This is a genomic window from Streptomyces sp. NPDC023838, assembly GCF_040639555.1.
Lineage (GTDB): Bacteria > Actinomycetota > Actinomycetes > Streptomycetales > Streptomycetaceae > Streptomyces.
The window spans coordinates 225,609-447,405 of sequence record NZ_JBFAAD010000002.1; the positions used below are offsets into that span (position 1 = coordinate 225,609).

A 221,797-nucleotide genomic window follows, 5' to 3' on the forward strand; every position below is an offset into this window, starting at 1 on the left:
GCACCCCGAAGACCTCCTGGTTGATCCAGCACCGCTTGCCGTCGATGTACGTGATCATCGCGTCCTCGCCGTCCGCGACCGTGCCGCAGCCCTTGAGGTGCGCGGTGATCCGCCCGTGTGAGGTGACCGGCCGGATGCCGATGGTGTGGTCCGGTGCGATGCCGACGCCGCCCGCCCACACGTCGACGACCGGCTCGGGCGACGCCGAGGTGACCCAGACGTCGAATCCGCCCTTCTGGAGCGTACGGATCAGATCGCGCTGCTGGTCGTAGTAGCGCACCCAGCCCGTCACCTTCGCCGTGCCGACAAGCTGCTCGGTCCCGATCGGCACGGCCAGGTTCTCGGCGCGGGCGGCCCGGGCGAAGGAGCGGATGTCGGCGGTGCGCCAGCCGCTCATCAGCTGGGCGAGCCAGGCGTACTGCGGCTCGGTGGTGCGCCGGTCCCAGCCCGCGAAGGCGGTGGCGCCGCCGGTGGTCCTGCCGTCGCCGTAGACCGTACGTATCTCGTCGGCGCAGCGGGTGTCGGTGGCGGTGGGCAGGGTGGGGCCGGTGGCGGGGCAGGCGGCGGCGAGCGCGGTGGCCGCCGGGTCGGTGAGGTAGCGGCTGGTGGTGTGCCAGTCGCCGTGCTGCGGGCGGCGGATCCTGGAGTGGCGCAGCATCCAGTACATCGTGGCGTCGCCGACGTCGTTCTTCACCACGGTGTTGTCCCAGTCGAAGACCGCGACGGGCTTGTGGCCCTTGGCCGCGCCCCGGCCGCACGTCCCGTACGTGTCGACGAACTCCTGGAGGCGGGCCTTGTTCTGCCCGTACCAGCCCTGCTCCACCGTGAGCGAGGGGCACGCGCCGGTCCGCGCCTGGGCGGTGGGGGCGGCGGCGAAGGCGCTGCCCGCGATCGCCAGGGCGGCGGCCGCGGCCTGCCAACGACGTGCACTGCGCATGGACACTCCTGTCACGAACGGAAGATCACCGGCGACGGTGGACAGAACAGCCGGGCGTCGTGCGACGCCCGGCTGTCGGGGTGGTGGAGCACAGGTGAACGGCTGGGGCCTCCCCCTACAGCGGCGTCACGTACGCGCCGGAGATACCGCCGTCCACCAGGAAGTCGGTCGCGTTGACGAACGAGGAGTCGTCGCTGGCCAGGAACGCCACGGCGGCGGCGATCTCGTCGGCCTCCGCGAACCGGCCGAGCGGGATGTGGACCAGGCGGCGGGCGGCCCGCTCCGGATCCTTGGCGAACAGCTCCTGGAGGAGCGGGGTGTTGACCGGCCCCGGGCAGAGCGCGTTGACGCGGATGCCCTCGCGGGCGAACTGCACGCCCAGCTCGCGGGACATGGCGAGGACGCCGCCCTTGGACGCGGTGTAGGAGATCTGCGAGGTCGCCGCGCCCATCCGAGCCACGAAGGAGGCGGTGTTGATGATCGAGCCCCGGCGCTGCTCGCGCATGTACGGGATGGCCGCCTTGCAGCACAGGTACACCGAGGTGAGGTTGACCTCCTGGACACGCTTCCAGGCCTCCAGACCGGTCTCCAGGATGGAGTCGTCGTCGGGGGGCGAGATACCGGCGTTGTTGAAGGCGATGTCGACGCTGCCGTAGGTGTCGTACGCGGCCTTGAAGAGCGCGTCGACCTGCTCGGCGTCGGTGACGTCGACGCGCACGGCGAGCCCGCCGACCTCGTCCGCGGCCTTCTTGGCGGCCGCCTCGTCGATGTCGCCGCAGACGACGTGGGCGCCCTCGGAGGCGAGCCGGCGCGCGGTCGCCAGACCGATGCCGCTGCCGGCTCCGGTGATGACGGCGGTACGGCCGACCAGGCGGCGGCAGACGTTGTTCGCTTCGGTCATGGGTGCTCAGGCCTCCGTGCTGATGAAGACGTTCTTGGTTTCGGTGAAGGCGGCCAGCGCGTCCGGGCCGAGCTCGCGGCCAAGGCCGGACTGCTTGTAGCCGCCGAAGGGGGTCCAGTAGCGCACGCTGGAGTGCGAGTTGACGGAGAGGTTGCCGGCCGCCACGGCGCCGGACACCCGCAGCGCGCGCCCCACGTCACGGGTCCAGATCGAGCCGGACAGGCCGTACTCGGTCGCGTTGGCCAGCCGTACCGCGTCGGCCTCGTCGTCGAAGGGCAGCACCACGGCGACCGGCCCGAAGACCTCCTCGACCGCCACGGGCGCGTCCGGCGCGACACCGGTGACGACCGTCGGCGCGAACCAGAAGCCGGGGCCCTCGGGGGCGGTGCCCCGGATGCCCGGCAGGTCCCCGGGGACGTACGCGCGTACCCGCTCCAGCTGGGTCCGTGAGATCAGCGGGCCCATCTGGGTCTTCTCGTCGGCCGGGTCGCCGACCACGACGGACTCGACGCCGGGGGCGAGGAGTTCCAGGAAGCGGTCGTAGACGGGGCGCTGGACGAGGATGCGGGTGCGGGCGCAGCAGTCCTGGCCGCTGTTGTCGAGGAAGGACATGGGCGCGGCGGCCGCGGCGGCCTCGACGTCGGCGTCCGCGAAGACGATGTTCGCGCTCTTGCCGCCGAGTTCGAGGGTGACCCGCTTCACCCGCTGCGCGCACTTGGCCATGATCTGCTTGCCGACGCGGGTGGATCCGGTGAACACGATCTTGGCGACGCCGGGGTGCTCGACCAGCGCGTCGCCCGCGACGGCGCCCGCGCCCGGCAGCACCTGGAAGAGGTGCTCGGGCAGGCCCGCCGCGAGGGCGAGTTCGGCCAGTCGCAGGGCGGTGAGCGGGGTGGTCTCGGCGGGCTTGAGGATCACCGCGTTGCCGGCCGCGAGCGCGGGGGCGGTGCCCCAGGCGGCGATGGGCATCGGGAAGTTCCAGGGCGCGATGACGCCGACGACGCCGAGCGGCTCCAGGATCGTGATGTCCAGGCCGCCCGTCACCGGGATCTGGCGCCCGGTCAGGCGCTCGACTCCGCCGGCCGCGTAGTCGAGCAGATCGCGGACGTTGCCCGCCTCCCAGCGCGCGTTGCCGACGGTGTGCCCGGCCTCGCGGACCTCCAACTGGGCGAGTTCTTCGAGGTGTTCGTCGACGGCGGTGGCGAAGCGGCGCAGCAGCCGGGCGCGGTCGGCGGGGGCGAGGGCCGCCCACGTGGCCTGCGCCCGCGCGGCCCGCGCGACCGCCGCGTCCACGTCCGCGGCGGTGGCGGCGGGGACGGTCGCGATGACCTCCTCCGTCGCCGGGTTGAGTACCTGGTGTTCGTACGGCTCGTACGCTCCGGACAACGGGGGCCTCACAGACGTTCGAAGGAGCGGCGGAGCTCCCAGTCGGTCACCGCGGCGTCGAAGGCGTCCAGCTCGACGCGCGCCATGTTGCGGTAGTGCGCGACCACCTCGTCCCCGAAGGCGGCCTTGGCGATGGGGCTGTTCTCCCACAGCTCGGCGGCCTCGCGCAGGGTGGTCGGGACGTGCTCGTAGTCGCCGGTGTAGGCGTTGCCGGTACAGGCCTCCGGCAGTTCGAGGCGCTGCTCGACGCCGTACAGGCCCGCCGCGACGAGCCCGGCGACCGCGAGGTGCGGGTTGACGTCGCCGCCGGGGAGCCGGTTCTCGAACCGCATGGAGCGGCCGTGGCCGACGACCCGCAGCGCGCAGGTGCGGTTGTCGTGGCCCCAGGCGACGGCGGTGGGCGCGAAGGAACCGGGCTGGAAGCGCTTGTAGGAGTTGATGTTCGGCGCGTACAGCAGCGAGAAGTCCCGCAGCGCGGCCAGCTGGCCCGCCAGGAAGTGGCGCATCAGCTCCGACATTCCCTCGGGCCCGTCGCCCTGCATGGCGTTGCGGCCCTCCTCGTCGGTGAGCGAGAGGTGGATGTGGCAGGAGTTGCCCTCGCGCTCGTTGTACTTCGCCATGAAGGTGAGCGAGACGCCCTCCTGGGAGGCGATCTCCTTGGCGCCGGTCTTATATACGGCGTGCTGGTCGCAGGTGACCAGGGCCTCGTCGTAGCGGAAGACGATCTCGTGCTGGCCCGGGTTGCACTCGCCCTTGGCGGACTCGACGGTCAGGCCCGCGGCCGCCATCTCGTTGCGGATGCGGCGCAGCAGCGGCTCGATCCGGCCGGTGCCGAGTACCGAGTAGTCGATGTTGTACTGGTTGGCCGGGGTCAGGCCCCGGTAGTCGGCGTCCCACGCCTGCTCGTAGCTGTCCCGGAAGACGATGAACTCCAGCTCGGTGCCGACCTGGGCGGTCAGGCCGAGCTCGGCGAGCCGGTCGAGCTGGCGGCGCAGGATCTGGCGCGGGGCCGCGACGACGGGAGAGCCGTCGTTCCAGGCCAGGTCCGCGATGAGCAGCGCGGTGCCCTCGTTCCAGGGGACGCGGCGCAGGGTCGCGAGGTCGGGGTGCATGGCGAAGTCGCCGTACCCCCGCTCCCACGACGACATGGTGTAGCCGTCGACGGTGTTCATCTCGGTGTCCACGGCGAGGAGGTAGTTGCAGCCCTCGGTGCCGTGGGCCGCGACCTCGTCGAGGAAGAATCGTGCGGCGAACCGCTTGCCCTGGAGCCGCCCTTGCATATCGGGGAACGCCAGGACCACAGTGTCGATCTCGCCGCTGTCGACGAGGACGCGGAGCGCCTCGATGTCGAGCGGGGGTGTGCGGTCTGCCACGGGAAAAGCCTCCTTCGGTCAGCCGAGAGCCCATAAGGTATTGCCGAGAACCATTGCTTGGGAAGGGGGTGCGGCCAGATGTCGCAACCGGATTCCGGAGACCGGCTCGCTCCGGTGCTGCGGACGGTACGGGCCGGCAACGGCTTCGAGGAGGCGCTGGAGCAGATCCTCCAGGTCGTCCGCCTGGGTCTGGTGCCCGGTGGTGAACGGCTGCCGTCCGAGCGGGAGTTGGCCGAGCGGCTCGGCATCAGCCGGGTGACGCTGCGCGAGGTCCTGAAGGTGCTGACGGACCAGGGCCTGGTGGAGGCGCGGCGCGGCCGGTACGGCGGGACCTTCGTGCTGCCCAGGGCCCAGTCGCCCGGCGAGGACGAGCTGCGGCGCCGGGTGGCCGGGGTCGACGTGGAGGACGCGCTGCGCTTCCGCGAGGTCCTGGAGGTGGGCGCGGCCGGGCTCTGCGCGGCGCACGGACTCACCGACGAACAGGCCGACCGGCTGCGCGAGGCGCTGGCCCGTACGCACGACGCGCCGCTCACCGACTACCGCCGCCAGGACACGCTGCTGCATCTGACCCTGGCCGAGCTCTCCGGCTCACCGACCCTGACCGCGCAGTACGCGGCCGTCCGCGCGACCGTGAACGACCTGCTGGACTGCATCCCGCTGCTGGTACGCAACCTGGAGCACTCCCAGCGCCAGCACACCGCGCTGGTGGAGGCGGTGCTCGACGGGGACGCGGACGGGGCGCGGGAGATGATGCGCGAGCACTGCGGCGGTACGGCGGCGCTGCTTCGGGGGTTCTTGACGTAGCTTCGCCGGCCGCGGACCGTGCGTGGTTGCTCGCGCAGCTCCCCGGGCCCCCCTGGGGCGCCGCCGTTTACCGCGACGTAACGCAGGGGGCTTGATTTCCAGCCGCCAATCCCGCAAAGGTATGGCCCCAGTCCTTTGAGCCCGCCGCTCTGCCCGGCGCCGCATCGCCGTGCCCTGCGTGCCACCGTCCAGTTCGGGAGCCGCGTCATGACCATGGAGTCCACGGAATCCGCCACACCCCCCACCGCCGAACCGGCGGACGACTATCTGGAGCGCCGTACGCTCCGCCGGGGCAGCGCCGGCTGGCTGCTGCTGACCGGCCTCGGCGTCGCCTACGTCGTCTCCGGCGACTACTCCGGCTGGAACTTCGGCCTCGCCGAGGGCGGCTTCGGCGGCCTCGCGATCGCCATGGGCCTGATGGGCCTGATGTACGTCTGCATGGTCTTCTCGCTCGCCGAGCTCTCCTCGGTCCTGCCCACGGCGGGCGGCGGCTACGGCTTCGCCCGGCGCGCGCTCGGCCCCTGGGGCGGCTTCCTCACCGGCACGGCGATCCTCATCGAGTACGTCCTCGCCCCCGCCGCGATCTCCATCTTCATCGGGGACTACGTCGAATCCCTGGGCCTGTTCGGCCTCACCTCCGGCTGGCCGGTCTACCTCGCCTGCTTCGTCGTCTTCATCGGCATCCACCTGTGGGGCGTCGGCGAGGCGCTGCGGTTCAGCTTCGTGGTGACGGGCGTGGCGGTGGCGGCCCTGCTCGTCTTCGCGGTCGGCGCGTTCCTCGACTTCGACGCCTCCAAGCTCGACGACATCGCGGTCCACAAGGACGCGGTCGGCGCGAGCTCCTGGCTGCCGATGGGCGTGATGGGCATCTGGGCGGCGTTCCCGTTCGGCATGTGGTTCTTCCTCGGCGTGGAGGGCGTGCCGCTCGCCGCCGAGGAGACCCGCGACCCGGCCCGTACGCTGCCGAAGGCGATCCGCTGGTCCATGGGCATCCTGGTGGTCCTGGCCCTGCTCACCTTCTTCGCCTCGGCGGGCGCGCGCGGCTCGGCCGCGATCCAGGACGCGGGCAACCCGCTGGTGGAGGCGCTCCAGCCGGACGGGAAGGCGACCGCGCTGAGCCGGATCGTCAACTACGCGGGCCTGGCGGGCCTGGTGGCGTCGTTCTTCTCGCTGATCTACGCGGGCTCGCGCCAGCTCTTCGCGCTGTCCCGGGCGGGCTATCTGCCGCGCTTCCTGTCCCTCACCAGCCGCCGCAAGGCGCCCTACCTGGGCCTGCTCGTGCCCGGCGCGATCGCCTTCTCGCTGGCCGCAGCGACCGGCGACGGGGCGCGGATGCTGAACGCCGCGGTGTTCGGCGCCACCGTCTCGTACGCACTGATGTCGCTCTCCCACATCGTGCTGCGCCGCCGCGAGCCGGACCTGGAGCGGCCGTACCGTACGCCGGGAGGAGCGCTGACCTCCTCGGTCGCGCTGGTCCTCGCGTGCGCGGCGCTGGTGGCGACGTTCCTGGTGGACGTGGTGGCGGCGCTGATCGCGCTGGGGGTGTACGCGGTCGCCGTCGGGTACTTCGGCCTCTACAGCCGCAAGCACCTGGTCGCACGGGCACCCGAGGAGGAGTTCGCGGCGCTCGCGGCGGCGGAGGCCGAGCTGGAGCGCGAGTGACGGTCCGTCGGCGGCGCGGCGGTACGGAGCGGTACGAGGTCGCCAGCGTCTGAAGGTCAGCACCTGAACGGCAGCGCGTGAACGTCAGCAAGTGATCGACAGCACGAGAGGGAGAACGCGGTGGGACGGCCACTGATCGGTGTCAGCACATATCTGGAGGGTTCGGTGCGCTGGGGGGTGTGGGACTGGCCGGCCGCCCTGCTGCCCGCGTACTACCCCCGCCTGGTCAAGGCCGCGGGCGGCCTCACCGCGATGCTCCCGCCGGACGACCCTGAGACGGCCGCGGAGGTGGTGGCCCGGCTCGACGGCGTGGTCATCGCGGGAGGCCCGGACGTGGAGCCGGTACGGTACGGGGCCGCCCGCGACGCCCGGACCGGGCCGCCCGCGCCCGAGCGGGACGCCTGGGAAACCGCCCTGATCGAGGCCGCGTTGGCGTCCGGGACGCCGCTGCTCGGCATCTGCCGGGGGATGCAGCTCCTGAACGTGGCGCTCGGCGGCACGCTCGTCCAGCACCTGGACGGGCACACCGGAGGCCACGGCGTCGTCGGCCGCCACACCGTGCACCCCGTGCCCGGCACGCGCTACGCGGAGGCCGAGCCGTACGAGACGTCCGTGCCGACCTACCACCACCAGGCGGTGGACCGCCTCGGGGACGGCCTGGTGGTGTCGGCCCGCGCGGAGGACGGCACGCCCGAGGCGGTCGAACTCCCGGGCGCGGACTGGGTGTTGGGCGTCCAGTGGCACCCGGAGCTGGGCGAGGACACCAAGGTGATGCGGGCGCTGGTGGCGGCGGCACAGGCCCGGGCGGCCGTGACGGTGTCCTGAGCCGCCGCGCGGCCGCCGCCGGTCGCGGAACCCTCAGCCCGTCCCCGTCCCCGTCCCCGTCCCCGTCCCCGGCCCCGACCGCGTCAGCGACAGCAGGTCGCGGGCCGGGCCCGTGGGGCGATGGGCGGTGCGCCAGACCGCGCGCAGGTCGCGGCGCAGCCGCAGCCCCTCCAGGGGGATGCGGACCAGCCGGCGGCCCGCCAGCTCCTCCCCCAGGGCGAGTTCGCTCAGGACCGAGGGGCCCGCGCCGCTCACCACCGCCGCCTTGACGGCCGTGGTGGAGGCGAGCTCCAGGAGCGGGCGGGCCACCCCGCCCTGGTCCGCGAGCGCCGCGTCCAGGACCTGCCGGGTGCCCGAGCCCTCCTCGCGCAGGATCAGCGGGGTGGCGGCCAGTTCGGCCGCGCGGAGCGGGGCCCGGCGCCGGGCCCACGGGTGCGAGGGCGCGGTGACCACCACCAGGCGGTCGTGGCCGATCACGGCCCCGTCGAGCCCGGCCGGTACGGTCAGGCCCTCCACGAACCCCAGGTCCGCCTCGTCACCGAGCAGCCGCTCGGCCACGAACGCCGAGTTCCCGGCGAGCAGCGAGACGGCCGTGCCGGGGCGCTCGCCGCGCAGCGCGATCAGCCAGCCGGGCAGCAGGTACTCGGCGATGGTCATGCTCGCCGCGACCCGCAGGCGCGAGTCGCGCCGCCCGCGCAGTGCCTGAGCGCCCACGTCGAACGCCTCCGCCGCCTCCACCACCCGCCGCGCCCAGTCCGTCACCAGCGCGCCCTCGGCGGTCAGCCGGGAGCCGCGCGGCGAGCGGTCGACGAGGGCGACGCCGAGGTGGCGCTCCATCGAGCGGATGCGGCTGCTCGCGGCGGGCTGGGTGATCCCCAGGTCGCGCGCGGCGCGCCCGAGGCTGCCGTGCCGGGCGACCGCGATCAGCAGCTCCATCGCGCTCAGATCGGGCACCCGCTTCGACAGCGGACCGGCGTCCTCCGCACTGCTCTTACTCATAAACCCAGCTTATGTCCCCATAGGAAGATCGGGTCTGGTGACCCGCTCGAACCGGCGCGAAGGTGGATGCATGGTCACCCTCACCCACCCCCGCGCCCACGCGCCCGCCGCACGCTTCGCACCCGTGCGGCACCTCGGCCCCAACTGGTACGCCACGGTCATGGGCACCGCGATCATCGCCGGCGCGGGCGCCGGGCTGCCGTTCCGGGTGCCGGGGTTGACGATGGTGTGGGCCCTGTCGCTGACCATGCTCACCGTGCTCGTCGCCGCCCGCGCCGCACACTGGCGCCACCACCGCGACCAGGCCCGCGCCCACCTCATGGACCCGGGCGTGGCCCCCTTCTACGGCTGTATGTCGATGGCGTTCCTGGCCGTCGGCATCGGCACCCTCACCGTCGGCAAGGACGCGATCGGCGAGGGCGCCGCCGTCCCGCTGGCCTGGGTGCTGTACGCGATCGGCACCGCGACCGGCCTCGCCGTCGCCGTGGCCATCCCGTACCTGATGGTGGTCCGCCACGAGGTCGCCCCCGGCGCCGCCTCCCCGGTCTGGCTGCTGCCCGTGGTGGCCCCCATGGTCTCCGCGACCCTCGGCGCGCTTCTGGTCCCCCACCTCCCCGCCGGCCAGGGACGGGAGGCGATGCTGCTCGCCTCGTACGCGATGTTCGGCATGAGCCTGCTCGCCGTCATGGTGCTGCTGCCGCTGGTTTTCGCCCGGCTGGTGCACCAGGGCCCGCTGCCCCTGGCCCTGACCCCGGCCCTGTTCCTGGTGCTGGGCCCCCTCGGCCAGTCCACCACCGCCGTCAGCAAGCTCGCCGACGTGGCCTCCGGCGCGATCGGCGCCCCCTATGCGAACGGTCTGAACGTCTTCGCCGTCGTCTACGGAGTACCCGTGATGGGCTTCGCCCTGATGTGGCTGGCCCTGGCCGCCGCCATGGTGGTCCGCGCGGCCCGCTCGGGGATGCCCTTCGCGATGACCTGGTGGGCCTTCACCTTCCCCGTCGGCACCTGCGTGACCGGCGCCGAGGGCCTGGCCCACCGCACCGGCCTGGCCGCCTTCACCTGGCTCGCGTGCGGCCTGTACGCGCTGCTCGCCGCGGCCTGGCTGGTGGCCGGCGTCCACACCGTACGCGGCCTGCTCAGCGGCGGGCTGCTCGCAGCGCCCCGCTGAGCGCGCCCGGCGCCGCCGCCAGTGACGGCCCGTACCACGTGAGCATGCGGCCGTCGACCAGCGCGGCCGGGAGGTGGGGGAACGCCTCCGGGCCGTCGTCGGCGGTGAAGCGGTACGGCTCGTCGGGAAGGACCAGCAGGTCGGCCCCTGCGGCCCTCAGCTCGTCCAGGGGGACCTTCGGATAGCGGTCGGCGTGGGTCGCGTACACGTTGTCGACGCCGAGGCGGGACAGCAGGTCGCCCGCGAAGGTGTCGCGGCCCAGGACCATCCAGGGGCGCCGCCAGACGGGAACCACCGCCTTCACGGGCGCGGGCGGCCGTTCGACCGCCTCCCACGCCTCGCGCGCCTCGTCCAGCCAGCGCGGCCGGGCCAGGCCGCAGGCGTCCACCAGGACCCGGGCCAGCTCCGCGAACGCCTGGTCCAGGTCGCGGACCTCGGTGACCAGGACCTCCAGCCCCGCCGCGCGCAGTTCCGCGAGATCGGCGGGCCGGTTCTCCTCCTCGTTGGCGATCACCAGATCGGGGCGCAGGGCGGCGATCGCGGCGGTGTCCGGGTTCTTGGTGCCGCCGATCCGTACCGCGTCCAGTCCGGCCGGGTGCGTGCACCAGTCGGTGGCGCCGACGACCAGCCCGGGGGCCGTGGCCGCCACCGCCTCGGTGAGCGAGGGCACCAGCGAGACCACCCGGGGACCGGGGCGTGCCATCAGTGGCGGGTCTCCTCGATGGCCTCGATGTGGTCGGCGACCGCGACGAGCAGGATCCGGGTGCCGGGCACCGCCGCGCGCCAGCGGTGGCGCACCCCGCCGGACAGGCACAGCGTGTCGCCGCGCTCCAGCCGGTAGGCCCGGCCCTCCGCCTCGACCTCGGCGGCGCCGTCGGCCACGTACATCAACTCGTCGTTGCGGTGCTGGAACTCGCGCGCGGTGTCGTGCTCGCCGGTGAACTCCATGGCGTGCAGCTGGTGGTGGCCGCGCAGCAGCTGGCGCACCCCGCCGCTGTCGCTGTCGTCGGCGCGCGCGACCTCGACCGTACGCGCGGTGTCGGCCGCGTCGTACAGCTCGGGGACCGTGGTGCCCAGGGCGTCGGCCACGCGCGCGAGGGAGCGGGCGCTGGGGCGGGCCCGCTCGTTCTCGATCTGGCTCAGGAAGGGGACCGAGAGGCCGCTGCGCTGCGCGACCGCCGCGAGCGTCAGCCCCAGCTCACGGCGGAGCCGCCGCACCGCCACTCCCACCCGAAGAGTTTCCTTGTCGTCCATCTCTCCGGCTCCTCCCCGTCACCTGGACCACTGCGGCCGCCGCACTGCATGCACCCTACGCAGCTTCGGCGCCCGGGGGCACCATCGCGCGGAAGAAGAGTGCCCGCACGGCGTGCTGGGCATACCTGCACGGATGGGGCCCCGCCGGTGTCCGGCGGGGCCCCATCCGTGTGTGCGGGCGGCTCAAACCCATCGCCCGTTGTGGCTACGCGGCTAACCGCCGACGGGCGTCCACTTGTCCGCGAGGCCCGGGTTCTCGTCGAGCCAGGCGCGGACCGCCTGCTGCTCCTTGCCCTTGCCGGTCGACTGGATCTTCGCTTCGAGACCGGTGAGCTGCTTCTCGGTCATCTTGAAGTTCTTCAGCCAGGCGCCGGCCCTCGGGTTGTCGTCCGAGAAGCCCTTTCGGGCCAGGGTGTGCACCCCGTCGCCCTTGCCCCAGCTGCCCTTGGGGTCCTTGAGCTTCTTCAGGTCGTACGTGCTGTACGCCCAGTGCGGCGACCAGAGCGTCACCGCGATCGGCTCCTTCTTGGCGTACGCGCGCTTGAGCTCGGCCAGCATGGACGGCGTGGAGCCGTCGACGACCTTGTACTCGCCGTCCAGGCCGTACTCCTTGAGGACCTTGTCCTTGAGCAGGCCCATCATTCCGGCGCTCGGCTCGATGCCGATGATCCTGCCCTTGAACTGGCCGGACTTGCCCTTGAGGTCATCGAGCGAGTCGACGCCCTTCATGTACGAGGGCACGCTGAGCTCCAGCGAGGTCGGCCCGTACCAGGAGCCCAGGTCCTCGAGCTTGTCGTGGTACTTCTGCCAGTACGTGGCGTGGGTGACCGGGAGCCAGGAGTCCGTCTCGAAGTCGATCTGGCCGCCCGCCATACCGGTGTAGAGCGCGCCCGCCTCGTACTGCTTGGTGTCGACCTTGTAGCCGCGCCGCTCCAGCAGCTCCTTCCAGAGGAAGGTGGAGGCGATGCCCTCGTCCCAGGGGATGTAGCCCAGGGAGACCTTCTTGCCCTTGCCCACGTTTTCGGCGCCGGAGGCGGTGGCCGTGGACGAGGAGCCGAACATGCCCATGCCGCCGGCCACCAGCGCGAGGACGACCACGCCGACGACCGCGACGGCGGGCTGCGGGCGGTAGTTCCACAGCTTGGCGCCGGATGTCCTGGCGCGGGCCAGCGCCCGGCGGCCGACCGGCGAGACCTGGCGGCCGAGCGCGCCGGTCATCCGGTCCAGGTACATGGCGAGGATGACGATGGAGACGCCCGCCTCGAAGCCCAGGCCGATGTCGACGTTGCCGATGGCCCGGTAGACCGCGCCGCCGAGGCCGCCGCCGCCGACCATGCCCGCGATGACGACCATGGACAGGCCCAGCATGATGACCTGGTTGACGCCCGCCATGATGGTGGGCAGCGCCAGCGGGAGCTGGACCCTGAGCAGGGTGTTGCGCGGGGTGGTGCCGAACGCCTCGGCCGCCTCGACGAGTTCGGGGTCGACCTGGCGGATGCCGAGCTCCGTCATGCGCACGCCCGGGGGCAGCGAGAAGACGATGGTGGCGATGATGCCGGGGACCACGCCGACGCCGAAGAAGATGATGCCGGGGATCAGATAGACCATGGCGGGCATGGTCTGCATGAAGTCCAGGACCGGGCGACTGATCGCGCTGACGGTCTTGGAGCGGGACGACCAGATGCCGAGCGGCACCGCGAGGGCCAGCGTGACGAGGGTCGCCACGAGGACCAGCGACAGCGTCGACATGGCCTCGTCCCACAGCTCGATCGAGTCGATGAGCGCGAACCCGCCGAAGGCGAGCACACCGGCGACCAGACCGCGCAGCCACCAGGCGACGACGGCGAGCATGCCCGCGAAGAGCAGCGGGTGGGGCGCGGACAGGACGGCGTCGATGCCGTCGTACATGCCGTTGACGACCTTGGTGATGGCGTCGAACAGCCAGGAGAGGTGGTTCTGGAGGAAGGTGACGGCGCTGTCCACCCACTCGCCGAGAGGGAGCCTAGGCACGGGCCACCTCCTGCATCGAGCAGGCGACCGGCCCGCGCTGGTCGTCCCCCAGGAAGGCGATCAGCCGCTCCTGCGGTACGACGCCGAGCAGCGACCCCTCGGTGTCCATGACGGCCACGGGGTGCGGCACGCGCGCGGCGACCGCGCACAGGTCCGCGACGCTGGTGTCCGCGGTCACGGTCTCGCAGTCGCAGGACCCGGCGTCGGGGCGGTGCGGCTCGGTCATCACGGACAGGGCCGTGAGTACCCGGGAGCGGTCGACGTCCTGGATGAACGAGGCGACGTAGTCGTTGGCGGGGGTGAGGAGGATGTCCTCGGCGCTGCCGAGCTGGACGATCCGCCCGTCGCGCATGACGGCGATGGAGTCGCCGAGCCGCATGGCCTCGTTGAGGTCGTGGGTGATGAACACGATGGTCTTCTTCAGGCGCTTCTGGAGTTCGAGGAGCTGGTCCTGCATGTCGCGCCGGATCAGCGGGTCGAGCGCGCTGAAGGACTCGTCCATGAGGAGCAGGTCGGCGTCGGTGGCGAGCGCCCGGGCCAGGCCCACGCGCTGCTGCATGCCGCCGGAGAGCTCGTCCGGCCACGAGTCGCCCCAGCCGGACAGGCCGGTGAGCTCCAGGGCCTCGGCGGCGCGCTTCAGGCGCTCGGCGCGCGGCACGCCCTGGACCTCCAGGCCGTACGCGGCGTTCTCCAGCACGCTGCGGTGCGGGAAGAGCGCGAAGTGCTGGAACACCATGCTGATCTTGGTGGAACGGACTGCGCGCAGCTCGCGCGGGCTCAGGCCGGTCAGGTCCTGCCCGTCGAAGAGCACCCGTCCCGAGGTGGGCTCCAGGAGCCCGTTGAGCATCCGCAGCAGCGTGGACTTTCCGGACCCGGACAGACCCATGACGACGAAGATCTCGCCGGGCTCGACCGTGAACGACGCGTCGATCACCGCCGCGGTCGTCCCGTCGGCCCGCAGCTCGTCGCGGTCGGCGCCGCCTTCGAGCTTGCGCACCGCGTCGTCGGGTCGTCTGCCGAACACCTTGTAGAGCTGCTCGGCTTGCAGCGTGGACACATAAACCTCACGGGTAGAACTGAGAACGGCCCGCATCCCCCGCGGGCGGGCCGTGGAGCGGCGCGGATTCGGTCCGTCGCCCTGTGTATGCGGTTCCGTAGTGGTTGAAACCGATACGAGGGTCCGCTCCGGCGCCGCGCCTGCCCGGCTTTACCCGGGGCAAACGCGATGGTGACCCAGCTCACTGCGTACGGTGAGCGTGGGCCGGGCGGTGCCGGGCGGTCGAGCGGTGTCTTCCGGTCGCGCGGTGACTGTCAGTGGGGTGGCTGTCAGTGGGGTGACTGTCAGTGGGGTGGCTGTCAGTGGGGTGGCTGTCAGTGGGGTGGCTGTCAGTGGGATGGCTGTCAGTGGGGTGCGGCATCATCGGGGTGTGACGCGACGCCTGATGCTCCTCGACACCGCTTCCCTGTACTTCCGGGCCTATTTCGGGGTCCCCGACACGGTCCGGGCCCCGGACGGCACCCCGGTCAACGCCGTGCGCGGCCTGCTCGACTTCATCACCCGCCTGGTCCAGGACCACCACCCGGACGAGCTGGTCGCCTGCATGGACGCGGACTGGCGCCCGCACTGGCGCGTCGAGCTCATCCCGTCGTACAAGGCGCACCGGGTGGCGGTGGAGACGGCCGAGGGCGTCCCGGACGAGGAGGAGGTCCCGGACACGCTGGCCCCGCAGGTGCCGGTGATCGAGGCGGTTCTGGACGCGCTGGGCATCGCCCGGGTCGGGGTCGCGGGGTACGAGGCGGACGACGTGATCGGCACGCTGGCCGCGGCGGCCCCGGGCCCGGTGGACATCGTCACGGGCGACCGCGACCTGTTCCAGCTCGTCGACGACAAGCGCGGGGTGCGGGTCCTGTACCCGCGCAAGGGCGTCGGCGACTGCGACGCCATCGACGAGGACCTGATCCGTACGAAGTACGGAGTACGGGCCGATCAGTACGCGGACTTCGCGGCCCTGCGCGGCGACACCAGCGACGGCCTGCCGGGCGTGAAGGGCATCGGCGAGAAGACGGCCGCGCAGCTGATCACGGAGTACGGCGATCTGGCGGGCGTGCGCGCGGCGGCCGTCGACCGCACCTCCCGCCTCACCCCCGCCAAGCGCCGGGGCATCGTCGAGGCCGCCGCGTATCTGGACGTGGCCCCGAAGGTGGTCCGGGTGGCGCTCGACGTGCCGCTGCCCGCGTTCGACCCGGCGCTGCCGGCGGAGGCGCTGCTCCCGGAGACGGTGGACGAGCTGGCGGAGCGCTGGGGGCTGGGGGGCTCGCTGACCCGGCTGCTGGCGACGCTGGGGCGCTGAGGCCGGGGCCCGGGAGCCGGGGGCCCGGGAGCCGGCCCGGGAGCCGGCCCGGGAGCCGGGAGCCCGGGAGCCGGGAGCCGTTAATGAGGGTGAGCCCAGATGGCCGGGATGCTAACTTAGGCAAACCTAAGAAGAGCAGACGGTTCAGCGTGCCGGGCAGACGAGCCTGGCACACATCAGGGGAGAAACGCTGTGGCAGAACGACCGGCCCGCAAGGGGCCCCGAGCCCATGAGACGCACGTGGTGCGCACGGAGTGGATCACTCCGCACATGGTCCGGGTGGTCCTCGGGGGCGCGGCGGCGAGCGGCTTCGCCGTCGGTGAGTACACCGACCACTATGTGAAGCTGCTCTTCCCGGCGCCCGGGGTGACCTACCCCGAGCCGTTCGACCTGGAGCGCGTGCGCGCCGAGTTCCCCCGCGACCAGTGGCCGAGCAACCGGACGTACACGGTCCGGGCGTGGGACGCCGAGCGGGACGAGCTGAGCATCGACTTCGTGGTCCACGGTGACGAGGGCCTGGCCGGCCCGTGGGCCGCCCGCGCCCAGGTCGGCGACGTCATCCGCCTCTCCGGCCCCGGCGGTGGGTACGCCCCGGACCCGGCCGCCGACTGGCACCTCCTGGTCGGCGACGAGAGCGCCCTCCCGGCGATCGCCGCGACACTGGAGCGGATGCCCGAGGGCGCGGTCGTGCACGCCTTCGTCGAGGTCCCGGGCCCGGAGGAGGAGCAGAAGATCCTCGCTCCCAAGGGCGTCGAGGTGACCTGGCTGCACCGCGCCGGGGCGCCGGTGGGCGACCCACTGCTCGCGGCGGTACGGGAGCTGGTCTTCCCCGAGGGCGACGTCCACGCCTTCGTCCACGGCGAGGCGGGCTTCGTCAAGGAACTCCGCCGCCACCTGCGTCTGGACCGGGCCATCCCTCGCGACCGCCTCTCCATCTCCGGCTACTGGCGCCTCGGCCAGAGCGACGAGGCCTGGCGCGCGGTCAAGCGCGAGTGGAACGAGCAGGTGGAGCGGGAGCAGGAGGCCGCGTAACGGAACGCTGCAACGGAGTGCGAGGCCCCCGCCGGTAGCAACCGGCGGGGGCCTCCCGCATCCGTACGCACCTGTCGCGTCAGCCCACCGAGCTGTACGCCACCACGCCTCTCAGCAGCGCGTCCACCGCCTTGCGGGCGTTCTTGGCGACCGTGCTGCCCGCCGAGGAGCCGGGGGCCGCCGCCGCGATCTGGCCGAGTACGTCGATGACCTGCTTGCACCAGCGGACGAAGTCGCCCGCGGGCATGTCCGCCTCGCGCAACACCTCGTCCAGGCCCTGGCCCGAGGCCCACTGGAAGGCCGCCCAGGCGAAGCCGAGGTCGGGCTCGCGCTGGCCGACGCCCTCCGCCTGGTTGATCCTGTGGTCCTCCTCCAGCGCGTCGAGCCGGCCCCAGATGCGGACCATCTCGCCGAGCGCCGCCTTGGCCGCGCCCGAGGGCAGCTTGGGCGCCACCGCGTCGTCGGCCTGACGCGCCTCGAACACCAACGCCGAGACGCACGCGGCCAGTTCGGCCGGGCTGAGGCCCTCCCAGACGCCCGCGCGCAGGCACTCACTGGCCAGCAGGTCCAGCTCGCCGTAGAGCCGGGCCAGGCGGCGGCCGTGCTCGGTGACCTCGTCGTCGCGCAGATAGTCCAGCTCGGTCAGGAGCGCCACGATCCGGTCGAAGGTGCGGGCGATGGTGTTCGTCCGCCCCTCGATGCGCTTCTCCAGTTGGCGGGTGTCCCGCTGGAGGCGGTAGTACCGCTCGGCCCAGCGCGCGTGGTCCTCGCGCTCGTCGCACCCGTGGCACGGGTGGGCGCGCAACTCGGCGCGCAGCCGGGCGATCTCGCGGTCGTCGGCGGCCTCGGCGCGGCCCCTGCGGTGCCGCTCGGGCACGATGTGGCCCGCCTTGGTGCGCAGCGCGGAGGCGAGGTCGCGGCGGGACTGCGGCGAGCGCGCGTTGAAGGACTTGGGGACCCTCATCCGCTCGATCGCCTCCACCGGCACCGGGAAGTCGATCGGGGCGAGCCGCTTGACCTGCCGCTCGGCGGTGAGCACCAGCGGGCGAGGCCCGTCGTGCTGGTCGAAGCCGCGGTGGCCGTTGGAGCGCCCGGCCGGGATGCCCGGGTCGAGCACGAGCGCGAGCCCGGCGAACTTCCCGGTCGGCACGTGGATCACGTCGCCCGGCTTGAGCTTCTCCAGGGAGGCGGCCGCGGCGGCCCGGCGCTGGCTGGCGCCCTGCTTGGCGAGCTCCGTCTCGCGGTCCTTGAGGTCGCGGCGCAGCCGCGCGTACTCCTCGAAGTCCCCCAGGTGGCAGCTCATGCCCTCCCGGTAGCCCTCCAGGCCCTCCTCGTTGCGCTGCACCTGACGGGAGATGCCGACGACGGACTTGTCCGCCTGGAACTGGGCGAAGGAGGTTTCGAGCAGCTCGCGCGAGCGGTGCCGGCCGAACTGCTCGACCAGGTTCACGGCCATGTTGTACGACGGCCTGAAGCTGGAGCGCAGCGGATACGTGCGGGTGCCCGCGAGGCCCGCGAGGGCGCCCGGGTCCATCCCGCGCTGCCAGAGCACCACGGCGTGGCCCTCGACGTCGATGCCCCGGCGCCCGGCGCGGCCGGTCAGCTGGGTGTACTCACCGGGGGTGATGTCGGCGTGCTGTTCGCCGTTCCACTTCACCAGCTTCTCCAGGATCACCGTCCTGGCGGGCATGTTGATGCCCAGGGCGAGCGTCTCGGTGGCGAACACGGCCTTCACCAGGCCGCGCACGAACAGCTCCTCCACGACCTCCTTGAAGGTCGGCAGCATGCCGGCGTGGTGGGCCGCGATGCCTCGCTCCAGCCCCTCCAGCCACTCGTAGTACCCCAGCACGTGCAGGTCCTCGCCGGGGATGGAGGCGGTGCGCTCCTCGACGATCTCGCGCACCCGGTGGCGCGCGTCCTCGTCGTTGAGGCGCAGGCCCGCGTACATGCACTGCTGGACGGCGGCCTCGCAGGCGGCCCGGCTGAAGATGAACGTGATGGCGGGCAACAGGCCCTCGGCGTCCAGCCGTTCGATGACCTCGGGGCGGCCCGGCGTCCAGATCCGGGAGCGCTGGCGGCGCTCGCGCTCGCGGTCGGCCTCGCGGACCATCTTGCCGCGCCTGCGGTCACGCGGGTTGTACGTCTTCTGGTTCTCCATCCGGGCCATGCGCAGCAGGTCCGGGTTGACCTCGCGCCGGGCGCCGCCGCGGCCGCCGTGGTCGGTGGACTCCTCGAAGAGGTCGTACATCCGCCGCCCGGCCAGCACGTGCTGCCACAGCGGGACCGGGCGCTCCTCGGAGACGATCACTTCGGTGTCGCCGCGCACGGTGTCCAGCCAGTCGCCGAACTCCTCCGCGTTTGAGACGGTCGCCGACAGTGACACCAGTGTCACCGACTCGGGAAGGTGGATGATCACCTCTTCCCAGACGGCGCCCCGGAAGCGGTCCGAGAGGTAGTGCACCTCGTCCATGACCACGTACCCGAGGCCCAGCAGCGACTGGGAGCCCGCGTAGAGCATGTTGCGGAGCACCTCGGTGGTCATCACGACCACCGGCGCCTCGGAGTTGACGCTGTTGTCGCCGGTGAGCAGGCCGACCTTGTCCGCGCCATAGCGTCTGACCAGGTCGGCGTACTTCTGGTTGGAGAGCGCCTTGATGGGCGTGGTGTAGAAGCACTTGCGGCCCTGCCTCAGGGCCAGGTGCACGGCGAACTCGCCGACGATGGTCTTGCCGGAGCCGGTCGGGGCGGCGACGAGCACACCCTTGCCGGCTTCGAGTGCCTGGCACGCCTCGATCTGGAAGGGGTCAAGATCGAAGTCGTACAGGTCGCGGAAGGGTGCGAGCGCGGTGGCCTGCTCGGCGGCGCGGAGCCGGGCAGCTGCGTACGCTTCGGCTGGTGAGAGGTCCTCTGTCATCTTGTCTTCGAGCCTACCCGGCACCTCTGACAGAGGTCCCGATCTTTATGGGGACGGGCTCGGTACGGGAGCGTGAACGCACGAGCGGCCGGGTGCGCGCCGTGCGCGCCCCGGCCGCTTCGCGGCGTGGGATCAGGTGATGTCGTCGTAGCCGTTGACCCGGCTGCTGGAGCGGCCGCCGTCGGCCTGCTCGGGCAGTGACGGGGTGGTGACCGGCTCGATGTCGCCGATGTCCGCGGGGGTGAGGTCGAGGTCGGAGGCCTCGTCGTCGGCGGGCTTGGCTTCCTCGCGTTCGCGACGGCGCTTGTCGTTGAGCATCGCCACACCGACGGCGATGAAGTAGAGGAGCACGATCGGGGTCGCCAGCGAGAGCATCGAGACCGGGTCGACGGTCGGGGTCGCGAAGGCCGCGAAGACCGTGACACCCATGATCATGCCGCGCCACCAGCCGAGCATCCTGCGGCCGGTGACCACGCCGCCGAAGTTCAGCATGACGAGGAAGAGCGGCAGTTCGAAGGAGAGGCCGAAGACGATGATCATCCGCGTCACGAGGTCGATGAGCTCGTTCAGCGGAAGAAGGTTGGCCACCCCGTCGGGGGTGAAGTCGAGAAGGACCTTGGCGGCGGCGGGCAGCACGTTGTACGAGAACCAGCCGCCCGCGACGAAGAGCGGGAAGCCCGCGGCGACGAACGCCAGCGTGTACTTCTTCTCGCTCTTGTGCAGGCCGGGGGCGACGAACGCCCACAGCTGGTAGAGCCAGACCGGGCTGGCGCCCACGATGCCCGCGACCAGCGACACCTTGATCATCAGGGTGAACGGCCCCATGAGGCCGGACATCGTGATGTTGCCGCAGGTGCCCGCGCCCTTCTCGGCGAGCTCCCCGAACGCCACCTTGCAGCCGACCGACTCCTTGATCGGCTGGGTGATCAGCTCGACGATGTCCTTGTAGTAGAACGCCGCCACCACGGCGCAGACCAGGATCGCGAGGAGCGCCTTGGCGAGCCGGTTGCGCAGCTCACGGAGATGGTCCGAGAGGGGCATCCGCCCCTCCGGGTCCTTCTGCTGTTTGCGGGCAGACTTCAGCAACCCACGTCCTCATCTCGTGCGGCAGGGCACCTTGGTGATCAGCGCCTGCTTCGGCCCAGGTGTCAGCGGGTGGAGTCGGTCGGCTCGGTGACGGGACGCGAGCTGCTGACGTCGCCGGGGGCCGACTGGATGGTGCGCTGCACCGGCGGCTGCTCGCCCGGGTGCGGCGGGTCGGCGGGGGCGGTCTGCTGGCCCTCGGCCTTCATCGCCTTCGCCTCGCTCTTGAGGATGCGCGCGGACTTGCCGAGCGAGCGCGCCATGTCCGGAAGCTTCTTCGCGCCGAACAGCAGCACGATGACGACGAGGATGAGAATGATCTCGGGGGCTCCGAGCCTTCCGAACATAAGCTTTTACCTTCTCACCGAGGCGACGTGGGTGGGGCTGCGTGGTCCCGGCCGGACTGGTGTCCGACCGGTTGCGTGCAGCGATCGTAACGCGCAGGGGTGAACGCTGGGCAATCCCCGTGCGTACTCCCGGTCGCGGCCCACTGCCTCGCTCCGTGGTCCGCGCTCTGAAGCGTACCTAAAGGGACGGACACTCAGGAGTCCCCACCGTCACCGCGAGGCCTCCACCGTCACCGCAAGGTCTCCCCCGTGGCCGAGAGTTCGACGGCGGCCCGTTCGAGCTCCTCGGCGGCGCTGTTGATCTTCCTTGTGGTGTCGGCCACTTGACGGCCGAGCCGCTGGGCCTCGACGAACACCTTGATCGCGAGGACACCGAGGACGGCGATGGTGAGGAACCCGAGGGCGATGGCGGTCATCGGCCAGAACATGAGCGGACCCTAGACGCTGGAGTGGAGGCGGAGGGTGCGGACCCCTCCGCCGGTGAGGAGTTCGACGATGCGCTCACCGGCCGGTTTGCGCACGGCGGAGCCGCACTCGGGGCAGGTGAAGGAGTAGAAGGTGGTACGGCGGCTGGCGCCGATGGCGAGGCGCAGCGCCCCCGCGGCCAGCTCGAAGCGGGCACGGCAGTCGGGGCAGGCGGCCTTGAACAGCACCGACTGGACTGCGGCCATCTGACGGGAAATACCGGGCATCACCGACATATTCCGTTTATCTCCTCAGCTCTGTCCGTCGTGCTCGCTCTGCTCTTCATGGACCTCTTCGTACGCCGCCAGCGCCGCCAGCGCCGCGCTGCGGGCACTTTCGGCCAGCTCGACCGGGGCCACGATCCGGCCGTCGCGGCCCAGACGCAGCGCGAGGCGGCGCAGCGAGGCCGGCTCCGGGGTGCGCAGGGTGATCCGCAGGCCGCCGTCCGCCAGCTCCTCGGCGCTGTCGTGCGGGTAGTACTCCGCGACCCAGCGACCGCCGGGCCCCACCTCCACGATCACCTCCGGGTCCTCGGCGGCGGGCTGGACCAGCCCCTCCGAGAGGTCCCGCAGCTCCAGCTCGGGCGGCGCGGCCGGCTCGTCGAGCAGTCGGATCTCGGCCACCCGGTCGAGGCGGAAGGTGCGGCGCGCCTCGGAGAGGCGGCACCACGCCTCCATATAGGTGTGTCCGACGGCGAAGAGCCGGATCGGGTCGACCTCGCGCTCGGTGAGCTCGTCGCGTGCGGGCGAGTAGTAGCGCACCCACAGCCGCCGGCGCTCCGAGATCGCCCGGTCGACGTCCGCGAAGACCCCGCCCTCCGACTCGAAGGTCACCGAGAGCCGGGAGCTGGCGCCCGCCGCCTCCCCGGCCGCCGCCTCCAGCTTGGCGGTGGCGCGCAGCAGCGCCTGGCGGTCGCCCTCGCGCAGCCCCGGCAGGGTGGCCACCGCGCGGGCCGCGACCAGGAGCGCGGTCGCCTCGTCGGCGGCGATCCGCAGCGGCTCGGCCGCCTCGGCGCCCAGGGCGTTCGGATTGCGCCACCAGATGCGGTCGCCGTCGGTGTCGATGTCGAGGAGGTCGCCGCCGCGGAAGCTGGTCCCGCACATGGGCAGGACGTCGAGGTCCGAGATCAGCTCGTCCTCGGTGATCCCGAAGGCGCGGGCGACGTCGGCGACGTGCGCACCGGGCCGCTCGCGCAGATAGGTGACGAGGGAGAGCATCCGCCGCGTCTGGTCGATGGCGTTGGCAGCCATGGTCGTCCGGTCCCCTCAGCCCTTGGCCACGGCGCGCAGCCGGTCCACCACGTCGGCCCGCAGGTCCGCGGGCTCCAGCACGACCACGTCCGGGCCGAACTCCACGAGCCAGGCATCCAGCCCGTGCCCGTACGGAATCTCCAACTCGTCCCACCCGTCGCCGAGTTCCCGCGTCGAGGTGGCCCGGGAGCGCAGCGGGTAGCCCGCCCCGGCGCGCAGCCTGATCCGCGCGGAGCGGGTGGCGGTCTCCCCCGCCCAGCTCTCCACGGTCTCGCGCACGGTGACCACGTCGGGCACCGGAGCGGTGAAGGAGCCGGCCCGCGAACGCACCTTGCCGGTGATCCGCGAGAGTCGGAAGACCCGCTCGGCGCCCCGGTCGCGGTCCCAGCCCGCCAGGTACCAGTGGCCGCGCCAGCACTCCAGCGTCCACGGCTCGACGTGGCGGGTCCCGGGGCGGGCGGCGGTGGCCTTGCGGTACTCGAAGACGACCGGACGGCGGTCGCGGCACGCCAGCATCAATGGCTCGAAAGCGGCCTCGTGCACCGGGATGCGTGGCTCGATCGCGCTGTGCTCGTACGGGTTGTCGGCTTCCGGCATTCCGGCGGCGCGCAGTTTCTGGAGTGCGCCGCTGGCCGCGCCCGCGAGCCGGGCCTGCTGCCAGACCCGGGCGGCGAGACCGAGCGCGGCGGCCTCCTCGGCGTCCAGCTGGACCGGCGGCAGCCGGTTGGAGTCGCGGCGGGCCAGATAGCCGGTCTCGCCGTCGAGGTTCTCCACCGTCTCGATGACCAGGCCGAGTTCGCGCAGATCGTCCTTGTCGCGCTCGAACATCCGGTTGAAGGAGTCGTCCGACCCCGCCTCCAGATAGGCCTCGATGGAACCGCGCAGCTCGCGCTTGCTGAGCGGACGGCGCGTCCCCAGCAGACACAGCGCCAGGTTCATCAACCGCTCGGCCTTGGCAATCGCCATCGACGCCCTTCGCCTCTCCTCGTCATGAGGGAGCGGCCCCGCTGCTCCCGACCGTTGACCGTACCGTCCCCGGGTGTCGTGGCAAAAGCCGAGGGCCCGTGCCGGCAGGCACGGGCCCTCGGTGTGATCGGGTGTGATCAGACAGCGACCAGGTCGCAGACGAAGATAAGCGTCTCGCCCGGCGCGATCCGGCCACCGGCGCCGCGGTCGCCGTAGGCGAGGTGCGCGGGGATGACCAGCTGGCGGCGGCCGCCGACCTTCATGCCCTGGATGCCCTTGTCCCAGCCCTGGATGACCTGACCGGCACCGAGCTGGAACTCCAGCGGGTTGCCGCGGTTCCAGGACGCGTCGAACTCCTCGCCGGTGGAGAAGGCCACACCCACGTAGTGGACCTTGACGTAGTCGCCGGCCTTGGCGACGGCGCCGTCGCCCTCCCAGATCTCCTTGATCTCAAGGTCCGCCGGCGGCTCGCCACCGGGGAAGTCGATCTCGGGCTTCTCGATGCTCACTGAACTGCTCCTCTTGAATACGTGCAGGGCAACCCGGACAGTCTTACATCTTCACCGTCACATCTTGGCCAGGATGTCGATCGAGAAGACCATGGTCGAGTTGGCCGGGATGCCCGACTGCTCCTTGTCGCCCAGGCCCTGGTCCGGCGGGATGACCACCAGGATGCGGCTGCCGACCTTCTTGCCGACCAGACCGGCCTTGAGGCCCTTGAGGGTCAGGTTCGGCAGCGCGAAGGTCTGCGTCTTGCCCTGGTCGTAGGTGCTGTCGAACTTCTTGCTGTCCTTCCACAGGAAGCCCTCGTACGCCAGGACCACGCTGTCGGTGTCCTTCACCACGTCGCCGTCGCTCTCCAGCACGTAGTCGGAGACCAGCTTCTTGGGGGCGTCGGTCTTGGGAATGGTCAGCGTCGGCGCCTTGCCGTCGGTGTTGGTGCCCACCTTCGGCAGGTCCTTGTCTTCCTGCGCGACCTCGTTGCCCTTGGCGGAGGCCGGGATGGTGGTGGCCTTGACGATGTCCACGACGAAGACCAGCGTGGCGTTGGGCTTGATGCTGTCGCCCTGGCCCTGAGCGCCGTAACCGAGCTCCGGCGGGATGCCCAGCTCGACGCGGCTGCCGACCTTCTGGCCCTCCAGGCCCTGGTCCCAGCCCTTGATGACCTGGCCGGCGCCGAGGGTCAGCGTGAACGGCTCCTTGCGGTCGAAGCTGTTGTCGAACGGCTTGTCCGAGTCCCAGGCCTGCCCGAGGTAGTTCACGGAGACGGCGTCGTTCTTCTTGAGCGCCGCGCCCTTGCCCTCGCTGATGACGTTCACCTTGAGGGCCTTGGGCGGAGTGCCCTCGCCCTTGGAGAGGGTCGGCTTCTCCCCGAACTTGGCACCCGCGGTGATGGCGGGCAGGCCGTTCTTCATCGAGGCGGAGTCGGAGGGGGAGTCGGAGCCCTTGTCGTCGCTTCCGCAGGCGGCTGTGGCGATCAGCAGCAGCGGGACGGCGAGCAGGCCGGCAAGTCGGCGCACGTGTTCCTCAGATCTCAGACGGCACGGTAGTTTGCCCGCCACTCTAAGGCGTACGACGGGCCCCTTACGAGGAACCGTACGGGGCCCGTGTTCACGTGTGCCGGTCACCTGCGGTCACATACCGGCGATCAGCTTCTCCACCCGGTCGTCCACGGAACGGAACGGGTCCTTGCACAGCACGGTGCGCTGCGCCTGGTCGTTGAGCTTGAGGTGCACCCAGTCGACGGTGAAGTCCCGTCGCTGCTCCTGCGCCCGGCGGATGAAGTCGCCGCGCAGCCGCGCCCGAGTGGTCTGCGGGGGCACCGACTTGCCCTCGAAGATCTTCAGGTCGTTGCAGATCCGGGCCGCCTGGCCCTTGCGCTCCAACAGGTAGTACAGACCCCGCTGGCGGTGGATGTCGTGGTACGCCAGGTCTATCTGGGCGACCCGCGGGTGCGACATGGTCATGTTGTTCTTCGCCCGGTACCGCTCGATCAGCTGGTACTTCATGACCCAGTCGATCTCGGTGGAGATCCGGTCCAGGTCCTCGGCCTCGATCGCGTCGAGGGTGCGGCCCCACAGCTCCAGGACCTGGTCGACGGTGCCGGTGCGGATGCCCCGGCGCTCCACGAAGTCCACGGCCTTCTCGTAGTACTCCCGCTGCACCTCCAGGGCGGAGGCCTCGCGCCCGCTGGCCAGGCGCACCTTGCGCTGGCCCGTGATGTCGTGCGAGACCTCGCGGATGGCCCGGATCGGGTTCTCCAGGGTGAGGTCGCGCATCACCGTGCCCGCCTCGATCATGCGCAGCACCAGGTCGGTGGCGCCGACCTTGAGCAGCATGGTCGTCTCGGACATGTTGGAGTCGCCCACGATCACGTGCAGGCGCCGGTAGCGCTCGGCGTCCGCGTGCGGCTCGTCCCTGGTGTTGATGATCGGGCGCGAGCGGGTCGTCGCGGAGCTGACGCCCTCCCAGATGTGCTCGGCGCGCTGGCTGACGCAGTAGACCGCGCCGCGCGGGGTCTGGAGGACCTTGCCCGCCCCGCACAGGAGCTGACGGGTGACCAGGAACGGGATGAGGATGTCCGCGAGGCGGGAGAACTCGCCGTGCCGGGCGACGAGATAGTTCTCGTGGCACCCGTAGGAGTTTCCCGCTGAATCGGTGTTGTTCTTGAAGAGGTAGACGTCGCCCGCGATTCCCTCCTCGTGCAGGCGGCGTTCGGCGTCGACGAGCAGGCCTTCGAGAATGCGCTCGCCGGCCTTGTCGTGGGTGACCAGCTCGGTCACGTTGTCGCATTCGGGAGTTGCGTATTCCGGATGCGAACCCACGTCCAGGTACAGGCGGGCGCCGTTCCGCAGGAAGACATTGCTGCTGCGGCCCCATGACACAACACGGCGGAAGAGGTAGCGCGCCACTTCGTCAGGTGACAGTCGGCGCTGTCCCCTGAACGTGCACGTGACGCCGTACTCGTTCTCCAGCCCGAAAATGCGGCGGTCCATGACTGAACATTACGCCCGATGCCCTCAGCTGAAACCGGGTTCGACAGCACGGGTTGGATCATTTTGGTCAACTCCCACGACGCTTTCCGTACGCCCGGGAGCTGCGAGGACCCGTCGGGTGGCGAGCAGCACCAGGAGCGCGGCCGCTCCGCCGCCGCCCGCGACGGCGAAGCTCGCGGCGCTGCCGCCGAGTTCGACGGCGGGCCCGGCGACGGCCGTGCCGAGCGCGGTGCCGACGCCGAACGCGGTCACCAGCCAGGAGAACGCCTCGGTCACGGTGCCGCGCGGGGCGTGCCGGTCGACCACGATGAACGCGCAGGCGATACAGGGCGCGAGGAAGAGCCCGGATACCACGGCGAGCCCCACCATGGGCACGACACCGGGGACGAGCATCAACGGGAGATAGCCGACCGCGAGCAGCGCGACGAGCGAAATCAGCCGTTTCTCGGGAGTTCCCGCCCACTGGCGCGCCCCGTACACCAGACCGCCGAGCAGCGCCCCCAGCCCGTTGGCCGCCATCAGCCAGCCGTAGACCGCGTCGCGGCCGTGGTCGTCGGCGTAGGCCGCCGCCGCCACGATGATCGCGCCCAGCGCGAGGCCGACGAAGAAGAAGGCGCCGAGGAGCGCGAGCAACCCCGTGGAGCGCAGTGCGCCCAGCCAATGCGCCTCGCGCGGGGCCGAGCGCCAGGCGCGCGAGGGCCCCGAGAGCACCACCGAGAGCGCGCCGATCACCCCGAGCGCGTTGATCACGACCAGCGCGGTGGCGGGCGACCACAGGGCGATGCCGAGGGTGACCAGCAGCGGGCCGACCGTGAACATGACCTCCTGGGCTATCGCGTCCATGGCGTACGCCGTGTGCACTTGGTCCTGGCGGGTCAGGACGCTGGGCCACAGCGCCCGCAGCCCGCCCTCCAGCGGCGGCGTGCAGAACCCGGCCACCACCATCGCCGCGTACGCCACCGCGACCGGCTCGATGCCGCCGAACGCCAGCACGGCCATCCCCAGCGCGCTGACGACCGATGCCGGCAGCATCACCCGGGGCTGCCCGTGGAGGTCCACGGCCCGGCCGAGCAGCGGCTGTCCGGCCGCGGTGGCCAGGCCGTACACGGCGGTGAGCGCGCCCGCCAGCGAGTAGCTGCCGCCCTCCGCGCGGACGAACAGGACCACGGCGATGGCCGCGGTGGCGTTCGGCAGCCGTCCCGTCAGTGTCCCCACGAGCAGTCGCGCGGCGTGCCGCGTCCGGAGGATCTCCAGATATCCCGCCGCCATGGTCGCCTCTCGGTTGGATTAGTTGTACGTATAACGTCCGACGTCATACGTACCATGTCGACAACCCCCGGGTCCACCCCGGAGCAAGGACAGCCAGCCCCCCCCCACCCCGCCGGAGGACCCCGTGAAGACCCAGCCGACCAGCCGGGACGTCGCCCGCGCGGCCGGGGTCTCCCAGGCCACCGTCTCCCTCGTCCTCGGCGACAAGTGGCGCGGCCGGGTCTCCGAGAGGACCGCCGACCTGGTCCGCGAGGCCGCCCGCGACCTCGGCTACCGGCCCAACCTCGCCGCCCGCAGCCTCCGCCTCGGCCGCACCCGCACCGCGCTCCTCGTGGTGCCCGCCCTCACCAACGAGTTCTTCGCCCGCGTCTACACCGGCGCCGCCCGCGTCGCCGCCGAACACGGCTTCGGCGTCGTCCTCTACCCCTCCCCCGACGGCATCGGCCCCGCCCGGGACCCCTTCGACTCCGCCCGCGCCGCCCTCGACGGAGTCATCGCCTCCTCCATGGCCGCCGACGCCCTCGCCGCCATCCAGGGCACCGGCCTGCCCCTCGTCATGATCGACAGCGACCCCGCCGAAGCCGGCCCCGCCGCCCGCGTCAACCTCGACATCGCCGACGGGATACGACAGGTGACGGAGCATCTGCTCGGCCTCGGCCACCGCAGGTTCGCCCACCTCGCCTCCGCCGTGGACTCCTGGACCTTCCAGGTACGCGGCCGCGCCCTGGAGGACGCGCTGCGCCGAGCACCCGGCGCCGAGGTCGTGACCGTGCCCTCCGCGCTCACCGTCGACGCGGCCCGGCGGGCGGCCGAGGACGCCCTCACCCGGCCCGGCCCCCGCCCCACCGCGTTCGTCTGCGACGACGACATCCTGGCCGCCGGAGCCTGCAAGGCCGCCCGGCGCCTCGGTCTGCGCATCCCCGACGACCTCTCGGTGGCCGGATTCGACGACCTCGCCCTCGCCACCGCCCTGGAACCCGAACTCACCACCGTCCAGCTGCCCGCCGAGCAGGTGGGCGAGCGCGGCATGGCCGCGCTGCTCGCCGTCCTGGACGGCCGCGAGCCCGAGGCGGGTGACCTGCCGGTCGCGCTGATCGTCCGCGGCTCCACGGCCCCGCCGGCGGCCTGACACGGTCCGGAAGCGGAAAGGCCCGTGCCCCGCCGTGAGGAACGGCGGGGCACGGGCCTGTACGTGGACGTGGCCGAGGCGTCTACTCCTCGTCGTTGTCCGACGGCACCTCGGTCGGCTCGGCGCTCGCCTCTTCCGTCTGCAGGAGACGGGACAGCTGACGACCGACGATCCGCTTGAACTTGCGCTGCTGCGGCCGCGTCCGGTCGAGCACCGCGACCTCCAGACGCTCCGCGGGGATCTCCCGCTCGGCGCCATTGGCCTGGTTCGACAGGGCCTGCACGGCCAGCCTCAGCGCCTCCGCCAGCGACATGCCGTCCTGGTGGCGCTGATCCAGGAACGTGCTGATCTGCTCCGCGTTGCCGCCGACCGCGACCGAGCCGTGCTCGTCCACGATCGAGCCGTCGTGCGGCAGCCGGTAGATCTGGTCCTCCTCCGGCGTCGCCCCGACCTCGGCGACCACCAGCTCCACCTCGTACGGCTTCTCGCCGACGCTGGAGAAGATGGTGCCGAGCGTCTGCGCGTACACGTTCGCCAGGCCACGGGCCGTCACATCGTCACGGTCGTACGTGTATCCCCGCAGATCCGCGTAGCGCACGCCGCCGATGCGGAGGTTCTCGTACTCGTTGTACTTGCCGGCGGCCGCGAAGCCGATCCGGTCGTAGATCTCGCTGAACTTGTGCAGCGCACGGGACGGGTTCTCGCCGACGAACACGATGCCGTCGGCGTACTGCAGCACGACCAGGCTGCGGCCGCGCGCGATGCCCTTGCGGGCGTACTCGGCACGGTCGGCCATGGCCTGCTGGGGTGAGACATAGAACGGCGTCGACACCGGCTATCCGTCCCTTTCTGTCAGTGGCGGGGTCATCTCTGCGGCCTCAGAGCAGCGCGGCGCGCGGGCCGTCCGGCTGCTCCAGACGCCGCTCCAGGATCGAGCGGGCGATCTCGGAGGACTCCGCCTCGGTCAGTCGCCGGAAGCCCTCGTCGCTGATGACGGTGACGATCGGATAGATCCGGCGGGCGACATCGGGACCGCCGGTCGCCGAGTCGTCGTCCGCCGCGTCGTAGAGCGCCTGGACGACCAGGGTGGTGGCCTGCTGCTCGGTCAGGTCGTCGCGGTACAGCTTCTTCATCGAGCCGCGGGCGAAGATCGAACCGGAGCCGGTGGCGGCGAAGCCGTGCTCCTCGGAGCGGCCGCCGGTGACGTCGTACGAGAAGATGCGGCCCTTCTCGCGGTCCACGTCGTACCCCGCGAAGAGCGGGACCACGGCGAGGCCCTGCATGGCCATGCCGAGGTTGCCGCGGATCATGGTGGAGAGCCGGTTGGCCTTGCCCTCCAGGGAGAGGGTGGCGCCCTCGACCTTCTCGAAGTGCTCCAGCTCCAGTTGGAAGAGCTTGACCATCTCCACGGCGAGGCCCGCGGTACCGGCGATGCCCACCGCCGAGTACTCGTCCGCCGGGAAGACCTTCTCGATGTCGCGCTGGGCGATCATGTTGCCCATCGTCGCCCGCCGGTCACCGGCGAGCACCACGCCGCCGGGGAAGGTGGCGGCGACGATGGTCGTGCCGTGCGGCGCCTCCACGTGCCCCTGCACGGGCGGCAGGACACGCTTGCCGGGCAGCATCTCCGGCGAGTGCTCGGACAGGAAGTCCATGAACGAGGACGAGCCCGGCGTCAGGAAGGCAGCTGGTAGACGCCCTGTGCCACGAGTGTTGGCTTCCACGAGTTTCCCTCCAGGTAGGCGGCAGCCCGACGAACTGTGTCGGGATCGTCTCCCAACTTGCCGATGGCCGAATTGCAGTTGAAGCACAGTACGCCTCGGACCCTACCCGTCGTGTGGCAATGATCCACATGCACGGCGGGGGCGGAGAGGCAGATTACGCAGAGGCCCATCTGATCGGCGATCATCTGGTCGCGGTCGTCTTCGGTGATGCGGTATTGGCGTTTGAGGTGGCCCGCACGGCCTTGGACCTTCCGGCAGGCCTTGCATCGGGTGGAGAGGCCGTCCGAGGCGGTGGAGTTGCGGTGCCACTCGCTGTGCGGCTTGACCTCACCGCACTGCCGGCACAGCTTCCACCCTTCCAGCACATCGACCTTCTCCCGGACGTCCTTACCCTCGGCCGCCTGCCTGAGCCGATAGCGCTCTGCGCTGTACGCGGAGACGCACTCCCGGCATCTGGGTTGCAGACCATCGCCGCGGTTGCGGTCTTTCGCGAAACCGCCAAGCGGCAGGTCCCGACCGCAACCGCGACAGTGCTTGACCGCCCCGGGCATTCCCCTCCCTCACTAACCTTCGATTCGAAGGACGAAGGCCCTACTGCCCACCTTTTTGCACGAAGCTTCGCACGAAATCCTCTGCATTCTCCTCGAGGACATCGTCAATCTCATCCAGCACGGAGTCCACGTCGTCCGAGAGCTTCTCGTGGCGTTCCTTGAGGTCCTCCGAAGCCTGCGCGTCCTGGGTCTGCTCCTCGACCTCCTCGGTGGAACGCGTGGCCTTCTGCTGTCCGCCGCCGGTGTCCTTGGTCGCCATCTACCTCACCCCGCTCGGTTCGATGTCCTTGATCAGACCCTACAAGCAGGGCCCGACATCGGCCCCGCACTTCTTGGAACGTACGGGGCCTACCTCTGTGTTTCCCCCGCCGCAGGCGTTTCAGCCGCGCCTCAGCCGCCCGAGAGCACCCGGACCAGATCCTCGGCCGTGCGGCACCGGTCGAGCAGCTCCTTCACGTGATTACGCGTTCCGCGAAGCGGCTCCAGGGTCGGCACGCGCTGGAGCGAGTCACGGCCCGGCAGATCGAAGATCACCGAGTCCCAGGAGGCCGCGGCGACGTCGTCCGCGTACTGCTCCAGGCAGCGGCCGCGGAAGTACGCCCTGGTGTCCTCCGGGGGCTTCGTGCGGGCCCGGGAGACCGCGGACTCGTCGTGGAGCCGCTTCATCTTGCCGCGGGCCGCCAGGCGGTTGTAGAGGCCCTTCTCGGCCCGTACATCGGCGTACTGGAGGTCGACGAGGTGCAGCCGGGCCGCGTCCCAGTCCAGGCCGTCGCGCCGCCGGTAGCCCTCCATGAGCTCCCGCTTGGCGATCCAGTCCAGCTCGCCGGAGAGGCTCATCGGGTCGTTCTCCAGCCGGTTGAGCACGTCCTCCCAGCGGCCGAGGACGTCCTTGGTCTGGTCGTCGGCGTCGACGCCGAACCGCTCCTCCACGTATTTGCGCGCGAGCTCGAAGTACTCCATCTGCAGTTGTACGGCGGTGAGGGTGCGGCCGCTGCGCAGCGTGACCAGGTGGCGCAGTTCCGGGTCGTGGGAGACCTGGTGGAGGGTGCGGACCGGCTGGTCGACGGCCAGGTCGACGTTGATGAAGCCGTCCTCGATCATGGAGAGGACGAGGGCCGTCATACCGAGCTTGAGGTAGGTGGAGATCTCGGAGAGGTTGGCGTCGCCGATGATGACGTGCAGGCGGCGGTATTTCTCCGCGTCCGCGTGCGGCTCGTCGCGCGTGTTGATGATGGGGCGCTTGAGGGTGGTCTCCAGGCCCACCTCGACCTCGAAGTAGTCGGCGCGCTGGCTGATCTGGAAGCCGTGCTCGTGGCCGTCCTGGCCGATGCCGACGCGTCCGGCGCCGGTGATGACCTGGCGGGAGACGAAGAACGGGGTGAGGTGGCGCACGATGTCCGAGAACGGGGTCTCCCGCTTCATCAGGTAGTTCTCGTGCGTGCCGTAGGAAGCGCCCTTGTTGTCGGTGTTGTTCTTGTAGAGGTGGATCGGCTGGGCGCCGGGGAGCTGCGCCGCGCGTTCGGCGGCCTCGGCCATGATGCGCTCGCCCGCCTTGTCCCAGAGCACCGCGTCGAGCGGGTTGGTGACTTCGGGTGAGCTGTACTCGGGGTGGGCGTGGTCGACGTACAGCCGTGCCCCGTTGGTGAGGATGACGTTGGCGAGGCCGATGTCCTCGTCGGTGAGCTGGCTGGAGTCGGCGGCCTCGCGGGCGAGGTCGAAGCCGCGGGCGTCCCGCAGCGGGTTCTCCTCCTCGAAGTCCCAGCGTGCGCGGCGCGCCCGGTGCATCGCCGCCGCGTAGGCGTTGACGATCTGGGACGAGGTGAGCATGGCATTGGCATTGGGGTGGCCGGGGACGGAGATGCCGTACTCCGTCTCGATGCCCATTACTCGCCGTACGGTCATGCGGCCCTCCTTGCCCGGCGGCGCTCCCCTCCGGGAGCGGCGCTCAAGTACCGCTGTTTCTCCGGTGCGTGTGCGGTGCCCGTCCCCGCACTGCGCGACTCGGCGGTACGGAAGAGCCTAGAACGCCTTTGCGCTGGTGGGGAGATCAATTGCGTCATTGCTCTTGGTCTGTCTGTGGCCTGTTTTCGGCCGGAAAAGCAGTCGGCTGCGGATGCCCCGGTCGGGCACCCGCAGCCGCCCTGTGTGCTACAGGTACTGACCGGTGTTGGCCACGGTGTCGATGGAGCGTCCGGTGTCCGCGCCCTGCTTTCCGGTGACGAGGGTACGGATGAACACGATCCGTTCGCCCTTCTTTCCGGAGATGCGGGCCCAGTCGTCGGGGTTGGTGGTGTTGGGCAGGTCCTCGTTCTCCTTGAACTCGTCCACGCAGGCCTGGAGGAGGTGGGAGACGCGGATGCCCTTCTGGTTGTGGTCGAGGAAGGCCTTGATGGCCATCTTCTTGGCCCGGTCCACGATGTTCTGGATCATGGCGCCGGAGTTGAAGTCCTTGAAGTACAGGACTTCCTTGTCGCCGTTGGCGTACGTGACTTCCAGGAAGCGGTTCTCCTCGGACTCCGCGTACATCTGCTCGACGACGGACTGGATCATCGCGTGGGCCGCGACGTCCTTGGAGCCGCTGTGCTCGGCGAGGTCGTCGGCGTGCAGGGGCAGCGTCGCCGTGAGGTACTTGGCGAAGATGTCCTTGGCGGCCTCCGCGTCCGGACGCTCGATCTTGATCTTGACGTCGAGTCGGCCGGGCCGCAGGATCGCGGGGTCGATCATGTCCTCGCGGTTGGAGGCGCCGATGACGATGACGTTCTCCAGGCCCTCCACACCGTCGATCTCGGCGAGCAGCTGGGGGACGATGGTGTTCTCCACGTCCGAGCTGACGCCGGATCCGCGGGTGCGGAAGAGCGACTCCATCTCGTCGAAGAAGACGATGACGGGGGTGCCCTCGCTCGCCTTCTCCCGGGCTCGCTGGAAGACCAGGCGGATGTGCCGCTCGGTCTCTCCGACGTACTTGTTGAGGAGTTCGGGGCCCTTGATGTTGAGGAAGTAGCTCTTCCCCGCGGGCTGACCGGTGACCTCGGCGACCTTCTTGGCGAGCGAGTTGGCGACGGCCTTGGCGATGAGCGTCTTGCCGCAGCCGGGCGGGCCGTAGAGCAGGATGCCCTTGGGCGGCCGCAGTTCGTGCTCCTTGAAGAGGTCCGGGTAGAGGTACGGGAGCTCGACCGCGTCGCGGATCATCTCGATCTGGCCGCCGAGTCCGCCGATCTTGTCGTAGTCGACGTCAGGGACTTCCTCGAGGACCAGTTCCTCGACCTCGCTCTTGGGGACCACTTCGTACACGTAGCCGGAGCGGGGTTCGAGCAGGAGGGCGTCGCCGGGGCGGATGGTGGCGTCCAGCAGCGGCTCGGCGAGCCTGACCACCCGTTCCTCGTCGGTGTGCCCGATCACCAGGGCGCGTTCGCCGTCCTCGAGGATCTCCTTGAGGGTGACGATGTCCCCGGCGCGCTCGAACTCCATGGCCTCGACCACGTTGAGCGCTTCGTTGAGCATGACTTCCTGGCCGCGCCGGAGCTCGTCGAGCTCGACGCTGGGGCTGACGTTCACCCGGAGCTTGCGGCCCCCGGTGAAGATGTCGGCGGTGCCGTCCTCGTTGGCGTGCAGGAAGACACCGAAGCCGGCCGGCGGCTGTGCGAGCCGGTCGACCTCCTCCTTGAGGGCCACGATCTGGTCCCGGGCCTCGCGGAGCGTATTGGCGAGCCGCTCGTTCTGCGCGGACACGCCCGCCAGGTTGGTCTGCAGCTCGACGATCCGCTCTTCGAGAATCCTCGTATGACGCGGAGAGTCGGCGAGCTTGCGTCGCAGGACGGCGATTTCCTGCTCTAGATAGGCAACCTGGCCGGCTGGGTCCTCAGACCCCCGCCCCGGCCGGATGCCGCGGTTGATGTCGTCGTCGTGGGCTGCCACGGTCCTCACCTCCTCCAAGGGGAGCTGGACGCTTCCTGACCCTACCTGGGCGGGTGGTGATTGAAACCCCTAGATCACAAAGACTGCGGGGTGTGTCCGATCTTCACCCTTGCGCTCTCCCTCACGCCAGGGGAATACCCACCCATCAACATCGGAAAGCGGGCGGTTGTATCGTCGAGTCGGTCAACACCCGTCAGGACTGGTACCGATTGCTCGGCCGTTCCGTGAGGTGGGACACCCCCGTACGAACACAGCACCACGCAGGAACGGCAGGCGACATGAACGAGGCTCTTGAAGTCTGGATCGACCAGGACCTCTGCACCGGCGACGGGATCTGTGTCCAGTACGCGCCCGAGGTCTTCGAGCTGGACATCGACGGTCTGGCCTACGTGAAGAGCGCCGAGGACGAGCTGTTGCAGTCGCCGGGCGCCGTGACGCCGGTTCCGCTGCCGCTGCTCCAGGACATCGTGGACTCGGCGAAGGACTGCCCGGGCGACTGCATTCACGTACGACGGGTTTCGGACAGCGTCGAGGTCTACGGGCCGGACGCCGACTGAGACGGTACGTGACGAAGTCCGTACGCTACGTGACGGATCAGGTACCCAGCGCCTGGGACTGGGTGCTCCGGACGAACTTCCCGCCCTGCCAGCGCCACTTGGCCTTCTGCTCCTGATCGGGGCAGCAGCGCGGGACGTCCGATGAGGAGTAGCCGAGCAGGGTGGCCGTGACGGCCCCGTCCCGGACCGCGAGACCGGAGACGCCGAGTCTCTCCCGCGGGTCGGCCAGCGTCGCCACCAGGCGGGGCGGGGCACCCTTCAGGGCGGGCCGGGTCAGTACGTAGACGCCGCTCGGCGGGGTGCCCGAGCCGGCCCGGCAGTGGACCACGGCCACGGTCTCGGGGCTGCCGTCACCGTCGAGATCGCCGGTGGCCCGGGCCGCCACCTGGGTACCGACGGTGCCGCACTGGAGCGGGTAGACGACCGCCGCCGCGTCGGGTGCCGGGGCCGCTGCCGCGCGGGCTCCGGCGGCTCCTTGGGAGGCCTTGGCGGTGCCGGGCTGCAGCCAGCCGGCCAGCGCCACCACCGCGGCCATCGCGGCGGCCGTGGCCAGCCAGTGCACCGGGCGGGCGTGGGTGTGCGCGAGCTCGGGGACGGCGGCAGTCTGCACGCGGGAGGTCTCCTGTGAGGGGCGGTGCGGGTGGTGGGAGTGGCCAGCATCGTGCCACACGTCACAGCCGGGCGGAACAGTGGGGTCCGGAGGTTGTGCGCCCCTTTTGGCGCCGCCGTGCCCGTACGTCCATCCGCGCCTCCAACGCACAAGCGCCGCCGCCGAGTTCCCCGGAGTGTCCGGGAACTCGGCGGCGGCGCCGGTGCGTTGAGCTGACGGGCCCGTCAGCCCTTGTCAGTCCTTGTTGGGGCCCTCGTAGTCGTCTCCGTACGCGCCCTTGGCGGGGCGGCGGCGGCGCAGCGGGGGCTCGACGCCGTCCGCGAGGCGGCGGGCGGTGACGAGGAAGCCGGTGTGGCCGATCATCCGGTGGTCGGGGCGGACGGCGAGGCCCTCCACGTGCCAGTTGCGGATCATCGACTCCCACGGCTGCGGCTCGGCGAAGCAGCCGATCTCGCGGATGGCCTCGACGGTGCGCGAGAGCTGGGTGGTGGTGGCCACGTAGCAGCAGAGGATGCCGCCGGGCACCAGCGCCTTGGAGACGGCGTCCAGGCACTCCCAGGGGGCGAGCATGTCGAGGATGACGCGGTCGACGTCGGTGTCCGACAGGTTGTCCTGGAGGTCGCCGACGGTGAGCTGCCAGGCGGGGTGCGGTTCGCCGAAGTAGCGCTCCACGTTCTGCTGGGCGATCTCGGCGAAGTCCGCGCGGCGCTCGTAGGAGTGGAGCATGCCGTGGTCGCCGATGGCGCGCAGCAGGAAGGCGCTGAGCGAGCCGGAGCCCACGCCCGCCTCGACGACGCGCGCGCCGGCGAAGATGTCGGCGAAGGCCAGGATCTGCCCCGCGTCCTTGGGGTAGACCACGGCGGCGCCGCGGGGCATGGACAGGACGTAGTCGGGGAGCAGCGGGCGCAGCGCGAGGTACGCGACGTTCCCGGTGGTACGGACAACACTGCCCTCGGGAGCGCCGATCAGCTCGTCGTGCGGGAAGGAACCCTTGTGGGTGTGGAAGTTCTTCCCGGCTTCGAGCGTGAACGTGTAGTGGCGTCCCTTGGGGTCGGTGAGCTGGACCTGGTCCCCGACCTTGAAGGGCCCGCGACGGCGGGCGGCACCGGTCGGTTCGGACATACGAACAGGGTACCGGCCCTGTTGACCGCGGAGCGCCACGGCCTGCGCGCTCGCGGGACCGCCGGTGCCGCTACGGAGCAGCCGGTGCGGTTACGCGGTGGGGCGGGCCATCGCCGCCACGAAGGCCTTCTCGACGTCGGCCGCCGAGAGCACCCCGTAGATCTCGCCGGTCTCCTCGACCACCAGGTACTCGGTGGCGGGGGTGGCCCGGAGCCTGTCGAGGAGCGGCTCGCCCGCCAGCTCGGCGGGGACGCGCATGCCGTCGGTGAGGTCCTGGGCGAGCCCGCTGACCGCCACCCAGGGGCGGCGGTGCTCCGGTACGCCGACGATGGCGGCCTCGCGGACCAGGCCGGTGGGGTCGCCGTGGCCGTCGACGACGACCAGGGCGCGCGCCCCGGCCTCGTTGGCCCGGCGCAGCGCCTCGGAGAGCGGGGTGCTCGACTCGACGGGGAGGGCCCGGCGGGTGAGGTTGCGGGCGCGCAGCTCCGGCAGGTGCTCGCGCAGCCGGGCCATGCGCAGGCTGTTGCCCGCGCCGGTCCAGATGATCGCGGCGAGGATCGCGGCGAGCAGCGCGTCGGTGACGGTGTCCATGCCGTCGACCTCTTCGGGCGCGTTGCCCAGGACGCCGGTCTGGGTGAGCAGCGGGAGGCCGATGAGGACGGTGACGGCGAGGGCGCGGCCGACCCAGGCGGCGGCGACGGTGCCGCTCATGGGCCTGCCGGTGATCTTCCACACGACGGCGCGGAGCATCCGGCCGCCGTCCAGCGGCAGGCCGGGCAGCAGGTTGAAGCCCGCCACGATCAGGTTGGAGACCATCAGCCCGGCGAGCAGGACGCCGGGGACGGTGCCGGGCTCGACGGCCTGCATGCCGATGTAGAACAGCCCGGACAGGACGAGCGAGAGCAGCGGGCCGACGAAGGCGAGCACGAACTCGCGGCCCGGGGTCTCGGTCTCCTTCTCGATCTCGGAGACACCGCCGAAGAACTGGAGCTGGATGCGCCGCACGGGCAGCTTGAAGCGCAGCGCGGCGACGGTGTGGGCCAGTTCGTGGACCAGCACCGAGGCGTAGAAGGCGACCGCGAAGAAGAGCGAGACGAGGTAGCGGGCGGCGCCGAGCTCGGGCAGCACGCGGTCGAGCTGGCCGCCGAAGACCCAGGTGATGAGGGCCGCGACCAGGAACCAGCTGGGTGCGACGTAGACCGGCACGCCGAACGGGCGCCCCATGAGGAGGCCGCCGCCCGGCTCCCGTCCACGGGGCGACTTGCCGTTGCCGGGCGCGGCGCCGGGGCCGTCGTCTCCCGCGCCGGACTGCGGCCTTTTGCTGTCGCCGCTCTCGTCCACGGTGTCCCTTCGTCGGTGCTTCTGTCACGATCATGCAGTGTGAGGGGGCTCGTCGTCGATGGTATTCCGCTCGCTGTCAGTGGCGGGTCGTAGGGTCTGTGTCATGGATACGAGCACCGGAGGGGCCGCGGCGGCCCAGCGACCCGTGTCGTTGTCGCCGTCGCGCGCGAACGACTTCATGCAGTGCCCCTTGCTGTACCGGTTCCGGGTGATCGACAAGCTCCCCGAGAAGCCGAGCGAGGCGGCGACGCGCGGCACGCTGGTGCACGCGGTGCTGGAGCGCCTCTTCGACGACCCGGCGGCGGAGCGGACGGCTCCGCGCGCGAAGGCGATGATCCCCGGCCAGTGGGACCGGCTCCTGGAGTCGAAGCCGGAGCTGACGGAGCTGTTCGCCGAGGACACCGGCGGCGAGCGGCTGGCCAAGTGGCTCGGGGAGGCCGAGCGGCTGGTGGAGCGGTGGTTCTCGCTGGAGGATCCGACGCGTCTGGAGCCGGTGGAGCGGGAGTTCTTCGTCGAGACGGAGCTGGAGTCGGGGCTGCGGCTGCGCGGGGTGATCGACCGGGTCGACGTGGCACCGACCGGTGAGGTCCGGATCGTCGACTACAAGACGGGCAAGGCCCCGCGTCCGGAGTACGCGGAGGGCGCCCTGTTCCAGATGAAGTTCTACGCGCTGGTGGTGTGGCGGCTGAAGAACGTGCTGCCCCGCCGCCTCCAGCTGGTGTACCTGGGCAGCGGTGACGTGGTGACGTACGACCCGGTGGAGGCGGATCTGCAGCAGGTGGAGCGGAAGCTGCACGCGCTGTGGGAGGCGATCCGGCTGGCCACGGAGACGGGCGAATGGCGGCCGCGGCCGACCAAGCTGTGCGGCTGGTGCGACCACCAGGCGGTCTGTCCGGAATTCGGGGGGACTCCCCCGGTCTATCCATTGCAGGTGTTCCCGGCCGGATCGGCACAGGATGAGCAGGGCAGAATGGACCCGGTCCAGCAATCCTGATGAGGAGTTCCCGTGGCGATCCGCGTCCTACTGGTCGACGACCAGCCGCTGCTGCGCACCGGTTTCCGGATGATCCTGGAAGCCGAGCAGGACATCGCGGTGGTGGGCGAGGCCGGCGACGGTCTCCAGGCCCTCGACCAGGTGCGGGCGCTCCAGCCCGATGTGGTGCTGATGGACATCCGGATGCCCCGGATGGACGGTGTGGAGGCGACCCGGCAGATCAGCGGCCCGGGCAAGGACGGCCCGGCGAAGGTGCTGGTGCTGACCACGTTCGACCTCGACGAGTACGTGGTGGAGGCGCTGAAGGCGGGGGCCAGCGGCTTCCTGCTGAAGGACGCGCCCGCCAATGAGCTGGTGCAGGCGATCCGGGTGGTCGCGGCGGGCGAGGCGATGCTCGCCCCGTCGATCACCCGCCGACTGCTCGACAAGTACGCGGACCACCTGCCCTCGGGCGAGGAGCCGGTCCCGGACACGCTGCACACGCTGACCGACCGCGAGGTCGAGGTCCTGAAGCTGGTGGCGCGCGGGCTCTCCAACGCGGAGATCGCCGCGGATCTGTTCGTCAGCGAGACGACGGTGAAGACGCACGTCGGCCATGTGCTGACGAAGCTGGGGCTGCGCGACCGGGTCCAGGCGGCGGTGTACGCGTACGAGAGCGGGCTGGTGCGGCCCGGAGCGCAGTAGCCGGAGCGCGGTGAGAGGGGCCGGGCCCGCGACCCTCGGCCTGCGCCCCGTACCCCGGTCGTGGGGCTCCGCCCCGGGCCCCGGGCCCAGGGCTCAGGGCCCCGGGCCTCAAGCGCCGCACGGGCTGGATCTCCGCGGCGCCGGGCGGGCTGGATCTCCGCCCGCCCGGCGCCCGGCCGTCATGCCTTGCTGATCTCCCAGAACCGGAACACCGTCGACGGGTCCAGGGTCCACTCCAGGCCCGCCACACCCTCACGGGCCACCGCGTACTGCTTGCCCTGCCACAGCGGCAGGATCGGCAGGTCGGTGGCGACCAGGTCCTGGAGGCGGCTGAATTCGGCCTCGGTGGCCGAGCGCTCCTCCGTGGCGGCCGTCGACGGGATGATCTCGTCTGTGATCGCCTTGTTGACGTAGTGGTTGGCCAGGACGTTGCCCTTGCCGAAGAACGGCGAGGTGAAGTTGTCCGGGTCCGGGTAGTCGGGGATCCAGCCCTTCACGTACACGCCGTACTTGCCGGCCTCGATGTCCCTCTCGTACTGCTTGATCTCGACGGACTTCACGTCGGCGTCGAACAGCCCGCTCGCGTTGAGCTGCTTGGCGATGGCTCGCATCTCGTCGTCGGTGCCGGGGCCGAAGCGGATGGGCGTGGACCACAGGGTGAGCTTCACCTTGCCGGTGAGGCCCGCCTTGTGCAGGACCTGCTTGGCCTTCGCGGGCTGCGGGCTGCCGCCGTACATGTCGAACAGCGAGGTGCTGTGGGCGGTGATGCCGGAGGGGACGATCGAATACAGCGGCGTCGCGGTCGACTTGTAGACGTCGCGCACCAGCGCCTCGCGGTCGACGAGGTAGGCGATGGCCTTGCGGACGGCGGGCTTGCCGGCGACCGGGTCGTTCATGTTGAAGACCAGGTGCTGGACCTCGGCGCCGGTGCCCTCGACGACCTTGACGCCCTTCTTGTCGGCCACGCTGGCGGCCTGGAGGTCGGCGATGTCCTTGGCGGTGAGGCCTCGGTAGGCGAGGTCGATGTCGCCGTCGCGCAGCGCCTGGGCCAGCTCCTTCTGCTTGCCGTGGAAGAGCTTCATGGTCATGCCGGAGTTCTTGACCTTGGCGCTGCCCTGGTAGCTGGAGTTGACGGAGAAGCTCACCTGCTTGTCGCCGAACGCGTCGAGCTTGTAGACGCCCGAGCCGACCGCCTTGCCGTCGGTGCGCAGCTTGTTCGCCGCGTACGTCTCCTGGTCGACGATCGAGCCGGCGCCGGAGGCGATCTTGCTGGGGAAGGTGGCGTCCGGCACCTTGAGGTGGAAGACGACGGTCTGCGCGTCCGGGGTGTCGATCTTGCCCAGGGTGGAGAGCAGCGGCGCGGGCCCGTTGGCGTCGTTGATGCGCAGCACCCGCTCGAACGAGAACTTGACGTCCTCGGAGGTCAGCGCATGGCCGTTGGAGAACTTCAGGCCGGAGCGCAGGGTGCAGCGGAAGACCTGGGAGCCGCCCTTGTCGAAGGAGCAGCGCTCGGCCGCCTCGGGCTGCGGGGTGGAGCTTCCCTTGGGGAAGCTGAGCAGCGACTGGAAGACGTTGTTGAACAGCAGCCAGGAGCCCGGGTCGTAGCCGGAGGCCGGGTCGGTGGCCAGGATGTCGTCCGACATCCCCATGACCACCGACGCGCCGCTCCCGGAGGAGGATCCGTCCTCCGAGCCGCAGCCGCTGAGGAGACCGGCTGCCAGTCCCGCGGCGAGCGGGGCAGTCAGCCATCGGTTCCGTATCTTCACGTGCAAGTGCCTCACAGTCTTTGCTCGGCCGCGCCCGGCGGGGCTCACCCCGCGGGACGCGGCCTCACTGAAATTGCTTGCCGGCACGTGAAAATCGCGGCCGGGTCCTGCGTTACTTCACACCGCGTCCCAGCTCCCAGAGCTGGAGGTCGGCGGAGGAGTTGAGCGCCCACTCGGTGCCCGTGATCTCGCTGCGGGCGGCGACGTACTGCTTGCCCTGCCACAGCGGGAGTACGGGGACGTCGTTGGCGACGATGTCCTGGATCTTCTCGAACGGCTTGGAGGCCTGGTTGCGGTCGGCCGCCACGCGGGACTCCGGGATCAGGGTGTTGCGCACCTCGAGGTTGGAGTACGGCGAGTTGAGGAAGTTGTCGCGGCCGAGGAACGGTGCGACGTAGTTGTCCGGGTCCGGGAAGTCGGGGAACCAGCCGAGGCCGTAGACGGCGTACTCGCCGGCCTTCTGGGCCGGGCGGTACTTGGGCCAGTCGGTCGCCTTGAGCGTGGTGGCGAACAGGCCGGTGGCGTTCAGCTGGTCCCGCAGGATCGAGAACTCCTTGGCGGTGCCCGGGCCGTAGTGGTCGCTCGTGTAGTTGAGCGTCAGCTTGACCGGGGTGGAGACCCCGGCGGCCTTCAGGATGCCCGCGGCCTTCTGCTTGCTGGGCTCGCCGTACTTGTTGAAGAACGAGTTGGTGTGCCCGGCGATCGAGGTCGGAATGAGCGAGTAGAGCGGCTCGGCGGTCGCCCCGTACACCTTGGAGGCCAGCGCGCCGCGGTCCACGACGGCGGCCATCGCCTGGCGGACGGCCTTGTTCTTCACCGACGGGTCGTTGGTGTTGAAGCCCAGGTAGCGGATTTCCAGGCCGGGCATCTCGACCAGGTTGACGTTCTTCGGCGGGGTGACCGAGTACTTCTGGATCTGCTCCGGCGACATGGAGCGCGTCATCATGTCGATCTTGCCGGACTCGAGCTCGGCGCCCATGGAGTCGGCGTCGGCGAACGAGCGCAGCTCGATCTTGTCGTTGTTGACCTTCAAGTCCCCCTTGTAGTTGGGGTTCTTGCTGAAGACGGCCTTGACGACCTTGTCGCCCTTGTATTCGGCCTTGAGGGTGTACGGGCCGGAGCCGTCGACCTCGAAGCCGTCGCGCAGCTTCTTCGGCTGGTACTTGTCCTTCTGCACGATCGCGGCGGCGGGCGTCGCGAGCTTGTACGGGAAGGTGGCGTCCGGGGTCTTCAGATGGAAGATGATCTCGTCGTCGCCCTTGGTCTCCATCGTGTCGATGTTCTCGAGGAGCGCGACGGGACCGTTGCCGTCCTTGATGTTCAGGACGCGCTGGATGGAGTAGTGGACGTCGGCCGCGGTCAGCTTGGAGCCGTCGGCGAACTTCATGTCGCTGCGCAGCTTGCAGCGGTAGCTCTCGTTCTCCTTGTCGGTGAACGAGCAGCTGGAGGCCGCGTCCGGGACCGGCTGACCGCCGCCGCGCGGGACGTGGACCAGCATCTGGACGGTCTGGCGCAGCACGTTCCAGGCGCCGGTGTCGTACGCGTAGGCCGGGTCGAAGGGAGCGGGCGCGTCCTTGGTGACCACGAACTGGTCCGTGGTGCCCACGACGATGGCCTTGCCGCCGTCGCCCCCACTTCCCGCGCCGCCACATGCGGCGAGTACGGGGGCGAGCAGGCCCACTACGGCCGGCAGCACCAAAGTCTTGCGGTTCATCCTGGACGTTCTCCCTATGTGTCCGGCACTGGGGTACAGCGGTGTACGGAAGACTCCGCCGCGGCCGCCCGGTCGGGGCGGGGAGGCGATCGGGCCGGTACGTACGATCGGACCTGCGCGCCCGGCGGCTTGGTGGGTGCCGGGGCAGTTGAGGGTGCGGCGAAGTTCTCGCGACGAGATTAGTGGGCTTGCCGGTAAAGCCCGTACTGGGCCTGCTCCATTCACACGCCACGCGGTGGCCGGAAATAGCGGCCCGCCGATATCGCGGCGGCGGAATCTTTCGTGCAGGAGATCACCAAACAGGACAGAAGGGCACCTCCGGAGTGCCCGGAGGTGCCCTTGACAGGGGTCACTGACGGCAGATCAGGTGACGAACGTCACCCACGTGACGCGCTTTGGCTCATCGTGAATTCAACTGCCGAGATGGCCGCCCGGGGCCTCTTGCGAGGTCACGGATAATGCACGGCCGGATGCGATGAGTTTGCGCCGCATTCAGGTGGCACGCTGTGTGAACGGATCAGTTCATCCGCGTGATCAGGGTCCGCAGAAAAGCCAGGTCGACCTGTTCGAGGGAATCCACGACGACCCGGCCCGCGGCGGCCGCGATGGGCGCGACGGACGGCACCGCCACCACCCGGCAGCCGGCCGCCTCGGCGGCCGCCACGCCGGTCGCGGTGTCCTCGACGACCGCGCATCTGGTGGGGTCCGCGCCGAGCCCGGCGGCGGCGAACAGATACGGCTCGGGGTGCGGCTTGGTGCGGCCGACCTCGTCCCCGGCGACGGTGAGCGCGAAGTGGCGCGCGCCCACCGAGTGCAGGACCCGGTCGATGATGCGCCGGTGGGAGGCCGAGACCAGGGCGGTCGGCACCGAGTGCTCGGCGAGCTCGCCGAGGAGGCGGGCGGCTCCCGGCATCAGCGGGACCCCGCGGCTGATGCGCGCCTCGAAGCGGTCGTTGAGCAGCACCGTGAGCTCGGGGACGGTGATGTCGGCGCCGGTGGCCTCGATGAGGAACCCGGCGCTGCGGGTCATGGGCCCGCCCACCACGACATCGCGCCAGCGCTCGTCGAGCGGATGGCCGAGGGCGGCGAAGACCTCCACCTCCGCGTCCCACCAGAACCCCTCGGTGTCGACCAGGGTGCCGTCCATGTCGAGGAAGACGGCTTCGAGCGCGGAGCCTTCGGCCGTACCGGTTACGGGCGCGGGAACCGTGGTGGTCATCCGGGCACACCTCCTGAAGGGACGAGAAGGCCGGTTCCCAGGGTGGGAACCGGCCTGCACTGGACCGACAAGTGTACGTCCGGGTGCGGCGGAACGCTCGTGGGTTTCCCGGCGGCCCGCTCGCAGCCGGCCGGAGCCCCGCTATCGGGCGTTGAAGTACTTCGCCTCCGGGTGGTGGATCACGATGGCGTCCGTGGACTGCTCGGGGTGGAGCTGGAACTCCTCGGAGAGGTGGACGCCGATCCGCTCGGGCTGCAGCAGCTCGGCGATCTTGGCGCGGTCCTCCAGGTCGGGGCAGGCCCCGTAGCCGAGCGAGAAGCGCGCGCCGCGGTACTTGAGCGCGAACATGTCCTCCACGTCGGACGGGTCCTCCCCGGCGAAGCCCAGCTCGCTGCGCACGCGCGCGTGCCAGTACTCGGCCAGAGCCTCGGCCAACTGCACGGACAGGCCATGCAGTTCGAGGTAGTCGCGGTAGGAGTTGGCCTCGAAGAGCTCGGCCGTGGCCTCGCCGATCTTCGAGCCGACCGTGACCACCTGGAGCCCGACCACGTCGGTCTCGCCGGACTCCTCCGGGCGGAAGAAGTCCGCCAGGCACAGCCGGCGGCCGCGGCGCTGGCGCGGGAAGGTGAAGCGGGTGCGCTCCGAGCCGTCCTCGTTCAGGATGATCAGGTCGTCGCCCTTGGAGACGCACGGGAAGTAGCCGTGGACCACGGCCGCCTCCAGCAGGTTCCTGGTGTGCAGCTGCTCCAGCCAGCCGCGCAGCCGCGGGCGGCCCTCGCTCTCCACCAGCTCCTCGTAGCTCGGCCCGTCGCCCGCCCGGTTCTGCTTGAGGCCCCACTGCCCCTTGAAGAGGGCGCCCTCATCGAGCCAGGAGGCGTACTCCTTGAGGCCGATGCCCTTGATCACCCGGGTGCCCCAGAACGGCGGCTCGGGGATCGGGTTGTCGACGGCCACGTCCGAGCGGACCGAGCCCTCGGGCTCCTCCGCCTCGGGCAGGGCCGCCGCGCGCTTGGGCACCCGGCGCTGCTTGAGCTCGGGCAGGGTCGCGCCGGGCACCCCGCGCTTGACCGCGACGAGCGCGTCCATCAGGCGCAGGCCCTCGAACGCGTCGCGGGCGTAGCGGACTTCGCCCTCGTAGATCTCGTGCAGGTCCTGCTCGACGTACGCGCGCGTGAGGGCCGCGCCGCCCAGGATCACCGGGTAGTCGGCGGCCATCTTGCGCTGGTTGAGCTCCTCCAGGTTCTCCTTCATGATCACGGTCGACTTCACCAGGAGGCCGGACATGCCGATGACGTCCGCCCTGTGCTCCTCGGCGGCCTCCAGGATCGCGGAGACGGGCTGCTTGATGCCGAGGTTGACGACGTTGTAGCCGTTGTTGGAGAGGATGATGTCGACGAGGTTCTTGCCGATGTCGTGGACGTCGCCGCGCACGGTGGCGAGCACGATGGTGCCCTTGCCCTCCGCGTCGGACTTCTCCATGTGCGGCTCCAGATGGGCCACGGCCGTCTTCATGACCTCGGCGGACTGCAGGACGAACGGCAGCTGCATCTGGCCGGAGCCGAAGAGCTCACCGACGACCTTCATGCCCTCCAGGAGGGTGTCGTTGACGATGTCGAGGGCGGGGCGGGTCTGGAGTGCCTCGTCGAGGTCGGTGTCCAGGCCGTTCTTCTCGCCGTCGATGATCCGGCGCTTGAGGCGCTCCTCCAGCGGCAGGGCGAGGAGCTCCTCGGCCTTGCCCGCCTTCATCGACTTGGTGCTGACACCCTCGAAGAGCTCCATGAGCCTCTGGAGCGGGTCGTACCCCTCGGCGCGCCGGTCGTAGATCAGGTCGAGCGCGACCTTGACCTGCTCCTCCTCCAGGCGCGCGATCGGCAGGATCTTGGAGGCGTGCACGATCGCGGAGTCCAGGCCCGCCTTGACACACTCGTCGAGGAAGACGGAGTTCAGCACGACCCGGGCGGCCGGGTTGAGGCCGAAGGAGATGTTGGACAGGCCCAGCGTGGTCTGGACGTCCGGGCGGCGGCGCTTGAGCTCGCGGATCGCCTCGATGGTGGCGATGCCGTCCTTGCGGGACTCCTCCTGGCCGGTGCAGATGGTGAAGGTCAGCGCGTCGATGAGGATGTCGGACTCGCGCACGCCCCAGTTGCCGGTGAGGTCGTCGATGAGCCGCTCGGCGATGGCGACCTTGTTCTCGACGGTACGGGCCTGGCCCTCCTCGTCGATGGTCAGCGCGATCAGCGCCGCGCCGTGCTCCACGGCCAGCTCGGTGACCTTGGCGAACCGCGACTCGGGCCCGTCGCCGTCCTCGTAGTTGACGGAGTTGATGACCGCGCGCCCGCCGAGCTTCTCCAGACCGGCCTTCAGGACGTCGACCTCGGTGGAGTCGAGGACGATCGGCAGGGTGGAGGCGGTGGCGAAGCGGCCGGCCAGCTCCTCCATGTCGGCGACGCCGTCGCGGCCCACGTAGTCGACGCAGAGGTCGAGCATGTGGGCGCCCTCGCGGATCTGGTCGCGGGCCATCTCCACGCAGTCGTCCCAGCGGCCCTCCAGCATGGCCTCGCGGAACTTCTTGGATCCGTTGGCGTTGGTGCGCTCGCCGATCGCCATGTACGAGGTGTCCTGGCGGAACGGCACGCTCTGGTAGAGCGAGGCGGCGCCCGGCTCGGGGCGCGGGTGGCGCTCGGTGGGGGCGACGCCCCGGACCCGCTCGACGACCTGGCGCAGGTGCTCGGGCGTGGTGCCGCAGCAGCCGCCGACCAGGGAGAGGCCGTACTCGCGCACGAACGTCTGCTGGGCGTCGGCGAGCTCCGGCGCGGAGAGCGGATAGTGCGCGCCGTCCTTGCCGAGGACGGGCAGTCCGGCGTTGGGCATGCAGGACAGCGGCACCCGGGAGTTGCGGGCGAGGTAGCGCAGGTGCTCGCTCATCTCGGCGGGGCCGGTGGCGCAGTTGAGGCCGATCATGTCGATGCCGAGCGGCTCAAGAGCGGTGAGCGCGGCGCCGATCTCGGAGCCGAGCAGCATGGTGCCGGTGGTCTCGACGGTGACCGAGCAGATGATCGGCACCCGGTAGCCGGCCACGTCCAGGGCGCGCTGGGCGCCGAGGATGGCGGCCTTGGTCTGGAGCAGGTCCTGCGTGGTCTCCACCAGGAGCGCGTCGGCACCGCCCGCGAGCATGCCCTCGGCGTTCTGCTGGTAGGCGTCGCGCAGCGTGGTGTACGGGGCGTGGCCGAGGGTGGGCAGCTTGGTGCCGGGGCCCATGGAGCCGAGCACCCAGCGCTGCTGTCCGGTGGAGGCGGTGAACTCGTCGGCCACCTCGCGGGCGATCCGGGCGCCCGCCTCGGACAGCTCGTACACCCGCTCGGGGATGTCGTACTCACCGAGGGCCGAGAAGTTCGCGCCGAAGGTGTTGGTCTCGACGCAGTCGACGCCGACCGCGAAGTACTCCTGGTGCACCGAGCGCACGATGTCGGGCCGGGTGATGTTGAGGATCTCGTTGCAGCCCTCGAGGTCCTGGAAGTCCTCCAGGGTCGGGTCCTGGGCCTGGAGCATGGTGCCCATGGCTCCGTCGGCCACCACCACGCGGGTGGCGAGCGCTTCGCGGAGCGCGTCGGCGCGGGTCCGGCTGTCAGCGGAAGGGGTAGGCAACGAGGCCATGGATGTGCTCCCTGGAGTGCGACGGCTGTCGGCTTTGCGGCGTCCTCGGGGAGGCCGCACCCGGTCAGGGTAACCGGGAGCGGGCCGCGTGGGCACTGGTGTCCCACGGGGCGGACTGAGCGGGGGGCCGCCCGGGTGACCACCGGGTGGCTCTGGTGCGTCTGTCATCTGAACTGGCCGGATGGCGGCGGGGTGCGTCCATCACGGTGACACGGGGTCGACAACGGCCGATACTGTTCAGCATTGTCGAACTCAACGTTCCGAAGTGGGAGGAAGCGCGATGGCGCGGAACATCCAGTCGCTCGAAAGGGCGGCCGCCATGCTGCGGCTGCTCGCGGGCGGCGAGCGGCGGCTCGGCCTGTCCGAGGTGGCCTCCGCGCTCGGCCTGGCCAAGGGCACCGCGCACGGCATCCTGCGCACCCTCCAGGCGGAGGGGTTCGTCGAGCAGGACCCGGCCTCCGGCCGCTACCAGCTCGGCGCGGAGCTGCTGCGCCTGGGCAACAGCTATCTGGACGTCCACGAGCTGCGGGCGCGCGCCCTGGTGTGGACGGACGACCTGGCCCGCTCCAGCGGCGAGAGCGTGTACGTGGGCGTCCTGCACCAGCAGGGCGTGCTGATCATGCACCACGTCTTCCGGCCCGACGACAGCCGCCAGGTCCTTGAGGTCGGGGCGATGCAGCCGCTGCACTCCACCGCGCTCGGCAAGGTCCTCTCGGCCTTCGACCCGGTGGCGCACAACGAGGCGGTGGACGGCGAGCGCACCACGTTCACGCCCCGCACGGTGACCGACGCCACCGGCTTCGAGGAGGTGCTCGAGCTGGCCCGGGCGCGCGGCTGGGCCAGCGACATGGAGGAGACCTGGGACGGGGTGGCCTCGGTGGCCGCGCCCATCTTCGACCGGCGGCGGATGCCGGTGGGCGCGGTCGGGGTGACCGGCGCCGTGGAGCGCGTCTGCAAGGAGGGCGAGATCCGCTCCGAGCTGGTGGCGGCGGTGCGCGACTGCGCCCGCTCGGTCTCGCGCGATCTGGGCGCCGGCCGCTTCTGATCCGGTCGCGGGCCCGTCATGGCCCGCTCCTCGGCCCCTCGTGGCCCCGCCGCCCGCCCTCTGCGCGGGCCTGACCAGCCACTTCCCGGCCCGTTCTGATCGTTTCCGATGCTGGCCGGAAGTTTTCGATCAATATGGCCGGAACATACCTGCTGGTAACGATCGGGATACCGGCCACAGAACCCTTGACGTCGACTTAACGCCGGAGCAACACTGCCGTTCATCGGTCGGCATTGTCGAACACCTAACGGCAATACGAGTTAGAGTGTGACAACGCCAAGGGCCGCCAAGCCCTCGACGTGAGGGCGCGGACCACCGGAGTTACCCGGGGTTCGCCTTCCCCTGGACGAAGGACAAAGGAGTCGCGGGTGTCCAGCTCCGACATCTTCACCGGCGAGATCATTGGTACCGCCGTACTCATCCTGCTCGGCGGTGGCGTGTGCGCCGCCGTCACTCTGAAGAGCTCCAAGGCACGCAACGCGGGCTGGCTCGCCATCACCTTCGGGTGGGGCTTCGCGGTGCTCACCGGCGCTTACATCTCCGCCCCGCTCTCGGGTGCGCACCTCAACCCGGCGGTGACGCTCGGCCTCGCCATCGAGGGCGGCACCGAGTGGAGCGACGTGCCCACCTACCTCGCGGGGCAGCTGCTCGGCGCGATGATCGGCGCCACGCTGGTCTGGCTGGCCTACTACGGCCAGTTCCAGGCGCACCTCACGGACCCGGAGATCGTCGGCAAGCCCGTCGACGAGGCCGCCAAGCCGATCGAGGGTCCGCACAACGGTGCCGCCAAGGCGGGCCCGGTGCTCGGGATCTTCTCCACCGGACCCGAGATCCGCAACGCCATACAGAACCTCACCACCGAGATCATCGGTACGGCCGTGCTGGTCCTGGCGATCCTCACGCAGGGCCTCAACGGCGACGGCAAGGGCCTCGGCGTCATCGGTGTCCTGATCACCTCCCTGGTCGTCGTCGGCCTCGGCCTCTCGCTCGGCGGCCCCACGGGCTACGCCATCAACCCGTTCCGCGACCTGGGTCCGCGCATCGTGCACTCGCTGCTGCCGCTGCCCAACAAGGGCGGTTCGGACTGGGCCTACGCCTGGGTGCCGGTCGTCGGCCCGCTGGCCGGTGCCGCCCTCGCGGGCGGTCTGTACAACCTCGCCTTCGCCTGAGCCGTTGAGCCTTTGAGCCGCAGAGACCTTCAGACCTCCAGGAGAACCCCGTGAGCGACACCCACACCACCGCCTCGCACGGCCACGGCCCGTTCATCGCGGCCATCGACCAGGGCACCACGTCGTCCCGCTGCATCGTCTTCGACAAGGACGGCCGGATCGTCTCGGTCGACCAGAAGGAACACGAGCAGATCTTCCCGAAGCCGGGCTGGGTCGAGCACGACGCCGCCGAGATCTGGACCAACGTCCAGGAAGTCGTGGCGGGCGCCATCGACAAGGCGGGCATCACCGCCGCCGACGTCAAGGCGATCGGCATCACCAACCAGCGCGAGACCACGCTGCTGTGGGACAAGAACACCGGCGAGCCCGTGCACAACGCGCTCGTGTGGCAGGACACCCGCACTGACGCGCTCTGCAAGGAGCTCGGCCGCAACGTCGGCCAGGACCGCTTCCGCCGCGAGACGGGCCTGCCCCTCGCGTCGTACTTCGCCGGTCCCAAGGTCCGCTGGCTGCTCGACAACGTCGAGGGCCTGCGCGAGCGCGCCGAGCGCGGCGACATCCTCTTCGGCACCATGGACTCCTGGGTCATCTGGAACCTGACCGGCGGTGTCGACGGCGGTGTGCACGTCACGGACGTCACCAACGCCTCGCGCACGCTGCTCATGAACCTCCACGAGATGGCCTGGGACGAGAAGATCCTCCAGTCCATGGGCATCCCGGCGGCCGTGCTGCCCGAGATCCGCTCCTCCGCCGAGGTGTACGGGCACGCCAAGGGCGGCGTCCTGGACGGCATCCCGGTCGCCTCCGCGCTCGGCGACCAGCAGGCGGCCCTGTTCGGCCAGACCTGCTTCTCGGAGGGCGAGGCCAAGTCCACGTACGGCACCGGCACCTTCATGCTGATGAACACCGGTGACAAGCCCGTCAACTCCTACAACGGCCTGCTGACCACCGTCGGCTACCAGATCGGCGACCAGAAGCCGGTCTACGCCCTCGAGGGCTCGATCGCCGTCACCGGCTCGCTCGTCCAGTGGATGCGCGACCAGATGGGCATGATCAAGACCGCGGCCGAGATCGAGACGCTCGCGTCGAGCGTCGAGGACAACGGCGGCGCGTACTTCGTGCCGGCCTTCTCCGGTCTCTTCGCCCCGTACTGGCGCTCCGACGCCCGCGGTGTGATCGCCGGTCTCACCCGGTACGTCACCAAGGCGCACATCGCGCGCGCCGTCCTCGAGGCCACCGCCTGGCAGACCCGCGAGATCACCGACGCCATGACCAAGGACTCCGGCGTCGAGCTGACCGCGCTCAAGGTCGACGGCGGCATGACCTCCAACAACCTGCTGATGCAGACCCTCTCGGACTTCCTGGACGCGCCGGTGGTGCGTCCGATGGTCGCCGAGACCACCTGCCTCGGCGCCGCCTACGCCGCCGGTCTGGCCGTCGGCTTCTGGCCGGACACCGACGCGCTGCGCGCCAACTGGCGCCGGGCGGCGGAATGGACCCCTCGCATGGACGCCGACCAGCGTGACAGCGAGTACAAGAACTGGCTCAAGGCCGTTGAGCGGACCATGGGCTGGATCGAGGACGAGGAGTAATTCGACATGACCACCCTGCAGAGCGTCCCTGCCCTGGGGACGCACCCGGCCTCCGGCTCCACCCAGAGCCGCGCCGAAACTCGGGAGCAGCTTTCCAAGGCGACGTACGACCTCCTGGTGATCGGCGGCGGCATCCTGGGCATCTCCACCGCCTGGCACGCCGCGCAGTCCGGGCTGCGGGTGGCCCTGGTGGACGCCGGCGACTTCGCCGGCGCCACCTCCTCGGCCTCCTCCAAGCTCCTTCACGGCGGTCTGCGCTACCTGCAGACCGGCGCGGTGAAGCTGGTGGCCGAGAACCACTTCGAGCGGCGTGCGGTGTCCCGTCAGGTGGCACCGCACCTCGCCAACCCGCTCACCTTCTACCTGCCCGTCTACAAGGGCGGCCCGCACGGCGCGGCCAAGCTCGGCGCGGGCGTCTTCGCCTACTCGGCGCTGTCCGCCTTCGGTGACGGCGTCGGCCACCTGCTCTCCCCCTCCAAGGCCGCGCAGGACGTGCCGGAGCTGCGCACGGACAACCTGAAGGCCGTGGCCGTGTACGGCGACGACCAGATGAACGACGCGCGCATGGCGCTGATGACGGTCCGCGCCGCCGTGGACGCGGGCGCCGCGGTGCTCAACCACGCCGAGGTCACCGGGCTGCGCTTCACCAAGGGCCGGGTCACCGGTGCCGATCTGCGCGACCGGCTCTCCGGCGACGAGTTCGGCGTCAACGCCCGTCTGGTGCTCAACGCGACCGGCCCGTGGGTGGACCACCTGCGCAAGATGGAGGACCCGGACGCGGCCCCCTCCATCCGGCTGTCCAAGGGCGCGCACCTGGTCCTCAAGCGCACCTCCCCCTGGAAGGCCGCGCTGGCGACGCCGATCGACAAGTACCGCATCACCTTCGCCCTGCCGTGGGAGGACATGCTCCTGCTCGGCACCACGGACGAGGAGTTCGAGGGCGACCCGGCGGACGTCGCGGTCACCGAGAAGGACACCGCCCAGATCCTGGACGAGGCCGCGTTCTCCATCCGCGACCAGCAGCTGTCGCGCGATCTGATCACGTACTCCTTCGCGGGTCTGCGTGTCCTTCCGGGCGGTCCCGGCGACACCTCCAAGGCCAAGCGCGAGACGGTCGTCACCGAGGGCCGCGGCGGCATGCTGTCGGTCGCCGGCGGCAAGTGGACGACCTTCCGCCACATCGGCCGTACGGTGATGAAGAAGCTGGAGCAGCTGCCGGGCCGTCCGCTCGGTGACGATTTCGAGCCCATCTCCGAACTGCCCGGCAAGCTGCCGCTGCCCGGCATAGCCAACCCGCGCGCCGTCGCCCACCGCCTGATGGTGGACGGCCCGGCGCCCGGCCCGCGCATGGCGGCCGACACCGCCAAGCACCTCGCCACGCACTACGGCTCGCTCTCCTTCGACATCGCGCGCCTGGCCAACGAGGACGCGGCGCTGGCCGAGCGGATCCACCCGGACGCGCCGGAGATCTGGGCGCAGGTCGTCTACGCGCGCGACCACGAGTGGGCCGAGACGGCCGACGACGTGCTGCGCCGCCGCACCACGCTGACGATCCGGGGCCTGGCCACGGACGAGATCCGCGGCAAGGTCGACGACCTTCTCGGCAAGAAGAACTGACGTATAGTCAATCCGACCAGTCAGCGCCGGAAGGGGCGGTTCCCACGGGGGGAGCCGCCCCTTTCGGCATACCGGGACGCATGGCCACGCGGGCACGCATAATGGGGTCCGATTCATCGGATGTATATCCCGCAGGGAGGTCGCCCCATGGCAGTCACCGACGAGGCCATCGAGAAGATCAAGGAAATGATCGTCTCCGGTGCGCTGCGCCCCGGCGACCGGCTGCCCAAGGAGAGCGAACTCGCCGCCGAGCTCGGCCTGTCCAGGAACTCGCTGCGCGAGGCGGTCCGCGCGCTCTCCCTGATCCGCATCCTGGACGTGCGCCAGGGCGACGGTACGTACGTCACCAGCCTGGATCCCCAGCTGCTCCTGGAGGCGATGAGCTTCGTCGTGGACTTCCACCGGGACGACACGGTGCTGGAGTTCCTGGCGGTGCGGCGGATCCTGGAGCCGGCGGCGACGGCGATGGCGGCGGCCCGGATCGAGGACGCGGAACTGGACGCGCTGGCGTCCCAGTTGGACGCGCTGGGCCCGGACCCCTCGGTGGAGGAGCTGGTCGCCTGCGACCTGGAGTTCCACCGCGGGATCGTGCAGAGCGCCGGGAACTCGGTGCTCTGCTCCCTCCTGGACAGCCTCTCCGGCCCCACCACCCGGGCCCGGGTGTGGCGCGGCCTGACCCAGGAGGACGCGGTGGCCCGCACCCTCCACGAGCACCGCGCCATCCTCGCCGCCCTGCGCGACCGGGACGCGGAGGCGGCGCGGTCCTGGGCGACGGTCCACATCGCCAGCGTGGAGCAGTGGCTGCGGTCGACGCTGTAGCGGTGCCCGGGGTTTGTCTGCGGGTGGTGCGTGGCTGGTCGCGCAGTTCCCCGCGCCCCTAAAAGCGCCCCTCCGGGGCGCCCAGGGGATTGCCGCGCAGCGGCATTCTTAGGGGCGCGGGGAACTGCGCGAGCAACCCACCACCACCCGCAGACAAACCCCGGGCCCCCACTCAGTCCTGCTTCTCCCCGCTCGCGAAGCGCGAGATCACCAGCGCGACGATGATGATCGCCCCGTTCAGGAACTGGTTCCACAGCGCCGGGACCCCGCCCAGGGTCATGACGTTGACCACCAGTTGCAGCGTCAGCACACCCGTGAGCGCGCCGAACAGCGTGCCCCGGCCGCCCTTCAGGCTGATCCCGCCGATCACCGCCGCCGCGAACACCTGGAAGATCCAGCCGTTGCCCTGGGTGGCGGCCACCGAGCCGTAGTGGCCGGTGTAGAGGATCCCGGCGAACGCGGCGAGCAGGCCGCCGAGCGCCAGGACCGCCCAGGTGATCCGGTCCACCCGGATCCCGGCCGCCCGCGCCGCCTCCGGGTTGCCCCCGATGGCGTACAGCGCCCGCCCGTGCCGCAGCCAGGCGAGCGCGGCGCCGCCGACGGCGAAGAGGGTCAGACAGATCCAGACGGCGGCCGGGACGCCCAGCCAGTCGGTCTTGCCGAGGTAGCGGAACGACTCCGGCACATCGGTGATCGACTTGCCCTCGGTGATGCCGACGTGGAGGCCGCGCAGCATCGTCAGCATGCCGAGGGTGGCGATGAACCCGTTGACGTTCAGCTTCAGCATCAGGAAGCCGTTGACCGCGCCGATCGCCAGGCCCACCAGGAGGCAGAGCGGGATCGCCGTCCAGGTGGGCAGCAGACCGAGCCCCGCGAACCGGCCGCCCTCCGACGGCAGCACCAGCCACATCGCGATCACCGGCGCGATGCCGATGGTGGACTCCAGGGAGAGGTCCATCCGGCCGCAGATCAGGATCAGCGCCTGGCCCAGCACCAGCAGGCTCAGCTCGGAGGACTGCTGGATCACGCTGATCAGGTTGTCCGAGGTGAGGAAGACCGGCGAGACGATGAAGCCGATCACCATCAGCACCAGGATCACCGGGACCAGCGAGAAGTCGCTCCAGCGCACATGCGCGAGCCGCCGCCGCGCGGACGCGCCGCCCGTCGTCCCGGCGGGCGCCGTGGTCACCGTCTCGGTCATGGCCGCTCCCCCACACCTTCCATGGCGGCGACCAGTTCCCGGTCGCTCCATCCGCTGTCGTATTCGGCGACGACCCGCCCGTGGAACAGCGCGAGCACCCGGTCGCACACCCGCAGGTCGTCGAGTTCGTCGGAGACGATCACGGCGGCGTTCCCCTCGTCGGCGACGCGGCGCACCACCGCGAGCAGCGCCTCCTTGGACTTCACGTCGACCCCGGCCGTGGGGCGCACCGCGACCAGCGCCACCGGCCCGCGGGCCAGCGCCCGCGCCACCACGACCTTCTGCTGGTTGCCGCCGGAGAGCCCGGACACCGGCTGCCCGGGCCCCCTGGTCCTGATGTCGAGCGAGTCGATCATCGACTGGGCGAACTCCCTGGTACGGGAGGGCAGTACGGTCCCCCACGGCCCGAGCTGGTCGGTGACGGTGAGCGTGGCGTTCTCCGCGACCGAGCGCTGCGGCACCAGGCCCTGGCGGTGCCGGTCCTCGGGGATGTAGCCGATGCCCGCGTCCAGCGCGTGCGGCACGCTGCCCGGCTTCACCGGCCGCCCGCGCACCGCGATCCGCCCCGCGCTCGCCCGGCGCATCCCGGCCAGCGTCTCGCCGAGCGCTGTGTTCCCGCTGGCGGCGGCCCCGGCGAGGCCCAGCACCTCGCCAGGGCGTACGGCGAGGTCGACCGGCTCGAACGCGCCGTCCAGGGCGAGCCCTTCGGCCGTCAGGACCGGGGCCGCGTCCTCACGCACCGTACGGGCGCCCCGGTGCCGCGAGGCCGTGCCGCCCGCCTCGCCCGTCATCGCCGCCACCAGGTCGTCCTTGGCGAGCTCGGCCACCGGCGCGGTCAGTACGTGGCGGGCGTCGCGGTAGACGGTGACGGCGGTGCACAGCTCGTACACCTCCTGGAGGTGGTGCGAGATGAACAGGAACGCCACCCCCTGGCCCTGGAGCTCGCGCAGCCTGGTGAACAGCCGCTCGATGCCGCGCGCGTCCAGCTGGGCGGTCGGCTCGTCCAGGACGATCAGGCGGGCGCCGAAGGAGAGGGCTCGGGCGATCTCCACGAACTGGCGCTGCTCCACGGTCAGTTCGCGGGCCCGCATGTCCGGGTCGACGTTCACGCCGTACGTGGCGAGCAGGTCCGCCGCGCGGCGCCGCAGCCGTCCCCAGCGGATGGGTCCGCCCTCGAACCGGTTGAGGAAGAGGTTCTCCGCGACGGTGAGGTCCGGGACGACCATGGACCGCTGGTAGACGCACGCCACCGTGGACTGCCAGGCCGCCCGGTCGCCGAAGGCGGGCGCGGGCACCCCGCCGAAGGCCACCGTGCCGGCGTCCTGCCGGTGCAGTCCGGTGACCACGCCGACCAGCGTGGACTTGCCCGCGCCGTTGCGGCCGACGAGCGCGTGGGACTCGCCGGGCCGCACGGTCAGCGCGACCGAGTCGAGCGCCAGGGTCGGCCCGAAGCGCTTGACGATCCCCCGGGCGTCCAGGGCGGGCTCGGCGCTCACGGTCAGCCCTTCTTCTGGAGCTGGTTGGCCCACAGCGCCGGGTCGCCCGCGTTCGCCTTGGTCACCAGGGGTGCCGGGAGCTGGTCCTCGTACCCGCCGGGGATCTTGATGATGGTCGAGCCGTGGTCGGTCGGGCCCTCCTTGAAGGTCTTCCCGTCCAGGGCCGCCTTGGCGTAGTACAGCGCGTACTTGGCGTAGAGGTCGGCGGGCTGGGAGACCGTGGCGTCGATCTTCCCGGCCTTGATGGCGTCGAGCTCGTCGGGGATGCCGTCGTTGGAGACGATGGTGATGTGGCCGGCGGCGCCCGGCGGTTTCAGGAGGTGCTTCTGCTCCAGGAGGGCGAGCGTGGGCTGGAGGAAGGCACCGCCCGCCTGCATGTAGATGCCGTTCAGGTCGGGGTGGGCGGCGAGGGTCGACTGGAGCTTCGCGGAGGCGACGTCGCCCTTCCATTCGGTGGCCAGCTCGAAGACCTGGATGCCGGGGTAGTCCTTGTCCATGCAGGCCTTGAACGCCTGGGAGCGGTCGCGGCCGTTGATGGAGGACAGATCGCCCTGGAACTCGGCGACCTTGCCCTTCCCCTTGAGCTGCTCACCCAGGAACTTGCAGGCCTTCTCGCCGTACGCCTTGTTGTCGGCCCGTACGACCATGTAGACGTCGCCCTTGTCGGGGCGGGTGTCGACGCTGACCACCGGGATCTTCTTGCTGTGCAGGGTCTCCAGGGTGGAGGCGACGGCGCCGGTGTCCTGCGGGGCCATGATCACGGCCTTGGCGCCCCGGTCCATGAAGGCGGTGACGTTGGCGACGAGCTTGCCGATGTCGTTCTGCGAGTTGGTGAGCGGCAGCGCCGAGACCTCGCCCGCCTTGGTGCCCTGCTGGATGTACTGCTGGTAGGAGTTCCAGAAGTCGCTGTCGCTGCGCGGCAGGTCGATGCCGACCTTCTTGTCCCCGGTGCCGCCGCCGGAGTCGCGGTTGCAGCCCGCCAGTGCCCCGGCCGCCAGAAGTACGCAGCAGACGGCGGCAGTTGAGTTACGCACTCTCATCGTGGTGTCCTTCGCGGTTCGCGGCTCAGGTGGTGGGGCGCGGGCGCAGTCCCTGCATGCCGCCGTCGACGGCCAGGGCGGTACCGGTGACGCAGGAGGCGGCCGGGCTCGCCAGATACACGATGGCGGCGGCCACCTCGTCGGCGGTGACCAGGCGGCCCATGGGCTGGCGGGCCCGCAGCGCCGCCCGTTCGGCCTCGGGGTCCTCGGCCCCGGCGAGCAGCCGGGCCACCCACGGGGTGTCCGCCGTGCCGGGGTTGACGCAGTTCACCCGGATGCCCTCGGCCACGTGGTCGGCGGCCATGGCGAGGGTGAGGGAGAGCACGGCACCCTTGGCCGCGCTGTAGAGGGCGCGCTGGGGCAGGCCCGCGGTGGCGGCGATGGAGCAGGTGTGGGTGACGGAGACGTGGCCGGGCCGGTCCCGGGCCGCGCGGCGCAGCTGCGGCAGGGCGTGGCGGGCGACCCGGACCATGCCGAGGACGTTGACGTCCAGGACGCGGTGCCACTCGGCGTCGTCGTTGTCCTCCACGGTGCCGGTGGCGCCGGTTCCGGCGTTGGAGACGAGGGTGTGCAGGGCGCCGAACTCCCGCGCCGCCCGGGCCACCGCCTCCCGTACGCCCGTGTCGTCGGTGACGTCGGCCTCCAGGGCGAGGGTGCCGGGCGGGGCGCCCTTGACGTCCCGGTCGAGTACGGCGACCCGGGCGCCCCGGGCGAGAAGCAGCCCGGCGGTGGCCGCGCCGATCCCGGAGGCGCCGCCGGTGACCAGTGCGGCCATCCCGGTGAAGTCCTGAGGTGCGGCGCCGGGTGCGGTGAACTCCCGCGGGGTACTCATGAGATGACCTCCTGGGCCGGGCGGCGGGCCAGCCACGCCGGTCCGTCGGGGTAGCGGTAGGCGGCGATCGACTCGGGGCGCATCCGGGCCGAGAAGCCCGGCGCGCGGGGTGCGCGGTAGCGGCCGCCCTCGATGACGGCCGGGTCGGTGAAGTGCTCGTGGAGGTGGTCGACGTACTCGATGACGCGGTCCTCGCGGGTGCCGGAGACGGCCACGTAGTCGAACATCGCCAGGTGCTGGACGAGTTCGCACAGGCCGACCCCGCCCGCGTGCGGGCAGACGGGGACGCCGTACTTGGCGGCGAGCAGCAGGATCGCCAGGTTCTCGTTGACGCCGGAGACCCGGGCCGCGTCGATCTGTACGAAGTCGACCGCGCCGGCCTGCAGGAGCTGCTTGAACACGACCCGGTTGGCGACGTGTTCGCCGGTGGCCACCTTCACCGGCTGCCCGGCGCGCACGGCGGCGTGGCCGAGGATGTCGTCGGGGCTGGTGGGCTCCTCGATCCAGTGCGGGGCGTACGGGGCGAGCGCGGCCATCCAGCGCAGCGCGTCCGGCACGTCCCAGCGCTGGTTGGCGTCGACGGCGATGCGGATGCCGGGGCCGACCGCCGCGCGGGCCAGCCGCAGCCGCCGTACGTCGTCGTCGAGGTCGGCGCCGACCTTCAGCTTGATCTGCGCGAAGCCGTCCGCGACCGCCTCCTTGGCGAGCCGGACCAGCTTGGCGTCGTCGTAGCCGAGCCAGCCGGGCGAGGTGGTGTAGGCGGGATAGCCCTCGGCGCGCAGCAGCCGGGCCCGTTCGGCGCGGCCCGGCTCGGCGGCGCGCAGCAGGGCGAGCGCCTCCTGCCGGGTCAGCACGTCCGTGAGGTAGCGGAAGTCGACGAGGGAGACCAGCTCCTCGGGGGTCATCGTGGCCAGGAACTCCCAGACGGGCAGCCCGGCGGCGGTCGCGGCCAGGTCCCAGGCGGCGTTGACGACGGCGCCGGCCGCCATGTGCATGACGCCCTTCTCCGGGCCGAGCCAGCGCAACTGCGAGTCATGGGTGAGGTCGTGGTGCAGGGCCGCGAGATCGGCGGCGCTCCTCGGCGCCGGGCGGCCCACCACGTACGGCCGCAGCGCCTCGATGGCGGCGGCGGTCACCTCGTTGCCCCGGCCGATGGTGAAGACGAAGCCGTGCCCCTCGGTGCCGGCCGGGCCGTCGGTGCGCAGCACCACATAGGCGGCCGAGTAGTCCGGGTCGGGGTTCATCGCGTCCGAGCCGTCGAGCTGCTCCGACGTGGGGAAACGGATGTCGTATACGTCGAACCCGGTGACACTCGGCCTCATGCACGCCCCCCTGTGGCTGAGTCCTGTCTGAAGAACTCTTGCGACGAACTCCTGCTCGAACGTCCGACCTCTCGCGGTCATCCGATGTATTCCGGATGTATAGCGCCGGTCGACCGCCACAGTCCAGGGTCCGGACGGAAATTTCCCACCGGATTCCTCCCACAGCTCGGATGAATCACGGGCACGGTCGTGCTCTGCCCCGGCTGCTGCCTGTTCATGCGGGGATCACTCCGGCGGGGAGCGTGCCGTGCACGGGGGCTGCGGCGGGGTAGTGCTGAAGCCGTAAGGTTGGGGCGTACGCAAGAGAACTTCGGAGGGAGGCACTGGGTGATCGAGCTGGAGGGAGTTCCCGAGCTGGTCGACCCGGTCATGATCGCCGCGTTCGAGGGCTGGAACGACGCGGGCGACTCCGCCTCCTCAGCCGTCGCTCACCTGGAGCGCGAGTGGAAGGGCGAGGTGTTCGCCGCCCTCGACGCGGAGGACTACTACGACTTCCAGGTCAACCGGCCGACCGTGTTCCTGGAGGGCGGGGTCCGCAGGATCACCTGGCCCACCACCCGGCTCTCGGTCGTCCGGGTCGGCGGCGACAAGCCGCGCGATCTGGTCCTGGTGCGCGGGATCGAACCGTCGATGCGCTGGCGCTCGTACTGCAACGAGATCCTCGGCTTCGCGCACGAGCTGGGCGTGGAGATGGTGGTGATCCTGGGCGCGCTGCTCGGCGACACCCCGCACACCCGCCCGGTGCCGGTCAGCGGGGTCACCTCCGACCCGGACCTGGCCCGCACGATGGACCTGGAGGAGACCCGCTACGAGGGTCCGACCGGCATCGTCGGCATCCTCCAGGAGGCGTGCACCCACGCGGGCGTCCCGGCGGTCAGTCTCTGGGCGGCGGTGCCCCACTATGTGTCGCAGCCGCCGAACCCGAAGGCCACGCTCGCTCTGCTGAACCGCCTGGAAGACCTCATCGACCTGCGCATCCCGCTGGGCGAGCTGGCCGAGGACGCCCGGGCGTGGCAGCTCGGGGTCGACCAGCTGGCGGCCGAGGACAGCGAAGTGGCCGAGTACGTCCAGACCCTGGAGGAGGCGCGGGACACCGCGGACCTGCCCGAGGCGTCCGGCGAGGCGATCGCCCGCGAGTTCGAGCGGTACTTGCGGCGCCGCGACGGCGGACCCGGACCGGGGCAGCCGTCCGGCGGACACGCCACGGACGGGGGCGAGTCGACGTCGTATCTGCGCGACACCAGCAGCGGGCGGACCCGGCCGCCCAAGCCCTCGCGGGAGGAGCCGGACGATCCGAGCGAGGGCCCGGAGTCCTCGGAGGACTGAACGCCCCGGCGACCGGACGGATGTGGTGCTGCACCACTTCCGGCCGGATTGCACGGGTTGCCCAACCTCCCTTTGTCCCAAACACAGTTGGCCGTACGGGGTGGACGAGTCGGCGCCGTGATAGCAGGGTGTGCCGAGCAGGGACGCGCGCGAACCTGATCCGACACGGCATCAGATGGGAGCGGGAGCGGCCATGACCGACCAGGCACTCCCGGGCCAGGGCCCCGGAACGGCGGGCCCCGGACCCGATGGAGCTGGATTCACCTACCAGGGCGCCGAACCGGAGCTGATCGTCGTCGCCCGGGCCGACGCCCGGCTGCGCGTCGACGGGCAGAGCGTCCGCTCCGACTCCGGGGCGGACACCACGGCGCTCACCTTGTTCCTCGCCGACCAACAGCTGGCGCTGGAGCCGCTCTTCGGCCGGGACACACAGCCCGACCTCGCGCTCTTCCACCGCGTACGCGGTGCGGCGGACCGGGCCGAGGAGATCGCCGCCCGGCTGGCCGCGCTGCCCGGCATCGAGACCGCCTATGTGAAGCCGGGCGCCGTCCCGGCCGACTACACCGGTCCCGGCGACGACGCGGTGCGGCGGCTCAAGGAGGGCGCGCCCCTCACCCCCGACTTCACCGGCCGCCAAGGCTACTTGCGGGCCGCGCCCGAGGGCGTCGACGCGTACTGGGCCTGGCAGCGGCCGGGCGGCTCCGGCCGGGGCGTAAGCGTCATCGACGTCGGGGGCGCCTGGCAGCTGGGCCACGAGGACCTCGCGGACACGCTCGCCGGGATCGTCGTCGGCGCCCCGCTCCAGGACCTGGCGTGGCGCAACCACGGCACCGCGGTCCTCGGGGTGATCGGCGGCGACCGCGGCGACAAGGGCATCACCGGCATCGCCCCGGAGGCGGTCACCGCGGCGGCCTCGGTCCACTCCGTCGGCACGGCCGCGGCGATCCACGCCGCCGCCGAACGGCTGGCTCCCGGTGACGGGTGCTGGTCGCCCTGCACCGGCCGGGGCCGCGGTTCGCCTACGAACACCGCGACGACCAGGCCGGGTTCCTCCCGCTGGAGTGGTGGCCGGACGACTTCGCGGCGATCCGGCGGGCGACGGCCAGGGGCGTCCTGGTGGTGGCGGCCGCGGGCAACGGCGGGGAGAGCCTGGACGACGCGCTGTACGAGCGGCGCCCCGAGGCGTTCCCCCCGACCTGGCGCAACCCCTTCAACCCCGCCAACCCGTCCTCCGGCGCGGTCCTGGTGGGCGCGGGCGCCCCGCCGCCCGGCACCCACGGGCGCGACCACGGCCCGGACCGCTCGCGGCTCGCGTTCTCCAACTACGGGGCGCGGATCGACGCCCAGGGCTGGGGCCGGGAGGCCACCACGACCGGCGGGTTCTGGGACCGGCCGGGTGAACTCCAGGGCGGCGCCGAGGAGATCGCCTGGTACACCGACGCGTTCTCCGGCACCTCGGCGGCCGCGCCCGTGGTGACCGGCGCCCTCGTCTGCCTCCAGGGGATCCTGAAGGCGGCCGGTCTGGCGCCGATGACGCCCGAGCGAGCCCGCGAGATTCTGCGGACCACCGGCTCGCCGCAGCAGGACGCGCCGGGGCGGCCCGCCTCCCAGCGCATCGGCGGCCGGCCCGACATCAAGGCCGCGGTGACCCGGCTGATGCCGTCGACGGTCGGCACCGGCCAGGCCGAGCGGTACTGGGACGAGCTCATGCCGTACCCCCCTGAACTCCCTCCCAGGCTCCGGCTGTTCGTCGCCGGGGCGTGGCGCAACCTCAACGACCCGGCGCCGGAGCTGCGACGGGCGGTGCACGCCGCCTTCGCCCAGGGACGGCCCGACGTACGCGTCTGGTTCTCGGACGACGAGGTCGTGGGCCTCGTCGTCGCGGGCTGACACGGGCTGACCCGGTCCGCTTCCACCGTCGGCCCACACATCCGTCCAGCCGGCCATCCCTCCAGCCAGCCAGCCATGACCGACCCCGCATCGACACAGGGAAGGTGACACCCGTATGAGCACCACCCCGCAGATGAGTCAGCAGCAGTACGGTCAGCAGCAGCCCTTCCAGCAGGGCCAGCAGGGCTTCCCTCAGCAGCAGGGCCAACCGCAGGGCCGGCAGGGCTTCCCCCAGCAGCACGGCTATCCGCAAGGCCGGCAGCAGAGCCCGAGCACCTCGCCGCCGCAGGTCCAGCAGCAGCTCCAGCAGGTCGGCCAGCAGCAGCCCTTCCAGCAGCTGCTCCAGCAGCTGGGCGGGGACACGCAGCAGAGCCACCCGCAGGGCCGGCAGAGCCAGCAGCCGCTCGTGCTGCCGAGTGCGGTCGAGGCCGCCTCGATGACCAGCGGCGTCGCCACCAAGTTCTGGGACGTGGTGGCCCCGCTGCCCGGTCAGCCGCCGATCCTCTACCTCTACATCGACGGTGACTGGCACCCGCTGGCGAACCCGACCCAGGTCACGCATGACGCGGTCCAGCAGGCGTTCGCGTTCGGCCAGGAGGTCATCGGGTTCCTCGACACCAGGACGGGCGCGGTCCAGGCCGTCGTGGTGAACCGGAAGTAGCGCCGAGGGCCCCGCACACGAAAAGGCGCCGGGTGGGCAGTGCCCACCCGGCGCCGTGCTGTGCTGTGCTGTGCCGGCAGGTGGCGCTAGAGGGCCACGCCGAGCAGCGCGTCGACGGCGCGCGAGACCACGCCGGGCGCGCCCTCGTCCGTACCGCCCTCGCTCTGCTGGAGAGCGGCCCACCGGTCCACGGCCTGGAGCGCCGCCGGGGCGTCGAGGTCGTTGCAGAGGGCGTCGCGGATCTCCTCGACCAGCGCGTCCGCGGACGGCCCGTCGGGGCGCGAGACGGCCGCGCGCCAGCGCTCCAGCCGCTCCACGGCGTCCTGGAGGACCTGGTCGGTCCACTCCCAGTCGGCCCGGTAGTGGTGCGAGAGCAGGGAGAGCCGGATCGCCGCCGGGTCCACGCCGTCGCGGCGCAGCTTGGAGACGAAGACCAGGTTGCCCCGGGACTTCGACATCTTCTCGCCGTCGAGCGCGACCATGCCGGCGTGGACGTACGCCTTGGCCATCGGGAACTCGCCGGTGAGCACCTGGGCGTGCGAGGCGCCCATCTCGTGGTGCGGGAAGGCGAGGTCGGAGCCGCCGCCCTGCACTTCGAAGCCCATGCCGAAGTGGTCGAGGGCGATGGCGACGCACTCGATGTGCCAGCCGGGCCGGCCGCGGCCCAGGCTCGCGCCGTCCCAGCTCGGCTCACCCTCGCGGGCGGCCATCCAGAGCATCGGGTCGAGCGGGTTCTTCTTACCGGGGCGCTCGGGGTCGCCGCCGCGCTCGGCGGAGAGATGCCGCATGGCCTCGGCGTCGAGGCGGGAGACCTGCCCGAAGTGGGCGTCGCTCTCCACGGAGAAGTAGATGTCCCCGTCGAGTTCGTAGGCGGCGCCCGCGTCCCGCAGCCGCTCGACGAGCGGCACGATGCCGGGTATCGCCTCGACGGCTCCGATGTAGTGCTTCGGGGGAAGCATCCGCAGGGCGGTCATGTCCTCGCGGAAGAGCGCGGTCTCACGCTCGGCGAGCGCGGTCCAGTCGAGTCCGTCGCGGATGGCCCGCTCCAGGAGCGGATCGTCGACGTCGGTGACGTTCTGGACGTAGTGGACCTGCCGCTTGGTGTCGAGCCACACGCGCTGAACGAGGTCGAACGCGTTGTAGGTCGCCGCGTGACCCATGTGGGTGGCGTCGTACGGGGTGATGCCGCAGACGTAGATACGGGCGACGGGACCGGGGTCGAGGGTGACCAGACCGCCGGTCGCGGTGTCGTGGATCCGGAGGTCGCGGCCCTTGCCGGGCAGGGCGGGGACCTCAGAAGCGGGCCAGGCATACATGTCATGAGCGTAACCGGACGCACGCTCCATATTCGAACCGGATGGACGCTCTTGGCCGAATACTGGGTCTTGCGCGCACCCGGCCCGGCGTGCATGGATCCCGCTTGTCCTGTTACGTCACCGGTACGTGACTACACCGGCGGCCAGGGAATCGGCGGCCACTCGCCCGACGGGCTGCGGTGCACCCCGTCCGCCAGCAGTCCCGCGACCCGGTCGCGGAGCGCCTCCAGCTCGGCGGCGGTGATCAGCTCGGCCAGTCGGGTGGCCAGCGGCTCGCCGGGGGCCAGCGCGGCCGCGAGCCGGGTCAGCGCTGCCACCGCCTCCCCGGTCAGCGGCTCGCCCGCCCACCCCCACAGCAGCGTGCGCAGCTTGTCGTCGACGTTGAAGGTGACCCCGTGGTCGATGCCGTAGAGGCGGCCGCCCTCGGCGGGCAGCAGATGGCCGCCCTTGCGGTCGCCGTTGTTGATCACGGCGTCGAGCACGGCGAGCCGCCGCAGCCGCTCGTCGTCGGCGTGCACCAGGAGCGCCGTGCGGCCCTCCCCCACGTCCGCGAGCCCGACCGACTTCCAGCCCTCGCCCGGCTCCTCGCCGTCGACGAGCGCGAGCAGCGCGCCCTCGCCCTGGTCGGGATCCCCCGCGTCCTCGGCGAGCTCCTCGATCCACAGTTGGACCATGCCCTCGCCGTACGGCCCGTCGCGCAGCACGGTCGGCGGCACCAGGTCCCAGCCGAGCGCGGCGCTGACCTCGTACGCGGCGACCTCGCGCTGGGCGAGCGTGCCGTCGGGGAAGTCCCACAGCGGGCGCTCCCCGGCCACCGGCTTGTAGACGCAGTGGGCGCTCTCCCCCTCGTACGCGACGGAGCAGTAGAGCACCGCGTTGGACGCCTCGCGGATCCGGCCGCGCACGGTGAGCTCGCCCTTGGTGAGCAGCTCCACCGCCGTCAGGCTCCCCGTCGGTATCCGTTCTGGCGCGGGCATACGTGTCCTTCCGGGTCGAGCGGCAGGCTGCACAGCGGGCACGGCGGGCGGCCCGCGTTGACCACGTCCAGGGCGCGCTTGGCGAAGGCGCGGGCCTGGGCGCCGGTGAGGCGCACCCGCAGCATCGGCGGGCCGTTCTCGTCGTCCTGGAGCAGCCGCTCCTCGGCCTCGGCGAGGTCCTCCTCGGAGTCGGCGTCGAGCTCGACCAGGGCTTGCGCCTCGATGACCATGCGCTGTTCCTCGCCGTCCCAGGCGAGCGCCATGGTGCCGACCCGGAACTCCTCCTCCACGGGGGAGTCGAGCGGCGCGGTGTCGGTGACGTCGGCGGGGGCGACGGCCGGGACGGGCGCGTTGCCGCCGGTGCGCCGCACGACCTCGTCCAGGAGTTCGTCGATCCGTTCGGCGAGGGCCGCGACCTGGGTCTTCTCCAGGGCGACGCTGGTGGTACGGCTGCCCGATGACGCCTGGAGGAAGAACGTACGGCGCCCGGGCAGCCCGACCGTACCGGCCACGAAGCGGTCCGGTGGGTCGTAGAAGAACACCTGACGGGACACGTCCTGGTCTCCCTATGTCGGATTGAGCGATGGGTGCGGGCCCGCCGGGGCGGAGCGCGGTGTTTTCGGCCCGTCCACCCTACTGCGCCCGGCGATCACGGTGCTCCCGCGCCACCCCCTACTACGGCCCGGCCGTCATAGGGGTCGGACGGAGGCGCCGCGTCCCCCGCTGCCCTGGGCTCCCTCGGCGCCAGCGAACCGACGTCCCCGGTCTCTCCCAGGCGCATCAGGAACGGGCGCAGCCGGGTGTAACGGATCGCGGTCAGGGAACACGGTTCCACCGAGATCCGCTGAAAGAGGTCCAGATGCATTCCGAGGGCGTCGGCGACGACCGACTTGATGATGTCCCCGTGCGAGCACATGACGAACACGGCGTCGGGGCCGTGCTCGGCCTCCACGCGCGCGTCCCACTCGCGCACCGCCTCGACGGCCCGCCGCTGCATGGCAGGCATCGACTCGCCGCCCGGGAAGGCTGCGGCCGACGGGTGCTGCTGCACCACCTCCATCAGCGGGTCCTCGGAGAGCTCGGCGAGCTTGCGGCCCGACCAGTCTCCGTAGTCGCACTCGCTGATGCGCTCGTCGGTGTGGAGCGCGAGGTCGGGCCGCGCGTCGAGCAGCGGCCGCAGGGTCTCCTGGCAGCGCTCCAGCGGGCTGGAGACGGCGGCGGCGAGCGGCAGTCCGGCGAGCCGGGCGGGCAGCTCGGCGGCCTGGGCGGCGCCGCGCTCGTCGAGCAGCACACCGGGTGTGCGCCCGGCCAGCACGCCCGAGGTATTGGCGGTGGAGCGTCCGTGACGTACGAGGATCAGCGTGGCCATGTCCGTCAGCGTAGGCCGAGGGCCCTGAGCGGGTGCGGGCGGTACGGGTTCACGGAAGAATGCGCGCCGTGATCGTCGACTGCGCCATCTACCGGGACGGCCGCCGCACCGAGGGCCCGCCGGACTACTCCGACGCGCTGGAAGAGGCCAGGTCGGCCGGGGACGCCTTTGTGTGGCTGGGCCTGTACGAGCCCACCGAGGACGAGTTCGAGCTGGTCAGCAGCGAGTTCGGGCTGCACGCGCTGGCGGTCGAGGATGCGCTGATGGCTCACCAGCGGCCCAAGCTGGAGGTGTACGACGACTCACTGTTCGTGGTGCTCAAGCCGGTGACGTACGAGCCGGAGAGCGACACCGTCAGCACCGGCGAGCTGATGGTGTTCATCGGCGACTCGTTCGTGGTGACGGTCCGGCACGGCGAGGGCTCGCCGCTGCACGACGTGCGCATGCGTCTGGAGGCCGAGCCCGAACTGCTGCGGCACGGCCCGACGACCGTCCTGTACGCGGTGAGCGACGCCGTCGTCGACCACTACGTGGAAGTGGCCGCCGAGCTCCAGACGGACCTGGAGGAGCTGGAGGCCGAGGTGTTCGCGCCGGCCGGCCGCGAGGGCAAGGGGCGGGCGCAGACCAGTGGGGGCACGGTCGCGTCCAGGATCTACACCTTCAAGCGGCAGGTGCTCGAGTTCCGCCGGGCGACCGGCCCGCTGGCGGAGCCGATGCAGCGGCTCGCCGGGGCCGGGGTGCCGTTCGTGCACGGTCAGGCGCAGCCGTTCTTCCGGGATGTCAGCGACCACCTCACCCGCGCCAACGAAGGCGTGGACAGCCTGGACCGGCTGCTCTCCGACATCCTCTCCGCGCATCTCGCGCAGATGGGCGTGCGGCAGAACGACGACATGCGCAAGATCTCCGCGTGGGCGGCGATGGCGGCGGTGCCGACGATGGTCGCGGGGATCTACGGCATGAACTTCGAGCACATGCCGGAGCTGGGGTACGTATGGGCGTATCCGGCGGTCCTGGTGCTCATGGCGGCGCTCGAAGTGCTGCTGTACCGCACGTTCAAGCGCCGCGGTTGGCTCTAGGGCCTGTCCGGGACCGGTCACGCGAACTCGGGCGCCGGTGTGGCCGGTCCGCCCAGCGCGTCGCGGTGCTCGGGCATCGACAGGGAGACCATCCGCCGCCAGCCGCCGGCCCGTTCGTAGGCGTACATGCCGTGGATCCCGGCCGCCAGCGCCGCCGACTTGGCCTTCGGCCAGCCGAGGATGCGGCCCATGTGCGCCATCACGGCGAGGCTGACGTCCCGGTAGACGCGGATCTCGGCCAGCGCGCACTCGCGCAGCACGCGCTGGATGGTGCGGCCGTGCCCGGCGTACGCGAGGCGCAGCAGCTCCTCGTGGCAGTAGGCGAGGTGGTTGACCTCGTCGTGGCTGATCATCCGGATCGCCCGGCCGACCTCGGGGTGGTCCCCGAAGCAGCGGACCAGCATCACCATCTGGTCGGCGGCCCGCTGTTCGGTGACCCGGCTGTGCGAGAGGTACGTGATGATGTCCTGCTCGGTGAGCGGCTGCTCCGCGCGCAGCCGTTCGTGGGCGAGACCGATGCCGTGGCGCTCCAGGAGCATCGTGTAGTCGGTCTCGGCCGGCACCGGGACCGGGGTGAGGCCGCGCTTCTTGAGCAGCGCGTTGAAGATCCGCCCGTGCTTGTCCTCGTCCGCGCCGTGCCGGGCGATCTTGGGGCCGAGGTCGCGCTGCTCCGGGGGGACGAGCGCGGAGATACGGCCGTTCTCCCAGCCGCCCTGGGTCTCGCCGCTGGCCGCGATCGAGCAGAAGAGCCGGAACGACTCGTCGTTGTCGAGGATCTCCTGGAACAGGCTCTTCGCCGAAAGCATCGCCGTACCTCCGCATGACTTCCGTACAGACATCTGCAAAGAGCAAGTCAAAGGCGGCGGACAGAACGGGGCAACAGGGGTGCCTCCGCGCTGGACCGAACGGAGGAACGCGCGGGGGCGCGTCCGCCCGTAACCCATCCGGTGCACGGCGCGTTGTTCCGGGTGACGGCCGTGGCGGGGAAGACCCCCCGAGCCCCCACCACGGCCGCAGGCTTTCTCGTACGGCTGTTACGGCCGGTTCCGCTACGCCAGACCGGCGAGCTCCAGCGCCTCGGTGCCCGCGCGCAGGGCGGCGACGCGCTCGTCGAGCGTGAAGCCGGCCGGGGCGAGGGTGAGGGTGGTGACCCCGGCGGCGGCATAGGCCCGCATCCGGTCGGCGATGCGCTCCACCGAGCCGAGCAGCGTGGTGGAGTCGATGAGCTGCTGCGGGATGGCGGCGGCCGCGCCCGCCTTGTCGCCGGAGAGGTACTTGTCCTGGATCTCGGCGGCCTCCTTCTCGTACCCCATGCGCTGCGCGAGCTGGTTGTAGAAGTTCTGCTTGCGGCTGCCCATGCCGCCGACGTAGAGCGCGGTGTACGGGCGGAACATGTCGGCCAGCGCGCCGACGTCGCTGTCGGCACCGAGCGCCAGCGGCAGCGTCGGGCAGACGTCGAAGCCCTCCAGGGTCTTGCCCGCCTTCTCGCGGCCCGCCCGGATGTGGCGGATCGCGGTGTCCTCCAGGTGGTCGGCGGAGGGGAAGATCAGCAGGGCGCCGTCGGCGATCTCGCCGGTCTGCTCCAGGTTCTTGGGGCCGATCGCGGCGATGTAGAGCGGGATGTGCTCGCGTTCGGGGTGCACGGTGAGCTTGAGCGCCTTGCCGGGGCCGTCCGGCAGCGGCAGCGTCCAGTGCTCGCCCTCGTAGCTGAGCCGCTCGCGGGTCATCGCCCGGCGGACGATCTCGACGTACTCACGGGTACGGGCGAGGGGCTTGTCGAACTTGACGCCGTACCAGCCCTCGGAGACCTGCGGGCCCGAGACGCCGAGGCCGAGGCGGAAGCGGCCGCCGGAGAGCGAGTCGAGGGTGGCGGCGGTCATCGCCGTCATCGCGGGCTGGCGGGCCGGGATCTGGAGGATGGCGGAGCCGACGTCGATGCGCTCGGTCTGGGCGGCGACCCAGGCCAGGACGGTGGGCGCGTCCGAGCCGTAGGCCTCGGCGGCCCAGCAGACGTCGTAGCCGAGCCGGTCGGCCTCCTGGGCGACGGCGAGGTTGTCGCCGTCCATTCCGGCGCCCCAGTAGCCGAGGTTGATCCCGAGCCGCATGACGGTCCCCTTACTGATCAGTAACGTCCCTGTTCCGGGGACTCTAGCGCGCGGGCGGACGGCGCGGCAGGGTCAGTTGTCCACAGGCCCTCACCGGGCGGCGCCCCGGCCAGTAATCTCAGCGCCCATGGAGCAGAGGCACCTGGGCCGTACGGGCCTGCGCGTATCCCGGATCGGGCTCGGCACCCTCACCTGGGGCCGGGACACCGACGAGCACGACGCCGCCGATCTGTTGAAGGCCTTCTGGGAGGCCGGCGGCACGCTGGTCGACACGGCGGACGTGTACGGGGGCGGGGACGCGGAATATCTGCTCGGGCAGCTGGTGGAGCGGCTGGTGCCGCGCCGCGATCTGGTCATCGCGACCAAGGCGGGCAGCGTGCCCGACCCGGACCGGCGCTTCGACGGCTCGCGCGGCCATCTGCTCGCCGCGCTCGACGAGTCGCTGGAACGTCTCGGCACGGATTACGTGGACATCTGGCAGGTCCACGCCTTCGACCCGCGGACCCCGCTCGACGAGACGCTCCAGGCCCTGGACATCGCGGTGAGCAGCGGCCGCGTGCGGTACGCGGGCGTGTCCAACTTCTGCGGCTGGCAGCTCGCCAAGGCCGCGACCTGGCAGCTCGCCGCGCCGGGCGCGCGCACCCGGGTCGCCAGTACGCAGATGGAGTACTCGCTGCTCCAGCGGGGCGTGGAGCGGGAGGTGCTGCCGGCCGCGCTCGACCTCGGCATCGGGCTGTTGCCGTCCTCGCCGCTGGGGCGCGGGGTGCTGACGGGGAAGTACCGCAACGGCACCCCGGCGGACTCACGCGGGGCGTCGGAGACGCTGGCGCCGTTCGTCGCGCCGTATCTGGACGAGGCGGCCGGCCGGATCGTGGACGCGGTGGCGATAGCCGCGGACGGCCTCGCGGCGACGCCGCTGCAGGTCGCGCTCGCGTGGGTGCGGGACCGGCCCGGAGTGGCCGCCCCGATCGTCGGCGCGCGCAACGCGCAGCAGCTCACGGCGGCATTGTCAGTGGAGGCGCTTAGTCTTCCAGACGAGATCTGCCGGGCGCTGGACGATGTGTCAGCGCCCGTGCACCGCTATCCCGACCAGGACTGGAGCACCTTGTGACCGCGCTTCCCCCCGGAACCGAAGGCGCCGCGGGCGCCGAGAGCGGTGTGGCCGAGGCCGACGCACCGGCCGAGCCCACCGACGCGGAGGCCGGGGCCGTGCCGGAGGCCGGCGCCGACGCCGACGCGGCGGGGGCGGGGGCGGAGGGAAGCGGCACGGGTTCGGACGGCGAGGGCTCGGCAGAGGGCGAGGCCAAGGCCGAGGGTGGCGACGGCCCCGCCGAGGGCGACGAGGGGGACAGCCCGGCCGAGGTCGCCGAAGGTGCGCCCGAGCCGTCCGACGCCCAGGCGTCCGAGGCCCAGCAGTCCGAGGCCCAGCCGTCCGAGGACCAGGCATCCGACGCTCAGCCGTCCGAGGCCCAGTTGTCCGAGGCCCAGCCGTCCGAGGCCCAGCAGTCCGAGGCCCAGCCGTCCGAGGACCAGGCATCCGACGCTCAGCCGTCCGAGGCCCAGTTGTCCGAGGCCCAGCAGTCCGAGGACCAGGCATCCGACGCTCAGCCGTCCGAGGCCCAGTTGTCCGAGGCCCAGGCCGAGCTCGCCGCGCAGCGGGAGTTGCGGGCCCGGATCGAGGCGCGGAAGGCCGAGAAGGAGGGGCCCGTCGCGGCGGGGACCAAGCTCAGCGGGCAGGCCGCCGACCTGCTCGCGGCCGTCCGGGCGGTCGAGAGCGGCGAGAAGCCCGGGGAGTCGTTCTTCGCCTCCGCCCCGGCCCCGCGCCGCCCCGCCCCGGTACCGGCCGCCCCCGCGCCCGCACGGACCCAGGCGCCGCAGCCCGCGCGCGTGGCCGCCGGGCCGGAGGCGCTGGCCGCGGTGCGGGCCGTGCTGAGCGGCGGCGGCGCGCCCGACTCGCTGGCCCCGCGGGTCACGGACGCCCTGGGCGAGCAGGCGGCCGACGTGCTGCGGTCCGACCCCTGGCAGCTGCTCGCCGTGCCCGGGGTCCGCCCCGAGCAGGCCGACGGCTTCGCCCGGGCGCTGCTCGGCGCGGAGTGCGGGCCGGACGACCCGCGCCGGGCGGCCGCGCTGGTCGCCTGGACCCTGGAGCGCGCGTCGGTCCAGGGCCACACCGCGCTGCCGATCGCGGGGGTGAAGGCGGCGCTGGCCGAGCGTTCGGTGCCGGACCCGGACCAGGCCGTGCGGCACGCGATCACCGAGGGCGTGGTGCTGGTCTTCGAGGACGGGGTGGCCGCGCTGGACGGCGAGGCGGCGGGCGCCGAGGAGGACGTCCAGGAGGACGAGGCGGCGGACGAGAGTGCCCCCGTCGAGGTGCTGCTCGGCCTCGACCGGTACGCGCTGGCGGAGGAGAGCCTCGCCGACGGCCTGGCCCGGCTCGCCAACGCCCCGGTGAAGGACGACGGCTCGGACTGGGCGGGCGCCGTGGCGGCCGCCCCCTCGCCGTCCGCCGCCGAGCTGATCGGGGCGGTGGCGGGCAGCGGCCTGGTCACCCACTCCGGCGGCGAGGCCGCCCGCGCCGAGTCGGCGGCCGTGGTCACCGCCGCACACGACCTCGGCCTGCGGGCGGCCGCCGCCGCGCACACCCGGGACGGCCGGCGCCGGCTCGCCGGGGCGGTGGGGGCCGAGCGCGCGTTCACCGTGGCCGCGCTGCTCTCCGGGGCCGAGGGTCCGGGCCGGGACGAGGACGGGGCGCTCGCCCTGGACGTCCTGGTGGTGCAGGACGCCCCGCAGCTCGACGTGGAGAGCGCGGCGATGCTGGTCGAGTCGCTGCCGGACGGCTGCCGTCTGGTGCTCGGCGGGGACCCGGAGGTGCTGGGTTCGGCGGGCGCGGGCCGGGTCTTCGCCGATGTGCTGGCGGCCCGGGCGTTCCCGCACGTGGCGTCGCGCACCCCGGACCCCGGCCCGATCGGCGAGCTGGTCTCGGGGATCGGCGCCGGTGAGCTCGCCCAGGTCGAGGCGCCGGGCAAGGAGGTCGTGATCGTCCCGGTGCGGGACGCGGGCGAGGCGGTGCACCGCTGCGTCCAGCTGGTCGCGGACTCGGTGCCGCGCGCGATCGGCGTGCCGGCCGAGCAGACCCAGGTGATCACGGTCGGCCATGGCGGCTCGGCGGGTACGAGGGCGCTCAACGCGGCCCTGAAGGAGCGGCTCAACCCGGGCCCCGGCCGGTTCGCGGGCTTCGACCCGGGCGACCGCGTGGCGTACGCGGAGGCGCCCGGGCGCACGACCGTCGGCGTGGTCGGCTCGGCGGGCCCCGACGGGCTGCACCTCGACTGCGGCGGCGAGCAGCTCGTCGTACCGAAGGAGCGGGTCGAGTCGGCGCTGCGGCACGGCTGGGCCCTGACCGCCCACCAGGCGGCCGGGACGCGCTGGCCGGCCGTCGTGGCGGTGCTGCCCGGGGACGCGGCGCAGGTGCTCAGCCGGTCGTGGGTCTACACCGCCTTCGGCCGCGCCGAGCGCCATCTGTCCGTGGTCCACGGGGTGGACCAGGCACTGCCGCGAGCCGTGGCCGAGGTGCCCGCCCCGGCGCGTACGACCCGCCTCACGCCCCTTCTGAAGGCCCTGCTGCGGACGCCCGAGGCGGAGTAGCCCCGGCGACCCGCCGATACGCGACAGCCTCCGCGCCCGGACGGGTACGGAGGCTGTCGGCAAGGCGTGGCGTCGGGAAGACGACAGAACCGGGGAGACGTCACACCGGCGGAGACGTCAGGACAGGGCAGGCGTCACACCGGCGGAGAATCTGAACAAGGCGGGCATCAGCAGCACGGGTGAGCGTCACGGCGCCCCCGGCAGGTCGTCCTCGTCGCCCAGCTCCTCCTCGTCGAAGACCGCGCTGACGTCGAACCGGCAGACCACCCGCTGCGGATCCGCGTGGTCGAACGGCGTGCTCAGCCACTCCCCCGGCTCCGGCAGCTCGTCCGCCGCCGACACCCACAGCGTGGAGTCGCCCTCCTCCAGGCCGAACTCCTTGTGCCGGGAAGCGATCTCGTCCGGTTCGTACTCCCCGAAGAGCACCCCGAGCGCCGCGTGCACGCTCGTGCCGACCACGGCGGCCGCCCGGTCCTCCTCGGCCGACTCGTCGGCCTCCGGGTCCAGGTCCGCGATGCGCTGGGCCTGGGCAAGCAGCCGCTGGGGCTCCACCACGGCGTAGTCGCGGCGGATCAGGACGCTCAGCGCGTTCGGCTCCTCCGGGCCCGTGTAGGGCGGCAGGGAGTCGTCGGCGCCCGGGATCTCGAAGGGGGTGACCTCGTCGTACCGGTCGTAGAGCCGCTCGTCGTACGCCTCGGCAGCGGCCGCCAGGGCGTTGAACGCGTCGTACACGGCCGGATCGTCGTCCCCGGTGCGGCGTTCCACCGCCTCCAGGTGGCGGTCCAGCGCGGCTTTGACCGCGTCGGCGGCGGCACGTACCTCGGCAGCGGAGGGCTGCGCAGCATCAGACATAGTGCAGACGCTATCCGTACCGGGGCTCTGCCCGCACAATAGATGCGATGCCGGAATACGAATTTGTCGACGTGTACGTCCCTCGCTGGGTCTCCCGCAAGGACGCCACACGCCTGCTGACCGACCACGCCGAGTACGGACACTGGGAGTTGGAGCGACTGAGTCTGCTGCGTGACGGCAGCCGCAGGGTGCGGCTGCGCAGGCGGATCATCCGCCAGCTGCGCGCCACGTGGTGACGGACATCGTGGAGGAAAACGGATCGGGCCCGGCGGTCGCGGGGCCCGATCCGTTCTGTCTGGTTCCTGCCGCTCTGGTGGGCGGCTCCGCTTACGCGCCGGAGCGGGCCCGGCGGTAGAGCGTGGTTCCGGCGAGCAGCAGACCCGCGCCGGCCGGGAGGGCGATGCCCAGCGCGTCCGACCCGGTGTGGGCCAGGGCGCCCGCTGCCTGCGGGGCCGTCACGGCCTGGGTGCCCGGGCCCTGCGGAGCGGCCGGGGTGCCCGGAGCACCCGGGGTGTGCGGGTGCTGGACCGGCTTGGTCCGGTGGATCGGCTTGACCCCGTTCCCGGGCTTGCCCGGGTGGTGCGGGGTGCCGGGGCGGTGGGTGCCGGGGTGCTCGCCCTCGCACGGCTCACCGGGCTTGCCGGGGTGGCCGGGGTGACCGGGGTGACCGGGCTTGCCGGGGTGGTGCGGGGTCCCGGCGTGGTGGCCCCCCTCGGACACATTGGCGCAGTCGTTGCCGAAGACGGGGTTGAGGGCCCCGATCACGGTGACGCCGTTGCCGCAGGCGTTGACCGGAACGTCGACGGGCGCCTGGACGCTGTTGCCGGAGGCGACGCCGGGTGAGTTGCTCGCGTGGCCATGGGCCGTGGCACCGCCGCCGCCGTGGTGCGAACCGCCCTTGTTGACACAGCTGTTGCCCATCGCCGGGTTGAGCAGCCCGATGATGTTGACGGTGTTGCCGCACGCGTTGACCGGCACGTGCACCGGCGCCTGGACCGCGTTGCCGGACGCGACGCCCGGGGAGCCGGTCGCGGAGCCGTTCGCGTGCGAGTCGGCGTGTGCGTAGCCACTGCCCATGGCGATGACGCCGGTGGCGGCGGCCATGGTGATCAGGCCTTTTCTGGTGACCTGTCGCATAGGTTGTTCCCTGCCTTCTACCTTCCGGATGCTCCCGGACACCGTTGCGCCCGGGAGTGGGTGCCTGGCGGCCCCGGAGTGCGCGCCGCGCACTCCGGGGCCCCCGGGCTCAGACCCTCACGGGTTCAGGCTCGACGTCACTTGTTGACGCAGTAGTTGCCGAAGGCGGGGTTCAGCAGCCCGACCACCGAAATCGTGTTGCCACAGGCGTTCACCGGCACGTGGACCGGGGCCTGGACGACATTGCCGGAAGCGAAGCCGGGGGAGTTCACCGCGGCACCCTGGGCACCCGCGTCGGCGACGGCGAGGCCCGCGCCCGCGAGAACCAGACCACCGGTGACAGCCGCAGCAGCGACGACCTTCTTGATCATTACTTCCTCCTTGTTGGCAAAGGTGCGATCCCAGCCGCGGACCGCACACCCTGTAACGAGGGGGAAGTTATGGGGCTACGAGCTTATGAACGTATTCACTCTTCTCAGTCAACTACGCACGCCTGGGCGATTGTTGACGTGTCGTTTCACCAAAGCGGGCCCCTGTGAGGTCCACGGACACCGGGCGGGCCCGGCGCCCGAGGACCTCCCCAGCTCAGGACGCGTCGATGAACCGGTCGAGGACCCGTACGCCGAACTTCAGACCGTCCACCGGCACCCGCTCGTCCACGCCGTGGAACATCCCGGCGAAGTCCAGCTCCGGCGGCAGCTTCAGCGGCGCGAAGCCGAAGCAGCGGATCCCGAGGTCCGCGAAGGACTTGGCGTCGGTGCCCGCCGAGAGCATGTACGGCACGGCGCGCGCGATCGGGTCCTCGGCCACCAGGGCCGACTGCATGGCGTCGACCAGCGCCCCGTCGAAGGTGGTCTCCAGCGCCTTGTCGGCGTGCACGTCCTCGCGCCGGACCCGGGGGCCCAGGATGCGGTCGAGGTCGGCCAGGAACTCCTCCTCGTACCCCGGCAGGAAGCGGCCGTCGACGTGCGCGGTCGCCTGCCCCGGGATCACGTTGACCTTGTAGCCGGCGCCCAGCTGGGTCGGGTTGGCGGTGTTCTGGAGCGAGGCGCCGATGAGCTTGGCGATGCCGCCGAGCTTGGCCAGCGTCTCGTCCATGTTCTCCGGGTCGAGCTCGGTGCCCAGCGCGTCGCCGAGCTCGTCGAGGAAGTGCCGCAGGGTCTTGGTGACGCGCACCGGGAACTTGTGCCGCCCGAGCCGCCCGACCGCCTCGGAGAGCTCGGTGATGGCGTTGTCCTTGTGAATCATCGAACCGTGGCCGGCGCTGCCGTCCACGGTCAGCTTCATCCAGTGCATGCCCTTCTGGGCGGTCTCCACGAGGTAGAGCCGCAGGTTCTCGTTGACGGTGAACGAGAAGCCGCCGACCTCGCTGATCGCCTCCGTGACGCCCTCGAACAGGTCGGGGTGCTTGTCGACGAGGTAGCGGGCCCCGTAGGTGCCGCCCGCCTCCTCGTCGGCGAGGAAGGCCAGCACGATGTCGCGCGGGGGCTTGCGGCCGCTGCGCAGCCGGTCCCGTACGACCGCGAGGGTCATCGCGTCCATGTCCTTCATGTCGACCGCGCCGCGCCCCCAGACGCAGTCGTCCGCGATCTCGCCCGAGAACGGGTGGTGCGTCCAGTCGTCGGCGTTGGCCGGGACGACGTCGGTGTGGCCGTGGATGAGCAGCGCGGGCCGCGACGGGTCCTCGCCCTGGATCCGGGCCACGGTGGAGGCCCGGCCGGTGTGCGACTCGAAGATCTTCGGTTCGAGCCCCACCTCCGCGAGCTTCTCGGCCACGTACTCGGCCGCCGCCCGCTCGCCCGGACCGGAGTGGTCCCCGTAGTTGCTGGTGTCGATCCTGATCAGATCGCGACAGAGGTCGACGACCTCGTCCTCGCCGGTCACGCCCCGTGCCGCCTTCGACTCGCTCACGCTGCTTCCTCCCGCTGCCGCTGCCGCTCCGTTGAGTCCACCTCATCCTCCCCCGCGCCCCCCGCCCACCCAAGGGCGGCTTCCCGTCGACATACGACGTTCACGCAGGCCACGGGGGTGATCGAGCACCCCCAGATGTTTGCTATTGTTTTCCACGTCGGAACGGGCACGGCCCGCGAGACAGACACCTTGTCCGGGTGGCGGAATGGCAGACGCGCTAGCTTGAGGTGCTAGTGCCCTTTATCGGGCGTGGGGGTTCAAGTCCCCCCTCGGACACCACTTGAAAACCCCAGCTGAGCTGGGGTTTTCTTGTTTTTGTGAGACATCGACCCAAGATCCCCGCCGCCCCGCTCCCCCAGCGCGACGGCATCGACCCGGTGCGGGTGCGGCTGCCCGCCGACCCGGGCGGGGCCTGGGGGACGGTCCGGGAGCATCTGGTCGAGCGGTTCGGCGGGGCGATCGGGGCCGAGCGCGTGGAGGCGATGGTGCGCGGCGGGCGGTTCCTGACCGTCGACGGGCCCGTGGACGACCGGCTCGCGTACCGGCCGGGCATGTACGTCTGGTTCCACCGGGACTTCGCGCCCGAGGTGCCCGTGCCGTTCGGGATCGGGATCGTCCACCGCGACGAGCGGATCGTGATCGCGGACAAGCCGCACTTCCTGGCCACCACGCCCCGGGGGCGGCACATCACCGAGACCGCCGTCGCCCGGCTGCGGCGCGAGCTCGGCCTGCCGGCCCTCCAGCCCGCGCACCGCCTCGACCGGCTGACCGCCGGTCTCGCGCTGTTCGTCGTGCGGCCGGAGGACCGGGGCGCGTACCAGAACCTGTTCGGTGAGCGGCGGGTGCGCAAGGAGTACGAGGCCGTCGCCCCGTACGACGCGCGCGTGGCGCTGCCGGTGACCGTGCGCAGCCGCATCGTCAAGGAGCGCGGGGTGATCGCCGCGCGCGAGGAGGCGGGCGAGCCGAACGCCGAGAGCCGGATCGAGCTGGTCGAGCGCCGAGGCGGCCTCGGCCGCTACCGGCTGCTCCCGGCGACCGGGCGCACCCATCAGCTGCGGGTGCACATGAACGGCCTCGGGCTGCCGATCCTCGACGACCCGGTGTATCCGGTGGTGGCCGAGGAGCCGGAGCCGGACGACTTCACCCGCCCGCTGCAACTGCTGGCGAAGGTGCTGGAGTTCACGGATCCGGTGGACGGGCGGGAGCGGAGGTTCGAGAGCGGGCTTCGACTCGCCGCCTGGCCGCCAGCCGAGGCTGATTCATCGGACCAATAGTGGCTTCCGGGACGGAAATTCGGGTCTTGGGGGTGCCGGGAGCCGCTATACATCTGATAAATATGCGGGCATGCGCCTCACCGAGTTGGGCGGCAGCGGCTGCCTCGTCAGTGCGCTGTCCTTCGGCGCGGCAGGGCTCGGCAACCTCCTGGGCGAGGTCGACGACGCCACCGCCCGGGACGCGTTGGACGCCGCCTGGGACGTCGGCGTCCGCTACTTCGACACGGCCCCGCACTACGGCCTCGGCCTCTCCGAGCGCCGCCTCGGCGCGGCGCTGCGGGACCGCCCCCGGGACGCGTACACCGTGTCCACCAAGGTCGGCCGCGTCCTGGAGCCGGTGGCCGGGCCGTACGGCGACGACCTCGCGGAGGGGTTCGCGGTGCCCGCGACCCACCGCCGCCGCTGGGACTTCAGCGCGGACGGGGTGCGCCGCAGCATCGAGGACAGCCTCGGGCGCCTCGGCCTGGACCGGATCGACGTCGTCTTCCTGCACGACCCCGACGACCACGCCGAACAGGCCCTGGACGAGGCTTATCCGGCCCTTGAACGGCTGCGCGCGGAAGGCGTCGTACGGGCCATAGGGGCCGGGATGAACCAGGCCGGGCCGCTGGCCCGGTTCGTCCGGGAGACGGACGTGGACGCGGTGCTGTGCGCCGGGCGGTACTCGCTGCTCGACCAGCGGGCGGGCGACGAGCTGCTGCCCGAGGCGGCCGCGCGCGGCAAGAGCGTGGTGGTCGGCGGGGTCTTCAACTCGGGGCTGCTCGCCGATCCCCGGCCGGGCGCCCCCTACGACTACGCGGCCGCGCCCCCGGACCTCGTGGAGCGGGCGCTGCGGATCAAGGCGGTCTGCGAGTCGCACGGGGTACCGCTGCGGGCCGCCGCGCTCGCCTTCCCGCTGCGGCACCCGGCGGTGGCGAGCGTGCTGGTGGGGGCGCGTTCGGCGGCCGAGGTCCGGGACGCGGCCGAACAGTTCGGGCAGTCGGTTCCGCAGGCGCTGTGGGAGGAGCTGGGCGTATGAGGGTGGCGCTGCACACGAGGGTCCGGGTCGACCGGGTCGAGGCGTACGAGGCCGCGCACCAGGAGGTGCCACAGGAGCTGACGGCGGCGATCCGGGCCGCCGGGGTCACGGAGTGGACGATCTGGCGCAGCGGCACCGAGCTGTTCCATCTGATCGAGTGCGCCGACTACGCGCGGCTGCTGGCCGAGCTGGAGGAGCTGCCGGTGAACATCGCCTGGCAGGCCCGGATGGCCGAGCTGCTCGATGTCGTCCACGACTACTCCGACGGGGGCGCGGACGCCTCCCTGCCGGTGGTGTGGAAGCTGTGACGCCCCACCGGGAGACGGAGGCGCTGGTCGTCGACGCGCACCACCACGTGTGGGACCTCTCCGTCCGCGACCAGGAGTGGCTCACCGGGCCCCGACTCGCCCCGCTGCGGCGCACGTTCACCCTCGACGAGCTGCGCCCGCGGGCGCGGGCCGCCGGGGTGACGGCCACCGTGCTGGTGCAGACCGTCACCGTGGCCGAGGAGACCCCAGAGTTCCTGGCGCTCGCCGAGGACGACCCCCTCGTACGCGGAGTGGTCGGCTGGACCGATCTCACCGCGCCCGGGGTCGCCGACGAGCTGGCACGGCTGCGGGAACTGCCGGGCGGGGAGCGGCTGGTGGGGATCCGCCACCAGGTGCAGGGCGAGCGCGACCCCGAGTGGCTGCTGCGGCCGGACGTGGCCCGGGGGCTCGCGGCGGTCGCGGACGCGGGGCTCGCGTACGACCTGGTGGTCCTCCCCCACCAGCTGCCCGCCTGCGTCCGGGCCGCCGAGCGCCACCCCGGCCTCGCCTTCGTCCTCGACCACCTGGGCAAGCCGCCGGTCGCCTCGGGCGGCACCGATCCATGGGGTTCGGCGGTCCGCGCGCTCGCCGCGCTCCCGAACACCGTCTGCAAGCTGTCGGGCCTGGTCACGGAGGCGGACCCGGAGCGCTGGAGCGTGTCCGGGCTGCGGCCGTACGCGGACACGGTCCTGGAGGCGTTCGGGCCGGGGCGGCTGATGTACGGCTCGGACTGGCCGGTGTGCCTGCTCGCCGCCTCGTACCGCGAAGTCCTCGACACGGCACGCGCGTTGACCGAGGACCTGGGTCCGCACGAGCGGGCCCAGGTCTTCGGCGGCACGGCGGACCGCGTCTACCGGCTCGGGCTCAGTGGCCGCGCTTGACCCACTCGCCCAGGTGGGGTGCCTCGGCGCCGATGGTGGTGGAGTCGCCGTGGCCGGTCCGTACCACCGTCTCGGGCGGCAGGGTGAGCAGCCGCTCGCGGATCGAGTCGACGATCGTCGGGAAGTGCGAGAAGGACCGGCCGGTCGCGCCCGGGCCCCCGGCGAACAGGGTGTCGCCGGTGAACACCGTGCCCAGCCCGGGCGCGTGCAGGCACACCGCGCCCGGGGCGTGGCCGGGCGTGTGGAGCACGGTCAGCGCGGTGCCCGCGACCGTGACGGTCTGCCCGTCGGCCAGTTCGCCGTCAGGGGTGCGGTCGGGGTGGGTGAGCTTCCACAGCGGCAGGTCGTCGGGGTGCAGCAGCACCGGCGCCCCGGTGGCCTCGGCGAGCTCCGGAGCGGCGTCGATGTGGTCGTTGTGGGCGTGGGTGCAGACGATCGCGCGCAGGGTACGGCCGCCCAGCGCGGCCAGGATCGCGGATACGTCGTGGGCTGCGTCGATGACCACCGCCTCCTCGTCGTCGCCGACGATCCAGACGTTGTTGTCGACGTCCCAGACGCCGCCGTCCAGCGCGAACGTGCCAGACGTGACCAGGTGCTCGATGCGGGCGGCCATCAGAACGCCACCACCGAGCGCAGCACGTCGCCCTCGTGCATGCGCTCGAAGGCCTTCTCGACCTCGTCGAGCGCGATGGTCTCGGTGACGAAGGCGGCGAGGTCGATCCGGCCCTGCTGGTGCAGGTCGATCAGCATCGGGAAGTCCCGCGAGGGCAGGCAGTCGCCGTACCAGGACGACTTGAGGGCGCCGCCGCGTCCGAAGACGTCGATCAGCGGCAGCTCCAGCTTCATGTCCGGGGTGGGCACGCCGACGAGGACCACGGTTCCGGCCAGGTCGCGGGCGTAGAAGGCCTGCTTGTAGGTCTCGGGGCGGCCGACCGCCTCGATGACCACGTCGGCGCCGAAGCCACCGGTCAGCGCGCGGACGGCCTCGACGGCGTCCTCGCTGCGCGAGTTGACGGTGTGGGTGGCGCCCATGGTCATGGCGGTGGCCAGCTTGCGGTCGTCGATGTCGACGGCGACGATCCGGGCCGCGCCCGCGAGCCGGGCGCCCACGATCGCCGCGTCCCCGACCCCGCCGCAGCCGATGACGGCGACCGAGTCGCCACGGCCGACGTTGCCGGTGTTGAGGGCGGCGCCGATGCCCGCCATGACGCCGCAGCCGAGGAGCCCGGCGACGGCCGGGGAGACCGACGGGTCGACCTTGGTGCACTGTCCGGCCGCGACCAGCGTCTTCTCGGCGAAGGCGCCGATGCCGAGCGCGGGAGAGAGCTCGGTGCCGTCGGTGAGGCTCATCTTCTGCTGGGCGTTGTGGGTGTTGAAGCAGTACTGCGGGCGGCCGCGCAGACAGGAGCGGCACTGGCCGCACACCGCGCGCCAGTTGAGGATCACGAAGTCGCCGGGGGCCACGTCGCTCACCCCGGCGCCGACCGACTCGACCACACCGGCGGCCTCGTGGCCGAGCAGGAAGGGGAAGTCGTCGTTGATCCCGCCCTGCTTGTAGTGCAGGTCGGTGTGGCAGACCCCGCACGCCTGGACCTTCACCACGGCCTCGCCGGGCCCCGGGTCCGGCACCACGATCGTCTCCACCCGTACGGGCTCGTTCTTCCCCGGCGCGATGACCCCTCGGACCTGCTGCGGCATGCGTGAACTTCCTTTCTCGCACCGCCGGTACGCGCGGACGCGTACGGGCGGAAATGTGTACGGGCCCGACCTCCGCACGTTACCCGGCGCATGGCGAAGGGCGGCACCCCGCGCCGGGATGCCGCCCTTCTCGTATGTACGCGGTGCTACTTGGCCGCGAGCTCCGTGACCCGCTTGCGGACCAGGAACCAGCCGCCGACCAGCATGCCCAGGATGACGGGCAGGCAGTAGACGGTGGTGCGGCCGACGCCGCCGCCGTACCACATCAGATACAGCACGGTGGCGAGGAAGGCCAGCGTGATGATCTGGGTGTACGGGGCCCAGGGCAGCCGGTAGGAGGGGCGGGTGAGCAGGCCCTCCTGGGAGCGGCGCCAGAACAGCAGCGAGCAGATCATGATCATCGCCCAGGTGCCGAGGATGCCGATCGAGGCGAAGTTCAGCACGATCTCGAAGGCGTCGTCGGGCATCAGCTTGTTCAGGGCGACACCGGCGGCGCCGAAGCCGGCGGTCAGCAGGACACCGCCGTAGGGCACCTGGCCCTTGTTCATCCGGGCGGTGAACTTGGGCGCGGAGCCCGCGACGGCCATCGAGCGCAGGATCCGGCCGGTGGAGTAGAGGCCCGAGTTGAGGCTGGAGAGCGCGGCGGTCAGCACCACCAGGTTCATCACGCCGGCCGCGCCCGGCACGCCGAGCTTGTCCAGGACGGTGACGAAGGGGCTCTGGCCGCCGGAGTACTGGGTGTACGGCAGGAGCAGCGCGAGCAGGACGACCGAGCCGACGTAGAAGATGCCAACGCGCCACATGATCGAGTTGATCGCCTTGGGCAGGATCTTCTGCGGGTTCTCGGTCTCGCCCGCCGCGACGCCGCAGAGCTCGACCGAGGCGTACGCGAAGACCACGCCCTGGACGACCAGGAGCATCGGCAGCATGCCCATCGGGAAGATGCCGCCGTGGTCGGTGATGTTGGCCAGGCCCGGGGTGTTGCCGTCGACGCTGTGCTGGGTGGCGACCAGGTAGATGCCCACCAGCATGAACGCGACCAGGGCCGCGACCTTGATGATCGCGAACCAGAACTCCATCTCGCCGAAGTACTTCACCGAGATCAGGTTGGCGGTGAGGACCACGGCCAGGGCGATCAGGGCGAGCACCCACTGCGGGATGTCGCTGAACATGGCCCAGAAGTGGGCGTAGGTCGCGGCCGCCGTGATGTCGGCGACGGCGGTGGTCGACCAGTTCAGGAAGTACAGCCAGCCCGCCGTGTAGGCGCCCTTCTCGCCCATGAACTCACGGGCGTACGAGACGAAGGCGCCGGAGGAGGGCCGGTAGAGCACGAGCTCGCCGAGGGCCCGTACGACGAAGAAAGCGAAGACGCCGCAGACCGCGTAGGCGATCGCGAGCGAGGGGCCGGCACCCGCCATCCGGCCGCCGGCGCCGAGGAACAGGCCGGTGCCTATCGCGCCGCCGATGGCGATCATGTTGATGTGGCGGGACTTGAGGTCCTTGCTGTAACCGGCGTCACCGGCGTCGATGTGGGGGGTGCCCTGCGTCGGCGCGGGCGCCGACGTCTCGGCCGCAGGCATGGTGCGGTCACTCATGTAGGTGTATCGCCTTCGTGAGGGGTCATGCGGTCGTGCGATACCGGGCTGTGCCGGTGCCGTCCCGGATGTGGCCGGTGGCGCGGGGAGAGCTCTGTGGGGTCACCCGCGGCGTGGCTGATTCGGGACATCGTCGCGGCTCGACGGGGCATTTGGCAGTGGCCAATGTCACGTACGGGCAGAACTGTGATGAATCTGAGCTAAATCTGAGCTTTACGGGGCGAGTACGTCCAATTCCTTGAGGGCGCCGACGGCGATCTCGCGGGTGAGTCTCTCGGCCCGTTCCGCGTCCCGCTCGCGGACCGCCTCGGCCACCTGGACGTGCAGGGTGACGGCCGCCGGATCGGGGTCCTCGAACATCACCCGGTGGTGGGTTCTGCCCGTCAGCACCTCGGCGACGACGTCGCCGAGCCGGGCGAACATCTCGTTGCCCGAGGCGTTGAGGACGATCCGGTGGAAGGCCACGTCGTGGATGAGGTAGCCCTCCAGCTGGCGGCCGCGCGAGGTGGCGACCATGCCGAGCGCCTGCTCGGTGAGGGCGGCGCACTGCTCGGGGGTGGCGTGGTGGGCGGCGAGCCCGGCGGCGACCGGCTCGACGGCCGAGCGCAGCACGGTCAGCGAGCGCAGCTGGCGCGGCCGATCGGATCCGGCCAGCCGCCAGCGGATGACCTGGGGGTCGTACACGTTCCACTGCTCGGTGGCGCGGACGGTCACGCCGACCCGGCGCCGGGACTCGACCAGCTGCATGGATTCCAGCACCCGGATCGCTTCGCGGATCACGGTGCGCGAGACGTCGAAGCGCTGGGCGAGCTCGTCGCCGCGCAGCACGCTGCCGGGCGGGTACTCGCCTGCGGTGATCGCGCGGCCGAGGGTGTCGAGCACCTGTGCGTGCAGTCCCTGGGCCTGTGTGGTCATGGGCAAAGCGTACGGGGCGGTGCGCACCGGGCAGGACGGGCACGCAGGGCGGCCCCTCAGAAAAGTATTACTTATTCATCACAGGGTCTTGAATACGTCGCACCTTTTGGGTTTCAGTAGCGCGACGGACGGATGGCCGGAAACGGCCCCCGCCCGGACCACATCGATGTCGACGAAGACAGCGAGGCACCGCTATGAGCACCCCCCACGTCGTCGTGGTGATGGGCGTGGCCGGCACCGGCAAGACCACCATCGGCCCCCTGGTCGCCGCCGCCCTCGGCGTTCCGTACGCCGAGGGCGACGACTTCCACCCGGCGGCCAACGTCGCCAAGATGTCGGCCGGCGTCCCGCTCCAGGACGACGACCGGTGGCCCTGGCTGGACGCGATCGGGCAGTGGGCGCACGGCCGGGCCGGCCTCGGCGGGGTGGTCAGCAGCTCCGCGCTCAAGCGGGCCTACCGCGACCGGCTGCGGGCGGCCGCCCCCGGCCTCGTCTTCCTGCACCTGACCGGCGACCGGGAGCTCATCGAGCACCGGATGAGCGAGCGCCGGGGCCACTTCATGCCCACCGCGCTGCTCGACTCGCAGTTCGCCACGCTCCAGCCGCTCCAGCCGGACGAGGCCGGCGTGGCCGTCGACGTCGCGGGCACCCCCGAAGACATCACCGACCGGGCCGTCGCCGCGCTGCGCCGGCTCGCCCACTGATTCGCCAGTTCTCGCCCACTGATTCGCCAGTTAAGGACCACACCGTGACCAGTCTCAGCGTCGAGATCCTGGCGGCGGGCGCGGCCGAGCCGATCACCTCGGCGGGCAACGCCCGGTTGGGGATCGCCGTGCTCGCCGGCATCGCCGTCATCGTCCTGCTCATCACCAGGTTCAAGCTGCACGCCTTCCTCGCCCTGACCATCGGCTCGCTGGCGCTGGGCGCCTTCGCGGGGGCGCCGCTGGACAAGGCCATCACCAGCTTCACCACGGGCCTGGGCAACACCGTCGCCGGGGTCGGGGTGCTCATCGCGCTGGGCGCGATACTCGGCAAGCTGCTCGCCGACTCGGGCGGCGCGGACCAGATCGTCGACACGATCCTGGCGAGGGCCGGCAAGTCCGGCGGGCGCGCGATGCCGTGGGCGATGGTGGTCATCGCCTCGATCATCGGCCTGCCGCTCTTCTTCGAGGTCGGGATCGTGCTGCTGATCCCGGTGGTGCTGCTCGTCGCCAAGCGCGGCAACTACTCGCTGATGCGGATCGGGATCCCGGCGCTCGCCGGTCTCTCGGTGATGCACGGGCTGATCCCGCCGCACCCGGGCCCGCTGGTGGCCATCGACGCCGTCGGCGCCAACCTGGGCGTCACGCTGGCCCTGGGCGTCCTGGTGGCCATCCCCACGGTGATCATCGCCGGGCCGGTCTTCTCCAGGTACGCGGCGCGCTGGGTCGACATCCCGGCGCCCGACCGCATGGTTCCAGCCCGCCCCTCCGAGGACCTGGAGAAGCGCCCGAGCTTCGTCGCGACCGTGTCGACCGTGCTCCTGCCGGTCGTGCTGATGCTGGCGAAGGCGCTGGTCGACATCGTGGTCGACGACCCGAAGAACCACCTCCAGCGGGTCACCGACGTGATCGGCTCCCCGCTGATCGCGCTGCTCGCGGCCGTGCTGGTGGCCATCTTCACGCTGGGCCGGGCCGCCGGGTTCAGCAAGGAGCGGATCTCCACGACGGTCGAGAAGTCGCTCGCCCCGATCGCGGGCATCCTCATGATCGTGGGCGCGGGCGGCGGCTTCAAGCAGACGCTGATCGATGTGGGCGTGGGGCAGATGATCCTGGACGTCTCCAAGGACTGGTCCATCCCGGCCCTGCTGCTCGCCTGGCTGATCGCGGTCGCGATCCGGCTGGCGACCGGCTCCGCCACGGTGGCGACGATCTCCGCGGCGGGGCTGGTGGCGCCGCTGGCCGCCGACATGTCGACCGGGCACACGGCCCTGCTGGTCCTCGCGGTCGGCGCGGGCTCGCTCTTCTTCAGCCACGTGAACGACGCGGGATTCTGGCTGGTGAAGGAGTACTTCGGGATGGACGTCGGCCAGACGGTCAAGACGTGGTCGGTGATGGAGACGATCATCTCTGTGGTGGCGCTGGGGTTCGTGCTGCTGCTGTCACTGGTGATCTAGGCGACGACCGCGCTCCCGATCGCCCTCCACCTCGCCCAGCTCGTCCAGCTCGTCCAGCTCGTCCAGCTCCTCCAGCTCCTCCAGCTCCTCCAGCCACAGCCCGTGCTCCCGCCGGGCCCATGAGCGCCCCACCGACCCGGTGCGCATGCCACGGCGTGCCTCCGGGTCGAGGAGCGCCATGGTCACATGACCCGTCAGTACGATCCCGACGGCCAGCGCCAGCCAGTCGTGGACGAACGTCGAGCCGATGCGTACCGGCAGCGGCGCCAGACGCGTGAACCACATGAACACACCGGTGCCCATCAGGACGAGCGCGGCCCCGGTGATCCACCCCGCGTAGACCTTCTGCCCGGCGTTGAACTTGCCCGCCGTACGCGGGCGTTCGTCCCGGGTGAGCGCCGAGCGCAGCCAGCGGCGGTCGTGCGGCCCGAACCGGTTGAGGCGGCGCAGATCGGCGCGGAAGCCCCGGGAGGCAAGCCCCGCCAGGACCGGTACGGGCAGCAGCACGCCCGAGTACTCGTGCACCGTCACCACCAGCTCCCGGCGCCCCACCGCCTCGGCCAGCTGCGGCAGATAGAGGACGGCGGCCGACAGCACGCACACGCCGAACACCAGCGCGTTGGTCCGGTGCACCCAGCGCTCGGCGCGGGTGAACCTCCTTACGCGCGCGGCCTGTTCAGCTCGTGGGGTGGTCGTCGCGTCCGTTGGACCGGCCGACCCAGGCATCCGTGTCATAGCCCCGCTCCTCCCAGAATCCCCGCCGCACCTTGCCCGTCACGGTGATCCCGGAGAGCCATTTCGCCGACTTGTAGAAGTACATGGGCGCCACATAGAGGCGGACCGGGCCGCCGTGCGCGTGCGACACGGGCTTGTCCTGCATGCTCAGGGCCACCAGCACGTCGTCACGGCGGGCCTGTTCGAGCGTGAGGCTCTCGGTGTACGTGCCGTCGAAGCAGGTGAAGCGGACCGCCCCGGCGCCCGGGCGCACCCCGGCCGCGTCGAGGAGCCGGGAAAGGCGTACCCCCGCGAACGGTGTGCCGGGCACCCGCCAGCCCGTCACGCACTGCACGTCCCGCACCAGCCGCGTCTGGGGCAGCGCCCGCAGCGTGTCCAGGGTGTAGGTGGCCGGGCGGTCGACCAGGCCGTCGACGGTGAGCCGGTAGTCGGCGGCGCGCTTGTGCGGTACGGAGGCGGCGACCGAGTAGTAGCGGAAGCCGCCGCCGTTGGGCAGCAGGCCGGTCAGGCCGGTGGGGTCCTTGCCGGCGGCGGCGCCGAGGAAGGACTCCAGGCCGCGCTGGAGGACCGGGGCGGCGGCGACGCCGGCGACGCCGAGGCCGAGCATGCCGAGCACGATCCGGCGGCCCACCGGGGCGCTCTCGGCGGCGGACGGTTCGGGTGGATCGGGTGGTTCGGGTTTCACCCCCCGATTCGAGCACCGGCGGCCCCCGGACACCAGGGGCCGCGGCACACCGTCATCGTTTGGTCAGAGTTCACGCACGCTCGAACTGGGCCTACGCCTGGGCGCGTCCCGCCGCCTTCTCCAGCTTCTCCAGCTGGAAGGCTTCGTTGCCCTGGCCGATCCGAGCGTGCGCCTCGGGCCGCACGGCCCGTACGACGAGGCCGTACGCCACGCCCGCCGCCAGGGCGAGCGCGATGATCGAGGGCAGGAGCCAGCTGAGCGAGGAGTCCGGGCCCGCGCCGACGAGGACGTCGAAGTCCTTGACCGTGTAGACCGCGATGACGACGAGCGCGACCCCGGCGATGCCCGAGGCGAGCAGCCGCCACAGCTGGGCCGCGGCCGCTCCCCTGCGGACGAAGAAGGCGATGACCGCGAAGCAGGCGGCGGCCATCAGCACGATCACGCCGAGGGCGCCCACGTTGCCCATCCAGGTGAACAGGTGCAGCACGGCGGCGGTCGGGTCGCCGGTGGGCTTGTCGTCGGTGACGGCGAAGGCGACGACGACCACGAGCGAGATCACGCTCTGGAGCAGCGAGCCGGTGCCGGGGGCGCCGCTGGTGTGGTTGGTCCGGCCGAACGCCGCGGGCAGCAGGCCCTCGCGGCCCATGGCGAAGACGTACCGGGCGACGACGTTGTGGAAGCTGAGCAGCGCGGCGAACATCCCGGTGACGAAGAGGACGTGCAGCACGTCGGTGAAAGTGGTGCCGAGCCGGTCCTCGGTGAGCCCGAACAGCAGCCCGGGCCCGTCCTTGCGGGCCGCGTCGACGATGCCCGCGGGGCCGGTGGCGACGGTGAGCGCCCACGAGCTGAGCGCGAAGAACACGGCGGTGAAGCCGACGGCCAGGAACATCACGCGCGAGACGACCAGATGCGGGCGGCTGGTCTCCTCCGCGTACACCGGCGCCTGCTCGAAGCCGGTGAAGGCGGCGATGCAGAAGCACAGGGCGGTGCCGATGCCCGCGCCGGAGAGCGTGGACGGGTTGAAGGCGTGCAGCGACAGGCCTTCCTTGGCCGGGTCGGCGACGGCGGCGAAGTCGAAGACGACGACCAGGGCGACCTCGATGACGAGCAGCACGCCGAGGACCTTGGCGTTGAGGTCGATCTTCAGCCAGGCGAGCGCGCCGACCACGGCGACCGCCGCCAGCGCCGGGATCCACCAGGCGAGTTCGGTGTCGAGGTAGGTGGCGCAGAGGCTGGAGACCTCGAAGCCGAACATGCCGTAGATGCCGACCTGGAGGGCGCTGTAGGCGACGAGCGCCACGAAGGCGGCGCCGGAACCGGCGGTGGGGCCGAGGCCCCTGGCTATGTACGCGTAGAACGCGCCGGCGTTGTGGACGTGGCGGCTCATCTCGGCGTACCCGAAGCTGAACAGGACCAGGACGGCGCCGAGGATGAGGAAGAGCAGGGGCTGGCCGACGATGCCCATCACGCCGTACGTGGTGGGCATGACACCGGCGACCACCATCAGCGGGGCGCTCGCGGCGAGCACCGAGAGCAGCAGCCCGGAGGTGCCGAGCCGGTCGGCGCGCAGGGCTCTCTCCTGCCCCTTGTACGTACGGATCTGTCTGGTGTCGCTCGACATGGCGGGGGTGCCCTTTCGGTGGACGCGGGGGTGATGCCGGTGTGCCGTGGTGCCGGTGTGCCGGGTGGGGCTAGGCGGTGCCGAGTGCGGCGCTGCGGGCGGCCTGGAAGGCGCGGTACGGGTCCCGGTCCGGGTACGACCAGGGGGCGGGGGTGAAGTGCCGGCCGATGCGGTGGAAGAGGGCGGCGGCCTCGGCGGGGCGGCCCTCGCAGTGCTTGGCGTGGGCGAGGAAGTTGAGGTCGACGCCGGCCCGGGGGTGGTCCTCGCGCTCCCACTCCAGCCACCAGTCGAACGCGGACTTGATCACCTGGCGGGCACGGCGGCCGGTCCAGTGCTCCGAGTCGACGGGGTCGCCCGGGGCCGCGCCCTCGGCCGCGAGCACCCGGTAGCGCTCGGCGTGGGCGACCAGAGGGAGCAGGGCGAGCGGGGAGTCGGCGGGGGCGCGGGCCACGGAGGCGGCGGCGAACGCGTACACCTCGTGCATGGGGTCGGCGCCGTCGCCCGGACGGCGCTCGGCGAGCCGGGCGGCCATCAGGTGGTGGGCGTGGTGGTGGTCCGGGTGCCGGGAGCACACCTCGGTGAAGATCTGCTCGGTCTCGTTGTCCGAGCCGAGGCGGCGGGAGAGGGCGAGCAGGGCGAGCCAGGGGGTCGGGTCGGCGGGGGCGAGGCGGGCGGCCTCCAGGCAGGCGTCGCGGGCACGGTCCAGCTGGCCCCGGTCGCGCTTTCCGTTGAGGCAGCGGGAGACGAGGGCGCAGGCGTAGAGGGCGGCGGCGTCGGCGCTGTCCGGCTCGGCGAGCAGCCACTCGCGGGCCCAGCCGGCGGAGGTGGCGGGCTCGCCCAGGACGGTGAGGCGGTGGCCGCGGCGGTCCCAGTCGTCGCCGGTCGCGGCCAGCAGCGAGCGGACCCTGGTCCACCGGCCCTGCGCCAACTGGGCGCGGACGGCGACGAGTTCGGCGTCGTCGAGCGCCGGGTCGAAGGCTCGTCCGCCGCGTTTGCGGGGGCGGCCGAGCGGGGGCGGGGGCGGCATCCGCGTACTTCCCGGGGGGTGGTTGGTGTTTGCGGGTGTGGCTGGTGGGGTTGGCGGGGTTGGTGGTTCGGTGACAGGGTGATCGCGGACAGCAAAGCGGTACCCAATGCTCCACGTCAAGGTCGGGTGGGCGTGCTTCGGGGTTCAACATGGGGGGTGGCCCGGGGGGTTGGCCCCCACCCCACCCCTTCCCTAAACCCTCCGGGGGCGGGGGCCGCCAGGACGACTCGCCCGGGGCTGCGCCCCTGCGCCCCACTCCGGGGCTTCGCCCCTGGACCCCTCTTCGCCTGCGGGCCGCATGTGGCTGGTCGCGCAGTTCCCCGCGCCCCTTAAATGCCGCTGCGCGGCATCGGCGGAGCGGCCCAGCCGCGCGGGGGCGCAAACAACCGAATCTTGCAGGGCACGGGAACCTGCGCACCCAGCCACCGCCACCCGCACCCGCCCGACGCGACCGGCCCCCCAAGGGGCGCGGGGAACCGCGCGCCCAGCCCAAGCGGACCCGCAGACAAAACAAGGGTCCAGCCCCCCAAGGGGCGCGGGGAACTGCGCGACCAGCCCAAGCGGACCCGCACCCGACCAACGGCCGACCTTCAGGGGCGCGGGGAACTGCGCGACCAGCCCAAGCGGACCCGCACCCGACCAACGGCCGACCTTCAGGGGCGCGGGGAACTGCGCGCCCAGCCACACGCGGCCCGCAGACAAAGCAGGAGTCCAGACCCCCAAGGGGCGCGGGGAACTGCGCGACCAGCCACACGCGGCCCGCACCCAACCAACGGCCGGCCTTCAGGGGCGCGGGGAACTGCGGGGCCGGCCGCCGACAACCCGCACGCGGCCGACGCGCAACCGGCCCCGTCGGCCCGCGGGCGAACACGAGGGCCGCGGCGGAGCCCCCGGTGGTGGCCGGGGTGGCAGCGGGGCCAAAAGGGGGCCGAGGCGGGGTGCTCGGGAGGCGGCAGGGCGCCTGGGGCGCTATCGTCGAGCAAGTTCACAAACCCCGGCCGCACTTGAAGGTGTCCCACGTGTCGGTTCTCGTCCTCGCTCTCGCCGTGGGCGCGGCCTGCTGTCTGGGCTTCGGGTTCGTGCTCCAGCAGAACGCCGCCCAGCACGCCCCGCTGAGCGACTTCCTCTCGCCGCGGCTGCTGCTCGACCTCGTACGGGTGCCCCGGTGGCTGGCGGGCATGGGGCTGATGGTCGCGGGCATGGTGCTGGGTGCGCTGGCACTGGGCCAGGGCGAGGTCTCCCAGGTGGAGCCCCTCCTCGCCACCAATCTCTTCTTCGCGATGGCCCTGTCCCGCTGGCAGACCAAGCAGTCCCTGGGCCGCCAGGGCTGGGCGGGGATCACCCTGCTCGCGGGCGGGGTGACCGCCTTCATGGTGGCGGGCCAGCCGCGCGGCGGTGACGACGTCGCCGGGCCCCTGCGGCACTGGCTGATCACCGGCATCGTCGTCGGGATCGCGCTCGTCCTCACCGTGTTCGCCAAGCGGTCCCGCCTCAGCGCCGGCCCCACCCTCCTCGCCGTCGCCGCCGGGTGCCTCTACGGCCTCCAGGACGCCCTCACCCGGGTCAGCGGCGAACGGTTCAGGGCCGACGGCTTCGCCCACATGCTGACGGGCTGGCAGCCGTACGGCGTGGTGGCGCTCGGCGTGAGCGGCCTGATCCTGGTGCAGAGCGCCTTCGAGACCGCCCCGCTGCGGATGTCGCTGCCCGCCCTCACCGCCGCCCAGCCGCTCGCCGGGATCGCCTGCGGCATCGGCTTCCTGGGCGACCAGCTGCGTACCGACGCGGGGGCGCTCGCCTGGGAGGCGTGCGGACTCGCCGCCATCGTGGCCGGAATCATCCTGCTCGGGCTGCACCCGGCGATGCCGTCCGGCACCGGCCCGAAGGAACCCGTCCGCGACCTTCAGCCGCACTGAGCCCGGTGGTTGGATGGGCCGTATGAGCTCCCCTCCGCCCTCCCCCGCCGACGAGATCCTCGACATCGTCGACGAGCACGACCGGGTCGTGGGCCGGGCGCCCCGCGGCGAGGCCTACGCCCGCGGTCTGCGCCACCGCTGCGTCTTCGTCCTCGCCCGCGACGCCGAGGACCGGGTCTTCGTCCACCGGCGCACCCCGGTCAAACTGGTCTTCCCCTCGCTGTACGACATGTTCGTCGGCGGTGTCGTCGGGGCGGGCGAGAGCTACGACGACGCCGCCCTGCGCGAGGCCGAGGAGGAGCTGGGCGTGTCGGGGCTGCCCCGGCCCGTACCGCTGTTCAGGTTCCTCTACGAGGGCGGGGCGGACGGGCGGCAGACGTGGTGGTCGGCCGTGTACGAGGTGCGCTGCACGCTGCCCGTGCACCCGCAGGTCGAGGAGGTCGCCTGGCACGACTTCCTGCCCGAGGCCGAGGTGGAGCGGCGGCTGGACACCTGGGAGTGGGTGCCGGACGGGCTCGACGCGTACCGGCGGCTGCGCGCGCACCGGGACGGGTGATCCCCTGCGGGTAGTGTGCAAAGGTGATCAGCATCGCGCAGACCCTGCGGCTGTGGTTCGCACCCGAGCGCATCGGCGAGGAGGGCGAGACGCCGGACTACCGGTTCTCGCTGGCCAACGAGCGTACGTTCCTGGCCTGGATCCGGACCTCGCTGGCCCTGGTCGGCGGCGGTTTCGCGGTCGACCAGTTCCTGCCGGACCTGCGCTGGGGCGTACGGGTCGGGCTCGCGCTGGCGCTGCTGGCGGCCGGGGTGCTGTGCGCGCTGCGGGCCGTGAACCACTGGGTGCGGTGCGAGCGGGCGATGCGGCGCGGCGAGGACCTGCCCGTCTCGCGCTTCCCCACCCTGCTGAGCGTGACGGTGGCGGTGGTCGCCGTCGTCATGGTGGTGGTCGTCGTCTTCGGCTGGGCCGGGTGACGGGCGCGCCCGACCGGGACCCCGGCCTCCAGCCCGAGCGGACCCGGCTCGCCTGGCGGCGTACGACGCTGTCCTGCACGGTGGCTGCCGTGCTCGCGGCCAAGCAGGCCCTGCACGGCGGCCGGACGCCCGTCGCCCTGGTGGCGGCGGCCCTGAGCGGCCTGGTCTGGCTGGGCTTCCTCGCCGTGGCCCACCACCGCATCCAGTCCCTGACCCGCTCGGCCCGCCCCGGAGTGCTGCGGGCCCGCGAGGCGGTCGCGGCGCTGGCGTGCGTGGCGGCGCTGGCGCTGTTCGCGGTGGCGATGCTGCTCTGACCGCCGCGCCCCCTGACCGCCGCGCGCCCCCCTGAAGCGGCCCGGCTCGCCGCACGGGATGCGCGGCAGCATCTGGACGACATACCGACTGGTCGGTAGCGTGTCTGTGACACGATCGCCGTCCCCGGAGGTACCCCGCCATGAGCACAGTCCCGCCAGGCCTCGACCCGGAGCGGCTGCGCGCCCACCTCGACCGCGCGCGGCCGGGGCTCGTGAACGGACCGCTCAGCGCCCGGCTCGTCGAGGGCGGCCGGTCGAACCTGACGTACATCGTGACGGACGGCAGCGGCCAGTGGGTGGTCCGCAGGCCCCCGCTGGGTCATGTTCTGGCCACCGCTCACGACATGAAGCGCGAGCACCGGGTGATCAGCGCCCTGCACCCGACGTCGGTCCCGGTGCCGGAGCCGCTGCTCCTGTGCGAGGACGACTCGGTCCTCGGCGCGCCGTTCTACGTCATGGAGTACGTGGCCGGGACCCCGTACCGCACGGCGGAGCAGCTGGCTCCGCTGGGGCCGGAGCGGACCCGGGCCGCGATCCTCGCCCTGGTGGACACGCTGGTCGAGCTGCACGCGGTGGACCCCGAGGCGGTCGGCCTCGGCGACTTCGGGCGCCCGGAGGGCTTCCTCGACCGCCAGTTGCGGCGCTGGGGCAAGCAGCTCGACGCCTCCCGCAACCGCGAGCTGGCCGGGATCGACGAGCTGCACGCGGCGCTCGGCCGTGAGCTCCCCGTCTCCCCCGCCCCCACGGTCATCCACGGCGACTACCGGCTCGACAACGTCCTCGTCGGGGACGACGACGAGATCAAGGCGGTCCTCGACTGGGAGATGTCGACCCTCGGGGACCCGCTGACCGACCTCGGGCTGCTCGTCATGTACAGCGCCGAGCTGACGGTGAAGGACTCTCCGGTCTCCACCACCGCCGGGGCCGCCGGACACCCCACCCCGGCCGAGCTGATCGAGCGGTACGCCACCCGTTCGGGCCGCGACACCTCGGCCATCTCCTGGTACACGGCGTTCGCCTGGTTCAAACTCGCCGTGATCCTGGAGGGCATCCACTACCGCTACACCCTGGGCCAGACCGTCGGCGCGGGCTTCGACCGCATCGGGGACCTGGTGCCGGTCTTCATCGACCACGGCCTCACCACCCTCCAGTCACCGCAGGAAGGCTGAACTCCCGCCATGGACTTCGCATTCGACGCACGGACCCAAGAGCTGCGCGCCAAGCTGCTCACCTTCATGGAGCAGTACGTCTACCCGGCCGAGACCACCGCGCACGAGCAGCGCCTCCAGCTGAAGTCGCCGTGGGACACGCCCGCCGTGGTGGCGGAGCTGAAGGCCGAGGCCCGCAGCCAGGGGCTGTGGAACCTCTTCCTGCCGGACGCCGAGCACGGCGCCGGGCTCACCAACCTCCAGTACGCGCCGCTCGCCGAGATCACCGGCCGCTCCCCGCACCTGGCGCCGACCGCCCTGAACTGCGCGGCGCCGGACACCGGGAACATGGAGGTGCTCGCCCAGTTCGGCTCGGACGAGCAGCAAAAGCAGTGGCTGGAGCCGCTGCTGGCCGGGGAGATCCGCTCGGCGTTCGCGATGACCGAGCCGGAGGTCGCCTCCTCGGACGCCACCAACATCGAGACCCGGATCGCCAAGGAGGGTGACGAGTACGTCATCACCGGCCGCAAGTGGTACATCTCCGGCGCGATGAACCCCGACTGCAAGATCTTCATCGTGATGGGCAAGACCGACCCGGACAACGAGGACGTCCGCCGCCAGCAGTCGATGGTGCTGGTTCCGCGCGACACCCCGGGCGTCGAGGTCCGCCGCGCCATGCAGGTGTACGGGTACGAGGACCACTCGCACGGCGGCCACGCCGAGGTCTTCTTCCACGGCGCGCGGGTGCCCGTGGAGAACCTGGTGGGCGAGGAGGGCGGCGGCTTCGCCATCGCCCAGGCCCGCCTCGGGCCCGGCCGGATCCACCACTGCATGCGGCTGATCGGGATGGCCGAGCGGGCCATCGAGCTGATGTGCCGGCGCGCGGCGGCCCGGACGGCGTTCGGCAAGCCGATCGCCCAGCAGGGCGTGGTGCAGGAGTGGATCGCGGACGCGCGCGTGGCGGTGGAGCAGCTGCGGCTGCTGGTCCTGAAGACCGCCTGGCTGATGGACACCGTGGGCAACCGCGGCGCCCACACCGAGATCCAGGCCATCAAGATCGCCACGCCCCGGACGGTCCTCGACATCATCGACAAGGCCGTCCAGGTGCACGGCGCGGGCGGGGTGAGCCAGGACTTCCCGCTGGCCGACCTGTGGGCGGCGGCGCGGACCCTGCGTATCGCGGACGGCCCCGACGAGGTCCACCAGCGCTCGCTGGCCCGCCGGGAGCTGAAGAAGTACCTGTAGCCCCGGTCAGGGGCGCAGGGCCCGCAGCAGCAGGTCGGCGAGGTGGTCGGCGACCTGCTGCGGGGTGAGCGGGCCGTCCGGCCGGTACCAGGTGGACAGGTGGTGGACCGACCCGAAGTGGTAGTCCACCACCAGGTCGGCCGGGGTGGCCGTGGAGAACACCCCGGCAGCCTGGCCCTCTTCGATCAGGGCCCGGAACCGCTCGTGGTAGCGCCGCCGCTCGACCCGTACCTGCTTGTTCTTCTCGGGGCTGAGGTGGTGCATCGAGCGGAAGAAGATGGACGCGTCGTCGAGGTTCTCGATGGTGGTGACCACCACGTCGGCGGCCGCGTCGCGCAGTCGCCGCTCGATGGGCGCGTCCGCGTCGGCGAAGGCGTCGAGCCGCTCCTGCTGGAGGCGCAGCACGCGCGCGTAGACCTCCTGGAGCAGGTCCTCCTTGGAGCCGAAGTAGTGGTAGAGCGCCCCCTTGGTGACGCCCGCCGCCTCGACGATCTCCTGGACCGAGGTCCTGTCGTACCCGTTCTCGGCGAAGAGGCGGGTGGCGGCGGCCAGCAGCCTCTGGGGGACGGGGGTGCCGCTCCCGTCCGTCGTCCTGGCCATGCCGTCGCCGCCTCTCTCCTGGTCCACCCGTTGGTTTCACGCCGTTCTAGTGGCGGGAACGCAGTTCCCGCCTGAGGATCTTCCCACTCGCCGTCTTGGGAAGCTCCGCGAGCACCTCGACCTGCCGGGGATATTTGTACGCCGCCAGCCGCTCCTCGCAGTACGCGGAGAGCTCGGCGGGCGTGGCCTCGGCGCCGGGGCGCAGGCTCACGTACGCCTTGACGTTCTCGCCCCGGTACGGGTCGGGGACGCCGACGACGGCCGCCTCGCGCACCGCCGGATGGCCGTAGAGCACGTCCTCGACCTCGCGCGGCCACACCTTGAAGCCGGACGCGTTGATCATGTCCTTCTTGCGGTCGACGACGTACAGCCAGCCGTCCCGGTCCATGAACCCGATGTCGCCGGTGCGCAGTTCGCCGTCCGGGAAGGTCTCGGCGGTGGCCTCGGGGCGGCGCCAGTAGCCGGGCACGACCTGCGGGCCGCGCACCACGATCTCGCCCTGCTCGCCGAAGTCCACCTCCTCGCCCTCCTCGTCGACGATCCGTACGACCGTCTCCGGGCCGGGCAGGCCGACCGAGAGCGTGCCCGAGACCGGGTCGACCGGGGCCTCCCGCTCCGGCGGCACCGAGGCGCACGGGGCGGTGCACTCGGTCAGTCCGTAGCCGTTGCGCAGATACGGGCCGAAGGCCGCCCGGAACTTCTCCACGAGCGCGGGCGGTACCGGCGCGCCGCCCGAGGAGATCACCCGGAAGGAGTCGAAGTGCTCGCGGGTGACGCCCGGGGCGGCCGCCAGGGCCATGAACGCGGTGGAGGGGCCCACGGTGTAGGCGGGGCGGTGCTCGGCGAAGGCGTCGAGCACCACGCCCGGGTGGAAGCGGTAGGCCAGGATGAGCGTGCCCGCGTTGGCGACGCACGCGGCGAGCTGGCAGACCATGCCGGTGATGTGGAAGAGCGGGGCCAGCGCGAAGTAGCCCGCGCCCTCGGGGACCGGGTGGCCGGTGCGCTGGCGCTCGGCGTTGTAGGTGATGCCCGCGTGGGTGTTCATGGCGCCCTTGGGGGGGCCGCTGGTGCCCGAGGTGTAGCTGATCAGCGCCGTGGCGTCGGGGGCGGGTTCGCGCCCGCCCGGGGCGGGCAGGCCCTGCCGGGCGACGGCCAGCAGGTCGTCGGTGTCGGCGGGGCGCGGCAGCCGCTCGAAGGCGAGCACGCGCGCGTCGTCGCGGCTCTGCAGGTCGAGCTCGCAGGCGGTGAGCGCGATCCGGACCGGCGAGGCGGCCGCGGTGTCCCGCAGATACGCCTCCCACGCCCGGTCGGAGCAGATCAGCGCGGCGGCCTCGGCGTCGGCCAGGACGTGCCCGACCTCGGCCGACTTGTACATCGGGTTGAGCGGGACGACGGTCGCGCCCGCCTTCCAGGCCCCGAGCAGCGCGATCACGAAGTGCGGGGTGTTCTGGAGCATGATCGCGACCCGGTCGCCGCTCTGGAGGCCCCGGGCGGCGAGGTGGCCGGCCACGGAGTCGGAGAGCGCGTCGGTCTCGCGGTAGCTGAGCCGCCCGTCGAAGTAGGCGAGCGCGGTGCGCTCGGGGGCGCGCAGGACGGCGGCGCGGAAGGCGTGCACGACGCTCGGGGGCGGGCTGACCGGGGCCCGCTGGGCCTCGGTGAGCTGCCCGAGCCAGGGCTTGGCCGCGTACAGGGAGGTCATGCGCCGTTCGCCTCCCACTTCTGCTGAAGGTGGTTCATGGAGGTGAGCCAGCGGTCCGGATCGCCGGCCCGCGCGCCGTAGAAGCCGGCGACCTCCGGGTGCGGCAGCACCAGGAACCGCTCCTCGGCCATCGCCTCGAAGAGCGCGTCGGCGACGGCCGCGGGCTCGATAGCGGTCGGCGCCAGCACCAGGTCCCCGGCCGAGCCGGTGGCGGCCAGCATGTCGGTGCGCACGCCCTGCGGGCAGATCGCGTGGACCCGCACGCCCCGGTGGCGGTAGGTGAGCGAGAGCCACTCCGCGAAGGCGAGGGCGCCGTGCTTGGTGACGCTGTACGGGGCCGCGCCGATCATGGTGAGCAGCCCGGCCGCCGACACGGTCGACACGAACCGGCCACCGCCGCGCTCCAGCCACTCGGGCAGCAGCTCGCGGGCGGCTCGGACATGGGCCATCACATTGACGTCCCAGGCGGCCGCCCAGACGTCCTCGGGCGCGGCCTCGGAACCGCCCGACCCCAGGCCCGCGTTGGCGCAGTAGACGTCGATCGCCTGGCCCAGCGCCTCGCGGGCGAGCGGGACGACGCCGGAGGCGTCGCCCGGGACGGCGATCGCGCCGATCTCCTCGGCGGTCCTGCGGGCCTTGGCCTCGTCGAGGTCGTTGACCACGACCCGGGCGCCTTCCGCCGCGAATCTGCGCGCGAGCGCGGCGCCGATGCCGCCGCCCGCCCCGGTGACCACCACTGCCGCGCCCTGGACGTCCTGGACCGAACCCATCGAGAATCCGCCTCTCCACATGCCGACTGATGAGCAGACTAACCAGTCGGTATGTGCGGATGGAAGGGGCCCGCCACGTACGGACGGAAGGGGCCGCGGCGAACCGTCCCGTGCGGCTCGTTCCCCCTCGCGCGCCCGCGCGCTAGCGTGCGTGGCCAGGACACCGCGAGCGGCCCGGGAGGTACGCCGATGAGCCTGTCCAGACGGGGCCTGCTGGCGGGGACGGGCACAGTGGCGGTGGCGGGCGCGATGGTCACCGGAGCGGCCGCCTCCCCCGCCCCCGCCCACCACTCCCGCGGGCCCGTCCGCACCGGCTTCGACCGGCTGGCCGCCGGCGGCTACCGGGCGCTGGAGGGCCACCGGGTCGGCGTGGTCACCAACCCGACCGGCATCACCCCGGACGTCCGGCACATCGTGGACGTCATGCACGCCGACCCGCGCGTGAACCTGACGGCGGTGTTCGGGCCCGAGCACGGCTTCCGGGGCACGGCGCAGGCGGGCGGCTCCGAGGGGCGCTACGACGACCCGGCGACCGGGCTGCCGGTGTACGACACGTACGGCGTGAGCGGGCCGGCGCTCGCCGCCGTCTTCACCGCGTCGGGCGTGGACACGGTGGTCTTCGACATCCAGGACGTGGGCGCGCGCTTCTACACGTACATCTGGACGCTCTACGACTGCATGGAGGCGGCCGCCCTCGCCGGGAAGCGGTTCCTGGTCCTGGACCGGCCGAACCCGGTGACCGGCCGGGCGGCGAGCGGGCCCGTCCTGGACAAGGCGTTCGCGACGTTCGTCGGGCGCGAGCCGATCGCCCAGGCGCACGGGATGACGGTGGGCGAGCTGGCCGCGCTCTTCGACGCCGAGTTCCTGGGCGGGCGCGTCCGGGTGGAGACCGTACGGATGACGGGCTGGCGGCGTGACGGCTTCTTCGACGCCACGGGGCTGCCGTGGGTGCCGCCGAGCCCCAACATGCCGACCCCGGACACGGCGCTCGTCTACGCGGGCACCTGCGTGTTCGAGGGCACCAACCTCTCCGAGGGGCGCGGCACCACGCGCCCGTTCGAGCTGCTCGGCGCCGAGGGGATCGACGGGCGGTGGGCGGCCGCCGCCAACGCCCTGGAGCTGCCCGGGGTCCGCCTCCGCGAGGCGTACTTCACGCCCACCTTCTCCAAGTTCCCGGGCAAGACCGTCGGCGGCGTCCAGCTCCACGTCCACGACCGCGAGTCGTACGACCCGGTGCGCACCGGTGTCGCTCTGCTGGTGACGGCGAAGAAGGTGTGGAGCGGCTTCGCCTGGCGGCCGGACCACTGGATCGACAAGCTCACCGGTTCGGCGTCGGTCCGCACCCTGATCGACGCCGGCGCGGACACCGACGACGTGGCGAGCGCCTGGCAGGACCGGCTCAGGGCGTTCCGCGCGACGCGGGCGCGGTATCTGCTGTACCGGTGAGGGTGAGGGGACGGGGGAAAACCCCCCAGGGCGGACGGTGGCTGGCGGGATGGGCCCGGCCCGCGCCCGGCCGACAGGCTGGGCCCATGCATCTGTTCCACGACACACACCACCGCCCGCGCCAGGCCTTACTCCTGCTGATCGGTCTGACGTTCGCCGTGTTCACGGCGGCCGTCCCGGGAGCACGGGCGGCCGAACCACCGTCTCCGGAAAGGCAGTTGGCGCGCTCGGCCGAGCCCCTCGACGACCTGCGCCCGCTCGGCCGCATGGTCGGCGCGGCCGACATCGTGGGTCTGGGCGAGGCGACGCACAACTCGCACGAGTTCTTCGCGACCAAGCAGCGCGTGTTCCAGTACCTCGTCGAGAAGAAGGGCTTCACCACCTTCGCGCTGGAGACGGCCTGGTCCTCCGGGATGCGCGTCAACGCCTATGTGCTGCGCGGCGAGGGCGACCCCGAGCGGATCGTGCGCGAGGAGTTCCAGAGCTCGTACACGATGTGGCAGACCCGGGAGTACCTGGACCTGATCCGCTGGATGCGCGGCTACAACCTGCACCACAGCCGCAAGGTCCAGTTCATGGGCGACGACATGGGGTACGCGGGCCCGGAGCTCTTCGACGAGGTGACCGCGTACACCGCGAAGCGCTACCCCGCGCTGCTGCCCCGGATCACCGCCCTCTACAAGGACTCCCGGCCCACCGCGGGCGTCGGCGACACCATGAGCGGCAGGCTCAAGCTCCCCCTCGCCGAGCGCAGGCGCCAGTGCGACGAGGTGCGCCGGGCCTACGACCTGCTGCTGCGCCAGCGCCCCGGACCCGACCGGGCGGAGCACGCCTGGATCCTCCAGTACGCGCGCACCATCGCCCAGACCGGCGCCATGTGGGCGTTCGACTTCTTCGACGACGCCCAGCTCAAGGAGTCCCGGCTCTACCGGGACCGGGTGATGGCCGAGAACACCGTGTGGTGGCAGCGCCAGACCGGGCACAAGATGCTGCTCTCCGCGCACAACGGCCATGTCGGATACGCCCCGACGCTCGGCGGCGAGTACCCGAAGCTCCAGGGCGCCTTCATCCGGGAAGCGGTCGGCTCCGCGTACATGAACATCGGATTCACCTTCGGGCAGGGCTCGTTCAACGCCCTCGACCTGAACGACCCGGCCGAGCCGATCCGTGAGTTCACCGTCGGGCCGCCCGGGCCGGGCAGCAACGAGGAGGTCCTGGAGCGGGTCTCGCCGCGCGACTACTACGTCGATCTGCGCAAGGTCGCCAACCCGGCGAAGGACTGGCTGGGCGTTTTCCGGCCGACGCGGTTCATCGGCAACTCCTGGCCCCAGGACGCCGATCAGGTGCGGCTCGGGCCCTCGTTCGACGTACTGGTGCACCTCCACCGGGTGACGGCGGCGCACCGGCTCTGACCTCCCCCGATCACCACCGTTCTGCGATGTCCTGCGTATGGTCAGCCCTCCGGTCCGGCGGGACGATGTGAGGCCTCAGCCCCGCCCCATCGTCAGCGAACGGACCGGAGGGCCACGCCATGGCGGACATCGGAGTCGAGCCATATCGGGAGATCACCTTCGACGCGGACGGCGACGCGTCCCCGGCGCAGCACGCGGCCCTCGCGGATCTGGACGTCACCGATCTGGTGATGTTCGCGCACGGCTGGAACAACACCCCGTCGGTCGCGACCGCCCTCTACCGCCACTTCTTCGCCCCCTTCCCCGGCCTGCTGGCCGGGGCGGGCCCGGCCGGGGCGCGGGTGCGCCTCGGGTACGCGGGCATCGTCTGGCCCTCCATCCGCTTCGCCGACGAGCAGATCCCGAACTTCCCGCACACCTCCCTGACCGCACAGCCCGGCGCGGGCCTGGACGCGGCGACCGTGGACGCGCTCAAGCGGGCGTTCCCGGGGCAGGAGGTGACCGTCGACGCGCTGGCCCGGCTGCTCGACGAACAGCCGGACGCGGAGGAGGCATTCCGCCAATTCGGGCTTCTCACCCGGGAGTTGGTGGCCGATGACGTGGAATCGTCTGGTTTCGCGGCCGACACCGTGGAACACGGCGGGGGCGGCGCGGCGCTCCTCACGGACGACACGCTCGGGCTGTGCCGCGCGTTCACCCTCGCCCTGTCCGACACCGGCATGCGCGTCGAACCGGGCCCGCCCGGCCCCTCGTTCTCGCTCGGCAACTCGCTGAGGCACCTGTGGGACGGCGCCAAGGAGGTGCTGCGCCAGACCACGTACTACGAGATGAAGCGCCGCTCCGGCAAGATCGGCCAGCTCGGGCTCGGGCCGCTGCTCGGTGAGCTCGCCCGGACCAGACCCACGATGCGGGTCCATCTGGTCGGGCACAGCCAGGGCGGACGGCTGGTGGCGTTCGCCCTGAAGGGGCTGCCGGAGGGGGCGCGCAACATCAAGTCGGTGACCCTGCTCGAAGGCGCCTTCTCGCACTACGCCTTCGCCGAGCGGCTGCCGTCGGGGCTCGCCGGGGCGGGCGCGCTCGCGGCGCTGCAGCGGCGCGTGGACGGCCCGGTGGTCTCCTGCTACTCGCGCTTCGACACCGCCCTCGGGGTGATCTACCCGCTGGCGTCGAAGCTCGCCGGGGACTACCAGGGGCTGCTGGAGCTCGACCGCCGCTGGTGGGCGATCGGCCACGACGGCATCCAGTCGGTGGCCCCGTGCACCGAGCTGACCCTGGCGGAGGTGCTGCGGGACGGGGTGCCGGACTCCGGGTGCGTGAGCGTGAACGCGGAGTCGGTGGTCCGCTCCGGCGGCCCCCCGGCGGGCGCGCACAGCGACATCTGCCACCCGGAGCTGGCGAGGGTGGTGCTGGCCGCGGGCCGGATCGGCTGCGTCTGACCCGGCCCGCGGCCGTGGGTGCTACCTGTGCGAGGCGAACTCGACGACCTGCTGATACGTCGGCCGGTTCTGCCAGTTGATCGCGTTCTGCGCGATCCCGCCCAGCGGCCGCTGGACGATCGAGTCGGCGCACCACTGGTTGCCCGCCGCGCAACCGCCGTCGCCGGGATAGACCTGCGCGGGCGTCTTAGAGGCGGCCTGCCTCAGCGTGGCGAGCAGAGTGTCACGGCAGGCGTCGAGCTTGCCGCCGCCGCAGTACGCGCGGGCCAGCGGCCCCCGCACCGGCTCCCCCAGGACCGTACGCAGGTCCTTGTCGGCGTAGCTCCACCAGCCGTACTGGAAGGAGGATCCGGCGTGCGACCCGGTCGGACCGTGCCCGGCCGACGGCGCCTCGTCCGTGGACAGGTTCGACGTGAGCGCCGAGTACAGCCCGTCCCCGAGCCCCGGCCGGAACTCGGCCTCGACCATCAGCGGCCACCAGGCGTCCATCAGCCGCACGGCCTCGGGGTGGGTGTAGGTGTGCGAGCCCTGCGCGCTCTCGCGGCGCTGGGTCCCGTCAGCCTTCCACGACTCCAACTGCTGGACGGCGCCGGCGAGTTGCGGGTCGGTGACGGGGGCGCTGCGGATGACCCTCAGGAGCTCGGGCAGCACGTCCTCGCCGCGCAGATCGGTGACGGCGGCCTGCGCCATGGCCCGGGTGAGCGCGGCGCGGGTCACCCCGCCCTGCGCGACCAGCGCCTTCACCCGGTCGTCGAGGAGGTTGCCCCGGTGCACCGAGCCGTTGCCGAACCCGGCGGCCGTGTACTCCTTGGCCTGCTTGTTGTTCCAGGAGATGTAGTAGTCCTGCCCGACGGACTGCGGGTGCTGGGCGGGCGGGGTGTAGTCGGCGGTGTTGTACGCCGGGTCGAAGCCCTGCCACTCGTAGGCGCGGTCGGCCGCGACCGGCAGCGACGGGTCGACGTCGGGGTCGCGGACCGGGTTCTTGCCGCTGTTGTAGTAGGCGGCGGTGCGGGAGTCCGCGTAGAACCAGTTGAAGGCGTAGTCGACGTGCTGGGCCGCCTGCTGGAAGGTGGCCGCGTCCTTGACGTACGTCGGGTCGTTGAACATCTGGAAGCCGATGATCGAGTCGGCCTCGTGGCGGTAGGTCGAGCGCAGTGAGGTGTACGCGACCTGCTTGCCGCCGACCGTGGCGCGGGCGGAGACGAGGCCGTAGTTGGTGCGCCAGACCTGCATCCGGTAGGAGCCGGCGGCCGTGTTGTCGGCGGTGGTCGGCTTCCAGGCGTTGGTCTTCTCCAGCTTCTCCATCGGGGTGCACACGCCCCGGTAGAGGTAGTGCGCGGAGTCCTGGCACAGCTCGACGGCGTAGGTGTCGGTGATGTCCTGGCCCGCGGAGGTCGCCGACCAGGCGTAGTCCTGGCCCCGGCCGAGCTGGACGTACATGCCGACACCGGCGAAGGAGGCGCCCCGGGCGCTGATGCCCGGGCCCTGGATCTCCTGGAGCATCAGCAGCTGTGGCGCGAAGTAGCCGGTCTGCGGGCCGAAGACCGCGACCGGGTTGCCGCTCGCGGTCCGGCTGCCGGAGACGAGCAGCGCGTTGGACATCCCGCGCGGCTTGCCGATGTCGAAGCCGGGCAGCGCGCCGTTGTCGAAGATGCCCTTGAGCGGCTTCAGTCGCTCGGGCACGCGCACATCGGCCTTGGCCTTGGTGAGCGCCGAGCCGGTCCGGTCGTAGACGAGCTGTTCGGGCACGACCGTGCCGGGGTCCGGCATCGCGGTACCGCGCGCGTTGGCGGGCTTGGTGGCGTACGGGAAGCTGGTGCCGTCATGAATCGTGAGGGCGGCCTCGGGGTCGTCGCGCTCACGGAAGGACTCCCAGACCTTGGTGCCCTCGGCGACGCCGTACTTGGCCTGGGCGGCCTGGAGCGAGAGCGCGGCCTGCACCTCGCCGCCACCGCCCCCGCCGAAGAGCCCGCCGACGACGGAGGCGAGCGCGATCAGGTCGGTGACCTTGAACGGCTGGATCTCGCCCACGTTGGTGATGGCGTCGATCTTGCCGGTGAGGACGTACTCACCGGGGAAGTACCGGCCGTCCTTGGACTGCTTGGCATAGGCGTTGATGCCGTCCACGTACGCCTGCGCGTCGGCCATCGCCTGCTCGCCGCGCGGGCCGTTGGTGGTGCGGATCCGGTCGACCTGGGACTGGAGGTCGGCTTCGGTGTACGGGGCCTGCGGCCAGAACTCCTGCTCCAGGCCCTGGTTGGCGAGCGCGCCGCCCGCGAACGAGGTGAGCTCGCCACGCCCGATGTGCCGGAACAGGTCCATCAGCCAGAGCCGGTCCTGGCCGGCCGCGAACCCGGCGCCGAACTCGGTTCCGTACCGGGTGGTGCCCTTGATGTGCGGGACTCCGGTGGCCTTGTCCCGGGTGATGGTGACGTCCGGGCGCGGGGCGCTGGTGGAGGCCACCTGGCCGCTGGGCACCCCGAACGAGGCGTCGTTGAAGAAGGAGTTGAGCTTGTCGTCGGTGAGCGAGGACTGGCCGGCGACGAGCGCGTCGTACTTGCCGAGCTGGTCGTCGCTGTGTGCCGGGTGGGTGCCGAAGGCCTTGTTGCCGAGGATCTCGACGAGGGTGGCGTTGCCGTTCTCGCCGGGCGGCAGGATGTCGCCGCACCGCCCCAGGCAGTAGTCGCTGTTGGGGGGTTCGGCGGCGCCGGCCTGGCTGAGGGGGGCGAGCAGGGCGGCCGAGAGGGCGATCACGGTGGCGGCGGTGGCGGTTCTGAGCCGTGCGGTGGATCGTCGCATGCGTGCTCCTAGAGAGGACCGATGCGGCGGAGGTTACTGAGGGGTACCGCCGGAGGGAAGATGAACACACGTCACCTTTCCCGAACGTGCGTGACCTTCCCGGAATCCCCACAGGCGACGGGCGTTGATGAGCGACGGGCGGACCGGGCGAGGAGCGGACCGCGCGGCGGGGGCGCCCGGGGTGGGGCGCTCGGAGCACACGGGGGGTGTGCGACGTATTCCGGTCAGCGCCGTCTGATGGGGCCCATCGGATTTTCGATGGAGCCGGATCGGGTAGCCGTACGTCCATTCCTCGACGCCGAGCATTCGCCGAAGTACGAGCGACGGAGGTGGCAGGGCCATGGCTGGTTTCCGCAGCCTTGCGAGACAGGTGCGCGACCCAGGGAACGATCTCGCGCTACGCCGATACTCACTGCGCAAGTGTCTTGAGCGGTTCGCCCCTTATGGACACCGGGCGACCTGGGACCATCTGTGTGCGAGGCACCGCATCGGGCCCGAGGACCGGGCACCCGATCCGGGGCGGCTGGTGGCCGCGCTCGACGAGCTGGAGGCGGCGCGGGCCGTCTGGCTCGGATACGAAGCGGAGTTCGCGGCCCGCAGGAAGCGCGAGAAACACGCCGGCCTGCGGATCCCCGGCTCCTTCGACGACTGGCACCGGCGCACCTGGGGCGGCTTCGGGGTCGCCTGGTGCGACGACCCGTCGGTGCATCCGGAGCAGCCGCTGGCCGAGGTGCTCGGCCGGATCATCGCGGCCCTGCGCACGGTGCCGGGCGCGGGCTGCCCGGTGTGCGGCGGGCAGCGGCTGGTGTGGCAGCGGGACCTGGCCCACGACCCGTGGTGCGGCCCGGTCTGCACCGGCTGCGGAATCCTGGTGCCGCAGCCGGTGCTGACCGCCGAGGCGCTGGTGCGCGCCAAGTCGGTACGGCGCGAAGAGCTGGCATCGGTGGCATGAGACACGCGGGGGCGGACGCGGCCGTGGGGCCGCGCCTTCCGCCCCCGCGCTGTCAGGACGGCGGCTTCCCGGAGGCGAGGGCCGCTTCCCGTACGGCTAGCACGCCTCGCACGAAGCGGCGTCGGGCGCGATGTCGGCCGCCGCCCGCGTCTTCTTGCGCTCGGGCAGCAGCCGCGAGCCGGTGAGGCGGTCGCCGGAGATGTCGTCCGGGTTGGACAGGACACAGGTCTCCAGCGACAGACACCCGCAGCCGATGCAGTCGGTCAGATGGTTGCGCAGCCGGTTCAGCTGCTTGATGCGCTCGTCGAGTTCGGAGCGCCAGGTCTCGGAGAGCCGCGCCCAGTCCTCGCGGGTCGGGGTGCGCTCCTCGGGGAGTTCGGCGAGGGCGTCCCGGATCGTGGCCAGCGGGATGCCGACACGCTGGGCGGCCCGTACGAAGGCGACCCGGCGCAGCACGTCACGGCTGTAGCGGCGCTGGTTGCCCGAGGTACGGCGGCTGCTGATCAGGCCCTTGGACTCATAGAAGTGCAGGGCGGAAACGGCGGCCCCGCTGCGGGCGGACAGCTGACCGACCGTGAGCTCATGGACCTTCTCTGGAATCTGCGGCACTCCTCGAACCCTACTGCTCGGGTGCGATCACCGTTGACAGCGGGCACCGCCCCCAGCATGCTGAGCAAGCGCTTGGACAGTGGAGGCGCAAAGGCAGCCGAAACATGCGAGAGAGGCAGGAACCGGGCATGGCAGAGCCGAGGATCTTCACCTCCGCCGACGAGCTGAAGGCCGGAGTGGGCGAGCCGCTCGGGTACAGCGACTGGCTGGAGGTCGACCAGCACCGCATCGACCTGTTCGCCGACGCCACCGGCGACCACCAGTGGATCCACGTCGACCCGGCCCGGGCTGCGGCGGGCCCGTTCGGCACGACGATCGCGCACGGCTATCTGACGCTCTCGCTCCTTCCGGCACTGGTGCCGCAGGTGCTGCGCGTCGAGGGCATGAAGATGGGCATCAACTACGGCACGGAGAAGGTCCGTTTCCCGGCCCCGGTCCCGGTCGGCTCCCGCCTGCGCGCCACGGCGGTCCTGACAGACGTGGTGGAGGCGGGCGGCGGGGTCCAGGTGACCGCCAAGGTCACGGTGGAGCGCGAGGGCGGCGAGAAGCCGGTGTGCGTGGCGGAGTCGGTGTCGCGGTACTTCTTCTGAGCGGGCCCTCGGCCCGCTACTTCGGCTGGGCCCCCACCATCCGCAGCACCAGATCCGCGTAGAGCGCGCCCACCTCGTCCGGCGTGCGGCGGCCTTCCGTGTTGAACCAGCGCGCCACGTCGATGCAGAGCGACAGGACCGCGAGCGTGGTGCCGGGGACGTCCGGAACGTCGAACTCGCCCGCTGCCACACCCTCGTTGAGGATGCGCCGGACGGCCGCGTCGCTGCGGCGGCGCAGGCCGACGATCTCGGTGCGGTGCTCGGGGCCCAGCGCGTCGAGTTCGTACTGGACCACACGGGCTGTCATGTGGTGCCCCGCGTGCCACCGTACGAAGGAGCGCACGGCGTCGGCGAGCCGGTCGGCGGCGGTGCCGCCGGCGTCCGCCGACGTCTCCAGGATCTCCAGGGCCTTGTCGTGGCCGATCCGGCTGATCCGGTGGAGGAGCTCTTCCTTGGTCTTGTAGTGGATGTAGAGCGCGGCCGGGCTCATCCCGGCGCGGCCCGCGATGTCACGCGTCGTCGTGGCGTGGTAGCCGCGCTCCGCGAACGCCTCGACGGCGGCGACGAGCAGCCTCCGGGCGGCCTCGGGCGTGACCTCGCCCCACGGCTTGTCCTCGCCGCCCACCGTCTGCGCTGCCGCGTCCATCGCCTGCCCCTTCCTTCGGACGAACACCATACCCCGAAGGTGAGCAAGCGCTTAGAGCCGTGCTCTCAGAGCTTCTGGAACGGGTCGTGCTCGGCCAGCAGCTTCTCCAGGCGGGCCTGGTCGACCCGGCTGACGATCTGCCCGGCCTCCTGGCGGTCGCGGACCACCTTGGCGAGCGTGAAGGCGGAGGTGACGAGGTAGAGGACGGCTATGCCCAGGAAGGCACGCACCCAGGCGTCGGCGTGGAGCCGGGTGATGCCGATGGCCGTGGCGCTGATGGCGACGGCGAAGGACGCGACGGCCTGTCCGTAGTACGCGGCCGTGTTCTGCTGCTTGACCGGAGTCTCACTCATGCGCACAGGATGCGACGGATGTGTTCGGCGCCACATCCGCTCACGTACTCAGGGCGTACTCAGAACTCCCTACGTTCTTCCACGGGACTCGGGACACCGGACACGGGACTGGGGACTGGGGACTGGGGACTGGGGACTCGGAAAAGCTCAGAACGCCGAGACGCCCGTCTCCGCCCTGCCGATGATCAGCTTCTGGATCTGGCTGGTGCCCTCGTACAGCGTCATCACGCGCGCGTCGCGCAGCAGCTTGCCGACCGGGTACTCGTCGATGTAGCCGTAACCGCCATACACCTGAAGGGCGTTGTTGGCCGCGCGCACGGCGGCCTCGGAGGCGAAGAGCTTCGCCTTGGAGGCGGCGGTGGCGAACTCCTCGCCCCGGTCGATGAGATCGGCGACCCGCCAGGTCAGCAGCCGGGCCGCGTCCACGTCCACCGAGATGTCGCTGATCAGCTCCTGGACCAGCTGGTAGTGCGCGATGGACCGGCCGAACTGCTCGCGCTGCCCGGCGTACGCGACCGCCGCGTCCAGGGCCGCCCGGGCGATGCCGACGCAGCCCGCCGCCACCGACATCCGCCCCTTGGCCAGCGCGGACATGGCGATCGAGAAGCCCTTGCCCTCCGGCCCGAGCAGCGCGCCCACGGGGACGCGCACGTCCTGGAGGATCACCTCGGCGGTCGCCTGGCCGCGCAGGCCGAGCTTGCCGTGGATGGGGCGGCGGCTCAGGCCGGGGGTGTCGGCCGGCACCAGGAAGGCGGAGACGCCGCGCTGACCGGGGGTGTCGTTGGTGCGGGCGAAGAGCAGCACCACATCGGCCCAGGTGCCGTTGGTGATGAACATCTTGGAGCCGTTGATGACGTAGTCGTCGCCGTCCCGGACCGCCCGGGTGATCAGGTTCCCGGCGTCCGAGCCGGTCCCGGGCTCGGTCAGCCCGAAGCAGCCGAGCGCCTCGCCGGAGGTGAGCCGGGGCAGCCAGGCCCGCTTCTGCTCCTCGGTGCCCCAGTGCGCGACCGTCTTGGCGACCAGGCCGAGCGAGACGGAGACGATGCCGCGCACCGACGAGTCGCCGCGCCCGAGCTCCTCGGTGACCAGGCAGTACGCCAGGTGGTCGCCGCCGGAGCCGCCGTACTCCTCGGGGATGGTGAGCCCGAGGAAGCCGAGCGCGCCCAGCTTCTTCACGATCGACTTGTCGACGCTCTCGGCGCGGTCCCAGGCGACGGCGTGCGGGGTGACCTCGCGGGCGACGAAGTCCTCGGCGAGCCGCCGCACCGCGGCCTGCTCCTCGCTCAGCTCCAGGTTCATGCCGATCGCACCCCAAGTTTAATTACCACTGCTAGTTTTCTGTGGGCAGGCCTACTATGTGCCGCATGGCCCGACCGCGCAAGCCCCTCCTCAGCCACGACCGCATCGTCGCGGCGGCGAGCGCGCTCGTGGACGCCGAGGGGCTCGCGGCCGTCTCGACCCGCCGCCTCGCGGCCGAGCTGGGCGTCAGCGGGCCCTCCCTCTACAACCACTTCCGCACCAAGGACGAGATCCTGGAGGCGGTGGCGGACGCGACCTCCGCACAGGTCGACCTGTCGATGTTCGACCCGGCCACGTTCGGGGCGGACGGCGCCCGGGGCTGGCGCACCGCGCTGCACGACTGGGCCGTCGCCTACCGCGCGGTCCTCACCCGCCACCCCAACATCGTCCCGGTGCTCGCCCAGGGCCCCGGCCGCCGCCCGGCGGGCCTGCGGCTCGCCGACGCGGTGTTCGGCGCGATGGTCGCGGCGGGCTGGCCGCCCGCGCAGGCCACCCACATCGGCGCGCTGATGCGGTACTTCGTCATGGGCTCGGCCCTGGGCTCCTTCGCCCGCGGCTTCGTGGACGACGAGACGGCCTACGACCCGGCCGACTACCCCCACCTCGGCCAGGCCCATCTGCTGGCCGAGCGCCAGGAGGAGATCGACGAGGGTGCGTTCGAGACCGGGCTGCGGGCGCTGCTCGACGGGCTCCAGACGCAGTACGACGCGCTGCCCGGCCGCCCTCGCCGGTCCGCCGCGCACGGTTCGGCCCCAGCCGAACGGTGACGGCGGCATCCTGGAGGTATGACAACCACGACGGGATCCGGACTGGCCGCGTTCGCCGCGCTGCTCGCCGACGAGACCCGGGCGGCCTTCTGTCTGGCGCTGCTCGACGGCCGGGCCTGGACGGCCGGCGAGCTGGCGCGGTACGCGAAGGTCGCCCCCTCCACGGCCAGTGAGCACCTGGGCAAGCTGGTGGCGGGCGGGCTGCTCTCCGAGGAGCGCCAGGGGCGGCACCGCTATGTGCGCCTGGCCGACGACGGGGTCGCCCACCTCGTCGAGGAGCTGGCGTCCCGCAGCGCGCCCACGCCGCCGCGCACCCTTCGCGCCGCGTCCGCGGGCAGCGCCATGGCCCGCGGGCGCACCTGCTACGACCATCTCGCCGGCCGCCTCGGCATGGCCGTCACGGACGCGATGACGGTACGGGGGCTGATCACCCAGGACGCCGGGTTCGCGCTGACGCGCGAAGGGGTGCGCTGGTACGGGGAGTTGGGGCTCACCCTCGACCACAAGGGCAAGCGCCCGCTGGTGCGCTCGTGCCTGGACTGGACCGAGCGCCGCCCCCATCTGGCCGGGGTGGCCGGGGCGGTGCTGTGCGCACACGCGCTGGACGCCGAGTGGTGCGTACGGATCGGCTCCGAGCGGGCGGTGCGGGTGACGCCGAAGGGCGAGGAGGCCCTGGGCGAACTGCTCGGGATCGAGAAGACGAGCCTGCGGTGACCGGTGACCGGTGACCGGTGACCGGTGGCCCGGGAGCGGCGGAGGGCCGGGCGGGGCGGGCCGGGCGCTGAGGAGGGCCGGCCGCTGAAGAGGGCCGCCCGGGGCGGCGGCGGATCATTCGGTGAGCGCCGAACGGTTTCCGCCGTACCGTCGGCACATGACCAACTCCTCGCACACCGGGCGCGGTCCGGAACGCCTCGCCCTCGCCGCCGCCGGGTTCTCCGTGGTGATGTGGGCCTCGGCCTTCGTGTCGATCCGCAGCGCCGGTGACGCCTACTCCCCCGGGGCGCTCGCCCTGGGCCGTCTGCTCGCGGGCACGGCCGTGCTCGGCGTGCTCCTCGCCGTCCGGCGCGAAGGCCTGCCGCCACGCGCGGCCTGGCGGGGCATAGCCGTCTCGGGGCTGCTGTGGTTCGGCCTCTACATGGTGGTGCTCAACTGGGGCGAGCAGCAGGTCGACGCGGGGACGGCCGCGATGGTCGTCAACATCGGGCCGATCCTCATCGCGCTGCTCGGCGCCCGCTTCCTCGGGGAGCGGCTGCCGCCCCGGCTGGTGGCGGGCATGGGCGTCTCGTTCGCGGGGGCGGTCGCCGTCGGGCTGTCGATGTCCGGCGACGGCGGCGCCAATGTGCTCGGGGTGGCGCTGTGCCTGCTCGCGGCCGTCACCTACGCCGCCGGTGTCGTGGCGCAGAAGCCCGCGCTCGCCCACGGCAGCGCGCTCCAGGTGACCTTCTTCGGCTGCCTGGTGGGAGCCGTGGCCTGTCTGCCGTTCAGCGGGCAGCTGGTGGCGGACGCCGCCGACGCGCCGCTCCCGGCGACCCTGAACATGGTCTATCTGGGCGTCTTCCCGACCGCGCTCGCCTTCACGACCTGGGCGTACGCCCTGGCCCGTACGACGGCGGGCCGGATGGGGGCGACCACCTATGTGGTGCCCGCGCTCGTGGTGCTGATGTCCTGGCTGGTCCTGGACGAGGTCCCGGCGTGGCTCACCCTCCTCGGCGGCGGCCTCTGCCTGGCGGGCGTGGCGGTCTCCCGCTCCCGCCCCCGGCGCCGTACGGAACGTACGGAACCGGAGAGCGGGTGCGCCCCTGTGACCGCCGTGGCGGACGCCCGCTAGGGCGCGTCAGAACACCACGGGTCGTACGCGTCAGAACACCACCGGTCGTACGCGTCAGAACACCACCAGCGCCCGGCCGCCCTTGCCCGCGAGCATGTTGTCGAAGGCGGCCGGGATCCCGTCGAGCCCGATCCGCTCGGACACCATCGCGCCCAGGTCCAGGCGCCCGGCCCGGACGTGCTCGGCGAGCACCGGCAGGTCGCGGGCCGGGTCGCTGTTGCCGTAGACGCAGCCCGAGAGCGTACGGCCCCAGTGGAAGATCTCCAGGGCGTTGAAGGAGACCTGCTGGTCCTTGCCGCCGATGCCGACGACCGTGGTGCGCCCGCCGCGCCGGGTGGACTCCCAGGCGGTGCGGATGGTCACCGCGCGGCCGACGCACTCCACGGCCACGTCCACCCCGTGGCCGCCGGTCAGCTTGCGGATGTCCTTGGCGGTCGTCTCCGAGGCGAGCACGAAGTCGGTGGCGCCCGCCCGCCGCGCGAGCTCCTCCTTGGCCGGGGAGACGTCGACCGCGACGATCCGCGACGCGCCCGCGATCCGGGCCGACTGGAGGGTGGCCAGACCCACGCCGCCGACGCCGAACACCGCGACCGTCTCGCCCTCGCGCACCTTCGCCGAGTGGTGGATCGCCCCGTAGCCGGTGAGCACCGCGCAGCCGAGCAGGGCGGCCTCGGTGAGCGGGATGCCCTCGGGCAGCGGCAGCAGACAGTTCTCGGCCACCACCGTCTCCTGCGCGAACGCGGCGACGTTGAGGCCGGGGTGGAGCTCGGTCCCGGCGGACGTGCGCGCGTACACCGCGCCCGCGCCCGTCAGCGCGTTCACACAGAGCCAGACCTCGCCCAGCGAGCACGGGTGGCAGCTTCCGCACGAGGGCGCCCAGTTGAGGACCACGCCGTCGCCGGGAGCCACCGAGACCACCCCCTCACCGACGGAGACGACCGTGCCCGCGCCCTCGTGGCCGAGGACGGCGGGGACCGGTACGCGCATGGTCCCGTTGGAGAGCGACAGGTCGGAGTGGCAGACCCCGGCGGCGGCGAGGCGGACCCGCACCTGGCCGGGGCCGGGCTCGGGGAGTTCTATCTCGGTGACCTCCAGCGGGGAGCCGACGGAGGGAAGGACTGCGGCGCGGACCACGATGCTGCTCCCGGATGCAGGGGTTCAGGGGTTCAGAGGTTCAGGGGTTCAGGGGTTCAGGGGTTCCGACGGGCGTCAGAACTGGAGGGACTTGGTCTGGAGGTACTCGGTCAGACCGTGCGGGCCGAGCTCGCGGCCCACCCCCGACTGCTTGTACCCGCCGAAGGGGGCCAGCGGGTTGAACCGGCCGCCGTTGATGTCGACCTGCCCGGTGTCCATCCGGCGGGCGAAGGCGACCGCCTCGGCCTCGTCACCGGCCCAGACCGCGCCCGCGAGCCCGTACACCGTGCCGTTGGCGATCCGCAGCGCGTCGTCCTCGTCCTCGTACCGGATGAGCGAGACGACCGGGCCGAAGATCTCCTCCTGGGCGATGGTCATGCCGGGCTCGACGTCCGCGAAGACGGTCGGCGCCACGTAGTAGCCCTGCTCCAGCGGGGCCTCGGGGCCGCCCGCGACCAGGCGTGCGCCCTCCTCGACGCCCTTCGTGATGTAGCCGCGCACCCGCTCCCGCTGCTTGGCGCTGACCAGCGGGCCGACCCGGTCGCCCGCCGGGTACTTGGCGACGGCGGCCCTGGCGAGCTCGACCGCCTCCTCGTACCGGTCGGTGTGGACCAGCATCCGGGTCCAGGCGCTGCACGTCTGCCCGGAGTTGTTCATGACGTTGGCGATGCCGACGGCGACCGCCTTGGCGAGGTCGGCGGAGGGCAGGATGACGTTGGCGGACTTGCCGCCGAGCTCCAGGGCGACGCGCTTGACGGCCGCGCCCGCGGTCGCGCCGATCTGCCGGCCCACGGCCGTCGAGCCGGTGAAGGAGACCAGGTCGATGCCCTCGTGCTCGGCGAGCGCCTGGCCCGCGACCGGGCCGAGGCCGGTGACCAGGTTGAACACCCCGGCGGGCAGCCCGGCTTCGTGCACCGCCTCGGCGAAGAGCCGCGCGGTGAGCGGGGTGTCCTCGGCGGGCTTGAGCACGACCGTGCAGCCCGCCGCGAGGGCGGGAGCCACCTTGGCGACGATCTGGTGCAGCGGGTAGTTCCACGGCGTGATCGCGCCGACCACGCCGACCGGCTCGTGGAAGACCGTGGAGTTCCCGATCCGCTCCTCGAAGCCGTACGCGGCCGCGAGTTCGGCGTACGAACCGGCGACCGCGATCGGCAGGCCGACATGTACCTGCTGGGCGAACTGCTCGGGCGCGCCGAGTTCGGCGGTCACCGTCGCCGCGATCTCGTCCTTGCGGGCGGCGAGCCGGTCGCGCAGGGCGGCGATCAGGGCGGCGCGCCCGGCGGGCGGGGTCGCGGCCCAGCCCGGCAGCGCCGCGCGGGCCGCGCGCACCGCCGCGTCGACGTCCTCGGCGGTGCCCGCCGGGACGTGGGCGATGACCTGCTCGTCCGCCGGGTTCACCACGGCGATCGTGTCGCCGCCCGCGGCGGGCGTCCACCGCCCGCCTATGTACATCCCGTCGTGGGCGTTCATCGCACTCCTCCTGAGCCTGGGGGCCTGAGCCTGGGACCTGAACCCAGGGGCTTGGGCCCGGGGTCCGGGGACCCAAACTAGCGCCGGTAGTTTTCCGGCACCAGGGGCCACCCGGCCAGTCCCGGACCCCGGCCGGTCCCCGGGTGCCAGGAGGAGGCTATGCGGTGCGCCCCGCGCCCCGGACGGCGGTCAGGTGGGCGAAGACCACGATGTTGCTCGCGTACCCCTTCTTGTGGTCGAACTTGCCGCCACAGGTGATCAGCCGCAGCTCCGGCCGGTTGCGCGGGCCGTACACCTCCTCGTTGGGGAATCGCGCCTTGTCGTACTTGTGGACCGCGTCCACCGTGTACACCGCGACCCGGCCGTCGGCGCGCCGGGCCTCGACGAGCCTGCCGGGCTTCAGCACCGCGAGGTTGGCGAAGACGGCGGCCCCGGTGCGGGTGTCGCGGTGGCCGACGGCGACGGCCGTGCCGGTCTCGCCCGGGGTGGGACCGCCCCGGTACCAACCGACCAGCTTGGGGTCGTCGACCGGCGGGGTGGCCAGGCGCAGCTCCGGGTCGAGCCCGAGGCCGACGACCGGCGCCTTCAGGCTCAGATACGGGATGGCGAGGCCGGTCGCCCGGGACGGCGGCAGCGGCTTGGGCGGGCGGGCGGCCGCCGTGGACCCGGTGAACCCGCCGCGCCCGGCGGGGGCCTGGCGGGCCGGGCTCGCGGGCGCCCCCGGGGGCTGCTTGTCCCCGTCGGCCCCCGTGGGGGCCGAGGGCGCCGCCGCGCCCCCGGCCCCCGCGGCGCCCATGGCGACCGGTGCGACCGACCCGTCGTCCTGGGCCCACCAGACGCCGCCGACGACCAGGCTCGCGGCCAGCGCCGCCGTCCGCGTCAGCCGGTAGGCGCGGGTGCGGTGGAAGGGCCTGGGGGAACCGCTACGCGGCGCCATGGGGGCGGCGGCGCAGCCGCCGGAGGAAGAGCACCCCGGAGACCCCGACCAGGCCGAGGGCCGCGATGCCCGCGGCCGGTGAGACGCCGTCGGTGAAGCCGTCGGTCCCGGCCAGCCCGCCGCCGCCGGCGTTCGGCCCGCCGTGGGGGCCGCCGTGGGGGCCGCCGTGGAGGCCGTCGCTGCCGTCCGGGGGACAGTCGACCCTGAAGACCTTGTGCTTGCCCGCGCCGTTGCCGCCGACGATGTTCCAGGTGAGCTTGTACTGCCCGTCCGGGAGGGAGAGGGGCAGGGTGTGGCCGGTGCCGGTGGGGAGGGCGATGGTGCCGCTGAGGGCCGCGCCGCCCGCCCTGAGGGGCTGCGTCTGGATGGACCAGCTGATGTTCTGGCCCTTGTCGAAGTTGAACCCGTCGAGGTAGAACCCGCAGACCTTGGGCTCATTGCGCTGGTCGGTGAACGGGGTGCCCAGGTTGTGGATCTTCACGTCGCCGTTGTCGCCGGGGGCGGCGTGTGCGGCGGGCGCGAGGGCGGCTCCCGTGAGCCCGAAGGCGAGGGCCGTGGCGGCGGTGACGGCCGGGCGGCGGACGGTGGGGCGCGGAGGGGAGGAGGCAGACATGCGCGTTCCTTTGAGTCAGATTGTCATATAAATTGACCTTTCATCTGACTCTCTTTCACACCCGCACGGCGAAACGACGGAGCAGCGCCGGACGGGCCGTTGAAATATCGCCCGTCCGGCGCAGCGTGCTGTGTTCCGGCGGCCCCTGCCCCGCCCGGCTCGGCGGCCCGCCTCGGATGACCCCGAAGCCGCGGATGACCCCGAAGCCGCGGATGATCCCGAAGCCTCAGATGATCCCGAAGAGGATTCCCGCGCCGAGGACCACCAGCGAGGTGAGCGCCGCCCACTTCACCGTGAACCGGGTGTGGTCGCCGAACTCGACCTTGGCCATGCCCACCAGGACGTACACCGCGGGAACCAGCGGGCTGGACATGTGCAGCGCCTGTCCGACCAGCGAGGCGCGGGCGATCTCCACGGAGGAGACGCCGTGCGCGGCACCGGCCTCCGCGAGGACCGGCAGGACGCCGAAGTAGAAGCCGTCGTTGGACATGAAGTACGTGAGCGGCAGGCTCAGGACGCCGGTGACCAGCGCCATGTGCGGGCCCATGCCCTCGGGGACGGCGCCGACCAGCCAGTCCGCCATGTGCTTGACCATGCCGGTGCCGTTGAGGACGCCGGTGAAGACGGCCGCGGCGAAGACCATGCCCGCCACGTTGACGACATTGTCGGAGTGGGCGGCGATCCGGGCCTTCTGGTCCGGCATGTGCGGGAAGTTGACGGTCAGCGCGAGCGCCGCGCCCAGCAGGAACAGCACCGGGATCGGCAGCCACTCCATGATCATGGCGGTGAGCAGCACCACGGTGAGGGCCGCGTTGAACCAGTACAGCCTGGGGCGCAGGGTGGCGCGCTCCGGGTCGAGGCCCTGGAGGCCGGGGGTCTCGGGCAGGTCCGCCCCGCCGCCGCCCGCGCCCGGGCGCGGCGACTCGGAGCCGCCCGCCGCCACCAGGACCGTCTCGCTCTCCGGCTCCAGGACCTCGTCCAGCGTGAGGTAGCCGAGCCGCTTGCGCTCGCGGCGCCCCAGGACGTACGCGAGGACGAAGACCGCGACCAAGCCGACCGCGAGGGCCGGGATCATCGGGACGAAGATGTCGGACGCGTCGAGCTTGAGGGCGGTGGCGGCGCGGGCGGTCGGGCCGCCCCAAGGCAGGGTGTTCATCACGCCGTTGGCGGTGGCGGCGACTCCGGTCATCACCACGAGGCTCATCTTCAGCCGCTTGTAGAGGGGGTACATCGCGGAGACCGTGATCATGAAGGTGGTCGAGCCGTCGCCGTCGAGGGAGACGATGGCGGCGAGCACCGCCGTACCGACGACCACCCGCACCGGGTCGGCCTTGCAGAACCGCAGGATGCCCCGGACGATCGGGTCGAAGAGGCCGACGTCGATCATCACCCCGAAGTAGATGATCGCGAACATCAGCATCGCGGCGGTCGGCGCGAGCTTGCCCACGCCGTCGACCACGTAGTCACCGAGGTGGGCGCCCTTCCCCACGAAGACGCAGAAGAGGGCGGGGATCAGAACCAGCGCCGCGATGGGCGACAGCTTCTTCAGCATGATCAGCACCAGGAAGGTCGCGATCATGGTGAAGCCGAGGACGGTCAGCATGGAGGACACCTAACGTTCACCCTTGAACTCCCACCAGGGGGCTGGCGGTGCGGATGACGTTAGGTCGGCCCTTCTCGCGTCAGCAAGACGTTGACACGTGAGCAATACGAGCAAAACCCCAGGTCAACGAAGTGCGACCAGCTCGACCGGGAAACCGTTGAGCACCGCCGTCCCCGACAGCGGGTCCAGGCGCGAGCCGTTGAGCAGCTGGTTGACGTTGACCCCGGGCCGCCCGGCGGCGACCCCGAGCCGGGTCCCGGGGCGGTCGTGGCCCCACCCGTGCGGCAGGCTCACCACGCCCGTACGGACCGAGTCGGTGATCTCCACGGGCGCCGCCACCTCGCCGCCGTCCGCCTTGACGCGTACGGGATCGCCGTCGCGCAGCCCGAGCCGAGCCGCGTCCTCGGGGTGGACGTGCAGGGTGCAGCGGTTGGAACCGCCGTTCAGGGACGGGATGTTGTGCAGCCAGCTGTTGTTGGAGCGCAGATGGCGCCGGCCGACCAGGACGAGCCCGTCCGGCCGGGCGCCGAGGGCCGCGCGCAGCCGGGGCAGGTCGTCGGCGATCGGCGCGGGCAGCAGCTCGATCCGCCCGCTGCGGGTGCGCAGCACCTGCGGCAGACGGGGCTCCAGGGGGCCGAGGTCGATGCCGTGCGGGTGGGTGAGGACCCGCTCCAGGGTGAGGCCGTCCGGGTCGGCGCCGAAGCCGTCGCCGTAGGGGCCGAGCCGCAGCATCATGTCGAGCCGCCGCTCGGGGCCGTTCTCGCCGGTCAGCGCGGCGGCGAGCTCCTTGGGGTCGCGTCCGTGCACGGCCGAGTGCGGGTCGGCCACGGCCTTGCCCAGCGTACGGTCGACGACCGTCGCGTCCACGGCGTCCGCCGGGGCGCCGTGCATCCCGGTCGCCGCGAGGACGAGCCGGGCGTGGATCTCGCACTCGCCGAGCCTGCCCTCGGCGAGCGGCACGGCGGGGCGGGTGTAGCGCACCTGGTTGCGTACGGCGAGGGCGTTGAAGGCGAAGTCGAAGTGGGCGCTCTGCGAGGGCGGCGGCGGGGGCAGCACGACGTCGGCGTGGCGCGAGGTCTCGTTGAGGTACGGGTCGACGCTGACCATGAAGTCGAGCCCGTCCAGGGCGCGGTCGAGCCGGTCGCCGTCGGGGGCGGAGAGCACGGGGTTCGCGGCGCACACGATCAGCGCCCGGATCTGCCCCTCGCCCGGTGTCTCGATCTCCTCCGCGAGGGCGGCCGCCGGCAGCTCCGACTTGGCCTCCGGGTGGCCGCCGACCCGGCTGCGCCAGCGGCCGATCTCGAACCCCTTGCCGGGCCCGGCCGGACGCGGGGCGCGGTCGGTGGCGGAGAGCGGGAAGAGCGCGCCGCCGGGCCGGTCCAGGTTGCCGGTGAGGATGTTGAGGACGTCGACGAGCCAGCTGGCGAGGGTGCCGTGCTCCACCGTGCAGCTGCCGATGCGGCCGTAGACGGCGGCGGTGGGCGCGGCCGCGAGCTCCCGGGCGAGGATGCGGATCTCGTCCGGGTCCAGGTCGCAGGCCGCCCCCGCCGCCTCGGGGGTGAACTCCCGTACCGCCTCGCGGACTTCGGCCAGCCCCTCCACCCGGTCCGCGAGCTCGCCGGGCGCGGTCAGCTCCTCCTCGAAGAGGACGTGGGCGAGCGCGGCGAGCAGCAGCGCGTCGGTGCCGGGCCGCGGGGCCAGGTGCCGGTCGGCCAGCTTGGCGGTACGGGTGCGGCGCGGATCGACGACGGTGAGGGTGCCGCCGCGCCCGCGCAGCGCCTTGAGCTTGCCCGGGAAGTCCGGCGCGGTGCACAGACTCCCGTTGGACTCCAGCGGGTTGGCGCCGAGCAGCAGCAGATGGTCGGTGCGGTCGAGGTCGGGCACCGGGATGGCGAACGGGTCGCCGAAGAGCAGCCCGCTGGAGACGTGTTTGGGCATCTGGTCGAGCGTGCTGGCGGTGAAGAGGCTGCGGGTGTGCAGCCCGCCGAGCAGCAGGGGCGGATAGAGGGCCCCGGCCATGGTGTGCACGTTGGGGTTGCCGAGCACGACTCCGACGGCGTCGGCTCCGTACGTCTCGACCACCGGCCGCAGCCGCGCCGCGACCAGGTCGAACGCCTCGTCCCAGGTCGCCTGCTCCAGCTTGCCGTTGCGGCGGACCAGGGGCGCGGTGAGCCGGTCGGGGTCGCTGTCGACCTCGCCGAAGGAGGCGCCCTTGGGGCAGATGAACCCCTGGCTGAACACATCGTCCCGGTCGCCGCGGGCGCCGGTGACCCGGGTCCCCTCGACGGTCAGGGTCAGCCCGCAAGTGGCTTCACAGAGGGGGCAGATGCGCAGTGCGGACATGGGGGGTCCTCCCGGGGCGGCGGGTGGTGACACGCGGGCGGTTTGAGCATACCGACCGGTAGGCATGGTGGCGAGGGCCAAGGAGGGCTGTTGGCGCCCGGCCGCCGCGCCCGGGCCTCAGCCCAGCGTCCTGGCCAGATAGGCGTGCAGCAGCTCCCGGGTCTCGGCGACGATGCCCGGGTCCCCGTCCGGGTCGGTGCGGAAGGCGAGCCGCAGCAGGGCGTCCGCCGCCTCGACCGCGACCAGGATGGTCCGGCGCAGCTCGGCGTCGGGGGCGCGGCCGAACTGGGCCGGGAGCAGCTCGGCCAGCCGGTCGGCCAGCAGGTGGTTGGCGTCGGCGGAGGGGTCGACGACCGGCTGCGGGCCGCCGAAGTCGACGAGGTTGAACCCCGGCATGGTCTTCTTCAGGACCAGGTACTCGTCGAGCACCGCGTCGATCGCCCCGCGCCAGTCCTCGGCCTCGATCGTGGCGAGACGGGCACCGACGATCTCCGCGAACCGGTCGAGGTTGCGGGCCGCCAGCGCCTCCGCGAGGGCCCGCTTGTTGCTGAAGAAGCGGTAGACCGAGCCGATCGGCACCCCGGCCCGCTGGGCGACGGCCCGGGTCGAGAGCTCTTCGTAACCCGTCTCGTCCAGGAGCTCGGCGCAGGCGTCCAGGATCCGGCTGAGGCGCTCGGCGCTGCGCTGCTGCACCGGTGCGCGGCGGAGGTTCGCATGGGGCACGGCCCCCATCATGCCGCGCTCGGCCGGTTTTGCCGTTGACGCGGCCGAATCCGAATCCTACGGTGACCCATAGGATTGCAGGATTCTTCAGCGGCGGGAGCGGCAGATGACGACCAGCAGCGAGCAGGCCAGGAAGACGGCACAGGCGCTGACGTACTCCCCGGGGTTCGGCAACGAGCACAGCTCGGAGGCGGTTCCCGGCGCCCTGCCGCATGGCCGGAACTCGCCGCAGCGCGCGCCCCTCGGGCTCTACGCGGAGCAGCTGAGCGGCTCGGCGTTCACCGAGCCGAGGGCGCACAACCGCCGCTCCTGGCTCTACCGGATCACGCCGTCGGCCGCGCACCCCGCGTTCGTACGGACCGACAACGGGAGCCTGCGCAGCGCGCCCTTCACCGAGACCGCGCCCGACCCCAACCGGCTGCGCTGGAACCCGCTGCCCGAGCCGGCGCCGGGGACGGACTGGCTGGCGGGGCTGTGGACGCTGGGGGGCAACGGCGACGCCGCCCAGCGCACCGGCATGGCGGTGCACCTCTACCACGCAAACGCCGCCATGGACCGGGTCTTCAGCGACGCGGACGGTGAGCTGCTGATCGTCCCCGAGCAGGGCGGACTGCTGCTGCGCACCGAATTCGGCCTCCTTGCGGTGCGCCCCGGCGAGGTCGCGCTGATGCCGCGCGGCGTGCGCTTCCGGGTCGAGCTTCTCGACGAGACGGCCCGCGGTTACGTGTGCGAGAACTACGGCCGGCCGTTCCAGCTCCCCGACCTCGGCCCGATCGGCGCCAACGGCCTCGCCAACGCCCGCGACTTCCTGGCGCCGGTCGCGGCGTACGAGGAGGCCGAGGGGCCGGTGGAGGTGGTCAACAAGTTCTGCGGCAACCTCTGGACCGCGCAGTACGACCACTCGCCGCTCGACGTGGTCGCCTGGCACGGCAACCACGTCCCGTACGTGTACGACCTGCGCCGCTTCAACGTCATCGGCACGATCTCGTACGACCACCCGGACCCGTCGATCTTCACGGTCCTCACCTCCCCCTCGGACACTCCCGGCCTCGCGGGCGTCGACTTCGTCGTCTTCGCGCCGCGCTGGCTGGTGGGCGAGGACACGTTCCGGCCGCCGTACTTCCACCGGAACGTGATGAGCGAGTACATGGGCCTGATCGAGGGCGCGTACGACGCGAAGGCCGAGGGATTCGTGCCGGGCGGCGGCTCGCTGCACAACATGATGTCGGCGCACGGCCCCGACCGGGAGACCTTCGACAAGGCGAGCGCGGCGGAGCTGAAGCCGCAGAAGATCGACGACGGCCTGGCGTTCATGTTCGAGACGCGGTGGCCGGTGACGGCGACGGAACAGGCGGCGTCGGCGGAGCATCTGCAGCGGGGGTACGACGAGGTGTGGCGGGGGCTGGAGCGCCACTTCCGGGCGTGATGCGGGCGCGAGCGGCGGGGGCCGGCGCGCCGCTTGCGGGCGCGATGCGCACGCACCGGCCCCGGGCCGTCTGGGTGGCCCGGCCCGGGTGCGGCCGGACGGCCCGGCCCGGGTGCGGCCGGGCCCGGTGCTCCCGGATCCTGGGCAGTACCTTCCCCCGCGCCCCAGAGCCTGATACGGAATCCCCGTGACCTCCTCGACCCCCGCAACGCCCCCGGCCTCCTCCTTCGCTCCGGACTCGCTGGTCCTGAACCGCAAGCTGCCGCTCTGGTACCAGGTCTCGCAGTCCCTGCGCGCGTCGATACTCGGCCGTACCCCGGACGCCTCGCTGCGGCTGCCCACCGAGGAGCGGCTGGCCGCGCACTACGGCGTGAGCGTGCTGACCATGCGCCAGGCGCTGAAGGAGCTTGAGGAGGAGGGGCTGATCACCCGGCACCGGCGGCGCGGCACGTTCATCGAGCCGGCCGCACGGCGCGGCGCGCCGGTGCGGCTGCTCGGCTCGATCGACGCGATCGTGGCGCAGCAGTCCGGCGAGCCGACGACGGTGCTCGGGCACGGGCCGGAGCCGGTGCCGGGGGAGCTGGCGGAGTACTTCCCCGACTGCGAGTCGGTCGTCACCTACCGTCGCCTGCGGCGGGACAGCGAGAGCGGGGAGCCCACCAACTGGGCGGAGAACGCGGTACGTCCGGAGCTCGCCGTCGGCATCGAGGTGTCCGACCTCGAACGGTGGCCGATGACGAAGGTGCTGCGGGACGCGGTGGGGGTGCGGATCAGCCGGATCACGGACACGGTGGAGGCGCGGCTGGCGGATCCGGTGACGGCGGAGCTGCTGGAGGTTCCGCTGCTGTCGCCGATCCTGCACTACACGGGGGTGACGTACGACGCGGCGGGCCGGGTGGTGGACGTCGCCCGCATCCGCTACCGCGGCGACCGCTTCTCGTTCTCGGTAACGGTGGAAGCCCGCTGAGCCTGCCCCCGCCCCGCCCCTTCCCGCTGTGACATGTGCGGCTCCGCCGCGTGGCCTCCGGGGGTGGGTGGCTGAGGTGGCTCTCCCGGGGGCTACGCCCCCGACCCCGTTTGCGGGGCCTGCGGCCCCTGCACCCCGCTCCCGTTTGTCTGCGGGCCGCATACGGCTGGTCGCGCAGTTCCCCGCGCCCCTGAAGATGCCGCTCCGCGGCAATCCCCTGGGCGCCCCGCAGGGGCGCTTCCAGGGGCGCGGGGAACGGCGCGAGCAACCCACCACACACCCGCAGACAAAGACCGGGCCAAAAAGGGGAGCGGGGAACTGCGCGACCAGCTCCCACCGGCCCGCAGACAAAGCACGGGGCCCGGGGCGCAGCCCCGCGACGGGGTCTGGGGCGGAGCCCCCGGGGGACCGCCTCAGCCACCCACCCGGCCACCCGCCCAGGGTTTGAGGGAACGGGCGGGGTGGGGGCACAACCCCCCGCCGGACGCCTAGCATGACCCCCCGTGAGTGACGATCTGCAGCCGCTCGACGAGCTGATGCCGTGGTCCGTGGCCCCGCTGCGCCCGGGCCGCCCCTGGGTCACCGCCCCGGACGACCGCACGCTCAGAACCCGCTGGAACACCCTCGTCCAGGCAGACACCCCCACCCGCGAACGCCTCTTCCACCCTACCCGCACCCGCACCCTCCACACCCGGGTCACCGCCCTCCCCCTCGGCCCCGCCGGCACCGCACCCCTCGCCCTGGAAGACGGCCCCTGCCCCGCCCCCCTCCGCTTCACCCACGGCCCGTTCGACCAGCAGTGGCTGATACCCGATCACCGCCTCCTGGACGCCGCCCGCCCGGAGCTGTGGCGCGTCGCCGACGAGCGGCAGCTCTTCGCCGTCGAGCAGGGGCACCTGCCGAAGACCGGCGGCGGCCCCGCCCTCACCGTCTCCGCCCTGCTCCCCGACGGCCGCTCCCCGGCCGGCCGCCCGGGCCGCATCCGCCCCCTCTACCGCCGCCCCGGCGCCGTCGAGCCCAACTTCACGCCCGGGCTGCTCGCCCTGCTCGGCAAGGAGTACGGACACGACGTCACCCCGGAGGACCTGTTCGCCTGGATCGTGGCCGCCGCCCAGCTCTCCCCCTCCGGATGCGTCCTGCCGCTCACCCCCGACCCCGCGCTCTGGGAGCGGGGCGTGGAGCTGGGGCACCGGATCGTCGAGCTGACCGTGCGCGGGGCGCGCGGCGGTGAGAAGCCGCGCCTGCCCGGCGGCCGGCGGCCGTACGTCCGGGCCGCGATCCCGGCCCGGCCGGACGCGCTGCGGTACGACCCGGAGGACGAGAGCCTGTACCTGGGCGAGGGCCGGATCTCCCCCGTCCCCCCGGGCGCCTGGGAGTTCGAGGTGAGCGGGGTGAGCGTTCTGGAGCTGTGGTTCGAGGAGAGGACGCGAACCGGCGAGCCCGGGACCCTGGAAGCCCTCCGGCCCGCCTCCTGGCCGCAGGAGTGGACCTCGGAGCTCCTTGAGCTCATCACCGTGCTGGCCCTGCTCGACGAGCTGCGCCCCCGGCAACGGGAGCTGGCCGACGGGCCCCAGCTCGCCCGCGACCGGCTCGTGGAGGCGCGCGTGCTGCCCGTACCGCCGTCGGCCCGCCGCCCCGCCTCCGTACTCGACCATCACGAAGAGGGACCCGACGGCCAGCTGGCCCTCCTCTGAGCCACGAGCGGCCGGGCCGTGACAAAAGTGGCCCGTACACGGTAAGCACGGCTGTCATGAGCACTCCGCAGCCGCAGCCCCAGCCCCTCCCCCTCGACGGGATCACGGTCGTCGCCGTGGAACAGGCTGTCTCCGCTCCCTTCGCCACCCGTCAGCTCGCCGATCTCGGCGCTCGGGTGATCAAGGTCGAGCGGCCCGACGGCGGTGACTTCGCCCGTCACTACGACACCGCCGCCCGCGGCCTCGCCTCGCACTTCGTCTGGTGCAACCGGGGCAAGGAATCGATCGCCCTCGATCTGAAGGACCCGCGCGGACTCGACGTGCTGCGGCGGCTGATCGCCGGGGCCGACGTGTTCGTACAGAACCTGGCGCACGGGGCCGCGGCGAGGATGGGGCTCGACGCGGCCACGCTCTGCGCCGCCCACCCCCGGCTGGTCGCGGTCGACATATCGGGGTACGGCGCCGACGGCCCGTACGCGCACAAGCGGGCGTACGACATGCTCGTCCAGTGCGAGGCGGGTCTGGTCTCCGTGACAGGTACGCCGGAGCAGCCCGTGAAGGCGGGGATCCCGGCCGCCGACATCGCCGCCGCCATGTACGCGTACTCCGGCGTCCTCGCGGCGCTGCTGCGCCGGGGCACCACCGGTCGGGGCGGCCCGGTGGAGATCTCGATGCTGGAGGCGCTGGCGGAGTGGCTGGGGCATCCCCTGCACCATGTGATGCACGGCGGAACGGAACCGGCGCGCACCGGGGTCGCGCACGCCGTCATCGCCCCGTACAACGCCTATGCGACGGCGGACGGCCAGGTGCTGCTCTCCGTACAGAACGACCGCGAGTGGCGCAGGCTGACCGAACAGGTTCTGGAACGACCGGAGTTGGCCGAAGATCCGGCGTACGCGACCAACACCGCGCGGACCGCGCACCGGGCGGAGACGGACAAGGCGGTCGGGGAGGCGCTGGCGGGGATGACCGCGGCCAAGGCGATCGCGCGACTGGAGGCGGCGGGCATCGCGTGCGCGCGGCTCAACACGGTCGCGGAGGTCGCCGCGCATCCGCAGCTCGCGGCGCGCGACCGCTGGCGGGAGGTGGACTCGCCGGTGGGGCCGCTGCGCGCGCTGCTGCCGCCGGTCGGTCTGCCGGGCGGCGCCGAGCCGAGGATGGGTGCCGTGCCGGCGCTGGGCGAGCACACCGAAGCGCTGCTGCGAGCCCTGGGGATGACAGAGGAGCTGACAGCAGCGCTGCGCCGGGACGGCGTGATCGCCTGAGCGTGTATCAGGAAGTCACTGGTTCTCGGGAGCCAGGGTTCTCAGGAGGCCACGGTTTTCAGGAAGTCACTGATCGTGAGCTGTCGTGGGCTTCAGCCGCGGCTGCCGAAGAGCGAGCGGCGAAGGCGCCGCAGCGGGGCGAAGAGCGAGACGCGGGCGCTCTTGCTCCTCCGGCTGTGCGCGGCGTCACGCGAGGTCAGCTCACGCATCAGCAAGGTCGCCTCGGCCGACTCCCGCAGCGGGACGGCGGGACCGCCCAGCACCGAGAGATGGCGGTCGAGCCGCGAGCTGGTCGCACTGCTCCCGCAGGTGATGGCAGGCACTCGCGCCCTGCTGCGCACTGTTATCTGTTCCATGTCACTCCCCACCCATACGAGGGCACCCGGCCCCGGGCAGGGTAACCCTATCGCCCTCGCATCACACTCGTGTATCCCGGTGGTGGGATTCACCTCTCCCGGGGAGGGGTTGACATGAGGCCCTGATTACTCTCTGAATATGCCTGATTCCAGGGCGAGTTGGACAACGCCTCCGAGGGGGCCTCTACCGCGCTGACCTGAGCTAACGTGGGGAGAGGATCCGCCGTTGTGGTCGCGCCCTCGCCGAGGAGGCCCGCCAGTGAGCGAAGTGCCGGGCAACGAACAGCGCGTGATCGGGGGCCGTTACCGGCTGCTCTCCCCGCTCGGCCGCGGCGGCATGGGCGAGGTGTGGCGGGCGCGCGACGACGTGCTGGGGCGCGAGGTCGCGGTCAAGGAGGTCCGGGCGCCGGCCGGCCTCGACTCCCCCGACGAACAGCGGCTGTACGCACGCCTGGAGCGCGAGGCGTGGGCGGCGGCCCGGATCTCGCACCGCAACGTGGTGACGGTCTACGACGTGGCGACCCACGACGGCCGTCCCTGGATCGTGATGGAACTGGTGCGCGGGCTCTCGCTCTCCGAGGTACTGGAGGCGGACGGGCCGCTGTCCCCGCAGCGCGCCGGGCACATCGGCGCCGAGATCGTCGCGGCCCTGCGCGCCGCGCACGAGGCCGGGGTGCTGCACCGCGATGTGAAGCCCGCCAACGTCCTGCTCGCCAACGACGGCCGGGTGGTCCTCACCGACTTCGGGATCGCCATGGTGGCGGGCACCTCCACGCTCACCATGACGGGCGAGGTGATCGGCTCGCCCGAATTCCTCTCCCCCGAACAGGCGTTGGGGCGGATCCCGGGACCTCCGTCCGACCTGTGGTCGCTCGGAGTGCTGCTGTACGCGGCGGTCGAGGGCAGCTCGCCGTTCCGCCAGGCCACCCCGCTCTCCACGCTGCGGGCCGTGGTCGACGAGGAGCTGCCACCGCCGCACCGGGCGGGCGCGCTCGCCCCGGTGATCGCGGGGCTGCTGCGCAAGGACCCGGCCGAGCGGCTGTCGGCGGAGGCGGCCGAGCACCAGCTGCGCGTGGTGGGCGCCGGTGGCGAGGTGCGGGAGGTTCCGCCGCCGTACCCCGGGCCGTACGGCATGCCGACGGTCGCTTCCGGGACCCCGGGCCCCGGCCGCACGCCACCGCTGGCGGTCCCGGTGGTGCCGGGCTCGTACGACCCGGCGGCGACCGCAACGGATCCGCCGCCCGACCGTCAACGGCGTGCGGGAGCAGTGCTTTTGGTGGCGGCCGTCCTCCTGCTGCTCGCGCTCGGCGGGCTCGCGTGGGCGCTGGCACACAGCGGAGGCGGTGGAGGCAGCGACCACGCGGGCACGCCCTCCGCGCCGGGCCCGGTCTCGCACACCACGCCGCACAGCAGCAGCGCCGCCACCACGGGCCACAGCGCCACAAGCCCCACCACCAGCCCCACGGACACCCCAAGCCACAGCCCGAGCAGCTCGTCGCCGCCCGCGCAGTCGGTGAGGGTCTCTCTCCAAAGTGTTCGCGGAAGTTACGAGGGAACGTGCCCGCCGCCCGACGACGCGGCCCCGGCCGTGGTCGCCACCTTCACCGTGGGCCGTACGCCGGTGGACGTCCAGTACCGCTGGGTGACGGCGTCCGGGGAGTCGTCCGACCCCGGCTGGAAGACGCTGAGCTTCGGCTCCGGCGATCCGAGGAGCAGGCAGGTGCGGCACATCGAGTCGGGGTACGAGGCCGGGGAGACCGTCCACAACGCGGTCCAGCTGGAGGTGCGCTCGCCGGTCGCCGCGAACTCCAACTCGGTCGCCTACTCGGTCACTTGCAAGGAGAAGACCCCGACGGGCGGGGCCTCCTCGTCTTACACGGCGCCGGCGGGCAGCGGCTCGGGCCCGCCCGCCGGCTGAGGTGATGTCAGGGCGGGATCAGGCCGCGTTGGCGAAGGTGGGCAGGTAGGCGCCGGACTGGCCGGAGGCGGTCGGGTGGTAGGACTCGCCGATGTTGGTCCAGACGAGGCTGTTCAGCCAGGAGCTGCCGGAGCAGATCTCGTGGTTGGTGAAGGGCGGGACGACCGAGGCGAAGGTGTAGCCGTGGTCGGCCGCGCGCTTGGCGGTGACCGTGTTCAGCTCGTCCGCCGCGCTGTTGATCGCCGCGCGCGAGGTGTCGCTCAGGCCGCCGAAGCAGCTGCCGCCGATCTTGTAGAAGTGCGGGTATCCGATCACGACGACGTGGGCGTTGGGCGCCTTGGCTCTGATCGCGTCGTAGACGGCGTCGAGCTTTCCGGGCAGCACGGTGTCGGCGTAGGTGCGCGCCTGGTTGATGCGGTTGATGCAGGTGGACTGCGAGTTCAGGACGCAGGTGGTCATGACGTCGGAGAAGCCCGCGTCATTGCCGCCGATGGTGATGGAGACGAGGTCGGTGGAGGAGTTGAGCGGGCCGAGCTGACCGGCGGTCACATCGCCGGTGGTCGCGCCGGAACAGGCGGTGAAGGCGAACGTGGCCGGGGCGTGGGACGCGGCCCAGAGGGACGGGTAGGCCTTGGGCGAACGCTTGCAGGAGCCGCTGGAGCTGTCGTACGTACCGGTGCCCACTCCCGAGGAGTAGGAGTCGCCGAGCGCCACGTAGTCGGTGCCCGCGGCCTGGGCGTGGGTCGCGGCACTGGCCACGCCCGCCCCGGTGAGGGCGAAGGCTGCGGTCAGGAAGATCGACGACACATAGGCCGTCATACGGGAGAGCTTCATGTGGGGGCCTCCTAGTGCGGGATATCCGCCACAGATGTGGTACCAGCGGGTAGGGATCACCGGAAGTGGACATGCCAAGAACTTTCAGAAATCCGCTCCAACGGGGGAAACCCTGACCATGAGTTCTCGTCAATTGACCTTCGCCGCACGGAACTTCACCGCACGCTTCTTGCCTTTCGTGCCCTTCTTGCCTGCCTTTCCTGCCTGCCTTTCTTGCCTTGACGGCTCTGCTGGGGTGCGCCACCCCGGAGCCCCGCTCACCTGGCCGGAGGACTCGGAGGGGCCCGCGACCCAGATGTGTCGCCTTGCGCCGACCGGAAGGGCTCGCCCCGGCCGCGGTTCCGTCCCGGCCCAACGGGACAAAACACCGTGCGCGGCGGGGCGTGTTGCCGGATCATGGAAGCCATGTCCGCGAACCCTGAAGCCACGCTGCCGATCCGGCTGAACGTGGACGACAGCGACTCCCCGTCCGATGTCGTCGACGCGCTGTTCCTCGGCCGGTTCGCCACGGGCGAGCAGCCTTTCTCGCACAGCTCCTCCATAGACCGGGTCAAGAAGGGCGCCAGCCTGCTGCCGCCGGGCGCGACCGTGCTGCGCGCGGCGCGCGACGACGACCGCAGCGCCACGCTCGCCGAGGGCGACGGCTGGACGCTGCTCGTCTCCCGCTGGAACCGGGGCGCGGACGTCACGGTGACCGCGACCAGCGAGGACCTCGCCGAGAGAGTGCTCAAGCAGGCCACCGAGGGCGCCGAGGACGAGCCGGAACCGGTGCCGGAGAACGTCACGATGGGCTTCTGGTACGTCTCGCCGCGCCGCGGACCGCACCGCACCACCCGCCAGATCGCGGCCGGCACGTGGGAGGAGGTCCGCCCCAACTACACGGCGCCGGTGGCCGAGGCGATGGACCGCCTGATGAAGGTGACTCCCGACGACATCGCGGGCCGCCTGCTGCTGCTCCACGGCCCGCCCGGCACCGGCAAGACTTCGGCGCTGCGCACGCTCGCCCGCTCCTGGCGCGACTGGTGCCAGGTGGACTGCGTACTGGACCCGGAGCGCCTCTTCAACGACGTCGGCTATCTGATGGACATCGCGATCGGCGAGGACGACGGCTCGGCGAAGGGCCGCTGGCGGCTGCTGTTGCTGGAGGACTGCGACGAGCTGATCCGGGGCGAGGCCAAGCACACGGCGGGGCAGGCCCTGTCGCGCCTGCTGAACCTGACGGACGGCCTGCTGGGCCAGGGCCGCAACGTCCTGGTCGGCGTCACCACCAACGAGGACCTGGAGCGCCTGCACCCCGCGGTCGTCCGCCCCGGCCGCTGTCTGGCGCGTATCGAAGTGGGGCCGATGACCCGCCGCGAGGCGGTCACCTGGCTGGGTACGGAGGAAGGCGTGGGCCGCGAGGGCGCCACCCTGGCCGAGCTCTTCGCCCTGCGCCGCGGCACCACACCGCCGAGCGTCCCGGATCCGCGGGAGGGCGCGGATGCGGGGTTGTATTTGTAAGGGACGGGACGGTCAGCGCTGAGCTTGCAGGTGACGGACGACAGCTGACAGATGACAGATGGCAGATGTCGGCTGTCAGCTGACAGATGACAGGCGTCGGCTTGCAGCTGGCAGTTGACAGACAACAGCTGACGGCTTACAGACGACGGCTGACGGCTGACGGCTTACAGACGACGGCTGACAGACGACGGCTTACAGACGACGGCTGACAGACGACGGCTGACGGCTGACGGCTGACGGCTGACGGCTGACGGCTGACGGCCAAGGGTCAGGCGTCCGTGTCAGTCGCCGTACACCGCCCGCACCGCGTCCGACACCGCCGCTTGCGCCGCTTCGCGGCTGAGGCCCAGGCGCCGTACCTCTTCGGCGTACGTGCGGGCGGCCGCCGCGGCCCGGCGTTCCGCCGCGTCGCCCGCCGCAGCGACGAACGTACCGTTGCGCCCGCGCGTCTCGATCACCCCGTCGGCCTCCAGCGCGCGGTAGGCCTTGGCCACGGTGTTGGCGGCGAGCCCGAGCTCCTCGGCGAGGCCGCGCACCGTGGGCAGCTTGTACCCCACGGGCAGCACCCCCGCCCGGGCCCGCTCGGCGATCTGGGCCCGCAGCTGCTCGTACGGCGCGCTCGCGGCTTCCTGGTCAATGACGATCTTCAGGGTCACAGGCCGATTCTGCCCCTCCCCCGGGCGGGACGAAAATGGGAGGCACCCGCCGGGCCCCGCGCGTAACGTCCGACTCCATGACCGTGATCGTCCGAGATCCACGCCCCGGGGACTCCCTGGAGGCCGAATCCGTGGCCCGGGTACGCAGAGCGGCGACCCCATGCCGGCGATCGACAACCGGTCCCCCAGGAAATCTGCGAAATCTGCGCAACGGAGACACACATGTCCGCGAACTCGGCTGAGCCCGGCTCCCTCCTCACCGTCACCCTGGTCAAGTCGGGCCGTACGAAGATCGGTTACCCGGCGTCGGTGGTGTCCGACGACGGCGTCCGACTCACGGTCCGCGCCCCCTGGGCGGCCGACGGTGTCCGCGACTTCGGCTTCGTCCGCTTCGAGCCGGGCGACGTCTTCACCGAGCACTACTGGCGGGACCGCTGGTACGCGGTGAAGGAGGTACGGGCGGCCGACGCGTCGCTCAAGGGCTGGTACTGCGACATCACCCGCCCCGCCGTGGTGCGCGACGGAGCGGTGGTCGTCGAGGACCTGGACCTCGACCTCTGGGTCTCCGCCGACGGCGCCACCGTGCTCCGCCTGGACGAGGACGAGTTCGCCGAGAGCGGTCTCGCCGAGAGCGACCCGGACGCGGCGAGCCACGCCGTACAGGCACTTGACGAGCTGGAACTCCTGGCGAGGCTCGGCAAGTTCACGGCACTGCTCGACTAGCCGGACCAGTTCGACCAGTTCGATCAGTTCGGCTGGGTCGATCAGTTCGTCGGGGTCGACCAGCTCGACCACCTCGGCTAGTTCGACCAGTGCGGCTGCCCGGCGATCTCCTTGCGGTAGTGGAAGCGGTCGTACGGCCCTTCCACGCGCCGCTCCACGAGCTCGTACCCGAAGCGCGGATACATCCGGCGGTTCTCCCACATCTTGGCGTTGGTGTAGAGCCGTACCTCGGGCAGCCCGAGCCGGTGGGCGTACACCTCGACGTACGCGAGCAGCCGTCGGCCGAGGCCCGTCCCCTTGGCGTCCGGGTGCACGGCTATCGAGTCGAGGAAGAGGTGGTCCGCCTCCAGGACAAGCACGAGGACGCCGACGACCGGGTCGCCCGTCACGAACACCCGCCCGGCCGCGACGTTCGCCCCGTGGTCGTCCTCCATCGGCGCGGGCACCACGCCGATGCGTTCGACGTAGTGGCCGTACGCGGCGTCGGTGACCTCCTTCACGCGCGCGATGTCCGCGTCAGTGGCGGGGCGGATGTCGTCATACGGGTCCGCCGGCCCCGCGTTCATGCCGTCGATGGTGAGGATCATGCATCCACGTTACGGTCGCGGGCACCCGGCGCTACGACCAGGGCGGCCCGGCGCTACGACCAGGGCGGCCCGGCGCTTCGGCCAGGGCGGCCCAGCACTACGGCCAAGGCGGCCCGTTCTTAACCGCTTCTCAGCCGCTCCTTAACGCCGCCATAAGGATCGTCACCACCCCCTCCCAGCAGGCGATTTCGCGGTTCTCGGCGGCTAGCGTGCTCCACGCCCCTCCCCGTGCAGCACCGAAGGAGAACGTCACGATGACCGCTCGTCGCAAGGCCGCCGCCACCGCCGCCCTGGCCATGGCGCCGCTCGCGCTGACCGGGCTCGCGGCCGGTCCGGCCGCTGCCCACGGCTCGATGACGGACCCGGTCAGCCGGGTCTCCGCCTGTTACGCCGAAGGGCCGGAGAGCCCCCGCTCGGCCGCCTGCAAGGCGGCCGTCGCCGCCAGCGGCACCCAGGCGTTCTACGACTGGAACGCGGTCAACATCGCCAACGCGGCGGGCAAGTCGAAGCAGATCATCCCCGACGGCAAGCTCTGCAGCGCGGGCAACGACAAGTACAAGGGCCTGGACCTGGCGCGCGCCGACTGGCCGTCCACCAAGCTGACCGCCGGGCGCCACACCTTCCACTACAAGGGCACGGCTCCCCACAAGGGCACCTTCGAGCTGTACATCACCAAGGACGGCTACGACCCCACCAAGCCGCTGAAGTGGTCGGACCTGGAGCCCGCGCCGTTCGCCAAGGCGACGAACCCGCCGATGCAGAACGGAGATTATGTCTTCGACGGCAGCCCGCCCGCCAAGTCGGGCCGCCACCTCGTCTACTCGATATGGCAGCGCTCGGACAGCCCCGAGGCCTTCTACACCTGCTCCGACGTGGTGTTCGGCAAGGACAGCGGCGGCGCCGGAGCCGCCCCGGCCCCGACGGCCTCGGCGCCGACCCAGCAGCAGGTCGAGGACGGCGCCTCCAAGTCGACGGTGGAACACCACGGCCACGGTGACGACGACGCGAACACGGGCGCGGGCGCACCGGCGCGGCCGGCCGCCGACAAGGGCGGGAAGCGGAGTGGCGGGCAGCCGGGCGCGCAGGCCGGCGGCAAGGAGCAGTCCGGCAACCAGCCGCACACCGACAGTGTGGCCGCCGCTCCGGCCGAGAACGGCGCGCCCCGCACCGAGAACCTCGCCGAGACAGGCGGCAGCAGCTCCACTCCGTACCTTGCGTCCGGCGGCGCGGCCGCCCTGGCCGTGGGCGCCGCGTTCCTCTTCCTGACCGTCCGTCGCAAGGCCGCTCCGGCCGGCGGCCGCCACGGCCGCTGATCCGGCCCCGTCCCCGTACCCCGCACCCCGCACCCCGCACAAGGCGAGGCTCCTTCAACCTACTTCGTAGGTGAAGGAGCCTCGCCGCTGCTCTTACGGAAGGGGCGGGGAGCCAAAGGGCTCAAGGGAGTCAGCGGACTAGGAGGACTCAGCCGGTGACGGACGCGCAGGTGGTGGACGTGGCGTGCGCGGGGTCGAGGGCGTTCGCCACTTCGTGGTAGGTGATGCGGTCGAGGAGTCCCATCGCCACGTGCTCCGAGAGGTCGAGGGCGCACTTGTCCTGGATGAGGACGTTGTTGACGTCGGGTCCGTTCAGGAACTGCGAGCGGTACGGGGTGACCACCTCGTCGTACTTGCCGGCGATGACGGTGTAGTGCACTCCGGGAACGGTGTCGCCGCCCGCGTTGAGCTTGGCCAGGAACGGCGACCCGGCCACCTGGTCGGCCAGGCCGGGGGTGGCGAGGTTGAGCAGGTCCCCGGCGCCGGGGAAGTAGGGCAACAGCGCCGTGAGGCCGAGCAGGGTGGTGCCGTGGTTGTCGGGCGCGATGCCGACCAGCGTGTTCACCTTGGAGGCGCCGCCCAGGAACTTCAGATACCAGCGCGGCATCATGCCGCCCTGGGAGTGCCCCACCAGATCAGCCTTGGGGGCGCCGGTCGCCGCGAGCACTCTGTCTACGAAACCGGCGAGCTGTGCGGCCGATTTGTCGATGTGGCCGAGGCCGTTGAAGAGCGGTACGCCCGGGAGCTGGCCGTAGTCGAGCGAGAAGACGCAGTAGTCCCGGTTGACGAGGTACGGGGCGAGGGCCAGCCAGTTGTCGACCGAGTTCCCGAAAGTGCCGTGGACCAGGACGACGGGGCGGGGGTGGGCGGCGGAGGGCTTGCAGGAGTAGTTGTTCCAGCCGCTGGTGGGGGCGGACTGGGCGTGCGCGGCGGTCGCGGGAACGGCGGTGGCCGCGGCGGCGAGCAGCAGCGCCGCCAGCGGTCTGACCACGTGTTTCCAGGGGCGACGGGGCTTCCAGGGCAGCATCGGGCGATCTCCTTGCGGCTCAAGGGGAGTTGCGGGGACACACACCCTGTGATCCGGACCACAAGTGCTGTTCGCTCGCCAAATTACGCACCGGTAGCCTGAGAAGTGAAGTTACGCGTCGGTAAAAACTGCCGTGCCACCAGCGACGGCGTGCTCCGGGCTCCCCCCTCACCTCCGCCTCCCCAGCCCCAACCCCATCGCCCGAGAGCAGCTTCTCCAGTGCCGCGGCGAGGTCGGCGGCGAGATCGTCGTCGACCGGGGCGTGGCGGCTCAGCAGCCGGTACCACATCACCCCGAACGCGAAGTCGACGGCGAGGTCCAGCGACGCCTCGGCACTCTCGCTCAATTCGCCGCGCCGCACCCCGCGTTCCAGGATCTGACGCAGCACCTCGCGGCGCGGGCTGGATGGACGCGGACGCCAAGGCGCAGACCTTCGACTCGTACGCCAAGTCGAGCCCGGCCGGCCGCTGCGGCGCCCCCGAGGACATCGCGGACGCCATCGCGTTCCTCATAGGCAACAGCTTCACGACGGGCGTCGTGCTCACGGTGGACGGGGGCGCGCGACTCTCGGCGGGAGCGTAAGCAAGTACGTACCCACGGCACGGCGAGGCGAGGCCCCGGCCCGGCCCGGCCCGGCCCGGCGAACCATGTCGCACTCAGGCGGCGTCAGCCAGAGTTCCGGGCACCGCCTCCGCCCCCGCCTGCGCCTCCGTCCCCTCCTGCGCCTGCGCCTCCGCCCCCGCCTGCGCCTGCGCCTCCGTCCCCTCCTGCGCCTCCGCCTCCGCGAGTGTGCCCGGGACGATCGCGGCCGGGCCGAAACGGGCGCGGGCGCGGTCGGCGACGGCCTCAAGGCGGTGAGCCCGGTCGTCCGTGGGGTCGAACGTCAGCTGCCGGGACGCCAGTCGGGCGGGCGTCAGCCCCTCGGCCCGCAGGGAGATACCCCGGACGCGGGCTCGCTGGAGGCCGAGCGACTCGTGGATCGCGTAGGCCAGCGCGGTGAGCGCCGGGGAGTGGGCCGTGGGCTCGCGCAGGGTGCGGCCACGGGTGGTGGTGGACCGGTCGGCGTACCGGACGGTGAGCGTCAGGGAGCGGCACACCTGCTCCGTGCCGCGCAGTCGGGCGCCCAGCTCCTCCGTGAGGGAGAGCAGCGCCCGGCGCCGACGGTCGGGGTCCAACTCGTCACGGGGGAAGGAGCGTTCGGCACCGAGGGAGCGGGCCGCCGCATTAGGCACGACGGGGGTGCGGTCGATGCCCCGGGCCCGTTCATGGAGCTCGCGCCCGGACCGCGCGCCGACGATCCGCTGCAAGGTGGCGAGCGGAGCGGCGGCGACCCTGCCGACCGAGTCGAGCCCGTACGAACAGAGGGTACGGGCGGTCGCGGCGCCGACCCCGTCCAGCGCGGCGACGGGCTTGTCCGCCAGGAACTCCGTCACCTCGTCCGGGGCCAGCACCAGGGTGGTGCCCGGCCGGGCACCCCGGGCGGCCATCCGGGCCAGCATGGGGCTGGGCCCGGCCCCGATGGTGCAGTCCACCCCGCAGTGGGCGAGCGCCCTGACCCGGATGACGGAGGCGAGCTGGGCGGCGTCCCACCCGAAGTACCGCTCGGCGCCCCGCACATCGACGAGCGCGGCGTCCGGTGGGAGCGCCTGGACGACCGGGGTGAGCCCGCCGAGCACCGCGAGCAGCGCGGGAAGCACGGCCTCGCACCCACCACCCGCACCGCCCGCACCACTCGTAGCACTCGTAGCACGAGTAGCACTCGCAGCAGTCCCATCACTCACGGGAGCCACAGAAGACACAGGAGTCATGGGAGGCACAGAAGCCGCAGAAGCCACAGAAGACACATGGAATCGGACGCAGAGGATCATCCCGCACTCCCCGGGCTCTGGTGCCACAGCTTCCGGCCGGTGGCGGCCGGTTCGCCGGCGGGCTGGAGGTCGGCCCAGGCGTTCAGCCGATACCCCGTGGACAGTTCGATACGGCGTCCGCCCTCGGGCTCCTCCCCGGGTGCCTCCTTCCCCTTCCCCTTCCCCTCGCTCTCGCCGTCAGGCCCCGGCACCGGCGCCGACAGGCGGGCGGAGACCGCGTCCAGGCCGCCCTCGCGGCGGAGTTCGACCAGCTCGGCCAGGTTCCAGGCCGCGGCGCCCACCACGCTGAGGCTGCGCGGGCCGCGCCGCTGCACCACCCCTCGTACCAGCAGGAGCCAGGAATGGAAGACCGTGTGAGCACAGGCGGCGTGGCTGTCGCCGAAGAAGGCGAGGTCGACCAGGCCCGTTCCGTCGTCCAGCGTGGTGAAGATGACCCGCTGGCCGGACCGGATGGGCGGGGTCTGGGTGGCCGCCTTGGCGCCCGCGACCAGGACGGTCTCGCCGTGCCCGGCGTCCCGCAGCCGCTTGGCCGAGACCACGCCCAGCTCCTTCAGGAACGTCTCGTGATCCACCATCAGATGGCGGGACGCGTCCATGCCGAGGACGCCCAGCTCGGCGCTGAGCCGTTCCGCCTCGTCGAGGTCGGGCAGTCCGGCGCGGGCCGTCCGCCGCCCGTCGCCGAGCGGGAGCTGGCCGCCGCCGGACCCGGCCGCCCGCTGGGCACGGTGGAGTTCGGCGAGGTGCAGCAGCAGGTCGCGCCGGTTGCCGCCGAACGCGTCGAGCGCGCCGACCTGGGCGAGCCGTTCGGCGACGGGGCGGCTCGGCCTGGCCCGCCGCCAGAAGTCGAGCAGCGAGGAGTAGGGCTGCCCCTGTTCGATACGGGCGGTCTCGGCCTCGCTGATCCCCTGGACGTCCGCGAGGGCGAGCCGGAGCCCCCAGGTCCGGGTATTGGACACCAGTTCGATTCGATGGGCGGCCGCCGACCGGTTCACGTCCACCGGCAGGATGGGCACCCCGCGCCGCCGCGCGTCCGCGAGGAGCAGACGCTTGGGGTACATCCCGGGATCGTGGGTGAGCAGCCCGGCGTAGAAGGCGGCCGGATGGTGGGCCTTGAGCCAGGCCGACTGGTAGGTCGGCACGGCGAAGGCGACGGCGTGCGCCTTGCAGAAGCCGTACGAGCCGAAGGCCTTGATGATCTCCCAGGTGCGGTCGATCACTTCGGGCGTGTACGAGCGCTTCGCCGCGCACGCGGCGAACCAGACGCGGATCTTCTCCTGAGACTCGGGGTCGGAGAGGGCACGCCGGGCCTGGTCGGCCATGGCCCGGTCGCAGCCGGTCATGATGGCCACCATCCGGATGATCTGCTCGTGGAAGACGACCACGCCGTAGGTCTCCCCCAGGACGTCCGCCAGGTCCTCGTGCGGGTGGCGCACCGGGGCCCGCCCGTGGCGCGCCTCGATGAACGGCCGGACCATGTCGGCGGCGACCGGTCCCGGCCGGAAGAGCGAGATGTCCACGACCAGGTCGTGGAAGGTCGAGGGCTGCAGCCGCCCGATCAGATCGCGCTGGCCCGGCGACTCGATCTGGAAGCAGCCGAGCGTCTCGGTGGAGCGGATGAGCCGGTAGGTCGGCAGGTCCCCCTGCGGGACCTGGCGCGGGTCGTCGAGGTCCAGCTTGCGGCCGGTGGTGCGGCCGATCTCGGTGACCGCGTGCGCCATCGCCGACTGCATCCGCACGCCGAGCACGTCCAGCTTGAGCAGCCCGAGGTCTTCCACGTCCTCCTTGTCGAACTGGGACATGGGGAACCCCTCACCGCTGGTCGGCACCACCGGAGTGCGGCGCAGCAGCGTGATGTTCGAGAGCAGCACTCCGCACGGGTGCATGGCGATCCCGCGCGGCAGCCCGTCCAGCGCCTCGACCAGCTCCCACAGCCTGCCGTGCCGCCCCTGCTCCGCCGCGACCTCGCGCAGCTCCGGCAGTTCGGCCATCGCGGCGCGGGCGTCGCGGGCCCGGATGTGCGGGAAGGACTTGGCGATCCGGTCGATCTCGGCCGGGTCCATGGACAGCGCGGCGCCCACGTCGCGTACGGCGTGGCGGACCCGGTAGGTCTCGGGCATGGCGACGGTGGCGACCCGTTCGGCGCCGAAGCGGCCGATGATCGCGCGGTAGACGTCGAGACGGCGGGCGGACTCGACGTCGATGTCGATGTCGGGCAGCACATAGCGCCGGGTGGACAGGAAGCGCTCCATCAGCAGGCCGTGTTCGACGGGATCGGCGTGGGCGATGCCGAGGAGGTGGTTGACGAGCGACCCGGCGCTGGAGCCGCGCGCCGCCACCCGGATGCCCATCTCCCGTATGTCGTCGACGACTTGGGCGACGGTGAGGAAGTACGAGGCGAAGCCGTGGAAGGCGATGACGTCCAGCTCCTGGTGCATCCGCTCCCAGTACGTGCGGTCGTTGTGGTAGCCGCGCAGCACCATGCCTGCGGCGGCCCGGGAGGCGAGGACCCGCTGCGGGGTGCGGTCCGTGGCGCCGACGAGGTGGGGCTCGGGGAAATAGCTGTACGTCTTGAGGCCCAGGTCCTCCCCGGGGTCGACCAGGCACGCGGCGGCGGTCTCCTCGGTCGTGGTGAGCAGCCGGTGCGCGGCGTCACGGCGGAACCCGGCGGCCTCGGCGACGTGCTCGGCGGCGCGGGCCATGGCGGCCGGGTCCTTGAGCCAGCGTTCGCCGCTGTCCAGCCCCCGGCGCGGGTCGACGGGGACGAGCCGGCGGGCCGCGTCCAGGACGTCGGCGACCGGCCCGAGCCCGGCGTCCGCGTACCGCACGGCGTTGGTCAGCACGGCGGGGACGCCCTGTTCGGCGGCGAGGCCGAGGGTGCGGGCGGCCAGCCGCAGCGAGCCGGGCCCGGTGCCCGCGCGCCCGTGGTGCACGACCTCCAGGCGCAGGGCGTCGCCGTACAGCTCACGCCAGGGGGCGAGGAGGTGCGCGGCCCGGTCCGGGCGGCCGGCGGCGAGCGCCCTGCCCACCTCGGAGGCCGGTCCGAGCAGCACGGTGAGCCCTTCGGCGGGCAGCGCGGACCAGGAGAGGACGGGCTGCCCGTCGGCCGTGTGGGCGGCGGTGATCAGCCGGCAGAGCTCCGCCCAGCCGGTGGCGCCGTCCCGGGCGAGGAAGGTGGCGCGCGGCGCCGACTCGTCGACGAAGGCGCCGCCCCGCACCGGGGTGCGCGGACGCCGGGCCGCAGGGGCCTGCGCCTGTTCGAGGAGGTGTTCCGGGACGGCGAGGTCGGTGCCGAAGAGCGGGCGCACCCCCGCCGCGGCGCACGCCTTGGCGAAGCGCACGGCGCCGGCGAGGGTGTCCCGGTCGGTGAGAGCGAGTGCGTCCATCCCCCGTTCGGCGGCGCGCTCGGCCAGCCGTTCCGGGTGGGAAGCCCCGTATCGCAGGGAGTAACCCGAAACGGTGCGCAGATGCGTGAAACCGGGCACCCGCACCTCCTGGACCAATCGTTCTCACTTCCCCCTTCCTTCACCATAGACCAATTTTCGAACGTACGTACGACGTGCGAGCGAACGGCGGGCTCGGCGGGTCGTCAGCCGTTCGGCCCAGTCCCGACTGCGGCGCTCTGCCGCGCCACGGAGCGTGAGGGACATGACGTTCGTCGACGAGGTGAAGAGCGCCGTCACCGTACGGGCCGCGCTGCTGGTCACCGGGGTGCTCGGGCTGATGGTCGCGTTCATCGCGTCCTATGCCGGGGCCTTCCACAGCCCCAAGCCGAAGGACGTCCCGTTCGGGGTGGTCGCGCCCGCGCAGATCAGCGCCCAGGCGGTGCAGCGGCTGAACGCGCTCCCCGGCGGCGCACTGGACGCCCGTGCGGTCAAGGACCTGGCCGCGGCCACCCGGCAGCTGCGCGACCGCGACATCGACGGCGCGCTGATCGTCGACCCGAGGTCCACCACCGACACCCTGCTCGTCGCGGGCGGCGGCGGAGCGTCCCTCTCCCAGGCCGTCGAGCTGGTCGTGACCGCGCTGGAGAAGGCCGAGCAGCGGACCGTGAAGGTGGTCGACGTCGCCCCGGCCGACCGGCACGACTCCCGGGGCCTGTCCTCGTTCTACCTGGTCGTCGGCTGGTGCGTGGGCGGCTATCTGTGCGCCGCGATCCTGGCGATCAGCCATGGCGCCCGGCCCGCCAACATCCAGCGGGCGGTGATCCGGCTCGCCGCGCTCGCGGTGTACTCGATCGCCGCCGGGCTGCTCGGCTCGCTGATCATCGGACCGGCGCTCGGCGCGCTGCCGGGCAGCTACCTGGGTTTGGCCGGTCTGGGCGCGCTCGTGGTGTTCGCCGTGGGCGCCACCACCCTGGCCTTCCAGTGCCTCGCCGGGATCGTCGGCATCGGGCTGGCGATCCTGGTCGTCGTCATCCTGGGCAACCCGAGCGCGGGCGGCGCCTATCCGTACCCGCTGCTGCCGCCGTTCTGGAAGGCGATCGGCCCCGCGCTGCCCCCGGGCGCCGGCACCTGGGTGGCGCGCTCGATCGCGTACTTCCGGGGCAACGCGGTCACCGGACCGCTCCTGGTGCTCTCCGCCTGGGCGGTCGGCGGGGCCACGGTCACCCTGGTGATGGCCGGGCTGCGCAAGAGGGACGAGCGCGCGGGGGACGACCCGCTCGAAGTGGGGACGGGGGCCGGGGTCTGAGCGCCGGAACAGAACACTCCGCGCACGGCCAGGGGCCGGGGGCCATCGGTCAGCGACCAGCGGTCAGCGGTCAAGGGATCGAAGGCGGTTCCGGCGGTGGGGGTTCCATCCCCAGCTCGGAATGGGCCTGCGCCCCAGGGGCCTCCGGCTCGGGTTCGTCCACCACGGGCACACTCACCGCAGAAGCCTCCGTCGCGGGCACATCCACCCCAGAGGCCTCCGTCACGGGCGCGTCCACCGCCGGAGCCTCCGTCGTGGGAACGGCCGCCTGCGGAGCCGCCCGTTCCAGGAACCGCAGCAGTTCCACCGGGAACGGCAGGACCAGCGTCGAGTTCTTCTCGGCCGCCACCGCCACCACCGTCTGGAGCAGCCGGAGTTGGAGCGCGGCGGGCTGCTGCGACATCACCCCGGCCGCCTCGGCCAGCTTCTTCGACGCCTGGAGCTCCGCGTCCGCGTTGATCACCCGCGCCCGGCGCTCCCGGTCGGCCTCGGCCTGACGGGCCATCGAGCGCTTCATCGTCTCGGGCAGCGAGACGTCCTTGATCTCCACCCGGTCGATCTGCACGCCCCACCCCATCGCCGGACTGTCGATCATCAACTCCAGTCCCTGGTTGAGCTTCTCGCGGTTGGAGAGCAGATCGTCGAGGTCACTCTTGCCGATGATCGAGCGCAGTGAGGTCTGGGCCATCTGGGAGACAGCGAAGCGGTAGTCCTCGACCTGGATGACCGCGTCGGCCGGATCGACCACCTTGAAGTAGATCACCGCGTCCACCCGGACCGTGACGTTGTCCCGGGTGATTCCGTCCTGCGCCGGGACCGGCATCGTCACAATCTGCATGTTCACCTTGTGGAGCCGGTCCGCGAACGGAAGGATCAGAGTGAATCCCGGGCCGCGCACCGATCCCCTGAGTCTGCCCAGCCGGAACACCACACCACGTTCGTACTGCTTGACGACCCGGGCCGCCGCCATCACGTACACGATGCCGGCGGAACCGACGGCCACAGCCGTCGCCACCAATGCTTCGACCATCACGGCCCCCAAGGGTCCGAATCGGACGTGTACTTCGACGGTAACTCCGCTTCCGTCCTGGGGGGAGTCCCGGCACACTCCACTGAATGGGTAAAACGCGGGCGGGAGGGGAATGCCGCAACAGTCGATGCCTGTATACGACAACCGATACGGGCGATACGAGGACGGGCCCGGCGATCGGTACCGCGATCCACGACCGGAGGGGGCACGAGTGCGCGGTCGGGTGCGCGCGGCCGACGGCCGGCATCTGATGGTGGAGCGCTTCGGGGACCCACGAGGCAGACCGGTCTTCCTGCTGCACGGCACCCCGGGCAGCCGTCTGGGCCCCGCGCCGCGCGGCATGGTGCTCTACCAGCGCCGGATGCAGCTCATCGCGTACGACAGACCCGGCTACGGCGGCTCCGACCGGCTGGAGGGCCGCAGCGTCGCCGACGTCGTCCAGGACGTGAAGGCGATCGCGGACAGTTACGGTCTGGAACGCTTCGCGGTCGTCGGCCGCTCCGGCGGCGCCCCGCACGCACTGGCCTGCGCCGCGCTGCTGCCCGAGCGGGTCACCCGGACCGCCGCACTGGTCACCCTCGCGCCCCGGGACGCGGCCGGGCTCGACTGGTTCGACGGGATGACCGCCTACAACGTGGAGGAGTTCACGACCGCGTCGGTCAACCCCGAGGAGTTCGCCGCCCGGCTCATCCCGCGCTCGGACGAGATTCGCCGGAACCCCATCCAGCTCCTGGACGAGCTGCGCCGCGATCTCACCCACGCCGACCGCATGGTGGTCAAGGACGCCGGGGTGCGGTCCATGCTGCTGCGCAACTACCAGGAGGCGCTGAGGACTTCGGCCCACGGATGGATCGACGACGCGCTCGCCTTCTGCAACCCCTGGGGGTTCGACCCCGCCGACATCGTCGGCCAGGTGCTGCTGTGGCACGGCGTGAAGGACGTGTTCTCGCCGGTCGGCCACTCCCGCTGGCTCGCCGAACGCATCCCGGGCGCGACGGCCGTACTGGAGCCGGCCGCCGCCCACTTCGACGCGCTGCACGCGCTGCCCGACATACTCACCTGGCTGATCGAGGAGGACTGACCCCCGGGCGGACCCCCGGACGGGCCCCGGCCTATGCACGGCCGCACACCACGGCACACGACAGCACATGCCCGAGGGAACCGGTGCGATCACTCCGGTCGCACCGGTCGTCCCCTCGTTCTCACACCGCCAGCGGCTCCAGGTCACGCTGCACCCGGCGCTCGTCCCGGGCGATCCGGACGAACGCGTGCTCGTCGCCGAGCAGGCGCTGGAGCTCCTCCACGGCCTCCGTCCGCACGTGCGACGCCTCCTCCTTGCGGCCGAGCGCGTCGAGCGTCACCGACATGTTCGACGCGCAGGCCAGCGTCTCGGGATGGTGCGCCCCCAGCACCTCCCGCAGCCGCGCGACCGTGCTGCGCTCGATCTCCAGGGCGCTCTCCAGATCACCCATGTCGGCCTTCACGTTGGCGAGGTTGATGGTCGCGAACAGGGTGTGCGGATGGTTGTCCCCGAGTATGTCGCGCATCGTCCCGATGGTGTTCGCCAACAGGGTGTCGGCGGCGTCCAGCGCCCCGCAGCCCCACTGGTAGATGCCCAGGTTGTTGGTGGCCGCCAGGGTGTACGGATGCCGCTCCCCCGGCACCTTGATGTACTGGTCGACGACCTCCTGGGCCGCGTCCCGCGCCGCCGCCGGGTCCCCGGCCGCGAACAGGTCGGCGGCCAGGTTGAGGTCGCAGGCCAGCCAGTCGGGGTTGGCGGAGGTGTACTTGGCGCGGTAGCGGTTGCGGGTCGCGGTGGTCAGCCGCCGCGCGTCGTCGAGCCGGCCCGCCCGGCGCAGCGACACGGCGAGGCTCTTGGCCGCCGCCAGGGTGCCCGGGAAGGCCCGGCCCAGCTGCTCCTTGTAGAGGTCGTACGTCCGGCTGAGGAGCGCCACCGAGTCCTCGTAGCGCCCGACCTCCCGCAGGTCCCGCGCCAGGTTCATCGCGGAGGAGAGGGTGTACGGGTGCTCCGGGCCCAGCACCTCGGTGCGCCGGTCGTAGACGTCCTGGTCGAGCTCGCGGGCCCGGGCGTACTGGCCGAGCATCCGCATGTTCAGGGCGAGGTTGTTGGCGGCGGCGAGCGTGCGCGGGTGCGACTCGTCGAAGATCTGCCGGAACCCCTCGTGCGCCTCGGTCGCCAGCTCCATCGCCTTGCTGTACTGGCCGAGCGCGCCGAGGTCCATCGCGAGGGCGCTGGTGGTCATGTACGTGTGCGGGTGCGAGGCGCCGAGCACCTCCGTCTGGCGGGCCAGGGTCTCCTCGTCCAGCTCCATCGCCTCGACGTAACGGCCGCGCGAGCGAAGGATGTTGGAGAGGTGGAAGCGCAGGTACAGGTACTGGAGGTCGTTGGGCCCCAGCTTCTCGCGCCACTCCTCGCGCAGGTCCTCGGCGAGGTTGGCGGCCGCGTTGAAGTCACCGCGCTTCCACAGGTAGCGCACCCGGTCGATGAGGAGCCGGCGGGTCTCCGGCTCGTCGCACAGCCGCGCCCCCGAGGGGGTCAGATGCGGCCAGATGGTGTTGAACTGCGCCCAGGTCTCCGGGTTGTCGATCGGTTCGTCGGCGTCCGGCCGGGCGCCCGCGAGGATGCGGTGGACGGCGTGCCGGGCGTCCATCTGCTCCTCGTCGCTGAGCTGCGCCCGGATCACGGCCTGGACGAGCCGGTGCACCTGGATGGAGCTGCCGACCTGGTCGACCTTGGCGAGGGCGAACCGGCCGATCTCCCGGATGATCCGGCCGAGCACCAGCTTCTCCTGGAGCGTGGCGTCGTACGGCTTGAGCGCGTCGATCATCTCCTTGCTGTAGAGGAGGTTGGCGGAGATCGGCTCGGGCGCGAAGAACGCGCAGAGCTGGAGCAGGCGGACCGCCGCCGGTGAGCGCTGTTTCAGCCGTTCGATGGAGACGTTCCAGGTGGCGGCGACCGGCTCGGGGTATCCGGCGGGCTGGTTGAGGGCGAGGACGCTGGGGGCCTGCTGGGCCAGCTGCTCCAGATAGGCGGCGACCGGTGTGGCGGTCTCCGCGATCCACGCCGCCGCCTGCTCGACGGCGAGCGGCAGGTCGCCCACGGCGATGGCGACCTGGTCGGCGTCGTCCACGGAGAGCCCGGGGGCGCGCCGCTGGAGGTGCTCGATGGACTCCTCGCGCATGAACACGTCGACGGGGAGCGCGTCGCCGTACTGCGACCAGGTCTGGTTCCTGGAGGTCACCAGGACGTGCCCCGGGCCGCCCGGCGGGAAGAACCGCTTGAGCTGCTCGGGGTCGTCCGCGTTGTCGAAGACGAGCAGCCAGCGCGAGGTGGGCACCCCGCGCCGCAGCAGGTCGATGGCCTCGCGGGAGGCGGAGTTCATGTCGTCGCCGCCCTGCACCCCGAGCCGTACGCCGAGTTCGGCGAGGCCGGCCACCACGTCGTCGGGCTGCTCGGCGGAGATCCACCAGACCAGGTCGTAGTCGGCCATGAACCGGTGGACGTACTCCAGCGCCACCTGGGTCTTGCCGACGCCGCCGAGTCCGTACAGCGTCTGCGGCTGTGGCAGGACGACGGCGAGGCCGCCGCCGAGCTGGTCGCGCATCCGCTCCAGGACCAGCGAGCGGCCGGTGAAGCCGGGGTTGCGCGGCGGCGCGTTCCAGATCTTGGGGACGGTGCCGGGGAAGCGCGGTCCGGGCGCCACCCCGTCGCTGATCTGCACCGGGCGCTCCAGGGCCCGCAGCAGCGCGGTGGTGGCGTGCACCTCGTCGAGCCGGAACAGGTCCACCGGGTTGCGGTCGATGTAGGGCGCGGTGAGCCGGACGTCGCCGACGCGCAGCGGCAGCAGCTGGCGGCGGGCCCCCGAGGGGTCCTCGGCGGCGGCCCGGGACCAGATCTCCACGGCCCGGGCCGACTTGAGGTAGGCGCTGGAGAGCAGGACGACGGTACGGGCCGCGTTCTCGGCGGCGACCGCCTCCGCGTCGGCGCTGCTGGGTTCGGCCGAGACGTCCCGGGGCACCACCCGGAACCCGGCCCGGGTCAGGACGGACTCGATCCAGTCGGCCCACATCCGGTTCTCGGCCACGTAGCTGAGGAACAGATCGGCCGGAAGGGCGGGCCTGCGGCGGGTGAAGGCGTCCCGGATACGCAGCCGGATCTCCTCGTTGACGGCCGGCATCGAGGTGATCCGGCCCTCGGTGACGACTGAGGCGAGGCGCTCGAAGGCGGAGAGCAGCGAGTTGGAGAGCCCGGCCTCGTCGCCGAAGGTCGCCAGCGTCTCCTCGTAGGCGTAGTAGGGGCGGTACGGGATCTCCACCGCGCCCCAGTACGCGGTGAGTTCGTCGCCGGAGAGCGCGGCCGGGAAGCGGTCGAACTTGAGGCGGGCCAGCGCCCGGCCGGCGTCCGCCTTCTCCTTCTCGCCCTCGTCGATGCGCATCGGCACGGGCAGGATACGGATGTTCTGCCCGCTGTAGCGCTCGTCGATCTGGCGGGCCACCGAGGCGGCGCCGTCGATGGACTGGTCGCTGAGGGTGAAGCAGTCCACCAGGACGTCGGGGAGGTGGACGGTGCAGATGTCGGCGATGTCGCTGAGGCCGGTGCGGCTGTCGATCAGGACGTAGTCGTAGTTCTCCTTCATGTCCTCGCGCAGGGCGTCGAAGAAGTGGCCGCCGCCGAGCCGGTCGTAGAAGTTGTCCCAGTCGAACGTGGAGACGGTCGCCGAGTACTCGCGGTTCTGCCGGCCGGCCGAGACGAAGTCCAGGGTGCCGCCGTCGGGGAACTGCCAGCCCAGCGCCTCCGGGGTGAGCGAGACGGCGTGCGGCTGGATGCGCGCGTAGTCGCGGTGCCAGTCGTCCGAGCGCGGCACGGGACTGGTGGCGGCCCAGGCGTACTCGGTGATGAGATCGATGACCCCGGTGGTGGCACCGAGCGTCGAGGGGTCCAGGAACGGGTGGAAGAAGCGGTGCAGCCCCGGGGCCTCCAGGTCCCAGTCCACCGCGAGGACCCGTTTGCCGTTGGCGGCAAGGATCCAGGCCGTGTTGGCGAGGGCCATGGTGCGGCCCGTACCACCCTTGTACGAGTAGAACGTGACGATGCGTCCGTCACGACTGGCTGTCATCCGTCTCCTCCGCATCGGGCGCGTGATCGAGCCTGTCGGGGATGTATTGCGTGGTGCCGAAATCGGTGCCCATCGGCCCGACCAGGCGCGGCCGTTCGGTGTGCCCGCCCCCCGCGGGCGGATAGACCGTCGCGTGTCTCAGATACTGCTGTGCCGCCGCCTCCACGACCTGGGGCAGTATCTGCCCGAAGGCCTCCATGCTCGGTACGCCCTTGGCCGCGGCCCGGCAAGCGGCCCGCCCCTGGCGCATCTTGGACGGCATGGTCTCTTCCAGACGGCGTGACAGCTCTGCCTCCGCCGCCCGGCTCTGCTGGTCGTCACGGTTCCACGGGACGACCACGCTCACCCAGGGCCGGTGCTCGGCGTCGAAGGCCGCGAGCCGGGCGCGCCGGTCCTCGTCCTCCAGCGCCCACCGGTCCACCAGCAGGACCTCGGGCCGCGACGGCGGCTGTTTGCCGTCGAGGTGCAGCACCTCCTCGTCGAAGGAGGAGACGGTGGTCTGGTAGTTGAGCGAGCGCACCATGTCCTCCGCCACCAGGGCCAGCGGCCGGGCCGAGATGGGGTGGTACGGGTTCCACTCCAGCGGGCTGTCCCCGTAGTACGCGTCGTCGCGGCCCTCGGGCAGTTCGTGGCGGGTGGGCGCGGCGACGGTGACGTGCATCGGGCGCGGGCCCTCGCTGGGGGCGGTGCCGAAGGCGCTGGGCGCCAGCCGGTAGTCGACGTGGCGGCCGGGCCGGATGGCGGTGGCGTCGGCGACGCTGACGATGCGTTTGGCGAGCTCGTAGACCGCGCGTTCGTACTCCTCGGCGAATATGCGCAGCTTGATCAGCCCGTAGAGGCCGTCGGTGACGTAGCGGTCACCGAAGGCCCGGTGGTTGAACTGCAACCGCTCGGCGGGCCCGGGCAGTTGCTCGGGCGGGACCGGCACCCACAGGGCCGGCACGATCGCCTCGGCCGGGCGGTTGGTGTACGCCTGGTGCTGGATGGTGCGCTGCTCGAACGCGTACCACTCGCGGCCGCACATCTCGCTCGCGAAGTAGCGCGGCGAGAACAGCGGCACGAACACCCGGCAGGAGGCGAGGACTTCGCCGAGACGCTCCGACCAGCCCTCGCCGGAGCGTATCTCCCGGTCCATGAAGCCGGCGGGCGCGCCGGCGGGCAGATCGGTCATGGCCATCACATGGCCGCAGAGATCACGGAAGAGCCGCTCCACCCACATGTCGGGGTCCGGGCCGCCCGCCCCGTACCTCGGCGTGTGCGCGTAACTCAGAAAGAAGTAGGGCCGATGTTGGTCGGCCGGACGCGGCTGCGCTGATGCGTGCACACGACCCCCGTCCTGCAGTATTGAAGAACATCATTCCGGAGCGCACGGCGCTCCATCCCCTCACCGTTCGGTCAAACAAGGCCGCTTTTCGGCCATCCAGTCCACCGCATGGTCCACCGCCCCCTTGATCGAAAACAACCGGGCGGTTCTCCGTCCCAGCTGCCACTCCTTGCGCATTTCCTCCGGAAGGTCGGCCCCGATCGCCTCGAAGTCGCTGTCGTCGAGATCGACGTCGGGATAGTGGAACCATCCCCGACGCCCACTCTCGTCCCACACCACACAGCTGTACAGCTTCTTGGGCGGGTTGCTCAGATAACGGTATTCCGCGAGGTGAAAGGCGCTGCAGACATCGAATCCGACATTGATCATGAGCACCCGCGCCCCGGCCCGGTACAGCGCCGCGAGCGGCGACTTCTCACCCAGATGACAATCGGGTTCGTGCCCCTCCATCAGCTCCAGGGCACGGCAGCCCCAGGCGGCGAAGGACGTCTGGGGATGGCTGCTGCGCACCGCCCCGTCCGAGGTGCGCACCCACTCCGCCAGTCGGCCCATTCCCTGACTTCGCGTCCGGTCCGGGTCGAAAGGCGGCATTTTCCGCTTGAAGTCCTTGTACGCGACCGGATCGCGCACATTTCTGGTCCTGCGGTGATGGGCCATGGAGGTGAGCGAGTTCTCCGGGGTGAAGGCCGGGACCACCAGGGTGCCCTTGAGCCGCCCGCCGACCGCTGACCGCAGGGCCTGCCCCAGCGCCCGCGGGCCATGCCCCAGACCGCTCATCGAGGCGTGCACGAGCAGGGTGTCCCCCTCGCTGACGCCCATGGCGACCAGGTCGTCGAGTAACGCGCTCTCCAGCACTGCTTGGGCTCGCTCATCCACGGGCTGCCTCTTCCCACTCCAGCAGGACATCGGCGACCAGGCTCTTCCCGCCTACGGTGAGTTCGGCCGCCCCCTGAAGAGCTTCCAGCGCTCGCCGGGTCTCCGCCAGAGTGCGTGCACTCCTGTCGTACGCGGCGACCGCCACGCGCTCATATGTTTCGGCCATCAGGACCGAAACCGGCACCGGCTCTTCCCGCCAGTCGGCCCGGTGCAGCCAGCCGCCGTCCAGCGCGTACAGATCCGCCACATCGCGCAGGGCCCGGAACCTGGCCCGGCGGAAGCCTCGCAGCAGCCCCAGGGCCAACGCGTCCCCCGTGAGCCCCACGGGCACCCCCAGCGCCCCGTAGCCGTGCCGCCCGGCCACCGGTTCGCCGGCGCCCGCGAGCGGGGTGAGCGTGGTCAGCGCGGCGGCAGCGGCGGCCGCGTGGCCCGGCACAGTGGCCGAAAGCAGCCCCCAGGCCTCGCCCAGACGCCCGCTCCACTCGTCGGCCTCGCCGAGCCCCAGGCGCGGCAGCACCCGCGTGCCGAAGCAGTCGCGGTACGGGTCGAGGTCGTCCAGCGCCGGGTCGGGCGCCCCGTCCCGGCCCAGGCCGCGCACCGGCAGCCAGTCGCCGCACGGCTCGCGCGGGCACTCCACCTCCAGCTCGAAGCGCTCGCCCCGGACCCGGAAGCCCTTCTCGGCCGAGACCACCTCCACACGGCCGGATTCGCCCGGGTCGCCGACCCTCAGCTCCCCGAGGGTGGGCAGCACCAGCCTGCCGTCGCCGTACCCGACGGTGACGGGCAGCTCCAGCCTGCCGCGCACGGCGGCGGCCGCGGTGTAGGCGGCCAGGCGGTGGGCGTGGGCGAGGGCGTCGGGCCGGCCCGTGCGCAGCGCCTCCAGGGTGGTGAGCAGCCAGCCGCGCGCGTACGGATGGGTCAGCACCTCGTCGAGCCCCGGCCCGTCGACGAGGGCGGTCAGCCGCCAGGCCTCGGCCCACTCGGCGCCGCCGCGTCCGGCCAGATCGGCGTGGAGGCGGGCGAGCAGGGTGCGAGTGAGCTCGTGTTCGGCAGCGACGAGTTCACCGGGGTCGGTGAGGGCGCCGGGGACCAGCCGGGCGGCCGTGCGGGCCTCGATGCCCCGCACCAGCGCCTCCAGGTCCGCGCAGTAGACCGAGGGCCCGTCGAAGGCGCCCCTGCCCGCCGCCTCGTTCGCCGAGCGGTAGCGGTGGGTGTAGAGCCCTCCGCCGCAGGAGCGCACGACCGGGCACTGCCGGCACTCGGGGCCGACCCCGGCCAGGCCGAGCTGGCGCACCCGGACGCCGGGATGGGCGGCGACCTCGTCGAAGGAGTGCCGGAAGACGTCGAATCCGGTGGCGGCCGCGCCTTCGTAGGCGCTCTTGAGCGAGTCGACCTGCTCCAGGGTGCCGTCGGTCTCCACCACCACGAGGTCGGTGGGAGCCAGGCCCAGGGACTCGGTGAGGCTGGGGCCGCCGTTCAACGTCGACAGTACGGACTCGAACAGCCGGACCGGAACCGGCCTGCCCTGTTCCTCCCACCGGTCGAAGACCTTCAGGATCCACTCGGCGTACTCGGTCGGGGAGCCGCTCGGGCGGGCCGGGGGCGCGTCCCAGGTGGCGTGCGGCAGCAGGTAGTCGATGCGCGGCGGGTCAAGGGCGATGAGCGCGTCGTGGACGGCGACCGGCTCGTTGGCCACGTCGATGGTGCAGAGCAGCCCGAGGAAGAGGTGGCGGTAGCGCTCGCTCTGGAGCAGTTCGACGGCCTTGAGGACCAGGGGATGGCTGGTGCGCCCGTCCGCGAAGCGGCGGTGGCGGTCGTTGGCGGACCTGTCCCCGTCCAGCGAGACGCCGACGCGCACACCGAACTCGTCGAAGAGGTCGAGGTAGCGGGGGCTCAGCTGGAGGCCGTTGGTGTGGATGCGCAGATCGAGCTCCGCGACGCCGTCGAGGGCGGCGGTCAGCTCCTCGCAGACCCGGCGCAGCCTGGCGGGGCCCGCCAGCAGCGGCTCCCCTCCGTGCAGGATCACTGACACGGAGGGCAGTACGTGTTTCTCGGCGTGCTCGGCCAGTCGCCGGGCCGTCCAGGAAATCGCCTCGTCAGAGATTGCCTTGGGGCGGGTACGCCAACTCTGATCAGGGGCTTCGTAGATATAGCAGTGATCACAAGCAAGATCGCATCTGCTGTGAACCTTGAGCACGATCTCGCGGAAAGGGACCACGGGTCCTGTCATTCCGCCAGTCTAGAGCTCTCCGACAGACTAGAGCGCCGAGTTGAAGGTCGACACCTGCACGGGGCGGCCGATTGAGGAGGGGAGCACGCGGTCGAGCTTCCGGGCGGCGTCGGCGCCACGGACGTCGATCTCGGCCAGGGGCACACGGCTCTTCTTCGCAGGGGCGAAGGAGAGGGAATTCACGGAGGTCTTCACGGCCGTCCTTGGTGGGTAATTCCTGCATGTGGACAGTGGTACCGACGACATGCACCGTTGCAGTGTCGGCGGCACGACTTTACTCTCTTGGCCACTGTTGGCAACTGAGCACGACCGCTCGCCGCGAACGCGTGACGCAGCATTGCCGGAAGGTGTACGGAACGGGTCGTTCCACCGAAAGAGTGATGACTAAAACCGCAGACAGGGGTGGATGTGACGGCGATTCCCGGTCCTCTGCAGAGCATGGTCTTCCGCAACGCCGACCTGCCGGGTCTCTTCCATCACGCGGACTCACTCGCGATAGGGCGCCAGCGGGCCGCGGTGAACAGCACGCGCTGGCAGTTGTGCCTGCTGGTGGCGGGGGCGGCGCTGGCGGCACTGCCGTGGAAGATGACGCTCGGTGGTGACTTCCAGCTGACCGGCGCGCTCAGCGCACTGGCGTACGCGGGGGTGCTCGCGGTGAGCTTCCGCGCCACCCGCGGGCACGCGAAATCGCATTGGCAACTGAACCGTTCGGCGGCCGAGTTCATCAAATCCATGTGCTGGCGCTATGCCGTGCACGGCGCTCCCTTCGATTCCCACGCACCCGATCCCGAAGGTCTGTTCACCCTCCGCCTGGAGGACGGGCTGCGGGAGTTGCACAAGGTCGGCTGGCGGGATCCGCGCGAGGACCCGGCATCGGGCCTGGCCGACGTCCCCCTCGTCACCGCGCCCATGCGGGAGTTACGGGCCAAGGCGTTCACCGTACGCAAGGAGACGTACGTACGGGACCGCCTGATAGAGCAGCGCAACTGGTACCGGCGCCGGCAGGAGGCCTCCAAGCGGGCCACCGCGCTGTGGACTTCGGCGATCACCCTGCTCACCGTTCTCGCGTTGCTCTTCGCGACGCTGCACATGTTCGGCGCGGCCCAGGGCGTCAAGGTCGCCGGGCTGCTCTCGGCGGCGGCGGCCGCGTGTCTGGCGTGGAGCGAGATCCGCCGCCACCAGCCGCTGATCTCGGCGCACTCCCTGGTGGAGCAGGACCTCAAGGAGATGCACGTGGCCATGGAGAACACGGTCAGCGAGCGGGAGTGGCCCGCGGCGGTCTACGAGACCGAGCGGGTCGTGTCGCCCCAGCACACCGACTGGCTGGCCCGGCTCCGCAGTTGATCACCAGTTGCCCGCCCCGGTGCGCCGCTACGGGCGGCGCACCCCGTCACGCCACACCACCGTGACCGTCTTGCCCAGGCTGCGGGCGTACTGGACGATGTCGCCCGTGCCGCCGAGCCCCCGCGCGGGCTGGCCGTCCCAGACGGCGACCAGACGGTCGCAGTTGTCCGCGATGTAGGCGCCGGCCGCGTAGTAGGCCTCGTCCGTGGCGTGCGGGAAGTCCATCCGGACCTCCTGGGTGGCCTGCCTCTTCAGCCCCTGGTAGCGGGCGAGTTCGGCGGCGTCGGCGAAGCCCGACTCGTAGTCGCCGCTGGGGATGACCACGGTCAGGGAGGCGCCGCACTCCAGGGCGATGGACGCGAAGAGCTGGTCGGCGCCGACCGCGAGGCTGGAGAGGGCCTCCAGCGAACCGTCGTGTCCGCACAGCAGACCGCGCAGACAGGTGCGGATCTCCCCCAGCGCCTCGGAGGGAATGTCTCGATGGCCGGTCACTCCGATGCGTTTCACTGACTCACCCCGTGTGTCCGGTCGCCTCTCCGCCGTGACCATCCTCCCAAAAAGGCGCATCGCGTCCAGTCCTGGCCGATGGACGGGCGCAGGGAACAAGCCCCCGCCCGATGGCCGGACGGGGGCTCGCCGCTGCCGGGGCAGCGAGGTGATCAGCCGTCAGAAGAGGCTGACGCCATAGGCGTTCATGGCCTCGACCACCGGCTGGAAGAAGGTCGTACCGCCGGAGGAGCAGTTGCCGCTGCCGCCGGAGGTGAGGCCGAGGGCGGTGGAGCCGGCGTAGAGCGGGCCGCCGGAGTCGCCGGGCTCGGCGCACACCGTCGTCTTGATCAGGCCGTACACGATGTCGCCGCCGCCGTAGTTGACGGTGGCGTTGAGCGCGGTGACCCGGCCGCTGTGGACGCCGGTGGTCGAGCCGCGCCGGGTGACCGTCTGGCCGACCGTGGGGTTGGCCGCGCTGCTGATGGGCTGGCTGCCCACCGCGCTGGGGTGGGAGAGCGAGGTGTTCGTGTACTGCACGAGGCCGTAGTCGTTGCCCGGGAAGCTGGTGCCGACCGTCGGGCCGATGCTCGTGGAGTGCGAGGAGCTCGTGTACCAGGGCGGCTTGCCCTCGGTGCAGTGACCGGCCGTCAGGAAGTAGTAGGTGCTGCCCTTCTTGACGTTGAAGCCGAGGGAACAGCGCCAGCTCGGCGCGTAGATGGCGTCGCCGCCGGAGAGCAGCTTGTTGAACTTGCCGGCGGTCCGCTCGACGCGTATGGCGGACGCGTTGGCGCCGGCCTGCCGCTTGATCTTGGCGATGTCGGCCTTGCTCACGGTGGAGTCGGCGGTCACGACCAGCGTGTGCGTGGCGGGGTCGACGTTCCAGGCGGTGCCCGCGACATCGGCGCCGAGTACGGCACTGCTCGCCGCCGAGAGCTGGGTGGCGCTGAACACCTGGGCCGGGGTGGCGTTTGCGGTGGGGACCGCGAGGGCGCCGGCGGCGAGGAGCCCGGCGGTGAGGGCGAATGCCTTCGTACGTCTCGCGAGACCGCTGTGGCGGGTGGGGGTGGTGCGCTTGATCCTCACTTCTGTTCCTCCCGAAGGGAATCGAGGGGCCCGAGTTGGGTGGGGGGACCCCGTGAGGCGCAGCCGGAGCTGACGGCAGCACTGTTGGGCGCCAGCCGTGCTCCTGACAAGCGCTTGGGAGGGAGTATTCGGCGGCCCGGCCGTCGGGCGCAAGGGCGCCTTTCGGCCGGGCCGTTGGGGGTTTCAGGTCCGGTGGATCAGTGGGTGAGGACGGTCCGCTCGCCCGCCTCCACCGCCACGTCGAGGGTGTTGCCCGGGGGCGGGAAGGGGCAGATGAAGTGCTCCGCGAAGGCGCACGGCGGCAGCAGTGCGCGGTTGAAGTCGACCGTGAGCCGTCCGTGCGCATCGGGTGCGCCGGGGCGCAGGAAACGGAACCGGAAGGTCGAATCCCCGCTGGTCGCATCGGCGAACACCGCCCAGAGCGCGCCGTCGTCCTCGACCGCCACCTGGAGGGTGTGTTCCCGGCCGTCGAGCGCGAACGCGAGCTCCCCGCCGAGGCCGAGTCCGCGCTCCACGCCGTCGGCGTTCGCCACCCGTACGGTCCGCGCCTCCTCGTACGGGCGGAAGGTGGCGGGCACCGCCCAGCGCGCCTGGTACGGCGTCGCCCCGATGCCCGCGAAGGCGCGCCGGCGCTCGGCCTCGGGGTCCCAGACCCGCACCGCCCACAACCCCTCGCGGCGCAGCACCACGAGCCGCCGCGCGCCCTGGGCCAGCCGGGACTCACCGACCGGGGTGTGGTCGGCGGTGAGGCGCACCTCGCCGCTGAAGGGTTCGCCGTCGAGCACGATCCCGTCCTGCGCCGCCGCCGTGAGCACCACCGCGTCGTCGTCTTCGCGCCACTCGCCCGGCACGGCCGGAATTCGCCCCTCCACCGCGTCGGCGAGCCAGTGGGTGCCGGTCAGCGCCAGCGGACCGTAGGGCGCCGCGACGGACTCGACGCGCCGTTCGTGCCAGTGCTTCCACTCCTGTGCCGCGTCCTGCGGATCTCTCACCGCGTCCGTGCTCATGTGTTCAACCCTTCCGTACGGGGGTGGGCAGCCCCAGATGCGAGCGCAGCGTCGGGCCGGAGTATTCCGTACGGAAGGCTCCGCGCTCCTGGAGCAGCGGCACCACGTGGTCGACGAAGTCATCGAGTCCGCCCGGCGTCAGATGCGGGACGAGGATGAAGCCGTCTGCGGCCTCGGCCGCCACGAACTCGGTGAGCTGAGCCGCGACCGAGGCCGCTGTCCCGATGAAGGACTGACGGGCGGTCGTCTCGATGACCGTCTGCCGGATGGAGAGGCCCTTGGCCTCGGACAGCGCCCGCCACCGGGCGGCGACCGCGAAGGGGTCCCCCACCTTCACCCGCCCCTTGACCAGCTCGGACTCCGGGTCCGGGTCGATCTCCGGGAGCGGCCCGTCCGGGTCGTACGCGGACAGGTCGCGGCCCCAGATCTGCTCCAGCGCGACGATCGCGTTCTGCGGGGAGACCTGGCGGCGCCGGATGTCGGCGGCCTTCTCCTGTGCCTCGGCGTCGGTGTCGCCCAGGACGAAGGTCACCCCCGGCATGATCTTCAGGTCCTCGGGGCGCCTGCCGTACTTGGCGAGCCGGGACTTCACATCGGCGTAGAACTCCCGCCCGGCCTCCAGGGTTCCGTGCCGCGTGAAGACGACGTCGGCGGCGGAGGCGGCGAACTCGCGGCCCTCGCCGGAGTCCCCGGCCTGGATGACGACCGGGTGGCCCTGCGGGGAGCGCGGGAGCGTGAACTCCCCGGATATGGAGAAGTGCTGCCCCTGGTGGGCAAAGGGACGCAGGGTGCCCTCCGGCGTCCAGGAATCCCACAACTCCCGGGCGGTGGCGACGAATTCGGCTGCCCGGGTGTACCGGTCGGCGTGGTCCAGATAGCCGCCGCGCCGGAAGTTCTCCCCGGTGAACGCGTCGGACGAGGTGACCACGTTCCAGGCGGCGCGCCCGGCGGAGAGGTGGTCGAGGGAGGACAGGCGCCGGGCGAGCTCGTACGGCTCGTTGAAGGTGGCGTTGACGGTGGCGGCGAGGCCCAGGTGCTCGGTGACGGCCGCGAGCGCGCCGAGCACGGTGAGCGACTCGGGGCGGCCGACCACGTCGAGGTCATGGATGCGTCCCTTGTGCTCACGCAGCCGCAGCCCCTCGGCGAGGAAGAAGAAGTCGAACCGGCCGCGCTCGGCGGTGCGAGCCAGATGGGTGAAGGAGGAGAAGTCGATCTGGCTCCCGATAGAGGGGCCGCGCGGAGCGCATCCTGCCGGGGTGGTGACCGGGCGACGGGAGGGCGGGTCGGCCCACACGGTGGTGTTGTTGACGCCCGGGAAGTGGGCGGCAAGGTGCATCTGCTTGGTCATGAGGCGCTCCCGGCCTGCGCGTACTGGTTGACGGCCCGGGCCAGGCCCAGGTGTTCGCGGAGTGTGGCGCCGGGATAGAAGCGGCGCAGTAAGCCCCGGTGCTGGAGCACCGGTACGGTCCCGTCGACGACCAGCGCCAGATCGCGCTCGGGGTCGGCCGGCCGCAGCAGGAAGCCCTCGGCGGCGCCCTGCTCGTACCAGTCGCCGATGAGCCCGGCGAGCCCGACCGCGTCGGCGGTGGTGTGCAGCTCGACCGGGAGCGAGACGAGCACCCGCAGCCGTTCGGGGTCGCGGCCGTGGGCGCGGGCCCGGTCGCGCAGCTCCTCGCGCAGTTCGCGGGCGGCGGCCGGGTCCTCGGCGCGCACCAGCGCCACGTCGGCGTGCCGGACGGCGGCCGCGCGCGGCTCGGGGGCGGTCGCGTCGATCACCGTGACGGGGTGGCCCTGGGGCGGCCGGGGCACGATGGCAGGGCCGCGCACCGAGAACGTACGGCCCTCGAAGTCGACGTGGTGCAGCTTGTCGCGGTCGATGAAGCGGCCGGTCGGCTCGTCGCGGATCTCGGCGCCGTCCTCCCAGCTGTCCCACAACTTGGCCGCCACGTCGGCGACTTCGCGTGCCTCGTGCCACAGGTCGGCGGCGGGCGCGGCGGGGCGGCGGCCGAAGAGCGCGGCCTCCGCCTCGGTGGTGGACACCTCGGGGCTCCAGCCGGCCCGGCCCCGGCTCACCCAGTCCAGGGTGGCCACGGCCGAGGAGACGTGGAAGGGCTCGGTGTGGGTGGTGGTCACCGTGGGCACGAGCCCGATCCGTTCGGTGGCGGGCGCGACCCGGGCGAGCACGGCGAGCGCGTCCGGGCCGGGCCGGGCGAAGGAGTCGCCGAGCGTGACGAAGTCCAGGGTGCCGCGCTCGGCGAGCCGGGCGAGGGCGGTGTAGTGGCGGGCGTCGTAGTGGGGCGGGCCGCCGATGTCGGCGGCGAGGTGGAGCGGCCGGGTGGGCGACGGTACGGCGGGAGTAGGGAAAGGGGGCATGTCGATGCTCCTTGCGAAGAGGGACGACGGAGAGGGGGGTGGTACGGGATGGGGTCCGCGGCGTCCGGTCAGGCGCTGAGCGGGCGACACGCGAGGTCGCGCAGGAAGCTCAGCGCGGCGCGCGCGCAGGCGTCGTTCTGCCGGAACGCGGGCCCCCCGGTGCGGGGCCGGGTGAACGCGCCGGACGCCCGCGCGGTGGTGTGCGGGCCGAGCGCGAAGCGGCGCGGATGCGGGCGCCCGTCGCGGTCCAGGACGCGCCCGTCGGCGGGGTCGACCGCGAGCAGCCCGCTCGCGGTCACGTCCGCGCCGTCCCGGTGGAGCGCGCGCAGCAGCGGGCTGCGGATGCGCTCCAGCGACGGCTCGGGCAGCCGCGCCTCGACCAGGGCGCGCGCCTCGGTCCACTCCCCCGGCACACTGGCGCCGCCCGCCCGGAAGACGCCCCTGTCCTCGTCGCGCTCCACGGTGATGCCCGCGCCGAGGAAGCGGACGACCCCGGCGTCGGAGAGCGCAAGCAACTGGCGCAGCCGGGGGCCGGGCGGACCGGAGGCGAGGTAGCTGAAGAACCCGTGCCACCAGCCACCCACGTCACCGAGCCGCGGGAGCTGCCCGTAGACCGAGAGCAGCCCGAGGAAGACCGCCAGGTCAGGGCTGTACGCATCGTCATGACGGCGCGTCAGATCCTGGGCGATGTAGGTGCGCAGCCCCTCCTGGAGGGCGCCGGACGACGCGAAGCGCACTCCGTCCAGGGGGTGGTCGAGGGCCGCCAGGTCGAGCCGGTCGGCCGGGTCGGGGACGGCGGCGGCGACCAGGGCGTGCAGCTCGGGGCTTCCCGCGCCGGCCGCCGCGTACCTCTCCTCGAAGGCGCTCCAGCTGACGGCCGTGCGCCCGGGGTGGGCGGCGAAGAGCCGGTGGTAGTGCGCGAAGCCGAGCTCCTTGTCGATGAGCGGCCACACGTCCCGCCGGAAGTCGGGGCGGCCCGGCCGCTTCAGCAGCTCGTCGACGGCGTCCGGCCCGAAGAAGCGCGGCAGCGGCGGCCGTTCGCCCTGCCAGGCGTAGCCGATCTTGGAGTGGTACGGGACCCCGCGCCGCGAGCCGACGTGGAGGACCGGCTCGCGGCCGGACGGGTGGTAGGTCCCGCTCTCGTCGTAGCGCCCGCCGCGCCCCTCGGTGAGCAGCACCATCAGGTCGACGAAGGCGAGTCCGAAGCCGCGCACGATCACCGGTTCGCCGGGGCGCAGGGCCGACAGGTCCTGGTCGGCGGTGAAGGCGGGCGGCAGGTGGACGAGCCCGTGGCGGGCCGCGAAGTCCGTCAACTCCCGCTGTTCGATGTCCGGTTCGGCGTCCAGATGACCGAGGGTGAGCACCACCAGATCGGCGGCCAGCGGCTCGGCGCGGCCGTCGAGCCACACCTGCTGGCGGCCCTCGCGCGGGCCGCCGATCCGCAGCACCCGGGTGCGGTGCTCGTGGACGGTGACGGCGGGGCCGAGCGCGGCCACCGCCTCCTCGTACACCCAGCGCAGATAGGCGCCCTGCGCCCGCCGGCTCGGGAAGGTCTGCCCGTCGATCCCGGCCCACTCGGCGAGGGTGGGCCCCGGACGTACCGGGCCCTCCTGCTCGACGGTCTCGTCGGTGAACATGGTGACGTCCTCGGCCATGGAGTTCATCCACAGCAGCGGCGACTGCTCCGCGCGCCAGATCCGGCCGCCGCCGGGCGGATGGGGGTCCACCACATGGATGTCCAGCGGCCGGCTCCCGTACAGGGCGGGAAGGCCGGCGGCGAGCCGCTCCAGGAATCCGGTCCCGCGCGGTCCGGCGCCGACGACGACCAGAACGGAGGGCTGTTGCGCAACGGGGAGGCGCGGGCGGGGCAGGGGCATGCGAAGGCTCCGTGGATGCCGGGATCGAACACGGTGATGCCTTCACGGGACACAGCGCGGACCAGCCCCTCAGCACGGTCCGTTCCCGAGGCTATGCGGTGCGTACGGCCGCCTGTCAAGGCTGTCCGCACTGTGAGCCGTACGTCTCACGGCAGTTGACGCGGATACGGATGCCTGTTCCACTTGGGCCATGCATCCGCAGCAGTGGCTGGTCACGCGCTCCCACATCGACTTCGGTCGAGTGTGGTCCTCGTCCTGTTGAGCCGATCCTCTGCACGGATTTCCCCCGGCGCCCGCGCGCGCCGCTCTCCCGCGCCTTCACACGGCTGACACCCGCGCACCCCTCCCCTCGCACCATCGCGTCATCGCGTCACCGATCTCACCCACCGAACAAAAGTGACCCTACGTACAGGCCTCATGACGGTACGTCAGCAGTCACATCCACAGTCGCAGCAGTCGCATCCATCACAGCAATCGCAGCCGTCACAGCACTTGCAGACATCACAGCAATCGCAGCAGTCGCAGTCACAGTCCCGGCAGAAGCCCTCGTGCTTCCTGCGCGACCAGGGGCCCTCGTACTCCTTGGCGCAGCACATCTGGCAGGTGCAGCAGAGCCCGGCGAACACACCGCACCCGGCGAGGAACCCGCGTGGGGCGGGCGGCCTCGGGCCCTCGCCCTGCGGCGGGGCGCCGTACGGGTTGCCGGGCACGGGGGCGTACGGGCCGCCGGGCGGCGGGCTGCCGTAGGGGCCGGGCTGGTGGGAGCCGTGAGCCGCGTGGCCGCCCCCGTGGGCGCAGCCCGCCGTCCCGAAGGACCGGTTCACGGACTGCTTCAGCTCATGCGCGAGCAGGACGTGCGCCAGCCTGCCGTCGACGAAGTCGACCTCGCGCAGGGCGAGCCGGATGCCGTGCACCGCGTCGTCGGCGAGCCGCCGCGCCTCGGCCAGGTCGGTGCCGGTCGCCGTGAGCGGGTTCCAGGCGCCCGACGCGGCGTCAGAAGCCTGGTCCTCCACGGCGTCCAGGAGGTGCGCGAGCCGCCCGAAGAGGCGGCCGGCCTCGGCCAGCGGCTCGGCGTTGTGCGGCCGCCCGGCGAGTACGGCCGTGTGCGCGAAGGCCGCGGCGGTGGCCGTCTCGGTCGGCTCGGTGACGGTGAGCAGGGAGGTCCCCGGCCCCGCGAGCGCCTCGATCGCGGTCTGCCGGTCGACCGCGTCGACCAGGACCGCCGTGTCGAACCCGAGGGAGGCGCCGGTGCGGGCGCCCGCCCGGTCCCAGCTCGCGGCGATCCGGCGGGCCGCGAGCGCCACTGGCCTGCGCTTCAACAGACCGTCCCGGTCGGCGACGTGGTCGCGGACCTTCGCCGAGGCCAGGACCAGCGAGACGGCCGCGGCGAGCCGGGCGCCCTCGCCCTGGGCGACCGGTGCCGTCCGCATCGCACGCAGCGGACAGGGTCCGGCGGTCCGCCTGCGCCCGGTGCCACTCTCGACCTGAGCCTCCGTCAGAACCGAGACGATCAGCCCGTCGTAGTTGGTCACGATCCGGGCGAGCTGGCCGTGGTCGGAGCGAAGTGCCAGGCAGAGGCCGCAGAGATGGGCCATCCACTCGGTTTTCAGGCCCTCGGTGAGCCGATGCGAACAGGGCCTGACGATTCCGAACACGACGCTCCCCCGGGTGCCGTGGGGCACCCCGCCCCACGCCTCGTTCAACAGTGCGGCAGGCATCGTATCGAGCCATCCGTTCACCCGTACGACCGCAGCATCACCCGTCTGGACGGAAGTTCATATTTTGTATCGGTTACCTGCCGCACAGCGGAAGAAAGCTGACGAATCGCCACATCTTCTGCACCAGTCCCGTCACGAATCCCCTGCACGGCGGCTATCCACTTGGCGCGGTATCCGCATCATGGACGACCATAGGGATACAGAACGCGAAAAGAAGCAAGAAGAAGCATGAAGAAGTCCGCTGTGAGAGGAGGCGTCCATGGGATCGGTGCGCAAGGCGAGTGCCTGGCTGGGACTTGTCGAGGACAACGACGACCGCTACTACGACGACGAGTACACCGAGGGAGCCGAGTCCGGCGAAGCCTGGGTGACGGACCCGCGGGTGCGGGTGGCCTCCGAGGCGGCCCAGGAGCAGGGCCGCCGGATCGCCACGGTCACGCCCGACGGGTTCCGTGACGCGCGCGGCATCGGCGAGCTCTTCCGCGAGGGCGTCCCGGTCATCGTGAACCTCACGTCCATGGAGCCCGGTGACGCCAAGCGCGTCGTGGACTTCGCGGCCGGCCTGACGTTCGGGCTGCGCGGCTCCATCGAGCGCGTGGCGACGAGGGTCTTCCTGCTGACCCCCGCCGACACCCAGATCGTCAGCGGCGAGGCCGCGGGCCGCGCCCCCGGCGGCTTCTTCAACCAGAGCTGAGCAGGGCGCTCACCGGATCACGGGATCACGGGATCAGATCACGGGATCACGGTTCACCGGAACGCATCCAGTCCGGTGAGCGCCTTGCCCAGCACCAGCTGGTGCATCTCCACGGTGCCCTCATAGGTGAGCACCGACTCCAGATTGGTGGCGTGCCGCATCACGGGGTACTCCAGCGAGATCCCGTTGGCCCCGAGGATCGTGCGCGAGGTGCGGCAGATCTCGATCGCTTCCCGCACGTTGTTGAGCTTTCCGAAACTGACCTGTTCCGGACGGAGCCTGCCCGCGTCCATGCGCAGCCCCAGATGGTGGGCGAGCAGGACGCCCTTGTGCAGCTCGACCGCCATGTCGGCGAGCTTGGCCTGGGTGAGCTGGAAGCCGCCGATGGGCCTGCCGAACTGCTCGCGGGTCTTCGCGTAGTCCACCGCGGCCTGGAACGAGGCGCGGGCCGCGCCCATCGCGCCCCAGACGATTCCGTACCGCGCGTGCGAGAGGCAGCTCAGCGGGCCCTTCAGCCCGGTGACCCCCGGCAGCAGCGCGTCGGCCGGCAGCCGCACGTCGTCCATGACCAGCTCGCTGGTGACCGAGGCCCGCAGCGACCACTTGTGCTTGATCTCGGGGGCCGAGAACCCGGGGGCGTCGGTGGGAACGGCGAAGCCGCGAATTCCCTCGTCGGTCTGCGCCCAGACCACCGCGACCCCGGCGACCGAGCCGTTGGTGATCCACATCTTGCGGCCGTTGAGCACCCAGTCGGTGCCGTCCCTCTTCGCGTACGTCCGCATCCCGGCCGGGTCGGAGCCGTGGTCGGGCTCGGTGAGGCCGAAGCAGCCGATGGTCTCGCCGGCCGCCATCGAGGGCAGCCAGCGCTCCTTCTGCTCCTCGGATCCGTACTTCCAGATCGCGTACATCGCGAGCGAGCCCTGGACCGAGACGAGCGAGCGGATGCCGGAGTCGGCGGCTTCCAGCTCCAGACAGGCCAGGCCGTACTGGACGGCGGTGGCGCCCGCGCAGCCATGGCCGGTGAGCGACATGCCGAGCGCGCCGATGCCGCCGAGCTCCCGCGCGAGCTCACGGACGGGCAGCTCGCCGCTCTCGTACCACTCGGCGATGTGCGGCAGGACCCGGTCGGCGGCCCAGGAGCGGACGGTGTCGCGGATCGCGAGGTCCTCGTCGCTCAGCAGGTCGTCGATGCCGAGGGGGTCGGCCGGGTCGAAGGGGGGCAGCTTGGCGGGTGCGGACATGAGGATGCCTCCGGCGTCCCTGAGAACCTGTGCGGCTCAGCTAAAACTAGCAGTGGTAGTTATTGCTGACCGCTGACGTTACGGCTCAGTGTGCCGCGCGTCCAGACCCCGCTGGACCGCCTCAGGGGCCGCCGGGCCCCGGTCCCGCCGCCTCGGTGGCCGGAACGCCCGCCGCCGCGGGCACCCTGACGTGGAGCTCGGTCCGCTGCTCGGGCAGGCCGGGCGCGGGCTCGGGGTGCTGCGCCCCGCACTCCATCACCCGGGGCAGCCGCAGCGCGGCCACCGCGCCCAGGATCAGCAGGCCCACACTGACCAGCAGCGTCACATGCAGACCGTGGACGAAGGAGTGCTGCGCGGCGCCGCGCAGGGCCGCGCCCGCCGGGCCGCCGAGGCGGTCCGCCATGTCATAGGCCTCGCCCAGCGAGTTGGCCGCGCCGGCCGAGGCCTCGCGCGGGACACCGGGGACCGAGGCGAGGCCGGGGGCGTAGGCCGCGTTCATGACGCTGCCGAGCAGGGCGATGCCCATGCCGGCGCCGAGCTGGTAGGAGGTCTCGCCTATGGCGGCGGCCCCGCCCGCGCAGTCGGCGGGCGCCTCGCTCAGCATCGATTCGTACGCCCCGAAGAGCGTCGTCTGGAGGCCGAAGCCGAGGACTATGAAAGCGCTGGTGAGCAGCAGCGGCCGGTCGTGCTGGCCCATCAGGACGAGCAGCAGCACGGCGGCGGCGGTCAGCGCGAAGCCGCACACGACCATCCTGCGCGGGCCGAACCGGCGCAGGGTGTGCGAGCCGGTGGCGCCCGCGGCCATCGCGGCGAAGGTGAGCGGCAGCAGCCGAAGGCCGGTTTCGAGCGGACTGAGCCCGAGGATCAGCTGGAGGTACTGGACGGCTATGAGCTCCAGGCCGACCAGCGCCAGCATGGCGAGGACGATGCACCCCACCGAGGTGGAGAAGGTGGGCCGGGCGAACATCCGCATGTCGACCAGCGGATGCCGGCGCCGCTTCTGGCGGCGTACGAAGAGCACGATCAGGGCTGTGCCCGCGCACAGCGGCGCCAGGGTGAAGACGTCGAGCGGCCCGTGGCCGGCGCCCAGCCGCTTCACGCCGAGGACCAGGGTGATCACTCCGGCGGCGGCCGTCAGCGCGCCGAGCACGTCCCACGGCCCGTCGGCGCGGCCCTTCGACTCGGGCAGCAGCTTGCGGCCCAGCGGAAGGATCACCGCCATCAGCGGGATGTTGATCAGGAAGACCGAGCCCCACCAGAAGTGCTGGACGAGGAAGCCGCCGAGCACCGGTCCGGTGGCGGCGCCTATCGCGGCGGTGGCGGTCCACACGCCGATGGCGGTGGCCCGTTCGCGACGGTCCGGGAAGACCGCGCGGAGGATGGAGAGCGTGGCGGGCATGATCATCGCGCCGCCGACGCCGAGCAGCGCCCGCGCCACGATCAGGAGCTCGGCCGACCCGGCCAGGGCCGCCACGGCGGAGGCCAGGCCGAAGATCCCGTAACCGAGCAGCAGCACCCGGCGGCGGCCGACGCGGTCGCCGAGGGTGCCGAAGAGGATCAGGAGGGCGGCGCAGACCAGCGGGTAGGCGTCCACGATCCACAGCAGCGCGGTCGCGCTGGGGCGCAGGTCCTCGGTGACCGAGGGGACGGCGACGTGCAGGACGGTCGCGTCGAGCGCGACGAGCAGCAGACTCACACAGAGGACGACGAGGACGACCCAGCGGTTGGCACCGCCGGCGGTGGCACGCGGGCGTGCGGCATCCGTCATCGTTCCTGCCATGTGTGTACCTCCTGTACGGCGGCCCCTGCCGGGGTCCCGGGACGCACCGGCCTCGCGGTGACGCGTCGTCCCCGCTCTCGGCGGACCCTGGACCTGTGCGGTCTTGTGGGCCCGGCATCGACGAGCGAGTGATTCGTCAGCGTACGCGAGTTCCGGCCATCGGCACGTGGTACACCTCTCACCCCCTTGGGCGCACCCTGTGGCGTACGCCACATCGAACTGAGTGCCGAGCCGTCACCCCGGGGGATTAATGATCTTGGCACCCCGTGTCGGTGAATCTTGGCACCCGGTGCCAGGCCCGATGACTGAACGATGAATTCCGCCCCGCTTCCCGGAAAAACCGTTCAGCGGATTCAAAGTGCGTTCCCGGCCGGTCCGCGACGGAATAGATTCCACGGTCATCCACACATTCCGCAGGCCCGGGAATAAACCGTGACGTGAGACATACTCCACATCACATCGTCATCACAAACGCGCCGGATCGGCCTGGGCCGTCACTCACTCGCTGTAACGTCGATTGGGTGCGTACCGACCGAATCTTCGCCCGTCTGGACCGGGAGCCCGAGCCGCCGAAGATAGCGATCCCGCGGATGAGCCGTCACCGCGTGATCCTCTTCAGCGCGACGATGGCGTTCTACGTCGCCATCGTCGTCGCCGTGCTCGCCTCGTCCTGGCTCGTCGAGCTGGACTGGAAGGTCATGCTGTTCCGGCCGTACGAGCAGTGGCCGCAGCTGCACGCCTTCCTCGACTACTTCGTGGTCCTGGGCCAGCGCGGCCCCACGGCGGTGATGGTCGCGGCCTGGCTGGGCTGGCGCTCCTGGCGGCAGCACACCCTGCGCCCGCTGCTCGCGCTCGGCGCCTCGCTGCTGCTCCTGAACATCACGGTCGGCGCGGTCAAGCTCGGCCTCGGCCGTCTCGGCCCGCACTACGCGACGCAGATCGGCTCGGCCGAACTGTTCGCGGGCGGCGACATATTCCCCTCCGGCCACACCGCCAACGCGGTCGTGACCTGGGGCATCCTCGCCTATCTGGCCACCACCCCGCGGGCCCGGCGCTGGCTGTCGGTGATCTCCGCGGTGGTCGCCCTGGGCGTCGGCGCCACCACCGTCTACCTCGGTACGCACTGGGTGAGCGACGTGCTCCTCGGCTGGGCGGCCGGGCTGCTCATCCTGCTGGCCCTGCCCTGGTGCGAGCCGCTGATCGCCCGCGCCGAGGCCCTCGTCTTCGCACTGCGGGCCAAGTGGCGCGCACGCGGAACTGCCGCTCCGGCACTGCCCGTTCCGGCCGGCGCGCTGCCCGGCGTCTTCGCCCAGCGCACCGCGAGCGAGAACGACGCGCCCGTGCGCGAGCCGGTGGGCGCGGCCAGTGGCGGGCGCACCGGCCCGACCCGCGGCCCCGCCCGGCCGCCGCACGCCGGTCCGCGCCCCGAGCGCCCCCCGGTGCCCCCGGCGGCCAGCAGGCGCCCGCAGCACCCCGAGCGCGCCCCGCGCCCGGCACCCGCCCGCCCCCTCGGCGGCTGACGCCCGCGAAGCAGCGGGGAACGGTACGCACAACCACCCCCGCGGCACGAAGGCCCCGGCAGGCTCCACTGGAGCTTCCGGGGCCTTCGTCGTTCCGTAGGAGATCGCCAGGCGTCGTACGGTCGTACGGGAGAGCGGCTCAGCCGCGCCAGCAGCGGATCACCTTGCCGTCGGCCACCTCGAAGTTCAGCCGCCCTTCCAGGTACTCCATCGTGATGATCGAGCCGGGAGCGAGCGATCTGACCGTGGTCCAGCCACGCGCGCGTGCCAGCCGCTCGGCGGCCTCACCGGCCAGGCCCACATAGGCCTCGGGAGAGTCGTCGGGCTGTGCGGAGGGTGCTGGTATGGGTGCCATGTCAGCCACCGTAGGCGCCCCGGGGCGGTGACGGAAGCCGGGCCCCTGCCCTGCCGCTGTCCGCACCACGTCCCCCGCCTGTCACACTTGTGTCACAGGATCATGAGCGGGGTTTACCTCGAACGTGGTCACTCGTACGGGGAGTTCCGGTCAGCCCGCCCGGAAATCGCCCAGCCTCCGGCGGGCCGTTCGGCCCCATTACCGAATTTCCCGGAGAGCGCCCCCGAAACCGCCGCCCGAATTTCTCCCCAGGCCCCCCGCGTGGGAAATTGACGGACCATGGGGAATTCACGGCATCCTTACACGATCCGCACCGACGGCGGATCCCCTTCGCCGTCGGCTGCGTCCGGCGCGTTGGCTCGTATGCGCCTATCCCGGTCGTGTACGCACCCTGTCGGACCGGGTACCAGCGCGAGCATCATGGCTACCGGCCTGATGCCTGACACACCTGAGTGGGGGGCGGCGATGGGTACGGAGACGGCGACCGCGGAAGCGGGACCGGCGGAGGCCCGGCAGTCGGGCCGGGTGATCGTGGACTGGCTGACCACCACGGACCACAAGAAGATCGGGCACCTCTACCTGATCACGTCGTTCGCCTTCTTCCTGATCGCCGGGCTGATGGCCATGTTCATGCGGGCCGAGCTGGCCCGCCCCGGGCTCCAGATCATGTCGAACAACACGTTCAACCAGATGTTCACCCTGCACGGCACGATCATGCTGCTGCTCTTCGCCACCCCCACCTTCGCGGGCTTCGCCAACGAGATCATGCCGCTCCAGATCGGCGCCCCCGACGTGGCGTTCCCCCGGCTCAACATGCTGGCGTACTGGCTGTTCCTCTTCGGCGGGCTCATCGTCCTCGGCTCACTGCTGGTGCCCGGGGGCCCCGCGGCCTTCGGCTGGTTCGCCTACGCGCCGCTCAACTCGATGACCCGCTCCCCCGGTGTCGGCGCCGACCTGTGGATCATGGGGCTGGCGCTCTCCGGGTTCGGGACGATCCTGGGCGCGGTGAACTTCCTGACCACCATCATCGGGATGCGCGCGCCCGGGATGACGATGTTCCGGATGCCGGTCTTCACCTGGAACGTGCTATTCACCTCGATCCTGGTGCTGCTCGCGTTCCCGGTGCTCGCGGCGGCGCTGCTCGTCCTGGAGGCGGACCGCAGGTTCGGATCGGTGGTCTTCGAGCCGCAGTGGGGAGGCGCGCTGCTGTGGCAGCACCTCTTCTGGTTCTTCGGCCATCCCGAGGTCTACATCATCGCGCTGCCGTTCTTCGGCATCATCACGGAGATCATCCCGGTCTTCGCGCGCAAGCCGATCTTCGGCTACCTCACACTGGTCGGCGCCACCATGGCCATCACCGGCCTGTCGATCGTGGTGTGGGCGCACCACATGTTCGCCACCGGCGCGGTGCTGCTGCCGTTCTTCTCCTTCATGTCGTTCCTGATCGCGGTGCCGACCGGGGTGAAGTTCTTCAACTGGTCGGGCACGATGCTGCGCGGCTCGCTCAGCTTCGAGACGCCGATGCTCTGGGCCGTGGGCTTCCTCATCAGCTTCCTGTTCGGCGGCCTCACCGGCGTCATCCTCGCCTCGCCGCCCCTCGACTTCCACGTCACCGACTCGTACTTCGTGGTCGCCCACTTCCACTACGTCGTCTTCGGCACGGTCGTCTTCGCCACCTTCGGGGGCTTCTACTTCTGGTGGCCGAAGTTCACCGGAAAGATGCTCGACGAACGGCTGGGGAAGATCCACTTCTGGACGCTCTTCGTCGGCTTCCACACCACGTTCCTGGTCCAGCACTGGCTGGGCGCCGAGGGCATGCCGCGCCGGTACGCGGACTACCTGGCCGCCGACGGCTTCACCGCCCTCAACACGGTGTCCTCCATCGGCGCCTTCCTGCTCGGCATGTCGACGCTCCCGTTCCTCTACAACGTCTGGAAGACGGCGAAGTACGGGACGAAGGTGGAGGTCGACGACCCCTGGGGCTTCGGGCGCTCCCTCGAATGGGCGACCTCCTGCCCGCCGCCGCGCCACAACTTCACCACGATCCCCCGGATCCGCACCGAGTCGCCCGCCTTCGACCTGCACCACCCCGAGTTCGCGCCGTTCCGCGACGACCTGGCGCGGGGCCGGCAGAAGGAGACGGCACCGGTCCTGGAGAAGGAGTGAGGACCCTCAGGGCCGGTAGGCCAGCTGCGGCACGGTGAAGCAGTTGGCGGTCATCTCGCCCTGGGTCACCCACCCCTCGCCGTCCCGCCAGCGGGCCACCGACAGACAGCTGCGGCGCTCCTTCGGCGGCCGGGCCAGGTGCTCGTACGACACCGGGAGCAGCAGCCCGTGCGCGGTGTACGGCTCGGGCCGGTTCATGAACTTCTCCACGCACGCGCGCGTGAGTGCGGCCGCCGGGCAGGACCGGGCGGCGTCGGTGAACCACATCGCCGCCGCCCACCCCTCCAGCTGCCACTGCGAGAGCGGCGCGCTCTTCACCGCCGCCCGGAACGCCCGTACCTCCGGCTGGTCCTTCTCCTCGTAGTTGCGCGAAGAGCCGGTCACCCACAGGGCGTTGCGGCAGCCCGGGGCGTCCCGGTAGTCGTCGGGCACCGCCGCGTTCCAGTTCTGCACCTGGGTGACCTTGGCGGTGACCTTCACCCCGAGCGCGTCCATCGCCTCGCACAGCTGCACATTGCCGTGCGTGTCCAGCGCGTCGAAGACGAGATCGGCGCCCCGGGCCTTCAGATCGGCGGCGACCGCGCGGAAGTTCGGCAGCACGAAGTCGACCTGCTCGCCGACCACGTCGTACCCCTCGGCCTTCAGCCCGGCGGTCACCAGACGGGCGTACGCGGCGGACGCGGCCTGGTTGTAGGAGACGACGGCGGCCGTGCGGGCGCCCTGCTCGCGCTTGAAGTAGCGGTAGACCTCGGTGCCGCCGTAGAGGCTGCCGCCCCAGCCGGGCGTGCCGTCGCGCGGGGCCTCGCTGCCGTAGATCCCGTACAGGTGCGGATAGGTGTCGTAGGCCGCGCCGATGGACTGGCCACCGATGTCGGGGACGCCCGCGGCGGAGACCTCGGGGGCGCCCGCGTAGTCGAGCGCGGTGGTGGCGACCAGCGCGAACACCTTCCGCTCGGTCACCAGCCGGTGCACGCACTCGGTGTTGCCGACCCCGCTGCCCCCGTCGTCGCAGGTGAGCACCTCCACCTTGCGGCCGCCGAGCCCGCCTTGGGCGTTGAGGGCGTCGAAGTAGGCGCGGGCGCCGTCGCGCGGCCCGGTGAACGCGGCGCCGCCGACCGGGCTGGTCTCGCTCGCGATGATGCCGATCCGGAGCGGCTCGGCCGCCGGCGCGGTCGGCCGGTCCTCGAAGTCCCGCTCGGGCAGCCGGCTGCCGCAGCCGGCGCCCAGCACGAGCAGCGCCGTCAGCAGCAGGCCTTCAGCAGCCCGGCGCGGCCGCATTGCCGCTCAGGCGGACGAGGGCGCACAGCGTCCGGACGGAGACCTTCCATGTCTGGTCCTGGTACACGGCGGTGCCCTTGGCGCCGGGGAGCGCCGGACTGCCGCCGACCAGCAGGTCGTACGTCACGGCCGCCTCGGTGGGCGAGGTGAAGTCGACGGCGGTGACCTGCGCGGAGGACTGCGCCGCGTTCTTGTCGTCGCCGAACGCGGCGAGCAGCGGCCGCAGCGCCTCGCCGTTCTCCAGCACCTTCACCTTGGCGTCGGTGGACGCCCGGGGGTCGAAGAACGTCGTCCAGTTCTTCGTGATCTGGGCCTTCGCGGCCGCCGGGTCGGCCGGCCGGTCCGGGGCCGGGGAGTTGGCGGGCGCGGTCGCGGTGGGAGAGGGCGACTTCCCGGCGCCGCCGCCGCTGTCCGAGCACGCCGCGGCGGCCGGACACAGCACGAGCACCGCCGCGGCCGCCCAGGCCGCGGGCCGAACACGTGTGCCGGGACTCATCTGGCTCACCACCAAGACTGGATGCTTCCAGCGTCTGCCGCTTCAGGGCATAGTGCAAGGAATCGCCTTCGACCACCAGACGGGCGGACACCGGACATGGGCACCTGATGCGGACTTCCCGGCTGCTGTGGGCGGGCCTGGCTGCCGCCGCCTGCGGCGCGGTCCTCTGCGTCGCGGGCTGGTACGGCGTCTCCGGCGAGCGCTTCGCCGCCCGCCAGATCCCCTACCTCGCCTCCTGTACGGTCCCGGGCGCGGCCCTGATCGTGGCGGGGGCGGTGCTGCTGGCGCGGACGGCCGATGCGGAAGCAGCTGTTCGGGTGAACGGGACCGGGCAGGAGACCCCGCCCGCCGACGAGCCCGGACCTCCCTCCTCCGACGGCCCCTTGCTCCGCGTCCCCGGCGGCACCCTCGCCCACCGCCCCGACTGCCCGCTGGTGGCCGGGCGGCCCGACGCGCGCCCGGCGGGCGGGGCGCCGCTGGAGCCCTGCCCCGTGTGCGAGCCCTGACCGTGACGGGCCTGACGTACGACCTGACCCTCGCGGGACTCACGGTCGGCAGCGCCGCGGCCCTCACCGGCATGGGCCTCGTCGTCACCTACCGGGCCACCGGCGTGCTCAATCTGGCGCACGGCGCGATCGCGATGGTCTGCGCCTACGTACTGCGCCAGCTGGTGGTCGAGTGGCACTGGCCGCTCGCCGCGGCCGCCGCCGTCACCCTGCTCGTGGTGGCCCCGGGCCTGGGCGTGCTGCTGGACGTCCTGTTCTTCCGCCCGCTGTCCCTCCAGGGCAACGACCCGGCCCGCACGCTGGTCGCCTCGATCGGCGTGTTCGTGCTGCTCGTCGGGGGCGCCGCACTGATCTGGGGCCCGGGTGCGCGGGCCGACGCCCCGGCCCTGGTGACCGGCGAGCCCTGGGGCCAGCTGGCCGTGGTGGCGGCCCTCGCCGCCCTGGTGGGCGCGGTGACCCGGTGGACGCGGTTCGGTGGCGAGGTGCGGGCGGTCGTCGACAACCGCGAACTGGCCGCGCTCGGCGGCATCGACACCGACCGGGTGGCCTCGGTCGGCTGGGCGTTCGGCGCCTTCACCGCCGGTCTCACCGGCGTGCTGCTGGCGCCTTACGTACGCCTCGACCCGTACGGGCTGCCCCTGCTCGTCGTCGAGGTGATCGCGGTCGCGGTGATCGCCAGGATGCGCAGTGTGGTGATCGCGGTCTGCGCCGCGCTGCTGATCGGGGTGGCGCAGGCGCAGTTGACCCGGCTCCATCCGTCCGGGCGCGCCGAACCGCTGGTCCAGGCCGTGGGGGCGAACCTGTTCGTGGTGGCGCTGCTGGTCGCCGCGCTGGTGCTGCCGGGGGTCGGGACGCGGGACGCGCTGTCGCGCACGACGGTCGCCGCCGTGCGGATGTCGCCCGCCGCCTGGCTGGTGGCGGGCGTCCTGTTCCTGCTGCCGCTCGGCTTCGCGGGCTCCGATCTGCACACCTCCGTGCAGGTCCCGGCCCTGGCGATCGTGCTGCTCTCGCTGGTCGTGGTGAGCGGCCGGGGCGGCCAGATCTCGCTCGGCCAGACGGCGTACGCGGGTCTGGGCGCCCTGTTCACCGGGTGGCTCTCGCGGTCGGTGCCGGAGCTGGTCGCGCTGCTCCTCGCGGTGCTCCTGGTCGCCCCCCTCGGGCTGCTCACCGGCCGACCCGCGATCCGCCGCCACGGCCTGGCCCTCGCCCTGGCCACGCTCGCGGTGGCCGTGGCCACCAGCCGCTTCGTCTTCGCCCAGCCGTACGCGACCTCGGGCCTCACCCTGACCCGCCCGGCGGGCCTGGGCGACGACCGCGCGTACTACACCGTCGAACTCGCCCTGCTCGCCTGCGCGTTGCTGGCCGTGGCCGCCCTGCGCCGGGGCCGCACCGGGCGCGCTCTCGCGGCGATGCGCGACCACGAGGAGGGCGCGCGGGCGGCGGGCGTGCCCGTCCCCGCGCTCAAACTCCTCGCGTTCGTCACCGGCGCCGCCCTCGCCGCACTCGGCGGCGGGCTGCTCTCGATGGGGCTGCGCACCTTCGACCCGGGCGCGTACGACCCGGTGCGCGGTCTGCTCTGGTTCGCGGCGGTGGTGGTGCTCGGCGCCGACAACCTGCTCGGCGCCCCGGCCGCGGCCGCCCTGCTGGTCGGTCTGGACGCGGGCACCCGGGGCGGGGTGGCGGCCGCCGCGGTCGGTCTGCTCGCCCTGCTCATCGGCCGCTTCCCGCGGGCGCACGAGCTGCTCTCCGGCCGGCGCAGCCCGCCGAAGGCGCCACCGGCCCCGGCACGGAAGGCGCTCGCGCTCCCGCACGCACTCCCCGCCGCCCCGGCGCCCGCCCCCGAACTCGCCGCGCACGGGGTGCGGATGTCGTACGGCTCGTACACCGTCCTCGCGGGCGTCGACCTGACCGTGCCGCCGGGCCGGGTCACCGCGCTGATCGGCGGCAACGGCGCCGGGAAGACCACGCTGTTCCACTGCCTGTGCGGCACCCTGCGTCCGGACGCCGGGCGGGTCGCGTTCGGCGGGGCCGACATCACCCGCCGCCCGGCCCACGCCCGTACCCGGCTCGGCATCGCGCGGACCTTCCAGCGGATCGCGGTGTTCCCTTCGCTGACGGTGGAGGAGAACGTACGGATCGGGGCCGAGCAGGGCCGGGTGCGCGACCCGGCGGCGGTGGAGCAGGCGCTGCGGCTGATGGGCCTGGCGGGCGGGGTGCGGCGGCTGCCCGCCGCCGGGCTGCCCACCGGCACGCTGCGCCGCGTCGAGCTCGGCCGGGCGCTGGCGGGCCGCCCGCACACGCTCCTCCTCGACGAGCCGGCCGCCGGACTCGACACCATCGAGGCCGGTGAACTGGCCCGCGTGCTGCGGGCGCTGGCCGCCGACGGCATGGCCGTACTCGTCGTCGAGCACGATCTCGACCTGGTCGCGGACATCGCGGACACGGTCCATGTGATGCGGGCCGGGCTGCTCGTCGACCAGGGGCCCGTGCGATGAGCGTGGAGATCGAGCTGCGAGCCGCGCGGGTGCGGTACGGCCCGCTGGAGGCGCTGCACGGCGTCGACCTGGCCGTGCCCGCCCGCGCCCTGACCGTCCTGCTCGGCCGCAACGGCTCCGGCCGCACGACCGTGCTGCGCGCGCTGTCGGGGACGGTGGCGCTGACGGCCGGGCGGGTGGTGTGGCGCGGTGAGGACGTCACCCGGCTTCCGGTGCACCACCGCGCGCGGCGCGGCCTGTGCCTCGTGCCGGACGTACGGGCGGTGCACGCCGGGCTGACCGTCGCCGAGAACCTCCGGCTCGCCGCACCGGGCGGGGACTTCACGGCCGCGCTCGACGGCTATCCGGCGCTGCGCCCGCTGTTGGCCCGACGGGCCGGCACCCTGTCGGGCGGCGAGCAGCGGATGCTCGCGGTGTCGCGCGCGCTGGTCGGCGGCGCCCGGCTCGTCCTGCTCGACGAGCCGGCCCAGGGCATGGCCCCCGAGGCGGCCGAGCGCACCTACGACCTGCTGGCCCAGCTCGCGCGCGAGCGGGCGGTGGTGGTCGCGGAGCAGCGGCTGCCGCCCGGCCGCCCGGCGATCGTGCACCGGCTGCGGCGCGGGAACGTGGTCTTCAGCGGCGAGAGCGCGGAGTTCGACGGCCTGGGCCCGGAGTGAACGGACGCGCGCGCCCCACCCGGTCGCGGGACCGGGCGGGGCGGTGGTGGTGGTGCGGTGCGGATGCGGCTACAGGGCGAGCCGCTGGCCGGGCAGGATCAGGTCCGGATCGCCGCCGATGACCGCCTTGTTGGCCGCGTACAGCGACTGCCAGTCGGTCCCGTGGGCCTCGGCGACGGCACTGAGCGTGTCGCCCGCGCGGACGGTGTACTCGCCACCGCGCCCGGCCCCGCCGGTCCCCGCCTGGCGGGTTTCGGCCTTGACCGGTACGGCGTCACGCGCCTGGGCGGCGGGCTGGTGGAAAGGCTTGGCCGCCGGCTTCTTCGGCGCCCACGCCTTGGGGGCCGACTTCTTCGGTGCTGATGTCTTCGGTGCTGATTTCTTCGGCGCCGACGGCTTCGGTGCCGACGGCGCCTCCCCGTACGCCCCCGCCCGGGCGGCGCAGACGGGCCACGCGCCCCAGCCCTGCGCCCGTTGGAGCCGGGTGGCGACGGCGATCTGCTGCGCCCGGCTGGCCTTGTCGGCGGTGGACGCGTACGCCTTGCCGCCGTGTGCCCGCCAGGAGCCGGCGGAGAACTGGAGTCCGCCGTAGTAGCCGTTGCCGGTGTTGATGTGCCAGTTTCCTCCGCTCTCGCACTGCGCGATGCGGTCCCACACCGCACCGTCCGCCGCGCCCGCCGGGCCGGCGGAGACGGCGAGCAGGGCCAGCGGCGCCGCCACCACGGCGGCGCCGATCGCCGCCAACGTGCCGCGCCCGCGCTTGGAGCTGGAACGACTGGTACCAACAGACATGAAGTCCCTCTTCCGAAGGACCCGGGTCTCCCAGGCGGTACGGATCGGATGACGCGTCCGGCGTCCCGTTCCGTGCCGCCCCGCCCGCCGGGGTCGTGCGCTTGCCTGTGGTGCGGTCGTACGAGTCGTAGCTGTCGTGCGGCCGTACGGGGCGGGCTGCCCGGGCGGTGCTCGGTGCACTCGGCGTGGAATGTAGGGACCGGATCACCCTGGTATCAACCAATGCCTTGTCATTCCAGGCCAGTTGACTATTACCGGCGGTAACGATGATTTCCGGACACCCACTTGATTGATGGATTTCAGGATTTGTCGACCTGCCGTCCACCCGCCCTGTGACTCACCTCACCGGGTCAACTTCCGTGCAGCCGCCACGCGTTGACATGGAGTAAGGGGTTCCGGGGGCGCACTCACCCTCCGCGCCCGGTGGTTCGATTCCGTTCGTCCTGGGGCGTGACCCCTGCCACAGATCCGCCGTTGTCCTTCCAGGAGCCGGGAACCACCCGGCACACGCATCCAGTAGGAGCCACCCGTGCCGCGCATGCTCGACGTCAGCGAGGACGTCCGCGCCGAGATCGGCGACGAAGAAGCCGACCGGCTGCTCGCCGGCGAGAACGCCCCGGGCAGCTACGACTGCACCTCCTGCCGCACCCCTGGCGACTCCGAGCACGAAGCCACCAGCACCGTGCTCTTCGTCGGCGAGGAGACCGCGGTCCTCGCCTTCGCCCACGCCTCCTGCATCCCCTCCCAGGTCGTCCAGGTCTCCGAGGAGCAGTTGCAGGGGGCCGTCCGGTCCATCACCGGCGACGAGTTCGGGGGCGCCGCGCCCCAGCAGGCCGTGCTGGGCATCACCAGCGGCCTGATCCTGATCGAGGGCGCGCTGCACCCGGCGCTCGTCGTGGAGCCGACGGCCCCGATCGCCCGCCCCGGCTCGGGCGGCACCACGGACGAGTTCCTGCCGCTCCTGATCGAGCAGGGGTTCGTGCCGGTCACCGACGTGGGCCGGATGCCCTCGGTGCTCTCCGGCTGGTCGGTGCTGCTCGCCATGGGCCAGCTGCACGCGATCCTGCAGCCCGGCACGGGCGGCGGCGGCAGCCCGGTCTCCTGGTGGCAGGCCCACCAGCCGCTCCAGGTGACCGAGGGCTGGCGCGCGGCCGCCAACCGCACCCAGCGCGTCCTGGTCTTCGCGGCCCCGGTCGGCTCCATCGGCCAGCAGCCCCGCGAGGACCTGCTGCGCGACGCCCTGGAGAAGGCGGCCTCGGACGGCACGCTGGTGTCGGCGGCGATGCCCCTGGCAGGCACGTGAGCTGACGCCCCGCTCCAGCCGCCCCTCCCCAACGGGGGCCCGGACCGCGCACCGGCCGGGCCCCCGCCGCCATTGCCCGGCCCGCCCGCCATGCCATGAGGGCGGCCGCCGGTGTCACCCCCGGGCGAGCTCCCCGCGTACGCCCACAGGGCCCCGTGCATCCGGTGACGCGCGATATCCGCCGTCAGCCCGCATCCGCGAGCCCTCGGGGTCGTTGGCACCTACGTGCACGCATACGAGCCCTCCCGCCAGCCGTACCAGTCACAGATCCCGTCCATGCGCCCCGCGCAGGACCTCTCGGTAGGCCACTCGGCCACCCCGATCTACGACGCGCTGTACTCGGAGTACCGACGGTCCTTCCGGGCCCTGCCGGGCGACCGGAGCGGCGAGGACGACCTCGACTTCCGGGGCTTCGCGGCCCTCGGGCACACCGGGTCGCACAGCTTCCGCGGCTCCCACCAGCACCATCAGCCGGCGCACTCGCAGGCGCCGCACCCCCAGACCGTCCCGAGCTTCCACCCGTGCCCCGCGCACAGCGGCGCGCCCTGGCAGCTGAGCGGGGCGGCCAGCGGTGGGACGGCCGGGACCACCGGGCCCATGACAGGGCGGCAGCACACCGGGCTCCACCAGCTCCCGGCAGCACTGCCGCCCGGCCCCCGCCGGGGGCTGTGAGGCCGTAGGGCCCGTCCGGCCCGGCCCCGAAGCAGGGGTTACTTCTTCCTGTTGCTGCCGCGCTTCTCGCGCACCCGCACCGAGATGTGGATCGGGGTGCCCTCGAAGCCGAACTCCTCGCGCAGCCGGCGCTCGACGAAGCGCCGGTAGCCGTGCTCCAGGAAGCCGGAGGCGAAGAGCACGAACCGCGGCGGCTTGGTCCCCGCCTGCGTACCGAACAGGATGCGCGGCTGCTTGCCGCCGCGGACCGGGTGCGGGTGGGCGGCGACGATCTCGCCGAGGAAGGCGTTGAGCCTGCCGGTCGGGACGCGCGTCTCCCAGCCCGCCAGAGCGGTCTCGATGGCCGGGACCAGCTTCTCCATGTGGCGGCCGGTCAGCGCGGAGACGTTGACGCGCGGGGCCCAGGCCACCTGCTGCATCTCGGTCTCGATCTCGCGCTCCAGGTAGTAGCGGCGCTCCTCGTCGAGGTCGTCCCACTTGTTGTACGCGATGACGATGGCGCGGCCCGACTCGACGGCCATGGTGATGATGCGCTGGTCCTGGACGCTGATGTTCTCGGTCGCGTCGATCAGGATGACCGCGACCTCCGCCTTCTCGACGGCGGCAGCCGTGCGCAGCGAGGCGTAGTAGTCGGCGCCCTGCTGGAGGTGGACCCGCTTGCGGATGCCCGCGGTGTCGATGAACTTCCAGGTCACCCCGCCGAGCTCGATCAGCTCGTCGACCGGGTCGCGGGTGGTGCCGGCCAGCTCGTTGACGACGACGCGGTCCTCCTTCGCCACCTTGTTCAGGAGCGAGGACTTGCCGACGTTCGGGCGGCCGATGAGCGCGATGCGGCGGGGGCCGCCGGGGGCGGCGCCGCCGAAGGTCTGCGCGGGCGCCTCGGGCAGTGCCTCCAGGACGGCGTCCAGCATGTCGCCGGTGCCACGGCCGTGCAGCGAGGAGACGGGGTGCGGCATGCCGAGGCCGAGGGACCACAGCGCGGCGGCGTCCGCCTCGCCCGACTGGCCGTCCACCTTGTTGGCGCACAGCACGACGGGCTTGCCGGCCCGGCGCAGCAGCTTGACGACGGCCTCGTCGGTGTCGGTGGCGCCGACCTTGGCGTCCACGACGAAGACACACGCGTCGGCGGCCTCGATCGCGTACTCCGCCTGGGCGGCGACGGACGCGTCGATGCCGAGCACGTCCTGCTCCCAGCCGCCGGTGTCGACGACCTTGAACCGGCGGCCGGCCCACTCCGCCTCATAGGTGACGCGGTCGCGGGTGACGCCCGGCTTGTCCTCGACGACCGCCTCGCGGCGGCCGATGATGCGGTTCACCAGGGTCGACTTGCCGACGTTCGGGCGGCCGACGACGGCGAGGACGGGGAGCGGGCCGTGGCCCGCCTCCTCGATCGCGCCCTCGACGTCCTCGATGTCGAAGCCCTCTTCCGCGGCGAGCTCCATGAACTCCGCGTACTCGGCGTCGCCGAGTGCTCCGTGGTCGTGCTGGTCGTTCATGAAGTCCGTTCCTCGTTCTGCGTCATCGATGGACCGGGCGTCCGGTCCACTACTCAAGTCTCAAGTCTCGCTCAGCGCCCGGTGAGGCGCCTGGCGTTTTCCAGGTGGCGGGTGAGCCGCTCCTGGATGCGTACGGTCGCCTCGTCCAGCGCCGTACGGGTCCGTCGTCCGCTGCCGTCCCCGGCCTCGAAGGCGTCTCCGAAGACGACGTCGACCCGGCTGCGCAGCGGCGGCAGCGCCTTTATCAACCGTCCCCTGCGCTCGGTGCTTCCCAGCACCGCCACGGGGACGATCGGCGCCCCCGACCGCAGGGCGAAGTACGCGAGCCCGGCGCGCAGCGAGGCGAAGTCGCCGTCGCCCCGGGTGCCCTCGGGGAAGATCCCGAGCACACCGCCGCCGTCCAGCACCCCGATCGCCTGGTCGATCGCGGCCCGGTCGACGGTCGACCGGTCCACCTTCACCTGCCCGATCCCGCGCAGGAACGGATCCAGCGGCCCGATGAAGGCCTCCTTCTTGATGAGGAAGTGCACCGGTCTCGGCGCGGTCCCCATCAGCATCGGCCCGTCGATGTTGTGCGCGTGGTTGACGGCGAGGATGGCCGGGCCACTGGCCGGCACCCGCCAGGCCCCGAGCACCCGGGGCTTGAACAACCCGTACATCAGGCCGACGCCGATGCGGCGCCCGACCTCGGCGCCCCGCTCCGTGGGAGCCGTGGGAGCCGTCACTTGGCGGCCCGCTTCTCCTCGATGAGCGTGACCACGCACTCGATGACCTGGTCGAGGGTGAGCTCGGTGGTGTCCACCTCGACCGCGTCGGCCGCCTTGGCCAGCGGAGACGTCTTGCGGCCGGAGTCGGCCGCGTCCCGCTTCAGCAGGGCCTCGCGGGTGCTGGCGACGTCCACGCCCTTGAGCTCGCCGCTGCGGCGGGCGGCACGCGCCTCCGGGGAGGCGGTGAGGAACACCTTCAGGTCGGCGTCGGGCAGCACGGTCGTGCCGATGTCCCGGCCCTCGACCACGATCCCGGCCGGGGCGGAGGCCGCTATGTCCCGCTGGAGCTGGGTGATCAGCGCCCGCACCTCCGGGACGGCGCTGACCGCGCTGACCTTGGCGGTGACCTCCTGCGTACGGATCGGGCCCGCCGCGTCCAGGCCGTCCACGGTGATGGTCGGCGCGCTCGGGTCGGTCCCGGAGACGATGACCGGCTTGGCGGCCGCGGTCGCGATCGCCGCCGGGTCGTCGGTGTCGATCTCGTTGGTGATCATCCACCAGGTGATCGCCCGGTACTGGGCGCCGGTGTCCAGATAGCTCAGCCCCAGCTTGGCGGCGACCGCCTTGGAGGTGCTGGACTTGCCGGTGCCGGAAGGGCCGTCGATGGCGACGATCACAGCTGCCGGGGCGGTCCGGGCGGCGCTTTCCACGGTGAGGGACACCTTCCTGGTACGGGGACGGGGTGGGCGGGCAGGCATCCGCCCCCACACAAGGTTACTGGCTCATACGTGCGCCCAGATCCCCGCCCGGATCCCCGGCCACCGCCCGCGGTCCGGGCTCACTGCCGGATCGCCCAGCCCCGCTCCCGCAGGGACGCCGTCAGGCCCGGGACCGCGGCGGGCTCGACCATCAGCTGGACCAGGCCCGCCTGCTGCCCGGTCGCGTGCTCGATGCGCACGTCCTCGATGTTGACCCCGGCGCGGCCCGCGTCCGCGAAGATCCGGGCCAGCTCGCCGGGCTGGTCGCTGATCAGCACCGCGACCACCTCGTACGCCGTGGGGGCGGCGCCGTGCTTGCCGGGGACGCGCTCGCGGCCCGCGTTGCCGCGCCGCAGCACGTCCTCGACCCCGGCCGCGCCGCCACTCCGCTTCTGCTCGTCCGAGGACTCCAGGGAGCGCAGCGCCCGTACGGTCTCGTCCAGGTCGGAGGCGATCCCGGCCAGCACGTCCGCGACCGGGCCCGGGTTGGCGGAGAGGATCTCGACCCACATCCGGGGGTCGGAGGCGGCGATCCGGGTGACGTCCCGGATGCCCTGACCGCACAGCCGTACCGCCGTCTCGTCGGCCTCCTCAAGCCGGGCCGCGACCATGGACGACACCAGCTGCGGGGTGTGCGAGACGAGCGCGACCGCGCGGTCGTGGGCGTCCGCGTCCATCACCACGGGCACGGCGCGGCAGAGCGCGACCAGCTCCAGGGCGAGGTTGAGCACCTCGGTGTCGGTGTCCCGGGTCGGGGTGAGCACCCAGGGGCGGCCCTCGAAGAGGTCGGCGGTGGCGGCGAGCGGGCCCGAGCGCTCCTTGCCGGACATCGGGTGCGTACCGATGTACGAGGTGAGGTCGCAGCCCAGCGCCTCCAGCTCGCGGCGCGGGCCGCCCTTGACGCTGGCGACGTCGATGTACGCGCGGGCCGCGTCCGAGCGGATCGCCTCCGCCAGGGTGGCGGCGACATGGGCGGGCGGCACGGCCACGATCACCAGGTCGACGCGGCCCTCGGGCGCCTCGTCGGTCCCGGCGCCGAGCGCGGCCGCGGTGCGGGCCTGGCCCGGGTCGTGGTCGACGAGGTGGACGGCGACGCCGCGTGCGGCGAGGGCCAGCGCGGCGGACGTACCGATCAGGCCGGTACCGATGACGAGTGCGGTCCTCACGGGGTGATCCTTGCGACGTGCGGCGGCTGCGCCGGGGGACGGACGGGCTTGTCCGTTCAGCCTAGTCAGCCGCGTGCGCGTACGGGCGCGGAGGCCCAGGGGACGGGACCGTGCGGTAGAACGGGGAGATGATCTTCCATGTGGTGCCCGGGCCCCAGTGGACGGGGGCCGGGCCCGGCCCGTACGCCCCCGCGTCGCTCGCGGCCGAGGGCTTCGTCCACTGCTCGGCCGACCTCGCGTCCGCCCTGGCGGTCGCGAACGCCCGCTACGGGGACGCGCCGGCCCCGCTCGTGCTGCTGAGCGTCGACGAGGCGGCGCTCTCCGCCGAGGTCCGCTGGGAGGGGAAGGGGCAGGCCTTCCCCCACGTCTACGGGCCGATCGAGCGGGAGGCCGTGGTGGCGGCGGCGGAGCTGCGCCGGGAGGCCGGGGGCGGGCGCTGGGTTGGGCCATAGGGCGTACGGCACGCGCGCGTCACGGGATTCGCCGCGGGGTTGCACCAAGATGCTGCCCATGACGACGCCAACCTCCCGCCGCGCGGTGCTCGCGGTGGCCGCGGGCACGGCCGCGCTGGCCGGCTGCGGCAGCAGCGACGACAAGAAGAGCGGCACGCCCTCCGGCACCCCGACCTCTCCCCCGGTCGCGTTCGCCCCGCACACCCCCGGGCAGCCCTCCGCGTCCCCGCAGGGCGACGTCCTGGCGAAGACGTCGGACATCCCGGTCGGCGGCGGCACGGTCTTCGCGGCCAGGAAGGTCGTGGTCACCCAGCCCGAGGCGGGCAGCTTCAAGGCGTTCTCGGCGATCTGCACCCATCAGGGCTGCACGGTCAAGGACGTCTCGGAGGGGACGATCAACTGCCCCTGCCACGGCAGCAAGTACCGCGTGGCCGACGCCTCGGTCGCGGCGGGCCCGGCTCCCCGCCCGCTCCCGGCCGAGCGGATCACGGTCGAAAACGGCTCGATCCGCCTGGCCTGACCGGCCACAATCGGCGGATGACGCCCGAGCAGCTGGTCCGCGACCACACCGTCTACTCCTGTGTGATGGGCTCGCGCGCCTTCGGTCTGGCCACCGCCGCCAGCGACACGGACCTCCGGGGTGTCTACGCGGCCCCGACTCCTCTCTTCTGGGGCTTCGACAAGCCGCCGACGCATGTGGAGGGCCCCGCCGAGGAGCAGTTCAGCTGGGAGCTGGAACGGTTCTGCGAACTGGCCCTGCGCGCCAACCCCAACATCCTGGAGTGCCTGCACTCCCCGCTGGTGGAGCAGCTGAACGACACCGGCCGCGAGCTCCTCGACCTGCGCGGCGCGTTCCTCTCCCGCCACGCCCACGCCACCTTCACCGGCTACGCCCTGAGCCAGCGCAGGAAGCTGGACGCGGACGTACGCCTGCACGGCGCCCCGCGCTGGAAGCACGCGATGCACCTGGTGCGCCTGATGACGAGCTGCCGCGACCTGCTGCGCACCGGCACCCTCACGATCGACGTGGGCCCCGACCGCGACCGCCTCCTGGCCCTCAAGCGCGGCGAGCTCGCCTGGCCCGAGGTCGAGGCCTGGATGGCCCGCCTGGCCGAGGAGACCGAGAAGTCCGCCACCCGCGCCCCGCTCCCGGCGGAGCCGGACGGGCCCCGGGTGGCGGACTTCCTGTTCCGGGTCCGCCGCGAGTCGGCGCTCCAGCAGCACCCGTACAGCGAAGTCGTGCGGCGCGTCGTGTCCGGCGGCCCCGGGCGGTAGCGGATCCGCCCTGCGGATCAGGAATCCCAGAGCGCCCCGAGCGTCAGCAGTTCGCTGCGGTACTCGATCCGCTCCGCCCACTCCTTGGGCCAGGCGGCCGCTCCCAGGTGGGCGCCCGCGAAGGCGCCGGTGAGACAGGCGATGGAGTCCGAGTCGCCCTTGGTGCAGGCCGCCCGGCGCAGGGCCGTGAGGGGGGAGTCCGGGAACAGCAGGAAGCAGACCAGGGCCGTGGCCAGGGCCTCCTCGGCGACCCAGCCGTCGCCCGTCTCCAGGCACGGGTCCGTCTCCGGGGACGGGTTGTGCAGGGCCTTGAGGACGCGGTCCAGGGCGTCCAGGCACTCGTCCCAGCCGCGGGCCATGAAGGCGGCGGGCGTCTCGTCGTGCGCGTAGGTCCACAGGTCGCCCAGCCAGCGGTCGTGGTAGCGGGTGCGGTTCTCGTACGCGTACGAACGCAGCTGGCCGACCAGGCCCACCGGGTCCGCGCCCTGGGCCAGCAGGAAGACCGCCCGGGCCGTCAGGTCGCTGGCCGCCAGCGCCGTCGGGTGGCCGTGGGTGAGGGCCGACTGGAACTGGGCCGCGCCCGCCCGCTGCTGCTCGCTCAGGCCGGGCGCCAGGCCCACCGGGGCCACCCGCATGTTCGCGCCGCAGCCCTTGGAGCCGAGCCGGCTCGCCTGCTGCCAGGGCAGTTCGCTCTCCAGCAGGCCGCAGGCGACCATGCAGGTGCGGCCGGGGGCCCGGTTGTTCTCAGGCGAGTGGTACCAGGCGACGAACTCCTCGCGCACCGGCCGCTCCAGACGGCGCGCGTCGAGCAGCCCGCGGTCCATGGCGGCCCGTATGCCCCGGCCGACCGCCAGCGTCATCTGCGTGTCGTCGGTGACGATCGCGGGCGAGGGCAGCCGCATCTCCCGCCAGGGCCCGCACTTGGCGAGGATCGCGGGCACGCCGATGAACTCCGTCGGGAAGCCCAGCGCGTCCCCGAGCGCGAGTCCGATCAGCGAGCCGGTCGCCGCCTGCTTCGCCCGGCTGTTCACTCGAGTGGTCATGTGGGTCGTCCTTCCGGCCGCAGGAGCGGGGGGTGCAGCGCGGTCGCCACGCCCGCCCGGTACAGCGCGGCCGGCTTGCCCCGGCCGCCGGTCAGACGCGCGGCGCCCGCCACCGGCTCCACGAAGCCGGGCGTGGCGAGGACCTTGCGTCGGAAGTTGGGGCGGTCCAGGGCGGTCCCCCAGACCGTCTCGTAGACCTGCTGGAGCTCGCCGAGCGTGAACTCGGGCGGGCAGAACGCCGTGGCGAGGCAGGTGTATTCGAGCTTGGCGCCGATCCGGTCGCGCGCGTCGGCCACGATCCGCTCGTGGTCGAAGGCGAGGCTCCCGTACGCGCCGAACGGCACCCACTGCGCGTGCGCCGCGTCCCCGCCGCCGTGCGGCTCCGGCAGGTCCGGTACGAGCGCGGTGTACGCGACCGACACCACGCGCATCCGGGGGTCGCGGTCGGGGTCGCTGTAGGTGCGCAACTGCTCCAGGTGCAGGCCCGCGACCACGTCGTCCGCGAGCCCGGTCTCCTCGGCCAGCTCGCGCCGCGCCGCCTGCCCGGCGCTCTCCCGGGGCAGCACGAACCCGCCCGGCAGCGCCCACTCCCCCTTGTACGGCTCCTCGCCGCGCCTGATCAGCAGGACGTGCAGCCCGCCGTCGCGGACCGTGCAGACCGCGAGGTCGACGGTGACCGCGAACGGCTCGAAGGCGTACGGGTCGTAGCCCTCCGGCCGCTTGGCCGGGCTCGCCGCGCTCACCACCGCCCCCCGGGCGGCCCGTCCAGGCCCCAGCTCTCGCCCAGGAACGTGTCGACCGCGTCGACGGCGGCGCCCAGCATCGCGGCGGGGCCCGCGCCCCGCAGCACGACCTTGCGGCCGCGGCCGGGCAGAGCGCCGTCCTGCGGGCCCGCGAGCAGCCACAGGTGCCGCTCGGCGCGGGCGGTCCCGGCCGCGCAGAAGAGCACCGGCGCCCCCGTGCGCGCCATCTGCTCCTCCCGCGGCCCGTCACACCGGGGCACCCACCGGGTGCCCGCCCAGACCCCGCCGCGCCGCTGGTAGCGCTCGGCCAGCGAGCGGGCCAGGGTGGTGGCGGCCGGGTCGGCGCCGAGCACCGCGACCCGCCGGGTGAGCCAGGCCCGTACGGGCTGCTCCAGGAAGTCCCAGCAGCCCACCGGGTCCTTGCGCACGGCGGCGGCGGAGACCGGGAAGAGCGTGCGCTCCGGGTCGACGCACACGTGCTCGGCGCCGAAGGCCCGGGCGAGCCGCTCCCCGTACCGCTCGGACGTGAAGACCGCGTCCACCCTCCCGGTGGTGCGCACGGAGCGGACCGACCGGACGACACGGACGCCTGGATGGACCTCGGCCATCCAGCGCGCCCGCGTCCGGGCCGCCACGAGTTCCCCGGCCGCCGTGCACACCAGCACGGTCAGCGCCTCGCAGCGGTCCTCGGCGGTCCGCACGAGGTGGTGGTGGCCGGCGTGCGGCGGGCAGAACGTGCCGATCACCAGGCCGTGTCCGTACCGCTGCATCGCCGTCACCCCCTCCCGTCGGCACCGTCGCTTTTTAATAGTCACGATGACTATAAAGGCGCGAGAGGGGCGTGCACAACAGGCGCGTACGGCATTTACGCCGACAGGCCGCGTATACGCCGGGCAGGCCGCACACAGCACCGAGCCCGGCCCCCGTCGGTCGGGGGCCGGGCTCGGTACCGGAACTGGGGCGGGCGGCTACAGGCCGACCTCACGCATCAGCATGCCCACCTCGGTGTTGGTGAGGCGGCGCAGCCAGCCGGACTTCTGGTCGCCGAGCGCGATCGGGCCGAAGGAGACCCGGACGAGCTTCTCGACCGGGAAGCCGGCCTCCGCCATCATGCGGCGCACGATGTGCTTGCGGCCCTCGTGGAGCTCGATCTCCACCAGGTAGTTCTTGCCGGTCTGCTGGACTACCCGGAAGGCGTCCGCGCGCGCGTAGCCGTCCTCCAGCTGGATGCCCTCCTTGAGCCGCTTGCCGATCTCGCGCGGCAGCGGGCCCGTGATGGCGGCCAGATAGGTCTTCTTCACGCCGTACTTGGGGTGGGTCAGACGGTGGGCCAGCTCGCCGTGGTTGGTGAGCAGGATGATGCCCTCGGTCTCGGTGTCCAGCCGGCCGACGTGGAAGAGCCGGGTCTCGCGGTTGGTCACGTAGTCGCCGAGGCACTGGCGGCCGTCCGGGTCCTCCATGGTGGAGACGACGCCGGCGGGCTTGTTCAGCGCGAAGAACAGGTACGACTGGGTGGCGACGGTCAGACCGTCCACCTTGATCTCGTCGCGCTCCGGGTCGACGCGCTTGCCCTGCTCAAGGACGATCTCGCCGTTGACCTCGACGCGGGCCTGCTCGATCAGCTCCTCGCAGGCGCGGCGCGAGCCCATGCCGGCGCGGGCGAGCACCTTCTGCAGCCGCTCGCCCTCCTGCTCGGCGCCCGGGAAGGTCTTGGGGGTCTTGATGTCCGGCTTGTCCGCGTACCGGTCGCGGTTGCGCTGCTCGATCTTGGCGTCGAGCTCGCGCGGGCGGGCCTGGCCCATGCGCTGGCCGTGCGGCCCGCGGCGCACCGGGGTGCCGCCCTGGGGCGACTTGGGGCCGCCCTTGGCTCCTCCGCGCGCGGAGGAGCCGCGTCCGCTGCGGGGGGCGTCGCCGCCCACGTCGTAGGTGCGCTCCTCGGGGCGCAGCGGGCGCTGCTTGCCGCTGCCGCTCTGGCGCGGGCCGCCGCCCTGGCGCTGTCCGTCCCGGCCGCCGCCGGCGCCGCCGCGACCGGCGCCGCCCCGGCCGCCACCGCCGCTGCTGCCGCGGCCGCCGCTGTTGCCACCACGGCTCCCGCCGTTGTTTCCGCTGCTGTTACTGCCGCTGCTTCGCATCAAATTTCCGTCTTGTCGTCTGCATGGGTTTCCGGGGCGTCCAGCGCGTCCGGATCGAACGACGGAACCCCTTCCAGAGTCTCGGATTCGATCGCGTCCGCCTCGGGGAGGAAGGGCGCGAGCTCCGGGAGCTCGTCCAGGCCGCGCAGGCCCATCCGCTCCAGAAAGTAGTTCGTCGTCCTGTACAGGATCGCACCTGTTTCGGGTTCCGTGCCCGCCTCGTCGACCAGACCGCGCTGGAGGAGGGTCCGCATGACCCCGTCGCAGTTGACTCCGCGCACGGCCGAGACCCGGGAACGGCTCACCGGCTGGCGGTACGCGACGACCGCCAGGGTCTCCAGAGCCGCCTGGGTGAGCCGGGCCTGCTGCCCGTCCAGGACGAAGCCTTCGACGGCCGGGGCGTACTCCGCCCGGCTGTAGAACCGCCAGCCGCCGGCCACGAGCCGCAGCTCGAATCCACGGCCCTGGACGGTGTACTCGTCCGCCAGCTCGCGCAGGGCGTCCGCGACGGCCCGCCGGGGCCGGTCCAGCACCTTGGCCAGGTGCTCCTCGGTCGCGGGTTCGTCCACGACCATCAGGACGGCTTCGAGGGCGGGCTTGAGAGCGAGCTCGCCTCCTGTGCCCGCGAGGGGTCCTTCGATCACGCCTTCTCCACCTCCACAACTTGGTCGAACTCGTCCGTGACGGCGGGCTGGGCCCCGTCGCCGCCGCTCCAGCGCACCATGAGCTCACCGAGCGCCTCGTCCTGGTCGAGGACGACGGCCTTCTCGCGGTAGAGCTCCAGGAGGGCGAGGAAGCGGGCGACGACGGTGAGGGTGTCCGGGGCGTCCACGGTCAGCTCCCGGAAACTGACGTCCCCGCTCTCCCGCAGTATCGCCACGACGACGGCGGCCTGCTCCCGCACCGAGACGAGCGGGGCGTGAATGTGATCGACGTACACCTGCGGCTTGGCCCGCGGCTGCATCGCCTTCACGGCCAGCTTGGCGAACCCCTCGGCCCCGATGCTGATGACGACCTCGGGCAGCAGCTCGGCGTGGTGCGCCTCCAGCCCGACCGTACGGGGGTAACGGCGGGCCTCGCTGTCGAGCCGCTCGCTGAAGATGTCCGCGATCTGCTTGTACGCGCGGTACTGCAGCAGCCGCGCGAACAACAGGTCCCGCGCCTCAAGCAGCGCCAGATCGGCCTCGTCCTCGACCTCGGCGGCGGGCAGCAGCCGGGCCGCCTTGAGGTCGAGCAGGGTGGCGGCGACGACGAGGAACTCGGTGGTCTGATCGAGATCCCAGTCCGCCCCCATGGCCCGGATGTGCGCCATGAACTCATCGGTCACCTTCGACAGCGCGACCTCGGTCACGTCCATCTTGTGCTTGGAGATGAGCTGGAGCAGGAGGTCGAAGGGCCCCTCGAAGTTGGCAAGCCGAACGGTGAAGCGCCCGTCGCCGGGGGCGGGAGGGGCGGGGTCGGGTTCGCTCGAGCAGGGGGGACCCGCATCACCCTTGGCGGCGCGGGCCGACGAATCCAGCCCCTCCCGCGTTTGAGGAGCGGGGTCCGGGGCGGAGCCCCGAAGGCGGGATGCAGGGGCCGCAGACCCGGCGAGAGGCTCCGGGGCGGAGTCCCGGGAGCGGGGTGCAGGGGCCGCAGGCCCCGCGGGGGGGTCCGGGGGCGCAGCCCCCGGGGGAACCTCCTCCTCCACCACTCCCCCGGCCGCCCGCCGAGGGCTTTCGGGAAGGGGCGGGGTGGGGGAAACAACCCCCGGCCCCCTCCCGAGCGCACGCCGAGCCCCCCGCGCAGCGGGAACATCCGGTTCGTCGGCGATGGGCAAGAGGCGGTCCAGGGGGTGCAGAGCGGGCGGTACGAGGCGCGGGCGGCGGCGCGGGCCGCACGGCGCAGGCTAGTGCTACCGCCCCCGCAGACGCCGTACGAGAATGCTCGCGTCGCCCCGCGACTCGAGATCGGCGAGGACGACCGCGACGGCCTCCCGCACGATACGCCCCCGGTCGACCGCAAGCCCGTGCTCCCCGCGCAGGACCAGGCGCGCGTGCTCCAGGTCCATCAGCTCCTCCGCGGAGACGTACACCGTGATCTTCTCGTCGTGGCGCTCGCGTCCGCTGGGCCGCCGGTTGGCCGCCCGGGCCCGCCGCCGCTGCTGCGCGGTGCTGGGGGCGGAGGCGGCCGGAGCGCCCGGCCGGGCGGCTCCCTTGGCGGCGTCGCCGGACGCCGCGGCGCCCCGGCTGCGGGGCTCGCCCGACGCCGGCTCCTCCTCGGCCGCCGAGTGCTCGGCCCGCCCCGCGGACTCCGCGACCGGGTCGCTCTCGCCCGCCGGTCCGGGCACCTTCGCCTCGCCGTTGGTCCGCCTCGGGGTGGAGGACTGGAGTGCCATTCCTCCGGTCGTACGGAACAGTTCGTCGGCCCCGGGCAGACTCACTCGGCGTGACACCGGGCGAGCACCTCCCTGGCGAGCTGGCGATAGGCGGCGGCGCCGACGGAGTTGGACGCGTACGTCGTGATCGGCTCGCCGGCGACCGTGGTCTCCGGGAAGCGCACGGTCCGGCCGATCACCGTGTGGTAGACGTGGTCGTCGAAGGCCTCGACCACCCGCGCCAGCACCTCACGCGAGTGCACCGTGCGCGAGTCGTACATCGTGGCGAGGATGCCGTCGAGCTCCAGGTCGGGGTTGAGCCGCTCCTGGACCTTCTCGATCGTCTCGGTCAGCAGGGCCACACCGCGCAGCGCGAAGAACTCGCACTCCAGCGGCACGATCACCTTGTGAGCCGCCGTCAGGGCGTTGACGGTGAGCAGGCCGAGCGAGGGCTGACAGTCGATCACGATGTAGTCGTAGTCGGCCATCAGGGGCTTCAGGGCGCGCTGGAGCGTGGACTCCCGGGCGACCTCGCTCACCAGCTGTACCTCGGCGGCCGAGAGGTCGATGTTGCTCGGCAGCAGGTCCATGTTGGGAACCGCGGTCTTGAGCAGGACCTCGTCGGCCGACATGCCCCGCTCCATGAGCAGGTTGTAGACCGTCAGGTCGAGCTCCATCGGGTTCACGCCCAGGCCCACCGAGAGGGCGCCCTGCGGGTCGAAGTCGACGAGCAGCACCCGGCGTCCGTACTCCGCGAGCGCGGCACCCAGGTTGATGGTCGACGTGGTCTTGCCGACGCCGCCCTTCTGGTTGCACATCGCGATGATCTTCGCGGGACCGTGGTCGGTCAGCGGACCCGGGATCGGGAAGTACGGCAGCGGCCGTCCGGTGGGGCCGATCCGCTCGCGGCGCTGGCGTGCGGCGTCGGGGGCGAGGGTGGCCGCGTACTCGGGGTCGGGCTCGTACTCGGCGTCGGGGTCGTAGAAGTGCCCCTGGGGCACCTCGTCGTAGTCGGCGAAAGCGGCGGTCTCGCGGCCGCTCTCGTTGCCGGCCATGGCGTTCACGTGTAGGCCGTCCATCATCCGTGGGGCTGTCGTCATGTGCGGGGTGGTTGCGAAGGCGCGGACCGCGACGGAGCCGACAGCCTCAGCAGGCCCCGAAGGGTCATGGCCCCGTGCGGGCATCCCTGGTTGACCACCTCCGGGAGTAAATGTCGACTCATTCACAAGTCGTCTTACCTCCTTGGAAGTGACCAGGAAACTTTATCGATAGGTCAGCGTGGCACCATGCCGACGATTGGCGACTCTATGGCGTGTCACCGGTCCGCAGCAACACAATCCGCCGGACCCGGCCGGATGTGTCGGCAACCGAACCCCGCTCTGTCAAGGGCGTACGGGCATCAGAGCGCGAGTTTCAGGGGTGCGCGAAACGGTTGAAGAGTTACGTTCGAGGCGAGTTGAGCGAGCCTGCGACACTCCGGTGGAAGTGTCGCGATACACATCCGGCCGGACCTTGGGCGACAAGGTCCGGCCGGGTGCGTGAGGTTGACGGCCCGCATTGACGAACCGTTGCGTCAGAGCGCCGTCACAGCGCCGTCACAGCGCGCTCGGATCAGCCGAGGAGCGTGCTCAGCTCGACGGTCTCCAGGCCGTGGGCCTCGGCGACCGGGCCGTAAACGACCTGCCCGTCATGGGTGTTGAGGCCCAGGGCGAGCGCCGGGTCGCGGCGCAGCGCCTCGGCCCAGCCGTTGTTCGCCAGCGACACGATGTAGGGCAGCGTGGCGTTGGTGAGCGCGTAGGTGGAGGTGTTCGGCACCGCGCCCGGCATGTTGGCGACGCAGTAGAAGACCGAGTCGTGGACCATGAAGGTCGGCTCGGCGTGGGTGGTCGGACGCGAGTCCTCGAAGCAGCCGCCCTGGTCGATCGCGATGTCGACAAGGACACTTCCGGGCTTCATCTTGGCGACGAGCTCGTTGGTGACCAGCTTCGGGGCCTTGGCGCCCGGGATGAGGACGGCGCCGATGACGAGGTCGGCCTCGACGACGGCCTTCTCCAGCTCGTAGGCGTTGGAGACGATCGTCTGCACCTTGGTGCCGAAGACCTTGTCGGCCTCGCGGAGCTTGTTGATGTCCTTGTCGAGCAGGGTCACGTGGAAGCCCATGCCGACGGCGATCTGGGTGGCGTTCCAGCCGGAGACGCCGCCGCCGATGACGACGGCCTTGCCCGCGTGCGTGCCGGGCACGCCGCCGGGCAGGACGCCACGGCCGCCGGCCGAGCGCATCAGGTGGTACGCGCCGACCTGCGGGGCGAGACGGCCCGCGACCTCGGACATCGGGGCGAGCAGCGGCAGCGCGCGGCCCGCGGTCTCCACCGTCTCGTACGCGATGGCGGTGGTGCCGGACTCCAGGAGGGCGTCCGTGCACTCGCGGGACGCGGCGAGGTGCAGGTAGGTGAAGAGCGTCTGGTCCTTGCGGAGGCGGTGGTACTCCTCGGCGATGGGCTCCTTGACCTTCAGCAGCAGGTCGGCGGCGGCCCACACCTCGTCGGCGGTGCCCAGGATCTCGGCGCCGGCGGACACGTACTCGGCGTCCGTGATCGACGAGCCGACACCGGCGTTCTGCTCGATGACGACCTGGTGGCCGTGGCGCACCAGCTCGTGCACACCGGCGGGGGTGATGGCCACCCGGAACTCGTTGTTCTTGACCTCGCGGGGGATGCCGACCTTCACGTCGATCACGGTCCTTGGCTCAGGGGATGAAGGGGGTGTAATGCATACATACCCGGATGCACCAAGGCGCACCGGGAGACACCGCAAGAAGGTGCGGCGGAGCCAGTCTAATGAAGGTCTTCGTGCTGTCTACCCTTACAAACAACTAATCTTTGGCCGAAGCACTGCGGATTTCGTAGGCCGGAGCCGCATCCTCCCCTCCTGTTCCTCCGTCCGGCTCCAGCAATCTCTCGGCCGCGCCCCGGTGCTGGCGGGCTCCCGCCGGGTCGCCGAGCCGGTCGAGGGTGTCGGCGAGCCGCAGCTGGAGCGCGGCCTGGAGACGCAGATCACCGGCCTGCCTCGCCCACTCCACCGCCTCGCGGCAGGTGCGCAGCGACTCCTCGGGCCGCCCGGCGTACTCCTGCACCCGGGCCGCCTCGCTGAGCGCCCGCGCCTGGCCGGGCAGATCGCCGAGACGCCTGTATCCGGCCACCGCGGCGCGCCAACTGCGGAGCGCCTCGCCGTAGCGGCCCGCGTAGGTGAGCACCGCGCCGATGCGTCCGTAGAGCCGCGCCTCGTCCTCCCGCTCGCCCCGCGCCAGCCGCTGCGCCAGGGCCCGCCCGTACCAGTCGGCGGCCCGCGTCCAGTCGCCCAGCTCCTGGTGGGCGCCGCCTACGGATTCCATCGCGCGGCCCGTCGCGTACGGGTCGTTCGCCTCCCGGCCCGCGTCCAGGGCCGCCCGGTAGCGCACCAGCGCCTCACCGGTGCGCCCCGCCTCCGCGTCCAGATCGCCCAGATTGAGCAGGGCCGCGGCCTTCTCCCGGTGCAGCCCGCGCCGCTCGGCGACGTCGAGAACCAGCTGGTGCAGACCATAGAGATCGGGCGCGGCCGCCTCGGTGCCCAGATGCGCGGCCAGCGCCCGCACCAGCGCCGCCACCAGGCGCCGGGCCAGGGTGTCGAGCTCGCCGTCCTCGACCGCGAGGCGGGCGGACGCGAGCAGCGCGGGGCGCCGGGTGCGCAGCCACTCGGCGGCGAGGCGCTCATTGGGAAAGCGCAGGGCGCGGGGCAGCCCGGCGAGCTTCTTGCGGGCCGGGGAGCCGTCCGGCTCGGTGACCGCCCGGCAGGACTGGAGCAGCCGTACGGTCCGCTCCAGCATCCGGGCCCGGGCCAGCTGGAGCTCGCCCGGCCGGTCGGCGGCCTCCGCCAGCCTGTGCAACAGCGGAGCCAGCCAGCCGGGCACCGCGTACTGGGCGGGCCGCGCCTCCGGGTCGCCGACGACGCTCAGCAGCCCGTACGCGACGAAGTCCTCCAGCGTTTCCTGGGCCGCCGACACCGAGCACCCGGCGAGTGCCGAGGCGGTCTGGGCGTCCGCGATCCCGGCCGGGGCGAGCGAGAGGAGCCGCAGGAGGCGGGTGTTGGGCTGCGGCAGCGACTCGTACACCAGCCGGAAGGCGCGCACCAACGGGCGCTCGGCGACGGGCAGTTGGCCGCCGAAGGCGCTCCCGCCCCCTTCGGGCAGCGCGTGCAGCCGCTTGGCCGCGTCGGAGACGGCCGCCTGGGGCCGGACCGCCAGCCAGCCGCCGACCAGGGCGACGGCGGCGGGCGATCCCGCGCACTCCTGCACCAGGTTCTCGGCGGTGCGCGGGTCCACCGTGATCCGCACCGCCCCGGTGAAGCTCTCCAGGAAGGCGACGGCCGCCTTGGAGTCGAGGCCGCCGAGGGTGCAGGGCCGCACGTCCGGGATGCCGGTGAGTGGTCCGCGGGCGGTCGCGACCACCAGGCAGCCGGCGTTCTGCGGCAGCAGCGGGTCGACCTGTTCGGCGTCGACCGCGTCGTCGAGCAGCAGCATCGCCCGCCTCTGGGCCAGCGCCCCGCGCACCAGCTGGGCCAGCTCGTCCTCGCCGCCGCCGGGCGGTACCGGGACCTCCAGGGCGTCGAGCAGGTCGCGGGCCACCCGCTCGGCGGGGACCGGGGTGCCGCCGGGCTCGCGCAGCCGGGCGCGCAGTACCCCGTCGGGGTAGTCGTCGGCGAGCCGGCGGGCCAGCTCCTCGGCGAGGGAGGTTCGCCCGGAACCGGGGCGTCCGGCGATCAGCAGCACCCGGGCGCGCGGCGACTTGCGGCCGGACAGGGTGTCGAGCCCCGCCCGCTCCACGTCCTCGCACAGCTCCTTCAACTCCCGCTGGCGGCCGAAGAACTGACGGCCGGTCGCCTGCGGCGCGTCCGGCTCGCCCTCCGCGGCAGAGCCGCCCACGTCCACCGCCTGATCCGTCACGGGCCACGCTCCGTCCGCTGCGCACGAGCCGAGCCCGGCGGGTCTCCGCACGGGCGTTCCGAGCGTAGTTCACGCGTGCCGGGCGGCCCGGTGGAGCGCGGCGGGCGGGTCGCCCGATCGGATCAGCGGATCGTCGGACGGACATACTGGCGCGTACGCCGAACGGGTCGGCGCGCTCCTCGCGCACCGACCCGTCCTTGGCTCACCGCCGTGAGCGTTCTACTTCTCGAACGGGCGGGCCGGCCAGGGGGCCTCGGCCGGGCGCAGCGACTCCAGGCCGGGGCCCGCCTGCGCGGCCGTGAGCGCGAGGGCGCCCACCACGAGGCAGGTGTTGTGCAGCTCACCGGCGAGCGCGCCCCGCACCAGCTCGTCGAGCGGCACCCGGGCCAGCTCCATGTCGGCCTCCTCCTCGGAGACCTCGAAGCGCTCGCCCTGCGCCTCGGAGAGATCGCGGGCGAGGAAGATCCGTACGGCCTCGTCGCAGCCGCCGGGCGTGGTGTAGACGTCGGTGAGGACCCGCCAGTCCTCGGCCTTGACGTGCGCCTCCTCGTACAGCTCGCGCTGGGCGGCGTGCAGCGGGTTCTCGCCGGGCACGTCGAGCAGCCCGGCCGGGATCTCCCACAGCTTGTGGCGCACCGGGTGGCGGTACTGGCGCAGGACCAGGACCCGGCCCGCGCCGTCGAGGGCGAGGACGGCCACCGAGCCCGGGTGGACCTGGTACTCGCGGCGCGCGACCGTACCGTCGGGCATGACCACGTCGTCGGTGCGGACGCTGGTCTTGTTGCCCTCGAACGGGGTCGTGGTGGCGACGACCCGCCATTCCTCGGGGGTGTCCTGGAGCTGCATCGATGTCCTCCCGCAAAGCAGAAACCGGGGTACGCGTCCCGAAGGACCCGTACCCCGGCAACCGTATCGCCTGGTTACTTCTCGCCGGTCTTCCGTGCGGCTTCCTGCCGCTCGACGGCCGCCTTCACCAGACCCGCGAAGAGCGGGTGCGGGCGGGTCGGGCGGGAGCGCAGCTCCGGGTGCGCCTGGGTGGCGACCAGGTAGGGGTGCACCTCGCGCGGGTACTCGACGTACTCGACGAGCTTGTTGTCCGGGGACGTGCCCGAGAAGAGGATGCCCGCCTTCTTCTCCAGCTCCGCGCGGTAGGAGTTGTTGACCTCGTAGCGGTGGCGGTGGCGCTCCTCCACGTACGGCTGGTCGCCGTAGACCTCGCGCACGATCGAGCCCTCGGCGAGCTTCGCCGGGTACATGCCGAGCCGCATGGTGCCGCCCAGGTCGCCCGCGCCCTCGACGTACGCCAGCTGCTCCTCCATCGTCGAGATGACGGGGTGGGCGGTGGCGGCGTCGAACTCGGTGGAGTTGGCGTCCGGGATGCCGGCCAGGTTGCGCGCGGCCTCGATCACGATGCACTGCAGGCCCAGGCAGATGCCGAGCAGCGGCACCTTGTTCTCCCGGGCGTACTGGATCGCGCCGATCTTGCCGTTGACGCCGCGGTCGCCGAAGCCGCCGGGCACCAGGATCGCGTCCACGTCGCCGAGCTGCTTCTTGGCGCCGGCCGGGGTCTTGCAGTCGTCCGAGGCGACCCACTTGACCTTGACGCGGGCCTTGTTGGCGAAGCCGCCGGCGCGCATGGCCTCGGTGATGGAGAGGTAGGCGTCGGGCAGGTCGATGTACTTGCCGACCAGCGCGACGGTGACCTCGTGGAGCGGGTTGTGGACCCGGTCGAGCAGGTCGTCCCACTGCGTCCAGTCCACATCGCGGAACGGCAGGTCCAGCTTGCGGACGACGTACGCGTCCAGGCCCTCGGTGTGCAGCACCTTGGGGATGTCGTAGATCGACTTGGCGTCGATGGCGGCGACCACGGCGGCCTCGTCGACGTCGCACATCAGCGAGATCTTGCGCTTGATGGACAGCGGCACCTCGCGGTCGGCGCGCAGCACGATCGCGTCGGGCTGGATGCCGATGTTGCGCAGGGCGGCGACCGAGTGCTGGGTCGGCTTGGTCTTCAGCTCGCCGGAGGGGCCGATGTAGGGAAGCAGCGAGATGTGCACCACGAAGACGTTGTCGCGGCCGACCTCGTGGCGGACCTGGCGGACGGTCTCCAGGAACGGCAGCGACTCGATGTCGCCGACCGTGCCGCCGACCTCCGTGATGACCACGTCGACGTCGTCGGTCGCCATGCGGCGGATGCGGTGCTTGATCTCGTTGGTGATGTGCGGGATGACCTGCACGGTGTCGCCCAGGTACTCGCCGCGCCGCTCCTTGGCGATCACCTGCGAGTAGACCTGGCCGGTGGTGACGTTGGCCGAGCCGTCGAGGTCGACGTCGAGGAAACGCTCGTAGTGACCGATGTCCAGGTCGGTCTCGGCGCCGTCGTTGGTGACGAACACCTCACCGTGCTGGAACGGGTTCATCGTGCCCGGGTCGACGTTGAGGTACGGGTCGAGCTTCTGCATGGTGACGCGCAGCCCGCGCGCCTTGAGGAGCGCACCCAGGCTGGAGGCAGTCAGACCCTTGCCGAGGGAGGAGGCGACACCCCCGGTGACGAAGATGTGCTTGGTCGTCGTGGCTGCGCTGTTGCGCGAAGCCGTGGGCTGCATGGCCAAGAGGGGGCTCCCGTGGTCGCTGTCTGAAGTGCGTGCCGGTCACCCTCTGTGGATCTCGTACGGGTTTCGTGCGAGTTTCCGGGGGGCGCCGTCGCTGCGGTTCGGGGGTTTTTTCACCACCCGGCCACGGGCTACCAGGGTATCAGCGAGTCCGGCGCACCGCTTCCGGCCACGCTCCGCACACGCCCGGCCAACCCAGCGTGCTCCACTCACCCGGACAGCTCAGCGGCGATGCCGGAAGGCATCGGCGGATCACCCACGTGCGTCGTATCCTGCTCGGACACTCGCCGCCGAGCCGCTGGTTAACACGGCACCACCCCGACCGTCACCCACAACATGCGCTCGTTGGCGATCCCTTGACCGCAGTCGCAGTAGCAGTAAGCGCCCCGCGGGGCGGACATGGCCGTTCGACTGGAGATTGCACGTGGCCGGGCGCATCGAGGATTACGCACTCATCGGAGACATGCAGACCGCAGCACTGGTCTGCCGGGACGGCACAACCGACTGGCTGTGCCTGCCACGCTTCGACTCGCACGCCGTCTTCGCCGGACTGCTCGGCACCGATGAACACGGCTTCTGGCGGATCGGCCCGGCCCATGCGGCCGACGCGCCGCCGCCCCGCGCGGACCGGCGCCGCTACCGGGGCGACTCGCTCATCCTGGAGTCGGAGTGGGACACCCCGCGCGGCACGGTCCGGGTGACGGACTTCATGCCGCCGCGTGACGGCGCGCCGCAGCTGATCCGGATCGTGGAGGGCGTCAGCGGCCGGGTGCCGATGCGCAGCGCCCTGCGCATGCGTTTCAGTTACGGGCGTGTCGTGCCCTGGGTGCACAAGGTCGACAACCGTACGGTCGCCGTGGCGGGGCCGGACTCGGTGTGGCTGGACACGCCGGTGGACACCTACGGCAAGAACCTCACCACGTACTCCGACTTCACCGTCTCGCCCGGTGAGCGGATCGCCTTCACCATCAGCTGGCAGCCCTCCCACAAGGAGCAGCCCGCCCTCCCCGAGCCGGAGGCCGCCCTGGAGGCGACCGAGGACTTCTGGCGGGAGTGGGTCGAGCACTGCACGTACCACGGGCCCTACCGCGAGGCAGTGGTCCGCTCGCTGATCACGCTCAAGGCCCTCACCTACGCCCCGACCGGCGGCATCGTCGCCGCGCCCACCACCTCGCTGCCCGAGGACATCGGCGGCTCGCGCAACTGGGACTACCGCTACACCTGGCTGCGCGACGCGGCGATCACCCTCTCCTCGCTGCTGCGCACCGGCTACCGCGAGGAGGCCCGCGCCTGGCGGGAGTGGCTGCTGCGGGCGGTCGCGGGCGACCCGGAGAACCTGCAGATCATGTACGGGATCGCGGGCGAGCGGGAGCTGGGCGAGGCCGAGCTGGACTGGCTGCCGGGGTACGAGGACTCGGCCCCGGTCCGGGTCGGCAACGGCGCCGCCCACCAGCTCCAGCTGGACGTGTACGGCGAGGTCACCGAGGCCCTGCACCTGGCGCACATGACGGGCCTGGCGCGCAACGACTACGCCTCGCTGCTGCAGCTCAAGCTGATCCGCTACCTGGAGGACCACTGGGACCAGCCGGACGAGGGGATCTGGGAGGTGCGCGGCCCGCGCCGCCACTTCGTGCACTCCAAGGTGATGGCCTGGGTCGCGGTGGACCGCACCATCAAGCTGATCGAGTCGGGCGACGCGGACGGGCCGCTGGAGAAGTGGCGCGAGCTGCGCGACGACATCCACCGCGATGTGTGCGAGAAGGGGTACGACAAGGAGCGCAACACCTTCACGCAGTCGTACGGCTCCAAGGAGCTGGACGCCTCCTTGTTGCTGATCCCGCAGATGGGCTTCCTGCCACCGGACGACAAGCGGGTCATCGGCACCATCGAGGCGATCCAGAACGAGCTGTCCACCCCCGACGGGTTCATCCTGCGCTACCCGACGGCGGGCGAGGAGGCGGGCTGTGACGGTCTGGAGGGTGACGAGGGCGCGTTCCTGGCCTGCTCGTTCTGGATGGCGGACGACCTGGCGATGATCGGCCGGGTCGACGAGGCCCGCAAGCTCTTCGAGCGGCTGCTCTCGCTCCGCAACGACCTGGGGCTGCTCGCCGAGGAGTGGGACCCGCGCGAGCAGCGGCAGGTGGGGAACTTCCCGCAGGCCTTCAGCCACGTTCCGCTGATCGACACGGCGCTGCGGCTGACGGCTTCGGGGGCGTACGGGGGGTAGCTCACCGCGCCCTGACATGGGTGTCCGCTTAGAGTGGAATTGTCCTGTCCCCTCCAGGAAGGGGGCTGTGTCATGACCACCCCCTCGAAAGCCGGCACGGCCCTCGCCGAGCTCCGCGAAGACCTCGCCGGTGACGTGTTCGTTCCGGACGATCCGGGCTACGACGAGGCCCGGACGGTCTTCAACGCCATGATCGACCGGCGCCCCGCCGTGATCGCCCAGTGCGAGTCCGACGCGGACGTGGTCACCGCCGTGCGCTTCGCGCGCGAGCTCGACCTGAAGATCGCCGTACGCGGCGGCGGCCACAGCGTCTCCGGCCAGGCCCTCAACGACAACGGCCTGGTCATCGACCTGCGCCGGATGCACGAGGTGACCGTGCACCCGGCCGCCCACGCCGTCCGCGTCCAGGGCGGCGCCCTCATGAGCCATCTGGACCGGGCCACCCAGCCGCACGGCCTGGCCACCACCGGCGGGCGCGCCTCCACCACCGGCGTCGGCGGCTTCGTCCTCGGCGGCGGATCGGGCTGGCTTGACCGCACGTTCGGGCTGGCCGTCGACAACCTGCTCGGCGTCGAGCTGGTCACCGCCGACGGCAGCATGGTGACCGCGAGCGCCGAGGACAACCCCGAGCTGTTCTGGGCGCTGCACGGCGGCGGCGGCAACTTCGGCGTCGCCACCTCGATCACCTTGCGCCTGCACGATCTGCCCGAGTACGCCATCGCCATGCTGATGTACCTGCCCGAGCACGCCCGCGAGGTGACGCGGACCTATCGCGAGATCATGGAGAACGGGCCGGTCGAGGCGAGCGGCGGCGTCATCTTCCTGACCGCGCCGCCCGAGCCGTTCATCCCCGAGCACCTGGTCGGCAAGGTGCTGTGCGGCGCCCTGGTGGCGTACGCGGGCGGCGAGGAGGCCATGCGCAAGGTCGCCCAGCCGCTGATCGCCCTGCCGCACGAGGTCGAGATCGTCACCGCCATGCCGTACGCGGACGTGCAGTGCATGATGGACGACCCGACCGGGCTGCGGAACTACTGGTCGGCCGAGTATCTGACCGGCCTGCCCGATGAACTCGTGGACGTCTTCTGCGCCCTGGGCGAGTCCCTGCCGACGCCCACCGGCACCCAGCACGTGATCTTCCCGCTGGGGGGCGCCATCGCCGACGGCCCCACCGAGTACCCGGTGCCCTACCGCGACGCGTCCTGGGCCGTGCACCCCTTCGGGATCTGGGAGGACCCGGCCGACGACGAGCGCTGCCGGGCGTGGGTCAAGGACGTCCGGGCCAAGGTCCAGCCCTGGTCGACCGGCGCGGTCTACCTCAACTTCACCGGCGACGAGGGCCCCGCCCGGGTGATCGCCGGCCTCGGCCCCGAGAACATGCGGCGGCTCGCCGAGGTGAAACGCGCCTACGACCCGGACAACGTCTTCCGCTTCAACCACAACATCGCCCCGGCCTGACGGAAACGGAGAAGTGTGTCGTACCGTGACCCGCATCACCGTTCGGTACGACAAAACACGAGGTGAACCCCATTGGAGAGCCAGGGCGGGATCACCGTGCAGCGCGCTCTCGAACTGCCCGGGCTGCGCGGCGGGCTCCCCGAGGTGGTCGCCGGGGCCGAGCGCCTGGGCCGCACCGTGCGCTGGGTGCACGCGGGCGAGGTCCCCAACATCGCCTCGCTGCTCAAGGGCGGCGAGCTGCTGCTGACCACCGGCCTGGGCCTGGGCACCCGCCCCGCCGAACAGCGCGCCTTCGTACGACGCCTCGCCGAGCGGGGCATCGCCGCCCTGGTCGTCGAGCTCGGCCCGCGCTTCAGCCGCCTGCCCGCCACCATCGTGGACACAGCGCGGGCGGCCGGGCTGCCACTGGTCGCGCTGCACCGCGAGGTCCCGTTCGTGACGGTGACCGAGGAGATCCACACCGAGATCGTCAACGGCCACTACGCCCTGCTCCAGCGCGCCGAGGAGGTGCACCGGCGGTGTACGGGCGCGCTGCTCTCGGGCGGCGGCGTGCCGCAGGTCCTGTCGATCCTGGCCGACTTCACGGCCAACCCGGTGTTCCTGGAGACCCCGGACGGCCAGCTGCTCTACGCGGCCGCCGGCTCCGGCGAGGCGGGTGCCGACCCGCTCCAGGTGTGGGAGGGGCTGCGCGGCCAGCGCGAGGCGCGCGAGTCGGGGCCGCCGACGGGCGCGGTCCTGGTGGACGTGCCCGGCGGCGGCCACGGCACCGGCGCGGTACGGGCCCGGCTCGTCCTGCTCGCCGTCGCCGCGCCGCTGCTGCCGGTCCACCGGATGGCGGCGGAGCGGGCCGCGGGCATCCTCGCGGTGGTGCTGATGCAGGCGCGCCAGGACGAGGAGCTGGCGGCGCGCGGGCGCGGCGACTTCCTGACCGACCTCGCCGAGGGCCGCATCACCGCCGAGGACGCCCCCGCGCAGGCGAAGGTGCTGGGCTTCAAGCCGAGCGAGGGCCCACTGCTGCCGGTGGTCATGCGGCTGACGACAGAACTCTCGGCGTCCTCCCCCACCGGCAACTGGGCGGTCCTTGCGCGCGCGGTCCTGGAGGAGCTCTCCTCGGTGGGTGTGCCGGTCCTGCTCGGCGTACGGCCGGTGGAGGGCCGGGTTCCGCTGCTGCTCGGGCTGCGCTCGGAGTCGGAGCGCACGGCGGTCGCCGACCGGGTGGCGGCGGCGCTGCGGGCCGGGGTGGAGCGCGCCGGGCTCGCCCGGGCCGGGGCGCAGCCGGTGGTGGTGGTCGGGGTGGCGGGCGGCTGGGCGGCGGCCTCGGCGGGGCTGCGCCACGCGGGCGAGACCGCCGCGGCCGCGCAGGGCCTGTCCGAGCGGCCCTGGTACGACGCGCGGCGCCTGGACATCGACCTGCTGCTGTGGCGGCTGCGCGAACACCCGGACCTGGCGGCGTTCGTGGAGCGCGCCATCGGCCCGCTGCGCGCACACGACGCGGCCTCGCGCCCGCCGCTGCTCCCCACTCTGGAGACCTATCTGGCGCACGCGGGACGCAAGGCGGAGACGGCCCGCGAGCTGCACCTCAACCGGCAGACGCTCTACAACCGGCTGGCCCGGATCGCGGAGCTGCTCGGCACGGACCTGGACGACCCGCAGACGGTCCTGGCGCTTTCCCTGGCACTGAGGGCCCGCCGCCACGTCCCGTAACGACGCTCACCCTCCATGACGCTGCGTCAATTCGTCGTACACACTGAGCACTTGAGCCACCGTCTCGTCCTCGGTGGGCCAGTCCGCCGCCTGGACGAGTCCGGCCTCGGCGAGCTCGCGGCGCCGGCCGGGGTCGGCAAGCAGCCGCGCCACGGCGTCCCCGAGCGCCGCCGCGTCCCCGTAGGTCACCAGCTCGGCCGCGTCCCCGACGAGCTCCGGCACCCCGCCCACGGCGGTCGCGACCAGCGGCACCCCGAGCCGCAGCGCCTCCTGGGCCAGCAGCGAGCGCCCTTCCCAGCGGCTCGCGAGCACCGCCACGTCGGCGGCGGCCAGCAGCTCGGTGACGTCGTCGCGCCGGCCGAGCAGCTTCACGGGCAGCGCCTCGGCCTCGATGCGCCGCTGGAGCGCGGCCCGCTGCCGGCCCTCCCCCGCGATCGCCAGCAGCGGTACGGGATCGAGCGCCTTCCAGCGGTGGGCGGCGTCCAGCAGCACGTCGTACCCCCGGTGCTCGACCAGGCTGCCGACGGCCATGAGCAACGGCCGCTCCACGGCGCCGAGTTCGGCCCGCGCCTTGCCGTCCGGGACGGGCGTATGGGGCCCGGGCACCGCGACCGCGGCGAGCCGGGCGTCCCGGGCGCCGCGCCGCCGGGCGCGGTCGACCAGGTCCGAGGAGGTGCCGAGCACCACGGCGGCCGCACGTGCCGCCCGCCGCTCCAGCATCCGCAGCACCCGGCCCCTGGCGCCCTCGGCGTGGAAGCCGATGTGCCAGGTGACGACGAGGGGGATCGCCCGCCGCCCGCCGAGGGCGAGGGCGCTGCGTACGGCCGCGTGCAGCCCGTGCGCGTGCACCACGTCCGCGCCGGCGCAGACCGCCCGCAGGGCGCCGACCGCCACCGGGTCGCCGCGCCGGGGCACCGGGACGAAGTGGGCGCCCGCGCCCCGGAAGTCGAACTCGCGCTCCAGCGAGGCGGGAGCACAGACGGTGACCCGCACGCCCCGCGCGGCGAGGCCCGCCGCCAGCGAGCGCACATGCGCGCTGCTGCCCGCGCTGCCGCCGCCCAGCACTTGGACCGTACGCAGCTGTGACACGTGAACAGGCTCCCGGGTCGGCGGTGGGCCGGTGTGGACCCCGGCCAAGGATGCCAGCCCGCACGGACGTTCCGCCCCCGTCCGGACGTTTCCCCGTGTCGACAGGCGGCGGACCGGCCCGGTGGACCACCCACACGGGTGAACCGCCGGGCGGGGCGCGAACCTACCCTTCGGCCCGCGCCGTCGCCAGCAGCTCCTCCGCGTGGGCCCGGGCGGTCTCGGAGTCCTCCTGGCCCGCCAGCATCCGGGAGAGCTCGCGGACGCGGTCCTCACCCTCCAGGACGGTGACGCCGGACCGGGTGACCGTGCCGTCGTTGGTCTTCTCCACCAGGAGCTGGCGGTCGGCGAAGGCCGCGACCTGGGGCAGATGGGTCACCACGACGACCTGCGCCGACTTGGCGAGCTTCGCGAGCCGCCGGCCGATCTCGACCGCCGCCCGGCCGCCGACGCCCGCGTCGACCTCGTCGAAGAGGTACGTGGGCACCGGGTCCGTACCCGCGAAGACCACCTCGACCGCGAGCATCACCCGGGAGAGCTCACCGCCCGAGGCGCCCTTGGCGATCGGCCGGGCCGGGGCGCCCGGGTGTGGGGCGAGCAGCAGCTCCACCTCGTCCGCGCCGGTCGGCCCGTACGCGACGGTCCGCCCGTCCACCTCGACGCCCTCGGGGTCCTCCACCTGCCGTACCGCGAACGACACCCGCGCGTGCGGCATCGCGAGCGACGCCAGCTCGGCCGTCACCGCGTCCGCGAAGCGGGCCGCGGCCTCGGTGCGCGCGTCGCTCAACTCCTGGGCCAGCACGGAGAGTTCACCGCGCAGCCCGTTCCGCTCGGCGGTCAGCTCGCCGATCCGGTCGTCGTCACCGTCGAGCTCGGTCAGCCGCGCGGCACTCTGCTGCGCCCAGGCGAGGACGGCCTCGATGTCCTCCCCGTACTTACGGGTGAGCGCGGTCAGCGCCGCCCGCCGCTCCTCCACGGCCGCGAGCCGCAGGGGGTCGGCGTCCAGGTCGTCCGCGTATCCGGCGAGCTCGCCCGCCACGTCGCCGAGCAGGATCCCTACCTCGCCGATGCGCTCGGCGAGCGCGGCGAGGGCGGGGTCGTGCGACCGTACGGCCTCCAGGGCCCGGTGCGCGCCCGCCACCAGGGTGGTCGCGTCGACGCTCTCCGGGTCCTCGGGGTTGCCCGCGAGGGCGGCGTGCGCGAGGGCGGCGGCGGACGCGAGCGCCTCGGCGTGGCCGAGCCGCCCGGCCTCGGCGGCGAGTTCGGTGTCCTCGCCGGGCAACGGCTCGACCGCCGCGATCTCGTCGAGCCCGAACCGCAGCAGGTCGGCTTCCTGCGCCCGCTCGCGCGCCCGCGTGGTCAGCTCCTCCAGCTCCCCGGCGACGGCCCGCAGCCGCCGGTACGCCTCCGCGTACTTGGCCAGCGGCCCGGCCACGGCGTCCCCGGCATACCGGTCGAGCGCCTCGCGCTGCCGGGCGGGGCGCAGCAGCCCCTGCTGATCGGTCTGCCCATGAACGGCGACGAGGTCGTCGGCCAGCTCCGCGAGCACGCCGACCGGCACGGAACGTCCGCCGAGGAACGCCCGTGAGCGGCCCTCCGCCGAGACGGTACGGCTGACCAGCAGCGCACCCTCGTCGAGCTCGGCCCCGGCCTCCTCCGCGCGGATCGCCGCGGTGGCGCCCGCGCGCAGCGCGATCCGTCCCTCGACGACCGCCGACTTGGCGCCGATCCGCACCAGGGCGGGGTCGGCGCGCCCGCCGAGCAGCAGCCCCAGGCTGGTGACGACCATGGTCTTGCCAGCACCGGTCTCGCCGGTCACCGCGGTGAACCCGGGCGACAGCTCGACGACAGCGTCGTCGATGACCCCGAGCGACCGTATCCGCATCTCCTCCAACACGCCCCCGACCTTACGAGGTCCGAGCCCTGCCGTGCGACGCCCCCCACAGGCTCACGCTCCCGATTGACCCGCGTGCCGCTTTTGCCCCCTACCTCGCCCCTTCCCGCTGTGACACTTGCGGCTCCGCCGCGTGGCCTCCGGGGGCCCTCGTTCGTCTGCGGACCGTGCTGGGTTGCTCGCGCAGTTCCCCGCGCCCCTGAATGCGCCCCGTCGGGGCGCCCCTGCAGGGGTGCGGGGCTGTGACATGTGCGGCTCCGCCGCGTGGGCCCGACCAGCCACATGCGGCCCGCAGCCGAAGACAGCGGGGTGCAGGCCCCGCAAGGGGGTCCGGGGGCGAAGCCCCCGGGAAACCACCCCCACCCCCACCCACCCCCGGAGGGTTCAGGGGAGGGGCGGGGAGGGGCTCAAAACCTCAGTGCGGCGCGCCCCGCCACCCACTCACCGGCAGCGCGAACTTCGCCACCAACCGGTCCGTGAACGACGCATGGTGCAGCCGCGCCAGACGCACCGGCACGGCCCCCCGACGGACCTCCACCCGAGCCCCCGGCGGCAGCTCGACCGTACGCCGCCCGTCACACCACAGCACCCCGTGCGGCGTATGCGGCTGCACCTCCACCGCCAGCACCGAAGTCGGCGACGTCACCAGCGGCTTGGCGAACAGCGCGTGCGCGCTGATCGGCACCATCAGCAGCGCCTCGACCTCCGGCCACACCACCGGCCCACCCGCCGAGAAGGCGTACGCCGTCGACCCGGTCGGCGTCGCGTACACGATCCCGTCGCAGCCGAACCCGGTCACCGGCCGCCCGTCGATCTCCAGGACGACCTCGAGCATCCGCTCGGGCGACACCTTCTGCACGGCGGCCTCGTTCAGCGCCCAGTCGGTGTGCACCACATCGCCGTTGCTGTGCACCACGACGTCGAGGGTCATCCGCTCCTCGACCTCGTAGGAGCGCGTGACCACCCGGTCCACGACCTTGTCCAGGTCGTCCCGCTCCGCCTCGGCGAGGAACCCGACCCGGCCGAGGTTGACGCCGAGCATCGGCACCCCGGACGCCCGCGCGAACTCGGCGCCGCGCAGCAGCGTCCCGTCCCCGCCGAGCACGATCAGCAGCTCACACCCGTCGAGGCACTGCGGAGTCGCCTCCTTGACCGTTTGTACGGCTTCCGACTCCGGCAGCGGAATGTCGGCCGCCTCCGCCTCCAGGACCCGCACCCCGATGCCGCAGCGCAGCAGTCCCCGTACCACCAGCTCCGCGCTGCGGATGGCGGCGGGCCGCCCGGTGTGCGCGAGCAGGAACACCGTGCGCTCCGCACCCCGCTCGCCCACGCCGTCCCCCGCGCGCCTCTCCTCCGCGTTCCCCAACGAGCTCAACTAGGTCCCTCCGCCACTGCACGCTCGACATCAGCCGGATCCAGCGCGGGCGCCCCGGCCCGCAGCCACAGAAAGTATTCGACATTGCCGGAGGGTCCGGGCAGGGGGCTGGCCGTGACCCCCAGCACACCGAGCCCGAGCGCGGCAGCCTGCCCGGCCACCGTGCGCACGGTCTCGGCCCGCAGCTCCGGGCTGCGCACCACACCGCCGCTGCCGAGCCGGTCCTTGCCGATCTCGAACTGCGGCTTGACCATGAGCACCAGGTCCGCGCCGGGCGCGCAGCACCGCACCAGCGCGGGCAGCACAAGCCCCAGCGCGATGAAGGACAGGTCCCCCACCACCAGGTCGACCGGCTCGCCGTCGATGTCGTCGAGCGTCAACTCCCGTACGTTCGTCCGGTCCTTGACGGTGACCCGGTCGTCACTCTGAAGGGACCAGGCGAGCTGTCCGTACCCGACGTCCACCGCCACCACGTGCCCCGCGCCCGAGCGCAGCAGCACGTCCGTGAAGCCGCCGGTGGAGGCGCCCGCGTCCAGCGCCCGGCGCCCCTCGACCTTCAGCCCCTGGGGGACGAACGCCGCCAGCGCGCCGGCCAGCTTGTGGCCGCCGCGCGAGACGTAGTCCGGGTCGCTGTCGTCCTGGGCGACGACGATGGCGGCGGCGGTCTCGACCTGGGTGGCGGACTTGGTGGCGGTGTTGCCGCCGACCGTCACCCGCCCGGCGGCGATCAGCTGCGCGGCGTGCTCACGGGACCGGGCGAGCTTCCGGCGGACCAGCTCGGCGTCGAGGCGGCGGCGTGCCACTCCTGCCACGTTCGGTTCAGCTCCTGTTGTCGTACGTATGTGACGCGGGGGACGGGACCGGCGGCCCCGGGCGGGCGTCGAGCGCGCTCAGCGTCTCGCGCAGCCCCCCGTGTACATCCTCGTACACCTCGACGTGTCCGTCCGTATCGAGGTGGTCGACGTCCGCCAGACGCTCGACCAGGGCGTCCACCCGGGGGTCGCCGGTGGGCTCGCGGGGCACGTCCAGGGGTGCCGGGCCGACGGGGTCGTCGTGCGCGCCGGCCTCCGCCTCGGGCTCCGGCATCAAGTCGCTCATGCCAAGACGCTACCGCGTGCGCCTGCGGTACGGTCGATCACGATGGCGACGATGGAGGAGTGCCGCGCGGCACTCGACGAACTTTCCGGCAACCTGGCCCGCGCGGACGGCGACGTGCGCGCAGCGGCCGCCCTCGACCGCTCGCTGAGCTGCCACATCACGGACCTGGACGGTACGTTCACCGGGCACCTGCGGGACGGCCGCATCGAGATCGAGCGGACGCTGGACGGTCCGCCGACCGAGCGCGCCCAGATCCGCCTCGCCATGAAGGGCGACGACCTGGTGGCGATGGTCGCGGGTGAGCTGAACTTCGCGCGGGCGTGGACGTCGGGCCGGGTCCGCCTGGAGGCGGGGTTCCGCGACCTGCTCAGGCTGCGGACGCTGCTGTAGGCGACTCGGGCTGCGGACGCCGCTGTAGCGAACCGGCTCCTTCAGGTCGCACGAAAGCCGTACGAAAGCCGCGCGAAAGCCGTACGAAAGCCGTACGAATCCGGCGCCCGCGCGTCCGTCAGGACACCGCCGCCGCGTCCCGCTGCCGCGCCGCCGGTACCACCAGCGGCGTGCCCGTCTCCGGGTCGTCGATCACCTGGCAGCGGACCCCGAACACCTCCCGCACCAGCTCCGCCGTGACGATCCGCGACGGCGGGCCCTCGGCCACGATCTCGCCGCCGCGCATCGCGATCAGATGCGTGGCGTACCGGGCCGCCTGGTTGAGGTCGTGCAGCACCGCGACCAGCGTGCGCCCCTGGGACTCGTGCAGCTCGGCGCACAGGTCCAGGACCTCTATCTGGTGCTGGATGTCCAGGAACGTCGTCGGCTCGTCGAGCAGCAGCAGCGGCGTCTGCTGGGCCAGCGCCATCGCGATCCACACCCGCTGGCGCTGCCCGCCCGACAGCTCGTCGACGTACCGCTCCCCCAGCTCGCCCACGCCGGTGGCGTCCATCGACTCCTGGACGATCCGCTCGTCCTCGGGCGACCACTGCCGCAGCAGCCCCTGGTGCGGGTAGCGGCCGCGCGCGACCAGGTCCGCGACGGTGATCCCGTCCGGCGCGATCGACGACTGGGGCAGCAGCCCGAGCGTCCTGGCGACCTTCTTCGCGGGCATCGAGTGGATGGTCTGCCCGTCGAGCAGCACCCGCCCCGCGCTGGGCTTCAGCATCCGCGACAGGGCGCGGAGCAGCGTGGACTTGCCGCAGGCGTTGGGGCCGACGACGACCGTGAACGAGTGGTCCGGGATCTCCACCGACAGGTCCTCGGCGATCACCCGCTGGTCGTAGCCGAGGGTCACCGAATCGGCGCTGAGGCGCTGCATGCTCGTACTCCTGGAGTCCGTACGGGGGTGGGGGACGTGCGGGCCGCTCATATCCGGCCCGCCTTGCGCTCGGTGACCAGCAGCCACAGCAGATAGAGGCCGCCGACCACGCCGGTCACCACGCCCACCGGCAGCTTGCTCTCGCCGAACAGCCGCTGGGAGGCCCAGTCCGCGGTGACGAGCAGGGTCGCGCCCATGCAGCCGGAGGCCAGGATGTTGGGCCCGGTGGCCCGGGTGAGGCGGCGGGCGAGCTGCGGCGCGGTCAGCGCCACGAAGGAGATCGGCCCGGCGGCCGCTGTCCCGGCGGCGTTGAGGAGTACGGCGGCGAGCATCAGCACGGTCCGGGTCCGCTGGACGGGCACGCCGAGCGCGTACGCCGCGTCGTCGCCCATCTCCAGCATCCGCAGCGGCCGTCCGTACGCGAGGATCACCGGCAGCAGCACCGCGAACAGCGCGAGCAGCGGCCACACCTGCGCCCAGTCCCGCCCGTCGAGCGAACCGGTCAGCCACACCATGGCCCGGGTCGCGTCGACCAGTTGGGCCTTGGTGAGCAGGTACTGGATGCAGGCGGTGAGCATCGCGGCGGCGCCGATGCCGACGAGCACCAGGCGGTAGCCGTGCACGCCCTTCTTCCAGGCGAGCAGGTAGACCGCGACCCCGGTCGCCAGCCCGCCGAGCAGCGCGCCGACCGCGACCTGGGTGGCGCTGCCCCCGAACCAGACGATGACGACGAGGGCGCCGACCGACGACCCCTGCCCGAAGCCGATGATGTCCGGACTGCCCAGCGGATTGCGGGAGATGGACTGGAAGACCGCGCCCGAGATGCCGAGCGCGGCACCCACGAGCAGCCCCACCAGCACCCGGGGTAGCCGCAGCTCGTTGACGATGAAGTCCTGCTGGGGGGTGCCGGAGCCGAAGAGCGTACGGAGGACGTCGAGCGGCGCGATGTCGAAGTCGCCGCTGCCGACGAGGACCACGCCCGCCGCGAGCGCCGCGACCAGCAGCGCCACGACGACGACCAGCGAGCGGGGGTCGGCCCGGAAGGAGTAACCCCCGGGCGTGCGTACGGCCTTCACAGCTGAGCCATCCTCTTGCGGCGGACGAGAAAGATGAACACGGGTCCGCCGATCAGCGCCGTGACGATGCCCACCTGGAGCTCGGAGGGCCGGGTGATCACCCGGCCGACCACGTCGGAGCCGAGCAGCAGCACCGGCGAGAGGACGGCCGCGTACGGCAGGATCCAGCGCATGTCGGGCCCGGTGATGGCGCGGACGACGTGCGGGACCATCAGGCCGATGAAGACGATCGGCCCGCAGGCGGCGGTCGCGGCCCCGCACAGCAGCGTGACAGTGACCATCGACAGGACGCGGGTACGCGTGAGATGGGCGCCCAGCGCGCGGGCGGTGTCGTCGCCCAGGGCCATCGCGTTGAGCGGCCGGGCGATGAGCGCGGCGAGCACCAGCCCGGCCACCACGAACGGCGCGATCTCGGTGACCGTGTCCGCGTTGGCGGAGGCCAGCGAGCCGACCGACCAGAACCGCAGCCGGTCGAGCGCGGCCGAGTCCATCAGCTGCACGGCGTTGATGTACCCGTACAGCGCGGCCGTGGCAGCCGTCCCCGCGAGCGCGAGCCGGACCGGGGTGGCGGACCGGCTGCCGCCCAGGACGTACACCAGCGCCGAGACGACCGCCGCGCCGACGAAGGCGAACCAGACGTAGCCGGTCAGGCTGGTGACACCGAAGAAGCTGATCGCCGAGACCACGGCGGCGGACGCACCCGCGCTGACGCCGAGGATGCCGGGCTCGGCCAGCGGGTTGCGGGTGAGCGCCTGCATCACCGCGCCGGAGACGCCGAGCGCGGCCCCGACGAGCAGCCCGAGCAGGGTACGGGGCACCCGGGTGTCGTGGACGATGACGTCGTCGGTGGTGCCGGAGTAGTGGAACAGCCCGTGCCAGACGTCCGCGAGCGGGATCTGTTTGGCGCCGACCGCGATGCTCGCGAGGGCCACGAGGGCCAGGACCCCGAGGGCCGCGAGCAGTCCGGCGGCGCGCAGGGCGTGCCGCCGGGCGGTGGCGGTCGGGGGCGCGGGGGCGGTCTCCGCGCTCGGCTTCGAAGGGCTGTCTACCAACACGCAAGTTAGGTTAGCCTACCCTGCGAAGCGCTCGACAGAGCCCTTGATCATCGAGCGTCCGGTGTACGCCGACCGACCGACGGCCCCTGCCGGGCGGCCGATGTCCGCGGGCGGGGCGGCCGATGTCCTCGCCGGGGGGCCTATGGTCCACGCCGAACGACCAACGGCCCCCGCCGGGCGCCCGACTGCTCCCGCCGAATGGCCGACGGTCCTCACCGAGCGCCCGCCGGTCCACGTCGAGCAGCCGAAGGTCTTCGCCCAACGGCCGACGGTCTTCGCCCAACGGCCGACGGTCTTCGCCCAGCGGCCGACTCCAGGGCCCTGCCCGGAGTCAGAACCCCAGCCGCCCCAGCACCTTCCCCGCATCCAGCTCGCACACACCCTCGCCCGCGTGCGTCCACGCCGCCGCGCACAGCGCGCGCAGGCCGTCCAGCGGCTCGCCGTCGCCGTCCAGGGCGAACGCCGCGTCGCGTACGGCCGCCGTCCACCCGCCGCACCCGAACTCACCGTCATTTTCAGCCACTTCCGGCTGGCCGGTCAGCATCCCCCGCAGATCCGCGTCCACGAACGTCGGCCGGTGCTCGGGCCGAGCGGCCAACAGCTGGGCGCCGTCGGTCACCCCGGTGAGGACGAGCAGCGAGTCCACCTCGCCGTTGAACGCCCCCTCGATGTCCGTGTCCAGCCGGTCCCCCACCACCAGCGGCTTGCGCGCACCCGTCCGCAGGATCGTCTCCCGGTGCATCGGGGGCAACGGCTTCCCGGCCACCTGCGGCTCGGCGCCGGTCGCGATCCGCACCACCTCCACCGCCGCCCCGTTGCCCGGCGCGATACCCCGCCCGCTCGGGATCGTCAGATCGGTGTTGGACGCGAACCACGGCGCCCCGGCCGCGATCGCGTAACACGCCTCGGCGAACCTGCCCCAGGCCAGATCGGGCCCGCCGTACCCCTGCACCACGGCCACCGGCGCGTCCTCGGCCGACTCCACCGGCACGAGCCCGCGCTCGCGCAGCGCCACCCGCAGCCCCTCCCCGCCGATCACCAGCACCCGCGAACCCTCCGGCACCTGCTCGGAGATCAGCCGCGCCACCGCCTGCGCCGAGGTGATCACATCGCCGGGCGCGGCCGGCACCCCGAGCTCCGTGAGGTGCGCCGCCACCGCGTCCGGCGTCCGCAGCGCGTTGTTGGTGACGTACGCGAGGTGCATCCCGCCCTCGCGCGCCGTGCCCAGCGAGTCGACCGCGTGCGCGATCGCCTCACCGCCCGCGTACACCACCCCGTCAAGATCCAGCAGAGCCGTGTCGTACGCCTCGCTCAGCGCCCCCGCGCTGCCGCTCGGCCGGGTCCTGCTCGGCTGGCTCATCCTCATCCACTCCTCGCTCGACGCTCTCCCCCCGATCATCGCGCATGCCCGCACCCCACTTACCATGCACCAATGACCACAACTGGGCGTACGGACGACGGGCTGCGCCTGATCCCCTTCCGAGGCCTGCGCTATGTACCCGAGCGCGTCGGCAGCCTCGCGGCCGTGACCTCCCCGCCGTACGACGTGGTGGTGCGGCCCGACGGCCTCCTCCACCTGGAGTCGGCGGACCCGTACAACATCGTCCGGCTGATCCTCCCGCAGGCCGCCACGCCCACCGCACGGCACCAGCAGGCCGCGCTCACCCTCGAGGACTGGCTCTCCGAGGGCGTCCTCGCCCCGGACCCGGAGCCCGCGCTGTACGTGTACGAACAGCACGGCGGCGGGCTGCTCCAGCGCGGCCTCATCGGGGCGCTGGCCCTCTCGGAGCCCTCCGAGGGCGTGGTGCTGCCGCACGAGGACGTGATGCCGCACGTCGTCGAGGACCGCGCCGACCTGATGCGGACGACCGCCGCGCACTTCGAGCCGCTGCTCCTGACGTACCGCGGCGACGCGAACGCCAACGGCAGCACACCGGCGGGCGCGGGCGCGGTCATCGAGCGGACCGTACGGCGCGAGCCGCTGCTCGCGACGACCACCGAGGACGGCTACAGCCACCGGCTCTGGGCGGTCACGGACCCCGCCGACCTCACCGAGATCCAGACGGAGCTCGCCCACCACCAGGCGGTGATCGCCGACGGCCATCACCGCTGGGCGACCTATCTGCGGCTGCGCTCCGAGCAGTCGGCGCCGGGCCCCTGGGACTTCGGCCTGGTCCTGCTCGTCGACACGGGCCGCTATCCGCTGCGGGTGCGCGCCATCCACCGGCTGCTGCACCGGCTTCCGGTCAGCGACGCGCTGGCCGCGGTGGCCGAAACCGGTGCCTTCCGCATCCGTACGCTCGCGGTGCCGCTGCCCGACGCACTCGACGTCCTCGCGGAGGCGAGCGCGTCGGGCAACGCGTTCCTGCTGGCGGGCGACGGCCGCTTCCACCTCCTGGACCGCCCCGACACGGACCTGCTCGCCCGCACCGTCCGCACGGACCGCCCGCAGGCCTGGCGCGACCTGGACGCGACCGTGCTCCACTCCACGCTCCTGGACCACGTGTGGCGCATCCCGGACGCGCCCGAGCACATCATGTACATCCACGACACGGCGGCCGCCGTCGAACAGGCGGAACGGCGCGGCGGAACGGCGGTGCTCATGCATCCCGTACGCGAGGAGGTCGTCCGGGACCTGGCCCGCCAGGGCGTCACGATGCCCCGCAAGTCGACGTCCTTCGGCCCGAAGCCGGCAACGGGTCTGGTGCTGCGGAGCCTGACGGTCAACTGAGTCGTGAACTGAGCCGGTTACCCTCCCGGCTACCTCGGATACGCAAAAGGGCGGCACCCCGGCCGGGGTGCCGCCCTTTGTCACCTGCTTCTCAACTGCCTACGGGAGGTCAGGCCTTGTCGGCCGGGCCCTTGTCGGCGTCAGCCTCCGCCTCGGCCTCCGCCTCGTCGAAGTCATCGTCGAGGTCATCGGCGTCCACGTCGGCGCGAACCTCGTCCTCGTCGGCGCGAACCTCGTCCTCGTCCTCGTCCTCGTCCTCGTCCGGCAGGCTGTCCGACTCGTCGGCGGCCTCGGCGACGTCGGTGTCCGGCTCGTCGAGGAGGTCGGCGTCGGCCTGCTCCTCGTCGAGGGCGTCCACGAAGTCCACGCCGTCCATCTCGGCCAGCCGGTCGGAGGCGTCGGTGGCGCCGTCCTTGTCGGACTCCAGCGCCTTGGCGAACCACTCGCGCGCCTCGTCCTCACGCCCGGCGGCGAGCAGCGCGTCCGCGTACGCGTACCGCAGACGCGCGGTCCACGGCTGCACCGAGTTCGACGCCAGCTCCGGGCTCTGCAGGGTCACGATGGCGGCGTCCAGCTGCCCCAGGTCCCGCCGCGCCCCGGCCGCGACCAGGCGCATCTCGACCTGGCTCGCCTTGTCGAGCTTCTGCACCTCCGGCGCACCGGCCATCTCGAGCGCGCGCTCGGGCCGGCCCATGCCGCGCTCACAGTCGGCCATGACGGGCCACAGCTCGACGTGCCCGGTCATCCGCCGCGCGGCCCGGAACTCGGCCAGCGCCTCGGAGTACTTCTGCGTCGCGTACGCCGCGAACCCGGCCGCCTCGCGGACCGCCGCCACACGGGAGGCGAGCCGCAGGGCGATGCGCGAGTACGCGTACGCCTGCTCGGGGTCCTCGTCGATCAGCCGGGCCACCATGACCAGGTTCTGGGCGACGTCCTCGGCGAGGGTCTTGGGCAGGCTCAGCAGCTCCTGACGCACGTCCTCGTCGATCTCGTTGCCCGTGACGTCCTCGTCGATGGGCAGACGCTTGATCGGCTCGCGGTCGCGGTCGCGCTCACGGCGGTCGTCGCCGCCACGGAACCCGCCGCGGTCGCCACGGTCGTCTCGGCCGCGGTAGCCACCACGGTCGTCGTCGCGGCGCGGACCACGGTCGTCCCGACGGAAGCCGGGACGGTCGTCGCGGCGGTCGTCACGACGGGGGCCACGGTCGTCATCACGACGGGGACCACGGTCGTCGCGCCTGTCATCACGGCGGAAGCCACCGCCGGAGGGACGGCCGCCACGGTCGTCGTCACGGCGGAAGGAGGGACGGTCGTCATCACGGCGCGGGCCGCGGTCGTCGCGGCGGTCGTCGCGGAAGCTCGGGCGGTCGTCGCGGCGGAAGCCGCCACCCGTACCGCCACGGCTGTCATCACGACGGCCGTAGCCACCGCCACCGCCGGAGGGGCGACCACCGCGGTCGTCATCACGGCGCGGGCCACGGTCGTCACGACGGTCGTCACGGAAGCTCGGACGGTCGTCACGGCGGAAGCCACCGCCGGTGCCGCCACCACGGTTGTCGTCACGACGGCCGTAGCCACCGCCACCGCCGGAGGGACGACCACCACGGTCGTCGTCGCGGCGCGGGCCGCGGTCGTCACGGAAGCTGGGACGGTCGTCACGGCGGAAGCCGCCACCCGTACCGCCACCACGGTTGTCGTCACGACGGCCGTAACCACCGCCACCGCCGGAGGGACGACCACCACGGTCGTCATCACGACGGAAGGACGGACGGTCGTCGTCACGGCGCGGGGCACGGTCATCACGGCGGAAGCCGCCACCGGTGCCGCCACCACGGTTGTCGTCACGACGGCCGTAACCGCCACCGCCGCCGGTGGGCCGGCCGCCACGGTCGTCATCGCGGCGCGGGGCACGGTCGTCACGGCGGAAGCCACCACCCGTACCACCACCACGGTTGTCATCACGGCGACCGTAGCCACCGCCACCGCCGGAGGGACGACCACCACGGTCGTCATCACGACGGAAAGACGGACGGTCGTCATCGCGGCGCGGGCCACGGTCGTCACGACGGAAGCCACCGCCAGTGCCACCACGGTTGTCATCGCGACGGAAGCCACCGCCAGTGCCACCACGGTTGTCATCACGGCGGAAGCCGCCGCCGGTCCCGCCGCCACGGTTGTCGTCGCGACGGCCGTAGCCGCCACCTCCACCGGTCGGCCGGCCGCCACGGTCGTCATCGCGGCGCGGGGCACGGTCGTCACGGCGGAAGCCACCACCCGTACCACCACCACGGTTGTCATCACGACGGCCATAGCCGCCGCCAGCGCCACCGCCGCCGGAGGGACGACCACCACGGTCGTCGTCACGGCGCGGACCACGGTCGTCACGACCGCCCCGGTAGCCGCCCCTGTCACCGCCGTCACGGCTGCGCCACTCGCGCTGCGGACGGTCCTCGGGAGAGTTGGTGGACATCGGTGCGACTCCTGTCTTCGGGTACTGCAGTCATTCTCGCGCAGTCGGCTGCCCGACGCGCTTCGGAAAGTTGAAGCGAAAATAAAAAAGGACCCTTGGTCCCAGCGTTGAACGCTGGGACCAAGGGTCCTGAAAGATTGTTCGGCGGTGTCCTACTCTCCCACAGGGTCCCCCCTGCAGTACCATCGGCGCTGAAAGGCTTAGCTTCCGGGTTCGGAATGTAACCGGGCGTTTCCCTAACGCTATGACCACCGAAACCCTATCGGTTTCGAGCGAACAAGCACACTCTTCAATTAAGGTGGTTCTGCTCAAAGCCAGCAACTGTTCGTTGCTTCAGAACTAACACAGTGGACGCGAGCAACTGAGGACAAGCCCTCGGCCTATTAGTACCAGTCAGCTCCACCCCTTACAGGGCTTCCACATCTGG

At 72.1% G+C, this 221,797-nt stretch carries 195 protein-coding genes, 1 tRNA gene, 1 rRNA gene and 1 pseudogene (1 of these 198 running past the window's edge); 71 read left to right on the plus strand and 127 right to left on the minus strand.

Annotation, left to right across the window (positions count from 1 at the left end):
- From AB0G17_RS03310 to AB0G17_RS03325, 4 genes are all read right to left on the minus strand, one after another.
- On the minus strand, positions 1-937 hold the 5' portion of the coding sequence (locus AB0G17_RS03310; protein ID WP_361374952.1) for a haloacid dehalogenase-like hydrolase. It extends 332 nt beyond the left edge of the window; 937 of the gene's 1,269 nt are visible here — the first part of the coding sequence; it begins with the start codon at positions 935-937; its stop codon lies beyond the left edge, outside the window.
- Positions 938-1,052: 115 nt separating this feature from the next.
- Positions 1,053-1,838 carry a 3-oxoacyl-ACP reductase gene (locus AB0G17_RS03315; RefSeq protein ID WP_361374954.1) on the minus strand — a complete coding sequence of 262 codons (786 nt, stop codon included), beginning with the start codon at positions 1,836-1,838 and terminating at the stop codon, positions 1,053-1,055.
- A gap of 6 nt (positions 1,839-1,844) precedes the next feature.
- Positions 1,845-3,224 (minus strand): aldehyde dehydrogenase family protein, encoded by a 1,380-nt coding sequence (locus AB0G17_RS03320; protein WP_361374956.1) that lies wholly within the window; start codon positions 3,222-3,224, stop codon positions 1,845-1,847.
- A gap of 8 nt (positions 3,225-3,232) precedes the next feature.
- Positions 3,233-4,597 (minus strand): glutamine synthetase family protein, encoded by a 1,365-nt coding sequence (locus AB0G17_RS03325; protein WP_361374958.1) that lies wholly within the window; start codon positions 4,595-4,597, stop codon positions 3,233-3,235.
- 78 nt (positions 4,598-4,675) lie between these two features.
- On the opposite strand from AB0G17_RS03325, the gene AB0G17_RS03330 reads away from it, so the two are divergent.
- The 3 genes from AB0G17_RS03330 (at position 4,676) to AB0G17_RS03340 (ending at position 7,888) form a co-directional block, all read left to right on the plus strand.
- The gene (locus AB0G17_RS03330) at positions 4,676-5,401 is read left to right on the plus strand and encodes an FCD domain-containing protein (protein ID WP_361374960.1); all 726 of its coding nucleotides are present in this window, start codon (positions 4,676-4,678) and stop codon (positions 5,399-5,401) included.
- 207 nt (positions 5,402-5,608) lie between these two features.
- Entirely contained in the window at positions 5,609-7,063 is a 1,455-nt protein-coding gene (eat, locus tag AB0G17_RS03335; protein ID WP_361374962.1) for an ethanolamine permease, read from the plus strand.
- Between the two features lie 120 nt (positions 7,064-7,183).
- Complete coding sequence (locus AB0G17_RS03340) at positions 7,184-7,888, plus strand: gamma-glutamyl-gamma-aminobutyrate hydrolase family protein (protein WP_361374964.1); 705 nt, start codon at positions 7,184-7,186, stop codon at positions 7,886-7,888.
- 33 nt (positions 7,889-7,921) lie between these two features.
- On the opposite strand, the gene AB0G17_RS03345 is transcribed toward AB0G17_RS03340, so the two are convergent.
- Complete coding sequence (locus AB0G17_RS03345) at positions 7,922-8,887, minus strand: LysR family transcriptional regulator (RefSeq protein WP_361374966.1); 966 nt, start codon at positions 8,885-8,887, stop codon at positions 7,922-7,924.
- A 70-nt stretch (positions 8,888-8,957) separates the two neighbouring features.
- Between AB0G17_RS03345 and AB0G17_RS03350 the strand changes: the two genes are divergently transcribed.
- The gene (locus AB0G17_RS03350) at positions 8,958-10,055 is read left to right on the plus strand and encodes a TDT family transporter (RefSeq protein WP_361374968.1); all 1,098 of its coding nucleotides are present in this window, start codon (positions 8,958-8,960) and stop codon (positions 10,053-10,055) included.
- On the opposite strand, the gene AB0G17_RS03355 is transcribed toward AB0G17_RS03350, so the two are convergent.
- The 4 genes from AB0G17_RS03355 to AB0G17_RS03370 form a co-directional block, all read right to left on the minus strand.
- The gene (locus AB0G17_RS03355) at positions 10,024-10,758 is read right to left on the minus strand and encodes a helical backbone metal receptor (protein WP_361374970.1); all 735 of its coding nucleotides are present in this window, start codon (positions 10,756-10,758) and stop codon (positions 10,024-10,026) included. The two genes, AB0G17_RS03350 and AB0G17_RS03355, sit on opposite strands and share 32 nt — an antisense overlap.
- Positions 10,758-11,309, minus strand: coding sequence for a helix-turn-helix domain-containing protein (locus AB0G17_RS03360; RefSeq protein ID WP_361374972.1), 552 nt, complete (start codon positions 11,307-11,309; stop codon positions 10,758-10,760). Before AB0G17_RS03360 ends, AB0G17_RS03355 begins: the two co-directional genes overlap by 1 nt.
- A gap of 213 nt (positions 11,310-11,522) precedes the next feature.
- Positions 11,523-13,319 (minus strand): ABC transporter permease/substrate binding protein, encoded by a 1,797-nt coding sequence (locus tag AB0G17_RS03365; protein WP_361374974.1) that lies wholly within the window; start codon positions 13,317-13,319, stop codon positions 11,523-11,525.
- The gene (locus AB0G17_RS03370; RefSeq protein ID WP_361374976.1) at positions 13,312-14,376 is read right to left on the minus strand and encodes a betaine/proline/choline family ABC transporter ATP-binding protein; all 1,065 of its coding nucleotides are present in this window, start codon (positions 14,374-14,376) and stop codon (positions 13,312-13,314) included. The genes AB0G17_RS03365 and AB0G17_RS03370 overlap by 8 nt, the downstream gene beginning before the upstream one ends.
- A gap of 385 nt (positions 14,377-14,761) precedes the next feature.
- Between AB0G17_RS03370 and AB0G17_RS03375 the strand changes: the two genes are divergently transcribed.
- Together AB0G17_RS03375 and AB0G17_RS03380 are read left to right on the plus strand one after the other, a co-directional pair.
- Positions 14,762-15,670, plus strand: coding sequence for a 5'-3' exonuclease (locus AB0G17_RS03375; RefSeq protein WP_361375334.1), 909 nt, complete (start codon positions 14,762-14,764; stop codon positions 15,668-15,670).
- A gap of 192 nt (positions 15,671-15,862) precedes the next feature.
- Positions 15,863-16,702, plus strand: a complete 840-nt coding sequence (locus AB0G17_RS03380) for a siderophore-interacting protein (RefSeq protein ID WP_361374978.1) — start codon at positions 15,863-15,865, stop codon at positions 16,700-16,702.
- A 79-nt stretch (positions 16,703-16,781) separates the two neighbouring features.
- Here the strand turns inward: AB0G17_RS03380 and AB0G17_RS03385 are convergent, their stop codons facing one another.
- From AB0G17_RS03385 to AB0G17_RS03435, 11 genes are all read right to left on the minus strand, one after another.
- Positions 16,782-19,616 carry a DEAD/DEAH box helicase gene (locus AB0G17_RS03385; RefSeq protein WP_361374980.1) on the minus strand — a complete coding sequence of 945 codons (2,835 nt, stop codon included), beginning with the start codon at positions 19,614-19,616 and terminating at the stop codon, positions 16,782-16,784.
- Between the two features lie 132 nt (positions 19,617-19,748).
- Entirely contained in the window at positions 19,749-20,702 is a 954-nt protein-coding gene (gene tatC / locus AB0G17_RS03390) for a twin-arginine translocase subunit TatC (RefSeq protein ID WP_361374982.1), read from the minus strand.
- A 62-nt stretch (positions 20,703-20,764) separates the two neighbouring features.
- Positions 20,765-21,046, minus strand: coding sequence for a Sec-independent protein translocase subunit TatA (gene tatA / locus AB0G17_RS03395; protein ID WP_361374984.1), 282 nt, complete (start codon positions 21,044-21,046; stop codon positions 20,765-20,767).
- A 230-nt stretch (positions 21,047-21,276) separates the two neighbouring features.
- The gene (locus tag AB0G17_RS03400) at positions 21,277-21,474 is read right to left on the minus strand and encodes a hypothetical protein (protein WP_361374986.1); all 198 of its coding nucleotides are present in this window, start codon (positions 21,472-21,474) and stop codon (positions 21,277-21,279) included.
- A gap of 9 nt (positions 21,475-21,483) precedes the next feature.
- On the minus strand, positions 21,484-21,747 hold the full coding sequence (locus tag AB0G17_RS03405) for a hypothetical protein (RefSeq protein WP_361374988.1): 264 nt from the start codon (positions 21,745-21,747) through the stop codon (positions 21,484-21,486).
- Between the two features lie 15 nt (positions 21,748-21,762).
- Positions 21,763-22,761: a WYL domain-containing protein gene (locus tag AB0G17_RS03410; RefSeq protein ID WP_361374990.1), complete on the minus strand. Its 999-nt coding sequence runs from the start codon at positions 22,759-22,761 to the stop codon at positions 21,763-21,765.
- A 15-nt stretch (positions 22,762-22,776) separates the two neighbouring features.
- Complete coding sequence (locus AB0G17_RS03415) at positions 22,777-23,727, minus strand: WYL domain-containing protein (protein ID WP_361374992.1); 951 nt, start codon at positions 23,725-23,727, stop codon at positions 22,777-22,779.
- A gap of 137 nt (positions 23,728-23,864) precedes the next feature.
- Positions 23,865-24,236: an FKBP-type peptidyl-prolyl cis-trans isomerase gene (locus tag AB0G17_RS03420; RefSeq protein ID WP_361374994.1), complete on the minus strand. Its 372-nt coding sequence runs from the start codon at positions 24,234-24,236 to the stop codon at positions 23,865-23,867.
- A gap of 57 nt (positions 24,237-24,293) precedes the next feature.
- Positions 24,294-25,247 (minus strand): FKBP-type peptidyl-prolyl cis-trans isomerase, encoded by a 954-nt coding sequence (locus tag AB0G17_RS03425; RefSeq protein WP_361374996.1) that lies wholly within the window; start codon positions 25,245-25,247, stop codon positions 24,294-24,296.
- A 114-nt stretch (positions 25,248-25,361) separates the two neighbouring features.
- On the minus strand, positions 25,362-26,723 hold the full coding sequence (gene pafA / locus AB0G17_RS03430) for a Pup--protein ligase (RefSeq protein ID WP_361374998.1): 1,362 nt from the start codon (positions 26,721-26,723) through the stop codon (positions 25,362-25,364).
- Positions 26,724-26,747: 24 nt separating this feature from the next.
- A complete protein-coding gene (locus tag AB0G17_RS03435) occupies positions 26,748-27,992 on the minus strand; it encodes an MFS transporter (protein WP_361375000.1) in 1,245 nt (414 codons plus the stop codon).
- Between the two features lie 124 nt (positions 27,993-28,116).
- Here AB0G17_RS03435 and AB0G17_RS03440 point away from each other — a divergent pair, with 124 nt between their 5' ends.
- The gene (locus AB0G17_RS03440) at positions 28,117-29,121 is read left to right on the plus strand and encodes a LacI family DNA-binding transcriptional regulator (RefSeq protein WP_361375002.1); all 1,005 of its coding nucleotides are present in this window, start codon (positions 28,117-28,119) and stop codon (positions 29,119-29,121) included.
- An 82-nt stretch (positions 29,122-29,203) separates the two neighbouring features.
- Here the strand turns inward: AB0G17_RS03440 and prcA are convergent, their stop codons facing one another.
- The 6 genes from prcA to arc all read right to left on the minus strand — a co-directional run bounded on the left by prcA (position 29,204) and on the right by arc (position 35,311).
- Positions 29,204-29,953, minus strand: coding sequence for a proteasome subunit alpha (gene prcA, locus AB0G17_RS03445; RefSeq protein ID WP_361375004.1), 750 nt, complete (start codon positions 29,951-29,953; stop codon positions 29,204-29,206).
- 46 nt (positions 29,954-29,999) lie between these two features.
- A complete protein-coding gene (gene prcB, locus AB0G17_RS03450) occupies positions 30,000-30,845 on the minus strand; it encodes a proteasome subunit beta (RefSeq protein WP_361375006.1) in 846 nt (281 codons plus the stop codon).
- Entirely contained in the window at positions 30,797-31,396 is a 600-nt protein-coding gene (locus tag AB0G17_RS03455; RefSeq protein ID WP_361375008.1) for an endonuclease VII domain-containing protein, read from the minus strand. Before AB0G17_RS03455 ends, prcB begins: the two co-directional genes overlap by 49 nt.
- A 40-nt stretch (positions 31,397-31,436) precedes the next feature.
- Positions 31,437-31,655 (minus strand): ubiquitin-like protein Pup, encoded by a 219-nt coding sequence (locus AB0G17_RS03460; RefSeq protein WP_067134420.1) that lies wholly within the window; start codon positions 31,653-31,655, stop codon positions 31,437-31,439.
- Between the two features lie 131 nt (positions 31,656-31,786).
- Positions 31,787-33,298 (minus strand): depupylase/deamidase Dop, encoded by a 1,512-nt coding sequence (gene dop, locus AB0G17_RS03465; RefSeq protein ID WP_361375011.1) that lies wholly within the window; start codon positions 33,296-33,298, stop codon positions 31,787-31,789.
- A gap of 246 nt (positions 33,299-33,544) precedes the next feature.
- Entirely contained in the window at positions 33,545-35,311 is a 1,767-nt protein-coding gene (arc, locus tag AB0G17_RS03470; protein WP_361375013.1) for a proteasome ATPase, read from the minus strand.
- 278 nt (positions 35,312-35,589) lie between these two features.
- Between arc and AB0G17_RS03475 the strand changes: the two genes are divergently transcribed.
- Positions 35,590-35,868, plus strand: a complete 279-nt coding sequence (locus AB0G17_RS03475; RefSeq protein ID WP_361375015.1) for a ferredoxin — start codon at positions 35,590-35,592, stop codon at positions 35,866-35,868.
- Positions 35,869-35,905: 37 nt separating this feature from the next.
- Here the strand turns inward: AB0G17_RS03475 and AB0G17_RS03480 are convergent, their stop codons facing one another.
- From AB0G17_RS03480 to AB0G17_RS03490, 3 genes are all read right to left on the minus strand, one after another.
- Positions 35,906-36,478, minus strand: a complete 573-nt coding sequence (locus AB0G17_RS03480) for a hypothetical protein (protein WP_361375017.1) — start codon at positions 36,476-36,478, stop codon at positions 35,906-35,908.
- Between the two features lie 234 nt (positions 36,479-36,712).
- Positions 36,713-37,600 carry a tRNA (adenine-N1)-methyltransferase gene (locus AB0G17_RS03485; RefSeq protein WP_067156039.1) on the minus strand — a complete coding sequence of 296 codons (888 nt, stop codon included), beginning with the start codon at positions 37,598-37,600 and terminating at the stop codon, positions 36,713-36,715.
- Positions 37,601-37,690: 90 nt separating this feature from the next.
- Positions 37,691-38,941, minus strand: coding sequence for a site-2 protease family protein (locus AB0G17_RS03490; RefSeq protein ID WP_361375019.1), 1,251 nt, complete (start codon positions 38,939-38,941; stop codon positions 37,691-37,693).
- 103 nt (positions 38,942-39,044) lie between these two features.
- On the opposite strand from AB0G17_RS03490, the gene AB0G17_RS03495 reads away from it, so the two are divergent.
- Together AB0G17_RS03495 and AB0G17_RS03500 are read left to right on the plus strand one after the other, a co-directional pair.
- Positions 39,045-39,935, plus strand: a complete 891-nt coding sequence (locus AB0G17_RS03495) for a RecB family exonuclease (protein WP_361375022.1) — start codon at positions 39,045-39,047, stop codon at positions 39,933-39,935.
- Between the two features lie 12 nt (positions 39,936-39,947).
- Positions 39,948-40,619, plus strand: a complete 672-nt coding sequence (locus tag AB0G17_RS03500) for a response regulator transcription factor (RefSeq protein ID WP_053723497.1) — start codon at positions 39,948-39,950, stop codon at positions 40,617-40,619.
- A 179-nt stretch (positions 40,620-40,798) separates the two neighbouring features.
- On the opposite strand, the gene AB0G17_RS03505 is transcribed toward AB0G17_RS03500, so the two are convergent.
- The 4 genes from AB0G17_RS03505 to metH form a co-directional block, all read right to left on the minus strand.
- Entirely contained in the window at positions 40,799-42,385 is a 1,587-nt protein-coding gene (locus tag AB0G17_RS03505) for an ABC transporter substrate-binding protein (protein ID WP_361375024.1), read from the minus strand.
- Positions 42,386-42,497: 112 nt separating this feature from the next.
- The gene (locus tag AB0G17_RS03510; protein WP_361375026.1) at positions 42,498-44,099 is read right to left on the minus strand and encodes an ABC transporter substrate-binding protein; all 1,602 of its coding nucleotides are present in this window, start codon (positions 44,097-44,099) and stop codon (positions 42,498-42,500) included.
- Positions 44,100-44,616: 517 nt separating this feature from the next.
- The gene (locus AB0G17_RS03515; protein WP_361375028.1) at positions 44,617-45,318 is read right to left on the minus strand and encodes an HAD family phosphatase; all 702 of its coding nucleotides are present in this window, start codon (positions 45,316-45,318) and stop codon (positions 44,617-44,619) included.
- Between the two features lie 141 nt (positions 45,319-45,459).
- Positions 45,460-48,972 (minus strand): methionine synthase, encoded by a 3,513-nt coding sequence (metH, locus tag AB0G17_RS03520; RefSeq protein ID WP_361375030.1) that lies wholly within the window; start codon positions 48,970-48,972, stop codon positions 45,460-45,462.
- Between the two features lie 280 nt (positions 48,973-49,252).
- Between metH and AB0G17_RS03525 the strand changes: the two genes are divergently transcribed.
- The 5 genes from AB0G17_RS03525 (at position 49,253) to AB0G17_RS03545 (ending at position 55,214) form a co-directional block, all read left to right on the plus strand.
- Positions 49,253-50,017, plus strand: coding sequence for an IclR family transcriptional regulator (locus tag AB0G17_RS03525; protein WP_361375032.1), 765 nt, complete (start codon positions 49,253-49,255; stop codon positions 50,015-50,017).
- A gap of 368 nt (positions 50,018-50,385) precedes the next feature.
- A complete protein-coding gene (locus AB0G17_RS03530) occupies positions 50,386-51,186 on the plus strand; it encodes an MIP/aquaporin family protein (protein WP_361375034.1) in 801 nt (266 codons plus the stop codon).
- 50 nt (positions 51,187-51,236) lie between these two features.
- Entirely contained in the window at positions 51,237-52,778 is a 1,542-nt protein-coding gene (gene glpK, locus AB0G17_RS03535) for a glycerol kinase GlpK (RefSeq protein ID WP_361375036.1), read from the plus strand.
- Positions 52,779-52,784: 6 nt separating this feature from the next.
- Positions 52,785-54,395 (plus strand): glycerol-3-phosphate dehydrogenase/oxidase, encoded by a 1,611-nt coding sequence (locus tag AB0G17_RS03540; RefSeq protein WP_283144223.1) that lies wholly within the window; start codon positions 52,785-52,787, stop codon positions 54,393-54,395.
- A 147-nt stretch (positions 54,396-54,542) separates the two neighbouring features.
- Entirely contained in the window at positions 54,543-55,214 is a 672-nt protein-coding gene (locus AB0G17_RS03545) for a FadR/GntR family transcriptional regulator (RefSeq protein ID WP_361375039.1), read from the plus strand.
- 172 nt (positions 55,215-55,386) lie between these two features.
- On the opposite strand, the gene AB0G17_RS03550 is transcribed toward AB0G17_RS03545, so the two are convergent.
- Genes AB0G17_RS03550 through AB0G17_RS03570 form a run of 5 tightly spaced genes read right to left on the minus strand, consistent with a single transcriptional unit; the run spans position 55,387 to position 61,105 of the window.
- Positions 55,387-56,415 carry an ABC transporter permease gene (locus AB0G17_RS03550; protein ID WP_361375041.1) on the minus strand — a complete coding sequence of 343 codons (1,029 nt, stop codon included), beginning with the start codon at positions 56,413-56,415 and terminating at the stop codon, positions 55,387-55,389.
- Positions 56,412-57,911 (minus strand): sugar ABC transporter ATP-binding protein, encoded by a 1,500-nt coding sequence (locus tag AB0G17_RS03555; protein WP_361375043.1) that lies wholly within the window; start codon positions 57,909-57,911, stop codon positions 56,412-56,414. Before AB0G17_RS03555 ends, AB0G17_RS03550 begins: the two co-directional genes overlap by 4 nt.
- 2 nt (positions 57,912-57,913) lie before the next feature.
- Complete coding sequence (locus tag AB0G17_RS03560; RefSeq protein WP_361375045.1) at positions 57,914-58,951, minus strand: sugar ABC transporter substrate-binding protein; 1,038 nt, start codon at positions 58,949-58,951, stop codon at positions 57,914-57,916.
- Between the two features lie 25 nt (positions 58,952-58,976).
- Complete coding sequence (locus tag AB0G17_RS03565; protein ID WP_361375047.1) at positions 58,977-59,783, minus strand: SDR family oxidoreductase; 807 nt, start codon at positions 59,781-59,783, stop codon at positions 58,977-58,979.
- On the minus strand, positions 59,780-61,105 hold the full coding sequence (locus tag AB0G17_RS03570; protein WP_361375049.1) for an enolase C-terminal domain-like protein: 1,326 nt from the start codon (positions 61,103-61,105) through the stop codon (positions 59,780-59,782). The genes AB0G17_RS03565 and AB0G17_RS03570 overlap by 4 nt, the downstream gene beginning before the upstream one ends.
- Before the next feature lie 327 nt (positions 61,106-61,432).
- Here AB0G17_RS03570 and AB0G17_RS03575 point away from each other — a divergent pair, with 327 nt between their 5' ends.
- Positions 61,433-62,431 (plus strand): PAC2 family protein, encoded by a 999-nt coding sequence (locus AB0G17_RS03575; RefSeq protein ID WP_361375051.1) that lies wholly within the window; start codon positions 61,433-61,435, stop codon positions 62,429-62,431.
- Between the two features lie 639 nt (positions 62,432-63,070).
- On the opposite strand, the gene AB0G17_RS03580 is transcribed toward AB0G17_RS03575, so the two are convergent.
- A complete protein-coding gene (locus tag AB0G17_RS03580; RefSeq protein ID WP_361375053.1) occupies positions 63,071-63,364 on the minus strand; it encodes a hypothetical protein in 294 nt (97 codons plus the stop codon).
- Positions 63,365-63,412: 48 nt separating this feature from the next.
- Between AB0G17_RS03580 and AB0G17_RS03585 the strand changes: the two genes are divergently transcribed.
- Positions 63,413-64,321 (plus strand): S8 family serine peptidase, encoded by a 909-nt coding sequence (locus AB0G17_RS03585; RefSeq protein WP_361375055.1) that lies wholly within the window; start codon positions 63,413-63,415, stop codon positions 64,319-64,321.
- Positions 64,322-64,436: 115 nt separating this feature from the next.
- The gene (locus AB0G17_RS03590) at positions 64,437-64,982 is read left to right on the plus strand and encodes a hypothetical protein (RefSeq protein ID WP_361375057.1); all 546 of its coding nucleotides are present in this window, start codon (positions 64,437-64,439) and stop codon (positions 64,980-64,982) included.
- 86 nt (positions 64,983-65,068) lie between these two features.
- Here the strand turns inward: AB0G17_RS03590 and mshC are convergent, their stop codons facing one another.
- From mshC to AB0G17_RS03610, 4 genes are all read right to left on the minus strand, one after another.
- Positions 65,069-66,298, minus strand: coding sequence for a cysteine--1-D-myo-inosityl 2-amino-2-deoxy-alpha-D-glucopyranoside ligase (gene mshC, locus AB0G17_RS03595; RefSeq protein WP_361375059.1), 1,230 nt, complete (start codon positions 66,296-66,298; stop codon positions 65,069-65,071).
- Between the two features lie 131 nt (positions 66,299-66,429).
- A complete protein-coding gene (locus AB0G17_RS03600; protein WP_361375061.1) occupies positions 66,430-67,275 on the minus strand; it encodes an SCO1664 family protein in 846 nt (281 codons plus the stop codon).
- Positions 67,239-67,829 (minus strand): DUF3090 domain-containing protein, encoded by a 591-nt coding sequence (locus AB0G17_RS03605; RefSeq protein WP_361375063.1) that lies wholly within the window; start codon positions 67,827-67,829, stop codon positions 67,239-67,241. The genes AB0G17_RS03600 and AB0G17_RS03605 overlap by 37 nt, the downstream gene beginning before the upstream one ends.
- Positions 67,830-67,924: 95 nt before the next feature.
- Positions 67,925-68,644, minus strand: a complete 720-nt coding sequence (locus AB0G17_RS03610) for a histidine phosphatase family protein (RefSeq protein ID WP_361375065.1) — start codon at positions 68,642-68,644, stop codon at positions 67,925-67,927.
- Positions 68,645-68,703: 59 nt separating this feature from the next.
- Between AB0G17_RS03610 and AB0G17_RS03615 the strand changes: the two genes are divergently transcribed.
- A complete protein-coding gene (locus AB0G17_RS03615) occupies positions 68,704-69,720 on the plus strand; it encodes a magnesium and cobalt transport protein CorA (protein ID WP_361375067.1) in 1,017 nt (338 codons plus the stop codon).
- A gap of 17 nt (positions 69,721-69,737) precedes the next feature.
- Here the strand turns inward: AB0G17_RS03615 and AB0G17_RS03620 are convergent, their stop codons facing one another.
- Together AB0G17_RS03620 and AB0G17_RS03625 are read right to left on the minus strand one after the other, a co-directional pair.
- Complete coding sequence (locus tag AB0G17_RS03620; RefSeq protein WP_361375069.1) at positions 69,738-70,526, minus strand: ferritin-like domain-containing protein; 789 nt, start codon at positions 70,524-70,526, stop codon at positions 69,738-69,740.
- Positions 70,527-70,769: 243 nt separating this feature from the next.
- A complete protein-coding gene (locus AB0G17_RS03625) occupies positions 70,770-71,825 on the minus strand; it encodes an LLM class F420-dependent oxidoreductase (protein WP_361375071.1) in 1,056 nt (351 codons plus the stop codon).
- 127 nt (positions 71,826-71,952) lie between these two features.
- Here AB0G17_RS03625 and AB0G17_RS03630 point away from each other — a divergent pair, with 127 nt between their 5' ends.
- Positions 71,953-72,936: an aldo/keto reductase gene (locus AB0G17_RS03630; protein ID WP_361375073.1), complete on the plus strand. Its 984-nt coding sequence runs from the start codon at positions 71,953-71,955 to the stop codon at positions 72,934-72,936.
- Positions 72,933-75,470, plus strand: a complete 2,538-nt coding sequence (locus AB0G17_RS03635) for a helix-hairpin-helix domain-containing protein (RefSeq protein ID WP_361375075.1) — start codon at positions 72,933-72,935, stop codon at positions 75,468-75,470. Before AB0G17_RS03630 ends, AB0G17_RS03635 begins: the two co-directional genes overlap by 4 nt.
- A 186-nt stretch (positions 75,471-75,656) precedes the next feature.
- Here the strand turns inward: AB0G17_RS03635 and AB0G17_RS03640 are convergent, their stop codons facing one another.
- Complete coding sequence (locus AB0G17_RS03640) at positions 75,657-76,322, minus strand: hypothetical protein (protein WP_361375077.1); 666 nt, start codon at positions 76,320-76,322, stop codon at positions 75,657-75,659.
- A gap of 47 nt (positions 76,323-76,369) precedes the next feature.
- On the opposite strand from AB0G17_RS03640, the gene AB0G17_RS03645 reads away from it, so the two are divergent.
- Positions 76,370-76,558: a DUF5703 family protein gene (locus AB0G17_RS03645; RefSeq protein WP_361375079.1), complete on the plus strand. Its 189-nt coding sequence runs from the start codon at positions 76,370-76,372 to the stop codon at positions 76,556-76,558.
- A gap of 91 nt (positions 76,559-76,649) precedes the next feature.
- Here the strand turns inward: AB0G17_RS03645 and AB0G17_RS03650 are convergent, their stop codons facing one another.
- The 3 genes from AB0G17_RS03650 to AB0G17_RS03660 form a co-directional block, all read right to left on the minus strand.
- Positions 76,650-77,459 carry a chaplin gene (locus AB0G17_RS03650; protein ID WP_361375081.1) on the minus strand — a complete coding sequence of 270 codons (810 nt, stop codon included), beginning with the start codon at positions 77,457-77,459 and terminating at the stop codon, positions 76,650-76,652.
- Between the two features lie 137 nt (positions 77,460-77,596).
- Positions 77,597-77,830, minus strand: a complete 234-nt coding sequence (locus AB0G17_RS03655; RefSeq protein ID WP_361375083.1) for a chaplin — start codon at positions 77,828-77,830, stop codon at positions 77,597-77,599.
- Between the two features lie 214 nt (positions 77,831-78,044).
- On the minus strand, positions 78,045-79,370 hold the full coding sequence (locus tag AB0G17_RS03660; RefSeq protein ID WP_361375085.1) for a M20/M25/M40 family metallo-hydrolase: 1,326 nt from the start codon (positions 79,368-79,370) through the stop codon (positions 78,045-78,047).
- Positions 79,371-79,561: 191 nt separating this feature from the next.
- On the opposite strand from AB0G17_RS03660, the gene AB0G17_RS03665 reads away from it, so the two are divergent.
- From AB0G17_RS03665 to AB0G17_RS03685, 5 genes are all read left to right on the plus strand, one after another.
- Positions 79,562-79,649: transfer RNA gene (locus AB0G17_RS03665), tRNA-Leu, on the plus strand.
- 38 nt (positions 79,650-79,687) lie between these two features.
- Entirely contained in the window at positions 79,688-80,644 is a 957-nt protein-coding gene (locus AB0G17_RS03670) for a pseudouridine synthase (protein WP_361375087.1), read from the plus strand.
- A gap of 70 nt (positions 80,645-80,714) precedes the next feature.
- On the plus strand, positions 80,715-81,662 hold the full coding sequence (locus AB0G17_RS03675; protein WP_361375089.1) for an aldo/keto reductase: 948 nt from the start codon (positions 80,715-80,717) through the stop codon (positions 81,660-81,662).
- The gene (locus AB0G17_RS03680) at positions 81,659-81,970 is read left to right on the plus strand and encodes an L-rhamnose mutarotase (RefSeq protein ID WP_361375091.1); all 312 of its coding nucleotides are present in this window, start codon (positions 81,659-81,661) and stop codon (positions 81,968-81,970) included. The genes AB0G17_RS03675 and AB0G17_RS03680 overlap by 4 nt, the downstream gene beginning before the upstream one ends.
- Positions 81,967-82,851: an amidohydrolase family protein gene (locus AB0G17_RS03685; protein ID WP_361375093.1), complete on the plus strand. Its 885-nt coding sequence runs from the start codon at positions 81,967-81,969 to the stop codon at positions 82,849-82,851. The genes AB0G17_RS03680 and AB0G17_RS03685 overlap by 4 nt, the downstream gene beginning before the upstream one ends.
- Here AB0G17_RS03685 and AB0G17_RS03690 read toward each other — a convergent pair.
- From AB0G17_RS03690 to AB0G17_RS03705, 4 genes are all read right to left on the minus strand, one after another.
- A complete protein-coding gene (locus AB0G17_RS03690; protein WP_361375095.1) occupies positions 82,835-83,464 on the minus strand; it encodes an MBL fold metallo-hydrolase in 630 nt (209 codons plus the stop codon). The two genes, AB0G17_RS03685 and AB0G17_RS03690, sit on opposite strands and share 17 nt — an antisense overlap.
- A complete protein-coding gene (locus tag AB0G17_RS03695; RefSeq protein ID WP_361375097.1) occupies positions 83,464-84,549 on the minus strand; it encodes an S-(hydroxymethyl)mycothiol dehydrogenase in 1,086 nt (361 codons plus the stop codon). The genes AB0G17_RS03690 and AB0G17_RS03695 overlap by 1 nt, the downstream gene beginning before the upstream one ends.
- A gap of 146 nt (positions 84,550-84,695) precedes the next feature.
- A complete protein-coding gene (locus AB0G17_RS03700) occupies positions 84,696-86,144 on the minus strand; it encodes an amino acid permease (protein ID WP_361375099.1) in 1,449 nt (482 codons plus the stop codon).
- A 213-nt stretch (positions 86,145-86,357) separates the two neighbouring features.
- Entirely contained in the window at positions 86,358-87,059 is a 702-nt protein-coding gene (locus AB0G17_RS03705) for a FadR/GntR family transcriptional regulator (protein WP_361375101.1), read from the minus strand.
- A gap of 194 nt (positions 87,060-87,253) precedes the next feature.
- On the opposite strand from AB0G17_RS03705, the gene AB0G17_RS03710 reads away from it, so the two are divergent.
- Together AB0G17_RS03710 and AB0G17_RS03715 are read left to right on the plus strand one after the other, a co-directional pair.
- Positions 87,254-87,763: a gluconokinase gene (locus AB0G17_RS03710; RefSeq protein ID WP_361375103.1), complete on the plus strand. Its 510-nt coding sequence runs from the start codon at positions 87,254-87,256 to the stop codon at positions 87,761-87,763.
- 44 nt (positions 87,764-87,807) lie between these two features.
- Positions 87,808-89,214 carry a gluconate:H+ symporter gene (locus AB0G17_RS03715; RefSeq protein WP_361375105.1) on the plus strand — a complete coding sequence of 469 codons (1,407 nt, stop codon included), beginning with the start codon at positions 87,808-87,810 and terminating at the stop codon, positions 89,212-89,214.
- On the opposite strand, the gene AB0G17_RS03720 is transcribed toward AB0G17_RS03715, so the two are convergent.
- From AB0G17_RS03720 to AB0G17_RS03735, 4 genes are all read right to left on the minus strand, one after another.
- Positions 89,200-89,949, minus strand: a complete 750-nt coding sequence (locus tag AB0G17_RS03720; RefSeq protein ID WP_361375107.1) for a cytochrome b/b6 domain-containing protein — start codon at positions 89,947-89,949, stop codon at positions 89,200-89,202. The genes AB0G17_RS03715 and AB0G17_RS03720 overlap by 15 nt on opposite strands.
- On the minus strand, positions 89,891-90,556 hold the full coding sequence (locus AB0G17_RS03725) for a molybdopterin-dependent oxidoreductase (protein ID WP_361375336.1): 666 nt from the start codon (positions 90,554-90,556) through the stop codon (positions 89,891-89,893). Before AB0G17_RS03725 ends, AB0G17_RS03720 begins: the two co-directional genes overlap by 59 nt.
- A 169-nt stretch (positions 90,557-90,725) precedes the next feature.
- Entirely contained in the window at positions 90,726-92,255 is a 1,530-nt protein-coding gene (locus AB0G17_RS03730; RefSeq protein ID WP_361375109.1) for an APC family permease, read from the minus strand.
- Between the two features lie 70 nt (positions 92,256-92,325).
- Positions 92,326-93,282, minus strand: coding sequence for a hypothetical protein (locus AB0G17_RS03735; RefSeq protein ID WP_361375111.1), 957 nt, complete (start codon positions 93,280-93,282; stop codon positions 92,326-92,328).
- A 1,019-nt stretch (positions 93,283-94,301) separates the two neighbouring features.
- On the opposite strand from AB0G17_RS03735, the gene AB0G17_RS03740 reads away from it, so the two are divergent.
- From AB0G17_RS03740 to AB0G17_RS03765, 6 genes are all read left to right on the plus strand, one after another.
- On the plus strand, positions 94,302-95,195 hold the full coding sequence (locus AB0G17_RS03740) for a DMT family transporter (protein ID WP_361375113.1): 894 nt from the start codon (positions 94,302-94,304) through the stop codon (positions 95,193-95,195).
- 22 nt (positions 95,196-95,217) lie between these two features.
- Positions 95,218-95,751, plus strand: coding sequence for an NUDIX domain-containing protein (locus AB0G17_RS03745; protein ID WP_361375115.1), 534 nt, complete (start codon positions 95,218-95,220; stop codon positions 95,749-95,751).
- A 23-nt stretch (positions 95,752-95,774) separates the two neighbouring features.
- The gene (locus AB0G17_RS03750) at positions 95,775-96,167 is read left to right on the plus strand and encodes a DUF202 domain-containing protein (RefSeq protein ID WP_361375117.1); all 393 of its coding nucleotides are present in this window, start codon (positions 95,775-95,777) and stop codon (positions 96,165-96,167) included.
- Positions 96,164-96,481, plus strand: coding sequence for a DUF202 domain-containing protein (locus AB0G17_RS03755; protein ID WP_361375119.1), 318 nt, complete (start codon positions 96,164-96,166; stop codon positions 96,479-96,481). The genes AB0G17_RS03750 and AB0G17_RS03755 overlap by 4 nt, the downstream gene beginning before the upstream one ends.
- A gap of 140 nt (positions 96,482-96,621) precedes the next feature.
- Positions 96,622-97,650: a phosphotransferase family protein gene (locus tag AB0G17_RS03760; protein ID WP_361375121.1), complete on the plus strand. Its 1,029-nt coding sequence runs from the start codon at positions 96,622-96,624 to the stop codon at positions 97,648-97,650.
- A 9-nt stretch (positions 97,651-97,659) separates the two neighbouring features.
- On the plus strand, positions 97,660-98,874 hold the full coding sequence (locus tag AB0G17_RS03765) for an acyl-CoA dehydrogenase family protein (protein ID WP_361375123.1): 1,215 nt from the start codon (positions 97,660-97,662) through the stop codon (positions 98,872-98,874).
- A 6-nt stretch (positions 98,875-98,880) separates the two neighbouring features.
- Here AB0G17_RS03765 and AB0G17_RS03770 read toward each other — a convergent pair whose 3' ends face one another.
- Genes AB0G17_RS03770 through AB0G17_RS03780 form a run of 3 tightly spaced genes read right to left on the minus strand, consistent with a single transcriptional unit; the run spans position 98,881 to position 101,943 of the window.
- Complete coding sequence (locus AB0G17_RS03770) at positions 98,881-99,474, minus strand: TetR/AcrR family transcriptional regulator (RefSeq protein ID WP_361375338.1); 594 nt, start codon at positions 99,472-99,474, stop codon at positions 98,881-98,883.
- Positions 99,475-99,520: 46 nt separating this feature from the next.
- On the minus strand, positions 99,521-101,173 hold the full coding sequence (locus tag AB0G17_RS03775) for an AMP-binding protein (RefSeq protein WP_361375125.1): 1,653 nt from the start codon (positions 101,171-101,173) through the stop codon (positions 99,521-99,523).
- The gene (locus AB0G17_RS03780) at positions 101,170-101,943 is read right to left on the minus strand and encodes an SDR family oxidoreductase (protein ID WP_361375127.1); all 774 of its coding nucleotides are present in this window, start codon (positions 101,941-101,943) and stop codon (positions 101,170-101,172) included. Before AB0G17_RS03780 ends, AB0G17_RS03775 begins: the two co-directional genes overlap by 4 nt.
- A 189-nt stretch (positions 101,944-102,132) precedes the next feature.
- Here AB0G17_RS03780 and AB0G17_RS03785 point away from each other — a divergent pair, with 189 nt between their 5' ends.
- The 3 genes from AB0G17_RS03785 to AB0G17_RS03795 all read left to right on the plus strand — a co-directional run bounded on the left by AB0G17_RS03785 (position 102,133) and on the right by AB0G17_RS03795 (position 106,237).
- A complete protein-coding gene (locus AB0G17_RS03785; protein ID WP_361375129.1) occupies positions 102,133-103,389 on the plus strand; it encodes a DUF1343 domain-containing protein in 1,257 nt (418 codons plus the stop codon).
- Between the two features lie 86 nt (positions 103,390-103,475).
- On the plus strand, positions 103,476-104,801 hold the full coding sequence (locus AB0G17_RS03790; RefSeq protein WP_361375131.1) for an erythromycin esterase family protein: 1,326 nt from the start codon (positions 103,476-103,478) through the stop codon (positions 104,799-104,801).
- 119 nt (positions 104,802-104,920) lie between these two features.
- Positions 104,921-106,237, plus strand: coding sequence for a serine-threonine protein kinase (locus AB0G17_RS03795; RefSeq protein ID WP_361375133.1), 1,317 nt, complete (start codon positions 104,921-104,923; stop codon positions 106,235-106,237).
- Between the two features lie 21 nt (positions 106,238-106,258).
- Here the strand turns inward: AB0G17_RS03795 and AB0G17_RS03800 are convergent, their stop codons facing one another.
- Positions 106,259-109,036, minus strand: a complete 2,778-nt coding sequence (locus AB0G17_RS03800; protein ID WP_361375135.1) for a penicillin acylase family protein — start codon at positions 109,034-109,036, stop codon at positions 106,259-106,261.
- A 340-nt stretch (positions 109,037-109,376) separates the two neighbouring features.
- Here AB0G17_RS03800 and AB0G17_RS03805 point away from each other — a divergent pair, with 340 nt between their 5' ends.
- Positions 109,377-109,988: a hypothetical protein gene (locus AB0G17_RS03805; protein ID WP_361375137.1), complete on the plus strand. Its 612-nt coding sequence runs from the start codon at positions 109,377-109,379 to the stop codon at positions 109,986-109,988.
- Between the two features lie 96 nt (positions 109,989-110,084).
- On the opposite strand, the gene soxR is transcribed toward AB0G17_RS03805, so the two are convergent.
- Positions 110,085-110,597: a redox-sensitive transcriptional activator SoxR gene (gene soxR / locus AB0G17_RS03810; RefSeq protein WP_361375139.1), complete on the minus strand. Its 513-nt coding sequence runs from the start codon at positions 110,595-110,597 to the stop codon at positions 110,085-110,087.
- Positions 110,598-110,725: 128 nt separating this feature from the next.
- On the opposite strand from soxR, the gene AB0G17_RS03815 reads away from it, so the two are divergent.
- Positions 110,726-111,187 (plus strand): MaoC family dehydratase, encoded by a 462-nt coding sequence (locus AB0G17_RS03815; protein ID WP_361375141.1) that lies wholly within the window; start codon positions 110,726-110,728, stop codon positions 111,185-111,187.
- Positions 111,188-111,203: 16 nt separating this feature from the next.
- Here the strand turns inward: AB0G17_RS03815 and AB0G17_RS03820 are convergent, their stop codons facing one another.
- From AB0G17_RS03820 to AB0G17_RS03830, 3 genes are all read right to left on the minus strand, one after another.
- Positions 111,204-111,833, minus strand: coding sequence for a TetR/AcrR family transcriptional regulator (locus AB0G17_RS03820; RefSeq protein ID WP_361375143.1), 630 nt, complete (start codon positions 111,831-111,833; stop codon positions 111,204-111,206).
- 65 nt (positions 111,834-111,898) lie between these two features.
- The gene (locus AB0G17_RS03825; protein ID WP_361375145.1) at positions 111,899-112,186 is read right to left on the minus strand and encodes a YiaA/YiaB family inner membrane protein; all 288 of its coding nucleotides are present in this window, start codon (positions 112,184-112,186) and stop codon (positions 111,899-111,901) included.
- Positions 112,187-112,333: 147 nt separating this feature from the next.
- Positions 112,334-113,485 (minus strand): acyl-CoA dehydrogenase family protein, encoded by a 1,152-nt coding sequence (locus AB0G17_RS03830; RefSeq protein WP_361375147.1) that lies wholly within the window; start codon positions 113,483-113,485, stop codon positions 112,334-112,336.
- A gap of 65 nt (positions 113,486-113,550) precedes the next feature.
- Between AB0G17_RS03830 and AB0G17_RS03835 the strand changes: the two genes are divergently transcribed.
- The 3 genes from AB0G17_RS03835 (at position 113,551) to AB0G17_RS03845 (ending at position 116,080) form a co-directional block, all read left to right on the plus strand.
- Positions 113,551-114,252, plus strand: coding sequence for a TetR/AcrR family transcriptional regulator (locus tag AB0G17_RS03835; protein WP_361375149.1), 702 nt, complete (start codon positions 113,551-113,553; stop codon positions 114,250-114,252).
- Between the two features lie 18 nt (positions 114,253-114,270).
- The gene (locus tag AB0G17_RS03840; RefSeq protein WP_361375151.1) at positions 114,271-114,966 is read left to right on the plus strand and encodes a winged helix-turn-helix domain-containing protein; all 696 of its coding nucleotides are present in this window, start codon (positions 114,271-114,273) and stop codon (positions 114,964-114,966) included.
- A 157-nt stretch (positions 114,967-115,123) separates the two neighbouring features.
- Entirely contained in the window at positions 115,124-116,080 is a 957-nt protein-coding gene (locus AB0G17_RS03845; RefSeq protein WP_361375153.1) for a DMT family transporter, read from the plus strand.
- 54 nt (positions 116,081-116,134) lie between these two features.
- On the opposite strand, the gene AB0G17_RS03850 is transcribed toward AB0G17_RS03845, so the two are convergent.
- From AB0G17_RS03850 to AB0G17_RS03880, 7 genes are all read right to left on the minus strand, one after another.
- A complete protein-coding gene (locus tag AB0G17_RS03850) occupies positions 116,135-117,217 on the minus strand; it encodes a zinc-binding dehydrogenase (RefSeq protein ID WP_361375340.1) in 1,083 nt (360 codons plus the stop codon).
- A 72-nt stretch (positions 117,218-117,289) separates the two neighbouring features.
- The gene (locus AB0G17_RS03855) at positions 117,290-118,684 is read right to left on the minus strand and encodes an aldehyde dehydrogenase family protein (protein ID WP_361375155.1); all 1,395 of its coding nucleotides are present in this window, start codon (positions 118,682-118,684) and stop codon (positions 117,290-117,292) included.
- A 157-nt stretch (positions 118,685-118,841) separates the two neighbouring features.
- Positions 118,842-119,621 carry a class F sortase gene (locus AB0G17_RS03860; RefSeq protein ID WP_361375157.1) on the minus strand — a complete coding sequence of 260 codons (780 nt, stop codon included), beginning with the start codon at positions 119,619-119,621 and terminating at the stop codon, positions 118,842-118,844.
- Positions 119,608-120,234, minus strand: a complete 627-nt coding sequence (locus tag AB0G17_RS03865) for a hypothetical protein (protein WP_361375159.1) — start codon at positions 120,232-120,234, stop codon at positions 119,608-119,610. Before AB0G17_RS03865 ends, AB0G17_RS03860 begins: the two co-directional genes overlap by 14 nt.
- A gap of 226 nt (positions 120,235-120,460) precedes the next feature.
- Positions 120,461-121,837 (minus strand): citrate:proton symporter, encoded by a 1,377-nt coding sequence (locus tag AB0G17_RS03870; RefSeq protein WP_361375341.1) that lies wholly within the window; start codon positions 121,835-121,837, stop codon positions 120,461-120,463.
- 123 nt (positions 121,838-121,960) lie between these two features.
- Positions 121,961-124,180, minus strand: coding sequence for a molybdopterin oxidoreductase family protein (locus AB0G17_RS03875; RefSeq protein WP_361375162.1), 2,220 nt, complete (start codon positions 124,178-124,180; stop codon positions 121,961-121,963).
- A 117-nt stretch (positions 124,181-124,297) separates the two neighbouring features.
- Positions 124,298-124,912 (minus strand): TetR/AcrR family transcriptional regulator, encoded by a 615-nt coding sequence (locus AB0G17_RS03880; RefSeq protein WP_361375342.1) that lies wholly within the window; start codon positions 124,910-124,912, stop codon positions 124,298-124,300.
- Positions 124,913-125,009: 97 nt separating this feature from the next.
- On the opposite strand from AB0G17_RS03880, the gene hmgA reads away from it, so the two are divergent.
- From hmgA to AB0G17_RS03900, 4 genes are all read left to right on the plus strand, one after another.
- Positions 125,010-126,329 carry a homogentisate 1,2-dioxygenase gene (gene hmgA / locus AB0G17_RS03885; protein ID WP_361375164.1) on the plus strand — a complete coding sequence of 440 codons (1,320 nt, stop codon included), beginning with the start codon at positions 125,010-125,012 and terminating at the stop codon, positions 126,327-126,329.
- A 187-nt stretch (positions 126,330-126,516) separates the two neighbouring features.
- On the plus strand, positions 126,517-127,296 hold the full coding sequence (locus AB0G17_RS03890) for a GntR family transcriptional regulator (protein WP_361375166.1): 780 nt from the start codon (positions 126,517-126,519) through the stop codon (positions 127,294-127,296).
- A 536-nt stretch (positions 127,297-127,832) separates the two neighbouring features.
- Positions 127,833-128,990, plus strand: a complete 1,158-nt coding sequence (locus tag AB0G17_RS03895; protein ID WP_361375343.1) for a type ISP restriction/modification enzyme — start codon at positions 127,833-127,835, stop codon at positions 128,988-128,990.
- Between the two features lie 56 nt (positions 128,991-129,046).
- Positions 129,047-130,255, plus strand: coding sequence for a CaiB/BaiF CoA-transferase family protein (locus AB0G17_RS03900; RefSeq protein ID WP_361375168.1), 1,209 nt, complete (start codon positions 129,047-129,049; stop codon positions 130,253-130,255).
- 92 nt (positions 130,256-130,347) lie between these two features.
- Here the strand turns inward: AB0G17_RS03900 and AB0G17_RS03905 are convergent, their stop codons facing one another.
- Positions 130,348-130,611, minus strand: a complete 264-nt coding sequence (locus AB0G17_RS03905) for a hypothetical protein (protein WP_361375170.1) — start codon at positions 130,609-130,611, stop codon at positions 130,348-130,350.
- A gap of 259 nt (positions 130,612-130,870) precedes the next feature.
- Here AB0G17_RS03905 and AB0G17_RS03910 point away from each other — a divergent pair, with 259 nt between their 5' ends.
- The gene (locus AB0G17_RS03910) at positions 130,871-132,529 is read left to right on the plus strand and encodes a serine/threonine-protein kinase (protein ID WP_361375172.1); all 1,659 of its coding nucleotides are present in this window, start codon (positions 130,871-130,873) and stop codon (positions 132,527-132,529) included.
- Positions 132,530-132,547: 18 nt separating this feature from the next.
- On the opposite strand, the gene AB0G17_RS03915 is transcribed toward AB0G17_RS03910, so the two are convergent.
- A complete protein-coding gene (locus AB0G17_RS03915) occupies positions 132,548-133,363 on the minus strand; it encodes an SGNH/GDSL hydrolase family protein (protein WP_361375174.1) in 816 nt (271 codons plus the stop codon).
- A gap of 396 nt (positions 133,364-133,759) precedes the next feature.
- Here AB0G17_RS03915 and AB0G17_RS03920 point away from each other — a divergent pair, with 396 nt between their 5' ends.
- Positions 133,760-134,863 (plus strand): DUF5925 domain-containing protein, encoded by a 1,104-nt coding sequence (locus tag AB0G17_RS03920; RefSeq protein ID WP_361375176.1) that lies wholly within the window; start codon positions 133,760-133,762, stop codon positions 134,861-134,863.
- 281 nt (positions 134,864-135,144) lie between these two features.
- Here AB0G17_RS03920 and AB0G17_RS03925 read toward each other — a convergent pair whose 3' ends face one another.
- On the minus strand, positions 135,145-135,519 hold the full coding sequence (locus AB0G17_RS03925) for a GntR family transcriptional regulator (RefSeq protein WP_361375178.1): 375 nt from the start codon (positions 135,517-135,519) through the stop codon (positions 135,145-135,147).
- Between the two features lie 222 nt (positions 135,520-135,741).
- Between AB0G17_RS03925 and AB0G17_RS03930 the strand changes: the two genes are divergently transcribed.
- On the plus strand, positions 135,742-136,242 hold the full coding sequence (locus AB0G17_RS03930) for a DUF402 domain-containing protein (RefSeq protein WP_361375180.1): 501 nt from the start codon (positions 135,742-135,744) through the stop codon (positions 136,240-136,242).
- A 77-nt stretch (positions 136,243-136,319) separates the two neighbouring features.
- Here the strand turns inward: AB0G17_RS03930 and AB0G17_RS03935 are convergent, their stop codons facing one another.
- Entirely contained in the window at positions 136,320-136,829 is a 510-nt protein-coding gene (locus tag AB0G17_RS03935; RefSeq protein WP_361375182.1) for a GNAT family N-acetyltransferase, read from the minus strand.
- A gap of 254 nt (positions 136,830-137,083) precedes the next feature.
- Here AB0G17_RS03935 and AB0G17_RS03940 point away from each other — a divergent pair, with 254 nt between their 5' ends.
- Entirely contained in the window at positions 137,084-138,142 is a 1,059-nt protein-coding gene (locus AB0G17_RS03940) for a lytic polysaccharide monooxygenase (RefSeq protein ID WP_361375184.1), read from the plus strand.
- 148 nt (positions 138,143-138,290) lie between these two features.
- Here AB0G17_RS03940 and AB0G17_RS03945 read toward each other — a convergent pair whose 3' ends face one another.
- Entirely contained in the window at positions 138,291-139,169 is an 879-nt protein-coding gene (locus tag AB0G17_RS03945) for an alpha/beta fold hydrolase (protein WP_361375186.1), read from the minus strand.
- Between the two features lie 19 nt (positions 139,170-139,188).
- A complete protein-coding gene (locus AB0G17_RS03950; protein ID WP_361375188.1) occupies positions 139,189-139,557 on the minus strand; it encodes a TetR-like C-terminal domain-containing protein in 369 nt (122 codons plus the stop codon).
- A 17-nt stretch (positions 139,558-139,574) separates the two neighbouring features.
- Here AB0G17_RS03950 and AB0G17_RS03955 point away from each other — a divergent pair, with 17 nt between their 5' ends.
- A complete protein-coding gene (locus AB0G17_RS03955; RefSeq protein ID WP_361375190.1) occupies positions 139,575-139,751 on the plus strand; it encodes an SDR family oxidoreductase in 177 nt (58 codons plus the stop codon).
- Between the two features lie 74 nt (positions 139,752-139,825).
- Here AB0G17_RS03955 and AB0G17_RS03960 read toward each other — a convergent pair whose 3' ends face one another.
- Both AB0G17_RS03960 and AB0G17_RS03965 read right to left on the minus strand, forming a co-directional pair.
- Positions 139,826-140,866, minus strand: coding sequence for a hypothetical protein (locus tag AB0G17_RS03960; protein ID WP_361375192.1), 1,041 nt, complete (start codon positions 140,864-140,866; stop codon positions 139,826-139,828).
- A gap of 167 nt (positions 140,867-141,033) precedes the next feature.
- On the minus strand, positions 141,034-144,519 hold the full coding sequence (locus AB0G17_RS03965; protein ID WP_361375194.1) for a DNA polymerase III subunit alpha: 3,486 nt from the start codon (positions 144,517-144,519) through the stop codon (positions 141,034-141,036).
- 163 nt (positions 144,520-144,682) lie between these two features.
- Between AB0G17_RS03965 and AB0G17_RS03970 the strand changes: the two genes are divergently transcribed.
- Positions 144,683-145,726, plus strand: coding sequence for a DUF3533 domain-containing protein (locus tag AB0G17_RS03970; protein ID WP_361375196.1), 1,044 nt, complete (start codon positions 144,683-144,685; stop codon positions 145,724-145,726).
- Positions 145,727-145,796: 70 nt separating this feature from the next.
- Here AB0G17_RS03970 and AB0G17_RS03975 read toward each other — a convergent pair whose 3' ends face one another.
- On the minus strand, positions 145,797-146,756 hold the full coding sequence (locus AB0G17_RS03975) for a slipin family protein (RefSeq protein WP_361375344.1): 960 nt from the start codon (positions 146,754-146,756) through the stop codon (positions 145,797-145,799).
- 211 nt (positions 146,757-146,967) lie between these two features.
- On the opposite strand from AB0G17_RS03975, the gene AB0G17_RS03980 reads away from it, so the two are divergent.
- Positions 146,968-147,837, plus strand: a complete 870-nt coding sequence (locus AB0G17_RS03980; protein ID WP_361375198.1) for an alpha/beta hydrolase — start codon at positions 146,968-146,970, stop codon at positions 147,835-147,837.
- 121 nt (positions 147,838-147,958) lie between these two features.
- Here AB0G17_RS03980 and fxsT read toward each other — a convergent pair whose 3' ends face one another.
- Genes fxsT through fxsA form a run of 5 tightly spaced genes read right to left on the minus strand, consistent with a single transcriptional unit; the run spans position 147,959 to position 156,519 of the window.
- Positions 147,959-151,894, minus strand: coding sequence for an FxSxx-COOH system tetratricopeptide repeat protein (fxsT, locus tag AB0G17_RS03985; protein ID WP_361375200.1), 3,936 nt, complete (start codon positions 151,892-151,894; stop codon positions 147,959-147,961).
- Positions 151,878-153,218 (minus strand): FxsC protein, encoded by a 1,341-nt coding sequence (gene fsxC / locus AB0G17_RS03990; protein WP_361375202.1) that lies wholly within the window; start codon positions 153,216-153,218, stop codon positions 151,878-151,880. The genes fxsT and fsxC overlap by 17 nt, the downstream gene beginning before the upstream one ends.
- A 60-nt stretch (positions 153,219-153,278) precedes the next feature.
- Positions 153,279-154,094, minus strand: coding sequence for an AAC(3) family N-acetyltransferase (locus AB0G17_RS03995; RefSeq protein WP_361375204.1), 816 nt, complete (start codon positions 154,092-154,094; stop codon positions 153,279-153,281).
- Entirely contained in the window at positions 154,087-156,324 is a 2,238-nt protein-coding gene (gene fxsB / locus AB0G17_RS04000; RefSeq protein ID WP_361375206.1) for a radical SAM/SPASM protein FxsB, inactivated metallohydrolase extension form, read from the minus strand. Before fxsB ends, AB0G17_RS03995 begins: the two co-directional genes overlap by 8 nt.
- Positions 156,325-156,351: 27 nt before the next feature.
- Positions 156,352-156,519 (minus strand): FxSxx-COOH cyclophane-containing RiPP peptide, encoded by a 168-nt coding sequence (gene fxsA, locus AB0G17_RS04005; protein ID WP_361375208.1) that lies wholly within the window; start codon positions 156,517-156,519, stop codon positions 156,352-156,354.
- 243 nt (positions 156,520-156,762) lie between these two features.
- On the opposite strand from fxsA, the gene AB0G17_RS04010 reads away from it, so the two are divergent.
- Positions 156,763-157,668, plus strand: a complete 906-nt coding sequence (locus AB0G17_RS04010; protein WP_361375210.1) for a DUF4231 domain-containing protein — start codon at positions 156,763-156,765, stop codon at positions 157,666-157,668.
- Between the two features lie 27 nt (positions 157,669-157,695).
- Here the strand turns inward: AB0G17_RS04010 and AB0G17_RS04015 are convergent, their stop codons facing one another.
- The 7 genes from AB0G17_RS04015 to AB0G17_RS04045 all read right to left on the minus strand — a co-directional run bounded on the left by AB0G17_RS04015 (position 157,696) and on the right by AB0G17_RS04045 (position 166,152).
- Positions 157,696-158,175, minus strand: coding sequence for a hypothetical protein (locus AB0G17_RS04015; protein ID WP_361375212.1), 480 nt, complete (start codon positions 158,173-158,175; stop codon positions 157,696-157,698).
- 159 nt (positions 158,176-158,334) lie between these two features.
- A complete protein-coding gene (locus tag AB0G17_RS04020; RefSeq protein ID WP_361375214.1) occupies positions 158,335-159,240 on the minus strand; it encodes a S1 family peptidase in 906 nt (301 codons plus the stop codon).
- A 197-nt stretch (positions 159,241-159,437) separates the two neighbouring features.
- Positions 159,438-160,247: a DUF1684 domain-containing protein gene (locus tag AB0G17_RS04025; protein ID WP_361375216.1), complete on the minus strand. Its 810-nt coding sequence runs from the start codon at positions 160,245-160,247 to the stop codon at positions 159,438-159,440.
- A 4-nt stretch (positions 160,248-160,251) separates the two neighbouring features.
- Entirely contained in the window at positions 160,252-161,595 is a 1,344-nt protein-coding gene (locus AB0G17_RS04030) for an NtaA/DmoA family FMN-dependent monooxygenase (protein WP_361375218.1), read from the minus strand.
- On the minus strand, positions 161,592-162,620 hold the full coding sequence (locus tag AB0G17_RS04035) for an LLM class flavin-dependent oxidoreductase (RefSeq protein WP_361375220.1): 1,029 nt from the start codon (positions 162,618-162,620) through the stop codon (positions 161,592-161,594). The genes AB0G17_RS04030 and AB0G17_RS04035 overlap by 4 nt, the downstream gene beginning before the upstream one ends.
- Before the next feature lie 68 nt (positions 162,621-162,688).
- Positions 162,689-164,497: an FAD/NAD(P)-binding protein gene (locus AB0G17_RS04040; RefSeq protein WP_361375222.1), complete on the minus strand. Its 1,809-nt coding sequence runs from the start codon at positions 164,495-164,497 to the stop codon at positions 162,689-162,691.
- Positions 164,498-164,925: 428 nt separating this feature from the next.
- Positions 164,926-166,152, minus strand: coding sequence for a DUF5685 family protein (locus AB0G17_RS04045; protein ID WP_361375346.1), 1,227 nt, complete (start codon positions 166,150-166,152; stop codon positions 164,926-164,928).
- Positions 166,153-166,474: 322 nt separating this feature from the next.
- Here AB0G17_RS04045 and sepF point away from each other — a divergent pair, with 322 nt between their 5' ends.
- Positions 166,475-166,909, plus strand: a complete 435-nt coding sequence (gene sepF, locus AB0G17_RS04050; protein WP_361375224.1) for a cell division protein SepF — start codon at positions 166,475-166,477, stop codon at positions 166,907-166,909.
- 53 nt (positions 166,910-166,962) lie between these two features.
- Here the strand turns inward: sepF and AB0G17_RS04055 are convergent, their stop codons facing one another.
- Entirely contained in the window at positions 166,963-168,150 is a 1,188-nt protein-coding gene (locus AB0G17_RS04055; RefSeq protein ID WP_361375226.1) for an acyl-CoA dehydrogenase family protein, read from the minus strand.
- A gap of 121 nt (positions 168,151-168,271) precedes the next feature.
- Positions 168,272-169,930, minus strand: coding sequence for an MFS transporter (locus AB0G17_RS04060; RefSeq protein ID WP_361375228.1), 1,659 nt, complete (start codon positions 169,928-169,930; stop codon positions 168,272-168,274).
- A gap of 521 nt (positions 169,931-170,451) precedes the next feature.
- Here AB0G17_RS04060 and AB0G17_RS04065 point away from each other — a divergent pair.
- Complete coding sequence (locus AB0G17_RS04065; RefSeq protein WP_361375230.1) at positions 170,452-171,450, plus strand: phosphatase PAP2 family protein; 999 nt, start codon at positions 170,452-170,454, stop codon at positions 171,448-171,450.
- Positions 171,451-171,589: 139 nt separating this feature from the next.
- On the opposite strand, the gene AB0G17_RS04070 is transcribed toward AB0G17_RS04065, so the two are convergent.
- Positions 171,590-171,805 (minus strand): I78 family peptidase inhibitor, encoded by a 216-nt coding sequence (locus AB0G17_RS04070; protein WP_361375232.1) that lies wholly within the window; start codon positions 171,803-171,805, stop codon positions 171,590-171,592.
- Between the two features lie 465 nt (positions 171,806-172,270).
- On the opposite strand from AB0G17_RS04070, the gene ctaD reads away from it, so the two are divergent.
- Complete coding sequence (gene ctaD / locus AB0G17_RS04075) at positions 172,271-173,971, plus strand: cytochrome c oxidase subunit I (RefSeq protein ID WP_361375348.1); 1,701 nt, start codon at positions 172,271-172,273, stop codon at positions 173,969-173,971.
- A gap of 6 nt (positions 173,972-173,977) precedes the next feature.
- On the opposite strand, the gene AB0G17_RS04080 is transcribed toward ctaD, so the two are convergent.
- A complete protein-coding gene (locus AB0G17_RS04080; RefSeq protein ID WP_361375234.1) occupies positions 173,978-175,249 on the minus strand; it encodes an ABC transporter substrate-binding protein in 1,272 nt (423 codons plus the stop codon).
- Positions 175,227-175,745, minus strand: a complete 519-nt coding sequence (locus AB0G17_RS04085; protein ID WP_361375236.1) for a hypothetical protein — start codon at positions 175,743-175,745, stop codon at positions 175,227-175,229. The genes AB0G17_RS04080 and AB0G17_RS04085 overlap by 23 nt, the downstream gene beginning before the upstream one ends.
- Before the next feature lie 107 nt (positions 175,746-175,852).
- On the opposite strand from AB0G17_RS04085, the gene AB0G17_RS04090 reads away from it, so the two are divergent.
- Genes AB0G17_RS04090 through AB0G17_RS04100 form a run of 3 tightly spaced genes read left to right on the plus strand, consistent with a single transcriptional unit; the run spans position 175,853 to position 179,402 of the window.
- The gene (locus AB0G17_RS04090) at positions 175,853-176,251 is read left to right on the plus strand and encodes a hypothetical protein (RefSeq protein WP_361375238.1); all 399 of its coding nucleotides are present in this window, start codon (positions 175,853-175,855) and stop codon (positions 176,249-176,251) included.
- A gap of 2 nt (positions 176,252-176,253) precedes the next feature.
- Positions 176,254-178,746 carry an ATP-binding cassette domain-containing protein gene (locus AB0G17_RS04095; protein WP_361375350.1) on the plus strand — a complete coding sequence of 831 codons (2,493 nt, stop codon included), beginning with the start codon at positions 176,254-176,256 and terminating at the stop codon, positions 178,744-178,746.
- The gene (locus AB0G17_RS04100; RefSeq protein WP_361375240.1) at positions 178,743-179,402 is read left to right on the plus strand and encodes an ATP-binding cassette domain-containing protein; all 660 of its coding nucleotides are present in this window, start codon (positions 178,743-178,745) and stop codon (positions 179,400-179,402) included. The genes AB0G17_RS04095 and AB0G17_RS04100 overlap by 4 nt, the downstream gene beginning before the upstream one ends.
- A gap of 69 nt (positions 179,403-179,471) precedes the next feature.
- On the opposite strand, the gene AB0G17_RS04105 is transcribed toward AB0G17_RS04100, so the two are convergent.
- On the minus strand, positions 179,472-180,194 hold the full coding sequence (locus AB0G17_RS04105) for a transglycosylase family protein (RefSeq protein WP_361375242.1): 723 nt from the start codon (positions 180,192-180,194) through the stop codon (positions 179,472-179,474).
- 529 nt (positions 180,195-180,723) lie between these two features.
- Between AB0G17_RS04105 and AB0G17_RS04110 the strand changes: the two genes are divergently transcribed.
- Positions 180,724-181,497 carry a hypothetical protein gene (locus tag AB0G17_RS04110; protein WP_361375244.1) on the plus strand — a complete coding sequence of 258 codons (774 nt, stop codon included), beginning with the start codon at positions 180,724-180,726 and terminating at the stop codon, positions 181,495-181,497.
- A 276-nt stretch (positions 181,498-181,773) separates the two neighbouring features.
- Complete coding sequence (locus AB0G17_RS04115) at positions 181,774-182,169, plus strand: hypothetical protein (protein WP_361375246.1); 396 nt, start codon at positions 181,774-181,776, stop codon at positions 182,167-182,169.
- 38 nt (positions 182,170-182,207) lie between these two features.
- Here the strand turns inward: AB0G17_RS04115 and der are convergent, their stop codons facing one another.
- The 4 genes from der to AB0G17_RS04135 form a co-directional block, all read right to left on the minus strand.
- Positions 182,208-183,665, minus strand: coding sequence for a ribosome biogenesis GTPase Der (gene der / locus AB0G17_RS04120; RefSeq protein ID WP_361375248.1), 1,458 nt, complete (start codon positions 183,663-183,665; stop codon positions 182,208-182,210).
- A gap of 71 nt (positions 183,666-183,736) precedes the next feature.
- On the minus strand, positions 183,737-184,429 hold the full coding sequence (locus AB0G17_RS04125) for a lysophospholipid acyltransferase family protein (RefSeq protein WP_361375250.1): 693 nt from the start codon (positions 184,427-184,429) through the stop codon (positions 183,737-183,739).
- Complete coding sequence (gene cmk, locus AB0G17_RS04130; RefSeq protein ID WP_361375252.1) at positions 184,387-185,094, minus strand: (d)CMP kinase; 708 nt, start codon at positions 185,092-185,094, stop codon at positions 184,387-184,389. The genes AB0G17_RS04125 and cmk overlap by 43 nt, the downstream gene beginning before the upstream one ends.
- 116 nt (positions 185,095-185,210) lie before the next feature.
- Positions 185,211-186,296 carry a prephenate dehydrogenase gene (locus AB0G17_RS04135; RefSeq protein ID WP_361375254.1) on the minus strand — a complete coding sequence of 362 codons (1,086 nt, stop codon included), beginning with the start codon at positions 186,294-186,296 and terminating at the stop codon, positions 185,211-185,213.
- A 128-nt stretch (positions 186,297-186,424) separates the two neighbouring features.
- On the opposite strand from AB0G17_RS04135, the gene AB0G17_RS04140 reads away from it, so the two are divergent.
- The 3 genes from AB0G17_RS04140 to AB0G17_RS04150 are packed head-to-tail and all read left to right on the plus strand — an operon-like array spanning position 186,425 to position 188,023.
- Complete coding sequence (locus tag AB0G17_RS04140; RefSeq protein ID WP_361375256.1) at positions 186,425-186,748, plus strand: DUF952 domain-containing protein; 324 nt, start codon at positions 186,425-186,427, stop codon at positions 186,746-186,748.
- Between the two features lie 58 nt (positions 186,749-186,806).
- The gene (locus AB0G17_RS04145) at positions 186,807-187,268 is read left to right on the plus strand and encodes a Rieske (2Fe-2S) protein (RefSeq protein ID WP_361375258.1); all 462 of its coding nucleotides are present in this window, start codon (positions 186,807-186,809) and stop codon (positions 187,266-187,268) included.
- A gap of 17 nt (positions 187,269-187,285) precedes the next feature.
- Entirely contained in the window at positions 187,286-188,023 is a 738-nt protein-coding gene (locus AB0G17_RS04150; RefSeq protein WP_361375260.1) for a nucleotidyltransferase domain-containing protein, read from the plus strand.
- 17 nt (positions 188,024-188,040) lie between these two features.
- Here AB0G17_RS04150 and AB0G17_RS04155 read toward each other — a convergent pair whose 3' ends face one another.
- The 12 genes from AB0G17_RS04155 to AB0G17_RS04210 all read right to left on the minus strand — a co-directional run bounded on the left by AB0G17_RS04155 (position 188,041) and on the right by AB0G17_RS04210 (position 201,881).
- Positions 188,041-189,066 carry an ADP-ribosylglycohydrolase family protein gene (locus AB0G17_RS04155; RefSeq protein WP_361375262.1) on the minus strand — a complete coding sequence of 342 codons (1,026 nt, stop codon included), beginning with the start codon at positions 189,064-189,066 and terminating at the stop codon, positions 188,041-188,043.
- Positions 189,063-189,809: an NUDIX domain-containing protein gene (locus AB0G17_RS04160; RefSeq protein ID WP_361375264.1), complete on the minus strand. Its 747-nt coding sequence runs from the start codon at positions 189,807-189,809 to the stop codon at positions 189,063-189,065. The genes AB0G17_RS04155 and AB0G17_RS04160 overlap by 4 nt, the downstream gene beginning before the upstream one ends.
- Entirely contained in the window at positions 189,806-190,579 is a 774-nt protein-coding gene (locus tag AB0G17_RS04165) for a transcriptional regulator (protein ID WP_361375266.1), read from the minus strand. The genes AB0G17_RS04160 and AB0G17_RS04165 overlap by 4 nt, the downstream gene beginning before the upstream one ends.
- Before the next feature lie 198 nt (positions 190,580-190,777).
- A complete protein-coding gene (locus AB0G17_RS04170) occupies positions 190,778-191,941 on the minus strand; it encodes a pseudouridine synthase (RefSeq protein ID WP_361375268.1) in 1,164 nt (387 codons plus the stop codon).
- Positions 191,941-192,585 (minus strand): SMC-Scp complex subunit ScpB, encoded by a 645-nt coding sequence (gene scpB, locus AB0G17_RS04175; RefSeq protein ID WP_361375270.1) that lies wholly within the window; start codon positions 192,583-192,585, stop codon positions 191,941-191,943. The genes AB0G17_RS04170 and scpB overlap by 1 nt, the downstream gene beginning before the upstream one ends.
- Positions 192,582-193,760 (minus strand): segregation/condensation protein A, encoded by a 1,179-nt coding sequence (locus AB0G17_RS04180; protein WP_361375272.1) that lies wholly within the window; start codon positions 193,758-193,760, stop codon positions 192,582-192,584. Before AB0G17_RS04180 ends, scpB begins: the two co-directional genes overlap by 4 nt.
- Positions 193,761-193,835: 75 nt before the next feature.
- Positions 193,836-194,375 (minus strand): hypothetical protein, encoded by a 540-nt coding sequence (locus tag AB0G17_RS04185; RefSeq protein WP_361375274.1) that lies wholly within the window; start codon positions 194,373-194,375, stop codon positions 193,836-193,838.
- Positions 194,360-195,481 carry a ParA family protein gene (locus AB0G17_RS04190; RefSeq protein WP_361375276.1) on the minus strand — a complete coding sequence of 374 codons (1,122 nt, stop codon included), beginning with the start codon at positions 195,479-195,481 and terminating at the stop codon, positions 194,360-194,362. Before AB0G17_RS04190 ends, AB0G17_RS04185 begins: the two co-directional genes overlap by 16 nt.
- A gap of 427 nt (positions 195,482-195,908) precedes the next feature.
- A complete protein-coding gene (gene ald, locus AB0G17_RS04195; RefSeq protein WP_361375352.1) occupies positions 195,909-197,024 on the minus strand; it encodes an alanine dehydrogenase in 1,116 nt (371 codons plus the stop codon).
- A gap of 145 nt (positions 197,025-197,169) precedes the next feature.
- Complete coding sequence (locus AB0G17_RS04200; protein WP_361375354.1) at positions 197,170-199,260, minus strand: tetratricopeptide repeat protein; 2,091 nt, start codon at positions 199,258-199,260, stop codon at positions 197,170-197,172.
- Positions 199,261-199,494: 234 nt separating this feature from the next.
- Complete coding sequence (locus tag AB0G17_RS04205; protein WP_361375278.1) at positions 199,495-200,121, minus strand: NUDIX hydrolase; 627 nt, start codon at positions 200,119-200,121, stop codon at positions 199,495-199,497.
- A 74-nt stretch (positions 200,122-200,195) separates the two neighbouring features.
- Complete coding sequence (locus tag AB0G17_RS04210) at positions 200,196-201,881, minus strand: CTP synthase (protein ID WP_361375356.1); 1,686 nt, start codon at positions 201,879-201,881, stop codon at positions 200,196-200,198.
- 430 nt (positions 201,882-202,311) lie between these two features.
- Between AB0G17_RS04210 and AB0G17_RS04215 the strand changes: the two genes are divergently transcribed.
- The 3 genes from AB0G17_RS04215 to AB0G17_RS04225 all read left to right on the plus strand — a co-directional run bounded on the left by AB0G17_RS04215 (position 202,312) and on the right by AB0G17_RS04225 (position 207,273).
- On the plus strand, positions 202,312-204,114 hold the full coding sequence (locus tag AB0G17_RS04215) for a glycoside hydrolase family 15 protein (RefSeq protein WP_361375280.1): 1,803 nt from the start codon (positions 202,312-202,314) through the stop codon (positions 204,112-204,114).
- A gap of 72 nt (positions 204,115-204,186) precedes the next feature.
- Positions 204,187-205,569, plus strand: a complete 1,383-nt coding sequence (locus AB0G17_RS04220; protein WP_361375282.1) for an FAD-binding oxidoreductase — start codon at positions 204,187-204,189, stop codon at positions 205,567-205,569.
- Positions 205,570-205,641: 72 nt separating this feature from the next.
- Positions 205,642-207,273, plus strand: coding sequence for a PucR family transcriptional regulator (locus tag AB0G17_RS04225; protein ID WP_361375284.1), 1,632 nt, complete (start codon positions 205,642-205,644; stop codon positions 207,271-207,273).
- 6 nt (positions 207,274-207,279) lie between these two features.
- On the opposite strand, the gene AB0G17_RS04230 is transcribed toward AB0G17_RS04225, so the two are convergent.
- From AB0G17_RS04230 to AB0G17_RS04250, 5 genes are all read right to left on the minus strand, one after another.
- Positions 207,280-208,362 (minus strand): glycosyltransferase family 4 protein, encoded by a 1,083-nt coding sequence (locus tag AB0G17_RS04230; protein ID WP_361375286.1) that lies wholly within the window; start codon positions 208,360-208,362, stop codon positions 207,280-207,282.
- A gap of 163 nt (positions 208,363-208,525) precedes the next feature.
- Positions 208,526-210,244 carry a DNA repair protein RecN gene (gene recN, locus AB0G17_RS04235; protein WP_361375358.1) on the minus strand — a complete coding sequence of 573 codons (1,719 nt, stop codon included), beginning with the start codon at positions 210,242-210,244 and terminating at the stop codon, positions 208,526-208,528.
- 424 nt (positions 210,245-210,668) lie between these two features.
- Positions 210,669-211,619 carry an NAD kinase gene (locus tag AB0G17_RS04240; RefSeq protein WP_361375360.1) on the minus strand — a complete coding sequence of 317 codons (951 nt, stop codon included), beginning with the start codon at positions 211,617-211,619 and terminating at the stop codon, positions 210,669-210,671.
- A 5-nt stretch (positions 211,620-211,624) separates the two neighbouring features.
- The gene (locus tag AB0G17_RS04245) at positions 211,625-212,440 is read right to left on the minus strand and encodes a TlyA family RNA methyltransferase (protein ID WP_361375288.1); all 816 of its coding nucleotides are present in this window, start codon (positions 212,438-212,440) and stop codon (positions 211,625-211,627) included.
- Positions 212,441-212,447: 7 nt separating this feature from the next.
- A complete protein-coding gene (locus AB0G17_RS04250) occupies positions 212,448-212,726 on the minus strand; it encodes a hypothetical protein (RefSeq protein ID WP_329397603.1) in 279 nt (92 codons plus the stop codon).
- A gap of 42 nt (positions 212,727-212,768) precedes the next feature.
- Here AB0G17_RS04250 and AB0G17_RS04255 point away from each other — a divergent pair, with 42 nt between their 5' ends.
- Entirely contained in the window at positions 212,769-213,116 is a 348-nt protein-coding gene (locus AB0G17_RS04255; protein WP_361375291.1) for an SCP2 sterol-binding domain-containing protein, read from the plus strand.
- A 118-nt stretch (positions 213,117-213,234) separates the two neighbouring features.
- Here the strand turns inward: AB0G17_RS04255 and AB0G17_RS04260 are convergent, their stop codons facing one another.
- The 4 genes from AB0G17_RS04260 to AB0G17_RS04275 form a co-directional block, all read right to left on the minus strand.
- Positions 213,235-214,038, minus strand: a complete 804-nt coding sequence (locus AB0G17_RS04260) for an ABC transporter ATP-binding protein (RefSeq protein WP_361375293.1) — start codon at positions 214,036-214,038, stop codon at positions 213,235-213,237.
- Positions 214,039-214,085: 47 nt separating this feature from the next.
- On the minus strand, positions 214,086-215,114 hold the full coding sequence (locus AB0G17_RS04265; RefSeq protein WP_361375295.1) for an iron chelate uptake ABC transporter family permease subunit: 1,029 nt from the start codon (positions 215,112-215,114) through the stop codon (positions 214,086-214,088).
- Positions 215,111-216,169, minus strand: coding sequence for an iron chelate uptake ABC transporter family permease subunit (locus AB0G17_RS04270; RefSeq protein ID WP_361375297.1), 1,059 nt, complete (start codon positions 216,167-216,169; stop codon positions 215,111-215,113). The genes AB0G17_RS04265 and AB0G17_RS04270 overlap by 4 nt, the downstream gene beginning before the upstream one ends.
- A 331-nt stretch (positions 216,170-216,500) precedes the next feature.
- Positions 216,501-217,529: an HAD hydrolase-like protein gene (locus AB0G17_RS04275; protein ID WP_361375299.1), complete on the minus strand. Its 1,029-nt coding sequence runs from the start codon at positions 217,527-217,529 to the stop codon at positions 216,501-216,503.
- Between the two features lie 72 nt (positions 217,530-217,601).
- Between AB0G17_RS04275 and AB0G17_RS04280 the strand changes: the two genes are divergently transcribed.
- Positions 217,602-218,900, plus strand: a complete 1,299-nt coding sequence (locus tag AB0G17_RS04280; RefSeq protein ID WP_361375301.1) for a DUF1015 domain-containing protein — start codon at positions 217,602-217,604, stop codon at positions 218,898-218,900.
- Between the two features lie 109 nt (positions 218,901-219,009).
- Here the strand turns inward: AB0G17_RS04280 and AB0G17_RS04285 are convergent, their stop codons facing one another.
- The 3 genes and pseudogenes from AB0G17_RS04285 to rrf all read right to left on the minus strand — a co-directional run bounded on the left by AB0G17_RS04285 (position 219,010) and on the right by rrf (position 221,626).
- Positions 219,010-219,876, minus strand: a complete 867-nt coding sequence (locus AB0G17_RS04285; RefSeq protein WP_361375362.1) for a hypothetical protein — start codon at positions 219,874-219,876, stop codon at positions 219,010-219,012.
- 522 nt (positions 219,877-220,398) lie between these two features.
- Positions 220,399-221,370, minus strand: a pseudogene (locus AB0G17_RS04290) (hypothetical protein); the annotation flags it as partial.
- Positions 221,371-221,509: 139 nt separating this feature from the next.
- Positions 221,510-221,626 (minus strand): 5S ribosomal RNA (gene rrf, locus AB0G17_RS04295).
- Positions 221,627-221,797: the final 171 nt, after the last annotated feature.

Excerpts from the sequence above, each read along its gene's own strand:
- der (WP_361375248.1), bottom strand. The coding sequence starts at position 183,665 with ATGAACGACCAGCACGACCACGGAGCACTCGGCGACGCCGAGTACGCG.
- AB0G17_RS04090 (WP_361375238.1), top strand. The coding sequence starts at position 175,853 with ATGCGGACTTCCCGGCTGCTGTGGGCGGGCCTGGCTGCCGCCGCCTGC.
- AB0G17_RS04145 (WP_361375258.1), top strand. The coding sequence starts at position 186,807 with ATGACGACGCCAACCTCCCGCCGCGCGGTGCTCGCGGTGGCCGCGGGC.
- AB0G17_RS04140 (WP_361375256.1), top strand. The coding sequence starts at position 186,425 with ATGATCTTCCATGTGGTGCCCGGGCCCCAGTGGACGGGGGCCGGGCCC.
- AB0G17_RS03745 (WP_361375115.1), top strand. The coding sequence starts at position 95,218 with ATGAGCTCCCCTCCGCCCTCCCCCGCCGACGAGATCCTCGACATCGTC.
- AB0G17_RS03845 (WP_361375153.1), top strand. The coding sequence starts at position 115,124 with ATGACCAACTCCTCGCACACCGGGCGCGGTCCGGAACGCCTCGCCCTC.
- AB0G17_RS03765 (WP_361375123.1), top strand. The coding sequence starts at position 97,660 with ATGGACTTCGCATTCGACGCACGGACCCAAGAGCTGCGCGCCAAGCTG.
- AB0G17_RS03645 (WP_361375079.1), top strand. The coding sequence starts at position 76,370 with ATGCCGGAATACGAATTTGTCGACGTGTACGTCCCTCGCTGGGTCTCC.
- AB0G17_RS04220 (WP_361375282.1), top strand. The coding sequence starts at position 204,187 with ATGACCACCCCCTCGAAAGCCGGCACGGCCCTCGCCGAGCTCCGCGAA.
- AB0G17_RS04100 (WP_361375240.1), top strand. The coding sequence starts at position 178,743 with ATGAGCGTGGAGATCGAGCTGCGAGCCGCGCGGGTGCGGTACGGCCCG.
- hmgA (WP_361375164.1), top strand. The coding sequence starts at position 125,010 with ATGACGACCAGCAGCGAGCAGGCCAGGAAGACGGCACAGGCGCTGACG.
- AB0G17_RS03410 (WP_361374990.1), bottom strand. The coding sequence starts at position 22,761 with ATGGCTGCCAACGCCATCGACCAGACGCGGCGGATGCTCTCCCTCGTC.
- AB0G17_RS03415 (WP_361374992.1), bottom strand. The coding sequence starts at position 23,727 with ATGGCGATTGCCAAGGCCGAGCGGTTGATGAACCTGGCGCTGTGTCTG.
- AB0G17_RS03315 (WP_361374954.1), bottom strand. The coding sequence starts at position 1,838 with ATGACCGAAGCGAACAACGTCTGCCGCCGCCTGGTCGGCCGTACCGCC.
- AB0G17_RS03600 (WP_361375061.1), bottom strand. The coding sequence starts at position 67,275 with ATGCCCGCGCCAGAACGGATACCGACGGGGAGCCTGACGGCGGTGGAG.
- AB0G17_RS04260 (WP_361375293.1), bottom strand. The coding sequence starts at position 214,038 with ATGCAGCGCCTCAGCGCCGATTCGGTGACCCTCGGCTACGACCAGCGG.
- metH (WP_361375030.1), bottom strand. The coding sequence starts at position 48,972 with ATGGCCTCGTTGCCTACCCCTTCCGCTGACAGCCGGACCCGCGCCGAC.
- AB0G17_RS03560 (WP_361375045.1), bottom strand. The coding sequence starts at position 58,951 with ATGAGAGTGCGTAACTCAACTGCCGCCGTCTGCTGCGTACTTCTGGCG.
- AB0G17_RS03785 (WP_361375129.1), top strand. The coding sequence starts at position 102,133 with ATGAGCCTGTCCAGACGGGGCCTGCTGGCGGGGACGGGCACAGTGGCG.
- AB0G17_RS03350 (WP_361374968.1), top strand. The coding sequence starts at position 8,958 with ATGGTCACCCTCACCCACCCCCGCGCCCACGCGCCCGCCGCACGCTTC.
- AB0G17_RS03975 (WP_361375344.1), bottom strand. The coding sequence starts at position 146,756 with ATGGTCGAAGCATTGGTGGCGACGGCTGTGGCCGTCGGTTCCGCCGGC.
- pafA (WP_361374998.1), bottom strand. The coding sequence starts at position 26,723 with ATGGACCGCCGCATTTTCGGGCTGGAGAACGAGTACGGCGTCACGTGC.
- ctaD (WP_361375348.1), top strand. The coding sequence starts at position 172,271 with ATGGGTACGGAGACGGCGACCGCGGAAGCGGGACCGGCGGAGGCCCGG.
- AB0G17_RS03565 (WP_361375047.1), bottom strand. The coding sequence starts at position 59,783 with ATGAGTACCCCGCGGGAGTTCACCGCACCCGGCGCCGCACCTCAGGAC.
- AB0G17_RS03770 (WP_361375338.1), bottom strand. The coding sequence starts at position 99,474 with ATGGCCAGGACGACGGACGGGAGCGGCACCCCCGTCCCCCAGAGGCTG.
- AB0G17_RS03615 (WP_361375067.1), top strand. The coding sequence starts at position 68,704 with ATGCGCGCCGTGATCGTCGACTGCGCCATCTACCGGGACGGCCGCCGC.
- AB0G17_RS03900 (WP_361375168.1), top strand. The coding sequence starts at position 129,047 with ATGAGCACTCCGCAGCCGCAGCCCCAGCCCCTCCCCCTCGACGGGATC.
- AB0G17_RS04060 (WP_361375228.1), bottom strand. The coding sequence starts at position 169,930 with ATGGCAGGAACGATGACGGATGCCGCACGCCCGCGTGCCACCGCCGGC.
- AB0G17_RS03865 (WP_361375159.1), bottom strand. The coding sequence starts at position 120,234 with ATGTCTGCCTCCTCCCCTCCGCGCCCCACCGTCCGCCGCCCGGCCGTC.
- AB0G17_RS03940 (WP_361375184.1), top strand. The coding sequence starts at position 137,084 with ATGACCGCTCGTCGCAAGGCCGCCGCCACCGCCGCCCTGGCCATGGCG.
- AB0G17_RS03705 (WP_361375101.1), bottom strand. The coding sequence starts at position 87,059 with ATGACCACACAGGCCCAGGGACTGCACGCACAGGTGCTCGACACCCTC.
- AB0G17_RS03690 (WP_361375095.1), bottom strand. The coding sequence starts at position 83,464 with ATGGCCGCCCGCATCGAGCACCTGGTCACGTCTGGCACGTTCGCGCTG.
- AB0G17_RS03650 (WP_361375081.1), bottom strand. The coding sequence starts at position 77,459 with ATGCGACAGGTCACCAGAAAAGGCCTGATCACCATGGCCGCCGCCACC.
- AB0G17_RS03840 (WP_361375151.1), top strand. The coding sequence starts at position 114,271 with ATGACAACCACGACGGGATCCGGACTGGCCGCGTTCGCCGCGCTGCTC.
- AB0G17_RS04280 (WP_361375301.1), top strand. The coding sequence starts at position 217,602 with ATGACCACAACTGGGCGTACGGACGACGGGCTGCGCCTGATCCCCTTC.
- AB0G17_RS03485 (WP_067156039.1), bottom strand. The coding sequence starts at position 37,600 with ATGTCCGAACCGACCGGTGCCGCCCGCCGTCGCGGGCCCTTCAAGGTC.
- AB0G17_RS03895 (WP_361375343.1), top strand. The coding sequence starts at position 127,833 with ATGCCGTGGTCCGTGGCCCCGCTGCGCCCGGGCCGCCCCTGGGTCACC.
- AB0G17_RS03835 (WP_361375149.1), top strand. The coding sequence starts at position 113,551 with ATGGCCCGACCGCGCAAGCCCCTCCTCAGCCACGACCGCATCGTCGCG.
- AB0G17_RS03540 (WP_283144223.1), top strand. The coding sequence starts at position 52,785 with ATGACCACCCTGCAGAGCGTCCCTGCCCTGGGGACGCACCCGGCCTCC.
- AB0G17_RS03475 (WP_361375015.1), top strand. The coding sequence starts at position 35,590 with ATGAACGAGGCTCTTGAAGTCTGGATCGACCAGGACCTCTGCACCGGC.
- AB0G17_RS03550 (WP_361375041.1), bottom strand. The coding sequence starts at position 56,415 with ATGACCGAGACGGTGACCACGGCGCCCGCCGGGACGACGGGCGGCGCG.
- dop (WP_361375011.1), bottom strand. The coding sequence starts at position 33,298 with ATGACCGTACGGCGAGTAATGGGCATCGAGACGGAGTACGGCATCTCC.
- AB0G17_RS03675 (WP_361375089.1), top strand. The coding sequence starts at position 80,715 with ATGCGCCTCACCGAGTTGGGCGGCAGCGGCTGCCTCGTCAGTGCGCTG.
- AB0G17_RS04105 (WP_361375242.1), bottom strand. The coding sequence starts at position 180,194 with ATGTCTGTTGGTACCAGTCGTTCCAGCTCCAAGCGCGGGCGCGGCACG.
- tatA (WP_361374984.1), bottom strand. The coding sequence starts at position 21,046 with ATGTTCGGAAGGCTCGGAGCCCCCGAGATCATTCTCATCCTCGTCGTC.
- AB0G17_RS03630 (WP_361375073.1), top strand. The coding sequence starts at position 71,953 with ATGGAGCAGAGGCACCTGGGCCGTACGGGCCTGCGCGTATCCCGGATC.
- AB0G17_RS03930 (WP_361375180.1), top strand. The coding sequence starts at position 135,742 with ATGTCCGCGAACTCGGCTGAGCCCGGCTCCCTCCTCACCGTCACCCTG.
- sepF (WP_361375224.1), top strand. The coding sequence starts at position 166,475 with ATGGGATCGGTGCGCAAGGCGAGTGCCTGGCTGGGACTTGTCGAGGAC.
- AB0G17_RS04080 (WP_361375234.1), bottom strand. The coding sequence starts at position 175,249 with ATGCGGCCGCGCCGGGCTGCTGAAGGCCTGCTGCTGACGGCGCTGCTC.
- AB0G17_RS03720 (WP_361375107.1), bottom strand. The coding sequence starts at position 89,949 with ATGACACGGATGCCTGGGTCGGCCGGTCCAACGGACGCGACGACCACC.
- AB0G17_RS03860 (WP_361375157.1), bottom strand. The coding sequence starts at position 119,621 with ATGGCGCCGCGTAGCGGTTCCCCCAGGCCCTTCCACCGCACCCGCGCC.
- AB0G17_RS03920 (WP_361375176.1), top strand. The coding sequence starts at position 133,760 with ATGGAAGCCATGTCCGCGAACCCTGAAGCCACGCTGCCGATCCGGCTG.
- AB0G17_RS04010 (WP_361375210.1), top strand. The coding sequence starts at position 156,763 with ATGGTCTTCCGCAACGCCGACCTGCCGGGTCTCTTCCATCACGCGGAC.
- AB0G17_RS03625 (WP_361375071.1), bottom strand. The coding sequence starts at position 71,825 with ATGCGGCTCGGGATCAACCTCGGCTACTGGGGCGCCGGAATGGACGGC.
- fxsT (WP_361375200.1), bottom strand. The coding sequence starts at position 151,894 with ATGACAGCCAGTCGTGACGGACGCATCGTCACGTTCTACTCGTACAAG.
- AB0G17_RS03460 (WP_067134420.1), bottom strand. The coding sequence starts at position 31,655 with ATGGCGACCAAGGACACCGGCGGCGGACAGCAGAAGGCCACGCGTTCC.
- AB0G17_RS03970 (WP_361375196.1), top strand. The coding sequence starts at position 144,683 with ATGACGTTCGTCGACGAGGTGAAGAGCGCCGTCACCGTACGGGCCGCG.
- AB0G17_RS04070 (WP_361375232.1), bottom strand. The coding sequence starts at position 171,805 with ATGGCACCCATACCAGCACCCTCCGCACAGCCCGACGACTCTCCCGAG.
- AB0G17_RS03495 (WP_361375022.1), top strand. The coding sequence starts at position 39,045 with ATGGATACGAGCACCGGAGGGGCCGCGGCGGCCCAGCGACCCGTGTCG.
- AB0G17_RS03385 (WP_361374980.1), bottom strand. The coding sequence starts at position 19,616 with ATGACAGAGGACCTCTCACCAGCCGAAGCGTACGCAGCTGCCCGGCTC.
- AB0G17_RS03355 (WP_361374970.1), bottom strand. The coding sequence starts at position 10,758 with ATGGCACGCCCCGGTCCCCGGGTGGTCTCGCTGGTGCCCTCGCTCACC.
- AB0G17_RS03880 (WP_361375342.1), bottom strand. The coding sequence starts at position 124,912 with ATGGGGGCCGTGCCCCATGCGAACCTCCGCCGCGCACCGGTGCAGCAG.
- AB0G17_RS03800 (WP_361375135.1), bottom strand. The coding sequence starts at position 109,036 with ATGCGACGATCCACCGCACGGCTCAGAACCGCCACCGCCGCCACCGTG.
- AB0G17_RS03710 (WP_361375103.1), top strand. The coding sequence starts at position 87,254 with ATGAGCACCCCCCACGTCGTCGTGGTGATGGGCGTGGCCGGCACCGGC.
- AB0G17_RS03830 (WP_361375147.1), bottom strand. The coding sequence starts at position 113,485 with ATGAACCTGGAGCTGAGCGAGGAGCAGGCCGCGGTGCGGCGGCTCGCC.
- AB0G17_RS04055 (WP_361375226.1), bottom strand. The coding sequence starts at position 168,150 with ATGTCCGCACCCGCCAAGCTGCCCCCCTTCGACCCGGCCGACCCCCTC.
- AB0G17_RS04275 (WP_361375299.1), bottom strand. The coding sequence starts at position 217,529 with ATGAGCCAGCCGAGCAGGACCCGGCCGAGCGGCAGCGCGGGGGCGCTG.
- AB0G17_RS03935 (WP_361375182.1), bottom strand. The coding sequence starts at position 136,829 with ATGATCCTCACCATCGACGGCATGAACGCGGGGCCGGCGGACCCGTAT.
- AB0G17_RS04170 (WP_361375268.1), bottom strand. The coding sequence starts at position 191,941 with ATGCGAAGCAGCGGCAGTAACAGCAGCGGAAACAACGGCGGGAGCCGT.
- AB0G17_RS03455 (WP_361375008.1), bottom strand. The coding sequence starts at position 31,396 with ATGCCCGGGGCGGTCAAGCACTGTCGCGGTTGCGGTCGGGACCTGCCG.
- AB0G17_RS04165 (WP_361375266.1), bottom strand. The coding sequence starts at position 190,579 with ATGCAGCGGTACGGACACGGCCTGGTGATCGGCACGTTCTGCCCGCCG.
- AB0G17_RS04025 (WP_361375216.1), bottom strand. The coding sequence starts at position 160,247 with ATGAGCACGGACGCGGTGAGAGATCCGCAGGACGCGGCACAGGAGTGG.
- AB0G17_RS04030 (WP_361375218.1), bottom strand. The coding sequence starts at position 161,595 with ATGACCAAGCAGATGCACCTTGCCGCCCACTTCCCGGGCGTCAACAAC.
- AB0G17_RS04040 (WP_361375222.1), bottom strand. The coding sequence starts at position 164,497 with ATGCCCCTGCCCCGCCCGCGCCTCCCCGTTGCGCAACAGCCCTCCGTT.
- AB0G17_RS04190 (WP_361375276.1), bottom strand. The coding sequence starts at position 195,481 with ATGCCCGCACGGGGCCATGACCCTTCGGGGCCTGCTGAGGCTGTCGGC.
- AB0G17_RS03330 (WP_361374960.1), top strand. The coding sequence starts at position 4,676 with ATGTCGCAACCGGATTCCGGAGACCGGCTCGCTCCGGTGCTGCGGACG.
- AB0G17_RS03590 (WP_361375057.1), top strand. The coding sequence starts at position 64,437 with ATGAGCACCACCCCGCAGATGAGTCAGCAGCAGTACGGTCAGCAGCAG.
- AB0G17_RS03655 (WP_361375083.1), bottom strand. The coding sequence starts at position 77,830 with ATGATCAAGAAGGTCGTCGCTGCTGCGGCTGTCACCGGTGGTCTGGTT.
- AB0G17_RS03955 (WP_361375190.1), top strand. The coding sequence starts at position 139,575 with ATGGACGCGGACGCCAAGGCGCAGACCTTCGACTCGTACGCCAAGTCG.
- AB0G17_RS03515 (WP_361375028.1), bottom strand. The coding sequence starts at position 45,318 with ATGACCACCACGGTTCCCGCGCCCGTAACCGGTACGGCCGAAGGCTCC.
- AB0G17_RS03905 (WP_361375170.1), bottom strand. The coding sequence starts at position 130,611 with ATGGAACAGATAACAGTGCGCAGCAGGGCGCGAGTGCCTGCCATCACC.
- AB0G17_RS03790 (WP_361375131.1), top strand. The coding sequence starts at position 103,476 with ATGCATCTGTTCCACGACACACACCACCGCCCGCGCCAGGCCTTACTC.
- AB0G17_RS04205 (WP_361375278.1), bottom strand. The coding sequence starts at position 200,121 with ATGCAGCTCCAGGACACCCCCGAGGAATGGCGGGTCGTCGCCACCACG.
- AB0G17_RS03915 (WP_361375174.1), bottom strand. The coding sequence starts at position 133,363 with ATGAAGCTCTCCCGTATGACGGCCTATGTGTCGTCGATCTTCCTGACC.
- AB0G17_RS03775 (WP_361375125.1), bottom strand. The coding sequence starts at position 101,173 with ATGACCTCCCTGTACGCGGCCAAGCCCTGGCTCGGGCAGCTCACCGAG.
- AB0G17_RS04255 (WP_361375291.1), top strand. The coding sequence starts at position 212,769 with ATGGCGACGATGGAGGAGTGCCGCGCGGCACTCGACGAACTTTCCGGC.
- AB0G17_RS03435 (WP_361375000.1), bottom strand. The coding sequence starts at position 27,992 with ATGGCGGCGGGATATCTGGAGATCCTCCGGACGCGGCACGCCGCGCGA.
- AB0G17_RS03820 (WP_361375143.1), bottom strand. The coding sequence starts at position 111,833 with ATGGACGCGGCAGCGCAGACGGTGGGCGGCGAGGACAAGCCGTGGGGC.
- AB0G17_RS03870 (WP_361375341.1), bottom strand. The coding sequence starts at position 121,837 with ATGCTGACCGTCCTCGGCTTCACCATGATCGCGACCTTCCTGGTGCTG.
- mshC (WP_361375059.1), bottom strand. The coding sequence starts at position 66,298 with ATGTATGCCTGGCCCGCTTCTGAGGTCCCCGCCCTGCCCGGCAAGGGC.
- AB0G17_RS03570 (WP_361375049.1), bottom strand. The coding sequence starts at position 61,105 with ATGAGGCCGAGTGTCACCGGGTTCGACGTATACGACATCCGTTTCCCC.
- AB0G17_RS04210 (WP_361375356.1), bottom strand. The coding sequence starts at position 201,881 with ATGCAGCCCACGGCTTCGCGCAACAGCGCAGCCACGACGACCAAGCAC.
- AB0G17_RS03525 (WP_361375032.1), top strand. The coding sequence starts at position 49,253 with ATGGCGCGGAACATCCAGTCGCTCGAAAGGGCGGCCGCCATGCTGCGG.
- AB0G17_RS03640 (WP_361375077.1), bottom strand. The coding sequence starts at position 76,322 with ATGTCTGATGCTGCGCAGCCCTCCGCTGCCGAGGTACGTGCCGCCGCC.
- AB0G17_RS03695 (WP_361375097.1), bottom strand. The coding sequence starts at position 84,549 with ATGCCGCAGCAGGTCCGAGGGGTCATCGCGCCGGGGAAGAACGAGCCC.
- AB0G17_RS04035 (WP_361375220.1), bottom strand. The coding sequence starts at position 162,620 with ATGCCCCCTTTCCCTACTCCCGCCGTACCGTCGCCCACCCGGCCGCTC.
- AB0G17_RS04085 (WP_361375236.1), bottom strand. The coding sequence starts at position 175,745 with ATGAGTCCCGGCACACGTGTTCGGCCCGCGGCCTGGGCGGCCGCGGCG.
- AB0G17_RS03510 (WP_361375026.1), bottom strand. The coding sequence starts at position 44,099 with ATGAACCGCAAGACTTTGGTGCTGCCGGCCGTAGTGGGCCTGCTCGCC.
- AB0G17_RS03360 (WP_361374972.1), bottom strand. The coding sequence starts at position 11,309 with ATGGACGACAAGGAAACTCTTCGGGTGGGAGTGGCGGTGCGGCGGCTC.
- AB0G17_RS03680 (WP_361375091.1), top strand. The coding sequence starts at position 81,659 with ATGAGGGTGGCGCTGCACACGAGGGTCCGGGTCGACCGGGTCGAGGCG.
- fxsB (WP_361375206.1), bottom strand. The coding sequence starts at position 156,324 with ATGACAGGACCCGTGGTCCCTTTCCGCGAGATCGTGCTCAAGGTTCAC.
- eat (WP_361374962.1), top strand. The coding sequence starts at position 5,609 with ATGACCATGGAGTCCACGGAATCCGCCACACCCCCCACCGCCGAACCG.
- AB0G17_RS03780 (WP_361375127.1), bottom strand. The coding sequence starts at position 101,943 with ATGGGTTCGGTCCAGGACGTCCAGGGCGCGGCAGTGGTGGTCACCGGG.
- AB0G17_RS03795 (WP_361375133.1), top strand. The coding sequence starts at position 104,921 with ATGGCGGACATCGGAGTCGAGCCATATCGGGAGATCACCTTCGACGCG.
- AB0G17_RS03400 (WP_361374986.1), bottom strand. The coding sequence starts at position 21,474 with ATGTTCTGGCCGATGACCGCCATCGCCCTCGGGTTCCTCACCATCGCC.
- AB0G17_RS03725 (WP_361375336.1), bottom strand. The coding sequence starts at position 90,556 with ATGCTCGGCCTCGGCGTCGCCGGCGTCGCCGCCGCCCCGGTCCTCCAG.
- AB0G17_RS03815 (WP_361375141.1), top strand. The coding sequence starts at position 110,726 with ATGGCAGAGCCGAGGATCTTCACCTCCGCCGACGAGCTGAAGGCCGGA.
- AB0G17_RS03700 (WP_361375099.1), bottom strand. The coding sequence starts at position 86,144 with ATGAGTGACCGCACCATGCCTGCGGCCGAGACGTCGGCGCCCGCGCCG.
- recN (WP_361375358.1), bottom strand. The coding sequence starts at position 210,244 with ATGCGGATACGGTCGCTCGGGGTCATCGACGACGCTGTCGTCGAGCTG.
- AB0G17_RS03620 (WP_361375069.1), bottom strand. The coding sequence starts at position 70,526 with ATGCTTTCGGCGAAGAGCCTGTTCCAGGAGATCCTCGACAACGACGAG.
- AB0G17_RS03405 (WP_361374988.1), bottom strand. The coding sequence starts at position 21,747 with ATGTCGGTGATGCCCGGTATTTCCCGTCAGATGGCCGCAGTCCAGTCG.
- AB0G17_RS03735 (WP_361375111.1), bottom strand. The coding sequence starts at position 93,282 with ATGCCGCCCCCGCCCCCGCTCGGCCGCCCCCGCAAACGCGGCGGACGA.
- AB0G17_RS04150 (WP_361375260.1), top strand. The coding sequence starts at position 187,286 with ATGACGCCCGAGCAGCTGGTCCGCGACCACACCGTCTACTCCTGTGTG.
- AB0G17_RS03760 (WP_361375121.1), top strand. The coding sequence starts at position 96,622 with ATGAGCACAGTCCCGCCAGGCCTCGACCCGGAGCGGCTGCGCGCCCAC.
- AB0G17_RS03345 (WP_361374966.1), bottom strand. The coding sequence starts at position 8,887 with ATGAGTAAGAGCAGTGCGGAGGACGCCGGTCCGCTGTCGAAGCGGGTG.
- AB0G17_RS03945 (WP_361375186.1), bottom strand. The coding sequence starts at position 139,169 with ATGCTGCCCTGGAAGCCCCGTCGCCCCTGGAAACACGTGGTCAGACCG.
- AB0G17_RS03825 (WP_361375145.1), bottom strand. The coding sequence starts at position 112,186 with ATGAGTGAGACTCCGGTCAAGCAGCAGAACACGGCCGCGTACTACGGA.
- AB0G17_RS04155 (WP_361375262.1), bottom strand. The coding sequence starts at position 189,066 with ATGACCACTCGAGTGAACAGCCGGGCGAAGCAGGCGGCGACCGGCTCG.
- AB0G17_RS03805 (WP_361375137.1), top strand. The coding sequence starts at position 109,377 with ATGGCTGGTTTCCGCAGCCTTGCGAGACAGGTGCGCGACCCAGGGAAC.
- AB0G17_RS04250 (WP_329397603.1), bottom strand. The coding sequence starts at position 212,726 with ATGAGCGACTTGATGCCGGAGCCCGAGGCGGAGGCCGGCGCGCACGAC.
- AB0G17_RS03730 (WP_361375109.1), bottom strand. The coding sequence starts at position 92,255 with ATGTCGAGCGACACCAGACAGATCCGTACGTACAAGGGGCAGGAGAGA.
- AB0G17_RS03875 (WP_361375162.1), bottom strand. The coding sequence starts at position 124,180 with ATGTCCGCACTGCGCATCTGCCCCCTCTGTGAAGCCACTTGCGGGCTG.
- AB0G17_RS04115 (WP_361375246.1), top strand. The coding sequence starts at position 181,774 with ATGCGCCCCGCGCAGGACCTCTCGGTAGGCCACTCGGCCACCCCGATC.
- AB0G17_RS03375 (WP_361375334.1), top strand. The coding sequence starts at position 14,762 with ATGCTCCTCGACACCGCTTCCCTGTACTTCCGGGCCTATTTCGGGGTC.
- AB0G17_RS03610 (WP_361375065.1), bottom strand. The coding sequence starts at position 68,644 with ATGGCCACGCTGATCCTCGTACGTCACGGACGCTCCACCGCCAATACC.
- AB0G17_RS03855 (WP_361375155.1), bottom strand. The coding sequence starts at position 118,684 with ATGAACGCCCACGACGGGATGTACATAGGCGGGCGGTGGACGCCCGCC.
- AB0G17_RS03545 (WP_361375039.1), top strand. The coding sequence starts at position 54,543 with ATGGCAGTCACCGACGAGGCCATCGAGAAGATCAAGGAAATGATCGTC.